Here is a 227,794-nt window from a genome sequence, read left to right as displayed (position 1 = left end):
CTCGAAGAGTGCGCTTATATGGGGCTTTTTTCCCGTCAGCTCACGCCACAGCTGGCCGATATGCAGCAAGAACTGCTCGACAAACATTATCTGCGTAAGCACGGCGCGAATGCCTATTACGGGCAAAACTAACATCACCCGGCGGCGTATCGCCGCCGGGGAGTTTTTAGGATTACATCGCGGCGCGGAAAATCGCCATGATTTCTTCGTGGGTCGCCTGAATCGGATTGGTTAAACCGCAGGCATCTTTCAGCGCGTTGCTGGCCAGTAGCGGAATATCCTCTTCTTTAACGTTCAGATCGCGCAGACCGGCCGGAATGCCGACTTTACGCGCCAGCTCGCGGATAGCCGCGATGCAGGCTTCCGCCCCCTGTTTATCGTTTAGCCCGGCAACGTTCACGCCCATCGCCTGCGCGCAGTCACGCAGACGCACGGCGGCGACGCTGCAGTTATACTCCTGCACGAATGGCAGCAGGACGGCGTTGCAGACGCCGTGCGGCAGATCGTAGAAGCCGCCCAGCTGGTGCGCCATCGCGTGGACATAGCCCAGCGACGCGTTGTTGAAGGCCATCCCGGCGAGGAACTGCGCATAGGCCATTGCTTCACGCGCCTGTTCATTACCGCCATCTTCCACTGCGTGAGTTAAATTCTGTGAAATCATGGTCATCGCTTTCAACGCGCAGGCATCGGTGATCGGCGTAGCCGCGATAGAAACATAGGCTTCGATAGCGTGAGTCAGCGCGTCCATACCGGTAGCGGCGGTCAGTGATTTCGGCATCCCCATCATCAGCGAAGAGTCGTTAACCGACAGAACCGGCGTCACGTGCTTATCGACAATCGCCATTTTGATGTGGCGATCGACATCGGTGATGATGCAGAAGCGGGTCATTTCCGAAGCCGTACCGGCGGTGGTATTGATAGCGATCATCGGCAGTTGCGGTTTTGCCGAACGGTCCACCCCTTCATAGTCACGGATGTTGCCGCCGTTTGCCGCGACCAGCGCGATCCCTTTCGCGCAATCGTGCGGCGAACCGCCGCCCAGAGAAATCACGCAGTCGCAGTTATTCTCTTTCAGCAGCGCCAGGCCGTTTTCGACGTTCAGAGTCGTCGGGTTCGGGTGCACGCCGTCATACACCACGCTGAAGATATCCCGTTCCTGTAACGCCTTTTGTACTTCACCCGCCATACCTAATTTATTCAGCATCGCGTCGGTGACGATTAATGCCCGACGATATCCGTATTGCTGGATAGTATTCATCGCTTCAGTAACAGAACCAGCGCCAATAACGTTTACTGGCGGAATATAAAAAGTCGATGCAGCCATGATGATTCCTTCATTTAGGTGAATATCATGGAAGGGTACGAGGATGTCGCAATAAAAAACATGACCTGAACGCCATTTTTGGCAAGAAATTGGATGAAAAACAGTACGTTAATATCTTTATTTTTAACGTACTGTTAAACATTACCGGCTTAATTTTTCATTTGCGTTATTATTCGCCGTTTTTATTTTCAGGGAATAACAGCGCGTCGCGGAGAAGATGATCGTTACCACGACGGCGGGTAAAGCCAATGCGGTCGAAATATTCAAGAATTTGAATCGCCAGTTTACGGCCAATATTTAACGTATCGCGAAAATCCGCTGCGCAGGTGGAACCGCGCTGCAGATCCAGTCGGCGGATCAACTGCGCAAATTCAACGATGCGATCGTTGCGATAATAACGATCTTTTACGATCGCCGTAATCATCCCCTGCTGCGCCGCCTGGCGCAGCACCGCGCGCATCAACGACTCTTCGACGTTCAGATCGCGCGCCAGGTCGCGTACCCACCATGGCTCATCGGCGAAGAGCGGTTCCACGCGCTGCCAGATGGCCTGCTGCTCATCGGTAAACCCGGCTTTATGCTCCGGCAGGTGCAGCCAGCCGTGATGGCTTTGAATGACGCCGCTGCTGCGCATCTGTTCAATCAACAGCAGCACCAGCGCTTCATCTTCCATCGGCAGCGCAATTCGCCGCAGGCGTTCACGACCGGGCCCCGGCTCATCTCGATGCTGGTCGTGATAACGGGCCAGAGCGTCGAGCAGCTTTTTCTGCCAGCGGGCGGCCAGCGGCGCGCTAAGCAGACTGTTACCGGCCTGCAGGTAATCCGGACGGTTAATTAATGCCGTCAGGCCGTCGGCGCTCAGCTGCCGCGCCCAGGCAAACTCGTCAAGACGCACCGCATCGCGCTGCAGATGAATATCCAACGCCTGCGCGTCGTCTCGCGCGGCGGCGAGCAAAGAGAGCCACTGCAAATATTCCGGTTTGCGTTTACCGCGGCGCGGCGGATTCAGCGTCACCACCCGCGCGCCAGCCAGCGTCAAACGGGCGGAGATATCGCGCAACACCAGGCGATCGTTATCCGCCAGCCACAGCGGGGTATCCAGCACCAGCTCGGCCAAATTGCCTTCCAGTAGCGAAACGCGGCCGGTGATATGGCTGGCGGCATGGTGGATGTGCAGCGACTGCCACTGGCTGAGCGGCGCGTGGCAGGTGAGCTCGACAATCGCCCGCTCGCAAGGTTCTGCAGGCTGCGCCGAGAGCAGCCAGTCGCCGCGGCTGAGATCCTCTTTTTGCGCGTCGCCGACGATGTTCAGCGCGATACGCTGCCCGGCCCGCGCCTGTTCAACCGGCTGATTCTGCGCATGCAGCCCGCGGACGCGCATGGGTTTATTGGCGCCGGTCAGCCAGAGGGTATCGCCGATTTTTACCTCGCCGGATAACGCCGTTCCGGTCACCACCAGCCCCGCGCCCTTGACGGTAAAGGCGCGATCCAGCGCCAGACGAAAACGCTGCTGTCGCGGATGCTCGCGCTCAGCCAGCTGAAGTAAATGGCTGCGCAGTTCGGCAATGCCGAGATTTTCCGTCGCCGCGGTGGCGAAGAAAGCAGCGGCGTCGAACCCCAGCTCGCTCAGCGTGGATTCTACCTGCGCCCGAACTTCGGCAACGCGCGCCGCTTCCACGCGGTCCGTTTTGGTCAACGCGACGGTTAACGTCGGTTTTCCCGTCAGCTGCAGAATCGCCAGATGCTCGCGGGTTTGCGCCATCACGCCGTCATCGCAGGCCACCACCAACAGCGCGTGATCGATCCCGCCCACGCCGGCCAGCATGTTGGACAAAAACTTTTCATGCCCCGGAACATCGATAAAACCCAACACCCGGCCATCGGGCTGCGGCCAATAGGCGTAGCCGAGATCGATAGTCATCCCGCGTGATTTCTCTTCCGGCAGGCGATCGGCGTTGACGCCGGTAATCGCCTGCAGCAGCGTGGTTTTGCCGTGGTCCACATGACCGGCGGTGGCAATAATCATCTCAATAACATCTCCATAAACCGGGGTTCATCTTCAAGACAGCGCAGATCCAGCCACAGACGGCCATCATAGATTCTGCCGATCGTCGGTATCGGTAAGGCGCGCCAGCGGGCGGCCAGCGCTTCCAGCTGGCTGCCGCGACCATCGCGCGGCGTAAAGGTTAACGCGGCGCTGGGCAGTCGGTCGACCGGCAACGACCCGCTGCCAATCTGCGATAAACACGCTTCAACGCGCACGTCAAAATCGCTATAGTGCGCCGCTAACGCAGGCTGTATGCGCTCGCCCTGCTGGCGAATATCCTCGGCGCGGCGGGTTAGCAAGCGTAGCGTCGGCAGCTCGTCGGCCAGCGCTTCCGGATGCAAATACAGGCGCAGAGTCGCCTCCAGCGCCGCCAGGGTCATTTTATCCGCCCGCAGCGCGCGCTTAAGCGGATGACTCTGTAACTTCGCGATCAGCGACCTGTCGCCGACGATAATCCCCGCCTGCGGCCCGCCGAGCAGCTTATCGCCGGAAAAGCTCACCAGGTTCACGCCCGCGGCAATCAATTCCTGCGGCATTGGTTCTTTCGGTAAACCGTACTGGCTCAAATCTACCAGCGAGCCGCTGCCGAGATCGGCCACCACCGGTACGCCATATTCGCGGCCAATTTCCGCCAGTTCCGCTTCATCAATCGCTTTGGTAAAGCCTTCAATGCTGTAGTTGCTGGTATGCACTTTCATCAGCAGGGCGGTCTGCTCATTGATAGCCTGACGATAATCTTTAGCATGGGTGCGGTTAGTGGTGCCCACTTCATGCAGCAGACAACCGGCCTGGCGCATGACGTCGGGGATGCGAAATGCGCCGCCGATCTCGACCAGTTCGCCGCGCGAGACCACCACTTCTTTCCCGCTGGCCGTCGCCGCCAGCATCAGCAGCACCGCCGCCGCGTTGTTATTGACGATACAGGCATCTTCCGCGCCGGTAATGCGGCACAGCAGATCGGCCAATGCCCGGTCGCGATGACCGCGTCCGGCATCGTCGAGATCGTATTCCAGCGTGACCGGCGCGCGCATCGCCTGCGCTACCGCCTGTACCGCGGCTTCCGCCTGGATTGCGCGCCCCAGATTGGTGTGCAGCACGGTGCCCGTGAGGTTGAATACCGGACGCAACGCGCTCTGCTGGTTAAGATTCAGCCGGCTGGCGGTCTCTTGCGGCCAGTCGTCGCACCACTCTGGCAATGCCTGCGCCTGGCTGATATGCTCCCGCGCCTCATCCAACATCTGGCGCAGCAGCGCCACGATTTGCGAATGGCCATGACGATCGAGCAGTAAAGCAAAAGCGGGATCGCGAAGTAAACGATCAATGGCCGGAAGCCGGGTATAAAGCGCGCGAGTATCGGTAGACATGAGTGAACCTGACGATAAGTTATTTTCCCCCCTCCCGACGGGAGAGGGAGTCAACAATGAGTGGCGATTGTAACGCCTGCGCGAGGAAACTGTTACCTGCCTGGGTCAACTCCCTGGCGGTTCGGTACGCGCAAAACTGGTGCGCTGAAATAAGGTCTCGACCAGTTTGACCAGTTTTGGCCGCGTCGCGCACCATCCGGGAGCCACGCGACGGAAATTCAGATAAGCAATGGCGCAGGCGGCAGTAATGGTCGCCAGATTCAGTTCACCATTACGCAAGGTACCGTCGGCGGCATACCCTTCCAACATATCAAGACCGCGGGCGATTTTTTCCCGCTGGCGGAGCAGCTCGGTTTCTGACTGCTGGGCCGCCGGACGCGCTTTTTCCCGCACCAGCGCGATCGCCGCCTCCATGATGCCGTCAGATAAGGCTTCCAGCTGGCGTATCTTCAGCGCCGCCAGAGGTTCCGCGGGCAGCATCGCCGGCGCGACGTTAAGCAGTTCCAGATATTGCGCAATAATGGGCGAATCAAACCAGCACGCGCCGTCATCGGTCAGCAGCGCCGGGACTTTACCCAGCGGGTTGTACTGCGCCACGCCGTTGACGTCGTTATAGGGGAGTTCGTTCACAAACTCGAAGGGAATCGCCTTTTCCAGCAAGATGACGGAAATTTTACGTACAAAAGGACTGGTATAGCTGCCGATAAGTTTCATTGCCTGCTCCTTTCGCCAACGAAAAGATCAGTATGGTTCAGGCGCAGGCAAATGGCAGGCGCGACGTTGTCTCAACCTGCCGCCGATCGCATTAATGATCGAGATAGAGGTAGTGCATCCAGCTGGTCATGCGCAGCAGCACTTTTCTCATCACCGACACGTGGGTGAAATGGTCGGAATAGACCGCTACCTGGGCGTAGATGCCGTCGGGCAGCGCATCGACTTGCGCATCGGGATCCAGTTCAATCGTCGCCAGCACGCCATCGGTACCCGGCGTGACGCTCAGCGACTGCAGCGATCCCTGCGCCTGATAAGTCCCCCCCGGCACCACCGGCAATACGTTTACCAGTTTACCGTGGAATACCTGCCCTGGCAGTGCGTTAAACACCGCTTCGGCATCATCGCCGGCTTCCAGCCTGAGCAACGAATTCTGGCGGAACTGGGCGACAATCAGCCGTTTTTGTTGCGGAATAAAGACCATCACCGGGCGCAGCGGCAGCGACGCGGCGTAGGTTCCCGGGCGAATCAGTACCTGGGTAATGTAGCCATCGCTCGGCGCCCGGACGGTGGTCTGATCGAGATTATATTTCGCTTCCGCCAACTGCGCGCGCAGGCTCACCACCTGCGACTGTTCGCCATTCAGCGTGCTATCCAGTTGGCTCTGAATCTGCGCCTGCTCGGCGACGGAGGCTTTCACCAATGCATCCTGGGCAAGGTAGTTTTGCCGGGCATTATCGATATCGCTTTCCGAAAACGGGTTGACCCGCGCCTGGCTGCCTTTCAAATAGCGCTGATAATCTTTATACAGCCGGTCGCGCTCGGCGGAAACGCGCACGGTGTTCGCCTGCGCTTCCTGCAGTTGGGCTTTCAGGGTGTTGATACTGTGCAATGCGGTGACCAGATCGGCCTGCAGTCGGTCGACACGCGCCTGGTAGCGCGCCGGGTCGATAGTAAATAATACCTCGCCCTTTTTCACCCGCTGGTTGGCTTTATCGGTCACGCTGCTGACAATGCCGGTAACCTGCGGCGTAATAGGAATGGAAATAACCGCTTTCTGCGCCGTAAAAGTATAAGGGTGGTTATAGTTCATCAATAAAATAAGCGCGCTAACAATAAATACGCCGCCCAGGGCCGCGGTCGGGACCGTCCATTTATTTACCGGAATACGGAATATTTTAAATACCGACCACGCAATGGCCACGTACGTCAAAATGATCAACAGGTCCATGATTATTTCTCCGTCGAGGATGGCGGCGCTGTCGGCTGCAGATGCGCGATTTTATGTTCGAGTTCAGCGATACGCTGATTGAGCTGCGCCAGCTCGCTGTCGGCATCATCAGGCCCTGCTTCATTCGGCTTATGCTGCATTCCCCAGCCGCGCTCCGGCTGATAGAGGGTGGCCCAGATCCATAAAAATGGCCATATTACGTGCAGCGTAAACAGGCTGACCCACCCCGCGACGTGAATTGCGTCAGAGTGCGGATGATTACGTTTCTTCGCAATCAGGTACGGAATATCGTGCAAAATAATAATCCCGTAAAAAATAACCAGAAAAACGAAGATCAGAACGCCCAGCGCAAAATAATTGAGAAACATAATTTCCTCGATTCACGCTAATAGATTATTGGAATTGTGAGCGACCGCGAAGCGGCGCCTGGCTGACAATTTGAGCATAATTCACCGTATTCATTTCCGCCATCAGCGGCAAAAAATGTTCTTCATGCAGGCGAGTTGCAAAGTTACATCGTTGGCCGTTGGGGAAGACAGAACCTGCCGCAGATCACACAAGACGGAATTGAGCGCAAAATATTTTGTGATTCATATCACAAACAAATAACAAAACAGCAAAGTTATAATGTGACAACCATCACATAAATATGCGATTTATGGCCTCCCATTACGTGTTGTTGTTTTTTTACACATCATTTTTGTGATTGAGATCACTACATATAAGTACCAGCCCCCTATATTTATGTGATGCACATCACATAAAAAGTCACTTGCTGGACAGCTTAACGATTCAGTGCCAGATTTCGCACTATCAATCAGGGTCCGGCTACCTCTGCCGCCACATTAACAACAAACCTCGGGCGTTCAGCCTGCGCGATAAGCAAAACAGAAGAAGGGGTGTTTTATGTCATCCGATATCAAGATCAAAGTGCAAAGCTTTGGTCGTTTCCTCAGCAATATGGTGATGCCGAATATCGGCGCGTTTATCGCGTGGGGGATTATCACCGCGTTATTTATTCCAACAGGGTGGTTGCCGAACGAGACGCTGGCGAAGCTGGTCGGCCCGATGATCACCTATCTGCTGCCGCTGCTGATCGGTTATACCGGCGGTAAGCTGGTGGGCGGCGAACGCGGCGGCGTCGTCGGCGCTATCACCACCATGGGCGTTATCGTCGGCGCGGATATGCCGATGTTCCTCGGTTCGATGATCGCCGGTCCGCTCGGCGGCTACTGCATCAAGAAATTTGACGCCTGGGTAGACGGTAAGATCAAATCCGGTTTCGAAATGCTGGTGAATAACTTCTCCGCCGGTATCATCGGGATGATCCTTGCCATTCTGGCGTTCCTCGGCATCGGCCCGGCGGTTGAAGTGCTGTCAAAACTGCTGGCGGCCGGCGTTAACTTCATGGTGGCGCACGACATGCTGCCGCTGGCGTCTATCTTTGTTGAACCGGCGAAAATCCTGTTCCTCAATAACGCGATTAACCACGGTATCTTCTCGCCGCTGGGTATTCAGCAGTCCCATGAGCTTGGCAAATCCATCTTCTTCCTGATTGAAGCTAACCCGGGTCCGGGGATGGGCGTCCTGCTGGCGTACATGTTCTTTGGCCGCGGCAGCGCGAAGCAGTCTGCGGGCGGTGCGGCAATCATTCACTTCCTGGGCGGTATTCACGAAATTTACTTCCCGTACGTGCTGATGAACCCGCGTCTGATTCTGGCCGTTATCCTCGGCGGTATGACCGGCGTCTTCACCCTGACTATCCTCAACGGCGGCCTGGTTTCTCCGGCTTCCCCAGGTTCCATTCTGGCGGTACTGGCGATGACGCCAAAAGGCGCCTACTTCGCTAACATCGCGGCCATTATTGCGGCGATGGCGGTCTCCTTTATTGTCTCTGCCATCCTGCTGAAAACCAGCAAAGTGAAGGAAGAAGACGATATCGAAGCCGCAACCCGTCGCATGCACGACATGAAAGCCGAGTCCAAAGGCGCGGCGACGCCGCTGGCCGCGGGCGACGTGGCTAACGACCTGAGCCACGTGCGTAAAATCATCGTTGCCTGCGACGCCGGTATGGGTTCCAGCGCCATGGGCGCCGGGGTACTGCGTAAGAAGGTGCAGGATGCCGGACTGAGCAACATTTCGGTCACCAACAGCGCGATTAACAATCTGCCGCCGGATGTCGACCTGGTGATCACCCACCGCGACCTGACCGAGCGCGCCATGCGCCAGGTACCGCAGGCGCAGCATATTTCGCTGACCAACTTCCTCGACAGCGGCCTGTACACCAGCCTGACCGAGCGTCTGGTTGCGGCGCAGCGCCACATCGACAACGAAGTAAAGGTCACCGATAGCCTGAAAGATAGCTTTGATAATGACGACAAAAATCTGTTCCAGCTGGGCGCGGATAACATCTTCCTGGGGCGTAAAGCGGCCACCAAAGAAGAGGCGATTCGCTTCGCCGGTGAACAACTGGTGAAAGGCGGATACGTTGAGCCGGAATACGTGCAGGCGATGCTTGACCGCGAGAAGCTGACCTCGACCTATCTTGGCGAATCCATCGCCGTACCGCACGGTACCATCGAAGCGAAAGACCGGGTGCTGAAAACCGGCGTCGTCTTCTGCCAGTATCCGGAAGGCGTGCGCTTCGGCGAAGAAGAAGATGAAGTCGCGCGTCTGGTCATCGGTATCGCCGCTCGCAACAACGAACACATTCACGTTATCACTAGCCTTACCAACGCGCTGGATGATGAAACCGTGATTGAGCGGCTGGCGAAAACCACCAGCGTCGAAGAAGTCCTGTCGTTGCTGAATAAATAACCACAACGCTCCACGCCCTCTCCCTTTGGGAGAGGGTTGGGGTGAGGGAAAAGCCTCACCCCAGCCCTCTCAGGTAAAAACATTAATTGAAGGTTAATACTATGAAAGCATTACATTTTGGCGCAGGTAATATCGGACGTGGCTTCATTGGCAAACTGCTGGCTGACGCCGGTATCACCCTCACGTTCGCCGATGTCAATCAGGTGGTCCTTGACGCCCTGAATGCCCGTCATAGCTATCAGGTTCACGTAGTGGGCGAAAACGAACAGGTTGACACCGTCTCCGGCGTGAATGCCGTCAGCAGCATTGGCGATGAAGTGGTGGATCTGATCGCCGATGTCGACCTGGTGACCACCGCCGTCGGTCCCGTCGTTCTGGAGCGTATCGCTCCGGCCATCGCCAAAGGCCTGGTGAAACGCAAAGCGCAGGGTATTGAACGCCCGCTGAATATCATCGCCTGCGAAAACATGGTGCGCGGCACCACCCAGCTGAAAGGCCATGTGTTTAACGCGCTGACGGAAGAAGATAAATCGTGGGTTGAAGCGCATATCGGCTTCGTCGATTCCGCCGTAGACCGTATCGTGCCGCCGTCGGCTTCCGCCACCAACGATCCGCTGGAAGTCACCGTTGAAACCTTCAGCGAATGGATTGTGGATAAAACCCAGTTTAAGGGCGAGCTGCCGAACATCCCAGGAATGGAATTAACCGATAACCTGATGGCATTTGTCGAACGTAAGCTATTCACCTTAAACACCGGGCATGCTATAACCGCCTACCTCGGGAAACTGGCGGGCCATCAAACGATTCGCGACGCGATTCTTGATGAGAACATTCGCGCCGTCGTAAAAGGCGCAATGGAAGAGAGCGGCGCGGTGCTGATCAAACGCTACAGCTTTGATGCGCAGAAACACGCGGCTTATATCCAGAAAATCCTTGGTCGCTTTGAGAACCCGTATCTGAAAGATGATGTGGAGCGCGTCGGCCGCCAGCCGCTGCGTAAACTGAGCGCGGGCGATCGTTTGATCAAGCCGCTGCTTGGCACGCTAGAATACGGCCTGCCGCACCGGAACCTGGTAAAAGGGATTGCCGCGGCTATGCATTTCCGCAGCGAAGACGATCCGCAGGCGCAGGAGCTGGCGGCGCTGATTAGCGAAAAAGGCCCACAGGCCGCGCTGGCGCAGATTTCCGGCCTGGATGCGGCAAGCGCGGTAGTGGCGGAAGCCGTTAACGACTACAACGCGGTAAAATGATGTACAACCTGGCGCGGCCGATGCCGCGCCCAATACCACTCCTGTCCGATATGCAGGCAATAATGGAAGAAACACAGGCATTTGAAAACCGCGTACTTGAGCGTTTAAATGCTGGTAAGACCGTAAGAAGTTTCCTGATAGCCGCCGTCGAACTCCTGACGGAGGCGGTCAATATTCTGGTACTTCAGGTATTCCGCAAAGACGATTACGCGGTGAAATACGCAGTGGAGCCATTGCTGGATGGCAGTGGGCCGCTGGGCGACCTTTCCGTACGCCTGAAGCTTATCTACGGCCTTGGGGTGATAAGCCGCGCCGAATACGAAGATGCCGAGCTATTGATGGCGCTGCGTGAAGAGCTCAATCATGACGGTAATGAGTACACTTTCACCGATGATGAAATTCTCGGGCCGTTAGGCGAACTGCACTGCGTCGCCGCGCTTCCGCCGACGCCGCTGTTTGATGAGAGCGATAGGGAACTGCTGGCAATGCAGAAACTGCGCTACCAGCAGATGGTACGTTCAACGATGGTGTTGTCTCTGACTGAGCTGATTTCTCGAATCAGCTTAAAAAAAGCCTTCCAGAAATCAACGCTCTGACTCCGTTTCTTGCTGGTCGCACGTCGGCCGGTACAGCTGCCGGTAATACTCCAGACGACTCAGGAATAGCTCCTTTTTATCCTCAGGAATATCGCGCGGTATCCGCTGTAAACGCGGGCATTTTTTCAGATATTCCATAAACGCCTGGCTCGAGGCCATGAAATCTACCGTTTTATCGATGATACGTGGTACGCCGTCGCCGATTTTCGCCATCACGCTCTCCTCTGTTCAGGGGGATCTTATTAAGGATTGGCGAAAAAAAGGGAGCAAGTTGAGGAAAACGTGCGGAATGGCCGTCAGGCCTCACAAAAATGACAAACAGCTTAATTAAAACGACAATATCATTATTTTTCAAATAATTATAATCTATCTGGTCTCATGCTTATGGCCGTATAGCCGCGAGTATTTCGATAAAAAACTATCAACAAAGGCCCGCCCGGCCCATACTATGTAACGTCGAAGCCCTTTTATTCACAGATAAAATTACCATGAAAGAAGTCGAAAAGAATGAAATCAAGCGTTTGAGCGACCGTCTCGACGCCATCCGCCACCAGCAGGCCGACCTGTCGCTGGTCGAAGCCGCCGATAAATACGCGGAGCTGGAAAAAGAAAAAGCGACCCTGGAAACGGAAATCGAACGTCTGCGTTCCGTCCAGTCGCAGAAGCTGAGCAAAGAAGCGCAGAAGCTGATGAGCATGCCGCACCGTCGCGCTATTACCAAGAAAGAGCAGGCCGATATGGGCAAGCTGAAGAAAAGCGTGCGCGGACTGGTTGTCGTCCACCCGATGACCGCGCTGGGCCGCGAAATGGGCCTCAAAGAGATGACCGGCTTCGCGAAGAGCGAGTTTTAATCTTTTGCCCGCTGTGAGTTCGTCGTCTATTACCCGGTAGCCCTACCGGGCCGTGAACTCACAGCCAATTTCTCCTTCCCCACCAAATTGGCCCAACCAATTATTTCTTAAACCGTCAATCGGTTCACATATCCATCACTTTGCATCACAAACACGTTGCCACATCATAACATTTGGTTAACCATCAATTGTCGTTAACCCTACAATCGCAATTTGGCTGGGCCAATTTTACAAACAGTGTGATCGGCAATGGGCGCAGACCCAACCTGACGCACTGGATGTGGCCCGATGGAGACCTGCATGAACCTCTGGCAACAAAATTACGATCCGGCTGGTAATATCTGGCTATCGAGCCTTATCGCCTCACTGCCGATTCTGTTTTTCTTTTTCGCCCTGATTAAGCTCAAGCTTAAAGGCTATATCGCCGCCACCTGGACCGTTGCCATCGCGCTGCTTGTCGCCCTGCTGTTCTACAAAATGCCGGTCGATCGCGCTTTATCGTCGGTGGTATACGGCTTCTTCTACGGCCTGTGGCCTATCGCGTGGATTATTATCGCCGCGGTCTTCGTCTATAAAATCTCGGTGAAGACCGGGCAGTTCGACATTATCCGCTCGTCGATTCTTTCGATTACGCCGGATCAGCGCCTGCAGATGCTGATTGTCGGCTTCTCCTTTGGCGCCTTCCTCGAAGGGGCCGCCGGTTTCGGCGCGCCGGTGGCGATTACCGCCGCGCTGCTGGTCGGGCTCGGCTTCAATCCGCTGTACGCCGCCGGGCTGTGCCTGATTGTTAACACCGCGCCGGTGGCTTTCGGCGCCATGGGGATCCCGATTCTGGTCGCCGGCCAGGTCACCGGCATCGATAGCTTCGCCATCGGTCAGATGGTTGGCCGTCAGCTGCCGTTCCTGACCATTATCGTGCTGTTCTGGATCATGGCGATTATGGACGGCTGGCGCGGGGTGAAAGAGACGTGGCCGGCGGTGATGGTCGCGGGTGGTTCGTTCGCCATCGCGCAGTACCTCAGCTCCAACTTCCTCGGCCCGGAACTGCCGGACATCATCTCTTCGTTGGTGTCGCTGGTATGCCTGACGCTGTTCCTCAAACGCTGGCAGCCGGTACGTATCTTCCGCTTTGGCGATATGGGCGCCGCGCAGGTTGATCAAACCCTGGCGCGCACGCATTACACCGTCGGTCAGGTCATTCGCGCCTGGTCGCCGTTCCTGTTCCTCACCGCTACCGTCACCCTGTGGAGCGTGCCGCCGTTTAAAGCGCTGTTTGCGCCGGGCGGGGCGATGTATGACTTCGTGGTTAATATTTCGGTACCGTTCCTCGACAAAATGGTCGCCCGTATGCCGCCGGTGGTGAGCGCCGCGACGCCATACGCCGCGGTGTATAAATTCGACTGGCTGTCGGCGACCGGCACCGCCATTCTGTTCGCCGCTATACTGTCTATCGTCTGGCTGCGTATGAAGCCGAAGGATGCGCTGACCACCTTCGCCGGGACGCTGAAAGAGCTGGCGCTGCCGATTTACTCCATCGGCATGGTGCTGGCGTTCGCCTTTATCTCGAACTACTCCGGGCTGTCATCGACGCTGGCGTTGGCGCTGGCGCATACCGGCCACGCGTTTACCTTCTTCTCGCCGTTCCTCGGCTGGCTGGGGGTTTTCCTGACCGGTTCGGATACCTCGTCTAACGCGCTATTCGCCGCGCTGCAGGCGACGGCAGCCCAGCAAATCGGCGTCTCCGATATTCTGCTGGTCGCCGCGAATACCACCGGTGGGGTGACGGGCAAGATGATTTCGCCACAGTCGATCGCCATTGCCTGCGCCGCGGTAGGCCTGGTGGGTAAAGAGTCGGACCTGTTCCGCTTTACCGTCAAGCACAGTCTGATATTCACCTGCATGGTGGGCCTGATTACCACGCTACAGGCGTATGTCTTAACCTGGATGATTCCGTGAAAGTGATGCCAAAACGCCTGGCTGACGACGTCGCAAATCGCGTCCGGGCGCTGATAGAAGAACAACAGCTGGAGGCGGGCATGCGTTTGCCCGCCGAGCGCCAGCTTGCCGTCCAGCTCGGTGTTTCACGCAATTCGCTGCGTGAAGCGCTGGCGATGCTGGTCAACGAAGGGGTGCTGCTTAGCCGTCGCGGCGGCGGCACCTTCGTGCGCTGGCAGCATGAGCCCTGGTCGGAGCAAAACATCGTCCAGCCGCTGAAAACGCTGCTCGCCGACGACCCCGACTACAGTTTTGATATTCTCGAAGCCCGCCACGCTATTGAAGCCAGCACCGCCTGGCATGCGGCGATGCGGGCCACCGACGCCGAAAAAGAAAAAATCCGCCTCTGTTTTGAAGCCACCCTCAGCGATGACCCGGATCTCGCCTCACAGGCGGATGTTCGCTTCCACCTGGCGATCGCTGAAGCCTCGCATAACGTGGTGCTGCTGCAAACCATGCGCGGTTTCTTCGAGCTTCTGCAATCCTCGGTGAAGCAGAGCCGCCAGCGCATGTATCTGGTGCCGCCGGTGTTCGCGCGTCTGACCGAACAACATCAGGCGGTGATGGAAGCGATCTTCGCCGGCGACGCGGAAGGCGCGCGCCAGGCGATGATGGCCCACCTCGGTTTTGTCCACGCCACCATTAAACGTTTTGATGAAGACCAGGCCCGCCAGGCGCGCATTACCCGCCTGCCCGGTGACCACAATGAAAATTCCAGGGAGAACTCGTGATGATTATTTCCGCCGCCAGCGACTATCGCGCCGCCGCACAGCGTATCCTGCCGCCGTTTCTGTTCCACTATATCGACGGCGGCGCCTACACCGAACACACCCTGCGCCGTAACGTTGAAGACCTCTCCGACGTGGCGCTCCGCCAGCGCATTCTGCGCAATATGTCGGATTTGAGCCTGGAAACCACGTTATTCAACGAGAAGCTGGCAATGCCGACGGCGCTGGCGCCGGTCGGGCTATGTGGCATGTACGCGCGCCGCGGCGAAGTGCAGGCGGCGGGTGCGGCAGACGACAAAGGCATCCCGTTTACCCTCTCTACCGTTTCCGTTTGCCCGATTGAAGAGGTCGCCCCGACCATCAAACGCCCGATGTGGTTCCAGCTGTACGTCCTGCGCGATCGCGGATTTATGCGTAATGCGCTGGAGCGCGCTAAAGCCGCAGGCTGCTCCACGCTGGTCTTTACCGTGGATATGCCGACCCCCGGCGCGCGCTATCGCGACGCCCATTCTGGCATGAGCGGCCCGAACGCCGCCATGCGCCGCTACTGGCAGGCCGTCACTCATCCACAGTGGGCATGGGACGTCGGCCTCAACGGACGCCCGCACGATCTGGGTAATATCTCCGCCTATCTCGGCAAACCGACCGGTCTTGAGGATTACATCGGCTGGCTGGCGAATAATTTCGATCCGTCAATTTCATGGAAAGACCTGGAGTGGATCCGCGATTTCTGGGACGGCCCGATGGTGATCAAAGGGATCCTCGACCCGGAGGACGCCCGCGATGCGGTGCGCTTCGGCGCTGACGGCATTGTCGTCTCCAACCACGGCGGCCGCCAGCTTGACGGCGTGCTCTCTTCCGCCCGCGCCCTGCCCGCCATTGCCGATGCGGTTAAAGGCGACATCACTATTCTCGCCGACAGCGGCATCCGCAACGGTCTCGACGTGGTGCGGATGATCGCCCTTGGCGCCGACAGCGTACTGCTGGGCCGCGCGTATCTGTACGCGCTGGCGACCCACGGCAAGCAGGGGGTGGCGAATCTGCTCAATCTTATCGAGAAAGAGATGAAAGTGGCGATGACGCTGACCGGGGCGAAATCCATCAGTGAAATCAGCCGCGATTCGCTGGTGCAGAATGCCGAAGCGCTGCAGACCTTTGATGCGCTCAAGCAGGGCAACGCCGCGTAATTCCCTCACTCTCCCCCTCTCCCAAAGGGAGAGTGGATCATCCGGCTGGCATCGGTTTTCTCCCTCTCCCAAAGGGAAAGAGACCGTCCGGCTGGCATCGGTTTCTCCCTCTCCCAAAGGGAGAGAGACCGTCCGGCTGGCATCGGTTTTCCCCCTCTCCCAAAGGGAGAGAGACCGTCCGGCTGGCATCGGTTTTCCCCCTCTCCCTCTGGGAGAGGGTCGGGGTGAGGGTTCGGCAAATATCTGCTATTCTGCCCCCCGCAATTAAGGGGGCAGTATGCTGAACATCGTGTTATTCGAACCAGAAATCCCGCCGAACACCGGCAATATCATCCGCCTGTGCGCCAACACCGGCTTCAATTTACATATCATTGAGCCAATGGGCTTTACCTGGGACGATAAACGCCTGAGACGCGCCGGGTTGGATTATCACGAGTTCACCGCCGTACAGCGCCACGCGGATTATGCGGCGTTTATCGCCAGCGCGAAGCCGCAGCGCCTGTTCGCCCTCACCACCAAAGGCACGCCCGCCCACAGCGCGGTAAGCTATCAGGATGGTGATTTCTTGATGTTTGGTCCGGAAACGCGCGGCCTGCCGGCCAGCATCCTCGATGCCCTACCGGCGGAGCAAAAAATCCGTATTCCGATGATGCCGGACAGCCGCAGCATGAACCTGTCAAACGCGGTGTCGGTGGTGGTGTATGAAGCCTGGCGCCAGTTGGGATACCCGGGCGCCGTGTTACGCAGCTAACCTGAGCGGTTCCCGGATTGCGGCGCGTTGCGCCTTATCCGGGCTACATCTTTATCAATGGCTGCTGAAACTGCCGGTATTGGTGGCCTCAAAATCGCTGAGACGTTCCCGGAAGGCCGGGGCAGCCCGCATGGATGCGGGCTGAGGGCCGTGTTTTGCACGGACGCTGCCTCGGCCCGACCCGAAGCCTGCCGGGATAAGTCGAAGGCACCACGAAGTGGCGATTTTGGCGGCCAGAGCCCGGGAGTACAGAGGGCGGCGGCGATTGGCCGCCCTCTGTGCGCTCCCTGCGCCATGAAAGGCATAACGCAGAAGAAATATTAGGAGCGCAATGTGCTCTAAATTAACACAAAGCACATGTTTTTTCCGGACCAGAACAGTTGCAAACTGATAACAGATATCTACATTTTTGAGCTTCGCGGCGGCAAATGGCAATAAATCAAATCCCGTCGCCGTACTCGAAGGTATGGTGGATGCCATTAAAATGCTGATCCATATCCATCGCCGGTTTGTCGCTCTCCGGCTTACCGACGATGCGCGCCGGTACGCCTGCGGCGGTGGTATGCGGCGGCACAGGTTGCAGCACCACGGAACCGGCGCCAATCTTCGCCCCGCGCCCGACTTCGATATTGCCGAGGATCTTCGCCCCGGCGCCAATCATCACGCCTTCGCGAATTTTCGGGTGACGGTCGCCGCTGGTTTTGCCGGTACCGCCGAGGGTCACGGACTGCAGAATGGATACGTCGTCTTCAATCACCGCCGTTTCACCGACCACGATACCGGTGGCGTGGTCGAGCATGATCCCACGGCCAATCTTCGCCGCCGGATGGATATCGACCTGGAACGAGACGGAGACCTGGTTCTGCAGGAAAATAGCCAGCGCGCGGCGCCCCTGATTCCACAGCCAGTGGCCGATGCGGTAGGCCTGCAGCGCATGGAAGCCTTTCAGGTACAACAGCGGCGTTGAGTATTTATCGACCGCAGGGTCGCGGGTACGTACCGCCTGGATATCACAGGCGGCGGAAGCGATCATCTCAGGGTCAGCGGCATAAGCCTCTTCCACTACTTCGCGAATGGCGATAGCGGGCATAATCGGCGAGGCCAGCTTATTCGCCAGCATATAGCTCAGGGCGCTGCCCAGATTTTCGTGCTTGAGTAGCGTTGCGTGGTAAAAACTGGCGAGCATCGGCTCACAGTCGGCCAAAGCCCGGGCTTCGGCTTTAATATTGTTCCAGACGATATCCAGTTCTTCACACGGCATTGCATACTCCAGACGGTAAGAATTATGACCGGTCAGTTCTTCGCTGACCGGGTCATACAGGTAACAGACTTTCCCTGCGGCTAGTTGGCGCTGCGTTCGTCCTTGCGTGCGCGACCCAATAAGGTCAATGCTGCCTCGCGCGCAATTTTTCCGCAATACAATACCTGATAAATTTCCTCGGTTATTGGCATTTCGACGCCTAAACGCTGCGCCAGAACGCGAACCTCTTTGGTATTGCGATAGCCTTCAACCACCTGGCCAATCTTGTCCTGCGCGCTTTGCACGTCCATGCCCTGTCCGAGCATCATGCCAAAACGGCGGTTTCGCGATTGGTTATCGGTACAAGTCAGTACCAGGTCGCCCAACCCGGCCATGCCCATGAAGGTTTCCGGATCGGCGCCCAGCGCCGCCCCGAGACGGGACATTTCCACCAGACCACGGGTGATCAACGCCGTACGGGCATTCGCGCCAAAGCCGATACCGTCAGACATCCCGGCGCCGATGGCGATAACGTTTTTCACCGCGCCGCCCAGCTGCACGCCGATAAAGTCCGGGTTGATGTAGACGCGGAAGCTTTTACCGCAGTGCAGCAGGCGCTGAAGGTCTTCCGCAAACTGCGGATCCGTCGCCGCCAGAGAAATCGCCGTCGGCAGGCCGGCGGCCAGCTCTTTGGCGAAAGTCGGACCGGAGATGACCGCTAATGGGATGTCATCGCCCAGCGCTTCACGCGCCACGTCCTGCAGCAGACGGCCGGTTTCGGCCTCCAGGCCTTTCGTCGCCCACACCAGACGCGCATCTGAACGCATCAGCGGTTTAATCTGGCGCAAAACCTGACCGAAGACGTGGCTCGGCACCACCACGAGGATATCGCGGCTGGCGGCCAGCGCCGTCGCTAAATCGCTCTCAAGGCGCAGCGTGTCCGGGAAGGGCACATCGGGAAGGAACGCGGCGTTGCAGCGATCGTGTTGCAGCGTCGCGATATGTTTCGGGTCATGGCCCCAGAGGACAACCTCGTGGCCATTTCTTGCCAGGGTGATGGCAAGAGCGGTGCCGTAAGAGCCGGCACCGATCACAGTCATTGCAGCATTAAGCGCGTTCATCAGGCATCCTGATGTTGTTCAGCACCTTCGCCAGCCTGCTGTTGCAGATAGTTCATAAACAGCGCGTCAAAGTTCACCGGCGCAAGGTTGAGTTGCGGGAAGGTGCCGCGGGAAACCAGGCTGGTAACAGTCTCGCGAGCGTACGGGAACAGAATGTTCGGGCAGTACGCGCCGAGGCAGTGCGCCATCTGGTTGCCATCGATGCCGTCGATGGAGAAGATGCCGCCCTGCTGTACTTCGCACAGGAATGCGGTTTCTTCGCCCAGCGATGCCGTTACGGTGACACGCAGCACCACTTCATAAACGCCTTCAGCCAGCTGGCTGGAAGCGGTATCCAGATCAAGTTTAACTTCCGGCTGCCAATCTTTCTGGAAAACTTGCGGCGCATTTGGCGCTTCGAAGGAAACGTCTTTGGTGTAGATGCGCTGAATCTGGAAAGTCATTTCGGTGCTGTTTTGTTCTGACATAGTAAAACCCTTTCGTGTTGTCCTTAAATACGCGGCCCCTGAATGGGGAAAACGTAAAAATTAGCGCAAGAGGGGATCAAGTCCACCACGTGAATCAAGCGCATACAAGTCGTCACAGCCGCCAATGTGCTGCGCATCAATAAAAATCTGCGGAACCGTCGTCCGGCCGCTGCGCTGGATCATCTCTTCACGCTTTGCGGCATCGCCATCGATAGGCAGTTCGTTGAACGTCACGCCCTTGCTGTTCAGCAGCGCTTTGGCGCGGATGCAGAACGGGCAGGTCGCTTTGGTATAGATCTCAATATTGGCCATGACTCACTCCTGTTTTTACCCCGAGGGATTTTACGCCGCAGAGGCTCCCCGCCGCCTGAGAGGTTATCGGGGGAACCGCTGCGCCATAACGACGCGGGGGTAAATTATTTGCCGCGTACCAGCGGAAGGTTCTCGCCGCTCCAGCCTGCGATGCCTTCTTTCAGTACAAAGACTTTTTCGAATCCGGCTTTATTCAGCAGGCTGGCAGGTTCTTGCGCCTGCATGCCGGACCCATCCACAACAATAATGGGTTGTGCTTTGTGTTTTTCCAACTCGCCGACGTTATTTGCTTTGATATCGGCAGGCAGCAGGTTGATAGCGCCGGCGATATGGCCTTTACGGAAGTCGTCACGCTGACGCAGGTCGACAACAACGGCTTCTTCTTTGTTGATAAGACGCGTCGCTTCACCACGGGTGATGACTTTAACTTTCGACATCAAGCCCTTAAAGGTGGTGAACAGTACCGCACCCAGCAGCGCGATCCACGCGATGCTCAGGACCGGGTGACGGCCGATGAATTGCATAATTTCTTGCATGGGGGGTTACAACTCCCGACTAAGTGATAAAAAAACCAAGGAAGGAGTATACCTGTGCATTGCGGCAAATACAGCCAGTGAGCGCGATGTAATGTATTTTCTGCGGCCCGTCACGAAAAAAAAGCCGACTTCGCCATCGGCTCTGGCGTCGTCCCTTCCCTTTCTTTGATCTTTTACGGTGATTTGATCGATTCAGCTGTAGTAAAATTACGCAAATTTTCTGTCTTTGAGCATGAGGTTGTCGCAATGTCGGTTACTAAAAAACCTATGGTACTGGTGATTCTGGATGGCTACGGCTACCGTGAAGACCAGCAGGATAACGCCATTTATAGCGCGAAAACGCCGGTAATGGACGCACTGTGGGCAAAACGTCCGCACACCCTGATTGACGCATCCGGTCTGGAAGTCGGGCTGCCTGACCGCCAGATGGGTAACTCCGAAGTGGGTCACGTAAACCTCGGCGCGGGTCGTATCGTGTATCAGGATCTGACCCGTCTGGACGTTGAAATCAAAGAACGCACCTTCTTCGCCAATCCGGTGCTGACCGGCGCGGTCGACAAAGCCGTCGCCGCAGGTAAAGCGGTACATATCATGGGCCTGATGTCGCCTGGCGGCGTTCACAGCCACGAAGACCATATCATGGCGATGGTAGAACTGGCCGCCGAGCGCGGCGCAGAGAAAATCTATCTGCACGCTTTCCTCGATGGCCGCGACACGCCGCCGCGCAGCGCTGAAGCGACGCTGGCTAAATTCGAAGCTAAATTCACCGCGCTGGGCAAAGGCCGTATCGCCTCTATCATTGGTCGCTACTACGCCATGGACCGCGACAACCGCTGGGATCGCGTAGAACAAGCCTATGACCTGATGACGCTGGCCAAAGGCGAATTCCAGGCCGATACCGCCGTAGCGGGCCTGCAGGCAGCCTATGCCCGTGACGAAAACGACGAGTTCGTCAAAGCGACCGTTATCCGCGCCGCCGGCCAGGCCGATGCCGCGATGGAAGACGGCGACGCGCTGATCTTCATGAACTTCCGCGCTGACCGCGCGCGCGAAATCACCCGCGCCTTCGTTAACGCCGACTTCGACGGCTTCGCGCGTAAGAAAGTCGTTAACCTCGATTTCGTGATGCTGACCGAATACGCCGCCGACATCAAAGTCGCTTGCGCCTATCCACCAGCTTCACTGGTTAACACTTTCGGCGAGTGGATGGCGAAGCACGACAAAACCCAGCTGCGCATCTCCGAAACCGAGAAATATGCGCACGTGACCTTCTTCTTTAACGGCGGCGTAGAAGAGCCGTTCAAAGGCGAAGACCGTATTCTGATTAACTCGCCGAAGGTCGCCACTTACGACCTGCAGCCGGAAATGAGCTCCGCCGAGCTGACCGAAAAACTGGTTGCTGCCATCAAAGGCGGCCAGTATGACACCATTATCTGTAACTACCCGAACGGCGATATGGTTGGCCATACCGGGGTGATGGAAGCGGCGGTGAAAGCGGTTGAAGCGCTGGATCACTGCATCGAACAAGTGGCTGCGGCCGTTGAATCCGTCGGCGGTCAGCTGCTGATCACCGCCGACCACGGCAACGCCGAGCAAATGCGCGATCCAGCGACCGGACAGGCGCACACCGCGCATACTAACCTGCCGGTTCCGCTGATCTACGTTGGCGACAAAACCGTGAAAGTGGCCGAAGGCGGCAAGCTTTCCGACATCGCGCCAACCATGCTGTCGCTAATGGGAATGGAAATCCCGCAAGAGATGACTGGCAAGCCGCTGTTCATCGTGGAATAATCCTTCCCCATGAGGGGAAAGGCGACTTATTCAAATACATGGATCGCAACGGCTGTTCGATCCGTTCTTTACGCCAGCGCGCTTAGCGCTGGCGTATTGCTGTGCGCCGCATCCGCTCACGCCGATGATCGCGACCAGCTGAAATCCATTCAGGCCGATATCGCCGCCAAACAGCGCGCGATTCAGCAACAGCAGCAGCAACGATCCTCTCTGCTGGCCCAGCTAAAAGCGCAGGAAGAAGCGATCTCCGCCGCCGCGCGTAAACTGCGTGAAACTCAGGATACCCTCAACCAGCTCAATAAGCAGATTGACGACATGAACGCGTCTATCGCTAAGCTGGAGCGCCAGCGGGCCTCCCAGGAACGTAACCTCGCCGCGCAGCTTGATGCCGCCTTCCGCCAGGGGCCGCATACCGGCATGCAGATGATCCTCAGCGGCGAAGAGGGACAGCGCAACCAGCGCCTGCAGGCCTATTTTGGTTACTTTAACCAGGCCCGTCAGGAGACTATCGCCCAGCTCAAGCAGACGCGCGAAGAAGTCGCGGTACAGAAATCGATGCTGGAAGAAAAACAAAGCCAGCAGCAAACGCTGGTTTACGAGCAAAAAGCGCAGCAGGCCAAGCTTGAGCAGGCGCGCAACGAGCGTAAAAAGACGCTCTCCAGCCTCGAATCCTCCATTCAGAAAGGCCAACAGCAGCTCAGCGAACTGCGCGCTAACGAATCGCGCCTGCGCGGTCGCATCGCCCAGGCGGAAGCGGCAGCCAAAGCCCGCGCCGACCGCGAGGCTCGCGATGCCCAGGCGGTACGCGACCGTCAGCAGGAAGCCTCGCGCAAAGGCACCACCTATAAACCAACCGAAAGCGAACGTTCGCTGATGTCGCGAACCGGCGGCCTCGGCGCGCCGCGCGGGCAGGCCTTCTGGCCGGTTCGCGGAACAATTCTTCATCGTTATGGCGAACAGCTGCAAGGTGAACTACGTTGGAAAGGGATGGTTATCGCTGCGTCTGAAGGCACCGAAGTCAAAGCTATTGCCGATGGTCGGGTGATCCTCGCCGACTGGCTGCAGGGCTACGGGCTGGTGGTCGTCGTTGAACACGGCAAAGGCGACATGAGTCTTTACGGCTATAACCAAAGCGCGCTGGTCAGCGTCGGTACCCAGGTCCGCGCGGGCCAGGCTATCGCGCTGGTAGGCAGTAGCGGCGGTCAGGGTCGTCCGTCGCTCTATTTCGAAATTCGCCGCCAGGGTCAGGCGGTCAATCCACAGCCGTGGTTGGGAAGATAAGTTTTGCTCCAATTTCGCATGATTGCACTTGCTGTAGCCGGTTCACTGACTATAGCTGCGCCGGTTTTCGCCGGTAAACTCTCTATCGTTATCGATGATTTCGGCTATCGTCCACAGACGGAAAATAAGGTGCTGGCGCTGCCGCCCACCATCTCCGTTGCCGTGCTGCCGAACGCCCCCCACGCCCGGGAAATGGCCACTAAAGCGCATAATCTGGGCCACGAAGTGCTGATCCACCTGCCGATGGCGCCGCTCAGCAAGCAACCGCTGGAAAAAGACACCCTGCGCCCGGATATGAGCAGCGATGAGATCGAACGTATTATTCGTGAGGCTTACGGGAAAGTGCCTTACGCCGTCGGGCTGAACAACCACATGGGTAGCGCCATGACCTCTAACCTGTTCGGCATGCAGAAGGTGATGCAGGCGCTGGAACGCTACAATCTCTATTTTCTCGATAGCGTGACCATCGGCAACACCCAGGCCATGCGCGCCGCCCAGGGGACCGGCGTGAAGGTGATTAAACGCAAAGTGTTTCTCGACGATACCCAGAACGAGGCGGACATCCGCACCCAGTTCAACCGCGCCATCGCGCTGGCGCGGCGTAACGGTTCGGCGATCGCCATTGGTCACCCACACCCTTCAACGGTGCGGGTACTACAGCAAATGGTTTATAACCTGCCGCCGGATATCACGCTGGTGCGCCCGAGCAGCCTGCTGAACGAACCGCAGGTCGACAACTCGACGCCGAACACGCCTGCGCAACCAAACGCGCCGCAGCAGCAGAAGCCGCGTAACCCGTTCCACGGAGTGAAGTACTGCAAACCGAAGCGTCCGCTGGAGCCGGTGAACGCCAGCCGCTTCTTTAGCATTCTCAGCGAAAGCATCAGCCAGAGCGCGCTGGTCCAGTATTACCAGCTTAAATGGCAGGGCTGGGATAGCCCCACCAACTAATCTTCATCAGGGATCCGTGCGCTTCTCCGTCACGGTTCCCTGCCGCTTCCCGTCGTGAGCATACCAGGCTTTAAAATACTTCATGAAGCTGTACAAGGTGGCATACAGTCCGGTGACAGCCCCCACCTTACCGCTACGCCACGCGCCGCTGAACAGATACCACTTAAAAAACGCGCCGATGGCGCTGATAATCCCGCGACTGAGCGACGGCCTGACCTTTTGCGCCTTCACCAGCCGGGTGGTATAGCTATTGAGCTTGTTAAACACCTCATGCAGTGAATAGAAGGTATCGTGGCGGACAAAGCCCGGCAGCCTTATCGAGGTCAGATGGCCGACCACCTGATCGTCCACCGGCCGCTGGTTAAAGCTGGCACGCTGACGGTTGAACAGGCGTACCGGGTAATCCGGCGATGAGATGGGATAAATGGTGCGCACCTGCTCGCCAAGCACGAACCAGTAGCGCGGCAGACGCCACGCGCAGCTCGGATCCGGTTCCTCTCCCGCCTTAAGCGCCAGAATCGCCGCAACCACTTCTTCATCCAGAATTTCATCGCTATCCATACATAGCACCCAGTCATGGGTCGCCAGCGAGGTTGCATAGTTCATCTGCATGCCATGGGCGGCATAGGGGTGATGGTAAACCGTTATGCCAAACTGCTGACATATCTGCAGCGTTTCATCCGTACTGCCTGAATCAACGACAATAAACTCATCCGCCACCCGCAACAGCGGCGGCAAGACTTCCCGTAATAAGCGGGCCGAATTACAGGTAAGCAAGCATACTGAGAGCTTAAACATAGGGTTTATGCGATTAAACGAAGAGTAAACCAACTGTATAAACGAATAGGCAAAAGATCGATGCGGAAATAGTGCGGTAGATGCGTATTATTTTAGAAATGTTATCCAAATCTAAATAAATCTACCTTGAGATAAATTTCATCACCTTGCCCGATACCAGCGGGTGTCAGTTATCGGGTTTGAGATGCCCTCTCCTTATGTACCCCCGTTTTTCACTCATACGGTCCGCTTTGCTGTCATCGTAAAGAGCGGCATAGATCCAGTATTTGTTAATAGTGCGTATTTTAACCACCACGTCATCAGCCATAACGGAATATGTATTATTCGCATTATCATCTGGCCATTCTTTGAATGAAAGCTGATTCCATTCACGCTGTAAATGATATGTCGTTAACCAGGGATAGCGCCCGTCGCCGCCGCAGGGGACCTGAGCATGCATATCGTCTATCCAGGATGCAGGTTTATTTCGCGCAGGAACAAAAGAAAGCAATACGGCGCTATAATTCTCACTGTTGCATTCGGTATACTGCGCGATATTATTAACCAGCAGACTGCCCTGCTGGTTAACGTACCACTCGCGAAATCTGATAAAATTTTCCGGGATATCACTAAAGTTCTGCCGAATAAACAGCAACTGTTCTTTCAGCGTTCCCTTAACATATATATTGATGACTTTTTTCAATTGCCCCTGGTCATCCAGCCAATAATAGCGAAATCCGAGGGCCGGAATATTAATGGTAGCATTATCGCTCCATTGCGCCTTCCAGTAGGCTTGCAGCACGCCATGTTCAAGCCTTTGCTCAGCAAGAATGCTAAAACTCATTAAAAGCAGCAACGCCGGTAAGATGATATTCTTCAATTGCCAAACACGATTGATGAAAATAGGGTATGCCATATATATCATCCTTGTTATATGAAGATATGGCAGAATATAAATAAAACCGGAGCCAGTTCAATAGCGATCGTAGTAATAACAAAAACTTTATTATTAATATATATGTTGGGAATATGCTGCCCATAAACCATGGGCAGCAAGAATGCTTATTATCGTCATCCTGACGATAATTCGCTTAATCCCAGCTCAGTACCACTTTACCAGACTGGCCGGAACGCATCGCGTCAAAGCCTTTCTGGAAGTCATCAATACCGAAACGGTGGGTGATAATCGGCGAAAGATCGAGACCCGACTGGATAAGCGCCGCCATCTTATACCAGGTTTCAAACATTTCGCGGCCGTAAATCCCTTTAATAAACAGCCCCTTGAAGATGACCTTGGTCCAGTCGATAGACATATCCGACGGAGGAATACCCAGCATCGCAATACGTCCGCCATGGTTCATGGTATCGAGCATGGTACGAAACGCCGGCGGCGCGCCGGACATCTCCAGGCCCACGTCGAAGCCTTCAGTCATCCCCAGCTCCGCCATCACATCGTTAAGATTCTCTTTCGCCACGTTGACCGCGCGGGTGACGCCCATTTTACGCGCCAGTTCCAGGCGATATTCGTTAACATCGGTAATCACCACGTTACGCGCGCCGACATGTTTCGCCACCGCCGCGGCCATCACCCCGATCGGACCGGCGCCGGAAACCAGAACATCTTCACCGACCAGGTCGAAGGAGAGCGCGGTATGCACCGCATTACCGAACGGGTCGAAGATTGATGCCAGGTCGTCAGAGATATTGTCCGGGATTTTGAAAGCGTTGAAGGCCGGGATCACCAGATATTCAGCGAAACAGCCCGGGCGGTTTACCCCCACGCCGATGGTATTGCGGCACAGATGCGTGCGGCCGCCGCGACAGTTACGGCAGTGTCCGCAGGTGATGTGCCCTTCGCCGGAAACGCGATCGCCGAGCTTAAAGCCGCGCACTTCCTGACCGATACCCACGACTTCACCGACATACTCGTGACCCACCACCATCGGTACCGGGATGGTTTTCTGCGACCATTCATCCCAGTTATAGATGTGCACATCGGTACCGCAAATCGCGGTCTTACGGATTTTAATCAGCAGATCGTTATGGCCGACTTCCGGTTCCGGTACGTCGGTCATCCAGATGCCTTCTTCCGCTTTCAGTTTGGATAACGCTTTCATCTCACACCCTTATTAGGCGATGACGCCCAGTTGTTTGCCGATGCGGGTAAAGGCTTCTACCGCACGTTCAATTTGTTCAGGGGTATGCGCCGCCGACATCTGGGTGCGAATACGCGCCTGGCCTTTTGGAACCACCGGATAGAAGAAACCGGTGACGTAAATACCTTCTTTTTGCAATTCGCGCGCGAACTCCTGGGCGATGGTGGCTTCACCGAGCATCACCGGGATAATCGCGTGGTCGGCGCCTGCCAGGGTAAAGCCTGCGGCGGTCATTTTTTCGCGGAACAGGCGCGCGTTAGCCCACAGGCGATCGCGCAGTTCGCTGCCCGCTTCCACCATCTCCAGCACCTTGATGGAGGCGGCGACAATGGCCGGCGCCAGGGAGTTGGAGAACAGATACGGACGAGAACGCTGGCGCAGCCACTCAACGACTTCTTTGCGTGCGGCGGTGTAACCGCCTGACGCGCCGCCCAGCGCTTTACCCAACGTGCCGGTGATGATGTCGACGCGGCCCATCACGTCGCAATATTCATGGGAACCGCGGCCGTTTTCGCCGACAAAGCCCACGGCGTGAGAATCATCGACCATCACCAGCGCATCATATTTATCCGCCAGGTCGCAGACGCCTTTCAGGTTGGCGATCACGCCGTCCATCGAGAAAACGCCATCGGTGGCGATCAGCACGTGGCGAGCGCCGGCTTCGCGCGCTTCTTTCAGACGCGCTTCCAGCTCCTGCATGTCGTTGTTGGCATAGCGGAAACGCTTAGCTTTGCACAGACGCACGCCGTCGATGATCGACGCGTGATTCAGGGCATCAGAGATAATGGCATCTTCCGGCCCCAGCAGCGTTTCAAACAGGCCGCCGTTGGCATCGAAGCAGGAGGAGTAGAGAATCGCGTCTTCCATACCGAGGAAATCCGCCAGCTTCTTCTCGAGCTGCTTATGCGTGTCCTGGGTACCGCAGATGAAGCGCACCGAGGCCATCCCGAAGCCGTGGCTGTCCATGCCGGATTTCGCCGCGGCAATCAGTTCCGGGTGGTTCGCCAGACCCAGATAGTTATTGGCGCAGAAGTTAATCACGTGGCTGTCGCCGACGGTGATGTCCGCCTGCTGAGCCGAAGTAATGATACGCTCTTCTTTAAACAACCCTTCCGCGCGCGCGGTATCCAGGTCATTGGTTAACTGTTTGTAGAAATCACCACGCATTGCAACTCTCCAGATTCGGCAAAATTTGGCACATATTACCCAAAGCTATACGTTGATACGAGATGATGCATGCCTGAATGAATAATTTGCAGCATAAATCACGCACGGCCAGCACCTTTTCGGCGAATGGCTGAAGCCTTTCGGATGTAGTGATATGATATGAGTATTCATGTCCGGATTGTTTCCGGGCTTTCTACTTCAAAGGTACAGTTATGATCATCGTAACCGGCGGCGCAGGCTTTATCGGCAGCAACATCGTTAAAGCCCTGAATGACAAAGGCATCACCGATATTCTGGTTGTAGACAATCTGAAAGACGGCACCAAATTCGTAAACCTGGTGGATCTGGACATCGCTGACTACATGGATAAAGAAGATTTTCTGATCCAGATTATGGCCGGCGAAGAGTTCGGCGAGATCGAAGCGGTATTCCATGAAGGCGCCTGCTCTTCCACGACCGAGTGGGATGGCAAGTATGTGATGGATAACAACTATCAGTACTCCAAAGAGGTGCTGCACTACTGTCTGGAGCGCGAAATCCCGTTCCTGTACGCCTCTTCCGCCGCCACCTACGGCGGGCGCACCAGCGACTTTATCGAATCACGCGAATTTGAAAAACCGCTGAACGTCTACGGCTACTCTAAATTCCTGTTCGACGAATACGTCCGTCAGATCCTGCCGGAAGCGGATTCGCAGATCGTCGGGTTCCGTTATTTCAACGTCTACGGACCGCGCGAAGGGCACAAAGGCAGCATGGCGAGCGTGGCCTTCCACCTCAATACCCAGTTGAATAATGGCGAAAGTCCGAAACTGTTCGAAGGCAGCGACGGCTTCAAACGCGACTTCGTCTATGTCGGCGACGTCGCCGCGGTGAACCTGTGGTTCTGGGAAAATGGCGTTTCCGGTATCTTCAACCTCGGTACCGGCCGCGCGGAATCTTTCCAGGCCGTCGCCGATGCGACCCTGGCGTACCATAAGAAAGGCAGCATTGAATACATCCCGTTCCCGGACAAACTGAAAGGCCGCTATCAGGCATTCACCCAGGCCGACCTGACTAACCTGCGTAAAGCGGGCTATGACAAACCGTTCAAAACCGTTGCCGAAGGCGTAACGGAATATATGGCCTGGCTAAACCGCGACGCGTAAGAAACAAGCATGAAAATATTGGTGATAGGCCCGTCTTGGGTGGGCGACATGATGATGTCGCAAAGTCTTTATCGTACGCTCAGGGCGCGCTATCCCCAGGCGATTATCGACGTGATGGCGCCGGCATGGTGCCGTCCGTTGTTATCGCGCATGCCGGAAGTCAACGAAGCGATCGCCATGCCGCTCGGCCACGGCGCGCTGGCTATCGGCGAGCGTCGTAAACTCGGCCACAGCCTGCGCGATCGTCGCTACGATCGCGCTTACGTGCTGCCGAACTCGTTTAAATCGGCATTAGTGCCTTTCTTCGCCAACATTCCGCTGCGCACCGGCTGGCGCGGCGAGATGCGCTATGGCCTGCTTAACGACGCCCGCGTGCTGGACAAAGACGCCTGGCCGCTGATGGTGGAGCGCTACGTGGCGCTGGCCTACGACAATGGCGTCATGCGCTGCGCTAAAGACCTTCCACAACCGCTGCTGTGGCCGCAGCTGCAGGTCAACGATGGCGAAAAATCACAGGCCTGCAACGCTTTTAATCTTTCGAACGATCGGCCGATTATCGGCTTCTGCCCCGGCGCGGAATTCGGCCCGGCCAAACGCTGGCCGCATTATCACTATGCCGCGCTGGCGAAAAAGCTCATTGACGATGGTTATCAGATAGCGCTCTTCGGCTCGGCGAAAGATAACGATGCCGGCAAAGAGATCATCGCCGCGCTCAGCAGCGAGCAGCAGGCCTGGTGCCGTAACCTGGCCGGCGAAACCCAGCTGGAACAGGCCGTGATTCTGATTGCCGCCTGTCAGGCTGTGGTCAGCAACGATTCGGGGCTGATGCACGTCGCCGCCGCGCTGGATCGCCCGTTGGTGGCGCTGTACGGCCCGAGCAGCCCGGACTTTACCCCGCCGCTATCGCATAAAGCGCGGGTTATTCGCCTGATTAGCGGCTACCACAAGGTGCGCAAAGGCGATGCCGCTGAGGGCTATCATCAAAGCCTGATCGACATCACTCCAGAACGCGTCCTGCAAGAGCTGAACGAACTGTTAGCGGAAAAAACCGAGCACGAGGAAGCGTAACGGATGCGGGTATTGATCGTAAAAACCTCGTCCATGGGCGACGTGCTACACACGCTGCCCGCGCTAACCGACGCCGCGCAGGCCATCCCCGGTATCCGCTTTGACTGGGTGGTTGAAGAAGGCTTCGCGCAGATCCCTTCATGGCATGCCGCCGTCGAGCGGGTGATTCCGGTGGCGATTCGCCGCTGGCGCAAAGCCTGGTTTTCCGCGCCTATCAAAGCGGAAAGAAAGGCCTTTCGCGATGCCGTAAAGGCCGTCAACTACGATGCCATTATTGATGCGCAGGGGCTGGTGAAAAGCGCCGCGCTGGTAACGCGTCTGGCGCACGGCGTCAAACATGGCATGGACTGGCAGTCCGCCCGCGAGCCGCTGGCAAGCCTGTTTTATAACCGTCGCCACCATATTGCTGTCGAGCAGCACGCAGTAGAGCGCACGCGCGAACTGTTCGCCAAAAGCCTGGGCTATGCCAGGCCGCAAACGCAGGGTAATTACGCCATCGCAAGCCACTTTATTCGCCCTGACGCACCGGCAACAGAGCCGTATCTGGTCTTCCTGCACGCCACCACCCGCGATGATAAACACTGGCCGGAAGCGCGCTGGCAAGAGCTTCTGGATCTGCTGGCGGCTAGCGCCGTGCGTATTAAGCTGCCGTGGGGCGCGCCGCACGAAGAGGCGCGGGCAAAACGGCTGGCGGAAGGGCGCGATAACGTCGATGTACTACCGCGCATGAGCCTTGAGCAGGTTGCGCAGATTCTGGCTGGCGCACGCGGCGTAGTTTCCGTCGACACCGGGCTGAGCCATCTGACCGCGGCGCTCGATAAACCCAATTTCACGCTCTACGGCCCAACCGATCCGGGACTGATTGGCGGATATGGCAAAAACCAGCATATCGTCCGCCCGCCGTACGGTAGCAGCACCGGCGATATTACCGCTGAGCATGTTCAGCAACTGTTGCAAGCACAGGGATTGGTTTAATGGGATCGCTATTCAAGCAAATTTATCGCTATACCCGCCCGCGCGCCTACCGCCACAATGAAAACCTGTGGCCGTGGGTAAAGATCCGTCGGGCGGAAAGCGGTGAAATTTGTGCCTTACAATACAAGGGCGAATCGGTACCGCTGTGTAGCCTAAGTGAATTAAAAGACGCTTTCTCCGGGCCAATGCTGCTCACCGCGACCGGTCCATCAATCAACGATGTCGATTTTTCTATTATCCCGTCATCGTTGCCGGTAATGGGCGTCAACGGCGCTTACTTTCTCGAAGGAAAGGTAGGGTTTTCTCTGTATCTGATCGTTGATATGGAGTTTTTTGACCGTAAACCCGAGGTTATCGCCGGTATTGTCAGCAATCCACGGATCCTCTTTTTTACCACTACCCACGGTATTGCCAAAATCATTGAGCGCATCGGGCTCAACAATATTCAGTGTCGACTCGCCCTGATTGAAGATGCCTGTTATAAGATTTACCAGCCAAAGATCCCCGGTAACGATATCGCGACGGTCTTTAGCCGCTCCCCAAGTGCGCTCCTGCACCAAAACTTAAGCCATATTGGTTTCTCAACCGATATTCGCAAAGGGATATTTGACGCGGGAACGGTGGCTTACTGGGCGCTGCAGATTATCGCCTGGCTGGGATTCAACAGAATTATTATTGCCGGTCTGGATATGAATAATTTTGAGCAACCGCGATTTTATGAAAACGGTGAGAATAAGCTTCCCTCATATCTCGCCGATAAAGTAGATGGTATGGTTTTCCCAGCCTTTGAACTCGCCAGCCGTCATTTACAGGCAAAGGGTATTACGGTAATTAATCTTTCCCTTAATAGCGCAATTCCTGAACAGGTATTTCCTAAAATGCCGTTATCTCAAGCGCTACATGAAGTGGCCTGAACGGCCACTTCATCACTCCATCACGATTCTTCCGCAGATTTTTCCGGCGATAACGCCGTGAAAACGGCTAACGCCACAATAAACATAATGATAAATCTGTCGTGGATAAACAGAGTATCGACGCAGCCAAAAAGAATCACCGGCGCGCCAATAAACGCCAATGCACATTTCAGCGTCGCCTTTCTGTAAACATAGAGCAGCATCGCGCCATACAATGCCAGCAGGAAGAGGCCGCCAATAACGCCCTGTAGCGACATGGTTTCGATCAAATCATTATGAAGATGATAAACAATGTTGCGCAACCCCTCTGGATTCCCCTGCTCTTTCTCATACATCAATTGCGAGAGGATCTGGAAACGCTGCTGCGAGCTTACGCCACCAGGATGAGCAATAATTTCATAGATCCCGGTATGCCACATACTGAGCCGGGAACCCATCGAGGTATTGTTATCGCTTTGATAGTCCGAGATCTCAGTGACCGCTTCACTCGCCCGATCTTTCAGCGAGGGAAACGCCAACTCAATCACTGCCAGGCCAGCAACCAACAGCATCAGGCACGCCAGCGCTGATTTTTTCTTCGACATCACGTTACCGGTCAGTAAGGCATAGAGCAGTACCGCCGGATAAATAAGCAGCGCCGAGCGAGTTTCGGTCAGAAAAATAATCCACAGCGAGAAAAATATCACACCGCTGGCAATATAGTTGCGATAGCGGATATTGACGCAAGCTAAAGCATATAGCGTCAATAACGAGTATATCGTATAAAGATAGGCGCTTAAGGTTGCGGAGTTATCGATTCTCAGGCGATCGCCGGAAACAAAAAAATGATAATGTAAAGCGTATAGCGTCAATACTGAAAAGCCCGCGACTAATGCGTAACTCAAGCTTTTGCCATATTGTATTGCTGTTGTCCTTAATACCGCAGGCAAGAGTAACATCATCACAGCGCCGATCATCAAATAAGCGCCTGAGCGAGGATAGCTAACATCAGCCATATAAATTTCAGCCGGATTACCCGGAAAGCGATATGACCAAATAAGCTGTGAGGCTCCTAACATCAATAGCGTCAGAGACAGAAACATCTCCTCTTTTTTAAAGGTAAGACGTTTTCTGTTAATTACCGCATAAATTAAGGTAATAACCGAAGACAGGTAAAAGAGATTTCTACCCATAATTTTCTCCGGCATCACAAAAACACATGACAATATTGCCAGAAGCAATATTGTCACTGGCGACATCACTTTACTCATAAATAATTAAGCTTTCTCAAATGGTGGCACCCAGGCTTCACCGCAGTCCCAAGGGCGTGGTTTTCCATGGAAACAGACAATTCGCGTCCCCGCAGGCACGGTGCCATCACCGGTGGCATGTTCATTCTTCTTCTTATGAATGACATGCTTTTTATAGCTAACGATCTGTCCGGGTAAAATGTCCTGCCAGATAGCGGCGTGTGGATAGATTTTGCTGATAAACTCCTGGTCGCCACCGCTCTGATAGCGCGTCATGAATAGTTCCGGATAGCGCTTAAAAGCTTCCCAGACCTTGTACTTTTCTTCATGCGGAACGCGCATGATAGCGGAGTTTTTGGTTTTCTGCGGAAAGAAAAAATCACTCAGCATGGTCAGCTGTTTATTTGCCAGAATATCACTAATATCACCGACAACGACGACATCTAAATCGAGATAAAAAATATCTTCGGCAACCGAATCCGGATTAAACATCTCGATTTTTGACCACCAGCCAGGCAAATCTTCAGTTAGTTTAATGGTGTTAACGCCAGGAATAGTTAAATCGGTAAAGCACACTTTCTCGATGTCTGCTGGCAATTGTTTGTATAACCACTGCACATGGCTTTGGTTATAATCACCGCCAGAGCGTAGTACGGTTGCTATCTTCATAAAACCTCAGTATATTAATAATTCAGGCGTTAATTATTCATTCGACTGATGATATTACACCAGATTAACGCCGCACCTCTATCAGTAATGATTGTTTTATGTAAGATTTCTCTTGAAATTATAATATTCTGCTAAAGACATTCCGCGGACCTGCGGCGCAAGCCAGCTAAAGAACGCTTCCAGATCGGCATATAAACGTTCAATATCTTGTTCATTCTTAAAGGTCGGACTACCGCCTGGCATATACTCCGATGAATGCAGCATATACTCAACATAATCATTACCCTGCGCCAGCGTCTGCTGAACTACTTTTTTCATGGTCTCGACGTTACCGCCCATCGGACGCAGCCAGTGTACGGACGGCGAACGGACTTTGCCGCGTAGCCTATCGTAGCCTTGCTTAACGCTATTCATCCATGCTGAGTGTTTGTATTGAATGCTCATAGGCACTTCCAGCAGCGGGGAATGACCTTCGCGACTGATATCATTTTCATCAAGAAAATAAGCATGTTGCGGGAAGCGACGATAATCCGTACCGCCATCGCCCTGCGGCGCGCCTTTAGCGGTTTTCCAGTTCACCCGCGGCGTCACCGAGCAATCCACCTGATAACCGTACTCCACCAGCAGGCGCGCGTAGCGCTCGTCAAACGCCCAGCGTCCGGCGCGATGGCTCACCATTTTGGTCTGGAAGGTATCTTCCAGTAGATGGGTCATATAGTCGACCTTCTCACGCATGGCGGCATCGCTGTACTCGATGAGATAAGGCTTATGACGCCAGTCATCCGCGGTCAGCGGCTCGGTCGGCGGGCTGTTCCAGGCGTGCAGATGCATACCGATTTCCGCCGTGCCGCGCGCGATGACATCTTTAGCAAACTCGATATAAAAAGGGTCGATGGCCATTTCATAATTGGTCAAATAGACCGGTTTGAAGCCATACTTTTCGCAAAGCTGCTGAAAACGCGGAAGATAGCGCGCATTCTCCGTGGTGATGCTGTCATGTTTTTGCCAGAGGTTGTCACCCTCTGTATCAATCGTGATGAGAAATGCAGGATTATGCACGAAAACGTCCTCAGGCCATACGTATCGGTCCATGGTAGAGCAATACAACGCTTCTCTCAATCTGCACGATCCCCTAGAATCGGAACCCTTATCCTGGATGAAGAACAGAGTATGACGCCTGAAACCCTCTCCCCCGGCCAGCAGAACCCGGCGCGGATCCTGGTCATTAAGCTGCGCCATCATGGCGACATGTTGCTGATCACCCCGCTGATAAACGCGCTCAAACAGCAATATCCCGCCGCTCGCGTCGATGTACTGCTGTATGCTGAAACCCGCGACATGTTGGCGGCGAATCCGGAGATTAACCAGATTTACGCGATCGATCGCAGCTGGAAAAAGCAGGGCAAGCGGCATCAGCTTAAGATGGAATGGCAGCTCATCCGCAATCTGCGCCAGCAGCGCTACGACATGGTGCTCAACCTTGCCGATCAATGGCCCAGCGCGATCATCAGCAAATTAACCGGCGCGCCGACGCGCATCGGTTTCGATTTCCCTAAGCGCCGTCATCCGTTCTGGCGCTACTGCCACACCGCGCTTGCTTCTACCCAGCAGCACAAGCAGCTGCATACGGTGCAGCAAAACCTCTCTATTCTGGCGCCGCTGGGGCTTGAGATAAACGATGCGCCGGCGCGGATGGGCTACAGCGAATCTGACTGGACGACCAGCCGTTCGCTGCTGCCGGACGGCTTCCAGGAGAACTACATCGTTATTCAACCGACTTCGCGCTGGTTCTTTAAATGCTGGCGCGAAGAGCGCATGAGCGCGCTGATTAATGCGCTGTCAGCAGAAGGCTACGCGGTGGTGCTTACCTCTGGCCCTGACGCCAAAGAAAAGCAGATGGTAGAGAACATCATTAGCGGCTGCCCGCAGGCGCGACTGCACTCATTAGCCGGTCAGTTGACGCTCCGCCAGCTGGCGGCGGTTATCGATCACGCCCGCCTGTTTATCGGCGTAGATTCGGTGCCGATGCATATGGCGGCAGCGCTGGGTACGCCGCTCGTCGCGCTATTTGGCCCGTCGAAACTGACCTTCTGGCGGCCGTGGCAGGCGAAAGGCGAGGTTATCTGGGCCGGCGACTTCGGCCCGCTGCCCGACCCTGACGACATCAACACCAACACCGAAGAACGCTATCTTGATTTAATCCCTACCGACGCGGTTATCGCGGCGGCGAAAAAGGTACTGGCATGAGTAAATTCCGGCTGGCTCTGGTACGGCAAAAGTATCGCCCCGACGGCGGCGCGGAGCGCTTTGTCTCCCGCGCGCTGGAAGCCCTCGACAGCAGTAATCTGGAACTGAACGTCATCACCCGCGAGTGGCAAGGGCCTGTCAAACCGGACTGGCATATTCACATCTGCAACCCGCGCAAATGGGGGCGCATCAGCCGTGAACGCGGTTTCGCCAACGCCGCGCGCGCGCTCTGGCAGAGTGAATCATTCGACCTGGTGCAAAGCCATGAGCGTATTCCGGGTTGCGATCTATACCGCGCAGGCGACGGCGTTCATCGCCGCTGGCTGCAACAGCGCTCGCGCATTTTACCGGCCTGGAAAAGCCGCCTGCTGTTCGCCGACCGCTATCACCGTTATGTGATGCAGGCGGAACGCGAGATGTATCAGGACGCGCACCTGCGTGGGGTGATTTGCAACGCGGAGATGATCAAGCAGGAAATTATCGAAGACTTCGGCCTGCCGGCGGATAAAATCCACGTCATCTACAACGCTATTGATAACCAGCGGTTTCTGCCGCCTGGCGAAGAAACCTTTGCCGGATTACGCGCCAAATGGCAGCTACCGCTGCAGGCAAGCTGCCTGATTTATGTCGGTTCCGGCTTTGAACGAAAAGGGCTGGATGCGGCAATCCGCGCCATCGCCCCCACCGACCGTTATCTGTTGGTGGTCGGCAAAGACAAAGAACAGAACCGCTATCAACAGCTGGCAAAATCGCTGAACTGCGAAGATCGCGTGCGTTTCTTCGGCATGCAGTCCGAAACGCTGCCGTTCTATCAGATGGCCGACGGACTGCTGCTGCCGACGCTGTATGATCCATTCCCGAATGTAATTCTGGAAGCGATGGCCTGCGGCCTGCCGGTTATCACCACCACCGGCTGCGGCGGCGCGGAGTTCATCGTCGAAGGCAGCAACGGCTACGTCTGCGACGCGCTGGATATCGCCGCATTACAGCAAGCGGTCATGGCGCTGCCCGCGCGCGCGCTGGGTTCGGCTGAAGGCGCCCGCGCCCGCGAACGAATTATGGACTGCACCAGCGAGCGGCTGTCGACGCAGCTGCTTTCTCTCTATCAGGATCTGGTGAAATAACGATGCGCATATTGTTTGTTATCGATGGCCTGCCGGGCGGCGGCGCGGAGAAAGTCGTGCTCACGCTGGCGGAACATTTTCTCAGCCAGGGCGAACAGGTATCGCTGTTTTCGCTGCGCGACGTCTGCGATTATCCGCTGCCGGAAGGGCTCGATTATCAGGTGATTGCCGACCGCTGCCGCAAACCGTGGCGCAAGCTAACGGAACTCTCCCGCCGCGCGCGCCAGCTTGATCGCGCGATTGAACAAGCAGAACAGCATGGTCGCTTCGATCTGGTACTGTCGAATCTGCACAAAACCGATCGCATCGTCGCCCGCAGCCGGGCATTGCAGGATCGCAACGTCTGGTTCTGTCTGCACGGCGTTTTCTCTACCTCTTATCTTGGCCATCGCAGCGGTTTTGACCGCTGGATGAAGCAGCAAAAAATCAAGCGCGTATACCAGGGGCGCAACGTGGTGACCGTTTCCGATGCGGTTGGAAAGGATTTGGTCGAGCAGTTCGCACTGCGCCCGGCACAGCTTAAAACCATCTATAACCCGTTCGATATCGCCGCCATTCGCGCGGCGGCTGAAGCGCCGGCCGATATTCCCCAAGGGGACTATATTATCCACGTCGGCCGCTTCCATCCCGGTAAGCGCCATGACCGGCTGATTGAAGCCTACGCGCAAAGCGGTATCGAGGCGCCGCTGGTGCTGCTCGGGCAGGGCAAACCGGAGCAGGAACAGCGGCTTCGTCAACTGGCGCAGCAGCTGCAGGTCGGCGATCGGGTACTGTTTAAAGGCTTTCAGCCCAACCCGCTGCCGTGGATTAAACATGCGCGAATGCTAACGCTCAGCTCCGACAGCGAAGGGTTTGGCAACGTCATTGTTGAAGCGCTACTGCTGAATACGCCGGTTGCCAGCACCCGCTGTCCTGGCGGGGTCAGCGAGATCCTCAGCGGCGAGCTGTCCCGCGGTCTGGCCGATCTCAACAGTTCTGCGCTAGCCCAGACGATGCAAAGCATTTACCATAGCCCGCCGGCCATTGATTCCGCCGCGCTGGAAAAATTCAGCGTAGAGTCGATTTGCCAACAGTACCGTCAGCTGCGCAGCGCCTGACGTCGTTTTTTAACCAGGATCGAATGAGTTATGAGTCAAACGCCTTTATTGAGCATCGTGGCCGCCGTGTATAACGGTGAAAAATTCCTTGCGCAATTCTTTGAATGCCTCGAACAACAGCAGTTGGCAAGCTATGAGCTGATCCTGGTGAACGACGGTTCTACCGACGGTAGCCTGGCGGTTATCGACCAATGGAAAGACAGGCTGCAGAACGTCACCGTGCTGGAGCAGGAGAATCAGGGCGTCTCGGTGGCGCGTAATACCGGTATGGCGGCGGCAAGCGGTAAATACCTCGCCTTCCCGGACATTGACGATAAGTTCTATCCCGGCATGTACCGCACGCTGTTGGAAATGGCCGAGAAGGGCAATCTCGATGTCGCGACCTGTAATGGCCGCTATGTGTACGAAAGCCGCGACGATATTCACCCGATTTTCCCGCCGGAGCGCCTGCAGTCTACTGGCGTCCTGCCGGGTTACGTCTGGCTAAAGCAGGCGCTCGACTCGCGTAAGTTTCTGCACGTCACCTGGCTGAACATCTATCGCCGCGATTTTATCAAGCAGCACCATTTCCACTTTGAGCCGGGCCTGCGCCATCAGGATATTCCCTGGACGACGGAAGCATTGCTGGCCGCCGAACGCGTGCAGTACACCAGCGAGCAATTTTACGACTATTACATTCACTCGGAATCGGTCTCGCATAAGCCGGACAACGACGATACGCTGATGCGCTCAGCGCGCCATTATATGAAGATCCTCGAGATGCTCAGCGCCATCAACCAGCGCTATCCGGATAAGGTACGGCACATTGCCGCCTGCCGCTGGCAGATAGCCAAAGAGGGGTTGGGGATTATTCATACCTTCGACTGCATGAAAGATGAGTCGAAAAAGCATATTATCATCAAAGAATTCTTCGAACGCGGCATCTGGCGCCTGATCTGGAGTAACGCCTGCACGTTCCGTTTACGCTGGCGTCTGGGACGCCGCTATTTGCGCATCAAGCGCTATCTCAACGCCGCATAGGTCGAAATCCCTCGGTTTCCGCCAAAGAGATAGCTTTACGCGGGTTAAATGCTTAGAATTTGCCCGCAAAAAACCTAAAACGGATAAATAGTTTGGAATTGCTTTATACCACCCTACTCTACCTCATTCAGCCGCTGGTGTGGCTGCGACTGCTGCTGCGCAGCCGTAAGGCCCCGGCATACCGTAAACGCTGGGCTGAACGTTATGGCTTCTGTCAAAACAAGGTAGTGCCGGATGGCATTCTGCTGCACTCCGTCTCCGTCGGTGAAACGCTGGCGGCGATCCCGCTGGTGCGCGCGCTACGCCATCGTTATCCATCACTGCCGATCACCGTCACGACCATGACGCCGACCGGTTCTGAACGCGCCATGTCCGCTTTCGGCAAAGATGTTCACCACGTCTATCTGCCGTATGACCTCCCCTGCGCCATGAACCGTTTCCTCAACAGCGTGCAGCCGAAACTGGTCATCGTGATGGAAACCGAGCTGTGGCCGAACATGGTCGCCGCGCTGCACAAACGTAAAATTCCGCTGGTAATTGCTAACGCACGACTGTCAGAACGTTCCGCGAAAGGCTATGCCAAACTCGGCGGTTTTATGCGCCGCCTGCTCAGCCGTATCACGCTTATCGCCGCGCAAAATGAAGAAGACGGCAACCGCTTCCTCGCGCTCGGTCTCAAACGTAACCAACTGGCGGTCACCGGCAGCCTGAAATTCGATATCTCCGTCACCCCGGAACTGGCGGCGCGCGCCGTTACCCTGCGTCGCCAGTGGGCGCCGCACCGTAAAGTGTGGATAGCCACCAGTACTCACGACGGCGAAGAACAAATCATCCTGCAGGCGCATAAAAAACTGCTGGAAACCTTCCCCGACCTGCTATTAATCCTCGTACCGCGCCATCCGGAACGCTTCGGCGATGCTCGCGATATGGTGCAAAAGGCCGGTATGAGCTTCACCATGCGCAGCACCGGTGAAATTCCGTCTAACAGCACCCAGGTGGTGATTGGCGATACCATGGGCGAACTGATGCTGCTCTACGGCATTGCCGATCTGGCGTTCGTCGGCGGCAGCCTGGTTGAACGCGGCGGACACAATCCGCTCGAACCCGCCGCCCATGCTATTCCGGTGCTGATGGGTCCGCACACCTTTAACTTTAAAGATATCTGCGCCAAGCTGCAGCAGGACGATGGTCTGATCACCGTCACGGACGCCGACTCGCTGGTCAGAGAAGTTTCTACCCTGCTGACCGACGAAGATTATCGCCTGTGGTACGGCCGCCACGCGGTGGAAGTGCTGCATCAAAACCAGGGCGCGCTGTCGCGTCTGCTACAGTTACTGCAACCCTACCTGCCGCAGCGGAGCCACTAATGTCGACCCGACTCTCCGTCGTGATGATCGCCAAAAACGCCGCCGACCTGCTCGCCGATTGCCTGGCGTCGGTAAGCTGGGCGGATGAAGTGGTGGTGCTGGACTCCGGCAGTACCGACAATACCGTCGAACTGGCCCGTAGCCTGGGCGCCCAGGTCTATAGCAACACCGACTGGCAAGGCTACGGCATTCAGCGCCAGCGCGCGCAAGATTACGCCACTCACGACTGGGTGCTGATGATTGATACCGACGAGCGCGTTACGCCTGAGTTGAAAGAGTCTATCCTCAAGGTACTGGATGCGCCGCAGCGCGGCGTTATCTACAGCATCGCCCGGCGTAACTACTTCCTCGGGCGCTTTATGCGCCACAGCGGCTGGTATCCCGATCGGGTGATGCGCCTGTACGAACGCGCGCGTTACCGCTATAACGATAATCTGGTGCATGAATCTCTGGATAGCCTTGGGGCCGAAGTGGTGCCGCTCAGCGGCGATCTGCTGCACCTGACCTGCCGCGACTTCTCCGGCTTCCAGCAGAAACAGCTGGCGTATGCCGCAGCCTGGGCGCTTGAGCGTCATCAGAAGGGCAAGAAGACCTCGATGGCGGGGATTTTCAGCCATACGCTGGGCGTCTTCGTCAAAACGCTGCTGCTGCGCGGCGGCGTACTGGATGGAAAACAGGGTTGGCTGCTGGCGGTAGTCAATGCGCAATACACGTTTAATAAATACACCGAGCTGTGGGCACTCAGCCGCGGCTACTCGGAGAAAGTGTAATTATGGGCACAAAAGCGATCTATCCGGGCACCTTTGACCCTATCACCAACGGCCATATCGATATCGTCACCCGCGCGGCGGGTATGTTTGATAAGGTTTTGCTGGCCATCGCCGCCAGCCCGAGCAAAAAACCGATGTTCAGCCTCGATGAACGAATTGCGCTGGCGGAGCAGGCAACGGCGCATCTGGTCAACGTTGAGGTGATTGGCTTTAGCGATTTGATGGCCAATTTCGCCCGCGCGCAGCAGGCCAATATTCTCATTCGCGGCCTGCGGGCAGTGGCGGATTTCGAATATGAAATGCAGCTGGCGCACATGAACCGCCATCTGATGCCCACCCTGGAAAGCGTGTTCCTGATGCCGTGCAAAGAGTGGTCGTTTATCTCTTCATCGCTGGTTAAGGAAGTGGCGCGCCACCAGGGCGATGTCTCCCACTTCCTGCCGCCTAACGTGCATCAGGCGTTGTTAAATAAGCTGAAGTAGTATGTCCTTCCCCCGCTCGCGCTACGCTTAGCGGGGCTACCAGCTTACCCGGCCTGGCATAATCCCCAACCTTCTCCACTACTTCTGACACTGGCGGCAATAAAAGGTCGCTCGCTGCGCGTGTTTGGTGGCGATAATCGGCGTACCGCAGATCCGGCACGGCTCGCCTTTGCGGCCATAAACCTGTAGCTCCTGGGCGAAATATCCCGGTTTGCCGTCGCTTTGCAGGAAATCCTTCAGCGTCGTTCCACCTTGCTCAATTGAGCGTAGCAGCACCAGCTTAATCATCTTCACTAACCACTCGCATTCTTGATGCGAGAGCGACGAGGCCAGCCGATCGGGATGGATCCCGGCGGAAAACAGCGATTCGCTGGCGTAGATATTCCCCACGCCCACCACCAGCTTGTTATCCATCAGCCAGGGTTTGATGGCGGTTTTCTTCTTCGCGCAACGCTGCTGGAGATAGTCGGCGTTGAATTCATCGCTTAGCGGCTCCGGGCCGAGATGCGCCAGCACCGGATGACCATCCAGCTCTTTAGTCCATAACCAGGCGCCGAAGCGACGAGGATCGGTATAGCGCAGCACTTTACCGTTACTCAGCACCAGGTCGACGTGGTCGTGTTTTTCAGCCGGCTGCTCTTCACTGAGGATGCGCAGGCTACCGGACATGCCAAGATGAATAATGATCCAGCCGTGGCGCAGCTCCAGCAGCAGATATTTGGCGCGTCGGCGCACGCTCAGCACCGGTTCATCGCTCAGGCGATAAATCTCTTCGGATACCGGCCAACGCAGGCGCCCGTTGCGTACTACGGCGTGCAGGATGTTAGCGCCTACCAGATGCGGCTCAATGCCGCGACGGCTGGTTTCGACTTCAGGTAATTCAGGCATTTTTTTCCTCTTAACCACACAGTTTCGGGTGACAGGGAGGCTGCGGGAAGAGAGGCCGGAAGGCTTAATAAAGCAAGCGGCCAGGCTGTACGCGTGCAGCCAACGCACCTGTGCTCGAAGGGTGAAGCATAAAACAAAAAACCCCGCCGGAGCGGGGTTTTAGTACAAGGAGACTAAAATTATTTGATTTTAGCTTCTTTGTAGATAACGTGCTGACGTACAACCGGATCGTACTTTTTCAGTTCCATTTTTTCCGGTTTGGTACGCTTGTTCTTCGTGGTGGTATAGAAGTGACCAGTACCAGCGGAAGAAACCAGCTTGATTTTCTCACGAATACCTTTAGCCATGATTTATTTCCTCTAAGTACTTAGTACTTTTCGCCACGGGCACGCAGTTCAGACAGAACTGTATCGATGCCTTTCTTATCGATTACACGCATACCTTTAGCAGATACGCGCAGGGTGACAAAACGCTTCTCGCTCTCAACCCAGAAACGGTGAGAGTGCAGGTTCGGCAGGAAACGGCGTTTAGTCGCGTTCAGTGCGTGGGAACGGTTGTTACCGGTCACCGGACGCTTGCCAGTAACTTGGCAGACTCGGGACATGTCTATTCTCCAAAAATCAAATTAGCTCGAGCTTCGTATGGGGTATTGGCGCCTCGTCAGGCTTTACAGCCCGGTCATCGCATAGTTCTATTGAACTCTCGATTGCCAGGCCCAAATGCCAAACCCGAGATTCTCAAAGGTGGCGTAGTATACGCTGACTTGGCGGTGTGCTCAAGTCCCGAACAGACAAAGATCCCGATAGATCGCATGATCGGGGCTAAATCCAGCCACGTTCGGCAAAAGAGACGTACGCGCCGCGGCCAATAATCAGATGATCAAGCACGCGTATCTCCATGAATCTACAACACTTAACCACCCTGTCGGTCATCAACTTATCCGACTTACTCGGTTCAGGACTACCGGAAGGATGATTATGGGCAAGGATCACCGCGGCGGCGTTCACTTTGATTGCTTCGCGTACAATTTCTCGCGGATGCACCTCTACGTGGCTAAGAGTACCAGAAAAAAGGCGGCTATGTTTCAATACCCGGTTCTGATTATCTAAAAAGATCGCCATAAAGATCTCCCGCTCTTCATCGGCGAGCTGGCTTTGTAAAAATTCTCGCGTCATAAGCGGCGTGACCAGCGACGGTTCCTCTCTCATCCGCAGGCTAAAATAGCGCCGCGCCAGCTCGGCAATACCTTTAAGTTGCGCATATTTCGCAATGCCGATGCCGTCGATATCGGCAAATTGTTCTATCTCAGCCGATAACAACCCGTACAGCGAACCGAAGCGCTGTAGCAAGCTGTGTGAAAAAGTCAGCACATCCTGGGTACGCGTGCCGGTACGCAAAAACAACGCCAGCAGCTCAACGTCGCTCAACGTTTCAATACCGTCGCGCAGCATTTTTTCCCGCGGCATCAATGATTCCTGTATATCCATTACCCTGTCTCCTTTCCCGTTCCTCGCCCATCCTGGCATACCCTTTTCACGCTGCCGACCGGTGATTTCAAGGCCTGCGTAGCCCCTCGCAAAGTGAGTATCCGGCATACGCACGATGCCACCGGGATTGTGATAAGATGCGCGGATTCTGGTGTATTTCAACAGGACAAAATCATGATGAGTCTGGCTGGTAAAAAGATCGTTCTCGGCGTGAGCGGCGGCATCGCCGCCTATAAAACGCCGGAACTGGTGCGCCGACTGCGAGAACGCGGCGCGGATGTACGCGTCGCCATGACCGAAGCCGCCAAGGCCTTTATTACCCCGTTGAGCCTGCAGGCGGTTTCCGGTTATCCGGTCTCCGATAGCCTGCTGGATCCGGCCGCTGAAGCGGCAATGGGCCATATTGAACTGGGCAAGTGGGCCGATCTGGTTATCCTTGCCCCGGCAACCGCCGATTTAATCGCCCGCGTCGCCGCCGGTATGGCGAACGATCTGGTCTCCACGATTTGCCTGGCTACGCCCTCGCCGGTGGTCGTCGTTCCGGCGATGAACCAACAGATGTATCGCGCCGCCGCCACCCAAGACAACCTTGCCACTATTGCCGCCCGCGGCCTGTTGATATGGGGCCCGGATAGCGGCAGCCAGGCCTGCGGCGACGTTGGGCCGGGCCGCATGCTCGATCCGCTCACTATCGTGGAGATGGCGGCGCAGCATTTCTCGCCTGTCAAAGATTTGCAACATCTCAACATCATGATTACCGCGGGCCCAACCCGCGAGCCGCTGGATCCGGTGCGCTATATCACCAACCATAGCTCCGGCAAAATGGGCTTCGCGATTGCCGCCGCCGCCGCACAACGCGGTGCGAACGTCACGCTGGTTAGCGGCCCGGTGTCGCTGCCGACGCCGCCGTTTGTGCAGCGCATCGATGTTGGCACCGCGCTGGAAATGGAAGCGGCGGTGCAGAATGGCGTGCAACAGCAGCATATTTTCATCGGCTGCGCCGCCGTTGCCGACTACCGCGCAGCGATTGTCGCCGACGAGAAAATCAAAAAACAAGGTGATGAATTAACAATAAAAATGGTCAAAAATCCGGACATCGTCGCCGGGGTGGCCGCACTAAAAAATCACCGCCCGTACGTTGTTGGATTTGCCGCCGAAACAAATAATGTGGAAGAATACGCCCGGCAAAAACGTGCCCGCAAAAATCTCGACCTGATTTGCGCCAATGATGTTTCTCAGCCAAATCAAGGTTTTAATAGCGATAACAACGCATTACACCTTTTCTGGCAGGATGGGGATAAGCGCTTACCACTTGAGCGCAAGGAATTCCTGGGCCAATTATTACTCGACGAGATCGTTACCCGTTATGATGAAAAAAATCGACGTTAAGATTCTGGACCCGCGTGTTGGCAAGCAGTTCCCATTGCCGACTTATGCCACCTCCGGCTCGGCCGGACTTGACCTGCGCGCCTGTCTTGACGACGCCGTAGAGCTGGCGCCGGGCGCAACCACCCTGTTGCCGACTGGCCTTGCGATTCATATCGCCGATCCGTCTCTGGCGGCGGTGATTCTGCCGCGTTCTGGTCTGGGCCATAAACATGGCGTCGTGCTGGGCAACCTGGTTGGCCTTATCGACTCCGACTACCAGGGGCAGCTGATGGTTTCCGTGTGGAACCGCGGCCAGCAGAGCTTTACTATCGAGCCGGGCGAGCGCATCGCGCAGATGGTCTTTGTGCCGGTGGTACAGGCGGAATTTAATCTGGTGGAAGAGTTTGACGCCACCGACCGCGGCGAAGGCGGCTTCGGCCACTCAGGGCGCAAATAAGCCCGGCTATACGGAACCCGCATCCCAAAGCGCATAATGCAATAACATCACCGCAAACTAAGGTTTGCGGTCGCTTTGTGGATGCCTGCCTGACAAGTGCTTATTTTCAGGGGTATTTTAAAACATGGCAGAAAAACAAACTGCGAAAAGGAATCGTCGCGAAGAAATACTTCAATCTCTGGCGCTGATGCTTGAATCCAGCGATGGTAGTCAACGTATTACCACGGCGAAGCTGGCGGCCTCCGTCGGTGTTTCCGAAGCGGCGTTATACCGTCATTTTCCCAGTAAAACCCGCATGTTTGACAGCCTGATCGAGTTCATTGAAGACAGTCTGATTACGCGCATCAATTTGATTTTGAAAGATGAAAAGGACACCACGGCTCGTCTGCGCCTGATTGTTCTGCTGATTCTTGGGTTTGGCGAGCGTAATCCTGGGCTGACGCGTATCCTCACCGGCCACGCCTTAATGTTCGAACAGGACCGTCTGCAGGGTCGTATCAACCAGCTATTTGAACGTATCGAAGTTCAATTGCGTCAGGTGATGCGTGAAAAGAAAATGCGTGAGGGAGAGGGCTACACCCTCGACGAGACGCTACTGGCAAGCCAGCTGCTGGCATTTTGCGAAGGCATGCTGTCGCGTTTTGTGCGTAGCGAGTTCAAGTACCGCCCAACGGATGATTTCGATGCCCGCTGGCCGCTGGTCGCGGCGCAACTGCAGTAAAGCTCTATATGCAGCCGCAAGGCTGCATGGCTCATCATTCACCTTCTCAGCGTGCTCTGGCTATACCGGCAGCCGCTGGCTGCCGGGCTCATCTTCAGACGCCGTAGGCTTCGCGGTAAGCGCGTACCGATGCCAAATGCTCAGCCATCTCAGGCTTTTCTTCCAGATAGGCGATAAGATCTTTCAGGGTGACGATAGAAATCACTTTGCAGCCATAATCACGTTCCACTTCCTGAATCGCGGAGATCTCGCCGCGACCGCGCTCCTGGCGATCAAGCGAGATGAGCACGCCAGCCAGTTCAGCGCCGTTAGCCTGAATAATTTCCATTGATTCACGAATTGCGGTACCGGCGGTAATCACGTCGTCCACCAGCATCACGCGGCCCTGGAGCGGGCTACCGACCAGGTTGCCGCCTTCACCGTGGGTCTTCGCTTCTTTACGGTTGAAGCAGTACGGCAGGTCGCGGTCATGATGCTCAGCCAGCGCGACGGCGGTGGTGGTGGCGATAGGGATACCTTTATAGGCCGGGCCGAACAGCAGGTCGAACTCGATCCCGGAATCCACCAGCGCCTCGGCGTAGAAACGGCCCAGCAGAGCCAGATCGCGCCCGGTATTAAACAGGCCGGCGTTGAAGAAATAGGGGCTTTTACGCCCGGATTTCAGCGTAAATTCGCCAAACTTAAGAACCTGCTTGCTAAGCGCAAACTCAATAAACTGGCGCTGATACGGCTTCATGGATTCGCTCCTTTTAGTACTGTCATCAATGTCGGACTACACGCTTTGTCCTTCGCAGGTGTCATGAAGGATAAAGCGCAAAAAAAAGGCGACTTCTCAGTCGCCTTAATCATTAATTTTCTAACGCCGCTTTCTGCGTCGTAATAATGGATTCGATTCCCCCTCGCGCTAACGCCAGGAGAGTGAGGAGCTCTTCATGGGTGAACGGCTCGCCTTCCGCCGTGCCCTGCACCTCAATAATGCGGCCGTCTTCGGTCATTACCACATTCATATCGGTTTCCGCGGCGGAATCTTCCACGTACTCCAGATCGCAGATGGCTTCACCATTAACGATACCAACGGAAACGGCGGCTACCATCCCCTTCATCGGGTTGGTTTTCAGTTTACCGGCAGCAACCAGCTTGTTCAGCGCATCGGCCAGCGCAACGCAGGCACCGGTAATGGACGCGGTACGGGTACCGCCATCGGCCTGCAGCACGTCGCAATCGAGCGTAATGGTGAACTCGCCCAGCGCTTTCAGATCCACCGCGGCGCGCAGCGCGCGAGCGATCAGACGCTGAATTTCCATAGTGCGGCCGCCCTGCTTGCCTTTTGCGGCTTCGCGAGCGTTACGGGTATGGGTGGAGCGCGGCAGCATGCCATATTCGGCGGTGATCCAGCCCTGGCCCTGACCTTTCAGGAAGCGCGGCACGCCTTCGTCGATGGAGGCAGTGCACAGCACTTTGGTGTCGCCAAATTCGACCAGCACGGAGCCTTCAGCGTGTTTTGTATAGTTACGGGTCAGGGTTACTGGACGCACCTGATTAGCGCTACGGCCTGCTGGACGCATGATTACTCTCCGGCTTGAAACGAATGTGGCTGCGCATTATACACAAATTCGGCCAAGTTGCATCGCGACGACGCGCGCCTGCCAATGTGGATAATGCGCGCTTATTCCTATCCTGAAAGGGCCTCGAAAGCTATAATCCTCCCCACTCTCCTTAAAAAACAGGAACGTCTATGATCCGCAGTATGACCGCCTATGCCCGGCGTGAAATCAAGGGTGACTGGGGTAGCGCCGCGTGGGAACTGCGCTCGGTAAACCAACGCTATCTGGAAACCTACTTCCGCCTGCCGGAACAGTTCCGGAGCCTGGAACCCGTGGTTCGCGAGCGCATCCGCTCTCGCCTGACTCGCGGCAAAATCGAATGTACCCTGCGTTTTGAGCAGGATCCCAGCGCCCAGGGTGAGCTGATTCTTAACGAAAACCTGGCCAAGCAGCTGGTTAACGCCGCTAACTGGGTAAAAATGCAGAGCGATGAAGGCGAAATCAACCCGGTTGATATCCTGCGCTGGCCTGGCGTTATGGCCGCTCAGGAGCAAGACCTTGATGCCATCGCCGCTGAAATCCTCAACGCCCTGAATGGCGCGCTGGACGATTTTATCGTCGCTCGCGAGACCGAAGGCCAGGCATTGAAAACGCTGATCGAACAGCGTCTGGAAGGCGTCAGCGCCGAAGTCAGCAAAGTCCGCGCCCATATGCCGGAAATCCTGCAGTGGCAGCGCGAGCGCCTGGTCGCCAAGCTTGAAGACGCCGAAGTGCAGCTGGAAAACAACCGCCTCGAGCAAGAGCTGGTGTTAATGGCGCAGCGTATCGACGTCGCCGAAGAGCTCGATCGCCTGGAAGCGCACGTTAAAGAGACCTACAACATTCTGAAGAAGAAAGAAGCCGTGGGTCGCCGCCTCGACTTCATGATGCAGGAATTCAACCGCGAGTCGAACACTCTGGCCTCCAAATCCATTAATGCCGAAGTGACCAATTCAGCGATTGAGCTGAAGGTGCTCATCGAGCAGATGCGCGAGCAGATCCAGAATATCGAGTAATCTCTTCCCCGGCTGGCCTGCCCCGCGGGCCAGCATTACTTTTTCTTATTCATTTTTGAAAAGCAAAAGCCAAATCCCCCACAGTGATTGACCATATCAATCATTCAGCATTAGCTTTTTTCATGAAAATCAGCTCACTTTAGAAAAACTCAATCGTGATCTGTCGCACAAATCGCTACCCTTTGCCCATCATTGTGGGGGATTTATGCTGCTTCATGTTCTTTATCTGATTGGTATTACGGCGGAAGCGATGACCGGCGCCTTAGCGGCCGGGCGTCGCCGGATGGACACTTTTGGGGTGATTATTATCGCTACCGCCACCGCGCTCGGCGGGGGATCCGTGCGTGATATCCTGCTCGGCCATTATCCGCTCGGTTGGGTGAAGCACCCGGAATACGTCATCATTGTGGCGGTTGCCGCCGTTCTCACCACCATCGCCGCGCCGGTAATGCCGCACCTGCGCCGCCTGTTTCTGGTGCTGGATGCCCTGGGCCTGATTGTATTCTCGATTATTGGCGCGCAAATCGCGCTGGATATGGGCGAAGGACCGATAATCGCGTCTATTGCCGCCGTGATCACCGGCGTCTTTGGCGGCGTGCTGCGCGATATGTTCTGTAAACGTATCCCGCTGGTGTTTCAGAAAGAACTGTACGCTGGCATCTCTTTTGCCGCCGCGGTGCTCTATATCGCCTTACAGCACTACGTCAGCAGCCACGACGTCGTGGTCATCGCCACGCTGCTCTTCGGCTTTACCGCGCGTATGCTCGCCCTGCGCTGGAAGCTCGGCCTGCCGGTCTTCTACTACAAGCACGACGCACATTGATTCCTCAAAAACCCGGGATATGTTGCCCGTTGAGCCACTGCGCCAGCGCGGCAATATCCGGGTTTTGCAAAAAGGCGACCAGCTGACGCGCCCTTTCCTGCCCCACCCCCGGTAATTGCCGCCACTGGGACTCATTGCGCTCCCGCAATAGTTGCCAGTTTTCTGCCGCAACGCTCGCCTGCGCGGACTGAGGTATCGGTACCCCCAGCGCCAGCACCCAACGAATAAACGGCTGCTCGCGGGTCAAATTGAACTGATGCCACAGCCGCAGGCCACGCTTGCTGGTAATGCCTGGCACGCTCTGTAGTTGTTCAGGCGTCAAAGCCAGCCATGAAAAAAGATGAGCCATGCGGCGATCGTCTATTAGCGTGCGCCATAGCGCCTCTCCTGCTCCCCCAATATCCAGAACTGGCTTAGACGATAGCCAAACAAGCCGGGAGAGAAACTGCCCAGCGCACTCGGACAACGCAAAATAACAGGTTAAGGAATGAAAACGGGGCGAAGGCGGTTGTGGCGCATCGCGGTGGCTGGCCCGCCAGACCACGCTATCCAGACGCGGGATGCCCTGTCCAGCCAGGCTTATTAGCACCTGGTCTCCGGCGACGATGTCTAACTGCCGCCAGCGGGCCACCGAGCCAATATTGACCCGACGCACCAGTTTATCGTCCAGTTTTACCGGTTCGAGATGCGCCACAACGGCTATCTTGCCGCTGCGCCCGACAGTGAACTGGATTGTGGTCACTTCCGCCACCTGCGAAAACGGCTGATATTTCCAGGCCGCCACCCAGTGCCCCTGTCCTGGAAGCCAACTGCCCCCGGCTGGTTCTTTTTCCGCGCGGATCACAATGCCATCGGTGACAAAGGGCAGCGGCGAGGCAAACCAGCGCTCGCGCCAGACGGCGGTCTCCTGCCAGTCTTTCACCGGATGGGAATAGCGCTGCGCCAGAGGAAACCCGCCGTCGGCAAGCAGCGCCAGGCGGGTGGACATCCGGGCCGGACCGTCGGGCCAGGCCCAGATAAACACCCCCAGCGTGTTCAGCGTTGCCGATGGCGCTTTGCGCATCAGTATCCCGGCGACTTTCGCCCGTGAATTCATACCGCCCGCCTGTTTTTGTATATGCCCCTCTTGCAGCTGAAAAATCTCGCCCTGTAGCACGCTATTTGCCAGCGCTCCTGCGGTAGTTTGCGGTAGGCCGGGGATCCGGCGCACTTTTACAGTCCAGTCTTCCCCCGCCAGACCGTCGCCGCGGCTAATCGCCTGTATTAACCTCCCTCCGCGATAAACCAGCGTCACTGCCACCCCGTCGACTTTCGGCTGTACCCACAGATTGGGTTTCTCGCGCATCCAGCGGCCGACGCTTGCGGCATCAGGCAGTTTACGCACGCCGGTATGCGCGATGGGATGTTTGACTTCGCCGCGCGGCGGCGGCAGCTCGTCTTCAGGCGTCTCCTGACCGAAGCAGCGCCGCCACTGCGCCAACCGGGCAGATAGCATGTCATAGACCTCGTCGCTGACCTCGCTGCGGCCCTGCTGCCAGTAGGCCGCTTTCCAGTCGGCAATCTGCTGGCTCAGGCGATCTATCTCCTGCCCGGCTTGTTGCAAAGACCACGCCGGGCAGGCCGCCGTTGCCATTGCCGCCGCCATCCATAACGCTGTCCCTATCAGCCATCTGCACATGCCTTTACCTCCTTGTTCTACCTTGCGGCATCGTGCGCTAAAGACCGAAGCCGCGGCGACAGGCAAATCATTACGTTGCGAGCGGCTTTCCAGGATTTACACCTTGTTGCTGCAACTGCTTAAGAAATCAGGAAAGCGGCAGGCAAAATGAAAGAAACAGCGGCAAAAAGTGTGACAATGACTGCGTCACGCGGCGGCGGCGTGTATAATAGGCTCGTATGTAGGATCTCTTTCGACAATCACATACAAAAGACACTCATGGCTCAAGGCACGCTTTATATTGTTTCCGCCCCTAGCGGCGCGGGTAAATCCAGCCTGATTCAGGCTTTATTGAAAACCCAACCGTTGTACGATTCCCAGGTTTCTGTTTCGCATACCACGCGCAATCCGCGCCCGGGTGAAGTTCACGGTGAACACTATTTCTTTGTCGATCACGATAAATTCAGGTCGATGATTAGCGAAGACGCTTTCCTTGAGCACGCTGAGGTTTTTGGCAATTATTACGGGACCTCTCGTGAAGCTATCGAGCAGGTTCTGGCGACCGGCGTTGATGTTTTTCTTGATATCGACTGGCAGGGCGCCCAGCAAATCCGTAATAAAATGCCCGGCGCGCGCAGTATCTTTATTCTGCCGCCGTCAAAAGACGAACTTGACCGCCGCCTGCGCGGCCGCGGCCAGGACAGCGAAGAAGTCATCGCAAAACGTATGGCGCAGGCAGTTGCAGAAATGAGCCATTACGCGGAATATGATTACCTTATTGTGAATGATGATTTTGATACCGCTTTAGGCGATCTGAAAAACATTATCCGCGCTGAACGTCTGCGCATGAGCCGCCAAAAGCAGCGACATGGCGCTTTAATCACCAAACTATTGGCAGACTGAACCCACATTCAGTATCATGCCCAGTCATTTCTTCACCTGTGGAGCATTTTAAGTATGGCACGCGTAACTGTTCAGGACGCTGTAGAGAAAATTGGTAACCGTTTTGACCTGGTACTGGTCGCCGCGCGTCGCGCTCGTCAGATGCAGGTAGGCGGAAAGGATCCGCTGGTACCGGAAGAAAACGATAAAACCACCGTTATCGCACTGCGCGAAATCGAAGAAGGTCTGATCAACAACCAGATCCTCGACGTACGTGAGCGCCAGGAACAGCAAGAGCAGGAAGCCGCTGAATTACAAGCCGTTACCGCGATTGCTGAAGGTCGTCGTTAATCACACAGCGGGTCGCCCTTGTATCTGTTTGAAAGCCTGAATCAGCTGATTCAAAACTACCTGCCGGAAGAGCAAATCAAGCGCCTTCGGCAGGCGTATCTCGTTGCACGTGACGCTCACGAGGGTCAGACACGTTCAAGCGGTGAACCCTATATCACGCACCCGGTAGCGGTGGCCTGCATTCTGGCCGAGATGAAACTCGACTACGAAACGCTGATGGCCGCGCTGCTGCATGATGTGATTGAAGATACCCCTGCCACCTACCAGGACATGGAACAGCTTTTTGGTAAAAGCGTCGCCGAACTGGTAGAGGGGGTGTCGAAACTTGATAAGCTCAAGTTCCGCGATAAGAAAGAGGCGCAAGCCGAAAACTTCCGCAAAATGATCATGGCGATGGTGCAGGATATCCGCGTCATCCTCATCAAGCTTGCCGACCGCACCCACAACATGCGCACCCTGGGCTCGCTACGCCCGGATAAACGCCGTCGCATCGCCCGCGAAACGCTGGAAATTTATAGCCCTCTGGCGCACCGTTTAGGTATCCATCACATTAAAACCGAGCTCGAAGAGCTGGGCTTTGAAGCGCTGTACCCTAACCGCTACCGCGTCATTAAAGAAGTGGTCAAAGCGGCGCGCGGCAACCGAAAAGAGATGATTCAGAAAATCCTCTCTGAGATCGAAGGGCGTTTACAGGAAGCAGGGATCCCCTGCCGCGTTAGCGGTCGCGAAAAGCATCTGTACTCTATTTACTGCAAAATGGTGCTCAAAGAGCAGCGTTTTCACTCGATTATGGACATCTACGCCTTCCGCGTTATCGTTCACGATCCCGATATCTGCTATCGCGTGCTGGGCCAAATGCACAGCCTCTACAAGCCGCGTCCAGGCCGTTTCAAAGATTACATCGCCATTCCGAAAGCGAACGGCTATCAATCTTTGCACACCTCGATGATTGGCCCCCACGGCGTCCCGGTCGAGGTACAAATCCGTACCGAAGATATGGACCAGATGGCGGAGATGGGGGTTGCGGCGCACTGGGCGTATAAAGAGCACGGGGGCGAAAGCAGCACGACCGCGCAAATCCGCGCTCAGCGCTGGATGCAAAGCCTGCTGGAACTGCAGCAGAGCGCCGGTAGCTCGTTTGAATTTATCGAGAGCGTTAAATCCGATCTGTTCCCGGATGAGATTTACGTTTTCACCCCGGAAGGGCGCATTGTCGAACTGCCTGCCGGCGCCACGCCGGTGGACTTCGCCTACGCGGTGCATACCGATATCGGCCATGCCTGCGTCGGCGCGCGCGTCGACCGTCAGCCCTATCCGCTGTCGCAGCCGCTCTCCAGCGGCCAGACTGTCGAAATCATTACCGCGCCGGGCGCGCGTCCGAATGCCGCATGGCTGAACTTTGTCGTCAGCTCGAAAGCGCGCGCCAAGATCCGCCAACTGCTGAAAAACCTTAAGCGCGACGATTCCGTCAGCCTTGGCCGCCGATTGCTCAACCACGCGTTAGGCGGCAGCCGCAAGCTGGCAGAAATCCCGCCGGAGAACATCCAGCGCGAACTTGACCGCATGAAGCTTGCCACGCTTGACGATCTGCTGGCGGAAATCGGTCTCGGTAACGCAATGAGCGTGGTGGTAGCGAAAAATCTGCAGCAGGGTGAAGCCTCTGCCGCACCGGTGCCGGCCAACGCGTCGAATCACGGCCATCTGCCGATCAAGGGCGCCGATGGCGTGCTGATTACTTTCGCCAAGTGCTGTCGTCCGATTCCGGGGGACCCGATCATCGCCCACGTCAGCCCAGGCAAAGGGTTGGTTATCCACCATGAATCCTGTCGTAACATCCGCGGCTACCAGAAAGAGCCTGAGAAGTTTATGGCGGTCGAATGGGATAAAGAAACTGCGCAGGAATTTATCGCCGAAATTAAGGTGGATATGTTCAACCACCAGGGCGCGCTGGCTAACCTGACGGCCGCAATCAACACCGCGTCTTCCAATATTCAGAGCCTGAATACGGAAGAAAAAGATGGCCGCGTTTACAGCGCCTTTATCCGCCTGACCGCGCGCGACCGCGTGCATCTGGCGAATATCATGCGCAAAATTCGCGTCATGCCGGACGTGATTAAAGTCACTCGTAACCGAAATTAGCTTTTACAAAAATCGAATCCCCAGGAAGGTACTGAAGTACGTGACTGGGGTGAGTGAGTGCAGCTAACGCCGAGGCAGTTCGAAGGATTAAGTAGAATGAATTCACAGCGTTATGCGCGTATCTGCGAGATGCTCGCCAGGCGTCAGCCTGATCTGACGGTCTGCATGGAGCAGGTCCATAAACCCCATAACGTCTCTGCGGTCATCCGCACCGCAGACGCCATCGGCGTACATGAAGTACACGCCATCTGGCCTGGCAGTCGTATGCGCACCATGGCCTCTGCCGCCGCCGGCAGCAATAGTTGGGTGCAGGTGAAAACACACCGCACGATCGGCGATGCCGTCAGCCACTTAAAAGGCCGGGGCATGCAAATCCTCGCGACACACCTTTCCGACAAAGCCATCGATTTTCGCGAAATCGACTATACGCGCCCGACCTGCATCCTGATGGGCCAGGAGAAAACCGGCATCACCCAGGAAGCGCTGGCGCTGGCAGACCAGGACATCATTATTCCAATGGTCGGTATGGTGCAGTCGCTGAACGTCTCCGTCGCCTCCGCGCTGATCCTTTACGAAGCGCAGCGTCAGCGGCAGAACGCCGGAATGTACCAACGCGCCAATAGCATGCTGCCGCCTGAAGAGCAGCAGCGGCTGCTATTTGAAGGCGGGTACCCGGTGCTGGCACGCGTCGCCAGGCAAAAAGGTCTGCCTTATCCCCACGTCAACGAGCAGGGCGAAGTCGAAGCCGATGCCGAGTGGTGGGCAACGATGCAGGCGGCGAGGTAAATCCGATGTCAGGCCGCCTGTTAGATGCCGTACCGCTCAACTCGCTGACCGGCGTTGGCGCCGCACAGAGCAACAAACTGGCGAAAATCGGTCTGCATACGGTTCAGGACCTGCTACTACACCTGCCGCTACGCTATGAAGACCGGACTCACCTGTACCAAATCGGCGAACTGCTGCCGGGCGTCTACGCAACCGTAGAGGGTGAAGTGCTCAACAGCAATATCACCTTCGGCGGCCGCCGGATGATGACCTGTCAGATCAGCGACGGCTCCGGCATCCTGACCATGCGTTTTTTTAACTTCAATGCGGCGATGAAAAACAGCCTGGCGACCGGTCGTCGTGTGCTGGCCTACGGCGAAGCTAAACGCGGCAAGTTCGGCGCCGAGATGATCCACCCGGAATATCGCGTGCAGGGCGATATGAGCACCCCGGAGCTGCAGGAAACCCTGACTCCGGTCTACCCGACCACTGAAGGCATTAAGCAGGCGACGCTGCGCAAACTCACCGATCAGGCGCTTGAGCTGCTGGAAACCTGCGCGATTAGCGAACTGCTGCCGCCGGAGCTGGCGCAGGGGATGATGAGTCTGCCGGAGGCGCTGCGTACGCTGCACCGCCCGCCGCCGTCGCTACAGCTCAGCGAGCTGGAGAGCGGTAAACATCCGGCACAGCAGCGTCTTATCCTGGAAGAGTTGCTAGCGCATAATCTCAGCATGCTGGCGCTCCGCGCCGGTGCCCAGCGCTACCATGCGCTGCCGCTCAGCGCCAACGACACGCTGAAAACCCAGCTTCTGGCTTCTCTACCCTTTAAACCAACGGGCGCGCAGGCGCGCGTCACCGCGGAGATCGAGCGCGATATGGCGCTGGACGTGCCGATGATGCGCCTGGTGCAGGGCGACGTCGGATCCGGTAAAACGCTGGTCGCCGCGCTGGCCGCCCTGCGCGCTATCGCCCATGGCAAACAGGTGGCGCTGATGGCGCCTACCGAACTGCTGGCCGAGCAGCATGCCAATAATTTCCGCAGCTGGTTCGCGCCGCTGGGCATTGAAGTCGGCTGGCTGGCTGGCAAACAGAAAGGCAAAGCGCGCCAGGCGCAGCAGGAAGCCATTGCCAACGGCGAAGTGCAGATGATTGTCGGCACCCACGCCATTTTCCAGGAGCAGGTGCAGTTTAACGGCCTGGCGCTGGTGATTATCGACGAACAGCATCGCTTTGGCGTTCATCAACGCCTGGCGCTGTGGGAAAAGGGCCAGCAGCAGGGCTTCCACCCGCATCAGTTGATCATGACCGCTACACCGATTCCGCGCACCCTGGCGATGACCGCCTATGCCGATCTCGATACCTCGGTTATCGACGAGCTGCCGCCGGGCCGTACCCCGGTCACTACCGTCGCTATCCCGGACACCCGCCGCAGCGACATTATCGACCGCGTGCGCAACGCCTGCACCCAGGAAGGTCGCCAGGCCTATTGGGTCTGTACACTGATTGAAGAGTCCGATCTGCTGGAAGCCCAGGCGGCGGAAGCCACCTGGGAAGAGCTCAAGCTGGCGCTACCGGAACTTAACATCGGTCTCGTTCACGGGCGAATGAAACCAGCGGAGAAACAGGCCGTGATGCAGGCCTTCAAGCAGGGCGAGATGCACCTGCTGGTCGCCACCACGGTGATTGAAGTCGGCGTTGACGTCCCTAACTCAAGCCTGATGATTATCGAAAACCCGGAGCGTCTGGGTCTGGCGCAGCTGCACCAGCTACGCGGGCGCGTCGGGCGCGGCGCCGTCGCCTCCCACTGCGTGCTACTCTATAAATCGCCGCTCTCCAAAACGGCGCAGAAGCGCCTGCAGGTGCTGCGCGACAGCAACGACGGTTTCGTCATCGCCCAGAAAGACCTTGAAATCCGCGGCCCCGGCGAGCTTCTCGGCACCCGCCAGACCGGCAACGCCGAATTTAAAGTAGCGGACTTGCTGCGCGATCAGGCCATGATCCCCGAGGTTCAGCGCATTGCTCGCCATATTCACGAACGCTATCCGCTGCAGGCGCAGGCGCTGATTGAGCGCTGGATGCCGGAAACCGAACGCTATTCCAACGCGTAGCGCGTCCTTTTTGCCGCGCTACGGGCAACTTTTCTACACAATGAGTGGATTATGAAACGAGAACTGGCCATCGAATTTTCGCGTGTCACCGAAGCCGCCGCGCTGGCGGGCTATAAATGGCTGGGCCGCGGCGATAAAAATACCGCCGACGGCGCAGCGGTTAACGCCATGCGCATTATGCTTAACCTCGTCAATATCGACGGCACCATCGTCATCGGCGAGGGCGAAATCGATGAAGCGCCGATGCTCTATATCGGCGAAAAAGTGGGTACCGGCAAAGGCGACGCGGTAGATATCGCCGTCGACCCAATTGAAGGCACCCGCATGACGGCCATGGGCCAGGCCAACGCGCTGGCAGTGATGGCGGTCGGCGATAAAGGCTGCTTCCTCAACGCGCCGGATATGTATATGGAAAAGCTGATTGTCGGCCCCGGCGCTAAAGGCGCTATCGATCTCAATCTGCCGCTGGAAGATAATTTGCGCAACATCGCCCGCGCGTTGAATAAACCGCTCGCTGAACTGACCGTCACCGTGCTGGCGAAACCCCGCCACGACGCGGTCATTGCGCAACTGCAGCAGTTGGGCGTGCGCGTGTTCGCGATCCCCGATGGCGACGTGGCGGCCTCTATCCTTACCTGCATGCCGGATAGCGAAGTCGACGTGCTGTACGGCATCGGCGGCGCGCCGGAAGGCGTGGTTTCGGCGGCGGTGATCCGCGCGCTGGACGGCGATATGCAGGGCCGCCTGCTGGCTCGTCACCACGTGAAGGGCGACAGCGAAGAGAACCGCCGTATCGGTGAAAACGAACTGGCGCGCTGCAAAACCATGGGCATCGAAGCGGGCAAAGTGCTGCGTCTTGATGAAATGGCGCGCAGCGATAACGTCATCTTCTCCGCCACCGGGATTACCAAAGGCGATCTACTGGACGGCATTACCCGCAAGGGCAATATGGCGACCACTGAAACGCTGCTGATCCGCGGTAAATCGCGGACTATCCGCCGTATTCAGTCGATTCATTACCTCGACCGAAAAGACCCGGACGTCCAGCAACACATCCTGTAAAACATTTGATCAATCGAGCTTTCCAGCCTTTTCGGGCTGGAAATCTTCTCCCGTCGCGGTGAAGATAGACTGACGAGATTGAAAGGAGAGACGCAATGGCAAACTGGGTTACAGGTAAAGTTGTAAAAGTGCAAAACTGGACCGATGCACTGTTTAGCCTCACCATTCACGCGCCCGTTGAGCCGTTCACCGCAGGGCAGTTTGCTAAACTGGGCCTGGATGTTGACGGCGAGCGCGTGCAGCGCGCCTACTCCTACGTCAACGCCCCCAGCAATCCCGATCTTGAGTTCTACCTGGTCACCGTTCCGGAGGGTAAACTCAGCCCGCGACTGGCCGCGCTGAAACCCGGCGACGACGTGCAGATTGTCAGCGAAGCCGCCGGTTTCTTCGTGCTGGAAGAGGTGCCGGACTGCGACACGCTGTGGATGCTCGCCACCGGTACGGCGATCGGCCCCTATCTGTCGATTCTGGAAGAAGGGAAAGACCTGGATCGCTTCAAGAACCTGGTGCTGGTGCATGCGGCGCGCTATGCCGCCGACCTCAGCTATTTACCGCAAATGCGCGAGCTGGAGCAGCGCTATGCCGGCAAATTACGTATCCAGACCGTGGTCAGCCGCGAGACAGCGGAAGGTTCGCTGACGGGCCGGGTGCCGTTCCTGATTGAAACCGGCGCGCTGGAAGAGGCGGTCGGCCTGCCGATGACCGCCGATACCAGCCACGTGATGCTGTGCGGCAACCCGCAGATGGTGCGTGATACCCAGCAGTTGCTGAAAGAGACCCGGCAGATGACCAAACATCTGCGTCGCCGACCGGGCCATATGACGGCAGAGCACTACTGGTAATCAGACGTCCGCTTTCCAGCGGACATCCTGCGTCTCTTTGCCAAACTTATTTTCGCCCTGGGTGCCGACGAACGCGCCCAGGTCGATCAACATCATGACGATAATCAGCGTCGGTACAAAGCGCCCGACGCCCCACTGCCAAACCTGCGGCAACATCGCCCAGTTGCCCGCCAGCAGCATCCACGCCAGAATCATCAGCAGCGCCCAGAGGCCGGATCTCCCGCGATCGTGCAGACGCTTCACCACTACCGCCGCCGTCGGCCAGAGCAGGCAGACGAGAATAAACGCCGCGGTCTGCAAACTCAGCAAATTGCTGCCCGCGAGAGTAAACAGCGCGCTCATGGTCAACACCCAGATAACGATCCAAATCCAGAAATCCCGGCGGCCAATACGGCCTTTAATTGAGAATAACCACTGCTGTAGGGTCATGTTTTATTCCTTATCATCATCATTCGCGTAGTTTACCCTGAAGGCGTCACTTTTTGACAAGCGTGACGGTTCCCGTTTTAATCGTCGGCAGGCAAAAAAAGGAAAGATGGGCATGAAGAAGTGGGCAATCTTAAGTTTGATTGGGCTGACAGCGTTATCTGTCGGCCCGATGGCGTTGTCCGCAGAAACGGAATCCGCCGCCACCGCCCCCTATCTTTTACCCAGCGCGCCGATTTTTGATGTCAGCATCAGCGAGTTCCGCGAGAAATTTAATGCCGATAATCCGAAACTGCCGCTTAACGAGTTTCGTTCTATCGCCTCCAGCCGCGATAAAGCCAACCTGACCCGCGCCGCCACCAAGATTAACGAGAATCTCTATGCCTCTACCGCGCTGGAGCGCGGCACGCTGAAGATTAAATCAATGCAGATAACCTGGCTGCCGATTCAGGGGCCGGAGCAAAAAGCGGCGAAAGCGAAAGCGCAGGAATATATGAGCGCCATTCTTCGCGCCTTTGTGCCGACCCTAAGCCCACTGCAGAGCCAGCAAAAGCTGCAAAAACTGCTGACCGCCGGCAAAGGCAAACGCTACTACACCGAAACCGAAGGCGCGGTGCGCTATGTAGTGGCAGATCACGGGGAAAAAGGGCTAACTTTCGCCATTGAACCGATTAAGCTGGCGCTATCTGAAACGCTGGAAGACAACAATAAATGACAAAAAGCAAAGCCTTTCCAGTGACGAGTCTCTATACTGTTTCACAGACCATGCTGCCCTCTGGGGCGGCTATATTCCTTAATTCGCTTAGTAGCGTGGAGAATTAAAATGCGACATCCTTTAGTGATGGGTAACTGGAAACTGAACGGCAGCCGCCACATGGTAAACGAACTGGTTGCTAACCTGCGTACTGAACTGGCCGGCGTAAGCGGCTGTGCAGTGGCAATCGCGCCGCCGGAAATGTATCTCGACCTGGCTAAGCGTGCGGCAGAAGGCAGCCACATTCACCTGGGCGCGCAGAACGTTGACGTGAACCTGTCCGGCGCATTCACCGGTGAAACCTCCGCCGAAATGCTGAAAGATATCGGCGCGCAGTACATCATCATCGGCCACTCCGAACGCCGTACCTACCACAAAGAATCTGACGAACTGATCGCGAAGAAATTCGCTGTACTGAAAGAGCAGGGTCTGACGCCGGTTCTGTGCATCGGTGAAACCGAAGCGGAAAACGAAGCGGGCAAAACTGAAGAAGTTTGCGCGCGTCAGATCGACGCGGTTCTGAAAACTCAGGGCGCAGCCGCTTTTGAAGGCGTGGTTATCGCGTACGAACCAGTATGGGCTATCGGTACCGGTAAATCCGCTACCCCAGCGCAGGCTCAGGCGGTACACAAATTCATCCGTGACCACATTGCTAAAGCTGACGCTAAAATCGCTGAGCAGGTCATCATCCAGTACGGCGGTTCCGTTAACGCCGGCAACGCCGCAGAGCTGTTCACCCAGCCGGACATCGACGGCGCGCTGGTTGGCGGCGCATCCCTGAAAGCAGACGCTTTCGCGGTGATCGTTAAAGCTGCAGAAGCGGCGAAAAAAGCGTAATTCGCTTTCCCGGTGGTGAAACGCCGCCGGGGTTGCTGAAAAATTCGCACGAGTCATAACCCGGCTTAGCGCAGCGCGAGCCGGGTTTTATATTATCGCTACAATTTCCCCAATAGCTGATACCACGCGTAATCCAGCGGCAGCAAAATCACATAGCTCACAGCCGCCAGCGCCAGACATAGCAACATCCCCGCTCTCGCCGGGACTTTACCTAATCCCATCGCCACCACGATCGGCGACGCCTGGTACGGCAGCAGCGGCGTGGAATAACCTAGCACCTGAATCATAATCACGCTCAGCAGCGGAAAGCCGGTCGCGTCGGCAAAGCTCTGCGCAAAAGTCGTATACAGCGCCGGGACGCCGTTGGCGGTCATAATAAAATTCAGCGCGCTGGTAATTCCGGTCAGCGCCAGGAAGCTGGTGAACGGATTATCTTTATCCAGCGGCATCACCTGCAGCAGCGCGTTACCCACCGCGCCGCCAATCCCGGTTTGGGTCACGGTAATCGCCAGTCCCAAAATGCCTGCAACATAAATGCAGGTGCGCATATTCACCCCGCTGGCGAACTCCTCACCGCTGATAAATCCCACTCGCGGCAGCAGCGTGACCACTGCCGCCGCCAGGCCGGTCCACGCCGGGCCGACGCCGTGCCAGCTCTCTGTCACCCATAACGTCAACACCACCGCCAGCAGCCACGCCAGACGCTTTTCGTCGCGGCTCATAGGCGCCAGCGGCGCCAGCTCGCGCGGCGAATGCGGCTTGCCGGGAAACAGCCAGCAGATCAGCGCCACCAGCACCGCCCCTTTCAGCCAGCCAAGTACCGGCGTATGCAGCAGTAAATAGGGAACGTAATTCAGATGGATCCCGTAAGAACCTTCCGCCGCCCCGCTCATCACCAGATTCGGCACGTTAGCGGGCAAAATGGTCGCAGATAGCTGGAAGGTGCCAAAGCCCACCGCCAGCGCCAGGCCGTACCAGCCGCGCGTGCCGTCGGCTATCCCCGCGCGCCGGGCCATCGCCGCCACGATCGGCATCAACAACGCGATGCGCCCCATATTTGATGGCATCACGAACGCCAACGCATAACTCAGTAATACCACGCTGCCGACCATCCGCGGCCAGGAGTCGGTGAGCCGCGCCGATAGCGCCTGCGCCGCTCTATCCGCCAGTCCGGTTTTTCGAATGGCGATCCCCAACACAAAGCCGCTGAACACCAGCCAGAACGCCGAGGAAGCAAAACCGCCGAAGATCACCTCCGGCGGAGCGATTTTGGTCATCATCGCCGCCGCGAAGAACAGCAGCGCGGTGATAAATTCCGGTAACAGCGAAGTCGCCCAGAGCACAATGGTGATGCCGACGATCAGCGAAGGGAGGAACAGCGGGTGGGTTAGCCAGAGCGACATGCCTGTCTCCTGTCGTTTTTTTCAGCAAGAATACGACGACAGGAAAGACAGGTAAACGCCAGAACTAGTGGTTTGCGTTAAGAATTGCGCAGCTATGATCCTGAATTTCTTCCGCCGAAGCACGGTTGAGAGTCAGCAGGTTACGCTCTGTCGCCAACAGCACCAGCGAGCCATCGCTTTGACGCGCCATCGCTAACGCATAACGCCCCATATGTTCGCGCGCTTCCGGTACCTCTTCCGCCAGCATCAGGAACGGGCTGCGCTGAGCCAGCTCGGTTTCCGTTACCCGACGCGCCAGATATTCATGGCCCTGCAGACCGCCCGGCAAGGGTAGCCAGCGGCTGCTAATCGTCGCCGCATCATTATCTAACTGCGCGCGGACATCGGGACGCAGGCAGGAGATATGAATATGGAAGTGGTTTTGCGTGCGCCCGCTGCGCGAGTTAATCGCCAGCGATACCGCGTTATCATCAATTGGCGCGCCGCGGCGCTGGCTCATAATTTCGCGCCCCTGCCAGGCCTGCCAGAAGAAATTCGGCGTTAGCGGATCCAACAACAGCGGACTTTCGGTACCGTTAATACGGTAGGTCGGCATTAGCAGATATTGCAGCGGGCCGTTGCGATCTTTAAACAACACGTAGCCGCCTTTCAGATTCACTTCCGCGCACGGCGACGGGTTCTGATGTTGCTGCTGATTGGGTACGCACTGCTGCAGGACAATATGACGTAACGCGTTCGGGTTGCCGGAATGCAGCCAATAGTAGCCGCCGGCCAAAGCCGCCAGAATAACCACCAGCAGCGCCCACAAAAGGTATCTTACTCTTCTCATTATCGTTCCCTGTTAAGCCTGAACCGGAAGAGTAACGTAATTTGATGACTAAATGAAAACAGATGGTGGTCGAGGAGTTATCCCGGGTAGCGGCTGGCGCCTTACCCGGGCTACCGGACGGCGCAGAACTGTAGCCCTGCTAAGCGTAGCGCAAGCAGGGACTCCCGGGTAGCGGCTGGCGCCTTATCCGGGCTACCGGACGGCGCAGAACTGTAGCCCTGCTAAGCGTAGCGCCAGCAGGGACAAGAGGATTAACGCTGGCTAATCTGGTCGAAGGTACCGCCGTTGGAGAAGTGCTCCTTCTGCGCTTTCGTCCAGCCGCCGAACTCCTGATCGATGGTAAACAGCTTCAGTTTCGGGAACTCGTTGGCATATTTCTTCGCCACATCAGGATCGCGCGGACGATAGAAATTCTTCGCCGCAATCTCCTGGCCTTCCGGCGAGTAGAGATACTTCAGGTACGCTTCCGCCACCTGACGAGTGCCTTTCTTATCCACCACTTTATCGACGACGGAAACCGTCGGCTCTGCCAGAATGGACTCGCTCGGCGTCACGATTTCAAACTTGTCCTTGCCCAGCTCTTTCGTCGCCAGCAGCGCTTCGTTCTCCCAGGCAATCAGCACGTCGCCGATCCCGCGTTCCACGAAGGTGTTGGTAGAACCGCGCGCGCCGGAATCCAGCACTTCCACGTTTTTATACAGCGCCTTCACGAACTCCTGCGCTTTAGCCTGATCGCCGTGATTCTGATGCAGGGCATAGCCCCAGGCCGCCAGATAGTTCCAGCGGGCGCCGCCGGAGCTTTTCGGGTTCGGGGTGATGACCGATACGCCTGGTTTAATCAGGTCGTTCCAGTCATGGATCTGTTTTGGGTTGCCCTTACGGACGAGGAACACGATGGTTGAGGTATATGGCGCGGAGTTATCCGGCAGGCGTTTCAGCCAGTTTTTATCGATACGACCGCGTTCGGCAATGGCGTCTACGTCGTAGGCCAGCGCCAGGGTAACGACATCCGCTTCAATCCCGTTGATAACCGACGTCGCCTGTTTGCCGGAGCCGCCGTGCGACTGACGGATCACCACGTTATCGCCGGTTTCCTGCTTCCAGTGCGCGCTAAACGCTTTATTGTACTGTTCGTACAGCTCGCGCGTCGGATCGTACGAGACGTTCAACAGCTGATAATCTTTTGCCAGCACGCTGGCGGATGCCAGCAACAGAGTTAACCCTACGCCCCACTTATTCATCGCACCGCTCTCTTTATGTGTGTTGTGATGAACTTAGCCTGCCAGAAAGCGAATCAATGATTAAAGAATAAAAAAAGATTGGCTATAACCTGGAGATATAAAGCGGGGGATAGAGAAAACCCCCTCCCGGGCGGGAAGGGGCGGGAAGCGATTAGACTTCTTCCATGCGACCCAGCAGCGCCTGCAGACGATCCTGCCAGCCCTGCTGTTGTTCTCTCAGCTGGCTATTTTCACGCTCCAGCTCTTCACGGCCGTGCTGCGCGCTCTGCACTTCCTGCGCCAGCGTGGTGTTCTTTTCTTTCAGCTCTTCGATTTCCATCTGCAACAGAGTGATGGTATCAATCGCCTGCTGAACTTTTGATTCTAATTTCTCAAACACTTCTAATGACATCGTCATACCTCTCCTGATCTTGCAAGGCGTTGATAGAAACTCGTGTTTCGTATACGCGGTCCCGCCTTAACGAATTAGCGCACAATAGCGGTGTTGTCGTCGATTGTATGAATCCCCGCCTCACCTGTCCAGCGACAACCCGCGCAGATTGCGGTTTGCAACACTTTTCAGTCTTTACCTGGTGCGTTCGCGGCAATTGCCCCGAACTTCTCTGGCGATTGTTAATCAATGAGATAACAAAATACGCAGAAAAAGGTGGGTAAATGTGCCGCAACACGCGTTTATGGCGCGAAAACGCTCATTTTCTTGACGAGGGACACAAATTTAAATTTCGATATTTCTCGTTTATGCTCGTTAACGATAAATTAACACTATGCCTACAAGGCACCGTGGTCGTCCGCGACCAACATACTTACAATAATCACTTCGCTTCAGGATCCGATTATGAGCCAGACATCAACATTAAAAGGCCAGTGCATCGCAGAGTTTCTCGGTACCGGGTTGTTGATCTTTTTCGGCGTTGGGTGCGTAGCTGCGCTCAAAGTCGCAGGAGCCAGCTTCGGTCAGTGGGAAATCAGCATCATCTGGGGTCTGGGGGTGGCTATGGCTATCTACCTGACCGCGGGCGTATCCGGTGCACACCTTAATCCGGCAGTCACCATCGCCTTATGGTTATTCGCCTGCTTTGATGGGCGCAAAGTTGTTCCTTTTATTATTTCGCAATTCGCCGGCGCCTTTTGCGCTGCGGCATTAGTTTACGGGCTTTATTACAATCTTTTCTTCGATTTCGAACACACCCACAACATGGTACGCGGCAGCGTGGAAAGCCTTGAGCTCGCCGGTATCTTCTCGACCTACCCTAACCCGCATATCAATTTTGTGCAGGCCTTCGCGGTAGAAATGGTGATTACCGCTATTCTGATGGGCGTGATTTTAGCACTGACCGACGACGGCAACGGCGTGCCGCGCGGCCCGCTGGCGCCGCTGCTGATTGGCCTGCTGATTGCTGTTATCGGCGCCTCCATGGGCCCGCTGACCGGCTTCGCGATGAACCCGGCGCGTGATATCGGACCGAAAGCCTTCGCCTGGCTGGCAGGCTGGGGCAACGTCGCCTTCACCGGCGGCAAAGATATTCCTTATTTCCTGGTGCCGCTGTGCGCACCGGTGGTCGGCGCGGCGCTGGGCGCATTCAGCTACCGCAAATTTATCGGCCGCCATCTGCCTTGCGACACCTGCGTCGAGGAAGAAAAAGAATCCGCTTCTTCCGCGTCGCAACAAAAAGCTTCGCTGTAATCTGACTACGGGACACCAATTATGACCGAGAAAAAATATATCGTTGCGCTCGACCAGGGCACTACCAGCTCCCGCGCCGTCGTGATGGATCACGACGCCAATATCGTCAGCGTATCACAGCGTGAATTCGAACAAATTTATCCGAAGCCAGGCTGGGTTGAGCACGACCCGATGGAGATTTGGGCCTCGCAGAGCTCTACGCTGGTCGAAGTGTTGGCGAAAGCCGACATCAACTCCGACGAAATTGCCGCCATCGGCATCACCAACCAGCGTGAAACCGCCATCGTATGGGAGCGTGAGACCGGCAAGCCTATTTACAACGCTATCGTCTGGCAGTGTCGCCGTACCGCGGATATCTGCGAGCAGCTCAAGCGCGACGGCATGGAAGAGTACATCCGTAAAGCCACCGGCCTGGTGGTGGATCCGTACTTCTCCGGCACCAAAGTGAAGTGGATCCTTGACCACGTCGAAGGCGCCCGCGAGCGCGCCAAGCGCGGCGAGCTGCTGTTCGGTACCGTTGATACCTGGCTTATCTGGAAAATGACCCAGGGGCGCGTGCACGTCACCGACTACACCAACGCCTCGCGTACCATGTTGTTCAACATCCATGAACTGGACTGGGACGACAAAATGCTCGACGCGCTGGATATCCCGCGCGCCATGCTGCCGGAAGTACGTAAGTCTTCTGAAGTGTACGGCCAGACCAACATCGGCGGCAAAGGCGGCACCCGTATTCCTATCTCCGGCATCGCCGGCGACCAGCAGGCGGCGCTGTTTGGCCAGCTGTGCGTGAAAGAAGGGATGGCGAAAAATACCTACGGTACCGGCTGCTTCATGTTGATGAACACCGGTGAAAAGGCGGTGACCTCAACCCACGGCCTGCTGACCACCATCGCCTGCGGCCCGACCGGCGAAGTGAACTACGCGCTGGAAGGCGCGGTGTTTATGGCCGGGGCGTCGATTCAGTGGCTGCGTGATGAAATGAAACTCATCAACGATGCTTTCGATTCTGAATACTTCGCCACTAAGGTGAAGGACACCAACGGCGTGTATGTGGTGCCGGCCTTTACCGGTCTTGGCGCGCCGTACTGGGATCCGTATGCCCGCGGCGCGATTTTCGGCCTGACCCGCGGGGTGAACGCCAACCATATTATCCGCGCCACGCTGGAATCTATCGCCTATCAGACGCGTGACGTTCTGGAAGCGATGCAGGCCGACTCCGGTATTCGTCTGCACGCCCTGCGCGTGGACGGCGGCGCGGTCGCCAACAACTTCCTGATGCAGTTCCAGTCCGATATTCTCGGCACCCGCGTGGAACGCCCGGAAGTGCGTGAAGTCACGGCGCTGGGCGCCGCCTATCTGGCAGGTCTGGCGGTCGGCTTCTGGCAAAACCTCGACGAGCTGCAGGAGAAAGCGGTGATTGAACGTGAATTCCGCCCGGGTATTGAAACCACCGAGCGCAACTATCGTTACAGCGGCTGGAAGAAAGCGGTGAAACGCGCGTTAGCGTGGGAAGAGCACGACGAAGCGTAAGATTGTGGAGGTATTCCCGGCTTGCGGCGTAAACGCCTTAGCCGGGCTACAAAATCCCAAACAGCACGATCTTGTAGCCCGGACAGGTGCGCAGCACCGCCTCCGGGTTTTTTATCAGCCAAATATCGGCAGCAACAGGTACAGCTTAATCACCAGCGCGTTGACGATGTCGATAAAGAACGCCCCCACCATCGGCACCACCAGGAAAGCCATATGCGACGGGCCAAAACGGTCGGTAATCGCCTGCATATTGGCAATCGCCGTCGGCGTCGCGCCAAGCCCGAACCCGCAATGACCGGCTGCCAGCACGGCGGCATCATAGTTCTTGCCCATCATCCGGTAAGTCACAAACACCGCATACAGCGCCATCGCCACCGCCTGCACCGCCAGAATAATAATCATCGGCAGCGCCAGCGACGCCAGTTCCCACAGCTTGAGGCTCATCAGCGCCATCGCGAGGAACAGCGACAGGCTGACGTTGCCCAGTACCGATACCGCGCGGTCAAACACGCGATACAGCCCAGCCAGCGCCAGGCCGTTGCTGAGGATCACGCCGATAAACAGCACGCAGACGAAGGTCGGCAATTCAAACACGGTGCCTGCCAGCAGTTGCGCAACCACCTTCCCTACCGTCAGGCAGATAGCGATTAACGCAATACTTTCAATCAGCACCAGCGAGGTGATCATGCGGCCCATATCCGGCTTCTCAAACGCCGTCGGCGCCAGCTGGTCGTCCGGCGTACCGTCCGGCGAGGAAGAGTGCTTCACCAGATAACGCGCCACCGGCCCGCCGATCAGGCCGCCGAGCACCAGGCCGAAGGTTGCGCAAGCCATGGCGACCTCGGTGGCGTTGGCAAATCCGTAACGCTCAACGAACAATTTACTCCACGCCGCCCCGGTGCCGTGACCGCCGGAAAGCGTAATAGAACCGGCCAGCAGGCCCATCAGCGGATCCAGCCCCAGCAGCTTCGCCATGCCGATACCGAGCGCGTTCTGCAGCAGCAGCAGGCCTACCACCACAATCAGGAAAGTGCCAAGCACTTTGCCGCCCGCCCGTAGGCTGGCAAGGTTAGCGTTAAGGCCGATAGTGGCGAAGAATGCCAGCATCAGCGGGTCCTTCAGGCTCATATCGAAATCAATTTCGATATTCATGCTTTTTTTCAAAACCAGCAGCGCCAGCGCCACCAGCAGGCCGCCGGCGACGGGTTCAGGAATGGTATATTTTTTGAGGAATGGGACGTTCTGAACGAGCTTTCGCCCTAAAAGCAACACCATGGTTGCGGCAACGAGCGTCGATAAGGTATCGAGATGCAACATAAAAAAGAGCTCCTTATGGGCGCATGATTCATTCACACGCGACGGTATTCCTGGTGTCGATTACTTCTCATCTTGAGGAGTCGGAGAGCGATTTTAAGCAGAAGTGCGCAAAAAATGACAGAAAAAGATATTTTGTATTAGCGTTGATGCGATCAAGCATACAAAATGTTAATTAATTTGTTACATCTATTCAGTGAGGATATTTTTCGCGCCAAATCGTGGCAAACGTTTGCTTTTGGTCTACAGTCCGATAAAATTCCCGCTTTGCCACCTTGGGATTGTTTGTGATGTCCGTTACGACCGCAGAGTCAGAAAATGCGCAACCGGTTGCGCATAAACCAGCCAGCGAATTAATCTATCGCCTCGAAGACCGTCCGCCGCTTCCGCAAACGCTGTTTGCCGCATTCCAGCACCTGCTGGCGATGTTTGTCGCGGTCATCACCCCGGCGCTGCTTATCTGTCAGGCGCTCGGCCTTCCGGCCGAAGATACGCAACACATCATCAGCATGTCGCTGTTCGCCTCCGGCGTGGCATCCATTATCCAGATTAAAGCCTGGGGACCAGTAGGCTCCGGCCTGCTCTCCATCCAGGGCACCAGCTTCAACTTCGTCGCCCCGCTGATTATGGGCGGCACCGCGCTGAAAACCGGCGGCGCCGACGTGCCGACGATGATGGCCGCGCTGTTCGGCACCCTGATGCTGGCGAGCTGCACCGAAATGGTCCTCTCGCGGGTTCTGCATCTGGCGCGCCGCATTATTACGCCGCTGGTCTCCGGCGTGGTGGTGATGATTATCGGCCTGTCGCTGATTCAGGTTGGCCTGACTTCTATCGGCGGCGGCTATGCGGCGATGGCCGACCACACCTTCGGCGCGCCGAAAAACCTGCTGCTGGCGGGCATCGTGCTGGCGCTGATCATTATCCTCAACCGCCAGCGCAACCCGTACCTGCGCATCGCCTCGCTGGTCATCGCGATGGCTGCCGGTTATCTGGCGGCGTGGTTCCTCGATATGCTGCCGGCTAACACCGCGCCTACCAACAGCAGCCTGATCACTATCCCTACGCCGCTCTATTACGGCCTGGGCATCGACTGGAGCCTGCTGCTGCCGCTGATGCTGGTCTTTATGATCACCTCGCTGGAAACGATCGGCGATATCACCGCCACCTCCGACGTCTCTGAACAACCGGTCTCCGGCCCGCTGTATATGAAACGCCTGAAAGGCGGCGTACTGGCGAACGGCCTGAACTCATTTGTTTCCGCCGTTTTCAATACCTTCCCGAACTCCTGCTTCGGCCAGAACAACGGCGTGATCCAGCTGACCGGCGTCGCCAGCCGCTATGTGGGCTTTGTGGTGGCGCTGATGCTGATTGTGCTCGGCCTGTTCCCGGCGGTAAGCGGCTTTGTACAGCATATTCCTGAGCCGGTACTTGGCGGCGCGACGCTGGTGATGTTCGGTACCATTGCCGCATCCGGCGTGCGCATCGTCTCCCGCGAGCCGCTGAATCGCCGCGCCATTCTGATTATCGCCCTCTCTCTGGCGGTGGGTCTCGGCGTATCGCAGCAGCCGCTGATCCTGCAGTTCGCGCCGGACTGGCTGAAAAACCTGCTCTCCTCCGGTATTGCCGCTGGCGGTATCACGGCGATTGTTCTGAATTTAATCTTCCCACCTGAGAAGAACTAACGCATTGAAGTTGCGCTCCCCGGTATCGCCACGGCGACCAGGGAGCGCGGCGGCTGTAACATCTCTTCACCTCACTTCATCTCATTTCACTATTCCTGCCTTGAGGATTGCGCATAAATCGTGCATAACACGGTGATGTGTACTTATCAGGATGGAAGATCATGAAATTTCTTGGAAAGCTGATTCTCTGGCTGCTGATCGCCCTGCTGGTCGTTATCGTCGCCGCTTACTTTGCGCTGCAAACCCGCTGGGGGGCGCGCCAGGCGAGCAGTTGGTTAAGCGAAAGCACCGGCTGGAAAATCGCCTTCGATAAGATGGCGCATGACTTCTCTTCCCCACTGCATCTGCAGTTGCAAAATGTCACCTTTGGCCGCGACGGCAAGCCGCCGACGCTGGTCGCCAGAACGGTGGATATCGGTTTTAGCACCCGCCAGTTCAGCGACCCGCTGCACGCCGATGAAATCGTCCTCAGCGACGGCACGCTGAATCTCTCTCCGGCTTCCGCCTCGATGCCGTTTGCCGCCGACCGCCTGCAGCTACGCGATATGGCCTTTAACAGCCCGGACAGCGAGTGGAACCTGAGCGCGCAGCGGGTGACCGGCGGCGTGATGCCGTGGCAGCCGGAAGCGGGCGACGTGCTGGGCAGAAAAGCGCAAATTCAGATGAGCGCGGGCTCGATGAATATTAACGGCGTCGAAGCCAGCAACGTCCTGATCCAGGGGGCAATTGATAACGGCGAGGTGACTCTGAACACCCTTGGCGCCGATATCGCGCACGGCACGCTGACCGGCAACGCCAAACGCCGCGCTGACGGTAGCTGGCTGGTTGATAACCTGCGCCTGAATGAAATTCGTCTGCAGAGCACCAAACCGCTGAATGAGTTCCTTGCGCCGCTCACCTCGGTGCCGTCGCTGCAGATTGGCCGGCTGGATGTGACCGATGCTCGTTTGCAGGGGCCAGGCTGGGCGGTGACCGACCTCGACCTCAACTTGCGCAATCTGACCTTGAGCCATAACGGCTGGCAGAGCGACGACGGGACGCTATCGATGAACGCCAGCGAGTTTATCTACGGTTCGCTGAACTTCCTCGATCCCATCGTTAATGCCGAATTCTCGCCGCAGGGCATTGCGCTACGCCAGTTCAGCTCCCGCTGGGAGGGAGGCATGGTGCGTACCTCCGGAAACTGGCTGCGTGCCGGTAATGCGCTGCTGCTCGACGATGCCGTCTTCGCCGGGCTGGAATACACGCTGCCGTCCAACTGGAAACAGCTGTGGATGGAGCCAATGCCGGGCTGGCTGCAAAGCCTGACGCTGAAGAAGTTCAGCGCCAGCCGAAATCTGATTATCGATATCGACCCGGCCTTCCCGTGGCAGATCACCGCGCTGGACGGTTACGGCGGCGAATTACAGCTGGTGAAAGATGGCCAGTGGGGCGTGTGGAACGGCAGCGCCACCCTCAATGCCGCCGCCGCGACCTTCAACCGCATCGACGTGCGCCGCCCGTCGCTGAAGCTGAGTGCGAACGCTTCTACGGTCAACATCAGCGAGCTGAGCGCCTTTACCGAGCGCGGTATTCTGCAGGCGACCGCCGCGGTGTCACAATTGCCGCAGCGCCAGGTTAATCTGAGCTTGAACGGCCGCGGCGTGCCGCTGAATATTCTGCAGGCCTGGGGCTGGCCTGCGCTGCCGATTAGCGGCGACGGCAACTTCCAGCTAACCGCGAACGGTAGCGTGCAGGCCAATGCGCCGCTGAAACCGAGCGTCAACGGCCAGCTCAGCGCCGCCAATATGGATAAGCAGCAGGCGGCGCAGGTGATGCGCAACGGCGAGGTTAGCAACGCGCCCGCCGCGCCGCAGTAAAGTCATCCTCACCCTGCCCTCTCCCCGCAAAACTCAGCTCTGACAGCTCCCTCTCCCTTTCAGGGAGAGGGTTCTGAAACCTGTGCGCAATGAGCGGCTATTTGTACCTATTTCCCGCAACAGGTTCCTTTCAAATATCAGAATTGCTATAACCAAAATACTGGAAGTTGATAAAAATAATGATCCCCTGTACCTACAAAAATAAAAGGAACAACCATGTCTGTAATACGTCAACGTATTCTGGAGAATATGCAAAAATTCTCCAGGGCCCTGATCGGCGCAGTATTGTTCTTGCCGGTCATTGGATTAATTCTGGCTCTCAGTTCCGTCTTAACTAACCCAACTCTTATTGCTGAAACCAGTTTCCTTCATCAATTAGGGCAACTGCTTGGCGATACCTTCTGGCCATTATTCGGTAACCTCGGATTATTGTTTTGCGTGGGAATAAGTTACGGCCTGGCAAAAGATAAAAAAACGGAAGTCGCGCTTGTCTCGGTGATGTGTTTTATCATGTTTCTCGGCGCCAACCATTCATGGCTGGAACATACGCATGCGGTGGCGGAAAAAATTAACGGCGAATATTACGGCACCGGGCAAACGCAGCTATTAGGCTTTGTGGTCGTCGATATGGGGGTATTCCTCGGAATCATCCTTGGCTGCACCATTGCCTGGGTACATAATAAAGTCTCCAATATTGAGCTGCCCGGCGCGCTATCGATGTATGGCGGGGCGAAGCTGACGCTGGTCGCGATGACGCCGGTCATTATCTGCTACGCCATTGCTTTTACCTGGATTTGGCCGTTTATGACCCACGGTATTAGCGCGCTGACCGGGTTTATGAAGAACGCCGGCGTCGCGGGAGTGTTTGTCTACGGCTTCTTTGAAAAATTCCTTATTCCCACCGGCTTGCACCATTTCGTGTGGTCGCCTTTCCAGCTCACGCAAATCGGCGGCACGCTGAATGTCGATGGCCAGGTGGTCTCCGGCACCCAGGCGATTTTCCTCGCCTATATGCGCCATCCAGACCTGACCCCGGTGATGAACGACGCGTTGCGTTTCTCGCAACAGGGGATGACCACCATCTTTGGCCTGGCGGGCGCATCGCTGGCGTTTTATCACACCGCGAAGCCGGAGAAGAAAGCGATGGCGAAGGCGATTCTGCTGCCGGCGATTATCACCTCGATGCTAACCGGCATCACCGAACCCATTGAGTTCACCTTCTTATTTGTCTCGCCGCTGCTGTGGGTGATCCATGCGACCTTAACCGCCGCTTCACAGGCAATTTGCGACATCTTCACCGTGCGACCGTGGGGCGCCTCCGGCCTGATTGAATTTCTGATCTACAACCTGCCGCTGCCGGTGTCGTTAACCCGCTGGCCTGGGTACGTGCTGATCGGTATTGGTCAATTTATCGTTTATTACGCGATATTCCGCACGCTGGTCATGAAGTTAAATCTGAAAACGCCGGGCCGCGAGGATGACGATAACGTCAAGTTATACAGTAAGGCGGACTACCGTAAAAAAGTCAGCGGCCCGCAGTCGATGACAGATGAAATTATTAATGGTTTAGGCGGTAAAGCCAATATTATCTCCGTTGATAACTGTTTCACGCGCCTGCGGGTGGCCGTCCATAATATGGCATTAGTTGATGATGAAATATTAAAAAGCACCGGCGCAAATGGCGTAGTACGCAATCGTAATGAAGTTCAGGTTATTTATGGCGTCAAAGTCGGGCAAGTCCGTTCCCGGGTTGATAGCTGGCTAGCAGAAAATTAATTGGGAGTAATATATGAAATTAACCGTATTAGGCGGGGGCGGCGTACGCTCTGCATTTCTGGCGAAGTCGCTGGCTTATAACGCGCACCGCATTGGTTTAACGGAAGTGGTATTTCAGGATAGCTCAGCGGAGAATTTATCGCTATTTGGTGAAATCGCCCGCTATGTATTTAATACCATTCGCCCGGATATTCATTTTACTACCACCAGCGATCCGATTGCCGCGCTGCAGGGTACCCATTACGTGATTACCACGCTGCGCGTCGGCGGCGATGAGAGCCGCATCCGCGACGAGCGGATTGCGCTGGAGCATAACACGCTGGGCCAGGAGACCACCGGCGCGGGCGGTTTTGCCATGGCGATGCGCTCGATCCCGGCGATCCTGCGCTACTGTCAGTTGATCGAGGAACACGCCGACAAAGACGCGATCCTGTTTAACTTTACCAATCCGTCCGGGCTGGTTACCGAGGCGATTATCAAATCCGGTTTCAAACGCCGGGTGTACGGGATTTGCGATGCGCCGTCGGAGCTCATCCGCGAGCTGCCGGAGATCCTCAGCTGCGACCCGCACGACCTGAGCGTGGAATGCTACGGCTTAAACCACTTTTCCTGGTTTACGCATTTCACCGTGCGCGGGGAAGATGTTACCGCCCAGTTGGTCGCCAACCCGGATTTGTATCGCAAAACGGCGATGCAGTACTTCTCGCCGGAGCTGGTCAAACTGTGCGATAACCAGTTGCTCAACGAGTATCTCTATTACTACTACTATCGCGAAGTGGCGCTACGAGCGATTCAACAGGCGCCGGAGACCCGCGGCGAGCAGATTGCCCGTATCAACCACGATATGCGTCAGGAGCTAAGCGGCGTGGATGTTAAAGCGGATCCGCAGGCGGCCTTTACCATCTGGATGAAGCACTACCTGCGCCGCGAAAACAGCTATATGCAGAACGAGTCGCAGCAGGAAAAATTCCATACCCGCGAGCCGTTAACGTTGCGGCAGTTTATCGAAGAGCCGGATACCGGCGGCTACGCCGGGGTGGCGCTGGATATTCTGGAGGCGGTCAACAGCACCACCACCAAACGCATTGTGGTGTCGATACAGAATAACGACACGCTCGATTTTTTACGCCCCGACGATGTAATTGAAATCAGCTGCGATCTGAGCAAAGAGGGTCTTAAGCCAGTGACGCCGATTAAGGTACCGACGGCGCAGAAAAATATGATTGCCAGCGTGAAGGAGTATGAACGGCTGGCGGTGGCGGCAATTCTGCAGCAGGACAAATCGCTGGCGGTAAGGGCGTTAATGGCTCATCCGCTGGTCGGTTCATATTCGCTGGCGAAGAGGCTGGTTGCGGCCTATCTCGACGATGAACAGTTCGCCGGGTGGCGGTAACGAGTTCACGCTCGATTGAGTAGATACTGTTATCGATTTGCAACTTTTTCGCTTGAGAAAACGTTTATCGCATGTCGCTTCAGAGGACATTGCGCTCCCGGTTGATTTTTATGCAATATGTTTTCCGTGGCGCAGTGAGCGCACAGGGGGCGGCCAGTCGCCGCCGCCCCCTGTACCCCCGGGCTTTGGCCGCCAAAATCGCCGCTACGCGGTCCCCTCGACTTATCCCTGCAGGCTTCGGGTCGGGCCGAGGCTGCGTCCCTGCAAATCACGGCCCTCAGCCCGCATCCATGCGGGCTGCCCCGGCCTTCCGGGAACGTCTCAGCGATTTTGAGGCCATCAGCACTGGCAGTTTCAGCCAGCGTGGTGAAGACATTAAAGGCAGGTCGCACGGACTGTAGGCCGGGTAAGGCGTAGCCGCCACCCGGCGCAAAAGCGGCTCCTTATCCGCGGATATTGCCCGGCGGCGCTACGCTTAGCGGGGCTACCTATTGCTACGTACGCTGGTAAACCACATTTTTAACAACCGCTCAAAGCCCAATATGCAGTAGCCAAAAAACGGGTTGCTCCAGTAAATATCATCGTCGAACTTCTGCGGGTCGTGAATAATAAACGCCGTATTCGCGGCCTGCGCCAGCGGGCTTTGATAATCGCCGGTAAAGCAAACCAGGTTTATCTCCTTACCTTCCAGCGCCTTAACCCAATTTAACGCCGAACTGCTGCGTCCGGATTTCGAAATGATCCAGATAGAATCAAAACGGGCAGCGTTTTTTTGCTCAAGGATTTCGTAATCGGGCCACAGCGCCAGGCTGGCGTTCACGCCGGTAACGAGAAACTTATTATAAATATACTGGGCAATCAGCTGCGAAAAGCCGCTGCCGTGGATCAAAATACGCTGCTGCTCAAGGCCTGCCACCGCTGAAGCCACGACGCAGGATCCCACCACCCGCAGCAGATCGCGGGCCGCGATAGGGATCACCCCTTCGGTGATCATGCAAATACCCATCGGGAAGGCGGCCTTTAACGCTTCACTTTCGGCACGGGTATATTTATGGCGGGTCAGAAGGAAGGACAACGTAATACCGAACGGCGGGATCATGGAGCCGACAAACTTGACCGCCTCCGGCCCATAGACCCCGCTCACCAGCAAGCCATCGGCGAATAACGACATGGTTTTATTCACCGGCCCGCCAAAATCAAAGGTGGCCATCGCGCCAAGAATGGCCCCCAACAGGAATCGTGAACCGCCCTGCATCGACTCCAACAGATGAATCAAGGCCTCCTGCAGCCAGGCAATCGGCTTGCCTATCAGGGTCATCATCAACAGACCGCTGATAATGGTGCTTAATACCGGCAACACCATAATGGGCATCAGCCCTTGCATCGATTTTGGCAATCGAACGTAATGCTTTAACAGCAGCACCGTATAACCTACCAGGAAACCGCCCAGCATCCCGCCGATGAAACCGGTGTGGATTTGCCCGCAGACAAACCCAACTATCAGACCTGGGGCAAAACCGGGTCTGTCGGCGATTGAATATGCAATCGCCGCGCAGATGAGCGGGACGATGAGCCCCATCCCCCAACCGCCGATTTGATTCAACATCCACGGAATGGTGCCGACTTTCTCGGCGACATTGGTACCGCCCAGGACCTGACCGAGGGCAATGCAGATCCCGGCGGCAACAATCAGCGGTATCATCCATGAAATACCCGTTAATAAATGCTTTTTAATTTCCTGCGAAACAGGTGGTTTATTCTCACTCATGGTAGATCCCTCCAGAATAAGGATCAGGCATTAGCTAAGGATTTCTCGACCTTTTCGATAAACTGAATCGGTGATTTAATAACGACCTCCGTTTTCACGCGGACAATTCGTTTGTTTTTAAAACGCTCTTCGCCTTTAATTTTCACATCAACGGCAAGAATAACGACATCGGCGGCAGCGATATCTTCAGTTGTCAGTTCATTCTCAGTACCTATTGTTCCCTGAGTTTCAACTTTGACATTGTGGCCCAGCGCTTTCGCGCCTTTCATTAACTTCTCACGTGCGATATAAGTATGAGCAATACCCGCCGTACAGGCGGCAACACAGACAATATTCATCTCAGACTCCAATAGTTATTGTTAGTAAACATCCGATTCAGCATATTGACTAAAGAGATCAATAATCTTCTGCGGACTGGTTTCTTCGAGCAATTGCGCAATAATGTCATCATCGGCCAACGCTCCAGCGACCTGGGAGAGTAAGCGGATATGGGTGGTATTTTGGTCTTCCAGACGGACGGCAAATAAAATAATGCAACGAACCTGGCTTCCATCGAGCGTTTCCCAGGCAATATCCTGGCGAGTACGACCAATGGCGAGCGTAGTATTCAGCACCGCGGATGATTTCCCATGAGGAATAGCGATGTGATTTTCAAATCCGGTCGAACCTTCCGATTCACGCTGCCAAACGTCGTTAATAAACGTTTCGCGACAGCTTATGGCCCCATCTTTCTGCAGCAGATCGGTTAATTCTTCAATAACTTCACTTTTAGTCGTGGCCTTCATATCCAGCAATACACGCTTAGTATTTAAAATCCGGCTGATGTCCATATTATTTACCTCATGGATATAAAATTTCATTGCTGGCAGTTGATGTTGCAGCATGGTGTAATTTCTCGGTGATAACTTTTTCTGTCACCCGCTTAATATCGGCATCGTTAAAAAAAGCCGTGACATAGACTACCGGTAACGCAATCTCCGGCAGATGAATGGTTGAAATGACCAGTTCAATATCATCCTGTCGCTGTAGCGTATGTAGACTACCCGCAGGCAGTACGCCGACGATGGTCCAGTCAGGAAAGGCCCTGAGGACCCGGCTTTTCAACAGATGCGAAGTACCAATCCCGGTCGAACACACCAACAGAACTCGCTTTCTGGCCACCTGCCTCTCCATCGCGGCCTGGAAATGCACGGTTAAATAACCCACTTCATCTTCCGAAACCGCGTTCTCGCCCCAGGCGGCAAATACCTGATTCACCACCCGCAGAGTTAATGGCCACACCTCTGTTAATTCACCCTTGATATCTTCCAGCAGCGGATTACGGATATAGATACGATAATTCAGCCGGTTAAGCAGCGGCTTAATATGAATGAGCAGCCCTTCATATAACGCGGTGTCATGCGTAAGATCGATATCAACCACCGAGGAAAACAGGGCGATCAGCCGGGAGGTGATTTGCCGGGCCTCATCGCTGGAATGTATATTGCGCAGCATGCTGACATCATCACGTTCTTCCACCAGCATGCCGGACGAAATAATGTATTGATAAATAAACCAGCTTTCGTCCTCTGGTAAAGGATGGGCAATGCGGGCCTCAATTTTTTGCAGCATATTCTGCGCGATACGAAAGATGGACTCATCAAATAACGGATGTCCCTGTTCCCGGCGCGGTAAGGCATTGCCGCGGGTTATGCGATACATCATAATCAGGATATGGGTGAAGATATTGACGTAATATGGCTCGCCTAGCGACCAACTTAATTTTCGTTCCATATCCTGAAGAAGCGACTGCACAAAGATGACATCTTCTTCACCAAAATAATGCACCAGGGCCTTATAGCTACCACTATCCAGACGGGAGTGAATAATATTTCCTGGTTCATTATGGTTAATAACACCATTAATTAATAAGGCCATAGCCTGGCGAACATGTGATTCACTCCCCTCAATATGAGTGCCGCTCTGGCTACGAATAAGCATCAGACCCAGTGGCCTAATCCATGATTCGATCACTTTTAAATCATTTACAATCGAGGCGCTGCTAATAAAATAACGTTCAGACAATTTACTGATCGATGTTTCGCGCGGCGTTTCACTTAATAACTGAGAAGCAATTTTCACACGCCGGGAATTATTCATCATGGCATCTGTATCATCACTTTCGCTACTGAGTAACTGGTCTAATTGCAACAGATCGGCGACGTTATCAGCCAATAGCATGACGCCCGCGCCGGCACGTTTATCAATACTGATTTTCCAGTCAGAGAGCCATTGTTCAAGAAAACGTAAGTCACGCTGAACTGTTTTTTCTGAAACATTTAAGTATTCAGCCATTTTTAATAACGTAACGTATTCTCGTTTAGGCAGGAGAAATTTTAATAATCTGTTCTGTCGCGAGGTAACCATTTGCATTATTTACCCTTATTGCATAGCAGATTAATGCCAATAAGATATCGCTATACGACGCGATCTCTATGAAAATCATTGAGGATAAATATAGGGAGACGGGGGGTAAACAACAATACTAAATCGTGTCCGGATATCCGGACAGAAATAAGACAAGACAGAGAAATGACCGATATTTATAAGTCAGATCACATTTCAGTCATTAATATACGTGATAACGATCTCAAATTCGCAGAAAGAATAACTCCCGCGATATGCTGCGGGAGTTGTTATTTATAGCGTAATCGTCAGCGCATTGCCCTGGGCGCTCACCACCACGCCCAGTTCGCTGCCCGCCTGCGTCCCACCCTGCACGCCCGCTATCTGCGGGATATTGCGCAGACACAGCGTCCAGCCGCGGGCTTCGCCTTCGCCGCTCACGGTAATGGTGTTGCCCTGGCGCTTCGCCTTCAGAGTGAAGATCGCGGAACCGTCGGCCGCCGGAACCTGACAGACCGTTTCATTGCCATCGCCAAGCTGGAACAGCTGGAAGGCGGTGCCTTCATGCCAGGCATAATCGGGTTTCTGGTCGTTGTTGCCCAGCGCCAGCAGGGTGTTGTCACGAACGTAGACCGGCAGGCTCAGCACATCGTGACGCTGCTTATGCCAGCGGCTACCCTGCGCTTCATCGTTATGCCACAGATGCGTCCAGCGCCCTTCCGGCAGATAAAATTGCACCTCGCCCGCTTCGGAGAACACCGGCGCCACCAGGACCGAATCGCCGAGCATGTACTGGCGGTCGAGATAGTCGCAGGCGGGATCGTCGGGGAACTCGAGCATCATCGAGCGCAACATCGGAGTGCCGAACTCGTTGGCCAGCGCCGCCTGGCGATAGAGATACGGCATCATGCGGCATTTCAACTGCGTGAAGTGGCGCACCACGTCACAGGACTCTTCGTCGTAGGCCCACGGCACACGATAGGATTTGCTGCCGTGCAGGCGGCTGTGGCTGGAGAGCAGGCCAAAGGCGCACCAGCGCTTATAAACGTGGGCTGGCGCGGTGTTTTCGAAACCGCCGATATCGTGACTCCAGAAGCCGAAGCCGGACATGCCGATCGACAGCCCGCCGCGCAGGCTTTCCGCCATTGATTCGTAGTTGGCGTAGCAGTCGCCGCCCCAGTGCACCGGGAACTGCTGTGCCCCCACCGAGGCGGAGCGGGCGAACAGCACCGCCTCCTGCTCGCCGACGGTCTCTTTCAGCACCTTCCACACCAGCTCGTTATAGATGAATGCGTAGTGGTTGTGCATTTTCTGTGGGTCGGAACCGTCAAACCACTGCACGTCGGTCGGGATACGCTCGCCGAAGTCGGTCTTAAAGCAGTCGACCCCCATCGCCACCAGGCCTTTTAACTTGTCGGCGTACCACTGGCAGGCTTCCGGGTTGGTGAAGTCATAAATCGCCAGCCCCGGCTGCCACTTATCCCACTGCCACAGCGAACCGTCCGGGCGCTTCAGCAGGTAGCCTTTCTCTTTGAGCTCCTTGAACACCGGCGAGCGCTGGCCGATGTAAGGGTTGATCCACACGCAGACCTTCAGCCCTTTCGCCTTCAGACGCTTGATCATCCCCTCCGGGTCCGGGAAAGTTAGCGGATCCCATTCAAAATCGCACCACTGGAAGGCCTTCATCCAGAAGCAGTCGAAGTGGAAGACGTGCAGCGGCAGATGGCGCTCGGCCATACCGTCGATAAAGCTATTTACAGTCGCTTCGTCATAGTTGGTGGTGAACGAGGTCGTCAGCCACAGACCGAACGACCATGCCGGCGGCAGCGCCGGGCGGCCGGTGAACTGGGTATAGCGGTTAAGCACCGCTTTCGGCGTCGGGCCGTCGATCACGAAGTACTCGAGGTGTTCGCCTTCAACGCTGAACTGGACTTTAGAGACTTTCTCCGAGCCCACCTCGAAAGAGACGCGCTGCGGGTGATTCACCAGCACGCCATAGCCACGGTTGGTCAGGTAGAACGGGATGTTCTTGTAGGATTGCTCGGTGCTGGTGCCGCCGTCTTCGTTCCAGGTTTCTACCGTCTGGCCGTTGCGCACCAGCGCGGTAAAGCGCTCGCCGAGGCCGTAGACGGTTTCGCCGACGCCGAGGTCGAGGCGCTCAAACATGTAGTTGCGCTGGGTCTTACTATCCTGCACGTAGCCATTGTTTTTCAGTTGGCTACCGGTGATACGCACGCCGTCGCGCAGAAAATCCAGCGCCCAGAATTCACCTTTAGTCACCCGCACGCTGAGGCTGCCGCTTTTCAGCTCGGCGAAGTCGGCCGTATTTTCTATTTCGACATGGACGTCTTTCTGCACGTTCAGCGGATAGTGCGGACCGTTATCCAGCGCGCCCTGGAAGTGCTCCATGCGCACGCCGATTATCCCTTCCTGAGGCGAGAAAAAGCGCAGGGTGAACAATGGCGTATCCAGCTGCCAGGCGCGTTCGCGGACATCGCGCGGCGCGGCATAAACCACCATTTCATTCCCCTGCTGCTCCACCTCGTAAACCTGTACGGGTTGGATCAGGTTGAGCCCTGGTTGAATGAGCCAGTTTCCATCACTGATTTTCATTAAAACGTCCTCTTAGTTTTGCCATTCTTTGTCGATCGGGGCTGCCGTGAATTCTTGTTCGTTGCGACGCGCGCCCTGGGCCAGCTCGGCCATCATTTTTTTCAGGAACGGCGTTTTTAGCGTGTAGTAGCGTTTGGCGATTACCGCGCTCAGCAGGTAGCACACCGCCGGAACGAGGGTGAACAAGGCGATAATGATGGTGAGGGTGGCGCTGTTCTGGGTTTTAGCGGCGGCGTCATAGCCGCCGCCGGCCAGCATCCAGCCGATTAGCGCGCCGCCCAGCGCCAGCCCCAACTTGAGCACAAACAGGGTGCCGGCGAAGCTGATGCCGGTCAGGCGTTTGCCGTTGCACCATTCGCCGTAGTCGACGGTGTCGGACATCATCACCCACTGGATTGGCGTCACCAGCTGGTGCAGTACGCCAATGATGAAGATAAAGACGAACATGGTGATTTCGGCGTCCATCGGTACGAAGAACATCGCCACGCTCAGCACCGCCAGGAGGGCGTTGGTCCACCAGAAGACGCTGACTTTGCATTTCCAGTCGGTCAGCGGCTTCGCCAGCGCCGAGCCAATCAGGTTGCCGACGCAGTAGGTGGTGAGGAAGACGGTGAACAGCGCCGCCGAGCCCATGATCCAGGTGGTGTAGTACATCATCGCGCCGCCGCGAACGCAGACCGCGAGGATATTGAGGATGGTGAGTACGCCGACCACCCGCCACTGGTCATTGCGCCAGATATCGCGCAGGTCTTCACGCATCGAGGTACTGCTCGGCGGCGCTTCGACACGCTCTTTGGTGGTGAAAAAACAGAAGGCCAGCATCAGGAAGGCGACCACCGAGAGCACCGCAATGCCGCCCTGGAATCCCAGAGCTTTATTTTCGCCGCCGATAAAGTTGACCAGCGGCATCATCAGCACGGTGGAGAGCATGCCCCCCGCCGTCGCCAGCACGAAGCGCCAGGACTGCAGCGAGATGCGCTGCGTCGGGTTATCGGTGATCACGCCGCCGAGCGCGCAGTAGGGGATATTCACCACGGTGTAGAGCAGGGTCAGCAGCGTGTAGGTCACGGCGGCGTAGATCAGCTTGCCGTTGTGGCTTAAATCCGGCGAACTGTAGGCCAGCACGCAGACGAGACCGAACGGGATAGCGCCGAAGAGGATCCACGGGCGGAACTTACCCCAACGGCTGCGGGTACGGTCGGCAAGCAGGCCCATGCACGGGTCGGAAATCGCATCCAGCGCCCGCGCCAGCAGGAACATGGTACCGACAAATCCGGCGGGGATACCGAAAATATCGGTGTAGAAAAACATCATGTATAACATGACGTTATCAAAAATGATGTGGCTGGCGGCGTCACCCATACCGTAGCCGATTTTCTCTTTGACGGACAGAATATGATCTTTCATTTGCGCACTATTCCCTTAGCGGCACCGCGGATTGGTACCGGTTACGGTTTTTTTAAACCTTTGGCGCAGTAAGATGAATTGCGATATCTCGTTATCAAATTACGTTTCTTGTTTTCTGTGATCGCGGTAGCCCGAAAGAGTGTGAAAAAGTGTAACCCATGGATTTTGAACGGATTTGTCTCAGACTGTTCTGCAAAGTCCAGTTTTAACAGTAAAAAAGTGCGTTTAGGTATGTGGTAAATGCCTGAAAGTAGCTATAATGCGCCCCGCCTCCATGTAGCAATCGAGGCGCGGAAGATCGTCATCTCCGGTGAGGTGGCTGGACTTCAAATCCAGTTGGGGCCGCCAGCGGTCCCGGGCAGGTTCAACTCCTGTGATCTTCCGCCAAAATTCCTCATCCTCTATCGGCCATTCGACATATATTAAATATTCTGCTGTTAGCCTACCCTATTGAATCCTTCGTTAATCTAACTTTATATCTTATAAAAATATGGATTCTAAAATGAGTTTAGTGCTATCGATCACAACGGTGATAGTGACTTTAATCAGCCCAGTAATTGCCGTTCAAGTCCAGAAATTTATTGAAAGATACACTGATAAAAAGACACTTAAAATAGATATTTTTAAACAATTGATGGCCACCAGATCGCAGAACGCTAGGTTATCAAATGAACATGTCAGAGCGCTCAATATGATCGACATTGCTTTTTATGGTCGGGTGAGAAAAGGACAAGCTAAAAGAAGTAAAACTGAAAATCAGGTCATATCTTCCTGGAAGTTGTATTTCTCACATCTAAATACAACATATCCAAACAACGATAACGCCAGCGGCATTATCTGGAATCAAAACAGCAATAATTTATTTGTAGATCTTCTTTCAGCCATTGCCAAAGATATTGGTTATGATTTTGAGCGCGTTCAGTTGCAAACCGCTATCTACTCACCGATTGCACACGGTGAAATTGAAAACGATCAATTAAAAATAAGAAAGGGCCTGGCATCAATATTCTCTGATGATGGCGCTATAAAAATGGAGATCGTTGGTATTCCTAGTCGAACAGAAAGCTAAATCGATCGTTAAAGCTTACTTATCAGCAGTCTCAATGCTTAGCCTCTCCAGCTCCTTTCTTCCCAGGGTCTTGAGCCAGTTTCCCAAACTCATCCCTGCGTCTGCTGCAGCGGCCTCAAACTGCGCTTTCAGCTCCGGCGTTATCCGCATCTGAAAAGTGGGAGCTTTGCCGCATTTTGACTGATTGGTATCACGTTTGGCTGTTGACATGTACGTACCTAAAAGAGCAATGTATAACCATCCAGGTACGTACCTAACCAGATTCCGTCCTGATCTTTAATCGTCCTCATCAGGTACTCGCAATACCTGATGAGGGCTAACCTCACCAACTATCAAGGAGTTGATTATGGCTGATTTGCATTCTACCCCAGATATCACCGTTAGCGGAACCGAGCGTCAGCTGTTGGTTGGCTATCGGCCCAATGGCCGGGATACCAGTACACCAAGTCTTACCCTTTCCGGCAAGTGGCTGCTTGAAGCGGGATTCGATACCGGGAAGGCGGTCACGGTTAAGGTGATGGATGGCTGCATTGTGTTGCTGCCGCTCAGCGATAAAGAAGAGAAATTAACAGCCGAATTACGGCATATTCAACAATCGCTGAAAAGCGTCAACGGCACGCTGCAACATACCTGATAGCGCGAGCAAGAAAAATCCCCGGGTGGCGGCTAGCGCCTTACCCGGGCTACCAGACGGCGCAGAACCGTAGCCCTGCTGAGCGCAGCGCGAGCAGGGAAAATTCCCGCGTCTTAATACCTTCACTTTCCGGATAACCGCTCGCAAATGCGCCAGATTAATCGTTCGTCTAATGAAATTTATGCCCCGCTTCTGACATACTCTACCGTTGTGAACAGGTTGACCCGGAGACCATATGGCAAAGGAAAATATAACGTCGTCCCCAGCAGGTGAGTTCATTATGTTTGCCAGCGGTGATGGGAAAGTGCGCGTTGAATGCCGTTTTGAGCAAGAAACACTATGGCTCCCTCAGGCAACAATCGCCAGCCTTTATCAAGTCACCCCACAAGCCGTTACACAGCATATTAAAGCGATCTATGAGGAAGGTGAGCTTGAGCAAAACGCAACCTGTAAGTCTTACTTACAAGTTCAACAGGAAGGTAGCCGTCAGGTAAGCCGAAACCGGCTTCACTACAGCCTGCCTGTCATACTCGCTGTTGGCTATCGCGTTCGCTCCTCTCGCGGCACGCAGTTCCGCCAGTGGGCGACCCAGACGCTCCAGGAATACCTGATCAAAGGTTTTGTGATGGACGATGAGCGGCTGAAGAATCCGCCTGTGGGTCCATCGGCTGTACCCGACTATTTCGATGAGATGCTGGAGCGTATCCGCGATATTCGCGCCAGCGAACGCCGCGTTTATTTGCGGGTGCGAGAAATTTTTGCCTTAGCGGCTGACTATCAACCGTCGTTAAAAGAAACCACGCAGTTTTTTCAAACTATCCAGAACAAGTTACATTTTGCCTGTACCGGACATACCGCCGCTGAGCTCATTCATCAACGTGCTGACGCCAGTCTGCCGCATATGGGGCTGACCAGCTATAGAGGCGAAGAGGTGCATAAGGGCGACGTGACGGTAGCAAAAAATTATCTCACTCAGGATGAAGTCAATGAGCTTAACCGCGTAGTTAACATGTGGCTGGATTTTGCCGAGGATCAGGCCCGTCGTCGTCAGCAGGTCTTTTTACGCGACTGGCAGGATAAGCTGGATCAGTTCCTGCAATTTAACGACCGCGAGGTTTTGCAAGGCGCAGGTAAAGTCAGTAAGAAAATGGCCGATGAAAAAGCGCAGGCGGAATATAGTCAGTTTGCTGAACAACAGCGGCGCTTAAAGGAAGCCGAAGGTGAAAAGGATATCGCCGGTTTGCTACAGTGGGAAACAGGGCCTAAAAAGTAGCTCAGGATGCCTGATAGCGCGAGCAAGCCTCTCGGATGGCGGCTGACGCCTTACCCGTCTACACCGGCATATGATCTGTAGGCCCGCGCAAGCGTAGCGCCGCCGGGCAATAACCGCGGGTAAAGAGCCGCTTTTGCGCCGGATGGCGGCTGCGCCTTATCCGGCCTACGGTCTGATAGCGCGAGCAAGAAAAATCCCCGGGTGGCGGCTAGCGCCTTACCCGGGCTACCAGACGGCGCAGAACCGTAGCCCTGCTGAGCGCAGCGCGAGCAGGGAAAATTCCCGCCTCAGAAGTAATAGCCAATATTGACGTTAGTGCGAAAGTACCATTTGCCGCTGCCCTCGGACTGGGTGCTGGTCCAGCCGGTGGCGTTCAGCGCGCCGCCCCACGGATTAACGTTCTTCGCCCAGCTGAGATCGACCCAGAACATCACCGGCAGCGCAAAGACCTGTACGCCAAGGGTGTTCATCTGCGAATCGCTCCAGCCGCTTTTATCTTTCCACAGCACGCTGTAGTCGTTGTAAAAACGCAGCTTCGACACGCCGCCCCACTTCACGTCGACATCGCGGGCGACGTTCAGCGACGCGGTCGTCGCTTTCGCCGGGATCAGGTAGGCCGGCGTCAGGCCGTTGCCGCCCATCAGAATCGTATCGTCGCTGACGCCCGCTGGGTTCTTCGGATCGTATTGGTAGCGAATCAGCTGCGAGGTCAGCTGCCACGGCCCGTTATGCAACATGCCGTGCACGCCTGCCGCCCAGAAGGTGCCGTCGTCGTCGGTCTCGCGGTTGTGCAACCGCGCCAGCGCCAGTGAGCCGCCCAGCTCGTTATTCCAGCCGCCGCCGTGAAAATCACGCGCAATTCGCACGTTCACCTGGTCCCGCTTTTCATTATGCTGCTGATGCTGAGTCGGATAGATAGTGTTTTTCAGCCGATCGTAATCGCCAACGTCCGGCGCATAGCGCAAATTCTCCGGTTCCATCCACGGGAAATAGGCCACATCCAGCGACCAGTTATTATCGTGATATTGATAGTTCACGCCGCTACCGGCGCTCACGCCAAAGCCTAAATAAAACGGAATACCGTAGGACCAGCCAAATTGCGGATAAGGTTCAAGGCCAAATGGTTTGCCGGGGATCCCCAGCTGGATATTATTATTGTTGTCGAAGCGATACCCTACGTAAGCGCGGTCGATGGCGTATTTACGGTGATCCTGAAACCAGAACCCGGCATCAAAGAAATAATTATCATAGAAGCCGCTGCTGTCGATACGGAAGGTATCAAAACGCAGATGCGGCGGGTTGCGGTAATTACTGCCTTTCCAGTCCTCGTAGCGATAGTTCGCCCGCAGCGCGCCGCCGAAATCCAGCCCGGCGAGATTATCCGCGCTGCGCCAGCCGATATGCGGGAACGGCTTGCCGTCGTCCGCCAGCGCCAGCCCGCTGGTCGCGGCTGCCAGCAGCAGAGAAAGGAGTATTTTACGCATAGCACATCCCTCACTTTATTTTTATAAGCGATAAAAAACCGTCGATTAATATCGACTTATTATTTTGTCTCAGCGGTGAAACTCTTAATTAAATAGCATGATGATTTTATTTTTGTTCCAAATATGAAACTCTGTTTATTATTTGATAGCAGAAAAATCGCACGCAGGATGTCGGACGTCAAGGTATAAACCTTGAGCCATAACGCAATATTATTATTCTTCCGGAGTGATATTAATATTTGCGACATGGAGGAGGTAACTTTCTCAAATATGAAACACTATGTTTATGGTAATTTATATTGTTGAACCATCATGGTCCTGGTACCTGACCATCGTACTGTTTATCTGTAGTGGCAGGCGGGCGCAGGATGGGTGGTGTCGCCGATTTTCACTTTTTTTATATAACTGTTATCGCCGCCGGGCCGTTTTTCCCGACGCTAGACCGGTCTATCCTCGACGTATTCACACCATGAATCCTCTTTGTAGATCGGAGAACCTATGAAAGCCATTGCCATTACCCAGGCCGCCGCCGACGGCAACAACATCCCCTTTTTACGCGATATCGATCTGCCGGATCCGCAGGCGCAGGGGCACGATCTGCTGGTCGAGGTCAAAGCCATTTCGGTGAACCCGGTCGACACCAAAGTGCGCGCCGGATTTAATGCCGATACCCCGCGGGTGCTGGGCTGGGATGCGGTTGGCGTGGTGAAAGCCGTTGGCGATGCGGTGACGCTGTTCACGCCGGGCGATGAAGTGTGGTACGCCGGCGCGCTGGGCCGCCCCGGCAGCAACAGCGAACTGCAGCTGGTTGATGAACGTATCGTGGCGCTGAAGCCGCGCTCGCTGGAGAATGCCGCCGCCGCCGCGCTGCCTCTGACCGCTATCACCGCCTGGGAATTGCTGTTCCACCGCCTTGGCGTGCAGGAAGGCGGTAACGCCGGCGATACGCTGCTGATTGTCGGCGCGGCGGGCGGCGTTGGCTCTATCCTTACCCAGTTGGCCAGCAAACTCACCAACATGACGGTAATTGGCACCGCATCGCGCCCGGAAAGCCAGAAGTGGGTACGCGAGGCCGGGGCGCATCACGTCATCGACCACAGCAAACCGCTCGCTGAAGAACTGGCGAAAATCGGCATTCATGCCGTGACCCACGTCGCCAGCCTGACCAATACCGATCAGCACTTTAACGAACTGATCGCCGCGCTCGCCCCGCAGGGTAAGCTGGCGCTGATTGATGACCCGGAGAGCCTGGACGTGGTGCCGCTGAAAGCGAAAAGCATTTCGCTGCACTGGGAATTTATGTTCACCCGCTCAATGTTTGAGACGCATGACATGATCGCCCAACATCAGCTACTGACCCGCGTCGCCGCGTTGATTGACGATAACACGCTGCGCACTACCCTTGGCGAACACTACGGCACTATCAACGCCGCCAATCTGCAAAAAGCCCACGCTAAGCTGGAAACCGGGCGCTCGGTCGGCAAAATCGTGCTGGAGGGTTTCTAAATGCGCGACGACACCATTGCGCTTATCGCGGTTCTGAAGGCGAAAGCCGGCCAAACCGAGGCCCTGCGCGACGCGCTGCAGGCGCTGCTGCTGCCAACCCGCGAGGAGCCGGGCAATCTCGACTACGCGCTGTTTCAGCTGCGCGACGCGCCGGATACCTTCTACATGCGTGAGTCCTGGCGCGACCAACAGGCGCTGGATGAGCATATCGTTCAGCCCCACTTCCAGGCCTTTATCGGCCAGATGGAGAGCCTGCTCGCCGAGCCGCTGCGGCTGGATTATCTGACACCCATCGCGCCTTGATATCACGAGCGCCTCACCTCAGTGAGGCGCCTTTTTTTAACCCTTCGAGCTGCGCTTTTCTCATCCTGCCTTAGCCAGGCTACGCTTACCCTTGCCGCGCAAAAAACGCTCACCCCTTCCGCTTGATTTATCACGCTATTGCACAAGAGGTAATGCTATGCAGATCAACGCTATAGGTACGTACTCCGCCAGCCAGCCGCTCGAATCGATGTCTATCACCCGCCGCGAACCCGGCCCACAGGATGTGCAGATCGCCATTGCATACTGCGGCGTCTGCCATTCCGATCTCCATCAGGCGCGAGCGGAATGGGCCGGGACGTTGTATCCCTGCGTGCCGGGCCATGAAATCGTTGGCCGGGTGACGGCGGTCGGCGATGCCGTCTCAGGTTACGCCGTTGGCGATCTGGTGGGCGTCGGTTGTATGGTGGATAGCTGTAAGCAGTGCGAGGAGTGCGCTGAAGGGTTAGAGAACTACTGCGACCATATGGTGCTGACCTATAACGGGCCGACCCAGGACGCGCCAGGGCACACGCTTGGCGGTTATTCACAGCAGATCGTGGTCAATGAACGCTACGTATTGCGGATAAATCATCCCGAAGCGCAGCTCGCCGCCGTCGCGCCGCTGTTGTGCGCCGGGATCACTACCTATTCGCCGCTGCGCCACTGGCACGCCGGGCCGGGCAAAAAAGTCGGCGTCGTCGGCATCGGCGGGTTGGGGCATATGGGGATCAAGTTGGCCCACGCCATGGGGGCCCACGTGGTGGCCTTTACCACCTCCGAATCCAAGCGCGACGCGGCCAGAGCGTTGGGCGCGGATGAGGTCGTAGTGTCGCGTAACGAAGACGAAATGGCGGCCCACGCCAAAAGCTTCGATTTCATCCTCAACACCGTGGCGGCGCCGCACAATCTCGATGCCTTCACCACGCTGCTAAAACGCGATGGCACCATGACGCTGGTTGGCGCCCCGGCCACGCCGCATCCGTCGCCTGAAGTGTTCAATTTGATCTTCCGCCGCCGCTCGATTGCCGGCTCGATGATCGGCGGTATCCCGGAAACCCAGGAGATGCTCGACTTCTGCGCCGAACACGGCATCGTCGCCGATATCGAGCTGATTCGCGGCGATCAGATCAACGAAGCCTGGGAAAGAATGGTCAAGGGCGACGTGAAATATCGCTTCGTGATCGACAGTTCGACCCTCGCCGGCTAAACGCCGCGGCGGAAAGTCCGCCGCCACTCCGTCGGGCTGACGCCAAAACGCGCTTTAAACTGCTGGCGCCAGGTGACGGCGGAAAGATAGCCCACCGCTTCCGCCACCTGCTCGACCGGTAAATCCCCCGCTTCGAGCAGGCTCTGGCTACGGCGCAGGCGCTCGGCGGTCAACCAGTCGGCGATGCTCATCCCGGTCGCCCGGGCGAAGTGGCGGGTCAGCGTACGGCGGCTCATCGCCACCACCTCGGCCAGCGAATCAAGATTATGCGGTTCGGCAATGTGCTGCTGCAGATAATCCAGCAGACAGTTCATCCGCGCATCGCGGGTGTTGCGCGGCACTGGCTGGGCGATAAACTGCGCCTGGCCGCCCTCGCGGTGCGGCGGCACGATCATCCGCCGGGCGATCTGGTTGGCGGCGAGGCTGCCAAAACGCTGGCGAATGATATACAGGCAGCAATCGAGCGCCGCAGCGGTCCCCGCCGAGGTAATCACCTTCTGGTCATCGACGTACAGGGCGTTGATATCGAGCCGCACCTGCGGAAACAGGCGCTGGAAATCCTGCTCGAACTCCCAGTGGGTCGCCGCCCGCTTACCGTCGAGTAGCCCGGCGTAGCCAAGGACAAACGCGCCGAGGCACAGGCCGACGATTTCCGCGCCGTTATCGCGCGCCCGAACCAGACTAGCGATCAGCGCCTGCGGCGGGCGCTGGTTGACCTCGCCCCAGTAGGGCACCACCACGATATCGGCCTGTTCCATCGCGGTAAAATCGCCGCTGGCGTACAGCGCAAAGCCGTCGCGGGCGCTGAGTAATCCCGGCTGTTCGGCGCAAATCTGCAGATTAAAACGTTTGGTTTCCGAGACCGTATCGCCAAACAGCATACAGGGGACGGCATAATGAAACGGGCTAAAGCCCTCTACGGCGACAATCGCCACGTCGGTTAATGTCATCATCCCTTCCCCTTGAGCAGATTAATAAACAACGGTTTCCCCATCCTGCGGAATACTCACTACCCCGGCAATCTGATTATCCGCGACGTACTGGCGCATCTCTTCGCGGCTCACCAGACAATGGTTAACCGCCTCCAGGTGGATGGCCATGATTTTCGCTTCCGGCAGGGCGAAATGCGCCTTCAGCAGATCCTCTTTACCCATGATGATCGGGCCAAAGCCGATAACGTGAGCGTAACCGGCGTTAAGCACCACCACATCCGGGCGCAGCTTCAGCATGTCGGCTTCGATCTCATCACGCCAGATGGTATCGCCGACCAGCCACAGCGTCTTCTCCTGCGGATGACGGAACACCACGCCGCAGGCCTCGCCCAGACGTTCAGCCATCGCCGGTACCGCGTAGGTACGGTCGCTGCCATGTTGCCCGGAAGTGGTTTTCTGCAGACTAACGCCGGCAAATTCACTGTCTACCGACAGCAGGCGGATATCCTGAAATCCCTGGCTGCGCAGCAGCGCGGCGTCGGCCTCATGCTGGACGAAAACCGGCAGGGCTTTCGGGATCGCCGCGATCGCCGCCTCGTCCCAATGATCGTCATGGGTATGGGTGACGATAACCGCGTCAACGTCGATAATCTTTTCGCGGGAAAACGGCAGCGCCACCAGCGGATTACGTAGCTCGCTGCGCGCGGTTCCGGGAAAGCCCGGCCAGGCGCCTTTGTCAGCCAGCATAGGGTCGATCAGGAACTTTTTACCAGCGTATTCAATAATCTGTGTAGCATTGCGGATATGGGTGATGTTCATGTTAGCGTTCCTCTGTGGGGTAATCTGACGAACATCGTACTGAGTACCAGCCTGGCGCAATATGGGCGTTTGGGCAATGATCGATGGAATCGGGCCAACCTGCGACGGTTGCCAATCACAGCCGGCTATGTTGTTCTGAAGGTTAAACTTTCTACAGGAATGGCAGGATGAAGAAGAAACTAACCGCCGCCGATATGCACAACCCGCAGGTCATCGCCGAGACGCCGTGGTTCAGCATGCGCAAGGTAGGTATTGATGTCGCCCCCGGCGAGCGGCGCGACTTTTATTCCATTCACTACCCGCGCCCGGCGGTCGGAATTGTGGCGCTCCAGGATGACAAAGTGCTGCTGATTCGTCATTACCGCTATCTGATCGATAAGGTGGTGTGGGCCATTCCCTCTGGCGGTGTCGATGAAGGCGAAGAGCCCGCCGTCGCCGCGCAGCGCGAACTGCGCGAAGAGACCGGCTGGCAGGCGCAACGCGCCGAGGAAATCATCCGCTACAACCCGTCATACGGCAGCAGCGACCAGCTGTTTATCACCTGGCTCGCCACCGATTTAAGCTGGGTTGGCATGGACGCAGATCAGGATGAAGTGATGGAAACCGGCTGGTTTACCTTCGAGGAGATAAACCAGCTGATCGCCCGCGGCGAAATGCCGGACGGGCTGTCTCTGGTGCCGCTACTGCACCTGATGGCGCAGCGTAGATGATTACCAGCCCGGTACCGCGCCGCCGTTGAAGATGGTTTCTGCCGCCTTCGCCACTTCCGGCGACTGGTACGACTGCATAAACTCTTTCACGTTTTCGGCGTCTTTATTGTCTTCACGCGCCACAATGATGTTCACGTATGGCGAGTTTTTGTCTTCAATAAAGATGCCATCGCGCACCGGCGATAACCCGGTTTGCTGCAGGTAGGTGGTGCTGATAATGGCGACATCGACCTTCGGATCGTCCAGCACCCGCGGCAGCTGCGCGCCCTCCAGCTCCATAATTTTCAGGTTGCGCGGGTTGCTGGTGATATCCACCGCCGTCGGCAGCAGGCCGGTGCCCGCTTTGAGGGTAATCAGTTGCTCTTTTTGCAATAACAATAGCGCGCGGCCGAGGTTGGTCGGGTCGTTGGGAATGGCGATGGTCGCGCCATCTTTAATATCGGCAACGGATTTAATCTTGCGCGAATAGCCGGCCATGGGAAAGACGAAAGTATTGCCGATGGCCACCAGGTGGTAGCCGTGCGCTTTGTTGTCTTGTTCCAGATAGGGACGATGCTGGAAGACGTTGGCATCCAGCTCCCCGGCGTTGGTGGCATCGTTCGGCAGCAGCGAGCCGCTAAAGCCCACCAGCTCGACGTCGAGGCCATATTTTTCTTTCGCCACCTTCTTCGCCACTTCCGCCACATCCTGTTCCGCGCCGTTAATCACGCCGACTTTTATGTATTTGGCATTGTCATTCTTCTGGTCACAGCCCGCTAACAGCAGGCCAGCCAGCATCACTGCCGCCGCCGTGCGTAAACGCCATTTCATCGTTAGTACCCCGTCAGTCCATGGAAAATCATTATTATTTTTCGAGCAAAACTATAACGATTTTGTGCTCGATTTTTAAATACGAAAAGGTATCAATAAGATGAAAATCGTCTAAGCGCGGGATGAAGCGATGGCCAGCAGCTCCCCGGTAGCGCTTGCGCTTACCGGGGCTACCGGCCGAATGCCCAACCGTAGCCCGGATGAGGCGTTAGCCGACATCCGGGACTCTTCCCCGGTAGCGCTTACGCTTACCGGGGCTACCGGCCGAATGCCCAACCGTGGCCCGGATGAGGCGTTAGCCGACGTCCGGGACTCTTCCCCGGTAGCGCTTACGCTTACCGGGGCAACCGTAGCCGGGGAAATACGCTTAACTCAGGTCGACGTTTTTGCTGGCGAACAGCCAGGTGAGCACAAAACCGCATAGATACGAAACCGCCAGACCGCCGGCGTACACCGCCATCCCGGCATAAATTCCGCTTCCGGAGGTCATCAGCGGCAGCGCCACCAGCCCCGAGGGGCCGAACACTGTGTTCAGGCCGACCGGCAACCCCAGCCAGGCAATCAGGCCCACGAAGAAACCGCCGCAGGCGCCGCCGATACAGGCGGTAATAAACGGTTTCATACGCGGCAGGGTTACGCCGTAAATCAGCGGTTCGCCAATACCGAGGAAGCCCGGAATAATCGCCCCTTTGATTTGGGTTCGCAGCAGCGAATCGCGCTTCGCGCGCCAGAACAGCGCCAGCGCCGCACCCACCTGCCCGGCCCCGGCCATCGCCAGGATCGGGAACAGCGAGTTAAAGCCCTGCGCATCCACCAGCGCAAAATAGACCGGCACAAACCCCTGATGCACGCCGAACATCACCGCCAGCAGGAACAGCCCGGCCAGCACCGCCGAGCCAAACGGATTGCCGTTAAGATGCAGGAACAGCCACGACATACCGGTAAACAGCCAGCCGCCAATCGGCATAATCACCGTAAAGGTCACCGCGCCCATAATCAGCAGCGTCACCGCCGAGGTGAGGATCATATCGAGGTTAGCGGGCATTATCCGCCGCACCTGACGCTCCACCCACGCGCCAAGAATCGAGGCGATTAGCACGCCGATAATATTGCCGCGCGGGTCGATACCATGGCCGAAGAAGGTCGAAATTCCGGCGTAGAATCCGCTGGTCGCTTCCGGGTTGTAGCCCAGCACGAACAGCGAGGCGATAATCGCGCCGTTCACGCCCGAACCGCCGAAGGCTTTCTGAGCGTTATAGCCAATCAGGATACTCAGGAAGGTAAACATCCCTTTGCTGAATACCTTCATGTAGCCAATCAGCGCCACCAGGCTGGCGTTAGGGTGCGCGTTCTCCAGCACGAAGATTTGTTCCGCCAGCGTGGCAAAGCCCAGCAGCAGACCGACGGCGATGAATCCGGGGATCAACGGCGTAAAAATAGTGGCGAACTTCGCGAGAAACTTCTGTACCCCGCTGGTCTGCTTACTCTTCAGCGCCTGCTTTTTTTCCGCCGCCACATCCGCCAGCGAGGCGGCCGCCTGCGGCGCCGCATCCATCAGGCCGTTCATCATTTCCGCGGCGGTCTGCGCCTTGCCGGGGCCTAATACCACCTGGAACTGTTCATCGCTGACGATAACCCCCATCACGCCGTCAATCTGGCGAATGGCGGCGCTATCGGCCAGGCTTTCATCGCGCAGGGTCAAGCGCAGGCGCGTCATGCAGTTACCCGCCTGCGCCACGTTTGCGGCCCCGCCGACGTGGGCCAGGATCCGCGCTATCATCTCTTTCGTTATTTTTGCCATTGCCTGTTACCTGTCTGTCGGCGCTCAGGTGTTGCCTAGCGCCTTGCGGATATAACCGTTGTTTTTCGCCAGCAGCGACTGCGCTTCTGCGGCGCTTAAGTCAGCCAACACCATCACAATCGCCGTCTTACAGTGGCGGCCACAGGCATCCAGCGCATTCTGCGCGGTGGCGCGATCGCAGTCGGTCGCTTCCATCACGATAGACACCTGGCGCTCAATCAGCTTGGCGTTGGTCGCTTCCACATCAACCATCAGGTTGCTGTAGACCTTGCCGATGCGGATCATCGCCCCGGTGGAGATCATGTTCAGCACCAGTTTCTGTGCGGTGCCGGCTTTCAGGCGGGTCGATCCGGTAACCACTTCCGGGCCGACCACCGGGGTAATTGCGACATCCGCCAGCTGCGCCATTTCACCGTGTGGGTTACAGCTGACGATAGCGACAAACGCATTTTGGCTATGGGCGTATTCCATCGCGCCAATGACGTACGGCGTACGCCCGCTGGCCGCCAGCCCCACCAGCACATCACGGTTGCTGAAGTTTAGGTTTTGCAGATCCATCGCCCCTTGCGCTTTATTGTCTTCTACGTTTTCCACGGCGCTCAGAATCGCTTTATGTCCGCCGGCGATAATCCCCACCACCTGCTCCGGACGGGTGCCAAAGGTCGGCGGGCATTCGCTGGCGTCCAGGATACCCAAACGCCCCGACGTGCCGGCGCCGATGTAAATCAGCCTCCCGCCGGCCCGCAGCGCCGCCGCCACTTTATCCACGACTTCCGCTATCTGCGGCAAGTAAGGCGTTATCGCCTGCGCCACTTGCTGATCTTCCTGGTTTATCACCGTCAGCATGTCGACGGTGGAGAGGGTGTCAATGTTGGCGCTGTTGGCGTTGCGTCGCTCGGTCAGCAGTTTGCTCAGGTCGATACTCATAAAAACCTCGTTATTCTCAGTTGCGCGCAGTATAAGGAATTTTTTATTCCATTCATGTGAAGAGTATCACGATTAATACGCTTGGGATAATAGGAGAATTGTAGGTATAGCCAGAGATGTTGCGGTAATAAAGGTGGAATATTTTATTACCGCAACCTGGAGTTAACGCATGTACCAGCAGTGATTAAGGTGCTATAACGCGTCCGAAGAGGAACATTAACTGGCGCCGCCGCCCAGCGATTGCCAGAGCGTAATGCGGTTATTGAGGTCGGTCTGCTGCAGCGACAGCAGCGTCGCCTTCGCCGACCACAGCGTCCGCTGGGCGGTCAGCACCGACAGATAATCGCCGACCCCGGCCTGGTAACTCTTCATCGCGATATCCAGCGACTTCTGCTCGGCGGCAACATACTGCTGCTGGGCATCGAGCTGTTCACTCAGCGTTTCCCGGCGCGCCAGCGCATCGGCAACGTCCTTGAAGGCGCTCTGAATGGATTTCTCGTAGGTGGCAATCAGCCCCTTTTTCTCAGCCTGCGCATAGCGTAGCTGCGCCAGATTACTGCCGCCGGTGAACAGCGGCAGGCTGATGGACGGGGCGAACGACCACACCTGCATGCCATGGCTAAACAGCGACGATAGCGAATCGCTGCCGATCCCGGCGCTGGCGGTCAGCGAAATGGAGGGGAAAAAGTTCGCTCGCGCCGCGCCGATATCGGCATTAGCGCTCTTGAGATTATGTTCCGCCTCCTGAATATCCGGCCGGCGCAACAGTACCGATGATGATACCCCCGCCGGCACCAGCGCGATGCTGTTATCCCCCAGGCTCTCCAGCGTACCGGGCAGCAGGCTCTCCGGCACGGTTTCCCCCGCCAGCAGGTTAATGGCGTTTTTATCCTGCGCCACCAGCGTACGGTAGCTGGCGACGCTGGCTCGCGCCTGCTGATAGACGCTTTCCGCCGAACTTAAATCACCGGCGGAGGCGGTGCCCACCGCCATCTGGCGAGCGACGATTTTGCGCGAGTTCTCCGCGCTATCCATCGTCTGCTGCGCCAGCGCCAGATTGCTATTATCCGTCGCCAGCGTCACCCAGGCGGTGGTCAAATCGGCAATCATCGTCAGTCGGGTATTTTGCGCGGTGAATTCGCTGGCAAGCCAGCTTTCTCGCGCCGCACGAGACAGGCTCTGGTTCTTGCCGAACAAGTCCAGTTCGAAGCTCGAGACCGCGCCGTCAGCCTGCGAGGTAGAACTTAAGCCGCTGGCGATCGTTTTGCTGCGGGTATGGCTCAGCTCGGCATCGACGGTGGGAAACAACGATGCGCGCGTTTCGCCATACTGGGCGCGAGCGGCTTCAATATCGGCCAATGCTTTTTGCACATCGCGGTTGCTATTAAGCGCGATGCTGACCACTTTTTTTAACCGCACATCATTGACCACTTTTTGCCAGTCGCCGACCACCGCCGTTGATTCGCCGTGTGCGCCGGGAAGGGTCGCCGGCACCGGCGCGGCCGGGCGCTCGTAGTGCGGGTCAAGAGAGACACAGCCCGCGGTCAGGAGCGCGATAAACATTAAACTCAAACGAAACATAACTTACTCCTGAGAAGGACGTGGGCGGGTAAAGAGACGCTTCACCAACACAAAGAACAGCGGGACGAAGAACACCGCTAGCAGCGTCGCCGTCAGGGTGCCGCCGATAATCCCGGTACCAATCGCCACGCGGCTGTTGGCCCCGGCGCCGGTAGCAATGGCCAGCGGCAGTACCCCGGCGATAAATGCCAGCGAGGTCATGACAATCGGGCGCAGACGGGTCTGCGCGGCGCGGATCGCCGCCCGCGAGAGCGAATAGCCCTCATCCACCGCGGATTCAGCGAACTCAACGATAAGAATGGCGTTCTTCGACGACAGGCCAATGGTCGTCAACAGCGCCACCTGGAAATAGACGTCATTACTTAAGCCGCGCAGCGTGGCCGCCAGCGCCGCGCCAAGCAGGCCTAACGGGATGACCATGATCACCGAGAACGGCACTGACCAGCTTTCATACAGCGCCGCCAGGCACAGGAACACCACCAGAATCGAAATGGCGTACAGGCTCATCGCCTGGCCGCTGGCCAGTTTTTCCTGCAGCGAAATACCGCTCCATGCCCAGGTGGAGCCCGCCGGCAGGCTATCGGCCAGTTTTTCCATTTTGTCCATTGCCGCCCCTGAGCTGAAGCCCGCGGCGTTTTCCCCCTGGATCTCAAAGGCGGCCGAGCCGTTGTAGCGTACCAGGCTTTCCGGGCCGTATTCCCAATGGGTGGTGGCGAACGCGGTGAACGGCGTCATGCTGTTATCGCTGCCGCGGACAAACCATTTACCAAGATCGGACGGCACGGCGCGCGCGTCGCTCTCGCCCTGGATATAGACCTTTTTCACCCGGCCGCGATCGATAAAGTCGTTGACGTACGTGCCGCCCCAGGCGCTGGAGAGCGTATCGGTCACGTCACTGAGCGACAGCCCCAGCGAGACGGCTTTGTTGTTATCGATATCCACCTGCAGCTGTGGCATTTGTGGCAGATCGTTGGCGCGAACCGACTGCAGTTCGCCGCTCTGATTGGCTGCGGCCAGCAGTTGGCTGCGCAGCTTCATCAGGCTATCGCGATCGGTACCCCCGCTGGCCATCAGCTCGAAAGTGAAGCCATTACTTTGCCCAAGGCCGTCCACCGATGGCGGCGTCATAGCGAACAGGGTGGCGTCGCGGATCGCGCCCAGCTCTTTGTTGGCGCGCAGCGCAATGGCCTGCGCGGTATTTTCGTCGCCTTTGCGCTGCGACCAGTTTTTCAATGAGACGAAGGCCATACCGGCATTCTGACCGCTGCCGCTGAAACTGAAGCCGTCGACGGTGAAGATAACCTCGGTATTGGCTTTCTCTTTGGTGAGGAACCAGTTGGTCACCTGACGGCGCACCTCGACGGTACGCACCGCGGTCGCCCCGGCAGGCAAGGTGTACTGGACCATGATTTCGCCCTGATCCTCCACCGGCAGGAAGCTGCCCGGCAGTTTCCACATCGCCAACGCCATCGCCCCGCAAATCAAGGCGTAAGCGCCCATCATCACCGCGCCGCGGCGTAGGCCGCCGAGTACGCGACGCTGGTAGCCCTCTTCCGTACGCCCCCACAGGCGATTAAAGGCGCCGAAGAATCCTTTGTCATGAGGTTTGGAGTGGCTTAGCAGCGCGCCGCACAGCGCCGGAGTGAGGGTTAGCGCTACCACCACCGACAGCATCATCGCCGAGATAATCGTCACCGAGAACTGGCGATAGATTACCCCGGTCGAACCGCCGAAAAAGGCCATTGGCAGGAATACCGCCGACAGCACCAGGGCGATCGCCACCAGCGCGCCGGAGATTTCGCCCATCGATTTTTCGGTGGCTTCGCGAGCGGGCAGCCCTTCGTCGCGCATAATACGTTCGACGTTTTCCACCACCACAATGGCATCATCCACCAGCAGGCCGATCGCCAGCACCATGGCGAACAGCGTCAGGGTATTAATGGAGTAGCCGAACAGCGCCAGCACCCCAAAGGTGCCAAGTAACACGACCGGTACCGCTACCGCCGGAATGAGCGTCGCGCGGAAATTCTGCAGGAACAGATACATTACGCAGACCACGAGAATAATCGCTTCAAACAGGGTCTGAATGACGTCCTCGACCGAGATTTTGATGAACTCGGTGCTGTCTTTCGGGTAGGCGATATCGTAGCCCTGCGGCATTTGACGCTGGAATTCAGCGATTTTGCTTTTCACCAGCGTTGCGGTATCCAGCGCGTTGGCGCCGGGTGCCATCATCACCGCAATCCCGGCTGCGGGATGGCCGTTCAGATTAGCGGTAGCGGTGTAATCCTCGCTGCCCATCTCCACCCGCGCGACATCGCTCAGGCGCACCACCGAACCGTCGGATTGGCTCTTTACAATGATCGCTTTGAACTGGTCAGGAGTTTGCAGCCGCGACTGCGCGCGCACGGTGGCGGTCAATTGCTGGGCATTGGACGACGGTAGCGCGCCGATTTTACCCGCGGAAACCTGCACGTTCTGCGCCTCAATAGCCGACTGTACGTCGGAAGGCATCAACGAGTAAGAGGCGAGTTTGGTCGGGTCCATCCAGACGCGCATCGCGTATTCGGCGCCGAATACCTGCAGGCTGCCGACGCCCTCCACGCGCGCCAGCGGGTCCTGCATATTGCTGACCAGCCAATCGGAGATATCAGAACTGGTGGCGCGGTTGGTTTTGTCATACACCGCGAGGATTAACAGGAAACTGCTTTGTGATTTTTCTACCGTTACGCCAGATTGCTGTACTTCACTCGGCAGACGCGATTCCGCCTGCTGCACTTTATTTTGTACCTGTACCTGAGCAGTGTCCGGATCGGTTCCCTGCTCAAAGGTGACGGTAATACTCACCGTACCATCCGAACTGCTGGTGGAGGTGAAATAAAGTAAGTTATCCAGTCCGGTGAGCTGCTGCTCGATAACCTGGGTGACGCTGTTTTCCAGGGTTTCTGCGGAAGCTCCGGTATAGGTAGCGGATATTTTGACCGCCGGTGGGGCGACGTCCGGATATTGTCCCACCGGCAGCGTGCGGATCGCCAGCGCCCCGGCAAGCATGATAAGGATAGCGATCACCCAGGCAAAGACCGGGCGACGCACGAAGAAACGGGAGAACATCAGGCATTGCCTCCGTTATTTTTGACGGCAACGGCCTTCACCGCTTGTCCGGGGGACACTTTACCGGTGCCTTCGACAATCAGCTTGTCGCCCGCTTTCAGACCGCTCAGCACCAGCCATTTATCGCCGTAGGTATCGCCGGTTTGCACGGTACGCTGTTCAACGTTGTTGTCGGCATCGACAACCAGCGCCGTGGCGTCGCCTTTGGCATCGCGGGTGATACCCTGCTGCGGCGCGAGGATCGCGTCGTTCATGATGCCTTCATCGATACGCGCGCGGACAAACATTCCCGGCAGCAGGACATGCTGCGGGTTGGGGAAGATGGCGCGCAGGGTCACCGAGCCAGTGGATTCATCGACGGCGACTTCGGTGAGCGCCAAACGCCCTTTTTCGGGATAAGTACTGCCATCCTCAAGGGTTAACGTCACGCTGAGGGTATCGCTGTTGCTGGCCAGGCTCTGCCTGCGTAAACGCAGGAGATCGACACTGGATCGCGTCAGATCGACATACATGGTGTCGAGGCCGCGGATCGTCGCCAGCGCGGTATCCTGGTCGGCAGAGACCAGCGCTCCCGGCGTGACCGAGGAGATGCCGATGCGCCCGGCAATCGGCGCGGTGACGGTGGTCCAGTTCAAGTTGATGCGCGCGCTCTCGAGCGCCGCTTTTTTCGACTCCACGCTGGCCTTGTCCTGGGCGCAGGCGGAGGCAGCGTCGTCGGCATCCTGGCGAGAGACGCCGTTATCTCTGACCAACGACGCGTAGCGCTGGGCTTTCTGGCAATCAGAGACCACCAGCGCCTGCGCCTGCTTCAACGCGGCCGCCGCTTCGTTCCAGGTGGCGCGATAACTGGAGGGATCGATCTGGTAAAGGGCCTGCCCGGCCTTCACCATATCGCCTTCGGTAAACAGGCGCTTCTGAATGATGCCACCGACCTGCGGGCGCACTTCGGCGCTGAGCGAGGCGGTAGTGCGGCCAGTCAGTTGGCTGACCACCGGCACCGGATGGGCTTGCAGCGTAACAATTCCCACCTCCGGCGTGGGTTGTTGCGGCGCAGTTGTCTGCGCATTATCGCATCCGCTCAGGAGAAATAATGCTGTCGCGATGGGGGCTATGATGTGTTTCATTTTATTTTCTCAAGATGTAAGACGTCCCCCCGTGAATTAAATCGCGAGGAAAAGAGGGGCGCTGCGGCATTTTCGTCTTAATGGAAATATCGCAATGAAGCTTAGATGTTCCTTAACACTATTATTATTGTGGGGATTCTCAGCCCGCCCTTTCGAAAGTCATAGAAAGGTTATTTCGCTTACTTTGAAGGACAAAATTAAGACAAAAAATAATGGAGAAAATAAGAATATTTTGTGAAAGTCAGTAGAGGAAAATATAACGATAGCCTGTGCAACTGGAGAAACTTAATGGCTCTAATAATTACAAAAAGCATTAATCCCGACGATCAACAAGAATTGTTTGCCGGCCTCCGGCAGTATAATCAGCAGTATCTCGACGCAGCTCAGTTTGGCGATCTGGGCATTTACTCCCGCGATGAGCAAGCGGTGATGCGCGGCGGGCTTATCGCCAAACGCAAAGGCAACTGGCTGTGTATCGAATACTTATGGGTGAGCGAAGCGACGCGCGGCAACGGTCTGGGCCGCGAGCTTATGCAGGAAGCGGAACAGCAGGCGCAGGCGTTGGGCTGCAGTCATTTGCTGGTCGATACCTTTAGCTTCCAGGCGCTGCCGTTTTATCAGAAATTAGGCTATCAGTTGCAGATGTCGCTGCCCGATTTCCCGCACGCGGGTATGCAACGCCATTATTTATCGAAGACACTGTAACGATAACCCCGGATTGCGCTGCGCTTATCCGGGCTACCCGACTGTGCGATTTGGTAGCCCGGACAAGGCGCAACGCGCCGCCTCCGGGAAAATCCCTGCGCCAGGAGAGTCATAACGCAGAAGCAGTGTCGGCATCTGAATTAACAACTTAACCGCCGACCCCGTGGCCCATTAACGCCAGCGCGTGGCTCACAATGGTCTGCCGGGTTACCGCCTGTAAACGCGGATCGCTATGGATGCGCGAGAACGGCACCAGCACCAGGCTAATCACCGTGGTAAACAGCAGCTCCGGCGCCAGCGCCGGGTTAATTTTCCCCTCCTGCTGCCAGCGACGAACCGTCTCCAGCATCACCTGAAAACGCTCCTCGCCGAAGCGCGCATCCATGTGCTGGCGCAGCATCGGCATCTCGCCGATGATCTCCTGCATCCACAGCGGCGCAAACCAGGCATTTTGCTCCGCCATGTCCGCCAGCGTCTCAACCATCATCGTCAACGCCGTCACCGGATCCTGCGGATGGTCGACAAATATGCGGCTGATATCGTTGCGCAGCGGCATAAAGCGCTCTTCCAGCAAATTCTCAATCAGCGCTTCCCGCGACGTAAAATAGTAATTCAGCATCGCCGGCGTCACCCCGGCCTCTTTGGCAATGGCATTTAACGACACGCGGGCCGCGCCGTGACGAGCAAACAGCGCCAGGGCGATATCGATCAACTGCTCGCGGTTAGCGGTTCCCGGCTTTTTACCACGTGGCCGACCAGGGCGGCGCGGCGCTTCATTAGCTTTTTGTGCTGGCATATGTTGGCGATCTCTTGACCCGATTCATCATTTCCCTAAATATTAATTATGCATTTAATTAATTTCAAGCGAGTGATGCAATGACATCTGAAGTCGCAAGCCAACCGGCGCCGTCAATCCGCCTGCTGTTCAGCGCCCTGTTGCTGGTGATGCTGCTGTCGGCGCTGGACCAGACCATCGTCTCCACCGCCTTGCCTACTATCGTTGGCGAGCTCGGCGGGCTGGATAAACTCTCGTGGGTGGTCACCGCCTATATCCTCAGCTCGACCATCGTAGTGCCGCTGTACGGTAAATTCGGCGATCTGTTCGGGCGTAAAATCGTGCTGCAGGTGGCGATCGTGTTGTTTCTTGCCGGTTCCGCGCTCTGCGGGCTGGCGCAGAACATGACGCAATTGGTACTGATGCGCGCGCTACAGGGGCTCGGCGGCGGCGGCCTGATGGTGATCAGCATGGCGGCGGTCGCCGACGTTATCCCACCTGCCAACCGCGGACGCTATCAGGGGCTGTTCGGCGGCGTCTTCGGCCTGGCGACGGTTATCGGCCCGCTGATCGGCGGTTTCCTGGTACAGCACGCCTCGTGGCGCTGGATTTTCTATATCAACCTGCCGCTGGGTCTGTTCGCGTTGCTGGTTATCGGCGCGGTATTCCACAGCAGCAACAAACGTAGCCAGCATCAGATTGACTGGCTGGGGGCGATTTACCTCAGCATGGCGCTGTTGTGCATCATCCTGTTTACCTCGGAAGGCGGCAGCGTCCATGCGTGGAATGATCCGCAGCTGTGGTGCATTCTGGCCTTCGGCATCGTGGGGATCATCGGCTTTATCTATGAAGAACGGATCGCCGTCGAGCCGATTATTCCGCTGTCGCTATTCCGCAACCGCAGCTTCCTGCTGTGCAGCCTGATTGGCTTTGTTATCGGCATGTCGCTGTTCGGTTCGGTCACTTTCCTGCCGCTCTATCTGCAGGTGGTGAAAGAGGCGACGCCAACCGAGGCCGGGTTACAGTTAATCCCGCTGATGGGCGGCCTGCTGCTGACCTCGATCATCAGCGGCCGGGTGATTAGCCACACCGGGAAATACCGGATTTTCCCGATTATCGGTACCCTGCTCGGCGTGACCGGCATGGTGCTGCTGACCCGTATCACCATTCATTCGCCAATGTGGCAGTTATACCTGTTTACCGGCGTGCTCGGCGCGGGCCTGGGGGTGGTGATGCAGGTACTGGTGCTGGCGGTACAGAATGCGATGCCGGCGCAGATGTACGGCGTCGCCACCTCCGGTGTGATCCTGTTCCGCTCAATTGGCGGCTCCATCGGCGTGGCATTGTTCGGCGCGGTCTTTACCCATGTGCTGCAAAATAACCTGCAGAAACTGCTGCCGGAGGGCGCGGTGATGCCGCCAGCCATGAATCCGGTGGCGGTACAGCATCTGCCAGCAGCGATCCGTCTCGATTATCTCGACGCCTTCGGCGCGGCGATCCATGCGGCGTTCCTGATGGCGGCCTGCATTATGGCCGTCGCGTTTGTCCTTTCCTGGCTATTGAAGGAGGCGCCGCTGAAAAGCGCGGCGCATTAAGCGGCCCCGGCAATACGCAGCAAGGACTGGCGCAGCGCCGGCGCGGCAAAGTCGATAAATTTCCGCAGCTTAAGCGGCGCCAGCTCCCGCGCGGTATATAACAAATGAACCGGCGCGGGCTCCGGCTCGACGCTTTCCAGCAGCAGACGCAGTTCCCCGCAGCGCAGGCCATCCAGCGCCTGATAGTGCAGCAAGCGGGCCACCCCAACGCCCAGCCGGGCGGCATCGGCGGCGCTCTCCGGCGTGGTGACGGCCAACACCGGCGGCAGATTAATCAGCTGATCTTCCCGTTCAACGGCGCGAAAGCGCCAGCCGCGATAGGGCATCGGCGATTCAATACGGATGATCGGCAGCGCCGCCAGATCGCGCGGACGCTGCGGTTCGCCGTATTTCGCCAACAGCGCGGGATGGGCGCAGGCTACAATGCGCATCGCGCCCAGCCGGGTGGCCACCATGCTGCTATCAGCCAATTCACCAATCCGTACCGCCAGATCGATATGGTCGCCGACCAGATCGGCATTACTGTCGCTGAGTAACAAACGTACGCGAATTTGCGGATAACGGGCGATAAATTCACTAATGACTGGCAGAACGTGCTGGCGACCAAACATGGTCGGCGCGGAGATCACTAGCTCGCCCTTCGGCTCCTGGTATTCACCCGTTGCCCGGCGTTCGGCGTTTTCCACCTCTTCGAGGATCCGCCGCGCGGCGGCGACATAATCGACGCCGGCATCGGTGAGGGTGAGTTTACGGGTAGTGCGCGTCAATAAACGGACTCCCAGCGCGCTCTCCAGCTCGCCGATATTACGGCTCACGGTCGTCAACGGCGTATTCAGCGCCCGCGCCGCCGCCGACATACTGCCCAGTTCAGTGACTTTCACCAGCAGCGCCATAGCGCTTAATCGGTCCATTATTCTCCCGTTATCCGGAAAGATGATTACCAGATAAGCAGTATTATCATTTTTCACAGCACAGTCCATGATAGCCCCCTACCTTCAGGAGGCGTTATGGCAGCAACCTTTCTCGATATCGCGATCACCCCGGATGTCATGGATGTGCAACATGAAATGGGCAGCGACCAGCTGTGGCAAACGCCACACAGCCGCCGTCAGGCGGATCGCTTCGGCGCCAGCGAAGAGGGGATGATCGCCACCCGCGACAGTTTTTATCTGGCGACGGTGTCGCAAAGCGGCTGGCCCTACATTCAGCATCGCGGCGGCCCGCCGGGTTTTCTGCGCCTGCTGGATGACACCACGCTGGCCATGGCCGATTTCGGCGGTAATCGCCAGTACATCACCACCGGCAACCTGCGCGGCAGCGACCGGGCCTGCCTCTTTTTGATGGATTACCCGCGCCGTGCCAGGCTGAAAATCTACGCCACCGTCGAGGTGCTGGCGGCGGAAGAGCAGCCTGAGCTGCTGGCGTTAGTGACGCCGGCAAACTATCGCGCCCGCATCGAACGCCTGTTTCGTTTTCATCTGCAGGCTTTTGACTGGAACTGTCCGCAGCACATTACGCCGCGCTACAGCGCACAGCAGGTCGCGGAATACAACCAGAGCCTGCAAGAGCGTATTCATGAACTGGAGCAGGAGAATCAGCGCCTGCAGCAACAATTATCCCCAAAAGGAGAGTCCTGATGAGCGAACAACGTCCCCCGTTACCGCCGTTTACCCGCGACAGCGCCGCGCAGAAGGTGCGCGCCGCCGAAGATGGCTGGAACAGCCGCGATGCGCAAAAAGTCGCGCTGGCATACACCGTGGATAGCGAATGGCGCAACCGCAGCGAATTTGTCCACGGACGGGGGCAAATCGTGGAGTTTCTGCAGCGAAAATGGCGTAAAGAGCTGCAATACCGGCTGATTAAGGAGCTATGGGCATGGCAGGATAATCGCATCGCCGTACGCTTCGCCTATGAGTGGTGCGACGACAGCGGCAACTGGTTTCGTTCGTACGGCAATGAAAACTGGCAGTTTGATGAGCACGGGCTAATGTCCACGCGCTACGCCTGCATCAACGATTTGCCGATCGCGGCAAGCGAGCGCCTGTTCCACTGGCCTCAGGGTCGCCGCCCTGACGATCATCCGGGGCTAAGCGAACTGGGACTGTAAACAGGCGCGCGACGACGGGTTAATCGGCTTTCGGGAAGTCCACTACCGTGTCGTTAACCCGGTTCACCATGTTGGTGAACAGGATGGCGCTGACGGCGCTGACGATCTCAATCACCTGCTGGTCGCTAAAACCGGCGTGACGCAGCGCGGTGACGTCCGCTTCCGGCAGCGTACCGGTGGTGGTCACCAGGGTTTGGGCGAATTTCACCAGCGCGTCCAGGCGCGCATCTTCCGTATACTCGCCGCGGCGCAGGGCGTGGATTTGCTCGCCGCTGAAGCCCGCTTTTTTGGCCATCAGGGTATGGGCGGCCAGGCAGTAATCACAGCCGGTCGCTTCGCTGACCGATAAATTAATCGCTTCCAGCTCCTGCGCGGTGAGGCTGCTTTTATGCAGCATCGCGTTGTGCGCCAGCGCCTGTTGCAGCGCCGCCGGCGAGTGGCCGCCGATGGTCAGATAGGCATTCGGCACTTTACCCATCGCTTTTTTAATTCCGGCGAAAATATCGGCGGCTTTCCCGGTGGCATCTTGTTCACGGATATCGGCTAAACGGCTCATGGTGTTCTCCTGTTATTGGCGGGTAGTTGTGGCAATGGAGACATCTTAGTGGTCGGCGACGTGCTAGACTGGCGCTCTTCGTCTCATTTTTTTGTCTTATCGTCTCAGGAGTCGCATGGATAGTTTGAGCCATCTGTTGACGCTGCTGGCCCCGCGTTGCGAAGTGAATCTGCATTGCCGTTTCGGCGGCCGCTGGCAGGCCGGACACGATCAAATGCGAGCGGGCGTGGTGCCGTGGCACTTTGTGTTGCGCGGCGAAGGGCGGTTAACCGTCGGTCATCAAACCCGCCACATGCGCGCCGGCGACGTGATCCTGCTGCCGCACGGTTCGCCGCATCTGATGGAGAGCCTGGTGGAGTGGGGCCAGGTACTGCCCGTCGCCCATCGCTTTAACGGCACGCTAACGGAAGTGCGTACCGCCGTGGAAAGCGACGCGCTGGAGATGCTGTGCGGCGAGTTTTACTTCGGCCCGCACGTCGACTGGCTGTTCGCCGAAGAGTCGGAGCTTATCCATTTACACACCGACGAGCGCGAAGATTGCCCGGAGCTGGATATATTGCTTAACGTGCTGGTACGCGAAAGCCTGGCGGAACATCCCGGCGGTAGCGCTATCGTGCGCAGCCTTGGCGATACGCTGCTGGTACTGCTGTTACGTACCCTGCTCGGCGCGCAGGAGCCGCCGGGCGGCCTGCTGCGCCTGATGAGCGATGCGCGGCTGATGCCGGCCGTTCTCGCGGTGCTGGCCGCGCCGGAACAGCCGTGGACTATCGAGAGCATGGCGGCGCGGGCGTTTTTATCGCGCGCCACCTTCGCCCGTCATTTTGCCCGCGTCTATCATCTGACGCCGCAGGCGTGGCTGTCGCAACTGCGGATGGCGATGGCCGCTCGCCTGCTGCATCTCGATCGCCAGGCGCGGCTGGAAGTGATTGCCGAACGCTGCGGTTTTCAATCACAGGCTTCATTTGCGAAAACCTTTAAAAAACACTACGGCATGACGCCGGGCGAGTGGCGTCGGCATTGACATCCTCCCCGTCCTAAAGGACGGGGATTCCTACAGCTAGACGGCAATGTCCTGCCGCGAGAATGTTCTTTGCGGCGTTAACGTCGCGATCATGAGCGGTTCCGCACTCACAACAAGTCCATTCTCTTATTCGCAAACCTGCTCTACCTTTCGGACTGTTGTTGGAGATAGCCCCGCAACACGAACAAGCCTGGGTGGAATACCTTTCGTTGACCACTTCGAACACCACTGAGCGCGCAATCGCTTTATATTCCAGTTGTGTTTTGAGCATCGCCCAGCCAGCGTCCAGGACGCTTTTAGCCATTTTGGTTTTGGCTAACTTGCTGCTGCTCACATCGCCTACGAATATCGCCGCATGGCTGTTTACCAGCGCCGTGCTGAACTTGTGCAGGGCATCTTTGCGGCGATTCTTAATTTTGGCGTGGATGGCGCGTACACGGGCTTTTTTGCCTGCCTGTTGCGCCTTGCCTAATGCTGGTTGCAGGTCGCGATAAAAACGACCGGCGATCAGTTTGCTGCCATCGGATACCGTGGCGGTATCCTTTAACCCGAGGTCTATGCCGACAGCGGTCGCGCCCGTGGTATGGACGGTCGCAACCTCTACGCAGATATTGAAGTACCATCGCCCTCGGCTATCTTCGGAAAAACTGCCTGCGCGGAATTTGTAGCCCGCAAGACCGTAGCTATCCCAAACTTTAAAGTAGTGCCCGGCGAACTTAACGCAGCCGTTTTGCCACTTCGCCTGCTTTGATTTGAACGGCACCCAGCCCAGCGAACGGCGAGCGCCGCCACTGACGCGCCAGCGCAGGCGGGAACGCTTGAACTGTTTCCGCGCCTTGCCGTGGTGAGCGATCACTTCCTGCACTGTAGCGCTGCCGATGGAATAGCCGCGCTCACGCTGTATGCCGGTTGTCATCTTCTGAACATCAAACGCGGTTAACCACTTTGGAACCTGCGCACCAAAAACGCCAGCGTTGCTGTATGCCTCGCTGGTTATCTCGTTTGCCAGATTAAAGACCTGATTGACCTCAAAGGCCATCTGCCGCAAAACGGCGGCGTGGCGGTCTTTAACTCTGACTGATAAAGTTTTGGTCTGAATGCTCATAACGAGCTACGCTACTCGCATAAAATCACTTTTGCAAGGTTGGTCTATGGACTTAATATATCGAACGGGGCGACATTGCGTTTTCATGCTGCACTGTCATTTAATCTTCATAACGAAGTATCGCGGGCGTGTCTTTAATGAAGCGCACCTGGAAACGCTTGAGGGGATTTGTCGCAACGTTTGCGAGCTGTTTGAATGCGAACTGGTGGAGTTTAACGGTGAGTCGGATCACGTTCACATGCTGCTTAACTTCCCGCCGAAGGTATCAATCAGCAAGCTAGTTAACAGCCTAAAAGGGGTTAGCAGCCGCAAGATGAAATTGCATCATCCAGACCTGCATAAACCCGCCTGGAAGTCAGACGCTCTATGGTCGCCGTCTTATTTCGCTGGCAGCGTGGGCGGTGCGCCCCTTGAAGTGATTAAGAAATACATTGAGGATCAGAACCGGCCTCATTAGCGCCCTGGCGGGCGCTTCGCTCTACATCCCCGACCTCAAAGGAAGGGGCTTTCCGCGAAACCCCTGGTAAAACACGCGCCGCGTCGCCGCCGTGCTATGATTCCTGCTTTGCGCTATTTCACGCGAGGGAAAAATGGGTTCCAGCAAAAGAGGGATGTTGAACGTATTGATCGCCGCCGTCCTGTGGGGCAGTTCCGGGGTCTGCGCGCAGTACATTATGCAGCAAAGTCAGATGTCATCGCCCTATCTGACCATGATCCGCCTGCTGTTCGCCGGGCTGATTTTGCTGATGCTCGCTTTCGTTCACGGCGACAAAATTTTCCGCGTCATGCAAAACCGCAAAGATGCCCTTAGCCTGCTGTTTTTCTCGCTGGTCGGCGCGTTAACCGTGCAGTACACCTTCCTGATGACTATCGAGAAGTCGAACGCCGCCACCGCCACGGTGCTACAGTTTTTGTCGCCGACGATTATCGTCGCCTGGTTCGCGCTGGCGCGTAAGGCGCGGCCTAGTCCCTTTGTGCTGCTGGCGATTGGCACCTCGCTTGCCGGCACCTTCCTGCTGGTCACCCACGGCAACCCGACCTCGCTCTCCATCTCGCCGGCGGCGCTGTTCTGGGGGATCGCTTCTGCCTTCGCGGCGGCGTTTTATACCACCTATCCCTCAACGCTTATCGCCCGCTACGGCACACTGCCGATCGTCGGCTGGAGCATGCTGATTGGCGGGGCGATGCTGTTGCCGTTTTATGGCAGCCAGAGCGCGAACTTTGTGGTGAACGGCCGTCTGCTGCTGGCGTTTTTCTATCTCGTGGTGATCGGCACCTCGCTGACTTTCAGCCTGTATCTCAACGGCGCTCAGAAAATTGGCGGCGCAAAAGCCGGGATCCTCAGCTGCGCCGAGCCGCTGAGCAGCGCCCTGCTCTCTCTCTTGCTGTTGGGCATTACCTTTACTCTGCCGGACTGGCTGGGGACGCTGTTGATTCTCTCTTCGGTCATTCTTATCGCGGTGGATTCCCGGCGGCGGGTACGCGCGGCGTAATAGCAATCGTCTGATTTTAAACAACAAAAAATGTCTAACATTTGCGCAATTCACCTGCTGCGCATATAGTTGACTGAAGCGAAAAGTGAAGGAGAAGCGCCATGAAAGCGTGTTGGATGTTGTGTCTGGTTACTGCCCTTAGCGCCAGCGCGGCGTGGGCCGAATCGCCGCTGCAAAGCCTGCAGTTTGAGCAGCAAAAACAGCAGGTGTTGAAAGCGGTGAAGGAAAAATGCGCCCCGGCGAGCACCCTCAGCGATAACGATTTCGCCAATAAAATCCTCGCCTCGAAAGACAACCAGAGTTACGTTCGCGAAGCGACGCTGGCGAAAGAGCGCAATAATCAAAAAGGCTATCTGGCCGCCATTGATAAAATTCGCTGCCCGGGTAAATAACGGGCTGAATTATCAGGAAAACCGTTGCCACTCCAAATTATCCTCACCTGAGTTCGGTACTTCGCCGGACTCAGGCTTTACGTCCCATGAGGGCGTTACCCTCACCGTATCTCCTAAATAATATGTTTTATCGCGATGAGCTATCAGAGGCCGCCAGGTAGCGATCGTGTCAGTATAAGTGTAAGCTCCACATATCTGCTCACTGGAGATCTCATCATGACTGTAAAACGTAAAACGCAAAACGTGACCGTCACTCTCGAACGGGATTTACTCAATCGTGCGCGCGAAGCCGGTGTAAATATGAGCGCTACATTAGCCGCAGCGCTTGATGCTGAGCTGAAAAAACATGCTGCCCTGCGTTGGCGCGAAGCTAATGCTGAAGCAATAGCTGCAATGAATGCTTTAGGGGAAGAGACCGGATGCTTTTCTGATGAATATCGGAGTTTTTGACAGTGCAATATTATGTCTACAGAAGTACCAGTAAAAACCCGGCCTTCCCACTTTTAATTGATGTTACCAGTGACATTATTGGCGACATTAATCGCCGCTTAGCGATCCCGTTAATGCCCGTTGAGCGACTCGGTGTTAATCCCGCGCCGGAGCGTTTAAACCCGATACTGGCTTTGGTTGACGGGAAAAAATACGTTTTGATGACACACGAAGCGGCAACCATTCCTGTTAAAGCCTTAGGGGTCGAGTTTTGCGATGCGAGCGGATACCGCAACGCTATTAAAGGAGCGCTCGATTTCATGCTTGATGGCATTTAGATACGCATGTTTAGAATATCTCCGCACCTCTAGGGAATAATTAAGTCGCCGCGCAGCAGGCTGCCGCCGGGCTGCGGGCTTTTGCCGATCAGCCAGTTGACGATCCGCGAAGCCATCGCATCCATCGAATACTCAATCGCCGGGATGGTTGGAATACCCGGCATCTGCAGCGAACCCGCGAGACTGAAGACCATTACTTTTTCCGGCACCGCGCGGTTAAACGCCTGCAGCTGCGGCACTACCCGCTGCGCCTGCAGTTCATCGCTCACCAACAGCGCATTAAAGTTCAGGGTAGTGGCGTTATTCATCAGCTCCTGCACCGCCACCGACGACGAGGGGCAGTCCAGGAAGACCAGGTTGCGATTAAACGGCAGGAAGTTCTTCTCCAGCGCATGCTTATAGCCCAGCAGCACCTGGTCGGCAAAGCCGCTCCCCTGCGGATGGATCAGCGCAATCTGCCGCCGCCCCTGATTAATCAGATAATGACAGGCGGTTTCCGCGGCGAAGGCGTGATCAAACTGAATACTGTTCTCGCCATCGCTTTCCAGACAATCAATCAGCACCACATCGGGGCGCTCGATCTGCAGCGGAAAGCGCGCGCCGATGATCAGCACGTCATCACACAGGCCACAGGTGAGTTCATCCAGCGCGCTTAATACGTCGCCGCGGTTATTGGCGAAGCGCAGCAGTAGATGTTTCTGATGCTGGCTGAGCTGTTTTTCCAGGGCGTAGAGATAGCTGGTGGTCTGATTGATGTTGTCCTGCGCGCAAATCACGCCGATACAGCCCGTCGACTGGCTCAGTAAGGATTGGGCAATCATATTGGGCCGGTAGTTAAGCGTTTCCGCCGCCTGCAGCACCGCCTGGCGGCTGGCCTCTTTTACCCCGCGCGAACCGCTGAGCACGCGCGAAACCGTGGCTTTCGATACCCCGGCTAACCGTGATACATCATTGATTGTCGACATCTTTTTTCCCCTGGCAGGCGCGGTTAGGCCCCTGTAACGCTGTGTCCTGAATCGCTTCAATTATAACCAGCGGCAGTATAGCCGTTTCCTTTTTTATTTGGAAACCGATTTTCCATTTCGGCAAAAAACCACGCCAAATCGACATTATTTTGTGAGCAAAATCTAATTAGTAAGGCCGCTAACGGTGAGTTATTGACCGCGCTCACAGTTCTGTTTTTTATAAATGGAAACCGGTTTCCGTCTGATATCAAATCATCCTCGCAATAACTTTTTACATATGAGGAAAGCCGTCGATGTACAAGATTATGCTGTGCTGCTCCGCCGGAATGTCCACCAGCCTGCTGGTGAGGAAAATGGTGGATGCCGCAAAGGAACGCGACCTGCCGGTGCAGATTGACGCCTATGGCGTTGCCGAATTTGATATGCAGTTTCCGCAATACCAGGTGGTGCTGCTTGGCCCGCAGGTCAAATACATGCTGAAAATGCTTAGCGAGAAAGCCGCTCCCCTGAATATTCCCGTCCAGCCTATCGATACGATGGATTACGGAATGCAGCGGGGAGATAACGTTCTGAATTATGCCCTGTCGCTGATCGCCGCGGCGCACTAAGAGGTGTTCAAATGAGTTCTCTGTATCAGTCGATGATTGCCGTGATCGAGCAGTCTATTACTCCGCTGGCAGGACGCCTTGGGCAACAGAAATATGTTATCGCCATCCGCGATGGCTTTACCGCCGCATTGCCGTTCATGATCATCGGCTCTTTCATGCTGGTATTTATCTTTCCGCCTTTCTCGCCGGAGACCACTAACGGCTTTGCCCGCGGCTGGCTGGATTTTTCCCAGCAGTACCGTGAACAGCTGATGTTGCCGTTTAATCTCAGCATGGGCGTCATGACCTTCTTTATCTCGGTCGGCATCGGCGCCAGCCTCGGACGCCAGTTCCAGCTCGATCCGGTCATGTCAGGCCTGCTGGCGTTTATGGCCTTCCTGCTGGTCGCTGCGCCCTATGCCGATGGCAAAATTTCTACTCAGTATTTATCCGGCCAGGGCATTTTCACCGCGCTGATCACCGCCATCTACTCCACCCGCGTTTACGCTTGGCTTAAGCAAAACAACGTGACCATTCGCCTGCCGAAAGAGGTGCCGACCGGCGTCGCCCGTTCATTTGAGATCCTCATTCCGGTACTGGTGGTCATCGGTACTCTGCATCCGCTCAACCTGTTCATTGAAGCGCAAACCGGCATGATCCTGCCGCAGGCGATTATGCATCTGCTGGAACCGCTGGTCTCCGCCTCCGATTCGCTGCCGGCGATTCTGCTGTCGGTGCTGATGTGCCAGATTTTCTGGTTCGCCGGTATTCACGGCTCGCTTATTGTTACCGGCATTATGAACCCGTTCTGGATGGCCAATCTGTCGGCAAACCAGGCGGCGCTGGCGGCCGGCGCGGCGCTGCCGCACGTTTACCTGCAGGGCTTCTGGGATCACTATTTGCTGATTGGCGGCGTCGGTTCGACCCTGCCGCTGGCCTTCCTGCTGCTGCGTAGCCGGGTCACGCATCTGCGGACTATCGGCAAAATGGGCATCGTGCCGAGCTTCTTTAATATCAACGAACCGATTCTGTTCGGCGCGCCGATCATCATGAACCCAATGATGTTTATCCCCTTCGTCTGCGTGCCGATGGTTAACGCGGTGCTGGCTTACGGCGCAACCCGTCTTGGCTGGCTGAGCCAGGTGGTGTCGCTGACGCCGTGGACGACGCCCGCGCCGATTGGCGCCTCGTGGGCGGCTAACTGGACCTTAAGCCCGGTGGTGATGTGCGTTATCTGCATGGTGATGTCGGCGGTGATTTATCTGCCATTCCTGCGTGCCTATGAGCGTTCATTAATAAAGAATGAAGTGGAAAAGGCGAAAAGCGTTGCAGCTGTCGCCGGAGCCGTTAGCCAGTAATTATTGTCTTACCTGAAAATATGAATTTATGCGGAAAAGGGATTTTCGCCAAATGACCTGATTATAAACTCAATAACCTCAGGAAATATTATGATCTATTTTCTAATAAATTAATCCATCTGTATTAGTCGTTAAATTTCGCCACTGAGAATAAGATATTTATTCTCCGGCGTAGCTGTACCCTGAAAAAAACAAATCAGCTTATTTTGGTTATTTTTATTTTAACCAGAATGGGGCGGTTATTGTCTGCATATATTAATTATTAAAGTGAGATAACCATGAATACAGTTAAAAAGCTGCCATTGGCCATGGCGGTTATCGCCGCGCTGTGCCCAATTTCCGTACTGGCGCAGGAGTTTACCCAGGAGCAGATCGACGCCATCGTCGCGAAAGCCGTCGATAAAGCGCTGGCCGACCGCCAGGCCAAAATTGACGCGGCGGCCAATAAAAAAGTCGACGTGATGACCAACCCGCAAACCACCGCGGCTTCGCCGGATCTGGCGATCCCTTTCGGCCTGAAATTTAGCGGTTACGCCCGCTATGGCGCCCACTTCCAGACCGGCGACCAGAAATATGTCGGCGTCGACGGCTCCTATAACGGCGCCTCGGCGATCGGCCGTCTCGGTAATGAAAGCAACGGCGGCGAATTCCAGATCAGCAAAGCGTTCAAAAGCGCGCAGGGGGCCATCTGGGATCTCAACGTCATGTTTGACCACTGGAGCGACGAGGTTAACCTGAAAAAAGCCTACGTCGGCGTCACCAACGTCCTCGAATCTAACCCCAACGCCTATATCTGGGCCGGCCGCGACTTCCACCAGCGCCCGCAACAGGGGATCAACGACTACTTCTGGATGAACCACGACGGCCAGGGCGCCGGGGTGAAGAACTTCGATATCGGCGGCGTGCAGTTCGACGTGGCGACGGTGTCGCAGGTGAAATCCTGTAGCCCGGAAGTGATGGCCGACGAGACCAACCCGTCGCGCATCACCTGTACCGGCAGCTCCGATACCGGCGACAACGGCCACTACGCGTTGACCACCAAAACCCACAACATCAAGGCCGGGCCGATCGACGTCGAGGTATATGCCAACTACGGCTTTGACTCAAAAGCGGTGGACAGCGACGCGCGCCTCGATGCCTGGCAGGGCGGGCTGGTACTGAGCCATAGCAACGACAGCGGGGTGAACAAAGTTATTCTGCGCTACTCCGACAACTCGGATAACAGCGTCTACAACAAGACCGATGACCTGACCACGGTCTACGCCAGCTTCGAGGGCAGCCATAAGTTCACCCAGCAGGCGCAGATCGAGTATCTGCTGGCCTTCCACGATTACGACAACGGCAAGGACAATACCGATAACCGTAAAAACTACGGCGCGATCGTCCGGCCAATGTACTTCTGGAACGACGTGCACTCGACGTGGCTGGAAGCGGGCTACCAGCGCGTTGACTACGACCAGGGCGGGGATAACCACGGCTGGAAGCTGACGCTGTCGCAGAACATCGCCATCGGCATGGGGCCCGAGTTCCGCCCGATGCTGCGCTTCTATGTTACCGGCGGCCAGGTGGATAACGAGCACACCGCGAAGGTCAACGACACCAGCGACGAGCGGCTGGATTCGTTAAACATCGGCGGCATGTTTGAGGCATGGTTCTGAGGCAATAACCTGTGTCCGCATTTATGCCGGATGGCGGCATAAATGCCTTATCCGGCCTACGGTCCGTGCGGCCTGCCTTTAATTTATTCACCATGCTGGCTGAAACTGCCGCTGTTGGCGGCCTCAAAATCCCCGGTGGCGCTGCCGCTTACCGGGGCTACAGCGCTGAGGCAATCCGATTCCCGGCTGGCGCTACGCTGAGCCGGGCTACAGCTCCGGGTACAAATTATCTCTGGCTTAATCGGCGGGCGATGCGCTCAAGCTTCATCATCAACAGCAGCGTGACGCCCACCAGCACAATGGTCAGCGCCGAGCCATCGGCGATATTACCGCGATCGGTGAGGCTGAAAATGGCCACCGGCAGCGTCGTCCAGCCCGGCGGATAGATCATCACCGTTGCCCCTAGCTCTCCCATCGACAGCGATAGGCTCAGCGCCAGCGCTGAAATCATCCACGGCGTCATCAGCGGCAGCGTCACATGGCGCAGGCGATACCACGGCGAAGCGCCCAGGCTTGAGGCGACGTTTTCAATATCGGCGGAAATCCGCGCCAGCCCGGTCGTTACGTTGCTGAAGGTAAAGGCGGAAATCAGTACAAAGTGCGCCGCCAGGACGATCCAAAAAGTACCGTTCATCTGCAGCGGTCCCTGACTAAATGCCACCAGAATGCCCAGCCCGACGGAAACCGAGGGGATAGCGCTGGGCAGATAAAACGCCAGGCCAAGATATTTCTGTAGCGTCGCGCCATACTGGCGCAGCGCCAGCGCCGCCCACATCCCACACAGCAGCGCCAACAGGCTGGCGCAGAAGCCCACCATCAGGCTCGAAAACAGCGAATCCCACGCCGCGCCGCGAAAGGCGTTAACAAAGTGGGCAAAGGTAAAGCCGGTGGGCAGCAGGCCGTTCCATTGTTTACTCAGGCTGGAGAGTAAAATCACCGCCAGCGGCAGCAGGAAAACGCCGGCAAATAGCGTCACCGCCAGCGCGCCCGCCGTCGCGCGGCCTTTACGCGACCAAATCAACATCGTTAACTCCTTACGCCAGTGCGCGCCGCCGCCAGCCGATAGAGCATAAACAGCCCCAGCGACAGCAGAATATTAATCAGCGCAATCATGCAAGCCACGCTGTAATCCGACTCCAGAATCGCCTTGCTGTAGACCATCATCGGCAGGGTATTAACTCCTTTGGCACCAATAAACAGCACGATGCCAAACTCGTTGGTCGTCAACAGCAGGCACAGGCTGCCGCCCGCCATCAGCGCCGGTAGCGCCGCCGGGAAGATAACCTGGGTAATCACCCGTAGCGGATGGGCGCCGAGAATACTCGCCGCTTCCAGCTGGCTCTTATCTATTTGCCGCAGTCCCGCCATCAGCGGGCGCATCACCAGCGGCGTAAAGACGGTGATCTCCGCCAGAATCACGCCGTTGATCGAATAGAGAAAGTCCACCGGCGGCAGCTCAAAAGCAAACAACGACATCAGGGTGCCGTTGAGCAGCCCCGCCGAGCCGTAAATAAAGGTGAATGCGAGGGTAATCAGGAAGGTCGGCAGCGCGATAAACGTATCAATGACCCGGCTCACCAGTTGGCTACCGGGGAACGGAATAAACACCAGAATCAGCGCCAGCACGCTGCCGAGTACCAGGCAGCCAAGGGTAGCGAACACCGCAATCTGTAAGGTATTGAGCAGCGCGCCAATAAAGCGTTTTGAGTCAATCACCTGCCAGAAAGTTTCGAGGCTTAGATTGCCGCTGGCGTCACGTAATGCCTGTTCGGCGATCAGCAGTAGCGGATAGAAAAATAGCGTCGCCAGCACCAGCAGCGGCAACGCCAGCCACAGGTAAGGGCGTAAGTTTCGCGCCGGACGCGCGAGCGTTAGGGTTTGCGCCATTATTGCACCTCGATCAGAACCGCATCGCCAGGTTCGAAGTAGAGCGCCAGCTTGTCCCCCGCGCGCGGCAGTGGGTTCACGTGGGTCATGACGATCCGCACCGCTTCGCCGGCGACGTCGCACAGCAGATGCGTCAGATCGCCCTGCCAGTGTATCGAGGTCAGGGTGGCGTTGAGACGATTACTCATCGCTGAACGCGGCGTCAGGCTCATGTGCTGCGGGCGAATGCATAACAGCTTGTTGTTGCCATGCAGGCCGCCCCGGCTGAAGGCGTTAATCAGGCCGCTGCCGCAGCTCACGCTAACCAGCCCCGGCTCGGTGCTGTCCTTCAGCGCCGTCGCCTGCAGAATATTGGCGCGGCCGAGGAATTCGGCGCTAAAGCGGTTCGGCGGATAGTGGTACAGCTCGTGCGTTTCACCGTGGGCAATCAGCGAACCGTCTTTCATGATGCCGATTTTATCCGCCAGAGTCAGCGCTTCGGTCTGATCGTGGGTGACGTAGAGAATGGTCAGTTCCGGCAGTTCGCGATGCAGACGGGCAATCTCTTCCACCATGTTATGACGAATTTGCGCATCCAGCGCCGACAGCGGTTCATCAAGCAACAGTACCCGAGGACGCACGGCAATCGCGCGGGCTATCGCGACGCGCTGCTGCTGGCCGCCGGAAAGCTGATGCGGGTAGCGGGTGGCGTAATCCGCCATACCGACGATTTTTAAGGCTTCAGCCACCCGCTCGGCGATAAGCGCCCTGGGCTGCTTTTGCGCCCGCAGGCCGAAGGCGACGTTATCTTCTACCTTCATATGCGGAAACAGCGCGTAGTTCTGCACCACCATCGCCAGCCCGCGTTGATACGGCGGCAGCTGGGTGACGTCAGTATCGCCGATCACAATCCGACCGCCAGCCGGTTGCACAAAACCGGCGATCGCCCGCAGCACCGTGGTTTTCCCGGAACCGGAAGGGCCTATCAGCGCCAGTACCTCACCGGGTTCAATGGTCAATGACAGCGGTTTTAAGACCACGTTGCCGTGGTATGAAACGCGCAGCGAGTCCAGGGTGATCCCGGAAGTCCCCGCCAGCGACGGGGAAGGAGTGACGGTGGTTTTCATCAACATCAGGCTTACTCGCTATCAGTCACTTTATGCCAGCGGGCAATGTCAGCCGACAGCGATACCGCGACATCATCCCAGTTCGGCTCCCAGCTCTTCACGCCGTCGAGCGCCGCTTTCGCCGCCTTAAAGTTAGCGTCATCCGGCGCCACATCGCTGCGTACCGGCAGGCCCCAGGAGAGCGCGCTGACGCTGGATTGCGCCGGTTTATCCAGCAGGAAATTGATCAGCTTCTTGCCGTTTTCGCTGTTCGGTCCGTTCTGTACCAACCCGATGGTGTAGGGCAGCGCCAGCGCGCTGCGCTCGCCTTTATCATCCGCCGGCCAGAAAATTTTAACGTTCGGGTTACGCGCCATCTGCGACAGGTTCATCTGCAAATCGCCGTTGGCGACGTACAGCTCGCCTTTGTTGACCAGCGCCGTCAGCTTGCCGGTCGAGGCCGACGGGCCGACATTATTGGCCTGTAGCTTACCCAGATACGCAAAACCGGCGTCTTTATCGCCGAGGCTGTGGAACGCCTGCAGCATCACCGCGGTACCGTCGCCCGCCTGCCCCGGCGTGGAGTACTGCAACTTGTTCTTGTAGCGGCTATCCAGCAGATCCTGCCAGCTGGCCGGCGCGCTTTTCAGCAACTGGCCGTTATAGATAAAGGTCAGATAGTTGTTCACCAGCGGCGCGTAGCGGTCGTTAGCGCCGGGGATCTGCGCGCTACCTTGCGGGGTAAAGGTTGCCAGCAATTGCTCTTTCGCGGCGCGCTGGATAAACGGCGGCACCGTGACCAGCACATCAGCCTGTGGATTGGTACGCTCCTTCGCCAGACGTTCAACGATCGCGCCGGAGCCGCCTTCCACATACTGCACTTTGATGCCCGTCGCTTTGGTGAAGGCGGCGAACTGGCTCTGATACCAGCTGTTATCGCCGTCATGCAGGCCGTCGGCGGAGTAAACCGTGACGACGCCGTCTGCCCAAACCGGAGAGCTGGTCAGCGCGAACAGGGACAGCAGAGCAAGTCGGGAGAGTTTCATCGTATAAGCCTCATCGGATAGTCAGTTATTCTGGTGTAGACCAGATTTGCCTTCACGCTACCGGGGGTTTATGACAAAACGATGAAAGAAGTGTGTCGAAAGAGTTAAAACGAGGGGAAGTGCATAGCCCCGGCACGCGCTAGCGCCCCGGGGAGATCAAAAAATTTAACCAATAAAATCAATGGGTATCGACTTCGATCCGCAGGCTGTCATGCCGCCAGTATTCAATATCGTAATCGAGAATACGCCCGTGTTGATCGTAATTCAGCCGGCGCAACAGCAGCGCCGGGCGCCCTTCCATCACCCCCAACGCCTCTGCGGCCTGCGGCGGCATTGAGGTGGGATAAAACGACAAATGCATACTGGTATAGATCAGGTCGTACTGAGTTTGATAAATCTCGGTCAGACTGCCGTTGAGATCGTGGCGCAGCAGCTCAGGCACCCGCGCGGGCAGGCAGTGGTTTTCGCAGTAGCACACCGGCCGGCCGTCGGCATAGCGCAGACGCGTCAGCAGGTAAACCTGATCGAAGGGCTGCAGCGCCAGCGGGGCCATCACGTCCAACGGCACGGCGGTTAAGCGTCCTTCAAGCAGCACCGTTTTCGGTTCGCGCCCCTGCTCGAGACACAGCTTGTGGAAGTTGGTATTTTGCGTCGGATCCAACCACAGACGCTCCGGCGTCACAAACCAGCCGCGGCGGTCGGCGCGGTAAATCACGCCGCTGGCCTCCAGCTGCGCCAGGCTCTCACGCACCGTAATCCGGGTCGTGTTGAACAGCGCGCACAGCTCGCGCTCGGAAGGCAGCTTGTCGCCGCTTTTGAGGGCGCCGTTTTGAATACGCGCCTGCAGCTGCGCCTTAATCATCAGGTATTGCGGCATCTCGCCAGAGGGTGATTTCATGTTTACTCACTGCCACTTTTCGTGCGCTCATTATACATAGCCAGATGAATTTTTTGTTGCAGCGCCACATTTCCTTTGACCCTGCCCCGGCTTTGTCTCCATGATAAATATAAATCTGGTATAGACCAAATGGTGAGATAAATGACTTCACGGAACTACCTGCTGCTGACCCCCGGCCCGTTAACCACCTCCCGTACGGTGAAAGAGGCGATGTTGTTCGATAGCTGCACCTGGGATGATGATTACAATCTCGGCGTGGTACAGACCATTCGCCAGCAGCTGGTGCAGTTGGCTACCCCGGCCGACGGTTACACGGCGGTTCTGCTGCAGGGCAGCGGCAGCTACGCGGTCGAAGCGGTACTCGGCAGCGTCATCGGCGAACAGGGCAAAGTGCTGATCGTCAGCAATGGCGCCTATGGCGCGCGTATGATTGAGATGGCACAACTGATGGGTATCGCCTGCCACCCTTACGACTGCGGCGAAGTCGCACGCCCTGATACGGCGGCGATCGAACAGATCCTGCAGAACGACCCGGCGATCACCCATATCGCGATGGTACATAGCGAAACCACCACCGGCATGCTGAATCCGATCGACGAGGTGGCCGAACTGGCGAAACGGTACGATAAACGCTATATCGTCGATGCGATGAGCAGCTTTGGCGGCATTCCGTTGGATATCGCCGCGCTGAATATTGATTACCTGATAAGCTCCGCCAACAAATGTATTCAGGGCGTGCCGGGCTTTGCCTTCGTGATTGCCCGCGAAGCAGAGCTTGCCGCCTGCAAAGGCCGTTCGCGCTCGCTGTCTCTGGATCTGTACGCCCAGTGGCGCTGCATGGAAGATAACCACGGTAAGTGGCGCTTCACCTCGCCGACCCATACCGTGCTGGCCTTCGCCCAGGCGCTGAAAGAGCTGGCCCAGGAAGGCGGCGTCAGCGCTCGCCATCGGCGCTACCGCAACAACCAGCGCCGGCTGGTCGCCGGAATGCGCGCGCTCGGCTTCCGGCCGCTGCTCGACGATAGCCTGCACTCGCCGATTATTACCGCCTTTTATTCACCGGATGCGCCGCAGTACCGCTTTCACACCTTCTACCAGAAGCTGAAAGATCAGGGCTTCGTTATCTATCCGGGCAAAGTATCGCAAAGCGACTGCTTCCGCATCGGCAACATTGGCGAAGTCTACGACGCCGATATCACCGCCCTGCTGGCGGCTATCGACAACGCCATGTACTGGAAACAATAAGGAACCGCCATGAACCGTATTAGCGCACTGATCCTTGACTGGGCAGGCACCACCGTAGACTTCGGCTCTTTCGCCCCGACGCAAATTTTCGTCGAGGCCTTCCGCCAGGCCTTCGATATTGAGATCACCCTTGAAGAGGCCCGCGTGCCAATGGGGCTTGGCAAGTGGCAGCACATTGAGGCGCTGGGCAAACTCCCTGCTGTCGATAGCCGCTGGCAGGCCAAATTTGGCCGCGCGATGACTGCCGCCGATATCGATGCGATCTATGCCGCGTTTATGCCGCTACAAATCGCTAAGGTTGTCGATTTTTCCGCACCGATTGCCGGCGTTGTCGACACCCTCGCCGCGCTGCGCGCCGAGGGTCTGAAGATTGGCTCCTGCTCGGGTTATCCGCGCCCGGTGATGGAAAAGCTGGTACCGGCCGCCGCCGCCCAGGGCTACGCCCCGGACCACTGGGTCGCCACCGATGATCTTGCCGTCGGCGGTCGTCCTGGCCCGTGGATGGCGCTGCAGAACGTGATTACCCTGGGCATAGACGATGTGGCCCACTGCGTGAAGGTCGACGACGCCGCACCGGGCATCAGCGAAGGGTTACATGCCGGGATGTGGAGCGTCGGCCTGGCGGTGTCCGGTAACGAATTCGGCGCTACCTGGGAGGAGTACCAGGCGATGTCGAAAGAGGAAATCGCCACCCGTCGCGAGCGGGCGGCAGGCAAACTGTATGCCGCCGGGGCTCACTATGTGGTTGATACCCTGGCGGATCTGCCGGAAGTGATTGCCGACATCAACGCCCGGCTGGCAAAAGGCGAACGGCCGTAAGCGGGTTAATTCACCTTCACTTTGGTCGTCACCAGCAGTCCGGTAAACAGCATTAATATTCCTGACAACACCAACGGCGACAGCAGCCCTAAGTGGTCGAGCGCAACACCGCCGACCGCGGCGCCGCAGGTGTTGGCAAGCTGGATCACCGCCACCTGAATCGACCCGGCTTTTTCCGCCTGATCGGAGAGCGAACGGGTGATCCACGTTGACCACCCCACCGGGATCAGCGCAAACGCGAAGCCCCAGATAATCGCCACCGTCGAGGCGACGATTTTGCTTTCTCCCCACAGTACCAGCGCCGCCGCGCAGGCGGTCAGCACCAGCGGCGAAATCGCCAGCGCCGCTTTGACCGAGCGCTTCAGCACCACCGAGGAGAGCGAGGTGCCGATAAAGCTGGCGATACCAAAGCTCAGCAGCACCAGCGTCAGACCGTCGACGTCAAAACCGGCGAGGGTCATGTAAACCGGGCGAATATAGGTAAAGAAGGCGAACTGTCCGGCAAAGGCCATGAAAATGGCGCACATCCCGGCCATCACCCCCGGACGCTTCAGCAGACCAAACATATTTTGCTGCTGAGCCGCCGATTCACCCGGCAGCGACGGCAGCGCTTTCAGCACCCAGAGCGTACACAGCACGCCCATCACCGCCGCGCCGTTAAAGACGTTGCGCCAGCCGATAAGCCCGCCAAGGAAACTGCCCAACGGGGCGGCGATCACCAGCGCGATTGATACCGCGCCGAAGATAATCGATAGCGCTTTCGGCACCACGCGCATCGGCACCAGACGCATGGTCAGCGATGCCGACATCGCCCAGAAACCGCCGAGCGCCAGGCCCAGACAGGCGCGTCCCAGCAGCAGCAGGGTGAAGCTATCGGCAAACGATACCAGCAGGCAGGATAGCGTCAGCAGCAGCGAAAACAGGATAACCACGTAGCGGCGATCGGTTTTGCCGATAACCGTGGTGATAAACAGACTGGAAAACATCGCGACGAATGCCGTCGTCGTCACCGACTGCCCGGCCATCCCTTCGGAGATGCCTAAATCCAGCGCCATCGGCGTTAACAGGCTGACCGGCAAAAACTCGACGGTAATCAGGCAGGCGACGCAGAAAGCAACCGCGAAGACCGCCGACCAGTTTGGCCGCGCGAGATCGCGTGCATGGGGTTTGGTTTCATTTGAATGACTCATGAGTGACCTGCGAAGAAAGTGGCGGAAAGCTGCGCAGTGTAACATTTTGTATGTGACGTACTTAACGTTTTCGCAACTCTTCTCGCTTTTCATAACGTAATACAAAAGCGTAGCCTGAGAATACAGGCCTCGTCATTCTGCCGGATGGCGCTTACGCTTATCCGGCCTACAAGTGACGAGTGCGTAAACCGTAGGCCGGATAAGGCGCAGCCGCCATCCGGCACACAAAAGCGATGAACCACAGGCCGGATAACAATGAGATCAGTGCAGCCAGTGCACGCCGTCTTCCGGGAGAAACAGGTCGTTATAGCGCTGCTGTAGGTTATGTAAATCGCTCACATCCGGGTCCAGCTCGCGCAGAAAACCTTGCGCCAGGCGGATCTGCGCGTCGGTAATCGGCGCCGCTAATCGCGCTTTTTGCATCAGGCGATACCAGTAATGCAGGTTTTTTTCGCTGGCGTCGACAATCGCCACCTGCCAGATGAGCAGCACCTGCGCGGCATTCTGCAGATGTGCTTCATTCGGCCGCTCCAGGTAACGCAAATACTCATTACCGGCGGTTTTTCCCAGCTGATCGATCATCGATTCCAACGGAACAGGCGTAATGCCAAGGCGTTCGCTCAGGCGACGAATCGCGCGGCGTGAATCAGAGGTAAGCACCCGAAATCCCACAACAAATACCACTATCAGGGTGGCCAGTCCTATCCAGATCATGCATCCTCTCATCCAATCGCAGCCTCACTATCATAATGGGAATTTGCCTGCTGTCGACTGCCGGACGAACCATAATGTGACTTATCGCGTTACTTTATAGTTTTAACAAATTAATCAATCATACTGACATAAAGAAACAATATATTAAAAACAAATATTCGCATTAATGTAATTAGCTTAATCTATGAATTGCTATTTTTGCACTGTAATAATTAAGCATGTTATCCTTTTATGGATTCACTACCCTTATCAAGCAACGGAATGCATATTATGCAACACACCTATTTAGCAAAACATATAGATGACGATGGCCTTGCCAGACTCAATGCCGAGACGAGAAGTAATACAGATAAACTCACGCACGCGGGTAAACTCTCCTGTGTAAATGATGATTATTGCGAAATAACTCGTAACTACACATCATTTTATGGCATGAATATTCTGTGCATTGCATTGTTCTTACCAATGGTTATATTGATATTTCTTGGGGTCATTGCGTTTTTATATGAAGCAGCTTTTGATTTTGAATGGTATATTGACTCATTCTGGGCCGACCCAAACAAACAACAAGTGACACTGATTTTACATTTTACAATATTAGTATTATTCGCACTGGCCTTTCCTTTAGCAGCACTGATAAATTACTCAGTTTTCGCCCCCAGGCATTATCCAATCCGTTTTAATCGCAAAACTGGGAAAGTTTATGTTTATGAGTATATTCTCCATGATTTATTTCATACTCAGCCCTATACATTTTTCTTCCACCATCCTTTCTATAAAAAGACAAAACCTGAATACAAAGAATTTGCCTGGAGCGATATTAAAGGAATTTGTCAGTTTTCGAATAATAACGCGCGACTTAACTGTCATGTATATGAAAACAACAGCATCGTTGACTCCTTTACACTCACTACGGGTGATATGGGAACAGAAACAATGCTGTTGAATAACTATAAACTATGGCTGTGGATCAGTAGCTATATGGATTTCAAAGACGAGATATTAGATATGACCGTCAATCCTAACGTGGGTATTTACGGGCGCAAAGTCGAATGGCCTGAGGTGATGCTTAAGAAATCTACGGCGTCATCATTAGATGAATATGAAAAAATCACCGAAACGGTATCATAGTCAATAGGCAAAGGAATGCATATGCTCCCGATCCAGAACCATTATTTAGCAAAGCAAATTACCGATACGGAACTTAAAAACCTTATCGCAGAGACTCCAGGTGATACAAATAAGTTAACGCATGCGGGGAAATTATCCTATGTTAATGATGACTATTGTGAAATCACTCGCAATCACTCTTCATTTTATGGGATGAACATTCTCTATATCATTATGCTATTACCTTTGGTTATTTTATCATGTTTGGGAATCATTATGTTTTTATACTATATGATTTTCGATTTCAAAAGTTACGCGGCTTTTTTTTGGCAAGAGAAAAGTGAACTCCTGCTAACACTCACTATCCACTTTGGCGTCATTATTATATTGACCATAGCTTATTTCTCCTCATTTGCAGTAAATTACTGCTTCTTTTCGCCACGACATTACCCAATTCGTTTTAATCGAAAAACAGGAAAAGTTTATATTTGCGAATACGTTTTTTTTGTACTGCTCCAAAGACCGAACCGCAACTATAAAGCCAGAACCCGCTTTCCATTCTATAAACGGACCCGGCCAGAATACAAAGAATTCTCCTGGGATTCTATAAAAGGCTATTATGATTTTTATCAGCAAAGGTCGTGTATTTGCTGCCATGTTTATCAAAATGAAAACATTGCCGACACATTTACGCTTATTTCAGAAAAAACTATTATTGAGTCTGAATATTTTAATAACTATAAACTCTGGGCTTGGGTTAACCACTATATGGATTTCAAAGACGAGATGTTAGATATGACCGTCAATCCTAACGTGGGTATTTACGGGCGCAAAGTCGAATGGCCGGAGGCGATGCTTAAAAAATCTACCGCGTCATCGTTAGAAGAATATGAAAAAATCGCCGACTAATTTAATGCGTTTGCCGCCCAGAAAACCCTATAAAAAAGCCCGGCGCAATGGCCGGGCAAGGTTACCAAATACCTGGTGAATCAGGCAGTCTGCAAAACTCGATTCTTTTTCTCGCGGCGAATTTTACGCTCTTCGAAGATAGCCACGATGGCCATCAGGCAGATACAGCCGATGGCGGCGGCGTCCAGCGCCGCAAAGGTGCCGGCCCAGCCGGTCAGGCCGAAGACCGGCGTGCCGTCGGCGATCATCCCGAGCCCCAGTTTGGCGAAGCTATCGCCGATCAGATAGGCGAAGGTGCCCTTGATTCCATCGGCGGCGCCGATCGCTTTTTTCGGCACAAAGCCGACGGCGGCGACGCCAATTAACAGCTGCGGACCAAACACCAGGAAGCCCAGCGCAAACAACGAGGCCAGATAGACGTACTGGTTGCTGGCATGTTGGTAAACCCCGAGAGTGGCGATAATCAACGCCAGCGCGACGCAGGCTACCAGCGCGCGGCGGCCGTTGGCCAAGTCCGACAACCAGCCCCACAGTAGCGTGCCAACCAGCGCGCCGACTTCAAATAGGGTAAAGCCCTGAATCGCCACCTCTTTAGACAGCTTCAGCTCCTGGAAGGCATACACGGTGGACCACTGATCGATACCGATACGCACCACGTAGAGGAAGATGTTGGAGAAACACAGCAGCCAGATCACTTTGTTTTTCAGCACGTACTCAACAAAGATCTGCCACTTGGTCATCGCATTTTCTTCAGTCTCTTTGTCCTCTTCGCTGATCGCTTCGCCAAACAGCTCTTCCGCCGTGCCGAGGCCGTAGGATTCCGGAGAGTCGCTACCGTAGCGCAGGCCAATAAAGCCAACGATCAGCGCAATAATCGACGGGAAGATAAACATGCCTATCACATGGCCGTCGAACAGATAGTTGGCGCCAAACAGCGCCACGCCCGCCGCGCCCGCGCCGCCGAGGTTGTGGGAGATATTCCAGAAGCCGAGGAAGGTGCCGCGTTTGCGTCTGGGCGTCCACTTGGTGATGGTGGAATAGCTGCACGAGCCGCCGGTGCTCTGGAAGAAACCGCTCAGCGCATAGAAGGCGATCATCAGGAACAGGCTGGTTGAACCCGCCCCCATGCTGGCGCTAAAGCCCAGCATACAGATAGCGGAGAGGATCAGCATAAACGGCAGGAACTGCTTGGTGTTTTTACCGTCGGCATAATAAGAGACCAGCGTCTTGCCCACGCCGTAGGTAATGGAAAAGCCCAGGCCAATCATCCCCAGTTGCGTCATGCTCAACCCGTAGGTGGAGATCATGTCGTTCTGCGCGATGTTAAAGTTCTTGCGGATCAGATACATGGTCAGGTAGCCGATGAAGACCACCAGATAGGACTGCATGAAAGGTTTGAACCACATTTTGCGCCGCACGTCGAGCGGCAGATCCAGGGTCGGCTTGCGCACCTGATTCAGAAAGGCCAGCATGGGTATCTCCTGAGCTGATTTTTTATGCCTGCGTAATAACCAGGCATTGTAAAAACCAGCGCGCCGTCTGGCCTGAGACGGCGTCCAGGTGAAACCGGGAAAATTTCTTAGTTTTGCCCCGTTCGCGGCGAAAGGGTGAGCTACATCACGCTTCGCTGGCGGTACGCGGCGCCTGCGCGTTTAAAAACGGCAGCAGCAGCAGCGCGGAAATGCCGGCGGCAATCGCAATCACCACGAAGAATCCGGTCCAGTGCCAGATATCCATCACCTGCGCCAGCGGCCAGCCGGAAAGCGAGGCGCCAAGATAAGCGAACAGGCCGACAAACCCGGTCGCCGCCCCGGCGGCTTCTTTATGCGAACATTCCGCCGCCGCCATGCCGATCAGCATCTGCGGGCCGAAAACGAAGAACCCGGTGGTGAAGAAGCAGGCCGCCTGCATGACATAGCTGGCGAACGGCATCAGCCACAACCCGCCAACCGACAGCAAAATTCCGGCGGCGAAAATCAGGTTCATCGGCCCGCGATTGCCGTTAAACAGCTTATCCGAGCCCCACCCCGCCACCAGCGCGCCGATAAAACCGCCCAGCTCAAACATGGTGACCGCCGAGTTAGCGGTCACCAGATCGACGCCGAGCGTCTCCGACATATACAGATTGCCCCAGTCGTTAATCGCCGCCCGCACCACGTACACCAGCACATAGCACAGCGACAGCAGCCAGATATAGGGATTGGCCAATACGTAGCGGGTCAGGATCTCTTTGCGCGTCAGCCCAGCGCCTTCCTGCTGCTGGGCGATTTCCAGCGCATCGTGACGCCAGTCGCCTACGGCGGGTAACCCCACCGCCTGCGGGCGATCGCGCAGCCGCCAGCACAGATACAGTCCGGCGAGGATCGCCAGACAGCCGGCAATCGTCATCCCCGCACGCCAGCCGTAATGCAGCGCCGCCGCCCCCACCACCATCGGGATCAGCGCGCCGCCGACGTTATGCGCGGTATTCCACAGCGCCCACCAGCCGCCGCGTTCGGTCCGCGAATACCAGGCCGTCAGCAGCCGGGCGCACACCGGCGATCCCCAGCCCTGGAAGAAGGCATTCAGCGCCCACAGCAGCGCGAAAGCCCACAGCGAGGTGGAAAAACCGAACAGAATATTCACCACCCCGGTGGCAATGAGTCCCAGCCCCATAAAATAGCGGGCGTCGGAGCGGTCGCTGACGATACCGGAGAAAAATTTCGACAGTCCGTAAGTGATGTAAAACAGCGTGGCCAGCAGGCCGATATCGCTGCGGGTCAGCACATTGCTGGCAAGAATTTCAGGTACTGCGGCATTAAAGCTTTTGCGGGTGAAATAAAATAGCGCGTAACCAAGCCAGATAGTGAGCAGAATATGTCGACGCCAGTAACGATAACGCTCGTCCAGCTCGCGTTTATCGCTAATTGGCGCGGCGTCCGGCGGCGCTTTTAAAAAGGCAAACATCGGCGCTCCTTTCAGACGTAACGCAGCGGTAAATTGACGCACACGCGGGTACCGTGTGTACAGGAGATAGTTAACGTACCGCCCAGCGCGGTCACGCGCTCACGCATGCCGGTCAGGCCGAACCCCTGCAGATTCGACCCCGGCGGCAGGCCGCAGCCGTCATCCTCCAGCACCAACATCAATCGCCCATCCTGCTGCCAGCCCTGGAGGGTGACGGCGCTGGCGCTGGCGTGCTTGACGATATTATTCAGTCCCTCCTGGCAAACGCGAAACAGCGTCACGCGCTGGTTTTCGCTAAGCCCCGGCTCGTTAATCCGCCATTCGAGATGGCTGACGATGCCGCGGTCTTCCAGTTCCATTTCGCGCATCAACGAACGTATCGCCTGTTCAAGCGGCAGATCGTCAAGCTGGCGCGGACGCAGACGACCAAGCAGTCTTCGCACAGAGTCGTAAACCCCCAGCGACAGCTGTTCTATCAACTGACCGCTCTGCCGTACGCTACCGTTGTGTGGCGCCAGACGCTGCACGATCCCCGCCTGGGTGCGAATTGCCGTGATAGTCTGGCCAATATCATCGTGGAGCTCGCGCGCCACGTCGCGCCGCACGCTCTCTTCCGTTTCCAGCAGGCGTTCCGCCAGCCGCCGATTACGCGCCAGCTCGTTCTGTAGCGACAGGTTAAGCTCGCGCAATCGCTGGATCCCTGCTCCCAGCAGCAGTCCGGTCAGGCTCTGGGCTAGCAGTGAAAGCAATAAATCAACCGGGTGATCGTGCCAGGTTTGGCTGGCAATCAGCGCAATGGCGTTCATCAGGGTGGCGATCAGCGCCCCTTGCCAGCCGTAGTGCCAGGCGAGAGCGATAATCGGCAGCGCCAGACAAAAAGGGGTAAAGCGGGAGAGTTCGGCGGGCAATCCGAGCTGTAGCCACAGGCTGACGGTAAAGAGCAGCAGGTACCAGATCAGATGTCGGCCACGCCAGTTAACCGGCTGCGACACCAGCGACGGTCCCAGCGGCCGCCAGACGGTGCTGGTAAGATAGTGCCAGATAACCAGGCAGGTCGGCGCCAGCGTCAGGCCGCCGGTCAACGTCAACAACAGCGCGGTCAATCCTTCGCTCCCTTGCGCCAACCACGGCAGCGATTGCAGCAGCGAGGCGGCGATCAGCGCCCCGCCCTGTCGCAACAATGTCAGCCAGTCGCGCTGATGGCGATAGCGTGAAATCAACGCTACCGGCAGCAGGGTCAGCAGACTTCCGGTCATCAATATTATCGGGTGCGCCAGCGCCACTTCCTGCGCCAGCCAGAAGATAAGCAGCCACTCGGCTCCCAGCAGCACCGGCCAGTAGCCACGCGGGCACTGCAGCATCAGCCCTAAACGCAGGCCAAAGGGAAACAGCAGCACCGCCAGGTCCGCGCGTTCCACCAGATGCAGACTGATGCTCCACAGGCAGAACCAGGCGGCTGAGAAGATAAAGGCGCAGCCGATCACCGACAGCAATCGTGAGACGACGGCCTTCATTGCCAGCTATCGAACATGCGGCGCGCCAGCTCAACGTCGTTACTGACGCCCAGTTTTTCCAGCAGGTTGGCGCGGTGAACGTGAACGGTTTTCGGCGATAGGCCAAGCTCGGCGGCGATCTCTTTCACCGCCATGCCCTGCGCCAGCTTTTCCGCCACCTGGCGTTCACGTTTGGTGAGCGGATCCTGGCGCCCTGCAGCCAGCTTCATGGCGATATCCGGCGTGAGATAGCAACCGCCCGCCGCCACCGTGCGGACCGCGGCGATAAGTTCATCCGGACTGCAGCGTTTCGACAGGAAGCCGCGCGCGCCGGCGTTCAGCGCCTGCTCGATCAGCGCTGGGCTATCGTGCACCGACAGCATGATGGTCGCCATCCCCTTAGGCAATTGGCTTAGCAGCTCCAGCCCGGAAATATCCGGCATTGAGATATCGCAGATACAGACCTGTATACCGCGCCCCGGTAGCCCCGCCAGCGCCTCCCGTCCACAGCCGAATTCAGCGACAACCTGAAAATCAGCTTCCAGCCCCAGCAGCTGAGCAAAACCGGAGCGGACAATCAAATGATCGTCAATAAGGGCGATGGTAGTCATGGTGTTTCCTGGTGCCTGAAAGCGCCGGATGGCGGCGTAAACGCCTTATCCGGCCTACGGATTCACTCCCTGTAGGCCGGATAAGCGCAGCGCTATCCGGCAAAGGCGCTTACCTTAGCGGTAAGCGCGTAGCTGTTCAAGCCTTGAGCGTTATTCGAAGAACACCGCAATTTTGTTAAACATGGTGGGATCGGACTGGTTACGCGCCACGTTGGTGACATCTTCCAGCTTTTCAATCTGGCTAATCATCTGCCCCAGCCGCTGGTCATCATTTACCAGCAGCCAGATGCGGCTGTGCTCGCTGCCCTGGATCGGCAAGCAGAGAATGCCTTCAACGTTAAACGCGCGGCGGGCAAATAGCCCGCAGACGTGGGTCATGACGCCAGGGTGGTTGCGGACGGTGAGTTCCAGAATGACGTTATCGTGTTGCTTTTGCATGGCTTATTCCCCCACCATCTCAGTATTGGCCGCACCCGGCGGTACCATCGGATACACTTTCTGCTGCGCGTCGATACGCACGTGGATCAGCGCCGGACCTGGGCGGTCGATAATCGCCTGCAGCGCCGCCTGCGGATCTGCTTCGTTATTTAAATCACAGGTTTGCAGACCAAAACCGGCAGCGATCTGCATAAAGTTAATCATCCCCGGATAGGTCGCGGCGAAGACGCCCTGTTGATAGAACAGGCTCTGCTGCTGATGCACCAGCCCCAGCGCTTCGTTGTTCATCAGGATGATTTTTACATCCAGCTGATTTTCGGCAGCGGTGGCCATCTCCTGAATATTCATCATCAGGCTGCCGTCGCCAGAAAAGCAAATAACCTTACGCTGTGGATTGGCCAGCGCCGCGCCGATGGCCGCCGGCAGGCCGAAGCCCATGGTACCGAGACCGCCGGAAGTCAGCCACTGGCGCGGACGGTTGAGCGGATAGGCCTGCGCCGTCCACATCTGATGCTGGCCAACGTCGGTGGTGATGATCGCCTCATCATCAACGCAGGCGGCCACGGCGTTAATCAGGCCGTAATGGGAGAGCGGATCGCTTTCCTGCGGGATGGCGCAGGGGAATTCTCTTTGTAAATCAGCCACCAGCTGGCGCCACTCATCACGCGGCTGCGCTTCAATCTGCGGAATAAGCTGGGCTAAGACCTCCGCCACATCGCCCTGAATCGCTACGTGCGGTTGCTTAATTTTGCCCAGCTCCGAGCGGTCGATATCGACGTGAATAATCTTCGCGTTCGGGCAGAACTGCTCGGTCTTGCCAATCGCCCGGTCATCAAAACGTGCACCTAAAACAATCAGTAAATCAGCCTCTTGCAGAATAAAGTTAGTGCTGCGCGCGCCGTGCATCCCCAGCATGCCCAGCGACAACGGATGTGCCTTCGGCAGCATACCCAGCGCCATTAAGGTCATGGTGGTCGGCAGGTTGGCTTTTTCCGCCAGTTCCCGAATCGGCTGCGGCGCGTTAATCACGCCGCCGCCCAGATACAGTACCGGGCGTTTCGCCGCGTTGATCATTGCCGCCGCTTCACGCACGCTTTCAGGCGCGAATGCCGGGGCCGGGGCGCGCTCGCCTGGCTCAGGCAGCGTTTCCAGTTCAATCGTCGCCGACTGTACGTCCTTAGGAATATCTATCCACACCGGCCCGGGGCGCCCGGACTGGGCAATACGGAAGGCGTCGCTCATCACCTGCGGCAGCTCGGCGATGTCGCGCACCAGGTAGTTATGCTTGGTGATGGGGATAGAAATGCCGTAGGTATCGACTTCCTGGAAGGCATCGGTGCCAATCATTGAGGCCGGAACCTGGCCGGTGATGCAGACCAGCGGAATAGAATCGAGGCGGGCATCGGCGATGGCGGTAATCAGGTTGGTGGCGCCCGGGCCGCTACAGGCCATGCAGACCGCGGGTTTACCTTCGGTACGCGCCATCCCCTGAGCGATAAAACCCGCCCCCTGCTCGTGGCGCGCCAGAATGTGGCGGATCTGCGTGCTTTGGCTCAAGGCATCGTAGATGGGCAGGATGGAGCCGCCCGGAATGCCGCTGACCATAGTGATACCCTGGCGTTCCAGTAAATGAACAACCAGCTGCGCGCCGGTAAAGCGCATTGTGTTTGATGTGGTGCCCGAACTTGCCATGCTCCAGTCCTTTTATTCTGGGCCGACTTTACCGGGGGGCTCGCCAACAAAAAACCCCGCTCGGTTTGCGCCGGCGGGGTTTGGAATTCGTGTTGTTCCGGACCCTACGGCGCATTGCCGACGACGACCACCACAGACACGACGACCACCGCGGCAGGCGCGGTTTTTAGTAGGGTCGAAATCATCATGGCAGCGTTCATTAGGGACCTGTTGTGTCAAAAAATAAGCTGAATTTATACAAACACAGGTTTTGCGTTTTCACAATGGATTTATTTTCATCCACGAGAATTTGCGCGAAAGATCACAATTCGCGACATCAGCGGCAGAAAACAAAAAACCCCGCCGGAGCGAGGTTTTTATCAGCATTTTTACGGGTGGTAGCCGCAAGCACACTGTATTACGTCAACGACAAAAGTATACGCGATCGCTGCAATTCGCGCAATTTAAGGTCGAAATTTCTCTGTCATAGAGTATGGATGGCGGATGCGAATTTGTCCAAAAAATACTGTTCATACATACAGTATTTATCTATACTGGATGTGTTCACTTTGTGCCATTCGGGGGCCGCAAGTTTGACCGGCGCAACGAAGTCCTGGCTGAAACGGGTGGTGCCGTCAGTGCCTTAACCCCGAGAGAGCACACTGTGTTACGTCAACAATGCGTCGTGTCCGGCCCGTGCGGCCATCACTGCGCAACCCCTGTGAGAACAGGGATAAGCTGGCAACAGGCAGCGGAAAGGTACGTCAGCTTATTGTGCTCCTTAACCACAGGAGACGCGCGTATGGGCGGAATGGATATTATTATTTTAATCCTGAAACTCATGGTTGCTGTGTTGCAACTACTTGATGCAGTCCTGAAACAGTTCCGCTGATTCAGGTTCAAGTCGCACCTGAGGGGGGTGGGCAACCGCCCCCCTGCAGGCGCCCTGCGGGCGTTCCGGGATGACTTGATGGAGGAACCATGCCACCGCTATTAATTGCCGCAACGACGCCGGATGATCCGGGGTTCGTCGCGCTACGCGCCGAAAGCCTTGAACAGCACTTCAATATGCTGCGTCGGCTGGCGGAAAACTGGCAAAGCGGCAAAAACCGCTTTAACGCCCCTGGTGAAAAGCTGCTGGGCGCGTTCGTCCGTGGCCAGTTAGTTGGGGTCTGCGGTCTGAACGTCGACCCCTTCAGCCAGCAGCCGCGGGCCGGGCGCATTCGCCATCTCTATATTCGCGATAGCCATCGCCGCCAGGGAATTGGCCAGCAGCTGCTGGTCTCGGTCATCACGCATTCCGGCGCCTGGTTCGATTTCCTTAATACCCATGCCCCGGCGCAGGCCTGGCCCTTTTATGAACGCTTTGGTTTCCGCCCGGTATACGATGAGCCTCGGGTTACGCATCGCCTGTTCTGCTCGCTGTAAGCGCGGCTGGTTGGCGCAGCGGGCGCGTGTTACAGTCCGCTGACCTTAACTGCTGAATTTGCCTGCGATGACCATCACCGTATTCTGCATTTTGCTGTTCGCCGCACTGCTGCACGCCAGCTGGAACGCTATCGTCAAAGCCAGCGGCGATAAAATGTACGCTGCGATAAGCGTCAGCGGGTCGGCCTCGCTGATCGCCCTGGTGATGCTCCCCTTCGCGCCACAGCCGACGCTGGCCAGCGCCCCCTATCTGGTGGCGTCATGTGTATTACAGGTGGTGTATACGGTACTGGTGGCGAAGACCTATCAGGTGTCGGATATGAGCCAGACCTATCCGCTAATGCGCGGCACCGCGCCGCTGCTGGTCGCGGCTATCAGCGTGATATTTCTCGGCGATCGCTTATCGCCGCTGGCCTGGTTGGGTATTGGCGTCATCTGTCTGGCGATTCTGGCAATGGCCTTCAACGGCCGCGTCAGTTCCCGCAAAGGCATCATGCTGGCGCTGATCAACGCCTGTTTTATCGCGGGCTATACGCTGGTGGATGGCACCGGGGTTCGGCTGGCGGGTTCGGCGCTCGGCTATACCCTGTGGACCTTTTTTATGAACGGTTGCTGCCTGCTGTGCTGGGCGATGGCGGCACGGCGGCGCGAAGCCAGCCGTTATTTACGCCAGCACTGGAAAAAGGGCATCCTCGGCGGCGTCGGCACCATGGGATCCTACGGCCTGGCGCTATGGGCGATGACTCAGGCGCCGCTGGCGGTGGTCGCCGCGCTGCGTGAAACCTCCATTCTGTTCGGCGCGCTGATCGCATTTATCGTCCTGAAGGAACAAGTGGTAGCGCTGCGCATCGTTGCCGCCTGTGGTATTGCCGCTGGAGCAATCCTGCTGCGTCTCTCATAGATTAAAATGGCAACATTAGTTGCCGATCCTGTTTACAAAACCTGCCTGAATTTTCCCCAACAATCGGTGCTATGTAGTTGTTCTGTCATTTTATTGTGGTAGATTCCTCCATCGTTTAAGGGGTGTGCCAGTCACATATTCTTCATTTCTCATTGCTCACGAAGTATTCATCGACATGAAACGGCATAAGAACTTCAATTTGTTGTTGATGCTGGTACTGCTGGTGGCCGTTGGCCAGATGGCGCAGACCATTTATATTCCGGCTATCGCCGACATGGCGGTATCGCTTAACGTCCGTGAAGGGGCGGTACAAAGCGTAATGGCGGCCTACCTCCTGACGTACGGCATTTCGCAGCTGTTCTACGGCCCGCTCTCTGACCGCGTAGGCCGCCGCCCGGTGATCCTCGTCGGGATGTCTATTTTTATGCTGGCGACGCTGGTTGCCATCACCACCCATAGCCTGCCGGTGTTGATCGCCGCCAGCGCCATGCAGGGGATGGGCACCGGCGTCGGCGGCGTCATGGCGCGCACCCTGCCGCGAGACCTGTATGAAGGCGCGCAGCTACGTCACGCCAACAGTTTGTTAAATATGGGGATACTGGTCAGCCCGCTGATTGCGCCGCTGCTCGGCGGCATCCTCGATACCCTGTGGAACTGGCGCGCCTGCTACGCCTTCTTACTGGTGCTGTGCGCGGGCGTGACCTTCAGCATGGCGAAATGGATGCCGGAAACGCGGCCACAAGGCGCGCCGCGGACGAAACTACTGGCCAGTTACAAAACGCTGTTCGGTACCGGCGCCTTTAACTGTTACCTGTTGATGCTGGTGGGCGGGCTGGCCGGGATTGCGGTGTTCGAAGCCTGTTCCGGCGTGCTGATGGGCGCGGTGCTCGGCCTGAGCAGTATGGCGGTCAGTATTCTGTTTATTCTGCCGATCCCGGCGGCGTTCTTCGGCGCGTGGTTCGCTGGCCGTCCGAATAAACGCTTCTCAACGTTGATGTGGCAGTCGGTTATCTGCTGCCTGCTGGCGGGAGTTATGATGTGGTTGCCGGGGCTGTTCGGCGTTATGACCGTCTGGACATTATTGGTGCCTGCGGCGCTGTTCTTCTTCGGCGCGGGTATGTTGTTCCCGCTGGCTACCAGCGGCGCGATGGAGCCATTTCCGTTCCTCGCCGGTACCGCTGGCGCGCTGGTTGGCGGCTTGCAGAATATCGGCTCCGGCGTGCTGGCCTGGCTGTCGGCGATGATGCCGCAAACGGGGCAAAGCAGCCTCGGCCTGCTAATGATGTTAATGGGGCTGTTGATTCTGCTGTGCTGGCTGCCGCTGGCCTCGCGCTTTACCAGCCACCAGCAGCCGGTATAAGCGCCGCTGGCGCTCCCCGGATAGCGGCTTACGCCTTATCCGGGCTACCGTTCTGATGAAGGCCCCCGGCGGTGGGTTCCGTAGAACCGTAGCCCTGCTAAGCGTAGCGCAAGCAGGGAAATCCCCCGGATAGCGGCTTACGCCTTATCCGGGCTACCGTTCTGATGAAGGCCCCCGGCAGTGGGTTGCGCAGAACCGTAGCCCTGCTAAGCGTAGCGCAAGCAGGGAAATCCCCCGGATAGCGGCTTTTACCCTATGTCAGGCTGTGCAGCCATTCGATAAAGGCGTCGATTTTCGGCCACTGACGGCCCGGCAGGGTCGTCACATAGTAGTGCTGGTGACACTTCAGCGTCATGTCGCCGAACGGCGCGATAAGCTCCCCGCTCTCTAACCGCTTCTGCACCAACCGCTTACGCCCCATCGCTACCCCGACGTCATTCATCGCCGCAATCACCGCTAAATCAGAACGATCGAAGCCGATACCCGACGATTGCGGCAATTCAATTGCAAATTGCTGCGCCCAGCTGAACCACTCATCGGTGCCGGAATCATTGCTCCATGCCTGGCGGTCATGGAGTAACGTGCAGTAGCGCAGATTGCCTGGATTGTGGATTAACTGCTGCTGTTGCGCGTATTTCGGCGTACATACCGGCACGATCGCTTCATCCATCAGAAAATGATGGCTGAGCTGTGTTGACGGCGCGTCATCAAAATAGATTGCCAGATCGATACCCGCGCGCTGTAGATTGACGTTATCGTTGCCGGTGAGCACAGTCAGCGAGATGGACGGATAGCGGCGAGTGAAATCGCCCAGCGCCGGTACCAGCCAGCACTGCGCGATCGACGGGCGCGAGTACACCGTCAGCGTGCCGGAGAGCTCCTGATTTTTAATATCCAGAATCTCCTGGTTAAGGCTATCCAGCGAGGATTTCAACGCCCAGAATACCCGCCGCCCCTCGCGGGTCAGCTCCACCTTGCGGTGAGAACGTATAAATAGCTGAATACCCAGTTCTTCTTCCAGCTGGTTGATGCGATGGCTAACTGCGCTCGGCGTCAGCGACAGCTCTTCCGCCGCCAGTGCAAAGGACTCATGGCGAGCCGCGACTTCAAAGGTGTACAGCTTTGACAACTGCCAGCCGTTCAGCAGCCGATTGCCTATCTCTTTCATCACATCCATCACAATTCCTCGCCTTTTCTTTGCCGGTAAGTGTAAAAAAAACGCAGCCGGAGCGCGCCTGAAAGATGAATAAAAGTGACCCAATACACATTTAACGGGCTATTTAAGAACCAAATCACGCTTTTGCATCAATTTGGATCACCTGAAAGGCGATTTTTATCGTTTGTCAGCCTATGTCGCTTTTCTGTTCAATAACCACACGTTATTTACGGCGAGGTGGGGTATGGAATCTCAAATCTGGGTGGTAGGCACGCTATTTATCAGTATCGTGTTAATCGTTTTAACGATCGTCAAACTGAAGTTTCATCCGTTTCTGGCGCTCCTGCTGGCGAGCTTTTTCGTCGGCGCGATGATGGGCATGGGGCCGCTGGATATGGTCAACGCCATTGAGAGCGGTATTGGCGGTACGCTTGGCTTCCTGGCGGCGGTGATCGGTCTCGGTACCATCCTCGGGAAGATGATGGAAGTCTCCGGCGCGGCGGAACGCATCGGCCTGGCGCTACAGCGCTGTCGCTGGTTGTCGGCGGACGTAATTATGGTGCTGGTTGGCCTGATCTGCGGTATTACGCTGTTTGTTGAAGTCGGCGTGGTGCTGCTAATCCCGCTGGCGTTCTCCATTGCCAAAAAAACCAATACCTCGCTGCTGAAGCTGGCCATCCCCCTGTGTACCGCGCTGATGGCGGTGCATTGCGTGGTGCCGCCGCATCCGGCCGCGCTGTTCGTGGCGAATAAACTCGGCGCAGATATCGGTACGGTCATCGTCTATGGCCTGCTGGTGGGCCTGATTGCCTCGCTGGTTGGCGGCCCATTGTTCCTCAAGCTGCTCGGCAACCGCCTGCCGTTTAAACCGGTGCCGACCGAGTTTTCTAACCTTGAAGTACGCGAAGAATCGACGCTGCCCTCGCTCGGCGCTACGCTATTTACCGTGCTGCTACCGATTGGGCTGATGCTGGTGAAAACCGTCGCTGAATTGAACATGGCTAAAGGCGGCACGCTGTATATGTTGCTGGAATTTATCGGCAACCCGATCACCGCGATGTTTATTGCCGTTTTTGTCGCTTATTACATTCTCGGTATTCGTCGCCAGATGGGGATGGGCATCCTGCTAACTCATACTGAAAACGGCTTCGGATCGATTGCTAATATTCTGCTGATTATTGGCGCGGGCGGCGCGTTCAACGCGATTTTGAAATCCAGCGGCCTGGCCGATAGCCTGGCGGTGATCCTCTCGAATCTGCATATGCATCCGATTCTGCTGGCCTGGCTGGTGGCGCTGATCCTTCACGCCGCCGTCGGTTCCGCTACCGTGGCCATGATGGGCGCCACCGCTATCGTCGCCCCGATGCTGCCGCTGTATCCCGGCGTAAGTCCGGAGATCATCGCTATTGCCATCGGTTCCGGCGCCATTGGCTGCACGATCGTAACGGATTCCCTGTTCTGGCTGGTGAAACAATACTGTGGCGCAAGCCTCAGCGAAACGTTCAAGTATTATACGACGGCGACATTTATCGCTTCTTTACTTGCACTCGCCGCCACCTTCCTGCTTTCTTTCATCATCTAAGCGAACGAGACGTAATATGAAAAACGCTGACCTGACCCAATTAACCGCGACCTTCCCGCTTGTGCAGGAGCTGATCGCGCTGAAAGAAACCACCTGGTTTAACCCGGCGACGACGACGCTGGCGCAAGGTTTGCCCTATGTCGGCCTGACCGCCGCAGATGTAAAAGACGCTCACGAACGCCTGCAGCGCTTCGCGCCGTATCTGGCGGAAGCCTTTCCGGAAACGGCCGCCACCGGCGGGATTATCGAATCAGAAGTGGTTGCCATTCCGGCAATGAAACGCCGCCTCGAGCAACAATTCAATCAGCCGATTAATGGCGATCTGTTACTGAAAAAAGATAGCCACCTGCCGATTTCGGGTTCCATTAAGGCGCGCGGCGGCATTTATGAAGTGCTGACCCATGCGGAAAAGCTGGCGCTGGAAGCCGGGCTGCTCACCATCGCAGATGATTATCGCAAATTGCTGACGCCGGAATTCAAACAGTTCTTCAGCCAGTACAGCATCGCCGTCGGTTCTACCGGCAACCTCGGTATGTCGATCGGCATCATGAGCGCGCGCATCGGTTTTAAGGTCACGGTGCATATGTCGGCGGATGCCCGCGCATGGAAAAAGGCCAAACTGCGCAGCCACGGCGTAACGGTCGTTGAGTATGAAGAAGATTACGGCGTGGCGGTCGAACAGGGGCGCAAGGCGGCGGAATCCGACCCGAACTGTTTCTTCATCGACGATGAAAACTCGCGCACGCTGTTCCTCGGCTATGCCGTGGCCGGCGAACGCCTGAAAGCGCAGTTTGCCCAAGCAGGACGCGTGGTCGATGCCGATCACCCGCTGTTCGTCTATCTGCCATGCGGCGTTGGCGGCGGCCCCGGGGGCGTCGCATTCGGCATGAAACTGGCGTTTGGCGACCACGTTCACTGTCTGTTCGCCGAACCGACCCATTCGCCCTGTATGCTGCTCGGCATTTACACCGGGCTCCATGACCAGATTGCGGTGCAGGATTTAGGGATTGATAACCTGACCGCCGCCGATGGTCTGGCGGTCGGCCGCGCTTCCGGCTTCGTTGGCCGGGCGATGGAGCGCCTGCTCGACGGCCTGTATACCCTTGACGATCAAACGATGTACGACATGCTGGGCTGGCTGGCAACGGCGGAAAACATTCGCCTTGAGCCGTCCGCGCTGGCCGGGATGGCAGGGCCGCAGCGCGTCTGCGCCAGTAAAGCGTACCATCAGCTACAAGGACTGAGCGACGAACAGCTACGTCAGGCCACCCACCTGGTATGGGCGACCGGCGGCGGTATGGTGCCGGAAGAAGAGATGGCGCAGTATCTGGCGAAGGGACGTTAAATCGCTCGCAGCAGCGGCATCAGTTCGCCCGGTGACCGCTGCTGTTTACGCAGATCGCGCATAACCCGCATACAGGGGGCGCTGGCGACATAGAACTGGCGGTAGCCTTCACAGAGCGGGTCGTCGTCGCCCGCGCACAGCCTCCGCCATGCACAGACAAAACAGGCGCTATTGGCGGCCACCTGCCGCTGTTCGCGCAGCGGTTCGCCGCACCAGATACGCAGGGTTTCCTCAAACAACGTAATCGTTATGCGGCCAATATCTTCCCGCGCCCAGATATGGAAAATGGCGCAAAGGAAGTTTCCCCATGCATTGGCATCTTCCGCTCTGAGCTGCGGAATAAAACGAACGGCGCGCACGCCCTGCGCGCGTAGCTCCCGATATAGCTGCTGCGGTTGCTGGCAATGGTGGCGATAAACTTTCACCTCCTGTACTGCCGGTTCGTTGTGAGCGAGGGAGTGGCATTCTGTCCGACATCCTGTCATGTCACATCCTTAAGAAATAAAATGATCTGCCGTAGATGCGTTACAGCAAACAATAATGACAGCGAAAGCACTGCGAGGGAGATCAAAAATTTGTCACGAACTGCTCCCGGCTGCAAAAAATCGCTCTCGGCAACATCCATTAAATGGCGGCTGCGGGTGTAGCGCCAGAGAACGATCGCCACCACAGCCAGTACGCCAATCGATATCCAGAACGCCAGCCCGGCGCTATGCCAGTTGTGCTTAATCGCCAGCGCCATCAGCGCCCCGTAGCCAAGCAGAGTACGGAACCACGCCAGCGAGGTGCGCTCCGGCTGTAAACCGGGATCGTTCTCCCGCCGCGCCCGGCGTTTATCCGCCATACAGCACCAGCAGCATCACCGCCGCCACGACCGCCAGCAGCAGGACGCTAATAACCAGCAGCGTACGGGTATAGGGGAGATCCTGCTTCAGGCGCATCGCCTTTTCGTTACTCAACCAGCGCAGATAGCCATACACCGCCAGCCCGCCGGCAAACAGGCACAGCAGCAGCGCCAGCACTTCGCGAATAAGCGGAGTGGCAAAATCCGGCGCCAGCTGATCGAGCCCGACGCCCGCGGCGAGAAAGCCGAGCGCCGTACGGATCCACGCCAGAAAGGTGCGTTCATTGGCCAGCGAAAAGCGGTAATCCGGCGCTTCGCCAATGCGGGAAATTTTCATCAGCAGTCCTTGTTCGTCACGCAAGCAGGCCACAGCATAGCCTAAATCACGAACAGGAGAGAAGAACCGGCACCCGATGAATGCCGGTAAAGCGAGGGTTAATGCAGCTCAGGCCAGTACGCTTTATTGGCGGCAATCAGGTCATCGAGGATCGCTTTCGCCACCGAGGCGCTCGGTACGGTTTTCGATAGCGTAATCGCCTGCCACAGCTTGTGATATGAACGCTGCTCCCACGCATCCACCACCAGTTTTTCCACCGCCACCTGCTGGCTCATCATCCCTTTCTGGAAATGCGGAATATCGCCCACCGTCAACGGCTCCGGTCCGTTATGACCGACCAGACAAGGGATCTCTACCATCGCGTCGGCATCAAAGTTATGGATTGCGCCATTGTTCGGCACAATCAACAACATTCTTTCCTGAGTGTTAAAGGCGATAGCCGTCGCTAAATCGACGATATACGACGCGTGTTCGTCGATCTCCAGATCGCCCGCGGAAGATTTACCGGCGGCAATAATCGCCCGGCAGGCGCTAAAGACGTTTTTCTCCCGATGATCCATTACCTCATTCGCGCGGGTACGTTCCGGGTTGGAGTGCGCGACCACGTAATCCGGGAACAGATAATATTTCAGGTAAGTGTTTGGCATCGTTTGCGGATCCAGCGCCTGTACATCTTTCGCTTTGGCAAACGTATCGTTCCAGCTGGCTTCGGTGTGCGGGTCATTTGATGGCGGTACATAGCCGTATTTCGCCACATACTCGCGCAGTTTCGGCATCAAATCGTTGCCGTCGAGATCTTCAATCGAGGTCCACCAGCCGAAGTGATTAAGGCCGTAGTAACGCACGCGCATCTGTTTGCGGTCTTTCAGCCCGACGATTTGCGCCATCCGCCCTTCAATGCCGATCGGCATATCGCAAATATTGAGAATTTTAGCATTAGGCCGCAGGCGACGGGTGGCTTCAGCCACTATCGCCGCCGGGTTGGAGTAGTTGAGCATCCAGGCGTTTGGCGAATATTTCTCCATATAATCCACCAACTCCAGCACGCCGCCGATAGAGCGCATACCATAGGCAATCCCGCCCGGTCCGCAGGTTTCCTGACCCAACACGCCGTGGCGCAGCGGTATTTTTTCATCTTGCTCGCGCATCGGGTATTTGCCGACGCGGATGTGCGCCATCACGAAGTCGACATCGCTAAAGGCGGCCTGCGGGTCGGTGGTGTAGCTGAACTCAATCTCTGGCGCCTGTTCTTTGAGGATAATTTTACAGGCTTCGGCGATAGTCTCCTGACGCGCGCCGTCGTTGTCATAAAATTTTAGCGCCCGCAGCGGGAAACGATCGCGGTTTGCCAACAGCATTAAAACGATGCCAGGGGTAAAGGTGCTGCCGCCGCCTGCGATAACAACTGAGAATTTTTTCATGATACTGCCTCCGTCATGGTGGTGTGTTCGGTCGATAAAGAATCTTTCATTAAGGTTTCCAGCTGGTCGCGAACCTGCGGGACATGCAGACCAACAATGACCTGAATGCCGTTGCCGCGGCGGACCACGCCGTGAGCGCCGAGCGCTTTAAACACCTCGTCGCTTTGCGTTTTCGCCATATCCACCAGCGCGATACGCAGTCGGGTGGCGCAGTTATTGATGCTTTCAATATTGCCGGCCCCGCCCAGCGCCTGCAGGAAGCCGGCGGCCTGGCCCAGCTTGTTTTCCGCAGCTGCCGCCACGCTGGTTTTACCGCGCGCCTCCTGATAATCCGCTTTGCTGTAAAGCTTGATTTCACTGTCTTCGCGACCCGGCGTTTTCAGGTTCAGGCGTAGGATCAGGGTGCGGAAGATGACGAAGTAGATGCCGGTAAAGCAGAGGCCGATGCCTATCTGGATAAACATCATCGACGCGTGGTGATGGAACATCGGGATCCAGTTTTGCGGCAGGAACTGATCGAGCAGGCCGCCGCCGAAGTTCCCCACGACGCCGCAGATATACATCACCGTCGCCATGGTGGCCGCCAGCAGCGCATGCACGGCAAATAGCAGCGGCGAGATAAACAAGAAGGTAAACTCGAGTGGCTCGGTAATGCCCACCAGCACCGCGGTCAGGGTGGCGGGGATCAGCAAACCGGCGACCTTCACCCGGTTTTGCGGCGCGGCGGTGAAGTAAAGCGCCAGCGCAATACCCACCGAACCAAAGACTTTCGAATTGCCATGCAGCGCAAAACCGCCCTCAGGGAACAGCGCTTTCAACGGTTCAACGCTCTGGCTAAATTCCTGCAGATGCTGCGCCCAGTAGACCTGGATGCCGCCTTCCACTACCGCCGGACCAAAGATAAATGGCCCATAGACAAAGTGATGAAGGCCGGTCGGGATCAAAATGCGCTCAAGAAAGATGTAAACCCACACCCCGAGCGCGCCGGCTGAGCGCAGGAAAGCCTGTAGCGACTCAATCCCCATCTGTACCTTCGGCCAGCCGAGCAGCGTAAGCCAGGCACAAGGGATCATCGCGAGAAAAGCAATTATCACCACGAACGACGATCCCTGAAAAATACCGAGGAACACCGGCAGCGGTTTATCGAAGTAACGATTGTGCAGCGCGGTGACGATGCCGGAGATCACAATGGCCCCGATAATGCTGGTATCCAGGGTTTTAATCCCGGCAATCATCGTCAGGCCGCTTCCCGCCGTGGGATCCAGGGTGAAATCAACGCCGAAGAAGTGGCCCCAGGTCATCCCCATGGCGTTGATGAAGTAGTTCCAGGTAAGAAAACTGACCAGTACCGCCAGGCAGGCCCGGCCCTGGGCCTGCTTCGCCAGGCCAATCGGCAGGCCGACGGCGAAAATCAGCGGCATATTACGAAAGACGGTCCAGCCGCCCTCTTCAATGATGTGAACAATTTGCGCGAACAGGCTATCGGGTGCGGTGAGCGCTTCGCCGACAAACATCGGATTACGCAGCATAATGGCGATACCCACCACAATCCCGGCGAATGGGAACAGCAAAACCGGGGTAAACATGGCGCCGCCAAAGCGTTGTATTTGACTGAGCATTTGAAAATCCTCATGTAACAACTCGTAGGGTAAGTGGCCTTTTTTTGTTCTTTACCGGCCTGCTTCGAGCATAGGAATTCGCCCCGTCGGCAACATGCTGCGCCGCTGCGATTCGTGATCGCATTCATGGTTTTAATTCGGTCAATGTTGTCTACTTTTTGCGTAAAACATAGACACGATGAATTGAGGTGACGAAATCAATGTCACTTATAGTTATTAATTTATTGTTTTTTATAATTTTATAATTCACGTCAGCTGGCTATCGCTGATTCATCAATGACGAATAGAGGTCTACTGGTGATCTACAAATCTATTGCTGACAAACTGCGTTTACGGCTCAACTCTTCCGATTTCAACATTGGCAGCCCGTTACCGGGCGAGAAAAAACTGGCGCAGGAGTTCGGCGTGGCGCGCATGACGATTCGCAAAGCCATTGATCTGCTGGTGGAAAGTGGATTAGTGGTGCGCCGCCACGGCTCCGGCACCTATGTCGCGCGCAAAGATGTACACCATGAGACCAGCAACCTGACCGGGCTGGCGGAAGTTCTGCGCCAGCAGGGTAAAGAAGTGGTGAGTCAGGTGTTGATATTCGAAGTGATGCCCGCGCCGCCGGCTATCGCCAGTCAGCTGCGAATTAAAATTGATGAACGGATCTATTTCTCACGCCGGGTGCGCTACGTCGATGGTAAACCGCTAATGCTGGAGGACAGTTATATGCCGGTTAAACTGTTCCGCCATCTGTCGTTGGGTCATCTGGAGGGGTCGAAGTTCGACTATATCGAGAAAGAGTGCGGTATCACCATCAGCGGCAACTATGAAACCCTCACCCCGGTACTGGCGGATAAACAGCTGGCACGCTCAATGAACGTGCCGGAGCAGACGCCGCTGCTGCGCATTACCTCGCTTTCCTACAGCGATAGCGGCGAGTTTCTTAACTATTCCGTGATGTTCCGCAACGCCAGCGAGTATCAGGTGGATTACCACCTGCGCCGGGTCCAGGCACAGAGCCCGCTAACTCAGCCCCCAGAACAGCACGGCCAGTAGTTGAGGGGTGATTATCCGCAGGAACATCACCAGCGGATAAACCGTGGCGTAGGAGAGCGCCGCCGCGCCGCTGGTGGCGTGCAGGTTGTTGGCGAAGGCCAGCGCCGGCGGGTCGGTCATTGAGCCAGCCAGCATGCCGCAGAGGGTCAGATAGTTCATCTTCGCCAGCATCCGCGCCAGTATGCCCACCGTCAGCAGCGGGATAGCGGTGATGAAAATACCGTAGGCTATCCAGCTGAGCCCCTCGCCGTGGAGCAGGGTATCGACAAAATCGCCGCCGGATTTCAGCCCCACCACCGCCAGAAACAGCACGATACCGAGTTCGCGCAGCGCCAGGTTGGCGCTCGGCGGCATAAACCAGTACAGCTTACCGATGCTGCCGATACGCCCGAGGATGAGCGCCATAATCAGCGGCCCGCCGGCTAGCCCCAGTTTCAACGCCGCCGGGAAACCGGGAATAAACAGCGGAATAGACCCCAGCAGCACCCCGAGACCAATGCCGATAAACACCGGTAGCATCTGCACCTGCTGCAGCTTTTGCTGCGCGTTGCCGAGTTCATTGGCCACCGCGTCAATGGCCTGAGGCCGCCCAACCAGGTTAAGAATGTCGCCAAACTGCAGGCTGGCATGGCTGCTGGCCACCAGCTCCACCCCGGCGCGATTAAGCCGCGAGATCACGACGTCATAGCGTTGTTTAAAGTGCAGATCGCGGATTTTCCTCCCTAATACCTTCTCGTTAGTGACCACCACGCGTTCCACTTTGAGATCGGTACCGCGCGTTGAGAGCGAAGTCGCCACTTCTTTACCAATCACCAACTGCGCGTTATGTAAATCTTCCGGCCGCCCGACCAGGTGCAGCAGGTCGCCATGCTGGATAAGCGTAGCCGGCGCCGGCACCATCAATAGCTCATCGCGCTTCAACCGCGAGCAGATTATTTTGTCGCTGTTGAGCATTGGCACGTCCTGAATCGCCATATTATTCAGGTTCGGGTTCTCCACCCGCACGTTAATGGTATGCAGATGAGCATGGCCGTTACCGCTGCTCTCATCAAACTGCTGCGCCTCTTTTTCCACATTGATGCGAAAGAACAGCCGCACCAGCCACATGGTCAGCAAAATGCCGCAGATACCAAACGGGTAGGCCATCGCGTAACTCATCCCCATCTGATCGACGACATCAAACGGCAGGCCAAGATCGCGCAGGATTTGCTGCCCGGCGCCAAGCGCGGGGGTGTTAGTGACCGCCCCAGAGAAGATGCCGAGAACGACCGGAAGCGGAATATTGAACAGTTTATGCAGGATCGCAGTCACCAGTCCGCCAAGTACGACGATAAGGATCGCGAACAGATTGAGCTTAAGGCCGGAGACGCGTAACGAGGCAAAAAAGCCCGGACCGACCTGAATACCGATGGTATAAACGAAGAGAATAAGGCCAAATTCCTGGATAAAATGCAGCATCGGGCTGCTCAGCGTAATCCCTGCCTGATCCACGAAATGACCCACGATAATGCCGCCAAACAGCACGCCGCCGATACCAAAGCCAACGCCGCGGATTTTGACATTGCCGATCCACAATCCCACCACCGCAACCAGCGCCAACACGCTGACGGTCAATGCTATATCACTCATACTATTTTCCCTGTGAATAACATTATCATTAACAGGGATTATGACTGCTGCCAGGTGGGTTGTATGCCGCATGGCGCACAATAATTGCGGAGTAGCTCCGCTACTCGGGAGCATTTTTCTTTTTTGCAGCACTTTTTACTCGACAGGCGCAGTAGGGACGCCGCTGCAAGGTGCGCTTTGCGTAGAAGACTCGAGGGGCCTGCGGATTTTGAATCGATCGTTATTGAAGCTCCTCATCATTAAAATACATCCTACTTAACATAGCGGGCAAAGACATAAATAATAAAAATAACAAATACCCCCACAGGCCAAACAGGACCTTCAGGGAAAAATCTGAAAAACACAACGGCGAATATAACAACCAACAAAGCTGGAACATAAGCTGATATTAACGTTTTAAAAAACCGTTTCAAAAGTGACTTCACAAACCCCATATCATCTACCTAATCATTCGTTTAATAATATCAGCAATATCATCATCAGAGATTTGATGCACTCTAAATGCACCGGCCTTTTCAAATATAGATGAGACAAGGAAATACATCATTTCCAGCCCCTTTGAATATAATGCAAAATAATACCATGGATGAAGCGAGCGCAGTTGATTAGCACTCTCAGCAGCTTTTTGTACAATGCCATATACTCCAGCAATCCCAACAGCTATACCAGCAGCCCGACCGGTTAATGCACTCATGCTAAAGCTTACATTTGTACTTACTGCGACAGCCGATGCCACCCCCAGAGAAAAGCCCTGTTGTGTCAAGGTGCTTGCTGCTATGTGAATATTTACAGTCATGAGGATTTTTTTTATTTTTTCTAATTGCTGTGTCGTTTTGGACTTAAAAATCTCATCAAAATAAACCTTAACCATTTCAAAAACCACACTATCCCCTTCAATAACACGACCAAGACCTATTGTAAATCTTATATCCTCTTGCTTTTGTTGCTTGCAGACATCCTGATATTCACTGGTAAAGCATGAGGAATAATACAACGCTCTTTTAGCTCCTGAACCTATCATTTCAATCTGATTTGACACCCCCACTCTGACACTGGACAGAGCCCTATCAAATTTCAAAGCTAAGATTCTATTATTTTTAAAATATCCCTGAACTTCATTCCGGTAGTACATATCGCTCCTTGCTTCATTTATCATAATAGCTGTTAACAGCATCACTGGAACGGGTGGCCGCTCCCCTCACTTCAAGTGACTGCCGTTCATTCATAACATATCCCTTGTTTTAGTAAGCTTATATGGCAAGCATTCGTTTTTAAACTGAAACATCTGTTGCAGCAAGGTGATTTAATGCGCTTTCACGCACAAAAAAGCCCCGAGTTATCGGGGCTTGAAAGCGATGTTGCTTAATTAACTATTCAGCGCCGGGCGCTCGCTAATGGCGATACGCTGCGGGGCGGCGACTTCCGGCTCGTGGCGGGTTAAGTCGATATGTAACAAGCCGTTGGTGAAGGTGGCGCCAGAGACTTCCATATTATCCGCGAGGGTGAAACTCAGGCTAAAGGCCTGATTCACCAGCCCCTGATGCAGCCATTTGGTCTCTTTTTCAGCCGCCTGCGGCGTGCCTTTAACGGTCAGACGCGTACCTTCCAGCTGAATATCCAAATCTTCCTGACGGAACCCGGCTACCGCGAGGGTAATGCGGTAATGGTTATCGTCGCTTTTTTCGATGTTATAGGGCGGGAAGGTTTGGCTTTCACCGGCGGTTTGCAGGGCGTTAGCCAGTTTGTCAAAACCGATCCATTGACGCAGCAGTGGGGATAAATCGTAGTTACGCATAGTGTTTTCTCCTTCTGAGAAGCGAGTTGGTACCTGCGAATTAAGCGAATTCGCATCTGCTCCCTGACGGCGAGCAAGTTGTTTATTCAGGCCGCCGCGCGGCTTGAAGCGGGCAATTAGTTAATTTCGATACGGCGCGGTTTGTTCGCTTCCGGAATCACGCGTTCCAGATCGATATACAACAGGCCGTTGACCAGGTTAGCGCCGCGAATATGAATGTTATCGGCGAGCTGGAATTTACGCTCGAAGTTGCGCTCCGCGATCCCCTGGTACAGGTAGGTGCGCTCTTTCTGCTCGGCGGCATGGGAGCCTTTCACCACCAGAAGATTGTCTTGCGCGGTTATCTCTAATTCGCTTTCCGCAAAACCGGCGACGGCAATCGCGATGCGGTAATTGTTTTCATCTACTAATTCAACGTTATACGGAGGGTAGCCGCCGTTGCCCTGGCTTTGATTATTTTCTAACAGGTTGAACAGACGGTCGAAACCAATAGCAGAACGATAAAGCGGGGAGAGATCGAAATTACGCATAGTAAATAGCTCCTGAAATCAGCGAGAATTCAATGGCTTTCCATCATGGACAAGCCGTTATGACCCGGAATACCCCTCAGGCGTATCCTCATTGGGCGACACTACTAAAATGGGTGTGCCCCGACGCTTTTCAAGGCCTTTTCGGCCAAATTTTTTTGCAGTTTGCTGGCGAATGCTTAGACTGGTTGCAAAGCACAAAAGGCAAAGTGCGATACTCGCCACAGTGCAGTGCAATAACGCTAGGCATTCACGGGACGGCTCGTTATAACCGAAGTAACCCCGATAAAATGACGGAAGAGTGATGAAAAGCGGATTGTTAAAGCTGGTCCTGTTCAGCGGGATGATTAGTGTGGGCGGTTGCTCCAGCGTAATGTCGCATACCGGCGGCAAGGAAGGAACCTACCCAGGCACGCGCTCCAGCGCCCATACGCTGGGCGACGACGACACCAACTGGGGCGTGAAATCGCTGGTGGCCCTCGATATGCCGTTCACCGCGGTCATGGACACGCTACTGCTGCCGTGGGATATGTTCCGCACCGACAGCTCGGTAAAATCGCGCGTCGAGAAAAGCGAGCAGGAGACGCTGGCGACCAACTCCGTTATCCCGCCAGCGCCAATGCCTTCGCGCTAAGCTAGCGCTGCGTTTCGGTTATCCACAACTGGCGATAACCGTCGACGTCTTCCATCCACGCCAGGTATTTGCCATCCGGCGAAAATACGACGGCATCCGCGGACGGCGGATTTTCGCGATCGGTCGTCAAATAACTTACCGCGCCGCTGCGGGCATCGCAGAGCGCGATTTTGTTTTCCACCACGCATCCCAGCCACGCGCCCGATGGATGCCAGTTAAACGCCGACTGAATCCCCGTAGCAGTATGTGTCAGCTGGCGCGGCTCGCCGCCCGCAGGCGGGATAAGCCACAGCTGTACAATGCCTGCATCATCACGCATCAGAAAGGCAATCTCGGTGGCCTGCGGATTGGCGCGTACCCAATGGCGCGGCACATTCACCAGCCCCGGATAGCGGCGCTGGTGGGTAAAGGTCAAACGACGCTGGCTGACGCCTGCCGGCGGCGCGGGCATCGTCGTTGCACTTCCGGCCAGCGGCGCATCGCCCTGCCGCTTCCACCCTGCCTCATCCCGGGGCAGCGTCACAATAAACAGTTCAGGCACTTTGTCGCCGTTTTCCGCCAGCGTATCGCCGATAAAGGCTAGTGCATGATTGCCGACCCACCCCTCTTCATAAGCGCGATTGATCTCATCGCTGCCGGGTCCTGGGTTCGCCGTGGTACGGCTTACCAGCACGCACCAGTGGCTGCCGGCATATTCGCGGGGATGGGCGCCCTGCGGGCTCACCGGGCCATAGGGCGCGGCTACGCCAACGTTGCGCAGATCCAGCGCCGGATCGTATTCGTGAAGTACGTGGTCGTTATAGGTGAAGCTAACGAACTGGCCGTCAGGGCTGAAGACATGAACATGGCTGCCGCCGCGCAGCGCGCCGGGAGTATAAGGCGCGGTAATATCCAGCGCATCCAGATTGCGGGTTTCGCCCTGCCAGTTAACCACCCCGCGACGGTGATGAAAATCGTAATGCCAGTTGGCGTCCGGGTGTTCCGGACCGTGAATAAAAACGTATTTATCTTGCGTCGGGTGCACGGTGACCACGCCAACGCAGGCGCCGTCAGCGGCGCGATACAGCGTTTCAACGGCGCCGCTATGGATATTCACCCGTTCAATGGTCTCGCCGGTGAAAGAGGCCCCCGACGGGCGCACGTCGAAAACCAGCCACTGGCTGTCCGGGGTCCAGGTATTGATATTGGTAAGCTGATGGTGACGGGGAGCAAAAGTGACTTGTTTCATGACGATACCCTGATGCGAGACTTACGCATCAGGGTAGCGTATCGCCAAAATTTAGCCTACACGTTTCACATCGCCGACCAGCAGGATATAAGACAGCGCGCCTATCAGCGCCACCACGGAGATATAAACCAGCGCCGGGCCAAAGCCGTAATCCTGCGCCAGATAGCCAATCACCAGCGGGACGGTGATGCCGCCCAGCCCGCCAACAAAGTTAAAGACCCCACCAGTCAGGCCGATCAGGCGCATCGGCGCCAGGGAGGAGACCAGCGACCAGGTGATAGATGCAAAACCGTTGCCGAAGAATGCCAGCGCCATCAACGCCATGATCCAAACGGGGTCGTTGGTATAGTTCGCCCCCATGATGCAGGTGGAGATCAGCAGCCCGCAGATAATCGGCGTTTTGCGCGCCACGCCCAGCGAGTAGCCTTTTTTCACCAGCTTATCCGCCAGCCAGCCGGAGAGCAGGACGCCAAAAAACGCGGCGAGGAAGGGCACCGTGGTCATAAAGCCGGCCTTCAGCGCGGTAATGCCTTTTTCCTGGGTTAAGTAGTTCGGGAACCAGGTCAGGAAGAACCACAGCGTCGAGGTAACCGCGAACTGCCCAAGGTAAACGCCAACCAGCTTACGGTGAAAGACCAGCTTCCAGTCCGCTTTCGATAACGGTTGCCGCGCCTCTTTCTTCAGCGGCGCATCGCCATCCACCAGGCCGCCGCCGTCGCGGATATAGTCGAGTTCGGCTTTGCTGATGCTTTTAGTCAGGCGCGGTGGTTGATAAACCTTAAACCAGATTAACGACCAGATAATGCCGATACCGCCGGTAACGATAAATACCCAATGCCAGCTTAATAGCTCCTGGATCCAGATCAGTAGCGGCGTGAGGAAGGCCAGGCCCACAAATTGCCCCGAGGTATAAAACCCGACGGCGGAGGCGCGTTCGTGCTCCGGGAACCAACTGGTCACCATGCGGTTATTGGTCGGGAAGGCTGGCGCTTCGAAGATGCCGGTAATGGCGCGTAAACCAATCAGCGACATTAAGCCGGTGGCGAAACCTTGTAGCAACGTCGCCACCGACCAGCCAAATATAGCGATAAAGTAGGTGAGTCTGGATCCCACGCGGTCAAGGAACCAACCGCCAGGGATCTGACAGAGGGTATACAGCCAGGCAAAGGCGGAAAATACGTAGCCCATTTCCGCTTTGCTAATACCAAACTCCTCCTGAATATGCGCCGAGGCGACGGCGAGGTTGGCGCGGTCAACATAACAAATAACCACGGTAATAAAGATCATGATGAGCGTCAGATAACGGCGACGCCCGGTTTTTACAGCGGTAACTGAAATATCCATCGCAATCTGTCTCCAGATTTTGGGCATAGCGAAGCCGCTCACCATGCCCGGTAATTTACAGAGGGTGTTTTTGTTTTTTATTTTTTACTTACGAATGCTCTAAATAGTTCACGTCGCAGGAAGGCGGCAAGATTGCAAATCCCCAGGAGCTTACATTAGTAAGTGACTGGGGTGCGCAATCGCAGCCAACGCACCTGTGGCGTGAAATATGAAGAGCATTTACCATTCGGCGACAGAGCCATCCTCATACCGCCACAACGGATTTCGCCAGTCCGGCGCATTTTTACTCAACTCAATCACGCGGGCCTCATCAATTTCTACGCCCAGCCCCGGCTTCATCAGAGGTTTAAAGAAGCCGCCTTCCATATTGAAATCTTCTTTATTTTTCACAAAATCAAGCAGTTCTGCACCTTTGTTGTAGTGGATCCCCATACTCTGCTCCTGGAAGACCGCGTTATGTGAAACGAAATCGACGTGCAGACAAGCGGCCAGCGCGATCGGCCCCAGCGGGCAGTGCGGCGCCAGCCCAACGTCATAGGCTTCCGCCATTCCGGCAATTTTATAGCATTCGGTAATACCGCCTGCGTGCGACAAATCGGGCTGTAAAATAGCCACCCCGCCCGCTTCCAGTACCCGTTTAAATTCAAAGCGCGAGAACATACGTTCGCCGGCGGCAATTGGAATATGCGTTTGCGCCGCCAGCCGTGGATAATATTCCGCCTGCTCGGCTAATACCGGTTCTTCAATAAATAATGGGCGATATGGCTCCAGCTCTTTAATTAATACCTTAGCCATCGGCGCGCTAACGCGGCCATGAAAATCGAGACCAAACTCAATTTCATTGCCAAACGCTTCGCGGATTTGCGCCACGGTATTCACCGCCGCATCAACCGCGCGGGAATTATCGATGAGCCCCATCTCTTCGCAGCCGTTTAATTTAAAGGTGTCGAAACCAATGCCGCGCAGTTTCTTAATCCCGTCAATCACTTCGGCGGGGCGGTCGCCGCCCACCCAGCTGTAGGCTTTAATTTTGTCGCGCACCAGCCCGCCCATCAGTTGCCAGACCGGGGCATTCAGGACCTTACCTTTAATATCCCATAATGCCTGGTCAATACCGGCGATGGCGCTCATCATAATCGGGCCGCCGCGGTAAAAGCCGCCGCGGTACATCACCTGCCACAGGTCATTAATCCGCGCCGGATCCTGGCCAATCAGATAGTCGCCAAATTCATGAACGGCCGCCTCTACCGTGCGGGCGCGCCCTTCAATCACCGGTTCGCCCCAGCCGACAATGCCTTCATCGGTTTCAATTTTCAGGAACATCCAGCGTGGGGGTAAACGGTACGTGGTGATGTTGGTTATTTTCATTTCACTGCCTCTCGATACGCTTTTACGAATGCGGCTGCCTGCTGCGCGGTACGTTCAACCGGCTGGCCGGCGCGATAGAGATCGCTACCCAGCCCTGCCCCCACACAGCCGGCATTAATCCACTGCGCCAGGTTTTCCGGCGTCACGCCGCCGACGGCAAAGACCGGAACCTCCGGCGGTAGCACGGCTTTCAACGCTTTGATGTAATCCGGGCCAAAAGCCGATGACGGGAAAATTTTCAGCGCCTGCGCGCCGGCATCCAAGGCGCTGAAGGCTTCGCTGGCGGTGGCGCAGCCTGGGCACACGGCCATGCCGTAACCCACCGCACGCCGGATCACTTCCGGTTGAATGTTTGGCGTCACAATCAGCCGACAGCCCATGGCCGCCAGCCTGTCGACCTGCTCCGGTTGCAGCACGGTGCCCGCACCGATAAGCGCCTGCTCGCCGTAAGCGTCGACGACCTGCGGAATACTCTTCTCCCACTGCGGCGAGTTCAACGGGATTTCGACCGCGTCGAAACCGGCGTCAATAACGGCGCCAACGTGAGCCAGCGCCTCGTCTGGCGTAATACCGCGCAGGATAGCGATAAGCGGAAGGTTAGTTTGCCACTGCATAAGCGATGCTCCTTATTCCTGTCTGAAATGCCGTATCGCCCGCAACCGCGGTGACTTCGCGGCCAATGGCGGCAAATGCCTGCTGATAGCGGGACGTTAACGATGACCCGGCGACAAGGCTAATAGCCTGCTGCCCGGCGAACGTGTCGCTGAGGGTGGCAACTTCAGCGCCAATCAGCAGGCCGGAAAGAAATTCGCTAACCTGCTCGCGAGGCAGCACGCCCAGCACGTGCGAAGCGCGAACTTCAAACAGCTGCGGCAGGACGGCGGGGTTGTTGATACCGCGCTGCAGACCGGCCGCGAATGCGTCGGTGGACGTCTCCTGCGGCGGTAAGCCGGCGCCCACCAGCGAGTGCTGAAGCAACAGATGATGCAACTCACCGGTCAAAACGGTACGAAAATCGTGAATTTGCAGGCGATCGGCCAGTACCCACTTGCAGTGGGTTCCCGGCATCACGTAGACAGATGAAGGCGCTAAGACGCGTGCGCCCAGCAGTTGCGTTTCTTCTCCACGCATGACGTTATGGTTATCGTCACGGGAAACGCAAAGACCGGGAATTATCCAGATATTGTCGCCAACGGCAGTTAACTGCTGGCCAATGTCCGAGAAAGCGGCAGGAAGCGGCAAATAAGGGGCGATTTTCCAGCCCACGTTGCTGCCAACCATACCTGCCATCACCACCGGTGTGGCGCCATCGCGCCAGTGTTGGGTAATTTCCGCTAACACCGCAGCGGGAGAGCGACCGTTCAGGCGCGTTATGCCTGCTTCAGATTGCCTGCTTTCCAGGCATTCTTCGCCCTGATAAAGCCAGGCGCGTAAATTCGTCGATCCCCAATCTATTGCGATGTAGCGAGCCGTCATGTGATTTCCTTGAGCCTTCGTGTCGAGCTGGCGATCATCGTCAACGCCGCCTGCTCCGCCGCGTCGCTATCCTGATGCCGAATGGCGTCAAATAGCGCTTTATGTTCCTGGAGGGTTTTCGGCATGTTGCCTTCATCGCCCATCCAGGTCCGTTCAAATACCGCCCGCTGCAGCGAACTGATCGCCACGCTAAGCTGCTGCAAAACCGGGTTATGTACTGACTGCAGCACCGCTTCGTGGTAACGAATATCGGCCTCGTTAAAGGCATCCCGGTTTTGGTTGTTGGCGATCATGTCATTGAGCGCCGACTCGATTTCCGCTAGATCGCTTGAGGTGGCGCGTTCCGCCGCCCAGCGTGCAATGGCGGGCTCTACCAGATTACGCACTTCACTCATCGCGCTGATAAGACGCGGGTCATAATCATTTTCCAGTACCCACTGCAGAACCTCAGTATCGAGGTAGTTCCACTGGTTTCTGGGAGCGACAAACGCGCCGCGATAACGCTTCATTTCGATCAGCCGCTTCGCCATTAGCGAGCGAAACACTTCGCGGATGATGTTGCGCGAAGTTTCAAACTCTTCACACAGTTCCGCTTCGGCCGGTAGCGCCGAACCCGGTACGTACTTACCGCTGACAATCTGTTTGCCCAGCGTGATCACGATGCGATCGGTTTTATTGAGAGTCATGGAGAGTCCTTATGCTCTATGTGTACTGCTCTACTTTACCGTCGCTGTCGAATTTCGCCTCACTTTTGTACTACTAGCGTGATGTCAGGCGTCGTCGTCATGAGCTCAATGTAGTACAACATGATTGTGTTGTACTACAATTTAGATCACAAAAAGAACAAACCATAAAAATAAAAATGCCTGTGACCACGACAGATGGCGCCGTCAAAGCAGGAAAGGAGGGTAAATAAGAGTTAGAACGCTTCGCCGACCTGGAAGTAAAAGCCGCTGCTGCCCTTACCGATACCGTAGTCGAGGCGAATATTAACGCGAGGTTTGAATTCAAAGCGGTAGCCGACGCCCGCCGAAGGTAGCCAGCGTCCATCATTCAGTGAATCAATGGATGGCCCCATGGTGCCCGCGCCGACCCAGGCAACAACGCCGTGTCGCCACGTCAACTGACGACGGTATTCAAGCTGAGAGCTGACCACGTTTTTATCGCGGTAGCGCCCCTGGTAATAGCCGCGCATACGTTCATCGCTGCCGAGTAGCGGCATCATGCTCCACGGCACATCGCCCTGGGTGAAGGTGCCATCCGCTTCCCAGGCCAGCACGCTTTTATCGCTCAGGGCCTGATAGCGGCTGTAGTGCAGGCGAAACTCATCAAATCGCGTGTCGCTGCCGAGTCCCGGCGCATAGTGGGTATAGCGAAAATCGGCATACTGGCCCTTGCGTGGGTTGGGGACAAAATCGCGATCGTCCCAGTTGATATCAATACTGGCGCCGGAGCTGAATACCGACGGCCCCTGTGGGGTGTTTTCTATTTTCGGCAGATCGTCATGGTCCATCTCATCGGCATTTTGCGCCGCCAGCGACCACCCCGCTCCCAGATAAACATTATCGATGAGCTGCCGGTAGACCATCGGGCGCAGGGTCAGCACCTGGGCGGTATATTTTTCTTTCTCATTGTCTTTGTCGCCGGCGTGAAAACCTTGTCCCCAGTAGTATGTCGGCGTGTTGGCCATCGAGCCTTCAACAAATACCCGCCACAAATCGTTGTCGAAAAAAGCATAGTTTTTAACGCTGAGGCCAAATGCGCCGGTGGAGCTAACGTAGCCGCTAAGCGTCAGCGTGGAGTTCTGGCTGATGGTGTCACTTGGGTCCGGGCGATACATGCCAACGACCGCCGTACCCAGCCCAAGCCCCAGCTCCGGCGTATAAAATGGCCCCGGCATGACGCCCCAGTCGATGCCTTTGCTGGCGTCAAACTTGTCGCTGGCGCCAAGGCTCTGCAACCAGCCGTCGATTTTTTCGCGGCTGAGCGCCTGCGCCTGCGCCTGCGCCTGCCCAATAACAAGGCATGTTAGCAACAGCAGGATAGGGTTAAACGGTCGGCTCAAAAGCGATACTCGCCGGCGATAAAGAAGCTGTTACGTTCGGCAAAACCAAACTCCGTAGTGATATTAAAGTTCCGGGTCATCTCATACTGCGCGCCCACCAGCACGTTCCACGGCGACTGCAGATGCTGTTTCACATCAAAGCGACCGTTGCCGTTCTTGTTGGCAAGATTGACCATGTTTTGCAGCATCGTCGACGGCATCGACAGATCGTTCAGGCTGCCCTTAAATTCCTGCTGCACATCCTGATACATACTGCCTACCCAGACATTCAGCTTCCCGTTCGGCAGATGCAGCGCATCTACCGACGGCGTATTGAAACGATAGCCCAAACGCGGCGAAAAGGTAAAAGCATCAATGCTGCCGTCGAGAATATCAAAACGCGTCTGCGTATAGTTGGCATCTAATACCGTGAACCAGTTGCCGACGCCGCCCACCAGCGTGGTACCGACGCCGTAGGTAGTGCCTTTAAAATCAAGACGAAAATCAAGATCCTGCATACCTGGCATAGGTACTACTTTACCATTCGGCCCTTTCAGACCGACGGCGATTTGCGAGATAGAATGGCCTTTAGTATGTCCAACCAGGCCATAGACGTTCATAAACGGCAGCAGCCAGGCATCCAGCTTAAGGGTCTCGGTTTTACTGCTTTCCCGCGTATTACCGACGCCAATCTGGAAGGCGTTATCCAGTGAAAAATTACCTAACGATAAGCCGGTAAAATTAATGCTATCGACATTAATATTTTGCCGCATATCCATATAGTTAACGCCGACGCCAAACGGCAGCGGCAGGACGTAGCCGTGTTTTCTGGCTTCATCACCTAAAAAGGGCAATACCGATGTCGATTCCGGCGCCGCGGCCTGACTATTGTCAGGCGCGGGCAGATCCGCCGGTTCGCTATCGTGCCAGGCGTATACGGGTTCAAGTTGGGTTGTTGGTTCTGCGGCCGCGCAGACCTGAAGAGAGGAGAAAGGCAGCGCAACCAACATCAAAAAGTGATTTTTATTCATAGGAAATATGATGTTAGTTATTAACGTATTGTTAAAAGGGGGCGGGTAGCTTATAGAATCCCGGATACTGATTAAGGGATTTAAATGCGGATTAACATCTATTCATGAAAAAAGAGAAGACAGGCCCGGAGAATTCCGGGCCTGAGATTGATGACAAACCTCATGCAACCGTTGCACTTACAGATTGCACCAGACAAAAAACATGGAAAATCAATTTATTGATTTTCGGCTGATAACCACAAAGAAGGAAAAACCACGCTTTTTCCTTCTTTGTCAGCAGTCTGAGGCCCGGAGATTTCCGGGCCCGAAATGCGCTTAGGCTAAAACGTATTTTTCAATGGCGAAGGCAACGCCATCTTCAAGGTTCGATTTGGTGACGAAATTCGCCGCTTCTTTAACGGTCGGGATAGCGTTATCCATCGCCACGCCGACGCCGGCGAATTCAATCATCGCGATATCATTTTCCTGATCGCCAATCGCCATAATTTCTTCCGGCTTGATGCCCAGCGTATCGGCCAGCGACTTCACGCCGGTGCCTTTATTGACGCGTTTATCGAGGATTTCGAGGAAGTACGGCGCACTTTTCAGCACGGTATACTTCTCTTTCACTTCCGCCGGAATACGGGCGATAGCCCGATCGAGAACGGCAGGCTCATCGATCATCATCACTTTCAGCAGCTGAATATTACGGTCCATCTTTTCTGCTTCGCAGAATACCAGCGGAATGGTCGCCACGTAGGATTCATGCACCGTGTAGTAGCTGATATCGCGGTTCGCGGTATAGAGCGTATTACGATCGAGCGCGTGGAAGTGCGAGCCAACTTCGCGAGAGAGTTGCTCAAGGAAGCGATAATCATCGTAGCTTAACGCCGTTTGCGCCACGGTGCTGCCGTCGCTGGCTTTCTGAACCAGCGCGCCGTTATAGGTGATGCAGTAGTCGCCCGGCTGTTCCATGTGCAGCTCTTTCAGGTAGCTATGGACACCAGCGTACGGGCGGCCGGTCGTCAGCACCACGTTAACGCCGCGGGCGCGTGCTGCCGCGATGGCGGTTTTCACCGCCGGAGAAATGGTATGGTCCGGCAGCAACAGCGTGCCGTCCATATCAATTGCAATCAGTTTAATAGCCATGGGATCCCCGGGTAAGATGAGTCTTCACTCATGCTAACGCGATTCCGCTCAAAAAACAGCTCTCGCAGCGGGAGAAAACGAGGATGGATTGCGCAGGCGGATTCCCCTTTTGCCGCAAAAGAAAAACCCGGCAGCGCAACGCGTACCGGGTTTAGCAAAACCGTAGTCCCGGTAGACATCATGTCACCGGGGAAATACAGGCTTAGATATCGATGTTCGCCGCTTTCAGGGCGTTCTCTTCGATAAAGGCGCGACGCGGTTCAACGGCATCGCCCATCAGGGTGGTGAACAGCTGGTCGGCGGCAATCGCATCCTTCACGGTGACGCGAAGCATGCGGCGGCTGTCTGGATCCATGGTGGTTTCCCACAGCTGATCCGGGTTCATCTCGCCCAGACCTTTATAACGCTGGATAGAGAGGCCGCGACGCGACTCTTTCACCAGCCAGTCGAGCGCCTGTTCGAAGCTGGCTACCGGCTGGCGGCGCTCGCCGCGTTCGATAAACGCGTCGTCTTCGATAAGCCCGCGCAGCTTCTCGCCGAGGGTGCAGATGCGGCGGTATTCCGCGCCGGTGATGAACTCGTTATCCAACGGGTAGTCGGTATCGACGCCGTGGGTACGCACGCGCACGATCGGCTCGAACTGCTGCAGTTCGCTGTTTTCACGAATATCAAACTTCCACTGGCTGCCGTGCTGCTCTTTTTCGTTCAGCTCGCTAATCAGCTGGTTAATCCAGCGGGTGACGGTCTGCTCGTTGCTCAGATCGGCTTCGGCCAGCGTCGGCTGATAGATAAGCTCTTTGAGCATCGCTTTCGGGAAACGGCGCTCCATGCGGCCAATCATTTTCTGCGTCGCGTTGTACTCGGCCACCAGTTTTTCCAGCGACTCGCCGGCTAAGGCCGGTGCGCTGGCGTTGGTGTGCAGGGTCGCGCCGTCGAGCGCGATGGAGATCTGGTACTGATCCATCGCTTCGTCGTCTTTAATGTACTGTTCCTGCTTGCCTTTCTTCACTTTGTACAGCGGCGGCTGAGCAATGTAAACGTGACCGCGCTCCACGATTTCCGGCATCTGACGATAGAAGAAGGTCAACAGCAGGGTACGAATGTGCGAGCCGTCGACGTCCGCATCGGTCATGATGATGATGCTGTGATAACGCAGTTTATCCGGGTTGTACTCATCGCGGCCGATACCGCAGCCCAGCGCGGTAATCAGCGTCGCCACTTCCTGAGAAGAGAGCATTTTATCGAAGCGGGCTTTCTCGACGTTAAGGATTTTACCCTTCAGCGGCAGGATAGCCTGGTTCTTACGGTTACGGCCCTGTTTCGCAGAGCCGCCCGCGGAGTCCCCTTCCACGAGGTACAGTTCAGACAGCGCCGGGTCGCGTTCCTGACAATCCGCCAGTTTGCCCGGCAGGCCTGCCAGGTCAAGCGCGCCTTTACGACGGGTCATTTCACGGGCGCGACGCGCGGCTTCACGCGCACGCGCGGCGTCGATAATTTTGCCGACCACGATTTTCGCATCGGACGGGTTTTCCAGCAGGTATTCGCTCAGCAGTTCGTTCATCTGCTGTTCAACTGCCGATTTCACCTCGGAGGAGACCAGCTTGTCTTTGGTCTGTGAGGAGAACTTCGGATCCGGCACCTTCACGGAAACCACGGCAATCAGGCCTTCACGCGCATCGTCGCCGGTGGCGCTGACTTTCGCTTTTTTGCTGTAGCCTTCTTTATCCATGTAGGCGTTCAGGGTACGGGTCATCGCCGCGCGGAAGCCCGCCAGGTGAGTACCGCCGTCGCGCTGCGGAATGTTGTTGGTAAAGCAGTAGATATTTTCCTGGAAACCGTCGTTCCACTGCAGCGCCACTTCAACGCCGATACCGTCTTTTTCGGTGGAGAAATAGAAGATATTCGGGTGGATCGGCGTTTTGTTCTTGTTGAGATACTCAACAAACGCCTTGATGCCGCCTTCGTAGTGGAAATGGTCTTCTTTACCGTCGCGCTTATCACGCAGGCGGATAGAGACCCCGGAGTTCAGGAACGACAGCTCGCGCAGACGTTTCGCCAGGATTTCGTATTCGAATTCAGTGACGTTGGTGAAGGTTTCCAGGCTTGGCCAGAAACGCACCATGGTACCGGTGCTTTCGGTTTCGCCGGTTACCGCCAGCGGCGCCTGCGGCACGCCGTGCTCATAAATTTGTTTGTGGACTTTGTTATCGCGTTGGATAACCAGCTCCAGCTTCTGCGACAGGGCGTTAACCACCGAGACGCCTACGCCGTGCAGACCGCCGGACACTTTATAGGAGTTATCATCGAATTTACCGCCGGCGTGCAGGACGGTCATGATAACTTCCGCCGCGGAGACGCCCTCTTCCGGGTGAATGCCGGTTGGGATGCCGCGACCGTCATCCTGTACGGAGACGGAGTTATCGCTGTGGATAGTAACAACGATGTCTTTACAGTAACCTGCGAGCGCTTCGTCGATAGCGTTATCCACAACCTCGAATACCATGTGGTGCAGACCGGTGCCGTCATCCGTGTCGCCGATATACATACCCGGGCGCTTACGCACCGCATCCAGCCCTTTCAGGACTTTGATACTGGAGGAGTCATAAGAATTCGACATCAACGTTTCTCGCTCATTTAATCTTGGGTTAATCCGTTATTTTACCCTTTTCCACGGTGAACATCTTCGAATTTTTGTCCGACATGTCCATTACGTGTTCAGCGCTGATTGCGCTGACGAAAACCTGCGATTGCGTGGCTTTTAAGCGGCTGGCAAGCAGCCCGCGCCGGGCATCGTCAAGCTCCGAGGCAAAATCATCTATCAGGTACAGGCAGCGCCGCCCGCTTTCGCGGGTCAGGAACTCGCCCTGCGCCAGTCGTAGGGCGCACATCAGCAGCTTAAGCTGCCCGCGCGACAAGGTATCTTCCACCGGCGCCCCATCGGCGCGAATGCGAAAATCCGCTTTATGCGGACCGTGGGCGGTGTAGGTTAACATTCTGTCGCGTTCGAAATTCCGCTCCAGCACCTCGGCGTAGTCCGTTTCTTTTTCCCAGCCGCGCTGGAAAGAGAAGGTGAGGGTGAATTCCGGTAAAAATTGCTGACAGGTATCCGCCATGTCTTCGACAATAGCGGCGCTGTATTCGGCACGCCAGCGGCTGATTTGTTCCGCCAACGGGATTAATTCCAGGTCCCACGGCCGCAGTTGCGCATATCGGCTCACCTGGCGCAGCGCGGCGTTGCGCTGTTTCAGCAGGCGCTTCAGGTTGCTCCAGGCGGTGAAGAATCCGGCTTCGTTATGAAAGCATCCCCAATCAATGAACGCTCTTCTGTATTTGGGGCCGCCGTTGAGTAAAGTAAACCCCTCCGGCGTGATCAGCTGCATCGGCATCAGGTGCGCCAGTTCCGCCACCTTGTGGCCATCGGTGCCGTCGATACGCACCTTGCTGTCGCCCTGCTTGTCTTTGGTCAGGCCAATGGCGGTTTCCCGCTCTTCGCCCTGTAAACGCCCGTGCAGGACAAACGAATCCTGCTCGTGGCGAATCACCCGGCCAATTTGCAAACTACGAAACGCCCGACCGTGGCCGAGCGTATAGATAGCTTCCAGTACGCTGGTTTTGCCGCTGCCGTTTGCGCCAACCAGGAAGTTAAAGCTGGGGGATAAAGCGAGATCCGCATTTTCAATATTGCGGAAATCTTTGATCAGGAGTCGGGATAGCGACATATCAACTCGTCATCATTCAAGGGGCGTGGGTGTCGCAGCCAGTTCGTCTACCGCCAGCGCGCAGAAAGCGGAGCGTACACGAAGTACGCGAGCATTTGCTCGCTCCGCTCGTCCTTCGGACCGTCTTACAGACGTCCAAAACGCATAGCGTTTTGTCGAGCACTGCCGGAAGGCGAAATGGCAAGTAAACCAGCCCCTTTGCAGATTCTACAATCTCATAGGCATAACAACATAGGCGGCGGATTGTGAAGCCGCATCCTCAATCTGCACGCTCGATACGGAATCCGTCAGCAGAATGCGCACATTCTCGCATTTCAGCGCATTGAGCACATCCAGCACATAGCTAACGTTGAAGCCAATCTCCATCTCCGTTCCGGCGTAGGTCACGTCAAGGATCTCTTCCGCCTCTTCCTGTTCCGGGTTGTTAGCGGTGATTTTCAGCTGGTTCTCGCTGACGTACAGCCGCACGCCGCGGAATTTCTCGTTCGAGAGGATTGCCGCGCGGGCGAAAGCCTGCTTGAGAATGTCGCAGCCGGCATCAAGGTGTTTATCCGGGTTTTTCGGCAATACGCGGCGATAGTCCGGGAAACGGCCATCAACCAGCTTCGAGGTGAAGATAAAATCGCCGACGTGAGCGCGGATATTGTTGCTGCCGATCTGCACGCGCAGCGGCGTATCGCCGCCGTCAAGCATACGCATCAGCTCAATCACCCCTTTACGCGGGACGATCACCGAATGGTTCGGCAGCGACTCTTCCAGCGGCATTGAACAAACCGCCAGACGGTGGCCGTCGGTGGCGACGGTGCGCAGTTCGCTACCTTCGGTTTCAAACAGCATGCCGTTTAAGTAGTAACGAACGTCCTGGTGCGCCATCGAAAACTGGGTGGCTTCAATCAGGCGCTTCATCGTCGCCTGCGGCAGGGTAAATTCCACTTCGCTCTGCCAGTCGTCGAGATTCGGGAAATCGGCGGCAGGCAGGGTCGACAGCGAGAAGCGGCTGCGGCCTGAGCGCACCAGCATACGGTCGCCCTCAAGCTGCACGGCGATCTCCGCGCCTTCTGGCAGGCCGCGGCAGATATCAAAGAATTTACGCGCCGGAACGGTGGTGGCGCCCGCTTCGTGCGGCTGAATCAGCGACACGCGCGCGACCATTTCCATTTCCAGATCGGTACCGGTTAGCGACAGCGTGCCGTCCGCGACCTGAAGCAGCAGGTTACCGAGAATCGGCAGCGTCGGACGACCACCTAACGGACCGCTCACCTGTTGCAGCGGTTTTAATAAATGTTCACGTTCTACGGTAAATTTCATAGCGTCACGAGGATAATGTTCTGATTAAATTGGAAAAATCTTCTTTAATGTCGTGGCTTTCTTCACGCAACTGCTCAATCTTACGGCAGGCGTGCAGCACGGTGGTATGGTCGCGGCCGCCAAACGCATCGCCGATTTCCGGCAGGCTGTGGTTGGTCAGCTCTTTGGCCAGCGCCATCGCCATCTGGCGTGGGCGCGCCACCGAACGGGAGCGGCGTTTGGACAGCAGGTCCGCTACCTTAATCTTGTAATACTCCGCCACCGTCTTTTGAATATTGTCGATGGTGACTAATTTTTCCTGCAGCGCCAGTAAATCGCGCAGCGCTTCGCGCACGAAATCAATGGTGATAGCCCGGCCGGTAAAGTTGGCGTTAGCAATGACGCGGTTCAGCGCCCCTTCCAGCTCACGCACATTCGAACGCAGACGCTTGGCGATAAAGAATGCGACTTCGCCCGGCAGGCGGATGTCGTTCTCATCGGCTTTTTTCATCAGGATCGCAACGCGGGTTTCCAGCTCAGGCGGCTCGATCGCCACCGTCAGGCCCCAGCCAAAGCGCGATTTCAGACGATCCTCAACGCCGTTGATCTCTTTTGGATAACGATCCGAAGTGAGGATGATCTGCTGATTACCTTCCAGCAGGGCATTAAAGGTGTGGAAGAACTCTTCCTGCGAACGCTCTTTATTGGCGAAGAACTGAATATCATCGATCAGCAGGGCGTCAACGGAGCGGTAATAGCGTTTAAATTCTTCGATGGCGTTGTTCTGCAGGGCTTTTACCATGTCCTGCACGAAACGCTCGGAGTGCATATAGACCACTTTAGCATTTGGCTTACGCGCCACAATGCCGTTGCCGACGGCGTGCAACAGGTGGGTTTTACCCAGACCGGTGCCGCCATACAGGAACAGCGGGTTATACGCGCCGCCAGGGTTATCGGCCACCTGACGCGCCGCCGCGCGTGCCAGCTGGTTAGATTTACCTTCGACGAAGTTATCAAACGTATGCTTGACGTTGACGTTGGAACGGTAGGTGGGCTCTGCCGGCGCCGGAACGTTATCCCAGCCCTGACGGGCGACAGCCGGCGCGACGCGCGCGGTTTGCACCTGAGCGGCCGGGATCGCCGTGGCGACGTTGGCCGTACCCTGGTGGGACGGCGCCGCAGGCTTCGCGCCCACTTCAAAGCGCAGCTGTGGGGCGTCCGCACCACAAAAGTCATTGAGGAGCCCATTGATATTATTAAGGTATTTGTCCCTTACCCAATCGAGCACAAAACGGTTTGGCGCATACAGTGCCAGCGTGTTATCGCTCAGTTCCGCCTGCAATGGGCGGATCCACATGCTGAATTCTGTGGCTGGTAACTCATCCTGCAATCGGGCAAGACACTGCTGCCAAAGCGAAAGTGACACGGCGGACTCCACTCGAACATAAAATCGATATAAAAGAAAAACTGAAACAATCGTGATTGTTGGCACACGTCGCAAGACCCTGCATAAGCCGAAAAAGCCCCTGCGCAAAAGGGGTGACGTGCGAACCGCTATTTGCGGTTTTACCCGGGACGGATCCGTGGATCGCGATCGGGACCGGGGATCATAGCCTAAACTGAGAAAGAGATCTTGTGTTTCTCAACAGATTCTTCCCGATTTATCCACAGGAGGATCGAAACCGGGTAAGTGTAATCGATCCTGGCGAGAGTGCGGCACGATTTCGCCCGCATATTGGAAAAATTAATGAGCTATGCCGGTTTTGAACAGAATCGATCTAACAAAGATCCTTTACGATCCTTGCGCTTTACCCGCCAGGCCGTATAATCCCCCACCCGGCGCGTAACGCCCGTTTTCGCAACTCGTCTCAGCTTATTTTTTGTGCGGCAAGGTGCGAGAAATAAGGAAAGAGAATTGACTCCGGAGTGTACAATTATTACAATCCGGCCTCTTTAATCACCCACGCTGAGGCGTAAGTCGTTCGAAGTTCGTTCGGGTCTACGCAAAAGTCAGTGAATTTATTCAAGTTTAGGTAGAAATCGCCATGAAACGCACTTTTCAACCGTCTGTACTGAAGCGCAACCGTTCTCACGGCTTCCGTGCTCGTATGGCTAATAAAAATGGTCGTCAGGTTCTGGCACGTCGTCGTGCTAAAGGCCGCGCTCGTCTGACCGTTTCCAAGTAATAAAGCTAACCCTGCGTGGTTAAGCTAGCATTTCCCAGGGAGTTACGTTTGTTAACTCCCAGTCATTTCACTTTCGTCTTCCAGCAGCCACAACGGGCTGGCACGCCGCAAATCACCATCCTCGGCCGCCTGAATTCGCTGGGGCATCCCCGCATCGGTCTTACCGTCGCCAAGAAAAACGTTAAGCGCGCGCATGAACGCAATCGGATTAAACGTCTGACGCGTGAAAGCTTCCGTTTACGTCAACATGAACTCCCGCCAATGGATTTCGTGGTGGTGGCAAAGAAAGGGGTTGCCGACCTCGATAACCGTGCTCTCTCGGAAGCGTTGGAAAAATTATGGCGCCGCCATTGTCGCCTGGCTCGCGGGTCCTGATAGGCCTTATCAGGGTCTATCAGCGCCTGATTAGTCCGCTACTCGGGCCGCACTGTCGTTTCACGCCAACCTGTTCTCAATACGGAATTGAGGCATTGCGCAGGTTTGGAGTGATAAAAGGCAGTTGGTTGACGGTGAAACGCGTATTAAAATGCCACCCTTTACACCCTGGTGGTGACGACCCCGTCCCGCCTGGACCATTTGATACCAGAGAACACTAACGATGGATTCGCAACGCAATCTTCTTATCATCGCTTTGTTGTTCGTGTCTTTCATGATCTGGCAAGCCTGGGAGCAGGACAAAAATCCGCAAACCCAGCAGCAGACCACGCAGACTACGACCACAGCAGCGGGTAGCGCCGCAGACCAGGGCGTACCGGCCAGTGGCCAGGGGAAACTGATTACGGTTAAAACTGATGTGCTTGATCTGACCATCAACACCAGCGGTGGTGATGTTGAGCAAGCGCTGCTTCCGGCTTACCCGAAAGCGCTGAAATCTACTGAACCGTTCCAGTTACTGGAAACCACGCCACAGTTTATCTATCAGGCACAGAGCGGCTTAACCGGTCGTGACGGCCCGGATAACCCGGCTAACGGCCCGCGTCCGCTGTATAACGCTGATAAAGATGCGTATGTACTGGCTGACGGCCAGAACGAAATCGTTATTCCGCTGACTTACACCGACAAAGCGGGCAACGTCTTCACCAAAACTTTCACCCTGAAACGCGGTGATTATGCGGTGAACGTTGGCTACAACGTGAAAAACGTCGGCGAAAAACCGCTGGAGATCTCCTCCTTCGGTCAGCTGAAGCAAACGGCAGCGCTGCCATCAAGCCGCGATACGCAAACCGGCGGTCTGTCTACCATGCACACCTTCCGTGGCGCGGCGTACTCCACTGCTGATTCGAAATACGAAAAATATAAATTCGATACTATCGTCGACAACGAAAACCTGAACGTCAGCACCAAAGACGGTTGGGTGGCGATGTTGCAGCAGTACTTCACCACCGCGTGGGTTCCGCATAACAGCGGCACCAACAACTTCTATACCGCTAACCTCGGTAATGGCGTTGTCGCTATCGGCTATAAATCACAGCCGGTACTGGTGCAGCCTGGTCAAACCGACAAGCTGGAAAGCGTGCTGTGGGTCGGCCCGGCTCTGCAGGATAAAATGGCTGCCGTCGCGCCGCACCTGGATCTGACCGTCGACTACGGCTGGCTGTGGTTCATCTCCCAACCGCTGTTTAAGCTGCTGAAATTCATCCACGGCTTCCTCGGCAACTGGGGCTTCTCGATTATCGTCATCACCTTTATCGTTCGTGGCATCATGTACCCGCTGACTAAAGCGCAGTACACCTCCATGGCGAAGATGCGTATGCTGCAGCCGAAGATTCAGGCAATGCGCGAGCGTCTGGGCGACGATAAACAACGTCAAAGCCAGGAAATGATGGCGCTGTATAAAGCAGAAAAAGTTAACCCGCTGGGTGGCTGCTTCCCGCTGATTATTCAGATGCCTATCTTCCTTGCGCTGTACTACATGCTGAGCGCCTCGGTTGAACTGCGTCATGCGCCGTTTATCCTGTGGATCCACGACCTGTCCGCGCAAGACCCGTACTACATCCTGCCGATCATCATGGGCGCGACCATGTTCTTCATCCAGAAGATGTCGCCGACCACCGTGACCGACCCGATGCAGCAGAAGATCATGACCTTTATGCCGGTCATCTTCACGGTGTTCTTCCTGTGGTTCCCGTCTGGTCTGGTGGTGTACTACATCGTCAGCAACCTGGTAACCATTATTCAGCAGCAGCTGATTTACCGTGGTCTGGAGAAGCGTGGCCTACATAGCCGCGAGAAGAAAAAATCCTGATTCGGTGTAGGCCGGATAAGGCGAAGCCGCCATCCGGCAATGCGCGCCGGGTTGCCTGATGGCGCTAACGCTTATCAGGCCTACAATCAAAAGGCGGTCGAATGACCGCCTTTTTTTATTGCGATTTGAAGAGACATATCATGAGCCATAACGACACTATCGTCGCCCAGGCAACCCCACCGGGACGCGGGGGTGTGGGCATCCTGCGTATCTCCGGCCTTAAGGCGCGCGACGTCGCGCAGGCGGTACTCGGCAAGCTGCCGAAGCCGCGCTATGCCGACTATCTGCCGTTCAAAGACGCCGACGGTACGCCGCTGGATCAGGGGATTGCGCTGTGGTTCCCGGGACCCAATTCCTTTACCGGCGAAGATGTCCTAGAACTGCAGGGCCACGGCGGCCCGGTCATTCTGGATCTGCTGCTCAAACGTATTCTGACGTTGCCCGGCGTTCGCATCGCCAATCCGGGCGAGTTTTCCGAGCGCGCGTTCCTCAACGACAAGCTCGACCTGGCGCAGGCAGAGGCCATCGCCGACCTTATCGACGCCAGCTCAGAGCAGGCGGCCCGTTCGGCGTTGAACTCCTTGCAAGGGGCCTTCTCCGCGCGTGTGAACCATCTTGTGGAAGCGCTCACTCACCTGCGCATCTACGTGGAAGCGGCGATTGATTTCCCGGATGAAGAAATTGATTTCCTCTCCGACGGTAAAATTGAAGCCCAACTGAACGACGTGATCGCCGATCTCGATGCCGTACGCGCCGAAGCCCGTCAGGGCAGCCTGTTGCGCGAAGGGATGAAAGTGGTGATCGCTGGACGGCCTAACGCCGGTAAATCCAGCCTGCTAAACGCCCTGGCCGGCCGTGAAGCGGCGATCGTCACCGATATCGCCGGCACCACCCGCGACGTGCTGCGCGAGCATATTCATATCGACGGTATGCCGCTGCATATCATCGATACCGCAGGCCTGCGTGACGCCAGCGATGAAGTGGAGCGCATCGGTATTGAACGCGCCTGGCAGGAAATTGAACAGGCGGATCGGGTGCTGTTTATGGTCGACGGCACCACCACCAGCGCCGTTGACCCGGCGGAGATCTGGCCGGACTTTATCGAGCGCCTGCCCGCTAAACTGCCGATTACCGTGGTGCGTAATAAAGCCGACGTCACCGGCGAAGCGCTGGGGCTCAGCGAAGTAAATGGCCACTCACTAATCCGCCTGTCGGCGCGTACCGGTGAAGGGGTCGAGGTGCTGCGCAACCACCTTAAGCAGAGCATGGGCTTCGATACCAACATGGAAGGCGGCTTCCTCGCCCGTCGTCGCCACCTGCAGGCGCTGGAAACGGCAGCGAACCATCTGCAGCAGGGCAAAGCCCAACTGCTGGGCGCCTGGGCCGGGGAACTGCTGGCGGAAGAGCTGCGTCTGTCGCAACAGGCATTAAGCGAAATCACAGGCGAATTTACCTCTGACGACCTGCTGGGCCGCATCTTCTCCAGTTTCTGCATCGGTAAGTAAGCGTTACTGGTAAGCATCTACTAACCCGCCATAACATTCTGTTATGGCGGGTTTTTTATTTAATGTCCCTAATCACATCAACTCTGTGAAGCAATCACCTGTTTTTCCTTTCAGGAAAAGAGTGTTGTCCAAATGGCAACTCGTACTCCCTGGCCCTAGCCACTATGCTGTACGCCATTCTTATTGCGAGGGTCCTATGGCACGCTTTCTTATCTGCAGTTTCGCTTTGGTACTGCTCTATCCATCCGGCATTGATATGTATCTGGTCGGCCTACCGCGCATCGCTCAGGATCTTGGCGCCAGCGAGGCGCAGCTGCATATCGCCTTCTCGGTCTATTTAGCCGGTATGGCTACCGCGATGCTTTTTGCCGGGCGCGCGGCGGATAAATCCGGGCGTAAACCGGTCGCGATTTTTGGCGCCATCACCTTCATACTGGCCTCGCTACTGTGCTCGCAGGCGCATAACAGCACGCATTTCCTGATCGGCCGCTTTATCCAGGGGATCGGCGCGGGAAGCTGCTACGTCGTCGCTTTTGCCGTTCTGCGCGATACGCTGGACGAGCGCCGCCGCGCCAAGGTACTGTCGCTGCTTAATGGCATTACCTGCATCATTCCCGTTCTCGCGCCGGTACTTGGCCATCTGATCATGTTGAAATATCCGTGGCAGAGCCTGTTCTACACCATGACAGGCATGGGGGTGATGGTAGGGTTATTGTCGGTGGTTATGCTGCGCGAGACGCGCCCGACAACGCATCCGCAGGCAGGCGCACAGCATAATGCCACTGCTGAATCGCTGCTAAACCGGTTTTTCCTCAGCCGCATAGTCATTACGACTCTTAGCGTCACCGCAATTCTGACCTACGTGAACGTCTCTCCGGTGCTGATGATGGAAGAGATGGGTTTCGACCGCGGAACTTATTCAATAGCGATGGCGATGATGGCGATGGTCAGCATGGCCGTGTCGTTCTCCACGCCGTTCGCCCTGACGCTGTTTAAACCACGCACCCTGATGCTGACCTCGCAGACGTTGTTCCTTGTCGCTGGCGTGGTATTGAGCCTCGCCGTCAGCCAGCCCCTCACCATGCTGGGATTAGGCATGATCTGCGCGGGTTTCTCGGTCGGCTTTGGCGTCGCGATGAGCCAGGCGCTAGGGCCTTTCACGCTGCGCGCGGGCGTCGCCAGTTCCGCTCTCGGTATCGCTCAGGTCTGTGGTTCTTCGCTGTGGATTTGGCTGGCGGCTATCATCGGGCTGAGCGCCATGAATATGCTGATCGGGATACTCATTGCCTGTAGCATAGTCAGTATTGTTCTGATACTGGTCGTCTCGCCGGCGCGCGCGACGCAAGATAATGAAGAAATCCCTGTCGAGTCTCGATCTTAATCTCCTGCTGTGCCTGCAGCTTCTGACCCAGGAGCGCAGCGTCACCCGCACGGCGAAACGGATGAACGTTTCGCCGTCGGCGGTGAGTAAATCATTGGCCAAGCTACGCGCCTGGTTTGACGATCCGCTATTTGTTAAAACCCCACTAGGGCTGGCGCCAACGCCGTTAATGAGCAGCATGGAGCAGGATCTCGCCGACTGGATGCAGATGGGCAATCAGATCCTCGATAAACCGCATCACACCATGCCAAGCGGCCTGAAGTTTGAGCTAGCGGCAGAATCGCCGCTGCTGATGATCCTGTTCAACACCCTCTCCCAGCAAATTTATCAACGTTATCCACAGGCGCTGATCCGCTTACGCAACTGGGATTACGACTCGCTGGATGCGATCATTCGCGGCGAGGTCGATATCGGTTTTTGCGGCCGGGAAACCCATCCCCGTTCGCGCGAACAGCTGAGCCTGCTGCCGTGGTATATCGATTTTGATATCCTGTTTAGCGACCTGCCGCAGGTGTGGCTGCGCGCCGATCATCCGGCGCTTAATGAAGAGTGGAATCTGGAAACATTCCTGCGCTATCCGCACATCAACATCTGCTGGGAACAGAGCGATACCTGGGCGCTGGATGATGTGTTACATGATCTGGGCTACAAGCGCACCGTCGCGCTAACCTTACCCGGCTTTGAACAGTCATTGTTTATGGCGGCGCAGCCGAATCACACCATGATAGCCACCGCGCCGCGCTATTGTCAGCACTATAATCAGCAACACCATCTGCCGCTGGTATCGCGCCCGCTGCCGCTGGAGCCGCAGCTACTGGAAAAAATGCGCGTGCCGTTCACCCTGCTGTGGCATAAGCGTAATAGCTATAATCCAAAGATCGTATGGCTCAGAGAGACCCTTAAACAGCTCTATTCCAATACGCTGTAGGGAATTTGCCCATCATCCTCACGTTGTTGCGCAAGAAATTGTAAAAGTCAGACATTATCCCTTCTCAAGGAAGAATTTCCGCATTAAAACCTGCTCATTGTGAGCGATAATATCATTCACAATTTTTATCTCTGACCATTAATCACGGAGCGACGAATGGCAACGCATTTTGCAAGAGGGATACTCAACACCAGGGAGCCGCTATCGACGCGTTTGTCGGCGGCATGTCATCAATCCGCACGTAACCTACCCGAATACCGACAGAGCCGCTATCGCGCCTCGCGTTCGCTGCTCGCTGAACTGCTTTTCATGCTTTATGGTATCGGCGAGCTGCCGGAAATCATCAGCGAACCCAATGGACGGCCCGTATTTCGCGATCCCCACCTTCCCCGCTTTTCCATCTCTTATGCCGGGAATATCGTCGGCGTAGCGCTAACGACCGAAGGTGACTGCGGTCTCGATATGGAACTGCAGCACGCCTCGCGTGGCGTCCATCCGCTACATGCCGCCGATCGCTATGTCTTCAATAGCAATGAGAATTTATGGATTAACATCCAGCACGATCCGGATGAAGCCCGCGCCCAACTGGTCGCGCTGCGCCGCAGCGTGCTGAAGCTCACCGGTGAAGCCCCGGTACGAGTACAACTGCTGCCGGGGTCTGGTCGCCTGCGTACCGCTGGCACCCAATCGATTGAAGCCATCTGTGATGCCGAAACGCTGCTGGTGTGGTCAATTGCCGTCACCCCGAATATCGGGCCGCTGAAGGTCTGGGAATTCGATAGTAAAGAGGGCTGGCGCTGCCTGCCTGATGCGCAAACGCGCGCCAAAGAGACTGACGCGCGCCTGATGCGCTTTACCAGCTTACCGGTAGAAAAAGTATTCTCCCTCAACTGACCGGTTTAGCCGGCCATCATGATGCAAAGGAGCACTCATGTCTGATACGTTGAAAGTTGTTACGTTACTCGGAAGTCTGCGCAAAGGTTCTTTTAATGCCATGGTTGCGCGTACGCTGCCAGGCATTGCGCCTGCGGGCATGGAAATCTCCGCGCTGCCGTCGATCGGCGATATCCCGCTGTACGATGCCGATATCCAACAGGAAGAGGGGTTCCCGCAGAGCGTGCAGGAGATCGCGAAACAAATCCGCGAAGCGGACGGCGTGGTGATCGTTACCCCGGAATATAACTACTCGGTACCCGGCGGCCTGAAGAACGCCATCGACTGGCTCTCACGTCTACCGGAGCAGCCGCTGGCCGGTAAGCCGGTGCTGATCCAGACCAGCTCAATGGGCGCTATCGGCGGGGCTCGCTGCCAGTATCATCTGCGCCAGATTCTGGTCTTCCTCGATACGATGGTTATGAACAAGCCGGAATTTATGGGCGGCGTGATTCAGAACAAAGTCGATCCGCAGGCGGGTGAAGTGGTCGATCAGAGCACGCTGGACCATCTGCGCGGCCAGCTGACCGCCTTTGGCGATTATATTCAGCGGGTAAAAGCATAAAAAAAGCCCGGCAGCGATGCCGGGCCATTTCATCATGCGTGCGGATCAATGCGCATCGATAAAGACAATTTTCAGCACGAACAGCAGCGAAACGATAATCACGCACGGGCTGAGTTCACGCAGACGGCCAGTGCCAATCTTCATCACGCAGTAGGAAATAAAGCCCAGGGCGATACCTTCGGTGATCGAGAAGCTGAACGGCATCATCACCGCGGTGATAAACGCCGGTACCGCTTCCGTCAGGTCATCCCACTTCACGCGCGCCAGGCTTGAGGTCATCAGCACGCCAACGTAAATCAGCGCCCCGGCGGCGGCATAGGCCGGAACCATCCCCGCCAGCGGCGACAGGAAGATGACCAGCAGGAACAGAATACCCACGACAACGGCGGTCAGGCCGGTACGCCCGCCAACGGAAACGCCGGAGGAGGATTCGATATAGGCCGTAACCGAAGAGGTGCCAATAAAGGAGCCGGCGACGGACGACACGCTATCGACGAACAGCGCCTGCTTCATGCGCGGGAATTTACCCTGCGCATCCGCCAGCCCGGCTTTATCGGTAACGCCAATCAGGGTGCCGGAGGAGTCGAACAGGTTAACCAGCATGAACGAGAAGATCACGCCCGCCAGGCCAAGGTTCAACGAACCGGCCAGATCGACCTGCCCCACAACCGAGGTTACGCTCGGCGGCGCGGAGACGATGCCGGTATAGTGCACATCGCCGAGCATCCAGCCCAACAGGGTGGTGACCACGATGGAGACCAGCACGGCAGCATGAATATTACGCGACGCCAGGATAGCGATAATAAAGAATCCGAGCACGCCCAGCAGCACGCTGTGGGAGGTCAGGTTACCGATGCTGACCAGCGTGTCCTGGTTCGCCACGATAACGCCAGCGTTCTTCAGGCCCATCATGCCGATAAACAACCCGATACCGCTGGTAATGCCCACGCGCAGGCTCACCGGGATATTGGCAATCATCCAGTAGCGTACGCGGAAGAGGGTCAGCAGCAGCAGGCCAACGGCGCCCCAGAAAATCGCGCCCATCCCCACCTGCCACGGCAGGCCCATCGCCTGAACCACCACGAAGGCAAAGAAGGCATTCAGACCCATCGCTGGCGCCAGCGCCACCGGCAGATTCGCGAACAGACCCATCAGGATGCTGCCGAAGGCCGCGATCAGACAGGTGGTCACAAAGACAGCGCTGGTATCCATACCCGCCACGCCAAGAATTTGTGGGTTCACGAAGACGATGTAGACCATCGTCAGGAACGTGGTGAAACCGGCGATCGCTTCAGTGCGCACCGTGGTGCCGTGCTCGCGCAGTTTAAATACGCGCTCCAGCAGACCCTGGCCAGAAGACTGGCTGGTTTGTTGTTGACTCATTATCGGTTTCCGAACGTAAAAGGAGGGAAAATTCGAGGCTATCCTATACCAAATTACGGCACCAGGCGCGGTTGTATGGTAATTTTTTTCATTTATTTTGCTTATACGGCAACGATTGCGTCGCGGCATTGAGCATTACGAAAACGTTAAACTTGTTAAACTGGAAAGAGTATGACCCAACCACAAGCAGTATTTTTCGATTGTGACGGCACGCTGGTCGACAGCGAGGTGATTTGCTCACGCGCCTATGTTCACATGTTTCAGGAATTCGGTATTACGCTGGATTTAGCCGAAATTTTTAAGCGCTTCAAGGGCGTTAAGCTGTACGAGATTATCGACACCATCAACGCTGAATATGGCGTTAACCTGCAGAAAGAGACCCTGGAGCCGGTGTATCGCGCCGAAGTCGCCCGTCTGTTCGATAGCGAGCTGGAGGTCATCCCCGGCGCCGCTGCGCTGCTGGACGCGGTAAAGATCCCGATGTGCGTGGTGTCGAATGGCCCGGTCAGTAAAATGCAGCATTCGCTCGGTAGAACGCAGATGCTGCACCACTTCCCCGACCGGCTGTACAGCGGTTACGACATTCAGCGCTGGAAACCCGACCCGGCGCTGATGTTCCATGCGGCAGAGGCCATGCAGGTACAAGTCAAAAACTGTATTCTGGTTGATGATTCCAGCGCAGGAGCCCAATCGGGGATCGCCGCAGGTATGGAAGTCTTTTACTTCTGCGCCGACCCGCACAACCAACCGATCGATCATCCAAAGGTAACGACCTTCACCGATTTAGCTGAGCTGCCGGCATTGTGGAGAGCGCGTGGCTGGGATATTACTCGTTAAGACCCGGCGTCGCTACGCTCGGCCGGGCTACGGTTGATCACAACGGTAGCCCCGCTGGCCAGCGGCTTTTTAGTGCTGCAATTCCGCCGCTGCCGCTTTATCCGCAATAATCACCAACGAAGGGTGCAATTTGAGCACCGATGCCGGCACCTGTTCGCTGACCGGGCCTTCCACCACCTGCTTTAGCGCTTGCGCTTTCGCCGCGCCGCTGACAATCAACAGCAGGTTTTTTGCCGCCATCACGCTTTTCGGCCCCATGGTGACATAGCTATCCGGCACCACGTTGAAATCGCCCCCCATTTCACCGTTCGCAACAATGCCAACCAGATCCCCATGAATCGGTACTTCAACCGTCTCATCATGAAAGCGCGTGGTGTTCGGCAGGTTGCCGCAAAAATGGCCGTCGGCGCCCAGCCCCAGCACAATCAGGTCAAGACCGCCGACCTCTTCCAGGCGGCGATCGTGTTGAGCCGCATTCTCCAGCGTCAATTTGTGAATGTTCTCTTCTTTGATTTGCGCTGGGGTAAAAAACAGCTGGCGCAGGTTGGAAATCGTCACCCCTTCACGCTGCTGGCCGCGAAAAGGAATCTCATCAAAGTTGTAATAGTGAACCCGATCATAGAATGATTTCCCTTTGATGGCTGCCACCAAATGCTCATACATACGCTTCGGCGTACTCCCCGCCGTCACCGCCAGATTCATTCGTCGCGGCATCGTGATATAGCCTAAAAGATGATGGCAGGCGACCAGGCTCATCTCTTCATAATCTTCCGTCACAATCAATTTCATCTCATCTTCCTTTACTGGTTGAGACAGGGGGCGCCATGCCCCCTGACGGTTATTTAAAGAGCTTTTGCACAAACTCGGCATAGGCCGGACGCCAGACGTCCATTTCATGATTCAGGCCGGGATAAGAGTGGTAATCAAATTTGATCTTCTGCTTTTCCAGTTCGCTTTTCAGGCCTGCAATATCTTTGCCAGTGACGGAGTCTTTTTCGCCAACCACCAGCGTAAAGTTACGCAGTTGCTTATTGATGGCGTCAGGGTTATTCAACTGCGCCTCCACGCCAGCGTCGGGAACCGTAGTTGTCGTAACCCCGCTTAAGGTGGCAAGCCACCCGAAGCTCTCAAGATGGTTCATCCCGGACACCAGCGCCTGGTAACCGCCCTGCGACAGCCCCGCCAGCGCCCGGCCGTCGGCATCTTTACGCACGTTAAATCGGGAATCGATCAGCGGAATGATGTCGTGCATCAGTTCGTTGTCTGCGGCTTTCGCATTGAGTGGATAGAAGTTTTTACGCCGCTCCTGCGGCGGGAAGTTTTCCGCGATCGCTTGAGGAATATCGGTTTCGGTATCCGGCACCACCACCAGCATCGGCTTGATTTTGCCCTCCGCCAGCAGATTATCCATCATTTGCGGGATGCGTCCCTGGTCGATGGCCGACAGACCGCTATCGCCAAAACCGTGGTAGAAATAGAGCACCGGCAAAGGCTCGCCGCTGCCGTTATAGCCCGGTGGCGTCCAGACGTAGACGCGACGCTCTGACTTAAGCGCCGTCGAATGGTAGGTGACGGTACGCAGATCGCCGTGCGGGACCGCCCGATCGTCAAGAATGCTGCCGGGCACCAGGATCAGGCTGGTATTCACCTGGCGTTGCGGTTTCTGGTAGCGGCTGCCGGTATCGACGGAACGAAAACCATCCACATCGAAATAGTACTCATAAAGATTGGCGGCCAGGCGATCGCTTTTCCACGTCCATACGCCCTGGGTGTCTTTGGTCATGTCATGAGAGACAAAGGTATCCGGCGTCGACCCCGTGACGACGGAAACGCGCCTGGCATCGGGGGCAAATAACCGGAAAGTCACGCTGTTATCCGTATTCACCTGAGTAATATATTGGCTGACAGGAATAGCGGCATCAGGCATCGTCGGCAGCGGTGCGGCGTGCGCCGTAAATAATGTGGCGCCAGCCAGCGCCAGGGCGAAGTAAATTGCATGTCGTTTCATTTTGATTCCTTTTTACGTTTTTATTAGCAGGCGCTTGCGGCCTTACCACCAAATTTCGGCCTGCGCGCCGAGTGCGAACTGGTCGTTCTTGCCATCTTCAAAAACCGCGGTGGTATTGTTAGCAGCCTTATCCAGATCGATATCTTCAGCTTTAATATAAGTCGCATAAAAACGGATTTCCGGGCGCGAGGTCAGCATACTGGTATTAACTTTGAAGGTATGGAATAAGGTGGTCTTATAACCGGATTCGTTATATTTCTTCCCCGTCACATCTTTGTTCTGCTGTTTGAAGTAACCCAATTCAACGCCGGTCTGATTATATTTATTCCAGATATATGCCGGACGGACCACGGCGCGAATAGATTCAAAGTCTGAATGGGCGCCGGTTTCATAGCTATAGATGTCATTACCAAATGAGTAGACGATTGCATTCGCCATAATGACATCATCGCGCAGATAGGTTTCCCCCTGCGAGGTTAAGCGCACGGCGGTGCCGTTGGTATGATCGCCATAATAACGCCCATTATTGGTGGTATATGGGCTCGAACCGGCATAGCGCGAGAAGCTGCTGGCGATGGAGTTGTTCGCCAGTAATAATGAGAACTCGTTAAAGCCGCCGTTATCAAATTTCTGCGTTAATGAGGTGCCCACCATCCAGGTATCTTTCCATTGGTAGTAACCTTCATTCCCCTCTTTATATTTCTCTGATGAGCTTTGATTGGCGGCGACATAGCGCCCGCTCACCATCAGCGAGGCTTTATCCCACAGCGGAATATCTTTGTAACGCACATCCAGGGTATTGGTATTAATTTGCTGCTTATTAGTCAAAGAGCGGTCATAGTCATCGATGTCTTCGCGCACCAGCGCGATATCAAATTTACCGGCGCCCACCTTCCAGTTTTCAAGCCCCACGCCAGCCGCCGCATCGGTTCTTTGCGTTTTCCAGTCCAGCATCTGGATCTCGATTTTCGGCGCGCCGTGCTTACCGACCCAGAAATCCGCTTCCGGGGCAAACGGCAGAAAGCCTTTGGTGTTGACGTACATATCCGAGAACTGAAGGTAGTTTTCGCCGCCGGCATTGTCGCCAAACCAGCCGGTAGAATACTGCTGACCCACATTGCCATCGAGCATCACGATGGCATCCACACGTTTGTCGTCCTCCTGAAAAACGCGCTGTTTAAGCTGTAAATCAAACCAGCCGGAATACTCGTTACCCAAACGGCCAAGCGAGCCGATGGCCCACGATTTTGGCGAACCGTGCGAGGCGGTCCCCCAGCCAGAACGGTAATAGCCGTTATAGCTAAAGCCGATTTCATCTTTTACAAACTTGCTAAAATCTTTCAGCGTCATGGCGCTATAGGTTGGCTCACCGCCCTGTGCCGGCTGTTCATTTTTGACCAGTACCGCATCCGGCTTAGCGGCCGCTTGGGTCGCCGTGGGCGCTTTCGCACTCTGGCTCTTCTGGCTATTTACCGGTTGCGACCAGGCGGCCCAGACCTGGTTCCTTTTTTTCTCCTGATCCTGATATTTCTTGAGTTCTTTTTGCGTGTCCTGAAGCGCTTTTTCCAGAAGCTCCAGCCGTTGTTCAACCGTAAGTTGCCCGGCAATAAGATTTGTTGAATAAGAAAGCGGCGCCAGCAAAACCATCGCCGAAGCGATCATATTTCTTCTAATCATAATAATCCCTTATATAAGCATTGGCGTAAATGAAACACGTAACAAATAAATAGCGTTATGTTTTTAATAAACTGCATTAATACCATTCCACGTAACTGCAGCTTTTATTTTCCTGCCGAATAAGTGGCAAAAAAAAACCTGAAGGAGACCATCTGCATTAACAGATAATCCTCTTCAGGTTTTGCCCGCTCATTGCGGTAACAACCCTTATCACCAAACCATTCAGCGTCTAAAACAAAAAAACCTGACATCGCCGCCTGGGGCAATATCAGGTTTTGCCTGCTGTCGCAGTAACAATCCATTTGACCTTCTGAGCAGCAACGCCCGGTCAGTGGGAAAGATTGTTACGCGATAAAATTTAAAACTCAAATAGCCAGAGTATTAATTGTGACGATAATCGCAGCAATATGTCAGCGATGCAGACAATCATTGTTGATTCTGATTATTCCCTTTACCAGAATCAACCATCATGATCTTTACTCTTTCGGATCTTTACCCGCGAGCAGTTTATCCAGTTCGTCGCCGCCTACGTGACGGAAATCCTGGCCTTTGACGAAGTAGAAAATATATTCGCAAATATTCTGACAGCGATCGCCGATACGCTCGATGGAACGCGCGCAGAACAGCGCGGTCAGGACGCTCGGAATGGTGCGTGAGTCTTCCATCATGTAGGTCATCAGCTGACGCACGATGCCTTCATATTCCTGGTCAACTTTCTTATCTTCACGATAGATGCGTACCGCCTCATCAAGATCCATACGCGCAAAGGCATCCAGCACGTCATGCAGCATCTGCACGGTATGGCGGCCCAGCGACTCCAGGCTCACCAGCAGCGGCTGGTGCTGCTGGGAAAACTTCTCCAGCGCGGTGCGGCAGATTTTATCCGCCACGTCGCCAATACGTTCCAGCTCGGCGATAGTCTTGATGATCGCCATCACCAGGCGCAGGTCGCTGGCGGTCGGCTGACGTTTAGCGATGATGCGCACGCAGGCCTCGTCGATCGCCACTTCCATCATATTGACCTGCTTGTCGCCGTCGATTACGCGCTTCGCCAGATCGCTGTCCTGATTGTGCATCGCGGTGATCGCATCAGAAAGCTGCTGCTCCACCAGCCCACCCATGGTCATCACCTGGGTGCGAATGTACTCCAGTTCGGCGTTGAACTGGCCGGAAATATGTTTATTAAGATTTAAGTTATCCATGATGTCTCCTGATTGCCCATCGGGTTAGCACCTGAAAGCAGAAGGGCAATCAACCGTAGCGGCCAGTAATATAATCTTCAGTTTGCTTCTTAGCGGGCTTGGTAAACAGATCGTCCGTGTTGCTGAATTCAATCAGCTCGCCAAGATACATAAATGCCGTATGGTCGGAACAACGCGCAGCCTGCTGCATGTTGTGGGTAACGATAACGACGGTGTAATCCTGCTTCAGCTCGGTGATAAGTTCCTCGATGCGCCCGGTGGAGATCGGGTCCAGCGCTGAGCAAGGTTCATCGAGCAACAGCACTTCCGGGCGAATCGCGATACCGCGGGCGATACACAGACGCTGCTGCTGACCACCGGAGAGAGAATACCCGCTCTGGTGCAGTTTATCTTTGGTTTCATTCCATAATGCGGCTTTGGTCAACGCCCACTGCACGCGCTCGTCCATATCGGCTCGCGACAGCTTCTCAAACAGGCGCACGCCGAAGGCGATGTTGTCGTAGATGGACATCGGAAACGGCGTCGGCTTCTGGAATACCATCCCCACTTTCGCGCGCAGCAGCGCGATATCCTGGGTATTGGTGAGAATATTGTCGCCATCCAGCAGAATTTCGCCTTCCGCACGCTGCTCCGGGTACAGCTCAAACATCTTGTTGAACGTACGCAGCAGAGTGGATTTACCGCATCCTGACGGGCCGATAAACGCCGTCACCTGGTTCTTAGCGATATCCAGGTTGATGTTCTTCAGGGCATGGAATTTGCCGTAGTAGAAGTTCAGGTCACGAACTGAAATTTTACCCGGATTCGCGTTCACCATACTCATCTCAATCTCTTCCTCATTCGGCGCCGCTTAGGCCGCGCCGCAAAAATTAACCGTGTTTCTTCTTCGCGAAGACAACGCGCGCCAGAATATTCAGCAGCAAGACGCACAGGGTGATAATCAATACCCCGGCCCATGCCAGTTGCTGCCATTCCGCGAACGGACTCATGGCAAATTTAAAAATGGTCACCGGCAGGTTGGCGATCGGCTGCATCATATCGGTGCTCCAGAACTGGTTGGAGAGCGCGGTGAACAGCAGCGGCGCCGTCTCCCCGGCGATACGGGCAATGGCCAGCAGGATACCGGTCATAATGCCGGATACCGACGCCTTAAGGGTGATCGCGGAAATCATCTTCCATTTCGGCGTCCCCAGCGCATAGGCTGCTTCACGCAGGCTATCCGGCACCAGCTTTAGCATGTTTTCAGTGGTACGAATCACGATGGGCACCTGCAGCAGCGCCAGCGCGATAACGCCCGCCCAGCCGGAGAAATGCTGCATCTGCGCCACCACGATGGTGTAGACAAACAGACCCACGACGATAGACGGCGCGGAAAGCAGAATATCGTTGATAAAGCGGATGATTTCCGCCAGTACCGACTTACGGCCATATTCCGCCAGATAGATACCGGCCATGATACCCAGCGGCGTACCAAAGACGGTCGCCCACAGGATCAGCAGGCCGCTGCCCGCCAGGGCGTTCGCCAGACCGCCGCCCGCGGTATTCGGCGGCGGCGTCATTTCGGTGAACAGCGCCAGGCTCATGCCGTCGATGCCACGCGTGATGGTCGACATCAGGATCCAGATAAGCCAGAAGAGGCCGAATGCCATGGTCGCCATCGACAGGGTCAGGGCGATGCGGTTCTTCAGGCGGCGCTTAGCCTGCATCTTGCGACGGGATTCCGCCAGTTCGGCGGTGGTTTGCAATTCGATCGTTGCCATTAGCGTGCCCCCTCGTTCTTAGCGAGACGCATAATCATGAACTTCGACGCGGCCAGAACGATAAAGGTGATAACGAACAGGATCAGGCCCAGTTCCATCAGCGCCGCTACGTGCAGGCCGCTTTCCGCTTCCGCGAATTCATTGGCCAGCGCCGAGGTAATACTGTTGCCCGGCATATACAGCGAAGCGCTGTCGAGCTGATAGGTGTTGCCGATGATAAAGGTGACGGCCATGGTTTCGCCCAGCGCGCGGCCCAGGCCGAGCATGACGCCGCCAATCACCCCGTTTTTGGTGAACGGCAGCACAATGCGCCAAATCACCTCCCACGTGGTGCAGCCGATCCCATATGCGGACTCTTTCATCATCACCGGCGTCTGCTCGAAGACATCACGCATTACGGCGGCGATATAAGGAATGATCATGATGGCCAGAATGACGCCGGCCGCCAGGATGCCGATACCGAACGCCGGGCCGGCAAACAGCGCGCCGACAAAGGGGATCGTCGAAAGGACGTTGCCGACTGGTTCCTGGAAGTAAGTCGCAAACAGCGGGGCAAAAATAAACAGGCCCCACATGCCGTATACGATACTCGGGATCGCCGCCAGCAGCTCAATAGCGATACCCAGCGGGCGTTTTAGCCAGGCCGGGGAGAGTTCAGTCAGGAACAGCGCGATGCCGAAGCTCACCGGAACGGCGATCAACAACGCGATAATTGAGGTAACCAGAGTCCCGTAAATCGGTACCAGCGCACCGAAGATTTCATTCGGCGCATCCCACTCTTTGGTCCACAAAAAGGAAAAGCCAAATTTCTGAATACTTGGCCATGAAGAGATGATGAGGGAAACGATGATGCCACCCAGCATCAATAGCACAATCAGCGCAGCCAGTTTTACCAGCGCGCTGAAGATCATGTCACCCTTTTTCCCCGGAGGGTTGAATGCCGGCTTGCTTGCAGCCATAGGTTACTCTTTAAGTTCGGGCCCAAAAAGCCAGCATTTTACTGAGCTTACGGGCAAAGGTAATGCTATACCCGAAATAATTCGAGCTGCAGGAAGCTAGCCGGCAGCTCGACATTCCGCGGGTATTAGTACAGCGCTTTACCGCTGCTGTCTTTCACGTTGGTTTTCCATGCGGCGCGAACCTGCTCAACCACGCTGTCCGGCAGGCTGGCGTAATCCAGCGCATTCGCTTCTTTGCCGCCGTTTTTATATGCCCAGTCGAAGAACTTCAGCACTTCCGCGGTATTCTCCGGCTTATTGGAGGCCTTGTGGACGAGGATGAAAGTGGTTGAGGTGATCGGCCATGCATTTTCACCTTTCTGGTTAGTCAGGTCCTGAGCGAAGGACTTGCTCCAGTCGATACCTTTCGCCGCATTAGCGAAGTTATCTTCCGTCGGGCTGACCGGCTTGCCGTCAGCGGACAGCAGTTTGGTGTAAGCCAGGTTATTCTGCTTAGCGTAAGCATACTCGACGTAGCCGATCGCGCCCGGCAGACGCTGAACGAAGGCCGCGATACCGTCGTTGCCTTTACCGCCCAGACCGGTCGGCCAGTTTACGGTAGAGCCTGCGCCAATTTTAGATTTCCACTCTTCGTTCACTTTCGCCAGATAGCTGGTGAAGACGAAGGAAGTACCGGAACCATCCGCGCGGCGAACCACAGCGATGTTCTGAGCCGGTAGCTTCAGGCCAGGGTTGAGTTTAGCGATCGCTTCGTCATCCCATTTTTTGATTTTGCCCAGGTAGATGTCGCCGAGGGTTTTACCATCCAGCACCAGCTCGCCGGATTTAACGCCCGGCAGGTTAACCGCCAGCACCACGCCGCCGATCACGGTCGGGAACTGGAACAGGCCTTCCTGCGCCAGTTTGTCATCAGCCAGAGGAGCATCAGAAGCACCGAAATCCACGGTGTTGGCAATAATCTGTTTAACGCCGCCAGAGGAACCAATACCCTGGTAGTTAACTTTATTGCCCGTTTCTTTCTGATAGGTATCAGCCCATTTGGCATACACCGGAGCAGGGAAAGTTGCACCTGCGCCAGTCAGGCTTGCTGCTGCGAAAGCAGAGAAAGCGCTCATCGATAAGGTCGCGGCGACAACTGTTGCGACGGTGGTACGCATAACGTTCATAATGTCTCCTGCTGGGATTCGTAAACCGTTGTTTCGAAGCTATGGTGAGCAAAATAGGACAAACAGGTGACAGTAAAATGTACGAATTATGACAGTTTTATGACACGCAGAAATACGTTCGACGAAAGGAAATTAAAATCAATATTTTCAATGAATTGGATTTAATTGTGACATCAGGTTTACGGCAAGATTTTACCTGTATGACAGTGAAAATAAGGTTCGAAAATGACAGTCTGTCATAAAGCAGGGAAGCGGATTTTACTTCATCTCTTAAAAGGCTGCCGGGAGGCAGCCCTGAAATGACGTCACTCCGCTTGATAAACCTGACGGCCCTCAAACATCGTCCAGACGACCTTCGCGTCACGCATCTCCTCAATACTCACTTTTTCAAGATTGCGATCGAAAAGTGCAAAATCGGCGCTTTTGCCTACGGCCAGCGAACCTATTTCATCTCCCCGGCCAATCACCTTCGCCGCATTCAAAGTATAGGCCTGAAGCATCGCCTCCCGACTAATTTTCTCACTATCCGGCGGTAGCTCGCCCAACTCCCCCCTGCGCGTGACGGCCGTGTAAATAGCCAATAGCGGGTTCGCGCTGGACACCGGTAAATCACTGGCGCCGGCAATCAATGCATGGTGACGGTACAGATCGCCTGCCGGATAAAGATGAGTTAACAGAGGTGCAGGTACCTTGCCCTCCAGTAAGGTTGTCGTGGCGCCATCACCATCCTTACCGGCCCATAATAGCTGCATCGAGGCCGCAACATTAAGCTGCTGAAAACGAGGGTAGCTCTGCGGGCTGACCACTTCCAGATGGGTGATGCTATGTAGCGTCTCGCTATTACCGTTGGCTTTTCGGGCACAAGCTACGGCATCCAGCGATTCTTCAACAGCGCGATCGCCGATCGCATGAAAATGCGCGATCAGATGCTCGGCATCCGTACGGGTAATCAGCTGACAGAACCTGGTTTTATTTAACGATTCGCTGCCGCGATAGCCTGGACGATTCAAATAAGGCAGGCTCAGTTTCGCCGTTTGTGAAGGGTATTCAATGACACCGTCCTGAAAGATCTTAATCCCCGCCAGCCTGAAATCAGGGCTTTGAGAGAATTTATCGCGCAGCGCTAACACATCGTCAATAATTGAAGGCCCGGCATTAATATTCACCAACGCCAGGCCGCTAACATGGGCGGTTAGCTTATTGGCCTTAGCTAACGCCGAGTATGCAGGAAGCAAGCCTACATCGTTGCGATTAGGGCTGGCGTCAAACATCGGTGACAATGGGCGAATATTGCTGAGCGGATCCATCCAGGCAGTAATGCCGAACTGGTTCATGGCATCCGCTCCCGCAATAATGGCGCGGGATAATGTCTCGTCATCAACGGCAGGGATGGCATTCATCACGAAATCCCACGCGCCTTCAGTGACAAAACCGCTGATTTTACCGTCAGCTGTCAATCCCGTTCCCGCTTTAAAAGCGCTATCCGCATGTCGGAGTTTTTCCGTTGTTAAACCCGCTTTACGTAGCATTGCCTGATTAGCCCAGCCGGTATGGGCGTCAGCGCCACCCAACACCACCGGCGTATTTTTATATTCCGGCGCATTGAATACGCTATCCAGCAGACTAATTCGATCCCAGTAATCCAACGGCACATTACTGTAATACTGCACACCATGCAGATCGCGCTGCGGATTATCTTTATTTTTAGCGACGAAAGCACGCACTGCTGCGGCATCCTGCAAGCCGCCGGGGAATTCCAGCGTTAGCGTCTGAAAACCGGCATTAGCGACGTGGGCATGGGTATCAATCAATCCGGGCATCAGATACCGACCTTTTAGATCGATTTGCCGGGCATGTTCGCCAACTAGTTTAAGGACGTCCTGGTATTTACCAACGGCAACGATTTTTTCCCCTTCAATACCAATAGCTTCAGGATGCGGATTTGACGCATCAGCGCTATAAATGTCCCCACCATATATAATTGTTTTATTATCTTGCTGGGAATAAACTGAAAAAGGAGACATCGCCAGTGCACACACCAGATAAAGCATTGAGCGTTTCATTAATAACTCCGTTGCGTTTGCCAATAAAGACCAAATCAATAGTTATAAAATGTTATTCAGCTGGTGTGTTTTTCAAAGGAATACCAATATCGAAAACATAATAATCGCGAGAGACATCCGTTTCTGGATAATATTTTTCATAGCACGGGCTATCGCCTTTTAAATAACCCTGAGCATTAACCCAAGCAAATGCGATATCCCAGGCGGTATCCAAATTTTCCCCATAAACAGCAAACTTACAAATGGCATACCGCCCACTCGCTCGCGTCTGTACGGCAATTTCTCGCCCGGTTTTTACACTGCCAGCGAGTTCTACGCACACATCGGTGCGGCAGCGTAACTCCGGTGTAACTTCTGGCGAATCCCAATAGAGGCAAATCATTCCTCCGGGCTGCAATGGCGTATCAGGAAACAGGGCTAACAGGTCTGCGTGCGTTTGTTGGCACGTCTCTTTCCCATACAGGCCGAATCGCCGCATATATGCCAGACGCACTGCCGGTAAATATTCCACGCCAGCCGCGATAAAACCAGCATCATCCCATGTGCTCAACATCGCGTCGGATTGAGAATAGTCGCTTTCTACAATACTGACGTTTCCAGGTTTGCTTTTCTCTTGTCTCGCAAAACGACGACGAAACTCACCGGGGGTGAGTGAAAAATGCTGACGAAAAGCTTTAGCAAAATTTTGCGAACTGGAAAATCCGATCTGCAAAGCAAGACCGGTGATATCGCCATATGGAGATTCAATCAAATGCATGGCCGCCTTTTCCATTCGCAGACGGCGAGTAAAAGCAGCCACCGTTTCCCCAACCTGAGCTTTAAAGATTCGGTGAAAATGAAAACTTGATACCGCTACTTCACTCGCAATTTCATCCAGCGTTGGATTAACACAAAGATGATCATTGATATAGTCTATTGCTTTAAAAACTTTCTTTCTGTAATCCTGCGGCATCGCTAATTATCTTTACATATGAACCATCTTTATAATTTACGAAGAGAAATTCAATTCTGGAAAAAATAAATAAACATAGTGTGAGCTGGATATAAAAAATCCGATAGTGTTTCATTAACACTACCGGATTTACAGATTTCACTGCCTGATTCAGTCGTATCGACCGTTACTCTACGGTCACCGATTTCGCCAGGTTACGCGGCTGGTCAACGTCGGTGCCTTTGATCAGCGCAACGTGATAAGCCAGCAGCTGCAGCGGCACGGTGTAGAAGATCGGCGCAATCACCTCTTCGACATGCGGCATCTCGATGATGTGCATGTTGTCGCTGCCGCTGAAACCGGCGTCTCCATCGGCGAAGACGTACAGTTCACCGCCGCGGGCGCGAACTTCTTCAATATTGGATTTCAGTTTTTCCAACAGTTCGTTGTTCGGCGCCACCACGATAACCGGCATTTCGGCATCAATCAGCGCCAGCGGGCCGTGTTTCAGCTCGCCCGCCGCATAGGCTTCAGCATGAATGTAGGAGATCTCTTTCAGCTTCAGCGCCCCTTCCAGCGCGATCGGGTACTGATCGCCGCGGCCAAGGAACAGCGCGTGATGCTTATCGGAGAAACGTTCCGCCAGCTGTTCGATGCGCTTATCCTGCGATAGCATCTGCTCGATACGGTTCGGCAGCGCCTGCAGGCCATGCACGATATCCTGCTCGATAGCCGCATCCTGGCCCTTGAGACGCGCCAGTTTCGCCACCAGCATCAACAGCACGGTCAGCTGAGTGGTAAAGGCTTTGGTCGATGCCACGCCGATTTCGGTACCGGCTTTGGTCATCAACGCCAGGTCAGACTCGCGCACCAGCGAGGAGCCCGGAACGTTGCAGATAGCCAACGACCCCAGATAGCCAAGCTCTTTAGAGAGACGCAGCGCCGCCAGGGTATCCGCCGTCTCACCGGACTGGGAGAGGGTGATCATCAGGCTGTTGCGACGCACCGCGGATTTGCGGTAGCGGAATTCGGAAGCAATTTCGACATCGCACGGCACACCAGCTAACGCTTCGAACCAGTAACGGGAGACCATCCCGGAGTTATACGAGGTTCCGCAGGCAACAATCTGGATATGCTCAACCTGCGACAGCAGCGCGTTGGCATTCGGCCCCAGTTCGCTGAGATCGACCTCGCCATGGCTGATACGCCCGGTCAGGGTGTTCTTAATCGCGTTCGGCTGTTCGTAAATCTCTTTCTGCATATAGTGGCGATAAATCCCCTTATCACCGGCGTCATACTGCAGATTAGATTCGATCTCCTGGCGATTCACTTCCGCGCCGGATTTATCGAAAATAACCACCGTACGACGGGTAACTTCGGCAATATCGCCCTCTTCGAGGAAGATAAAGCGGCGGGTCACCGGCAGCAGCGCCAGCTGGTCAGAAGCGATAAAGTTTTCGCCCATGCCCAGGCCAATGACCAGCGGGCTACCGGAGCGTGCCGCCAGCAGCGTCCCCGGATCGCGGGTATCCATGATCACCGTACCATAGGCGCCGCGCAGCTGCGGAATTGCGCGCAGTACGGCTTCACGCAAGGTGCCGCCCTGTTCCAGCTCCCAGTGCACCAGATGCGCGATAACTTCGGTATCGGTTTCGGAGACGAAGACATAGCCACGAGACTGCAGCAGGGCGCGCAGCGGCTCATGGTTCTCGATGATCCCGTTATGGACCACCGCAATATGTTCAGAAACATGCGGATGCGCATTGCTCTCAGACGGCTCGCCGTGCGTCGCCCAGCGGGTATGGGCAATCCCGGTACCGCCATGTAACGGTTGCTCTTCTACCGCCTGAGCCAGCATCTGAACTTTACCAAGACGACGAACGCGGGTCATATGACCTTCGTTATCGACCACTGCCAGACCGGCAGAGTCATAGCCCCGGTATTCCAGACGACGTAAACCTTCGAGAAGGATTTCAGCAATATCACGCTGCGCGACTGCGCCAACAATTCCACACATAGTTAAATTTCCTGATAATGGCGATATGCCATGCGTTGTCGCTGACCTGTATTTGCCCTTTACGGGCGCCCCGAGCCTTGTAGAGAGTGGGGTTATTTTTATGGTACTGCCTGCGGACGGGGACCTATATTGATCCTCTCATCCTGGTTCGCCGGGCGAACTCTCACCCGGCGACAATCTAAAAACTACTTTTTCTTTACCGGACGCTGCCAGCCCTGTTTGTGGACCTGCGGCACGCGACTTAACACTAGTTCGTTGTCAGCAATATTACGCGTGACGGTGGTGCCCGCGGCAATCGTCACGCCGTTACCGACGCTGACCGGCGCGACCAGTTGCGTATCAGAACCGACAAACACGTCATCGCCGATGATCGTTTTATGCTTATTTGCGCCATCATAGTTACAGGTGATGGTACCTGCGCCGATATTAACGTTGTCGCCAATTTCAGCGTCGCCGAGGTAGGAGAGGTGTCCTGCCTTCGAACCTTTGCCCAGACGGGCTTTCTTCATTTCGACAAAGTTGCCAACGTGAGCGCCTTCCAGCAGTTCAGCCCCCGGACGCAGACGCGCAAACGGGCCGATGGTGCAGGCAGCCTGCAGTTGCGCATCTTCAACCACGCTATACGGGCTGATTTCGCAGTCATCGCCGATGACGCTGTCTTTGATGACGCAGCCGGCGCCGATCTTCACGCGATCGCCCAGCACAACATGACCTTGCAGAATAACGTTAGTATCAATTTCGACATCGCGCCCGTGTTTCAGCACGCCGCGCAGATCGAAACGCGCCGGATCGCGCAGCATCACACCCGCCAGCAGCAGTTTTTCTGCCTGCTCTGACTGATATACTCGTTCCAGACGCGAAAGTTGCAGACGGTTGTTCACCCCTTCAACTTCGCTCAGACGCTGTGGATGCACCGCAACGATCTCATGACCTTCCTGATGAGCCATCGCGATAATATCAGTGATGTAGTATTCGCCCTGGGCGTTATTGTTAGTGATCTTCGCCAACCAGCGTTTCAGGTCCGCGCCGTTAGCAACCAGAATCCCGGTATTGATCTCCTGAATCTGGCGCTGTGCTTCGCTGGCGTCTTTATGCTCAACGATGCCTGTTACCTGGCCATTTTCACGCGTGATGCGCCCATAACCGGTTGGATCATCCAGCTTCACCGTCAAGAGGCCGATACCGCCCTGCGGTTTTGCGGCGCGCAGGCGCTGTAGCGTTTCAACCGAAATCAACGGCACATCGCCATAGAGCATCAAGATATCTTCATCATCATTGAAGAACGGCGCCGCCTGCTGCATCGCATGGCCGGTACCGAGCTGCTCTGCTTGCAGCACCCAGTTGAGGTTATCTTCATGCAGCGTTTGACGCAGCAGATCGCCGCCGTGGCCGTACACCAGGTGTACCGCGGCAGCGCCTAAATCTTTAGCCGCATCAATGACGTGCTGAACCATTGGCTTCCCGGCCAGAGTATGCAGCACCTTAGGAAGATCGGAATACATGCGGGTCCCTTTGCCTGCGGCAAGGATAACCACGCTCATCGCACTGTTTGACATACGCATCCTGACAGCTGTTAGAACGAAAAGTAAAAGCCTTTCACGTTGAAATTGCTACATATTTTTCATCATGAAACGAGACGCGGAGAAAACGTCCAGGCTCAATGCTATACACCATTTTAGGGCGCTATTTTTCACCATCGCAAATCAGTTTAACGCTGAAAAACGATGATAGGGAGAGAAATAGTCGCCTATCTCACTGCTTTTGCTGTTTTTTTTATACATAAATAAAGCATGAGTAAATGGATACCATCTTATGATTAATATGCATTTTATCATTTATGTAAATGGATGGGCGAGTCTGTTTAGCCAGTGAAGCAGTGATGGTTTCATTTCAATAGTCTCTATGGGCATTTTGGTTTACGCTGAGCTAGCTCATTTTTATTTCACTATGCCGTTAGCCAGGAACAGGCTGCTCGTTAATCCGCACAGGAAGCGTAATACAATGCATAAATTAAAATTCGGAATTATCCTTACTTTATTGTTATTTATTAATACTTCAGCATGCTATGCGAAATTTCATTCATGCACGGAATATTGGCACGACGATGGCAAAGTTGAAAAAATGTCATGCGGCAGCAATTACAAACCAATACCAGATAGCCCTTATGTATTAAAAAACAACAAAGCCTGGTATACTAATTACAATAGCAGGACATATAATCGGCACTCTGGTTGTGCTGGTGTCACCTGCATGGCACCTGACTTAAATATCCTTCCAGAAATTGAACGTGAAAAAAAACACTATTATTCACTCAATATTAATGCCAATCGTATAAATGTAATAAAAGAACCAAATCACAACTGTGGGTATAGTAGGATAAATTACATCGCAGATGACAAGAACGTTTATTATAAAGGAACAAAAATAAAAAACGCCGACCCTCAATCATTCAAAGCATACGAAATGAAAGAGCATGACATATACTCTCTCGGATGTAATCTGGCATGGGATAAGAACAATATTTATTACTTAGAAAAACCTCTGGATGTGCCAGTTACCGGTGAAGTCAATCTGATCAATGAATCATTAATTAGCACCGGAAAGCAAATTTATAAAATAGAAAATCAACAAGGTAATTTAATTTTAACGCCTCGTAACAACATCTCTGCCAATCTCTATGCGCTGCCAAGTGGTCGGGGTTTATCCACAGATAACCAGCACCTTTTTTACTATGGAAAGGCTATTGAAACGCTAGCAGGTATCCCACCGACGCTCGTAACACCTGTGTGCCCGGTTCCTGGCTTTCCCCATCTGGAATGCTACCTTCCTGATAATAGTATTTATAATACGATGAAGAATGATGGTTACACTGTTATTCGTACAAAAAATAATATATGGGTGCAAATAAACAAACACTATCATAAAGACATATATAAAATAGGCATCACTCCACAGGACAAGATTTACTTTCTTGTTAAAGCAAAATATAGCGGAAGCGCGTACCTCATTATCAACAACACTTTATATAATCTTGAAAATCATAATAGAAGAGATAAATATGATAGACGTGGCCCCGTCGTTTTTTCGGATTTTCTGATGAGTTATGGTTATTCAAAATTTATTGATAGCCATGGGGTGATTTATGATGAAGCGAATCAAAGCATCGATAATCGTAAGACATTGTTTAAATGTGGTGAAAAAAACAAGAAAAGATTACATTGGGATAAAGATAAAAACACAACCCCAGGAACATTCGTTCTAAGCGATAAGGAATACCGTTACTTTATAGTTAAGGGTGAATTAGCCAAAGTTCAGGATAAAAAAACAAAGCAGTTCATCGACGATAACAAAGGTGATTGTTCAAAATGACCAGGCCTTTGTTCTACTGAAATGAAGAAGGGAATTGAGGGGACAAATTCTCCCAGGGCACTCACCGCAGTGACGAACCATACCCTGACAAAAATGCCGATCGCCTTAAGTGACCAGCATCCCCCCTCATGCGACCTCTTGTCCGCGGATTCACATCACATATGTTGGCGTTTGAATGAGCGATAGTGTGTGTAACAGGGTGGTAGCGCAGCGATTAGAAGCTCAGGGCGCTAAATTTGGCGATGATTTTGTGGAACAGTTTCATGATGATTTCCAGATTGCAGGTGCGGGTTATGTTTTTTTTGTGATACACATCACAAAACAGAGTCTACGCCTCATCATTTAACTAATCAATAACAAAGAAGGAGGGCCTCGCACTTTTTATGCTACGAACAGGAACCTGAAGGTCTCTCTATATTTAATTCTGATATTTAATTAGCCGAACCCACTTATTAAAAATAATAGCTAATTAAATAAATCCAGAAAATATATAACCTAGCTCAATAATAAAATCAAAAGCCAAGAGAAAATAAAAAGTGTAGACTCAAAAAATCATGCCACAATAATTAAGGACAATTAACCATGCATAAATACCTCACACCTGGCGAAAATTCGTCTTTAAACGCGCCAACTGGATTGGTCACCGTTTCCCATCGGACTGGCAATGGGCTGGATATCAACCTTACCTCTTTTCTACTGACTGCATCAGGAAAGACGGAAGATGATACCGGCATGGTGTTTTTTAACGCTCAAAAGCATAGCTCTGGTTGTGCTATGTTTATACAACCTGAACTACAAAATAATGTGATGTCCCATAGCATTCATTTTGATTTATCAAAGCTACCAGCTGGCATCACGAAAATAGCCATCACATTGACTCAAGACGGAAGCGCTGGGGGGTTTTCTACTGTTAACGATCTGCAGGCACAAATAAAAGCGGGCGAACAAATACTGGAACTAGCTCCCGGTTCATTTAATCAGGAGACTGGGATTATCGTGCTGGAATTATATGTGCATAACGGTCAATTTAAAGCCCGATCCATATGGCAGGGATTTTCCTCAGGCCTGGTCGGGCTTTGTAATATGTATGGTGTCGAGGTAGAAAGTGAACCGGCGCCTGCAACTGCTGGCTTACAAAAACCTAATATAAACAATGCGGTAGTTTCGCTCAAAAAACCAGAAGATAAACACCGCGTTTCGCTTATAAAGGGAAGCGATGCGCCCCCAAAAATTACGATTAGCGCCACATGGGTAGATAACGGCGATGGTCGCGATAATGATGACCTGGATTTACGAGTAGGAATTCTGTGGCCTGACGGTAATATGTCCCTCATTCAGGCGCCGGATAAATCAGGTGCGTTTAATAAAAAACCCTGGGTTTACCATACGGGCGACGTCGTTAGCGCAAGTCTTTCTGCGCCTGGCGTTGAAAAGGTAGAAATTAACCCTGAAATATCCCGACTGGCGGGTGGGAAAATTGCGCTGGTATGTAGTGTCTATTCCGCCGTCAGTAACGGTGTGGTAGCCGTAGCGTCATTAAAACCGAAAATGCGCATGGAGTATGGTGACAAGATTGTAGAATGCTCTTTTGATTTCACGAAAAAGAAAGGTTTCTTCAGTAGCTGTATTTATACCTACGTTATTGGCCTGATTGAAATAGATCAGGATACTATCGAATTATATCCATCAGGTGTGACATCTAAACCGATGAGTGAATCCACTCCTTGGTTAACCCGCCGACAAGACAACAGCCTGGAACTCACGATGAATGGCCCTGCCGTCTTTAAAGGCAGACCTAACAACCGTAGCGGAAGTAAACAATACATCTGATTCTAAACTCAGGGTGGGTCATTAAGCATAAAAAAAGCCAGTCTGTTGCCAGACTGGCTTTTATCTTTCAAGCCGGTGTTACATCGCTTTTTTGGTCAATTCGATAACGCGCAGTTTAGCGATCGCTTTGGCCAGTTCCGCGGACGCCTGAGCGTAATCCACGTCGCCGTGAGAGCTCTTGATGTGCTCTTCCGCTTTACGTTTCGCTTCCAGGGCTCGTGCTTCGTCGAGGTCCTGACCGCGAATTGCCGTATCGGCCAGAACGATCACGTTGCCCGGTTGCACTTCAAGAATGCCGCCGGACAGATAGATAAACTCTTCGTGACCGAACTGTTTAACGATGCGAATCATACCAGGCTTAATGGCGGTGAGCAGCGGCGCATGACCCGGGAAAATACCCAGTTCACCTTCGCTACCCGTTACCTGGATTTTCTCGACCAGGCCAGAGAACATTTGTTTCTCTGCGCTGACGACATCCAGGTGGTAAGTCATTGCCATATCACCCTCCGATTAAGGCGTTAAAGTTTTTTGGCTTTTTCCACGGCTTCTTCGATGGAACCGACCATGTAGAACGCCTGCTCCGGCAGGTGATCGTATTCGCCTTCCATGATGCCTTTAAAGCCACGGATGGTGTCTTTCAGCGAAACGTATTTACCCGGAGAACCGGTAAATACTTCTGCTACGAAGAACGGCTGGGACAGGAAGCGCTGGATCTTACGAGCGCGAGCTACCACCAGTTTATCTTCTTCAGACAGTTCATCCATACCCAGGATGGCGATGATGTCTTTCAGTTCCTGATAACGCTGCAGCAGGGACTGTACGCCACGCGCGGTGTCGTAGTGTTCCTGACCAACAACCAGCGGATCCAGCTGACGGCTGGTGGAATCCAGCGGGTCAACGGCCGGGTAGATACCCAGAGACGCGATCTGACGGCTCAGTACCACGGTTGCGTCAAGGTGCGCAAAGGTGGTTGCTGGGGACGGGTCAGTCAAGTCATCCGCAGGTACGTATACCGCCTGAACGGAGGTGATAGAACCGGTTTTGGTGGAGGTGATACGTTCCTGCAGAACGCCCATCTCTTCCGCCAGAGTCGGCTGATAACCTACCGCTGAAGGCATACGACCTAGCAGTGCAGATACTTCAGTACCGGCCAGGGTGTAACGATAGATGTTATCGACGAACAGCAGAACGTCACGACCTTCGTCACGGAATTTCTCAGCCATGGTCAGGCCGGTCAGCGCAACGCGCAGACGGTTTCCCGGCGGCTCGTTCATCTGACCGTAAACCAGGGATACTTTATCCAGAACGTTAGAGTCGGTCATTTCGTGGTAGAAGTCGTTACCCTCACGAGTACGCTCACCGACGCCCGCAAACACGGAGTAACCGGAGTGCTCGATCGCGATGTTACGGATCAGCTCCATCATGTTTACGGTTTTACCTACACCCGCACCACCGAACAGACCAACTTTACCGCCCTTAGCGAACGGACACATCAGGTCGATAACTTTGATGCCGGTTTCCAGCAGTTCCTGAGAGCTGGACAGCTCTTCATAGGAAGGCGCCGCGCGGTGGATAGCCCAACGCTCTTCTTCGCCGATGTCGCCTTTCATGTCGATCGGCTGACCCAGGACGTTCATGATACGGCCCAGAGTCGCTTTACCTACCGGGACTTCGATCGGATGCTCGAGGTCTTTAACTTCCAGACCACGACGCAGACCGTCGGAAGAACCCATGGCGATAGCACGAACTACGCCACCGCCGAGCTGCTGCTGAACTTCCAGCACCAGGCTCTCATTACCATTCTGTACCTCAAGGGCATCGTACACGCGTGGTACGGCATCCTGAGGGAACTCGACGTCGACCACGGCGCCGATTACCTGGACAATCTTTCCAGTAGCCATCTTAAATCCTCTACGAAATAACCTGGTTAAACCGCGGCGGCCCCCGAGACGATCTCGGTGAGTTCCTGAGTAATGCTGGCCTGACGAGCTTTGTTGTATACCAACTGCAGCTCTTTAATCAGGCTGCCGCCATTATCGGTCGCGGCTTTCATCGCCACCATACGGGCGGCCTGCTCGCTGGCCAGGTTTTCTACCACGCCCTGATAAACCTGAGATTCCACATAACGACGCAGGAGGGTATCCAGCAGCGCTTTCGGATCGGGCTCATACAGGTAATCCCAGGACTTACGTTTCAGATCATCATCTTCTGAAGCCGGTAATGGCAGCAGCTGAGTGATGGTCGGAGCCTGAGACATGGTGTTAATAAATTTGTTGCTGACAACGTAAAGCTTGTCCAGACGGCCTTCATCGTAGGCCTGCAACATCACTTTTACCGGGCCGATCAGTTCGGACAGGGACGGGTTATCACCCATACCGGTCACCTGGGCCACAATATTGCCGCCCACGGAGTTAAAGAAAGACACGCCTTTAGAGCCGATCATTGCGAGGTCGCACTGAACGCCTTTATCGGACCATGCTTTCATATCCGCCAGCAGTTTTTTGAACAGGTTAATGTTCAAGCCACCGCACAGACCACGGTCGGTCGACACCACCAGGTAGCCCACGCGTTTAACGTCGCGTTCTTCCAGGTACGGGTGCTTATATTCCAGATTACCGTTCGCAAGGTGACCAATCACTTTGCGCATAGTATCTGCATATGGACGGCTGGCCGCCATGCGATCCTGCGTTTTACGCATTTTGGAGGCGGCGACCATCTCCATCGCTTTGGTGATCTTTTGCGTGTTCTGGACGCTTGCGATCTTACTACGTATCTCTTTTGCGCCGGCCATGAGCTTCTCCTCAATGCCTTGCGGCCTGCCCTAAGGCAAGCCGCCAGACTTTACCAGGACTGGGTTGCTTTGAAGGAGTCGAGGATGCCTTTCAGCTTGCCTTCGATCTCGTCGTTATAGCCACCGGTCTGGTTAATCTCTTGCATCAGCGGAGCGTGGTCACGGTCAACGTAAGCCAGCAGAGCGGCTTCGAAGCTACCGATTTTCGCCAGTTCCACATCTTCGAGGTAACCGCGTTCAGCAGCGAACAGTACCAGGCCCTGCTGTGCTACAGACATAGGTGCATACTGTTTCTGTTTCAGCAGTTCGGTCACTTTCTGACCGTGGCTCAGCTGCTTACGAGTCGCTTCGTCCAGATCGGATGCGAACTGAGAGAACGCAGCCAGTTCACGATACTGCGCCAGCGCGGTACGGATACCACCGGACAGTTTCTTGATGATCTTGGTCTGAGCAGCACCACCAACACGGGATACGGAGATACCCGGGTTAACCGCCGGACGAATACCGGAGTTGAACAGGTTGGTTTCCAGGAAGATCTGACCATCGGTAATGGAAATTACGTTGGTCGGAACGAATGCGGAAACGTCACCCGCTTGCGTCTCGATAATCGGCAGCGCAGTCAGGGAGCCGGTTTTACCTTTAACTTCACCATTGGTGAATTTCTCAACGTATTCCGCGTTAACGCGGGATGCGCGCTCCAGCAGACGGGAGTGGAGGTAGAACACGTCGCCCGGGAATGCTTCACGTCCTGGCGGACGACGGAGCAGCAGGGAAACCTGACGGTAAGCAACAGCCTGTTTAGACAGGTCATCGTAAACGATCAGCGCATCTTCACCGCGGTCGCGGAAGTATTCGCCCATTGCGCAACCGGCATACGGCGCCAGGTATTGCAGCGCAGCAGATTCAGAAGCGGTCGCCACAACAACGATAGTGTTGGACAGCGCGCCGTGCTCTTCCAGTTTACGCACCACGTTAGAGATGGTGGACGCTTTCTGGCCGATAGCTACGTATACGCATTTGATGCCGGAATCACGCTGGTTGATGATCGCATCGATTGCCATCGCGGTTTTACCGGTCTGACGGTCACCGATGATCAGCTCACGCTGGCCACGGCCGATTGGAATCATGGCATCAACAGATTTGTAACCGGTCTGCACCGGCTGGTCTACGGATTGACGATCGATAACGCCCGGAGCGATAACTTCGATTGGCGAGAAGCCATCGTGCTCAACAGGACCTTTACCGTCAATCGGCGCACCCAGGGTGTTCACCACGCGGCCTAACAGACCACGACCGACCGGAACTTCCAGAATACGGCCTGTACACTTAACCTTCATGCCTTCGGCGAGGTCAGCATACGGACCCATCACAACCGCACCAACGGAGTCGCGCTCCAGGTTCAGTGCGATAGCGTAACGGTTACCCGGCAGGGAAATCATTTCACCCTGCATACAATCGGCCAGGCCGTGGATGCGGATAACACCGTCACTTACAGAAACAATAGTACCTTCGTTGTGAGCTTCACTCACAACATTGAACTGAGCAATGCGCTGCTTGATCAGTTCGCTGATTTCGGTGGAATTCAGTTGCATGCTCCAGTCCCCTTAAGACTGCAAGACGTCTGCCAGGCGATCAAGACGGCCGCGTACGCTACCATCAATGACCATATCACCCGAGCGGATGATAACTCCTGCCATAACAGACTTATCGATTTTGCAATTCAGCTTAACTTTGCGTGACAGACGCTTTTCCATCGCGCCGGAGATCTTCGCAAGCTGTTCTTCACTCAGTTGGTTGGCAGAAATAACATCTACCTCTGCGATGGCCTCGCTGGCCGCACGCAGGTGAATGAACTGCTCAAGAACATCCGGGAGCACCTTCAGACGACCATTTTCAGCCATCACCCGAATCAGGTTCTGACCATTTTCGTCGAGTTGCTCGCCGCAGATAGCGATAAACGCATCTGAGAGCGTTTCCGGCGCCAGGGCACCGGAGAGAAGCTCTGCCATTTGTTCGTTTTTAGTCACTTCAGCGGCAAACGCCAGCATATCCTGCCAGCGCTCAACACTTTTGTGTTCGACGGCAAAGTCAAAAGCTGCTTTGGCGTAGGGGCGAGCTACCGTTACAAATTCAGACATCAGCCCCTCCCTCCTTACAGTTCAGCGACAAGTTTATCCACGATGTCGCTGTTAGCAGCTTCATCCACGGAACGTTCGATGATCTTCTCGGCGCCAGCAACAGCCAGGATAGCAACCTGCTTACGCAGTTCTTCGCGAGCACGTTTACGTTCGGCATCGATTTCAGCCTGCGCCTGTGCGACGATTTTAGTGCGTTCCTGTTCTGCTTCAGCTTTAGCTTCGTCCAGAATCTGAGAGCGACGCTTGTTCGCTTGCTCGATGATTACCTGGGCTTCCGCTTTCGCTTTTTTCAGCTGGTCGGTCGCGTTGGCCTGTGCAAGGTCCAAATCTTTCTTAGCGCGTTCTGCAGAAGCTAAACCGTCAGAAATTTCTTTCTGGCGCTTTTCGATGGCAGCCATTAACGGCGGCCATACGTACTTCATGCAGAACCATACGAAGATAACAAACGCGATGGCCTGGCCGAGGATTGTTGCGTTCATGTTCACAGCACAATACCTCTTAAATTAACTCTGTGGCTTAGGTTTCTTTCGAACAACTTACTACGCGACAGCAAACATCACGTACAGACCCAGACCTACAGCGATCATCGGGATAGCATCCACCAGACCCATAACGATAAAGAACTGAGTACGCAGCAGAGGAATCAGATCCGGTTGACGCGCTGCGCCTTCCAGGAATTTACCCCCGAGGATGCCGATACCGATCGCAGCACCGATTGCCGCCAGACCCATCATCACAGCGGCAGCCATGTACAGCAGATCCATATTCAGGTTTTCCATGACAGTCTCCAGTTTGTTTCAGTTAAAACGTAGTAGTGTTGGTAAAAATCAATGCTCTTCGGATGCCATCGACAGATAGACAATCGTCAGAACCATGAAGATGAAGGCTTGCAGCGTAATAATCAGGATGTGGAAAATGGCCCAAGGCACATTCAGAATCCACTGTGACCACCACGGCAACAGACCAGCAATCAGAATGAAAATCAGCTCACCGGCATACATGTTGCCGAACAGTCGCAGACCGAGAGAAACCGGTTTGGACAGCAGGCTTACCCCTTCAAGGATTAAGTTGACAGGAATGAACGCCCAGTGATTGAACGGCTGCATGGTCAGTTCTTTAACGAACCCACCAACGCCTTTCATTTTGATGCTGTAGAAAATAATCAGGATGAACACGCCAAGCGCCATCGACAGGGTGATGTTCACGTCCGCAGACGGAACCACGCGCAGTGCAGGCAGGCCGAAAATGTGTTCGCCGATATAAGGAATCAGGTCGATTGGCAGCAGGTCCATCAGGTTCATCAGGAATACCCAGACGAACACGGTAAGCGCCAGCGGCGCGATGACCTTGCTCTTGCCATGGTACATGTCTTTGACGCTGCCATGGACGAAGCCGATGATCATTTCGATGAAGGTTTGGAATTTCCCTGGTACGCCGCTGGTCGCTCTCTTAGCAACGCTACGGAACATGGCAAGGAACAGCAGACCGAGAACCACCGAGAAAAACATGGAGTCAATATTGAGCGTCCAGAAGGTGGCTGGGGGGTTGTGCGGATCCACCAGCGAGAATGTACGTAGGTCCAACTGAAGGTTGTTCAGATGGTGTCCTATGTAATCCTGCGGCGTCATATTTTCTGAAGCCATGATGCCTTTTACCCTTTGTTGTTAATTACAGCTGGAGCCAGAATTTGTACCACCAGCACCAAAACCCACGTCACTATCAGCGGCAAAAATACCACTTCAAAAACCGCCAGCGCCATCGCCAGTAGGGCGAAGGTCAGCAACACCTTGAATGCTTCACCGAAAGCGAAGGTCCAGGCCACTCGGCCTTGTGCTGGTGTATGCGCCTGATGGCGCCAGGCAAAAATCATAAACAACGCGTTTGGCAAAACGACCGCCAAACCTCCGCATATGGCGGAGATGCCCCAGAAGGGGTCTTTGAGGCTGAACAGCAGTCCGCTTGCTATTACTGCCAGTAACTGAATAAACAGAAGCTTTCGAGCAACGTTTCGACTCACGAGCGACATAGACATCACGTTTTTACTCCTGCTCCCTTCGAGGTATGCCGCGTGTCGTATAAAACGTTCTTTAAGACCAAGAGTCAAGCGTCAAAAAGCGGACAAATTATACGGTGACAACACGTGATTTCAAACATTAAGTAGCAAAATAGTGAATAAATGTTTAATTATTTTCTGAGCGGCAATTTTTCATGCATTTCGTCAATCAGTGAGGGATCAACCAGAAGTGCAAATAATGAGAAAACGCGGCCATTAAAGCGTGCATTAGATCACATAATAAACATTTTCGGTGCAATCGAATTAAATCTGTACAGAATCAGTAAGTTTTCATCTTTTTGATATTCAAGATAAAAAGTGAGGTCTTTTTGCAAAACAACCCCACATACAATAAAAACCTTTTATTGACATTTATAATAAAAATTTAACATCAATATGAACTGACAGTTCATCGATTTTTAGCACCCTGATATTTTCAAAGTTGACTATTCTGCCAGTAAACCACCACGCTAAAGTTAAACGCTAGAAAAGCCATAGTAAAAACAAGGTTAAAAGTGGCCAGATAATACCCGCAGGTAACTTTGATTTTTGTAACATGCGCAGGCCACATTTTTTCCACATTTTTTGATAAAAATTATAAGGTGTTTGGCTTAATGACCACCAAATGTCTCTCCCCTTCCAGCTGGGGGACATGCAGTTCAATCACGTCACAAACCTGGTAACCTTCTGGCAGGTTTGCCATTTCACTTTCCTGCGCCTGTCCTTTCAACGCGTAGAAATGTCCGTGTGGCGCCGGCAGGTGGTGGCACCAGCTCACCATATCGTTCAGCGAGGCAAAAGCACGGCTAATGACGCCATCAAACGGCGGCTCTGCAGGAAACTCTTCCACACGGCTCTGCACAGGGGTGATGTTATCCAGTTTTAGCTCATGCTGGACCTGGCGCAGGAAGCGTACACGCTTGCCAAGGCTATCCAGTAATGTGAAATGAGATTCCGGGCGCACGATAGCCAGCGGAATCCCCGGCAGGCCAGGGCCGGTTCCCACATCGATAAAGCGGGAGCCCTGTAGATACGGCGCAACGATAATGCTATCGAGGATATGGCGAACCAGCATCTCGTTAGGATCGCGAACAGAGGTCAGGTTATAGGCTTTGTTCCACTTATCCAGCATCCCGACATACGCCACCAGCTGATTTTTCTGGTGATCGGTGAGCGAAATACCCGCTTCGTCCAGCAGACGAGAAAGTTTGTTGAGCACGGTGAGTACCTTCTAAAAATAATGAGCCCGGAGGCGCTAACGCTTACCGGGCTGTGAATTATAAAGGCGATCGCTGATTTTGCATCCGCCAAATTAACGCGCTCTGACGGCTATCAGGCGCTGCGGCGCAGCATCCCCTGCTTTTTCAGCCACACCAGCAAAATAGAAATTGCCGCCGGAGTAATCCCGGAAATACGCGATGCCTGACCGATAGATGATGGTTTATGGTCGTTTAGCTTGGCAATAACCTCGTTGGACAAGCCGGATACCTGACGGTAATCGAGCGTTGCCGGCAGCAAAGTATTCTCGTTGCGCTGCTGTTTTTCGATCTCGTCCTGCTGACGAGCGATATAGCCTTCGTACTTAACCTGAATCTCAACCTGCTCGGCCGCCTGTTGATCCTGCAGGCCCGGCGCGAACGGAGAAAGCTGAACCAGCTGTTCGTAGGTCATTTCCGGGCGACGCAGCAGATCTTCGCCGCTGGCTTCACGCGATAACGGCGCGGTCAGATGAGCGTTCACTTCGGCTGCGCTTTCCGCCAGCGGGTTAACCCAGCTGGTTTTCAGGCGTTGGCGTTCACGCTCAATGCTTTCCAGTTTCTCGTTGAAACGCGCCCAGCGCTCATCGTCCACCAGCCCCAGCTCTCGTCCCTGTTCGGTCAGGCGCAAATCGGCGTTGTCTTCACGCAGCATCAGGCGATATTCAGCACGGGAGGTAAACATACGGTACGGTTCTTTGGTGCCGAGGGTGCACAGATCGTCCACCAGCACGCCAAGATAGGCCTGATCGCGACGCGGCGCCCACCCCTCTTTTTCCGCTGAGAAGCGGGCGGCATTAAGACCGGCAAGCAGACCCTGCGCGGCGGCTTCTTCATAGCCGGTAGTGCCGTTGATCTGGCCGGCGAAGAACAGACCCTGAATGTATTTGCTTTCCAGCGTCGGCTTCAGGTCACGCGGGTCAAAGAAATCGTACTCAATGGCGTAGCCAGGGCGAACGATCTTCGCGTTTTCCATCCCCTGCATTGAGCGGACGATTTGCATTTGCACATCAAACGGCAGGCTGGTGGAGATACCGTTTGGATAAATTTCGTTTGAAGTCAGCCCTTCCGGTTCAAGGAAGATCTGATGCTGGTTGCGATCGGCAAAGCGCATGACCTTGTCTTCGATCGACGGGCAGTAACGTGGGCCGATACCTTCAATCACCCCGGCGTACATTGGGCTGCGATCGAGGTTGCTGCGGATCACATCATGGGTTTTCTCGTTGGTGTGAGTGATATAGCACGGTACCTGGCGCGGGTGTTGATCCGCGGATCCCATAAACGAGAAGACCGGCATCGGGTTATCGCCGTGCTGTTGCGCCAGCACGCTAAAATCGATGGTGCGCGCGTCAATTCGCGGCGGAGTACCGGTTTTCAGGCGGCTTACGCGCAGCGGCAGTTCACGCAGACGGCGAGACAGCGGGATCGACGGCGGATCGCCGGCACGGCCGCCGCTGTAGTTGTCCAGACCGATGTGGATTTTGCCATCCAGGAAGGTGCCGACGGTCAGCACCACCGACTTAGCCCGGAACTTGAGGCCCATTTGGGTCACGGCGCCGACGACGCGATCGTTTTCGACAATCAGATCTTCTACTGCCTGCTGGAAGATCATCAGGTTTGGCTGGTTCTCCAGCGCGGTGCGTACCGCCTGACGATACAACACCCGGTCGGCCTGGGCGCGAGTCGCACGGACAGCCGGGCCTTTGCTACCGTTTAGTATCCTAAACTGAATACCTGCCTGATCGATCGCCTTCGCCATCAGACCACCGAGCGCATCCACTTCTTTTACCAGGTGTCCCTTCCCAATACCGCCAATCGCCGGGTTGCAGCTCATCTGCCCCAGCGTATCGATATTGTGTGTCAAAAGCAGGGTTTGTTGGCCCATTCGCGCTGCTGCCATCGCGGCCTCAGTGCCTGCATGACCCCCGCCAATGATAATGACGTCAAAAGGATCCTGATAAAACATGGTGATCTGCCTCGCATAACGCGGTTTGAAAATGGATTGAAGCCCGGGCCGTGGATTCTACTCAACTTTGCTCTTTCGAGAAAGGGGCCGGGATCCTGAGTATTAAAAAGAAGATCTTTTATTTAGAGATCTGTTCTATTGTGATCTCTTATTAGGATCGACTCTCTTTGTGGATAAGTCGGATCCACGATTTAAGATCAAACGCTTAAGAAGGATCACAATCTGTGAATGATCGGTGATCCTGTTCCGTATAAGCTGGGATCAGAATGAAGGGTTATGCACAGCTCAAAAAGCATACTCCGGTTATTCTTTGGATAACTACCGGTTGATCCAAGCTTTTGAGCAGGGTTATCCACAGAAGAAGCTGCGGATCTTTACAAAACTCAGAGTAAATTTTTCCAGGATCCCACCCAAACCTCGGCTGGATCTTCAGGAATCTCGTGTTCGAGGACATTAATTTTCAGCGTTTCGCCGATCTGTTTTGCCCCGTTGGCCTTTAATGCCGCTTCCAGTTTGTCGATTGCGCCGCAAAAAGTGTCATATTCGCGGCTACCGATACCCACCGCGCCAAAGCGAACGGCAGAAAGATCGGCCTGCTTCTCCAGCAACGCTTCATAGAAAGGGACCAGGTTGTCCGGAATATCGCCGGCGCCATGGGTAGAAGAGATAACTAACCAGATCCCTTCAGCCTGCAGATCGTCAACCAGCGGACCGTGCTGGATATCAGTGCTGTAGCCCGCTTCTTCCAGCTTTTCCGCCAGATGTTCTGCTACATATTCCGCACTGCCCAGGGTGCTGCCGCTGATAAGTGTAATGTCTGCCATGATCGCCGATCGCTCGCTCAACTATTCTGAGTGGCGTATTGTACGCTGTGAGCGAGCTGGGATCTACCTGTGGAAAAATGTGGGATTAAAAAAAACGATCAGGGCTTGATGGTGCGCATGATCGGGTTCTGCAGCACGATCAGGGTTTCAGTGGACTGAATTTCATCGATTGTTTGGATCTTGTTGATAAGTACCTGCTGCAGGGCATCGATAGATTTACACATTACCTTAATAAAGATGCTGTAGTGGCCGGTGGTGTAGTAAGCCTCGGTCACCTCTTCCAGGCTCTCCAGCCGGGCGAGAGCGGAAGGATAGTCTTTGGCGCTCTTAAGAATAATGCCGATGAAACAGCCGACGTCATAACCGAGCTGTTTCGGGCTGACGTCGATTCTTGCCCCCGTAATAATGCCCGCCTGTTTCATTTTCTCTACGCGTACGTGAATCGTACCTGGGCTAACGCCGAACTGTTTGGCCAGTTCGGCGTAGGCGGTGCGCGCATTCGCCATTAAGGCATCAAGAATGCCGCGGTCCAGATTGTCGATCTGATAATTTTCCATTGTTTTTTCTTATGATGTTTGATGATTCTTACTATTTTAGCTTGTTAATTTAATGAATCAAAACTCAAGACGTCTTTTTATTGATTGATTGTTGAATTCAGTGCCATTTCTGTTGCTTAATCAATATCAACAGGACGCAGGAGTGATAAAAAATGAAAACCGCATACATCGCAAAACAACGCCAGATTAGTTTCGTTAAATCCCATTTTTCCCGTCAGCTGGAAGAGAAGCTTGGCCTGATTGAAGTGCAGGCGCCGATCTTAAGCCGCGTCGGTGATGGGACGCAGGACAACTTGTCCGGCTGCGAGAAAGCGGTTCAGGTAAAAGTGAAAACACTGCCAGACGCCCAATTCGAAGTGGTTCATTCACTGGCGAAGTGGAAGCGTCAAACCCTGGGACAACACGACTTCAGCGCGGGCGAAGGGCTATACACGCACATGAAGGCCCTTCGCCCCGATGAAGACCGCCTCACCCCAATTCATTCCGTTTATGTTGACCAGTGGGACTGGGAACGCGTCATGGGCGACGGCGAACGCCATACCGGCACGCTGAAAGCGACGGTTGAGGCGATTTACGCTGGGATCAAAGCCACCGAGCTGGCGGTAAGTCAGGAATTTGGTCTGACGCCATTCCTGCCGGAACAGATCCACTTTATTCACAGTCAGGAACTGTTGAGCCGTTATCCGGATCTGGATGCTAAAGGCCGCGAGCGGGCGATCGCTAAAGAGCTTGGCGCCGTCTTCTTAATCGGTATCGGCGGTAAACTGTCTGACGGTAAGCGCCACGATGTTCGCGCGCCGGATTATGATGACTGGAGCTCGCCATCGGCGGAAGGTTTTGCCGGTCTGAACGGCGATATCCTGGTGTGGAACCCGGTGTTGGAAGACGCTTTTGAGCTTTCCTCTATGGGGATCCGAGTTGACGCCGAGGCGCTGAAGCGCCAGTTGGCGGTGACCGGCGATGAAGACCGTCTGCAGCTTGAATGGCACCAGGCACTGCTGCGCGGCGAGATGCCGCAGACCATTGGCGGCGGTATTGGCCAGTCGCGTTTAACCATGCTGTTGCTGCAGCTTGACCATATCGGCCAGGTACAGTGCGGCGTATGGCCCGCGCAGGTGCGGGAAAGCGTCGCCGCTCTGCTGTAAAGATTAACGCCGCCAGCGACGCAGCAGGCGGCTACGCAATCCGGTATCAAAGCGCCAGATATGATCGAAGATGCGCATGATGCCGGGTTTGCCGTGTACCGACATCGCCACCGCGTGAAAACGATGCTGATGTTTGTGCTGCAGCTCCCCCACCTTGTTGACCACCTCATCCGGCAACCGCTGGGCGATAAAATCGGAAATCACCACCGCATCGGCATCGACCCACTGCGGGCTTTGCAAACGTTCAACGATCGCGCGAAAACAGCTGGCCAGATCGGTGCCGCCGCGAAAGCGCTGGCTTAAAAAACGGATCGCCTGCTCCAGCCCCTGCGGGCCGGTTAGCTCGTAGTGCACCACTTCGCTGGAGAACAGCATGATGTAGCAGCGGCGGTTATCCGCCAGCGCGACGCGCATCAGCGCCAGACAAAAGGCTTTGGCGCATTGTTCGTTAAAACCGCCCATCGAACCTGAGGTATCTACGCAGACAATAAATGGCCCGCGCGGCTGCTCATCAAAATCCTGCCGGGTTACCGGGCGTTCGGTGATTTTCTCCCGCCAGGCGTCGCCGTGCAGGCGATAAGTTAATAGCTGTTTTTCCACCAGCTTACGGTAGAACTCGAACTCCAGTTCGGTGATGCCGAGCGTTGCCAGCTCTGGCGGCAACAGACGTAGAATATCGTCGCTTTGCTGCAGGCCATCGACCTGCTCTGGTACCGTTGCCGGTTCACGAACCATCGCGCGGAAGGCCTCCATCGGCGCATCCTTCTTCGGCACCAGTTTGGCTTCCCGCGATCTGCCCAACTGCTCAGCCAGCTGCATCAGTTCCGGCTGTTGGCTGAGAAAATCGCCATAGCGCACGATCAGCTGGTAATCGCCGCGTTTAAGCTCGCCGGCGCTCATATCCCACAGGCGGCCGGCGGCGTTGTCGTTTTCCACCAGCACCGGCTCTAGCTGCCCGCTGAGCGTCATTCGTTCCTGCACCTCGCTGAGCAGTTGATCGCGCTCATCGTCTAATAAGTGCTGGTTGAGGGTGGTGGTCTGTACCACCAGACTTAAGCGCCAGCGTTGTAAGAACAGAGTATGTAGCGCTGGGGTGAAGGTTGCGTTATCGTCCACCAGCTGCTGCGCCTGGGCGGCAAAGGGCGACTGGAGCTTATGCAGCTTGCCGAGGATCTGCGGCAGCTGCACGATAAATTGCGAAGTTGAAAGCAGCTGGGCCTGCTGATAGATCTGCACTTCGGCGTCCAGCTCGGGAGGGATCTGCGTCTCTTTGAGCCGGGCGCGAACCGCTTCTCGCCAGCGCGGAATATCGGCGGCGATGATATTTTTCAGCCGCGGAAATTTTTCAAAGAACACCGCCAGTTGAGGCGAGGCCAGCAGCGCCAGCAGCATCTCCTCGATCATCCCTTCTTCGCTGACCGCCAGCATGACATTCAGCATGTCGAGCGTCATGGCTGGCGCGCCTGTTTAATTTGCGCGCCGACGTCCTGCAGGCTGGCTTCGATACGCCCCAGCCAGTCGCCGGGAATAAACAGGCATTTTTGCTGTTCGCTAAAGCGGTTATGTTGCTGGTGCCACTCGTCATCCAGCGCTTCCAGCTGCTGGCGGATCTCGGCAGGCATATTTTCCTGAGATTCGCTGCCGGGCAGCGACAGGCGCGAGCCTTGCAGGCTGACGTCGCGCACCACCAGGTGTTGGCTGGCATCGACATCCATCGTTAATGGCTGGGCAAAACCGATACCGTTGAGCTTGCCGCGGATCTCGCCGCCTTTCTCCAGCCAGTTGATCAGCGCCTGGCGTTCAAAGGCGATATGGATAACTTCGAGATCGTGCAGTTTCAGCGGTTGCTGGAGAAGCAGCGTCAACGTCTCACCCTCAACACCGTCTGGCAGTTCGTAATGCGGCTTACGGCTGAACATACCGCCAACGCGCGTGACTTTAAGCGCGGTTTTATCGCTGTGCTGCTGCTGGATTTGAATACGGCGTTGGATGATGGCGCCTAGTTTAGTCAGCATCGCCTGCTGACCCCAGGCATGGCTGGTCATCAGTGACTCCAGCTGCTGCGACATCAGATTCATGCTTTCGATGTTATGCCACAGGCAATCTTTCAGCAGGATCAGGTCGATAGGCGCGATGGCGTCGCGGCCGCTAAAGAAGGCGCTGGCCTGCAGCAGACGGATGGCTTTTTTCCAGCGGCGATCGGAAACGTAAGGCGCATTAGGCAAGGCATCTAATTGTTGGCGCAGCTGGAAAACCAGCTCGAAGACGTTGTCCGGCAACTTCACGGTACCAATGTCATGCTGCCACTGGGTAAATTCATCGTTGCTGATTTGCAGGTTTTCAGGAACCGGATTGCTGTTTTCATCCTGCTGGCTGACCAGCATCGAGCGGAAGTTAGTTTTATCCTGTACTTTATCCAGCCACAGGCGGATCAGCATGCGGTCATATAAGGCTTCGAGGCTGTTGTCCGCTTCGGGCAGTTCGTTCGACGCCGCGACCAGCAGGCGCATTGGGATTTTCTCTTCATGGGCGCCGTTGCGGAAGTGGCGTTCGTTGATGGCCGTCAGCAGGGTATTAAGGATAGCCGGGCCGGCTTTCCAGATTTCATCCAGGAAGACGATTTCCGCCTCTGGCAGATAGCCTGCCGTTAAACGCTCATAGCGCCCTTCATCTTTGAGCGCCTGAATCGACAGCGGGCCGAAAACTTCTTCCGGCGTGGAGAAGCGGGTCATCAGATATTCAAAAGCGCGCGCCTGCCTGAAAGCGAACTTAAGGCGGCGGGCGATCAGGCTTTTCGCGATGCCGGGCGGCCCCAGCAGGAACACGCTCTCGCCGCTAAGCGCGGCCAACAGGCACAGGCGTATTGCGTGGCTGCGTTCAAAGAGTCCTTTTTCCAGGGCGGCGCTAAGTCGGGAAATTCTTTCTGCCAGTAAATGTGATTGAGCCATAATAGAGTTGCGTGCTTTGTCGTGTGTCGTTATTGCGTCGAGTATAGATGTTTGATTAGGGGTGGTAATAGCCTGAAGAATCGATTTATTTTCTTTGAGCTAAGTTAATATGGTGTCAGTTAGGGGTACGATTCAGCAAATAATCGTGCATACTGTGCGCTTTTTGTGGGCCAAGGGACTAGGCACACATTTGTTTTATAAACGAAAAGACTAGTCTATGAGCACTGATAATAAACAATCGCTGCCGGCAATAACGCTGGCGGCAATCGGCGTGGTTTACGGCGATATCGGTACCAGTCCACTGTATACTCTTCGCGAATGTCTGTCAGGCCAGTTTGGCTTTGGCGTTGAACGCGATGCAGTTTTTGGCTTTCTGTCGCTGATTTTCTGGCTGTTGATCTTCACCGTATCAATAAAATACATCACCTTCGTGATGCGGGCGGATAACGCCGGCGAGGGCGGGATCTTGACGCTGATGTCGCTGGCGGGGCGCAACACCTCGGCAAAGATGACCTCCGTATTGGTGATCCTCGGCCTGATTGGCGGTAGCTTCTTCTATGGTGAAGTGGTGATAACCCCGGCAATATCGGTGATGTCGGCGATAGAGGGGTTGGAAATTATCGCCCCACAGCTGGATACCTGGATTGTCCCCATCTCCATTATTGTGCTGACCCTGCTTTTTGCTATTCAAAAACACGGAACCGGGATGGTCGGCAAGCTGTTCGCGCCAATTATGCTGATCTGGTTCCTGTTGCTGGCGGTGCTTGGCGCGCGCAGTATCCTCGATAACCCGGAAGTTCTGCAGGCGCTGAACCCTTACTGGGCAGTGAACTTCTTCCTGCAGTACAAAACGGTATCCTTTATTGCGCTCGGCGCGGTGGTGCTGTCGATTACCGGTGTGGAAGCGCTGTATGCCGATATGGGTCACTTCGGCAAACTACCGATTCGCGTAGCGTGGTTCTCGGTAGTACTGCCATCACTGGTGCTTAACTATTTTGGCCAGGGCGCGCTGCTGTTGAAGCACCCGGAAGCCATTAAAAACCCGTTCTTCCTGTTGGCGCCGGAATGGGCGCTGATCCCGATGCTGATTATCGCGACCCTGGCGACGGTTATCGCCTCGCAGGCGGTGATTTCCGGGGTCTTCTCGCTGACTCGTCAGGCCGTGCGTCTGGGCTATCTGTCGCCAATGCGCATTATCCATACTTCGGAAATGGAGTCCGGGCAGATTTACATCCCGTTCATTAACTGGCTGCTGTACGTTTCTGTGGTCATCGTCATTGTCAGCTTCGAGCACTCTTCTAATCTGGCGGCGGCGTACGGTATTGCGGTAACGGGCACCATGGTGTTGACCTCCATTCTGTCGGCGACCGTGGCGCGCAAAAACTGGCACTGGAATAAGCTGTTTGTCGGCCTGATGCTGGTGGCCTTCCTGTGTATCGATATTCCGCTGTTCTCGGCGAACCTCGATAAAATCGTCTCCGGCGGTTGGTTGCCGTTATCACTGGGCCTGGTGATGTTTACGGTGATGACCACCTGGAAGAGCGAGCGTTTCCGCCTGCTGCGCCGGATGCATGAACATGGCAACTCGCTGGAAGCGATGATCTCCTCGCTGGAGAAATCACCGCCGGTGCGCGTGCCGGGTACCGCGGTCTATATGTCTCGCGCCCTGAACGTGATCCCTTTTGCGCTGCTGCATAACCTGAAACACAACAAGGTGCTGCATGAACGCGTGATCCTGCTGACCCTGCGCACCGAAGATGCCCCGTATGTGCATAACGTGCGCCGCGTGCAGATTGAGCAACTGTCGCCGTCGTTCTGGCGCGTTGTAGCAAGCTATGGCTGGCGTGAAACGCCGAACGTCGAAGAGGTGTTCCATCGCTGCGGCCTGGAAGGGCTGAGCTGCCGAATGATGGAAACGTCGTTCTTTATGTCCCACGAGTCGCTGATTATCGGCAAACGGCCATGGTATCTGCGCCTGCGCGGCAAACTATATCTGCTGTTGCAGCGTAACGCTCTGCGCGCGCCGGATCAGTTTGAAATCCCGCCGAACCGGGTTATCGAACTCGGTACTCAGGTAGAAATCTGATGTCAAAAAGCCCTTCAATAATGAAGGGCTTTTTTGTCTCTCACATCTCAATGCAATTTCCTGCCCACGCCTTGCGAAACGTTTCGATGGCGATCACATTTATCTCTTTTGATGATGGTTTTTTGCTCCTGCATTTACAATACTAATGTTAGCGAAACGTTTCGCTAGTGGAGCAAAAGAGAAAAAATGAAAAAAGGCACCGTACTTAACGCTGATATTTCTTCCGTTATCTCCCGCCTCGGTCATACCGATATGCTGGTTGTTTGCGACGCCGGATTGCCGGTTCCCCGCAGCAGCGCGCGAATCGATATGGCGCTTACTCAGGGCGTACCTTCATTTATGCAGGTTCTGGAGGTCGTAACGACGGAAATGCAGGTTGAGGCGGCGGTCATCGCAGAAGAGATTAAAACCCATAATCCGCAACTCCACGCGACGTTGCTCAATCATCTTGAGCAGCTGCAGCAGCACCAGGGAAATACGATTGAAATTCGTTACACCAGTCATGAGCAGTTCAAAAAACAAACCGCAGATAGTCAGGCGGTAATTCGCAGCGGGGAGTGTTCCCCGTATGCGAATATTATTCTCTGTGCCGGCGTCACTTTCTGAGGTCGCCGCCATGGAAGCTTTATTACAGCTGAAAGGGATCGATAAAGCGTTCCCTGGCGTCAAAGCGCTCTCCGGCGCGGCGCTGAATGTCTATGCTGGCCGGGTAATGGCGCTGGTAGGGGAAAATGGCGCCGGTAAATCGACAATGATGAAGGTACTCACCGGTATCTATACCCGTGATGCCGGTTCTTTGCTGTGGTTAGGTAAAGAAACGACCTTTAACGGCCCAAAATCCTCACAGGAAGCCGGTATCGGCATCATTCACCAGGAACTCAACCTGATCCCGCAATTAACGATTGCCGAGAACATCTTCCTTGGCCGCGAGTTCGTTAACCGCTTTGGCAAAATCGACTGGAAAAAGATGTATGCCGAAGCGGACAAGCTGCTGGCGAAGCTGAATTTACGTTTTAACAGCCAGAAGCTGGTGGGCGATCTGTCGATTGGCGATCAGCAAATGGTGGAAATCGCCAAAGTGCTGAGCTTCGAATCGAAGGTCATCATTATGGATGAGCCCACCGATGCCCTGACCGACACCGAGACCGAATCGCTGTTCCGCGTCATCCGCGAATTGAAATCGCAGGGGCGCGGCATTGTCTATATTTCCCACCGCATGAAAGAGATCTTCGAAATCTGCGATGACGTCACCGTATTTCGCGACGGGCAATTTATTGCCGAGCGTGAAGTGGCTTCGCTGGATGAAGACCGACTGATCGAGATGATGGTTGGCCGTAAGCTGGAAGATCAATATCCGCATCTCGATAAGGCACCCGGCGCGGTACGTCTGAAGGTCGATAATCTCTGCGGATCCGGGGTGGAAAACGTGACGTTTACCCTGCGTCAGGGCGAAATCCTCGGCGTTGCCGGGCTGATGGGCGCCGGGCGCACTGAACTGATGAAGGTGCTGTACGGCGCGCTGCCGCGCAGCAGCGGTTCCGTGACGCTGGACGGCCATGAAGTCGTCACCCGTTCGCCGCAGGATGGCCTGGCGAACGGCATTGTCTATATCTCCGAAGACCGTAAGCGTGATGGCCTGGTGCTCGGGATGTCGGTCAAAGAAAACATGTCATTAACCGCGCTGCGCTACTTCAGCAGGGCGGGCGGTAGCCTTAAGCATAAAGATGAACAGCAGGCGGTCAGCGATTTCATTCGGCTTTTTAATGTGAAGACGCCTTCAATGGAGCAGGCAATTGGCCTGCTTTCTGGGGGGAACCAGCAAAAAGTCGCTATCGCTCGCGGGCTGATGACCCGGCCGAAAGTGCTGATCCTCGACGAACCAACCCGTGGCGTCGACGTCGGGGCGAAGAAAGAGATCTACCAGCTGATTAACCAGTTTAAAGCCGATGGCCTGAGCATCATCCTTGTCTCTTCTGAGATGCCGGAAGTGCTGGGCATGAGCGATCGCATCATTGTGATGCATGAAGGGCATCTCGGCGGTGAATTCACACGCGAGCAGGCCACCCAGGAAGTATTGATGGCTGCCGCTGTGGGCAAGCTTAACCGTGTGAATCAGGAGTAAAAAAGATGACTACCCAGGCTGTTACTGGTCGCCGCTATTTCACTAAAGCGTGGCTGATGGAGCAAAAATCGCTGATCGCCCTGCTGGTGCTGATCGCGATCGTTTCGACCATGAGCCCTAACTTTTTTACCGTTAATAACCTGTTCAACATTCTGCAGCAGACTTCCGTTAACGCCATCATGGCGGTCGGGATGACGCTGGTCATTCTGACATCGGGGATCGACCTGTCCGTCGGTTCTCTGCTGGCATTGACCGGCGCCGTCGCGGCGTCTATCGTCGGTATCGAAGTGAATGCGCTGGTGGCCGTTGCCGCCGCGCTGGCGCTCGGTGCGGCTATTGGCGCGGTGACCGGGGTAATTGTCGCGAAAGGTCGCGTGCAGGCGTTTATCGCCACCCTGGTGATGATGCTGCTGCTGCGCGGCGTGACGATGGTTTATACCAACGGTAGCCCGATCAACACCGGCTTTAGCGATAACGCCGATCTGTTTGGCTGGTTCGGTATCGGACGCCCGCTTGGGATCCCGACGCCGGTATGGATTATGGCGATTGTCTTCCTGGCGGCCTGGTACATGCTGCACCATACTCGCCTGGGCCGTTATATTTATGCCCTGGGCGGTAACGAAGCGGCGACGCGGCTTTCCGGCATCAGCGTGAATAGAGTGAAAATCATCGTCTATGCGCTGTGCGGGATGTTGGCTTCACTGGCCGGCATCATCGAAGTGGCGCGTCTTTCCTCTGCGCAGCCGACGGCGGGGACGGGCTATGAATTAGACGCGATTGCTGCGGTCGTACTTGGCGGCACTAGCCTGGCCGGTGGTAAAGGTCGTATCGTCGGCACGCTGATTGGCGCGTTGATCCTGGGCTTCCTGAACAATGGTCTGAACCTTTTAGGCGTTTCTTCCTATTACCAGATGATCGTCAAAGCGGTGGTGATTTTGCTGGCGGTACTGGTAGATAACAAAAAGCAGTAACTGAGAACTCTACAGGACATCTTAACTATGAATATGAAAAAACTGGCGACCCTGGTCTCTGCTGTTGCTCTAAGCGCGACCGTTAGCGCAAACGCGATGGCGAAAGATACCATCGCACTGGTTATCTCTACCCTGAATAACCCCTTCTTCGTTTCTCTGAAAGACGGCGCGCAGAAAGAAGCCGATAAGCTGGGCTACAACCTGGTGGTGCTGGATTCCCAGAATAACCCGGCGAAAGAGCTGGCGAACGTACAGGACTTAACGGTTCGCGGCGCCAAACTGCTGCTGATTAACCCAACCGACTCCGATGCTGTCGGCAATGCGGTGAAGATGGCGAACCAGGCTAAAATCCCGGTTATTACCCTGGACCGCCAGGCTTCAAAAGGCGATGTGGTGAGTCATATTGCTTCCGATAACGTGCTGGGCGGTAAAATGGCCGGCGACTATATCGCGAAGAAAGTCGGGGAAAATGCGAAAGTCATTGAGCTGCAAGGCATTGCCGGTACCTCTGCGGCGCGCGAGCGCGGCGAAGGTTTCAAACAGGCCGTGGCGGCGCATAAGTTCAACGTACTGGCCAGCCAACCCGCTGACTTCGACCGTACCAAAGGTCTGAACGTGATGCAGAACCTGCTGACGGCGCATCCGGACGTGCAGGCGGTGTTTGCGCAGAACGACGAAATGGCGCTGGGCGCGCTGCGTGCGCTGCAGACTGCTGGAAAATCTGATGTGATGGTGGTTGGATTTGACGGCACTCCGGATGGCGAAAAAGCAGTAAATAGTGGCAAACTGGCAGCGACCATCGCCCAGTTGCCGGAGCAGATCGGCGTTAAAGGCGTCGAAACCGCTGATAAAGTGCTGAAGGGTGAAAAAGTGGATGCCAGCTATCCGGTTGAGCTGAAACTGGTCATTAAGCAGTAAAATGCGATTCGGGCCGGCAATGGTCCGAGGGACAACATAAAAAAGAAAAGCAGGGCATGCGCCACCGGAGTCCGGTGGCGCGCTTTCCCGGGAACAAAGATGATGAAAACCGCAGGCAAACTTGTCGTCCTTGGCAGCATCAATGCCGATCACATTCTTAACCTTGAATCCTTCCCTACTCCAGGTGAAACCGTTACCGGAAACCACTATCAAGTGGCTTTCGGCGGTAAAGGCGCCAATCAGGCTGTCGCTGCCGGGCGTAGCGGCGCGGATATTGCCTTCATTGCTTGTACTGGCGATGACGATATCGGCGAACGCGTTCGCCGCCAGCTGGCGAGCGATAACATCGACGTGGCGCCGGTGCGTGCCGTTGCTGGCGAATCAACCGGCGTGGCGTTGATCTTCGTTAACGCGGAAGGCGAGAATGTCATCGGTATTCATGCCGGCGCAAATGCTGCGCTTTCTGTTTCTCAGGTTGAGGCGGAAAAAGAACGAATTGCCAGCGCGCAGGCATTGTTAATGCAGCTGGAGTCGCCGCTGGAGAGCGTGATGGCCGCTGCGAAAATCGCTCATCAGCATCAGACTACCGTGGTGCTTAACCCTGCCCCGGCGCGCGAACTTTCAGATGAACTATTGGCGCTGGTGGATGTCATTACGCCGAATGAAACCGAAGCGGAAAAGCTGACCGGTATTCGCGTTGAAAGCGACGACGATGCCGCGAAAGCCGCCAGTGCGCTTCATGCGAAAGGGATTGGTACGGTGATGATTACTCTCGGCAGCCGCGGCGTGTGGTTAAGCTGCGAGGGCGAAAGCCGCCGGGTCCCCGGATTTAAAGTTCAGGCCATCGATACGATCGCCGCTGGCGACACTTTTAATGGCGCATTTGTCACCGCGCTGCTGGAAGGCCGTGAAGTGGCAGACGCCATCCGTTTTGCCCATGCCGCCGCCGCGATTGCCGTCACCCGTAAGGGAGCGCAACCGTCTGTGCCGTGGCGCAAAGAGATCGACGAATTCTTGCGTCAACAGGGGTAATGCTTGGCTACCATGAAGGATGTGGCCCGCGTCGCGGGCGTTTCCACCTCGACCGTTTCTCACGTCATTAATAAAGACCGCTTTGTCAGCGAGGCGATTACCGCCAAAGTTGATGCGGCGATCAAAAGTCTTAACTACGCACCTTCGGCGCTGGCGCGTAGCCTCAAGTTAAATCAGACGCGAACCATCGGCATGTTGATCACCGCCAGTACTAACCCGTTTTATTCGGAGCTGGTGCGCGGCGTGGAACGCAGCTGTTTCGAGCGCGGCTACAGCCTGGTTTTATGTAATACCGAAGGCGATGAGCAGCGGATGAATCGCAATCTGGAAACGCTGATGCAAAAACGCGTCGATGGTCTGCTGCTGCTGTGCACCGAAACGCATCAACCTTCCCAGGAGATCATGCAGCGTTATCCGTCGGTGCCGACGGTGATGATGGACTGGGCGCCGTTCGACGGCGACAGCGATCTCATTCAGGATAATTCGTTGCTCGGTGGCGATATGGCGACCCAGTATCTGATCGATCGCGGTCATACCCGTATTGCCTGCATTGCCGGGCCGCTGGATAAGACGCCGTCGCGACTGCGCCTGGAAGGCTACCATGCGGCGATGGCGCGCGCCGGGCTGGATGTCGCCGAAGGTTATGTCATTACCAGCGATTTTGAATTTGGCGGCGGTTTTACCGCGATGCAGCAACTGCTGGCGTTAACGCCACGGCCGCAGGCGGTATTTGTCGGTAATGATGCGATGGCGGTCGGCGCGTATCAGGCGCTGTATCAGGCCGGGTTGCGTATTCCGCAGGATATGGCGCTGGTGGGGTATGACGATATTGAACTGGCGCGCTATATGACCCCGCCGCTCACCACTATTCATCAACCCAAAGATGAACTGGGAGAGCTGGCTATCGATGTGCTGATTCACCGCATGGCGGATCCCGGGCAAAAACAGCAGCGCGTGCAGCTTACCCCCGAACTGGTGGTTCGCGGTTCAGCTTAGTGCTTGTGCCGCTCCGTTATCAGGTTGCGGCCATCTTTAGCTCTGAGCAGCATAAACATCAGCGCTGATACCACGGTGATCGCACCCATCGTGATAAAGGTATAGTGGAATTGTTCGATGGTGCTGGCGTTATCAAATCCTTCATAAAAACGCAGGACTGCCGCGCTGATGGCCACGCCAAGGCTAATGGACAGCTGCTGGGTTACCGCGAGTAGGCTGTTGCCGCTACTGGCATTGTCATCGGTTAAATCAGCAAGCGTAATGGTGTTCATCGAGGTGAACTGCGTGGACATCGCCATCCCCAGCACAAATAGCGGCAGTAGTAGCAGCCACAGCGGCATTCCTGGCGACTGCAACGCAAACTGCGCGATCATCAAACCAATAAAGATAGTGACCCCCACCAACGTTTTGCGATAACCAAACCAGCGTAGTATCTGTGTGACGGTCGACTTGGCGATAATCGAGCCAATGGCCGTCGGCGCAATCATGCAGCCGGCGATAATGGCCGGGTAGCCGAAACCGACCTGTAGCATCAGAGGCATCAGGAACGGTACGCAGCCGGTTCCTAACCGTGTGGCCAGGTTGCCGGCGATCCCGACAGAGAAGGTATGGGTCTTAAATAAGGAGAGTGAAATCAGCGGCGTGGGATGGCGACGAGCATGGCGAATATAGGCCAGCATGAGCACGACGCTCAGGGCGATGACGGACAGCGCCATCCAGCTGGCAACGATTTTCTCGCCAAAGAGTTCAATACCGCTGGAGAACAGCACCAGACTTAACCCAAAAAGAACAAAGCCGCTGGTATCGAAACGACGGCGGGGCGTGGTGAAGTCCGGCATATATTTGCGGGCGTAGAGAATGCCGATGATACCAATCGGGATGTTAATCAAGAAAATCCAGTGCCAGCTGGCCCAGGTGACTAACACGCCGCCGAGTACAGGACCGAGAATGGGGCCGACCAGGCCAGGCATGGTAACGAAGTTGAGTACCGGCAGCAGTTCGCTACGCGGATAGGCGCGTAACAGCGCCAGACGCGCAACCGGCATCATCATTGCGCCGCCGATCCCCTGGATGACGCGGAAGACAACCAGTTCGGGTAGCGAAGTGGAAAGCGCGCAGGCAAGGGAACCTAAGGTAAACAGGCTGACGGCAATGATAAAGACTTTGCGGGTGCCGAAGCGGTCGGCCAACCAACCGCTCACCGGGATCAGCATCGCTACCGTCAGGGTGTAGCTGATAATGGCGGATTGCATCGCCAGCGGGGAGTGACCAAGGCTATGCGCAATAGCGGGAAGCGCGGTATTAAGAATAGTGGCGTCCAGCGCCTGCATAAAGAAAGCCATGGCCGCAATCCACGGCAGTCCGGCCATACTCCGCCCTTTCTTCCCGGTCATGCCTTTTCCTTCTTTATTTACCTGTGTGGTTTGGGGTATTCAACAATGTCTGGCAGGCAAGCTGCGCGCGCGGACCATCGCTTTCCTGAATGGCGTCAACAATAGCCTGGTGCAGATCCAGTTTAACGACTTCATTTTGCGTAATCGAGGTGAAATAGGTCTGATAGACCGAATGGAATAACGACGCGAAAGAGGTGAGAAACGGGTTGCCGCTCATCGCATAAATATGTTCATGCCAGGCCATATCGACTTCAATCCAGCGTTCGCGGATAAAATGTCTTTTCAGCTCGATCATTTCTTCCATTAACGTATTGAGCTGCGCTTTCTGCTCGGAGGTACCGGCAATCGCCGCCAGAAAACAGGCCTGCGGCTCCAGGCTGCTACGCATCACCAGGAAATGGCTAACCACTTCTTCGAAATTATCTTCCGTCAGCCACCAGGCGAGTAGTTCTTTATCCAGAAAGTTCCAGCTGCTGCGCGCCAGAACGCGAGTACCGATACGCGGACGCGGAAGCAGCATGCCTTTAGCCGCCAGCGTTTTTACCGCTTCTCGTACTGCCGTCCGGCTGACGCCAAACTGTTCGCCCAGCTCCATTTCACCGGGAAGGATGCTCTCTGGCGGATATTCGCCAGTGAGGATTTTTTGGGCGATCTTCTCCGCGATGACCCAGGAGATGTTTTTTTGTGCCGCCAGCTGCTGTGCGCTTATAGACATGAATGCCGTTCCTTTCTCTTTTCTACTTCATCAGTATGCCACCTGACGGCTTATTTCGGTGGTTAAAACAGCAAAAGGGCCATTTTTTACGATTTCAACATCCGCTTTGGCGAAAAAAGAGACGGTTGAAAAGTTTTTTGAAAACAGGGCTTGTCAACGTCTCAGAACTCCCTATAATGCGCCTCCACTGACACGGAACAACGGCAAGCAAGCCGCCGGGTCAGCAGGGTTTCAGCAGTAAAATACGACGCTGAAAACCGACAGAGAAAAGTGAAAATAAACGCTTGACTCTGAATGAGGAAAACGTAATATACGGGACCTCGCAACGGTGAGCTGAAAGCCGCGTTGCAACTGCTCTTTAACAATTTATCAGACAATCTGTGTGGGCACTCAAAGTGACATGGATTCTTAACGTCCTCGGACGAAAAATGAATACCAAGTC

Annotated in this window: 217 protein-coding genes, 1 tRNA gene, 3 pseudogenes and 1 other annotated feature (1 of these 222 cut by a window edge); of the genes and pseudogenes, 99 read left to right on the top strand and 122 right to left on the bottom strand. The window is 55.5% G+C overall.

All coding sequences use genetic code 11. From position 1 onward, the window contains the following. Positions 1 to 132, top strand: partial view of an L-ribulose-5-phosphate 4-epimerase gene (gene araD / locus PGS10_RS09640; RefSeq protein WP_049060720.1) — the final stretch only. The gene continues 567 nt to the left of window position 1, outside the view; 132 of the gene's 699 nt are visible here — the last part of the coding sequence; its start codon lies beyond the left edge, outside the window; the stop codon is at positions 130 to 132. A 40-nt stretch (positions 133 to 172) separates the two neighbouring features. Here araD and yiaY read toward each other — a convergent pair whose 3' ends face one another. From yiaY to PGS10_RS09610, 6 genes are all read right to left on the bottom strand, one after another. Continuing rightward, positions 173 to 1,324, bottom strand: a complete 1,152-nt coding sequence (gene yiaY, locus PGS10_RS09635; protein ID WP_316422792.1) for an L-threonine dehydrogenase — start codon at positions 1,322 to 1,324, stop codon at positions 173 to 175. Between the two features lie 169 nt (positions 1,325 to 1,493). Next, a complete protein-coding gene (selB, locus tag PGS10_RS09630; protein WP_045390675.1) occupies positions 1,494 to 3,350 on the bottom strand; it encodes a selenocysteine-specific translation elongation factor in 1,857 nt (618 codons plus the stop codon). Beyond that, on the bottom strand, positions 3,347 to 4,735 hold the full coding sequence (selA, locus tag PGS10_RS09625; protein ID WP_316422790.1) for an L-seryl-tRNA(Sec) selenium transferase: 1,389 nt from the start codon (positions 4,733 to 4,735) through the stop codon (positions 3,347 to 3,349). The genes selB and selA overlap by 4 nt, the downstream gene beginning before the upstream one ends. 105 nt (positions 4,736 to 4,840) lie before the next feature. Beyond that, positions 4,841 to 5,449, bottom strand: coding sequence for a glutathione S-transferase (locus PGS10_RS09620; RefSeq protein ID WP_047078823.1), 609 nt, complete (start codon positions 5,447 to 5,449; stop codon positions 4,841 to 4,843). Positions 5,450 to 5,540: 91 nt separating this feature from the next. Beyond that, a complete protein-coding gene (locus tag PGS10_RS09615; RefSeq protein WP_042893612.1) occupies positions 5,541 to 6,677 on the bottom strand; it encodes an HlyD family secretion protein in 1,137 nt (378 codons plus the stop codon). A 2-nt stretch (positions 6,678 to 6,679) separates the two neighbouring features. Beyond that, positions 6,680 to 7,045 carry a DUF3302 domain-containing protein gene (locus PGS10_RS09610; protein ID WP_315711859.1) on the bottom strand — a complete coding sequence of 122 codons (366 nt, stop codon included), beginning with the start codon at positions 7,043 to 7,045 and terminating at the stop codon, positions 6,680 to 6,682. Between the two features lie 538 nt (positions 7,046 to 7,583). On the opposite strand from PGS10_RS09610, the gene mtlA reads away from it, so the two are divergent. From mtlA to mtlR, 3 genes are all read left to right on the top strand, one after another. Next, positions 7,584 to 9,494 carry a PTS mannitol transporter subunit IICBA gene (gene mtlA / locus PGS10_RS09605; RefSeq protein WP_047047680.1) on the top strand — a complete coding sequence of 637 codons (1,911 nt, stop codon included), beginning with the start codon at positions 7,584 to 7,586 and terminating at the stop codon, positions 9,492 to 9,494. 101 nt (positions 9,495 to 9,595) lie between these two features. Continuing rightward, entirely contained in the window at positions 9,596 to 10,744 is a 1,149-nt protein-coding gene (mtlD, locus tag PGS10_RS09600; protein ID WP_316422788.1) for a mannitol-1-phosphate 5-dehydrogenase, read from the top strand. Continuing rightward, a complete protein-coding gene (gene mtlR, locus PGS10_RS09595; RefSeq protein WP_045390658.1) occupies positions 10,744 to 11,340 on the top strand; it encodes a mannitol operon repressor MtlR in 597 nt (198 codons plus the stop codon). The genes mtlD and mtlR overlap by 1 nt, the downstream gene beginning before the upstream one ends. On the opposite strand, the gene PGS10_RS09590 is transcribed toward mtlR, so the two are convergent. Continuing rightward, positions 11,329 to 11,553: a hypothetical protein gene (locus PGS10_RS09590; protein WP_045390655.1), complete on the bottom strand. Its 225-nt coding sequence runs from the start codon at positions 11,551 to 11,553 to the stop codon at positions 11,329 to 11,331. The two genes, mtlR and PGS10_RS09590, sit on opposite strands and share 12 nt — an antisense overlap. Positions 11,554 to 11,828: 275 nt before the next feature. Here PGS10_RS09590 and PGS10_RS09585 point away from each other — a divergent pair, with 275 nt between their 5' ends. The 5 genes from PGS10_RS09585 to trmL all read left to right on the top strand — a co-directional run bounded on the left by PGS10_RS09585 (position 11,829) and on the right by trmL (position 16,852). Beyond that, the gene (locus PGS10_RS09585; RefSeq protein WP_015369186.1) at positions 11,829 to 12,191 is read left to right on the top strand and encodes a YibL family ribosome-associated protein; all 363 of its coding nucleotides are present in this window, start codon (positions 11,829 to 11,831) and stop codon (positions 12,189 to 12,191) included. A gap of 300 nt (positions 12,192 to 12,491) precedes the next feature. Beyond that, entirely contained in the window at positions 12,492 to 14,147 is a 1,656-nt protein-coding gene (gene lldP / locus PGS10_RS09580) for an L-lactate permease (protein WP_047047673.1), read from the top strand. After that, positions 14,144 to 14,917 carry a transcriptional regulator LldR gene (lldR, locus tag PGS10_RS09575; RefSeq protein WP_015369184.1) on the top strand — a complete coding sequence of 258 codons (774 nt, stop codon included), beginning with the start codon at positions 14,144 to 14,146 and terminating at the stop codon, positions 14,915 to 14,917. Before lldP ends, lldR begins: the two co-directional genes overlap by 4 nt. Next, complete coding sequence (lldD, locus tag PGS10_RS09570; protein ID WP_316422867.1) at positions 14,917 to 16,101, top strand: FMN-dependent L-lactate dehydrogenase LldD; 1,185 nt, start codon at positions 14,917 to 14,919, stop codon at positions 16,099 to 16,101. The genes lldR and lldD overlap by 1 nt, the downstream gene beginning before the upstream one ends. Before the next feature lie 277 nt (positions 16,102 to 16,378). Then, positions 16,379 to 16,852 (top strand): tRNA (uridine(34)/cytosine(34)/5-carboxymethylaminomethyluridine(34)-2'-O)-methyltransferase TrmL, encoded by a 474-nt coding sequence (gene trmL / locus PGS10_RS09565; RefSeq protein ID WP_045359275.1) that lies wholly within the window; start codon positions 16,379 to 16,381, stop codon positions 16,850 to 16,852. Positions 16,853 to 17,291: 439 nt separating this feature from the next. On the opposite strand, the gene cysE is transcribed toward trmL, so the two are convergent. The 5 genes from cysE to PGS10_RS09540 form a co-directional block, all read right to left on the bottom strand. Beyond that, positions 17,292 to 18,113: a serine O-acetyltransferase gene (cysE, locus tag PGS10_RS09560; protein ID WP_004106845.1), complete on the bottom strand. Its 822-nt coding sequence runs from the start codon at positions 18,111 to 18,113 to the stop codon at positions 17,292 to 17,294. An 80-nt stretch (positions 18,114 to 18,193) separates the two neighbouring features. Beyond that, a complete protein-coding gene (gene gpsA, locus PGS10_RS09555; RefSeq protein ID WP_015369181.1) occupies positions 18,194 to 19,213 on the bottom strand; it encodes an NAD(P)H-dependent glycerol-3-phosphate dehydrogenase in 1,020 nt (339 codons plus the stop codon). Further along, positions 19,213 to 19,680, bottom strand: coding sequence for a protein-export chaperone SecB (gene secB, locus PGS10_RS09550; protein ID WP_015369180.1), 468 nt, complete (start codon positions 19,678 to 19,680; stop codon positions 19,213 to 19,215). Before secB ends, gpsA begins: the two co-directional genes overlap by 1 nt. Before the next feature lie 60 nt (positions 19,681 to 19,740). Next, a complete protein-coding gene (grxC, locus tag PGS10_RS09545) occupies positions 19,741 to 19,992 on the bottom strand; it encodes a glutaredoxin 3 (protein ID WP_015369179.1) in 252 nt (83 codons plus the stop codon). Between the two features lie 104 nt (positions 19,993 to 20,096). After that, positions 20,097 to 20,528 carry a rhodanese-like domain-containing protein gene (locus PGS10_RS09540; RefSeq protein ID WP_015369178.1) on the bottom strand — a complete coding sequence of 144 codons (432 nt, stop codon included), beginning with the start codon at positions 20,526 to 20,528 and terminating at the stop codon, positions 20,097 to 20,099. A 246-nt stretch (positions 20,529 to 20,774) separates the two neighbouring features. Here PGS10_RS09540 and gpmM point away from each other — a divergent pair, with 246 nt between their 5' ends. Genes gpmM through PGS10_RS09525 form a run of 3 tightly spaced genes read left to right on the top strand, consistent with a single transcriptional unit; the run spans position 20,775 to position 24,551 of the window. Then, the gene (gene gpmM / locus PGS10_RS09535; protein ID WP_045390640.1) at positions 20,775 to 22,319 is read left to right on the top strand and encodes a 2,3-bisphosphoglycerate-independent phosphoglycerate mutase; all 1,545 of its coding nucleotides are present in this window, start codon (positions 20,775 to 20,777) and stop codon (positions 22,317 to 22,319) included. A 9-nt stretch (positions 22,320 to 22,328) separates the two neighbouring features. Beyond that, positions 22,329 to 23,600: a murein hydrolase activator EnvC gene (envC, locus tag PGS10_RS09530; RefSeq protein ID WP_020077691.1), complete on the top strand. Its 1,272-nt coding sequence runs from the start codon at positions 22,329 to 22,331 to the stop codon at positions 23,598 to 23,600. A 3-nt stretch (positions 23,601 to 23,603) separates the two neighbouring features. Then, a complete protein-coding gene (locus PGS10_RS09525; RefSeq protein WP_047047671.1) occupies positions 23,604 to 24,551 on the top strand; it encodes a divergent polysaccharide deacetylase family protein in 948 nt (315 codons plus the stop codon). A gap of 6 nt (positions 24,552 to 24,557) precedes the next feature. Here the strand turns inward: PGS10_RS09525 and PGS10_RS09520 are convergent, their stop codons facing one another. The 4 genes from PGS10_RS09520 to kbl all read right to left on the bottom strand — a co-directional run bounded on the left by PGS10_RS09520 (position 24,558) and on the right by kbl (position 28,651). Continuing rightward, on the bottom strand, positions 24,558 to 25,349 hold the full coding sequence (locus PGS10_RS09520) for a glycosyltransferase family 2 protein (protein ID WP_316422784.1): 792 nt from the start codon (positions 25,347 to 25,349) through the stop codon (positions 24,558 to 24,560). A 166-nt stretch (positions 25,350 to 25,515) separates the two neighbouring features. Beyond that, on the bottom strand, positions 25,516 to 26,244 hold the full coding sequence (locus tag PGS10_RS09515; RefSeq protein WP_316422783.1) for a hypothetical protein: 729 nt from the start codon (positions 26,242 to 26,244) through the stop codon (positions 25,516 to 25,518). Positions 26,245 to 26,419: 175 nt separating this feature from the next. Continuing rightward, positions 26,420 to 27,445, bottom strand: a complete 1,026-nt coding sequence (gene tdh, locus PGS10_RS09510) for an L-threonine 3-dehydrogenase (protein WP_015369171.1) — start codon at positions 27,443 to 27,445, stop codon at positions 26,420 to 26,422. Positions 27,446 to 27,457: 12 nt separating this feature from the next. Then, positions 27,458 to 28,651: a glycine C-acetyltransferase gene (gene kbl, locus PGS10_RS09505; protein ID WP_015703795.1), complete on the bottom strand. Its 1,194-nt coding sequence runs from the start codon at positions 28,649 to 28,651 to the stop codon at positions 27,458 to 27,460. Between the two features lie 212 nt (positions 28,652 to 28,863). On the opposite strand from kbl, the gene rfaD reads away from it, so the two are divergent. From rfaD to PGS10_RS09485, 4 genes are read left to right on the top strand one after another with little or no spacing between them, the layout of a single operon-like run. After that, complete coding sequence (gene rfaD / locus PGS10_RS09500; protein ID WP_045390625.1) at positions 28,864 to 29,796, top strand: ADP-glyceromanno-heptose 6-epimerase; 933 nt, start codon at positions 28,864 to 28,866, stop codon at positions 29,794 to 29,796. Between the two features lie 9 nt (positions 29,797 to 29,805). Beyond that, the gene (gene rfaF / locus PGS10_RS09495) at positions 29,806 to 30,864 is read left to right on the top strand and encodes an ADP-heptose--LPS heptosyltransferase RfaF (RefSeq protein ID WP_015703797.1); all 1,059 of its coding nucleotides are present in this window, start codon (positions 29,806 to 29,808) and stop codon (positions 30,862 to 30,864) included. 3 nt (positions 30,865 to 30,867) lie between these two features. Then, positions 30,868 to 31,839 carry a lipopolysaccharide heptosyltransferase RfaC gene (rfaC, locus tag PGS10_RS09490; protein WP_316422781.1) on the top strand — a complete coding sequence of 324 codons (972 nt, stop codon included), beginning with the start codon at positions 30,868 to 30,870 and terminating at the stop codon, positions 31,837 to 31,839. Then, positions 31,839 to 32,753, top strand: a complete 915-nt coding sequence (locus PGS10_RS09485) for a sugar glycosyltransferase (RefSeq protein WP_047047664.1) — start codon at positions 31,839 to 31,841, stop codon at positions 32,751 to 32,753. Before rfaC ends, PGS10_RS09485 begins: the two co-directional genes overlap by 1 nt. A 20-nt stretch (positions 32,754 to 32,773) precedes the next feature. On the opposite strand, the gene PGS10_RS09480 is transcribed toward PGS10_RS09485, so the two are convergent. The 3 genes from PGS10_RS09480 to PGS10_RS09470 all read right to left on the bottom strand — a co-directional run bounded on the left by PGS10_RS09480 (position 32,774) and on the right by PGS10_RS09470 (position 35,710). Continuing rightward, the gene (locus PGS10_RS09480) at positions 32,774 to 34,003 is read right to left on the bottom strand and encodes an O-antigen ligase family protein (RefSeq protein ID WP_080961799.1); all 1,230 of its coding nucleotides are present in this window, start codon (positions 34,001 to 34,003) and stop codon (positions 32,774 to 32,776) included. 6 nt (positions 34,004 to 34,009) lie between these two features. Then, positions 34,010 to 34,651: a hypothetical protein gene (locus PGS10_RS09475; protein WP_045386549.1), complete on the bottom strand. Its 642-nt coding sequence runs from the start codon at positions 34,649 to 34,651 to the stop codon at positions 34,010 to 34,012. 96 nt (positions 34,652 to 34,747) lie between these two features. Further along, positions 34,748 to 35,710, bottom strand: a complete 963-nt coding sequence (locus PGS10_RS09470; RefSeq protein WP_045390617.1) for a polysaccharide deacetylase family protein — start codon at positions 35,708 to 35,710, stop codon at positions 34,748 to 34,750. A gap of 111 nt (positions 35,711 to 35,821) precedes the next feature. Here PGS10_RS09470 and rfaQ point away from each other — a divergent pair, with 111 nt between their 5' ends. The 7 genes from rfaQ (at position 35,822) to coaD (ending at position 42,758) form a co-directional block, all read left to right on the top strand. After that, complete coding sequence (gene rfaQ, locus PGS10_RS09465) at positions 35,822 to 36,898, top strand: putative lipopolysaccharide heptosyltransferase III (RefSeq protein ID WP_316422778.1); 1,077 nt, start codon at positions 35,822 to 35,824, stop codon at positions 36,896 to 36,898. Next, positions 36,895 to 38,022, top strand: a complete 1,128-nt coding sequence (locus PGS10_RS09460; protein ID WP_316422776.1) for a glycosyltransferase family 4 protein — start codon at positions 36,895 to 36,897, stop codon at positions 38,020 to 38,022. Before rfaQ ends, PGS10_RS09460 begins: the two co-directional genes overlap by 4 nt. Before the next feature lie 2 nt (positions 38,023 to 38,024). After that, a complete protein-coding gene (locus tag PGS10_RS09455) occupies positions 38,025 to 39,119 on the top strand; it encodes a glycosyltransferase (RefSeq protein WP_047078191.1) in 1,095 nt (364 codons plus the stop codon). A 30-nt stretch (positions 39,120 to 39,149) separates the two neighbouring features. Further along, positions 39,150 to 40,139: a glycosyltransferase gene (locus PGS10_RS09450; protein ID WP_316422775.1), complete on the top strand. Its 990-nt coding sequence runs from the start codon at positions 39,150 to 39,152 to the stop codon at positions 40,137 to 40,139. A 92-nt stretch (positions 40,140 to 40,231) separates the two neighbouring features. Then, a complete protein-coding gene (waaA, locus tag PGS10_RS09445) occupies positions 40,232 to 41,506 on the top strand; it encodes a lipid IV(A) 3-deoxy-D-manno-octulosonic acid transferase (protein WP_015369159.1) in 1,275 nt (424 codons plus the stop codon). Continuing rightward, on the top strand, positions 41,506 to 42,276 hold the full coding sequence (locus PGS10_RS09440; protein ID WP_316422774.1) for a glycosyltransferase family 2 protein: 771 nt from the start codon (positions 41,506 to 41,508) through the stop codon (positions 42,274 to 42,276). Before waaA ends, PGS10_RS09440 begins: the two co-directional genes overlap by 1 nt. Positions 42,277 to 42,278: 2 nt before the next feature. Further along, positions 42,279 to 42,758, top strand: a complete 480-nt coding sequence (gene coaD / locus PGS10_RS09435; protein ID WP_015703808.1) for a pantetheine-phosphate adenylyltransferase — start codon at positions 42,279 to 42,281, stop codon at positions 42,756 to 42,758. 78 nt (positions 42,759 to 42,836) lie between these two features. On the opposite strand, the gene mutM is transcribed toward coaD, so the two are convergent. From mutM to radC, 4 genes are all read right to left on the bottom strand, one after another. Then, complete coding sequence (gene mutM, locus PGS10_RS09430; protein WP_316422773.1) at positions 42,837 to 43,646, bottom strand: bifunctional DNA-formamidopyrimidine glycosylase/DNA-(apurinic or apyrimidinic site) lyase; 810 nt, start codon at positions 43,644 to 43,646, stop codon at positions 42,837 to 42,839. A 179-nt stretch (positions 43,647 to 43,825) separates the two neighbouring features. Continuing rightward, complete coding sequence (gene rpmG / locus PGS10_RS09425) at positions 43,826 to 43,993, bottom strand: 50S ribosomal protein L33 (RefSeq protein WP_002922510.1); 168 nt, start codon at positions 43,991 to 43,993, stop codon at positions 43,826 to 43,828. 20 nt (positions 43,994 to 44,013) lie between these two features. Then, complete coding sequence (rpmB, locus tag PGS10_RS09420) at positions 44,014 to 44,250, bottom strand: 50S ribosomal protein L28 (RefSeq protein ID WP_002436699.1); 237 nt, start codon at positions 44,248 to 44,250, stop codon at positions 44,014 to 44,016. A 217-nt stretch (positions 44,251 to 44,467) separates the two neighbouring features. After that, complete coding sequence (radC, locus tag PGS10_RS09415) at positions 44,468 to 45,133, bottom strand: RadC family protein (protein ID WP_015369154.1); 666 nt, start codon at positions 45,131 to 45,133, stop codon at positions 44,468 to 44,470. A 177-nt stretch (positions 45,134 to 45,310) separates the two neighbouring features. On the opposite strand from radC, the gene coaBC reads away from it, so the two are divergent. The 3 genes from coaBC to slmA all read left to right on the top strand — a co-directional run bounded on the left by coaBC (position 45,311) and on the right by slmA (position 47,679). Further along, positions 45,311 to 46,522: a bifunctional phosphopantothenoylcysteine decarboxylase/phosphopantothenate--cysteine ligase CoaBC gene (gene coaBC / locus PGS10_RS09410; RefSeq protein WP_047078234.1), complete on the top strand. Its 1,212-nt coding sequence runs from the start codon at positions 45,311 to 45,313 to the stop codon at positions 46,520 to 46,522. Continuing rightward, positions 46,500 to 46,958 carry a dUTP diphosphatase gene (gene dut / locus PGS10_RS09405; RefSeq protein ID WP_020077682.1) on the top strand — a complete coding sequence of 153 codons (459 nt, stop codon included), beginning with the start codon at positions 46,500 to 46,502 and terminating at the stop codon, positions 46,956 to 46,958. Before coaBC ends, dut begins: the two co-directional genes overlap by 23 nt. Positions 46,959 to 47,082: 124 nt before the next feature. Further along, on the top strand, positions 47,083 to 47,679 hold the full coding sequence (gene slmA, locus PGS10_RS09400) for a nucleoid occlusion factor SlmA (RefSeq protein ID WP_015369151.1): 597 nt from the start codon (positions 47,083 to 47,085) through the stop codon (positions 47,677 to 47,679). Between the two features lie 94 nt (positions 47,680 to 47,773). On the opposite strand, the gene pyrE is transcribed toward slmA, so the two are convergent. Together pyrE and rph are read right to left on the bottom strand one after the other, a co-directional pair. After that, the gene (gene pyrE / locus PGS10_RS09395) at positions 47,774 to 48,415 is read right to left on the bottom strand and encodes an orotate phosphoribosyltransferase (protein WP_015703811.1); all 642 of its coding nucleotides are present in this window, start codon (positions 48,413 to 48,415) and stop codon (positions 47,774 to 47,776) included. A 112-nt stretch (positions 48,416 to 48,527) separates the two neighbouring features. Then, positions 48,528 to 49,244, bottom strand: a complete 717-nt coding sequence (gene rph, locus PGS10_RS09390; RefSeq protein ID WP_045390593.1) for a ribonuclease PH — start codon at positions 49,242 to 49,244, stop codon at positions 48,528 to 48,530. Between the two features lie 170 nt (positions 49,245 to 49,414). Here rph and PGS10_RS09385 point away from each other — a divergent pair, with 170 nt between their 5' ends. Next, on the top strand, positions 49,415 to 50,278 hold the full coding sequence (locus tag PGS10_RS09385; protein ID WP_045390591.1) for a YicC/YloC family endoribonuclease: 864 nt from the start codon (positions 49,415 to 49,417) through the stop codon (positions 50,276 to 50,278). Between the two features lie 205 nt (positions 50,279 to 50,483). Then, positions 50,484 to 51,101, top strand: a complete 618-nt coding sequence (locus PGS10_RS09380; protein WP_015703812.1) for a trimeric intracellular cation channel family protein — start codon at positions 50,484 to 50,486, stop codon at positions 51,099 to 51,101. 4 nt (positions 51,102 to 51,105) lie between these two features. On the opposite strand, the gene ligB is transcribed toward PGS10_RS09380, so the two are convergent. Continuing rightward, complete coding sequence (gene ligB / locus PGS10_RS09375; protein ID WP_315711892.1) at positions 51,106 to 52,779, bottom strand: NAD-dependent DNA ligase LigB; 1,674 nt, start codon at positions 52,777 to 52,779, stop codon at positions 51,106 to 51,108. A gap of 258 nt (positions 52,780 to 53,037) precedes the next feature. Between ligB and gmk the strand changes: the two genes are divergently transcribed. The 7 genes from gmk (at position 53,038) to fpr (ending at position 60,907) form a co-directional block, all read left to right on the top strand. Beyond that, a complete protein-coding gene (gene gmk, locus PGS10_RS09370; RefSeq protein ID WP_015369144.1) occupies positions 53,038 to 53,661 on the top strand; it encodes a guanylate kinase in 624 nt (207 codons plus the stop codon). Positions 53,662 to 53,715: 54 nt separating this feature from the next. Beyond that, positions 53,716 to 53,991: a DNA-directed RNA polymerase subunit omega gene (gene rpoZ, locus PGS10_RS09365; RefSeq protein WP_000135058.1), complete on the top strand. Its 276-nt coding sequence runs from the start codon at positions 53,716 to 53,718 to the stop codon at positions 53,989 to 53,991. A gap of 18 nt (positions 53,992 to 54,009) precedes the next feature. Beyond that, positions 54,010 to 56,130: a bifunctional GTP diphosphokinase/guanosine-3',5'-bis pyrophosphate 3'-pyrophosphohydrolase gene (spoT, locus tag PGS10_RS09360; protein ID WP_015369143.1), complete on the top strand. Its 2,121-nt coding sequence runs from the start codon at positions 54,010 to 54,012 to the stop codon at positions 56,128 to 56,130. Positions 56,131 to 56,226: 96 nt separating this feature from the next. Then, positions 56,227 to 56,916, top strand: coding sequence for a tRNA (guanosine(18)-2'-O)-methyltransferase TrmH (trmH, locus tag PGS10_RS09355; RefSeq protein ID WP_047047644.1), 690 nt, complete (start codon positions 56,227 to 56,229; stop codon positions 56,914 to 56,916). Between the two features lie 5 nt (positions 56,917 to 56,921). After that, positions 56,922 to 59,003 (top strand): ATP-dependent DNA helicase RecG, encoded by a 2,082-nt coding sequence (recG, locus tag PGS10_RS09350; protein WP_047078196.1) that lies wholly within the window; start codon positions 56,922 to 56,924, stop codon positions 59,001 to 59,003. Between the two features lie 51 nt (positions 59,004 to 59,054). Further along, positions 59,055 to 60,065: a class II fructose-bisphosphatase gene (gene glpX / locus PGS10_RS09345; RefSeq protein ID WP_045390580.1), complete on the top strand. Its 1,011-nt coding sequence runs from the start codon at positions 59,055 to 59,057 to the stop codon at positions 60,063 to 60,065. 95 nt (positions 60,066 to 60,160) lie between these two features. Continuing rightward, positions 60,161 to 60,907: a ferredoxin--NADP(+) reductase gene (fpr, locus tag PGS10_RS09340; protein WP_032709404.1), complete on the top strand. Its 747-nt coding sequence runs from the start codon at positions 60,161 to 60,163 to the stop codon at positions 60,905 to 60,907. Here fpr and PGS10_RS09335 read toward each other — a convergent pair whose 3' ends face one another. Continuing rightward, complete coding sequence (locus tag PGS10_RS09335) at positions 60,908 to 61,336, bottom strand: DUF805 domain-containing protein (protein WP_045390577.1); 429 nt, start codon at positions 61,334 to 61,336, stop codon at positions 60,908 to 60,910. It lies immediately after the preceding gene. 112 nt (positions 61,337 to 61,448) lie between these two features. Between PGS10_RS09335 and PGS10_RS09330 the strand changes: the two genes are divergently transcribed. Further along, positions 61,449 to 62,048 (top strand): DUF1454 family protein, encoded by a 600-nt coding sequence (locus PGS10_RS09330; RefSeq protein WP_015369137.1) that lies wholly within the window; start codon positions 61,449 to 61,451, stop codon positions 62,046 to 62,048. Positions 62,049 to 62,156: 108 nt separating this feature from the next. After that, positions 62,157 to 62,924: a triose-phosphate isomerase gene (gene tpiA, locus PGS10_RS09325; protein WP_002922909.1), complete on the top strand. Its 768-nt coding sequence runs from the start codon at positions 62,157 to 62,159 to the stop codon at positions 62,922 to 62,924. Positions 62,925 to 63,022: 98 nt separating this feature from the next. On the opposite strand, the gene PGS10_RS09320 is transcribed toward tpiA, so the two are convergent. The 4 genes from PGS10_RS09320 to zapB form a co-directional block, all read right to left on the bottom strand. Next, positions 63,023 to 64,327, bottom strand: a complete 1,305-nt coding sequence (locus PGS10_RS09320; RefSeq protein ID WP_047078197.1) for an SLC13 family permease — start codon at positions 64,325 to 64,327, stop codon at positions 63,023 to 63,025. Between the two features lie 64 nt (positions 64,328 to 64,391). Beyond that, the gene (locus tag PGS10_RS09315) at positions 64,392 to 65,156 is read right to left on the bottom strand and encodes a CDP-diacylglycerol diphosphatase (protein WP_047078198.1); all 765 of its coding nucleotides are present in this window, start codon (positions 65,154 to 65,156) and stop codon (positions 64,392 to 64,394) included. 251 nt (positions 65,157 to 65,407) lie between these two features. Then, entirely contained in the window at positions 65,408 to 66,397 is a 990-nt protein-coding gene (locus tag PGS10_RS09310; RefSeq protein WP_015369134.1) for a sulfate ABC transporter substrate-binding protein, read from the bottom strand. Positions 66,398 to 66,548: 151 nt separating this feature from the next. Beyond that, positions 66,549 to 66,794, bottom strand: a complete 246-nt coding sequence (gene zapB / locus PGS10_RS09305) for a septal ring assembly protein ZapB (RefSeq protein WP_020077673.1) — start codon at positions 66,792 to 66,794, stop codon at positions 66,549 to 66,551. 438 nt (positions 66,795 to 67,232) lie between these two features. On the opposite strand from zapB, the gene PGS10_RS09300 reads away from it, so the two are divergent. Together PGS10_RS09300 and glpK are read left to right on the top strand one after the other, a co-directional pair. Beyond that, a complete protein-coding gene (locus PGS10_RS09300; protein WP_015369132.1) occupies positions 67,233 to 68,081 on the top strand; it encodes an MIP/aquaporin family protein in 849 nt (282 codons plus the stop codon). Positions 68,082 to 68,102: 21 nt separating this feature from the next. Further along, on the top strand, positions 68,103 to 69,614 hold the full coding sequence (gene glpK, locus PGS10_RS09295; protein ID WP_045411423.1) for a glycerol kinase GlpK: 1,512 nt from the start codon (positions 68,103 to 68,105) through the stop codon (positions 69,612 to 69,614). Positions 69,615 to 69,728: 114 nt separating this feature from the next. Here the strand turns inward: glpK and gltS are convergent, their stop codons facing one another. Then, the gene (gene gltS / locus PGS10_RS09290) at positions 69,729 to 70,931 is read right to left on the bottom strand and encodes a sodium/glutamate symporter (RefSeq protein ID WP_316422771.1); all 1,203 of its coding nucleotides are present in this window, start codon (positions 70,929 to 70,931) and stop codon (positions 69,729 to 69,731) included. Positions 70,932 to 71,218: 287 nt separating this feature from the next. Here gltS and PGS10_RS09285 point away from each other — a divergent pair, with 287 nt between their 5' ends. The 4 genes from PGS10_RS09285 to PGS10_RS09270 all read left to right on the top strand — a co-directional run bounded on the left by PGS10_RS09285 (position 71,219) and on the right by PGS10_RS09270 (position 77,638). Beyond that, a complete protein-coding gene (locus tag PGS10_RS09285; RefSeq protein ID WP_015369129.1) occupies positions 71,219 to 72,610 on the top strand; it encodes a nucleobase:cation symporter-2 family protein in 1,392 nt (463 codons plus the stop codon). 161 nt (positions 72,611 to 72,771) lie between these two features. Continuing rightward, on the top strand, positions 72,772 to 74,469 hold the full coding sequence (locus PGS10_RS09280) for an AsmA family protein (protein ID WP_316422769.1): 1,698 nt from the start codon (positions 72,772 to 72,774) through the stop codon (positions 74,467 to 74,469). 216 nt (positions 74,470 to 74,685) lie between these two features. Next, a complete protein-coding gene (locus tag PGS10_RS09275; protein ID WP_316422768.1) occupies positions 74,686 to 76,245 on the top strand; it encodes a PTS transporter subunit EIIC in 1,560 nt (519 codons plus the stop codon). Positions 76,246 to 76,258: 13 nt separating this feature from the next. After that, on the top strand, positions 76,259 to 77,638 hold the full coding sequence (locus PGS10_RS09270; protein ID WP_316422767.1) for a glycoside hydrolase: 1,380 nt from the start codon (positions 76,259 to 76,261) through the stop codon (positions 77,636 to 77,638). 484 nt (positions 77,639 to 78,122) lie between these two features. On the opposite strand, the pseudogene PGS10_RS09265 reads toward PGS10_RS09270, so the two are convergent. The 7 genes and pseudogenes from PGS10_RS09265 to PGS10_RS09235 form a co-directional block, all read right to left on the bottom strand. After that, positions 78,123 to 78,551 (bottom strand): annotated as a pseudogene (locus tag PGS10_RS09265) (SIS domain-containing protein); the annotation flags it as partial. Then, positions 78,546 to 79,406 (bottom strand): annotated as a pseudogene (locus tag PGS10_RS09260) (PTS fructose transporter subunit IIC); the annotation flags it as partial. The pseudogenes PGS10_RS09265 and PGS10_RS09260, both read right to left, overlap by 6 nt. A gap of 23 nt (positions 79,407 to 79,429) precedes the next feature. After that, on the bottom strand, positions 79,430 to 79,744 hold the full coding sequence (locus tag PGS10_RS09255) for a PTS fructose transporter subunit IIB (RefSeq protein WP_015369119.1): 315 nt from the start codon (positions 79,742 to 79,744) through the stop codon (positions 79,430 to 79,432). A gap of 21 nt (positions 79,745 to 79,765) precedes the next feature. After that, positions 79,766 to 80,236, bottom strand: coding sequence for a PTS sugar transporter subunit IIA (locus PGS10_RS09250; RefSeq protein WP_047078206.1), 471 nt, complete (start codon positions 80,234 to 80,236; stop codon positions 79,766 to 79,768). A gap of 10 nt (positions 80,237 to 80,246) precedes the next feature. Next, on the bottom strand, positions 80,247 to 81,818 hold the full coding sequence (locus tag PGS10_RS09245) for a BglG family transcription antiterminator (RefSeq protein ID WP_047078207.1): 1,572 nt from the start codon (positions 81,816 to 81,818) through the stop codon (positions 80,247 to 80,249). Between the two features lie 267 nt (positions 81,819 to 82,085). Then, positions 82,086 to 84,404, bottom strand: coding sequence for an alpha-xylosidase (yicI, locus tag PGS10_RS09240; RefSeq protein WP_047078208.1), 2,319 nt, complete (start codon positions 84,402 to 84,404; stop codon positions 82,086 to 82,088). A gap of 12 nt (positions 84,405 to 84,416) precedes the next feature. Then, a complete protein-coding gene (locus PGS10_RS09235) occupies positions 84,417 to 85,811 on the bottom strand; it encodes a glycoside-pentoside-hexuronide family transporter (RefSeq protein WP_047078209.1) in 1,395 nt (464 codons plus the stop codon). Between the two features lie 292 nt (positions 85,812 to 86,103). Between PGS10_RS09235 and PGS10_RS09230 the strand changes: the two genes are divergently transcribed. Together PGS10_RS09230 and PGS10_RS09225 are read left to right on the top strand one after the other, a co-directional pair. Beyond that, positions 86,104 to 86,198: transfer RNA gene (locus tag PGS10_RS09230), tRNA-Sec, on the top strand. Between the two features lie 115 nt (positions 86,199 to 86,313). Then, positions 86,314 to 86,880 carry a DUF6680 family protein gene (locus PGS10_RS09225; protein WP_047066666.1) on the top strand — a complete coding sequence of 189 codons (567 nt, stop codon included), beginning with the start codon at positions 86,314 to 86,316 and terminating at the stop codon, positions 86,878 to 86,880. Between the two features lie 15 nt (positions 86,881 to 86,895). On the opposite strand, the gene PGS10_RS09220 is transcribed toward PGS10_RS09225, so the two are convergent. Then, entirely contained in the window at positions 86,896 to 87,090 is a 195-nt protein-coding gene (locus PGS10_RS09220) for a hypothetical protein (protein WP_032709432.1), read from the bottom strand. 136 nt (positions 87,091 to 87,226) lie between these two features. Between PGS10_RS09220 and PGS10_RS09215 the strand changes: the two genes are divergently transcribed. After that, positions 87,227 to 87,514, top strand: coding sequence for a SymE family type I addiction module toxin (locus PGS10_RS09215; RefSeq protein WP_047066667.1), 288 nt, complete (start codon positions 87,227 to 87,229; stop codon positions 87,512 to 87,514). Between the two features lie 235 nt (positions 87,515 to 87,749). After that, positions 87,750 to 88,787, top strand: a complete 1,038-nt coding sequence (locus tag PGS10_RS09210) for a virulence RhuM family protein (protein WP_047078220.1) — start codon at positions 87,750 to 87,752, stop codon at positions 88,785 to 88,787. A gap of 287 nt (positions 88,788 to 89,074) precedes the next feature. Here the strand turns inward: PGS10_RS09210 and PGS10_RS09205 are convergent, their stop codons facing one another. Next, positions 89,075 to 90,271, bottom strand: coding sequence for a hypothetical protein (locus PGS10_RS09205; RefSeq protein WP_015703847.1), 1,197 nt, complete (start codon positions 90,269 to 90,271; stop codon positions 89,075 to 89,077). Between the two features lie 498 nt (positions 90,272 to 90,769). On the opposite strand from PGS10_RS09205, the gene PGS10_RS09200 reads away from it, so the two are divergent. The 3 genes from PGS10_RS09200 (at position 90,770) to PGS10_RS09190 (ending at position 93,287) form a co-directional block, all read left to right on the top strand. Further along, a complete protein-coding gene (locus tag PGS10_RS09200; protein WP_213797554.1) occupies positions 90,770 to 91,777 on the top strand; it encodes a zinc-binding alcohol dehydrogenase family protein in 1,008 nt (335 codons plus the stop codon). Continuing rightward, the gene (locus PGS10_RS09195) at positions 91,778 to 92,080 is read left to right on the top strand and encodes a putative quinol monooxygenase (RefSeq protein WP_213797553.1); all 303 of its coding nucleotides are present in this window, start codon (positions 91,778 to 91,780) and stop codon (positions 92,078 to 92,080) included. Positions 92,081 to 92,237: 157 nt separating this feature from the next. Further along, complete coding sequence (locus PGS10_RS09190; RefSeq protein WP_047047612.1) at positions 92,238 to 93,287, top strand: NAD(P)-dependent alcohol dehydrogenase; 1,050 nt, start codon at positions 92,238 to 92,240, stop codon at positions 93,285 to 93,287. Here PGS10_RS09190 and PGS10_RS09185 read toward each other — a convergent pair. Together PGS10_RS09185 and PGS10_RS09180 are read right to left on the bottom strand one after the other, a co-directional pair. Continuing rightward, positions 93,284 to 94,237, bottom strand: coding sequence for a GlxA family transcriptional regulator (locus tag PGS10_RS09185; RefSeq protein WP_316422866.1), 954 nt, complete (start codon positions 94,235 to 94,237; stop codon positions 93,284 to 93,286). The two genes, PGS10_RS09190 and PGS10_RS09185, sit on opposite strands and share 4 nt — an antisense overlap. Positions 94,238 to 94,258: 21 nt before the next feature. After that, on the bottom strand, positions 94,259 to 95,038 hold the full coding sequence (locus PGS10_RS09180; protein WP_316422763.1) for an MBL fold metallo-hydrolase: 780 nt from the start codon (positions 95,036 to 95,038) through the stop codon (positions 94,259 to 94,261). A 167-nt stretch (positions 95,039 to 95,205) separates the two neighbouring features. Here PGS10_RS09180 and PGS10_RS09175 point away from each other — a divergent pair, with 167 nt between their 5' ends. Continuing rightward, a complete protein-coding gene (locus PGS10_RS09175; protein ID WP_316422762.1) occupies positions 95,206 to 95,748 on the top strand; it encodes an NUDIX hydrolase in 543 nt (180 codons plus the stop codon). On the opposite strand, the gene nlpA is transcribed toward PGS10_RS09175, so the two are convergent. The 6 genes from nlpA to eefA form a co-directional block, all read right to left on the bottom strand. Then, complete coding sequence (gene nlpA / locus PGS10_RS09170; RefSeq protein ID WP_316422760.1) at positions 95,749 to 96,558, bottom strand: lipoprotein NlpA; 810 nt, start codon at positions 96,556 to 96,558, stop codon at positions 95,749 to 95,751. A 367-nt stretch (positions 96,559 to 96,925) separates the two neighbouring features. Then, a complete protein-coding gene (gene murP / locus PGS10_RS09165; RefSeq protein ID WP_042893667.1) occupies positions 96,926 to 98,359 on the bottom strand; it encodes a PTS N-acetylmuramic acid transporter subunit IIBC in 1,434 nt (477 codons plus the stop codon). Between the two features lie 24 nt (positions 98,360 to 98,383). Continuing rightward, positions 98,384 to 99,286 carry an N-acetylmuramic acid 6-phosphate etherase gene (gene murQ / locus PGS10_RS09160; protein WP_047047600.1) on the bottom strand — a complete coding sequence of 301 codons (903 nt, stop codon included), beginning with the start codon at positions 99,284 to 99,286 and terminating at the stop codon, positions 98,384 to 98,386. A gap of 216 nt (positions 99,287 to 99,502) precedes the next feature. Then, positions 99,503 to 100,867, bottom strand: coding sequence for a multidrug efflux RND transporter outer membrane subunit EefC (eefC, locus tag PGS10_RS09155; protein WP_316422758.1), 1,365 nt, complete (start codon positions 100,865 to 100,867; stop codon positions 99,503 to 99,505). A 3-nt stretch (positions 100,868 to 100,870) separates the two neighbouring features. Continuing rightward, positions 100,871 to 103,978 carry a multidrug efflux RND transporter permease subunit EefB gene (gene eefB, locus PGS10_RS09150; RefSeq protein WP_316422757.1) on the bottom strand — a complete coding sequence of 1,036 codons (3,108 nt, stop codon included), beginning with the start codon at positions 103,976 to 103,978 and terminating at the stop codon, positions 100,871 to 100,873. Next, complete coding sequence (eefA, locus tag PGS10_RS09145) at positions 103,978 to 105,102, bottom strand: multidrug efflux RND transporter periplasmic adaptor subunit EefA (protein WP_047047594.1); 1,125 nt, start codon at positions 105,100 to 105,102, stop codon at positions 103,978 to 103,980. The genes eefB and eefA overlap by 1 nt, the downstream gene beginning before the upstream one ends. A gap of 288 nt (positions 105,103 to 105,390) precedes the next feature. On the opposite strand from eefA, the gene PGS10_RS09140 reads away from it, so the two are divergent. After that, the gene (locus PGS10_RS09140; RefSeq protein WP_063416186.1) at positions 105,391 to 105,807 is read left to right on the top strand and encodes a GNAT family N-acetyltransferase; all 417 of its coding nucleotides are present in this window, start codon (positions 105,391 to 105,393) and stop codon (positions 105,805 to 105,807) included. Positions 105,808 to 105,955: 148 nt separating this feature from the next. On the opposite strand, the gene PGS10_RS09135 is transcribed toward PGS10_RS09140, so the two are convergent. Continuing rightward, positions 105,956 to 106,603, bottom strand: a complete 648-nt coding sequence (locus tag PGS10_RS09135) for a TetR/AcrR family transcriptional regulator (RefSeq protein WP_032709455.1) — start codon at positions 106,601 to 106,603, stop codon at positions 105,956 to 105,958. 80 nt (positions 106,604 to 106,683) lie between these two features. Here PGS10_RS09135 and PGS10_RS09130 point away from each other — a divergent pair, with 80 nt between their 5' ends. Next, on the top strand, positions 106,684 to 108,177 hold the full coding sequence (locus PGS10_RS09130; protein WP_316422755.1) for an MDR family MFS transporter: 1,494 nt from the start codon (positions 106,684 to 106,686) through the stop codon (positions 108,175 to 108,177). Here PGS10_RS09130 and PGS10_RS09125 read toward each other — a convergent pair. Further along, the gene (locus tag PGS10_RS09125) at positions 108,174 to 109,145 is read right to left on the bottom strand and encodes a LysR substrate-binding domain-containing protein (protein ID WP_162183996.1); all 972 of its coding nucleotides are present in this window, start codon (positions 109,143 to 109,145) and stop codon (positions 108,174 to 108,176) included. The two genes, PGS10_RS09130 and PGS10_RS09125, sit on opposite strands and share 4 nt — an antisense overlap. Positions 109,146 to 109,184: 39 nt before the next feature. On the opposite strand from PGS10_RS09125, the gene PGS10_RS09120 reads away from it, so the two are divergent. Then, on the top strand, positions 109,185 to 109,814 hold the full coding sequence (locus PGS10_RS09120) for a pyridoxamine 5'-phosphate oxidase family protein (RefSeq protein WP_316422753.1): 630 nt from the start codon (positions 109,185 to 109,187) through the stop codon (positions 109,812 to 109,814). Beyond that, positions 109,814 to 110,284 carry a nuclear transport factor 2 family protein gene (locus tag PGS10_RS09115; RefSeq protein WP_316422752.1) on the top strand — a complete coding sequence of 157 codons (471 nt, stop codon included), beginning with the start codon at positions 109,814 to 109,816 and terminating at the stop codon, positions 110,282 to 110,284. Before PGS10_RS09120 ends, PGS10_RS09115 begins: the two co-directional genes overlap by 1 nt. 19 nt (positions 110,285 to 110,303) lie before the next feature. Here the strand turns inward: PGS10_RS09115 and PGS10_RS09110 are convergent, their stop codons facing one another. Further along, the gene (locus PGS10_RS09110) at positions 110,304 to 110,840 is read right to left on the bottom strand and encodes a carboxymuconolactone decarboxylase family protein (RefSeq protein WP_316422751.1); all 537 of its coding nucleotides are present in this window, start codon (positions 110,838 to 110,840) and stop codon (positions 110,304 to 110,306) included. A gap of 115 nt (positions 110,841 to 110,955) precedes the next feature. On the opposite strand from PGS10_RS09110, the gene PGS10_RS09105 reads away from it, so the two are divergent. Then, positions 110,956 to 111,861: an AraC family transcriptional regulator gene (locus PGS10_RS09105; protein ID WP_316422750.1), complete on the top strand. Its 906-nt coding sequence runs from the start codon at positions 110,956 to 110,958 to the stop codon at positions 111,859 to 111,861. 13 nt (positions 111,862 to 111,874) lie between these two features. On the opposite strand, the gene PGS10_RS09100 is transcribed toward PGS10_RS09105, so the two are convergent. Further along, a complete protein-coding gene (locus PGS10_RS09100; RefSeq protein ID WP_063416196.1) occupies positions 111,875 to 112,966 on the bottom strand; it encodes an RNA-guided endonuclease InsQ/TnpB family protein in 1,092 nt (363 codons plus the stop codon). 46 nt (positions 112,967 to 113,012) lie between these two features. Here PGS10_RS09100 and tnpA point away from each other — a divergent pair, with 46 nt between their 5' ends. From tnpA to PGS10_RS09075, 5 genes are all read left to right on the top strand, one after another. Beyond that, positions 113,013 to 113,423, top strand: a complete 411-nt coding sequence (gene tnpA, locus PGS10_RS09095; protein ID WP_063416198.1) for an IS200/IS605 family transposase — start codon at positions 113,013 to 113,015, stop codon at positions 113,421 to 113,423. 133 nt (positions 113,424 to 113,556) lie between these two features. Beyond that, positions 113,557 to 114,459: an EamA family transporter gene (locus tag PGS10_RS09090; protein ID WP_015369087.1), complete on the top strand. Its 903-nt coding sequence runs from the start codon at positions 113,557 to 113,559 to the stop codon at positions 114,457 to 114,459. A 101-nt stretch (positions 114,460 to 114,560) separates the two neighbouring features. Continuing rightward, complete coding sequence (locus tag PGS10_RS09085; protein ID WP_045390509.1) at positions 114,561 to 114,851, top strand: YicS family protein; 291 nt, start codon at positions 114,561 to 114,563, stop codon at positions 114,849 to 114,851. Between the two features lie 216 nt (positions 114,852 to 115,067). Continuing rightward, positions 115,068 to 115,301, top strand: a complete 234-nt coding sequence (locus PGS10_RS09080) for a type II toxin-antitoxin system CcdA family antitoxin (RefSeq protein WP_045390507.1) — start codon at positions 115,068 to 115,070, stop codon at positions 115,299 to 115,301. 2 nt (positions 115,302 to 115,303) lie between these two features. Then, positions 115,304 to 115,618, top strand: coding sequence for a CcdB family protein (locus PGS10_RS09075; RefSeq protein ID WP_047078232.1), 315 nt, complete (start codon positions 115,304 to 115,306; stop codon positions 115,616 to 115,618). 29 nt (positions 115,619 to 115,647) lie between these two features. Here the strand turns inward: PGS10_RS09075 and PGS10_RS09070 are convergent, their stop codons facing one another. After that, positions 115,648 to 116,583, bottom strand: a complete 936-nt coding sequence (locus PGS10_RS09070) for a LacI family DNA-binding transcriptional regulator (RefSeq protein ID WP_047047582.1) — start codon at positions 116,581 to 116,583, stop codon at positions 115,648 to 115,650. A 293-nt stretch (positions 116,584 to 116,876) separates the two neighbouring features. On the opposite strand from PGS10_RS09070, the gene PGS10_RS09065 reads away from it, so the two are divergent. The 3 genes from PGS10_RS09065 (at position 116,877) to PGS10_RS09055 (ending at position 120,186) form a co-directional block, all read left to right on the top strand. After that, complete coding sequence (locus PGS10_RS09065; protein WP_015369080.1) at positions 116,877 to 117,191, top strand: PTS sugar transporter subunit IIB; 315 nt, start codon at positions 116,877 to 116,879, stop codon at positions 117,189 to 117,191. Positions 117,192 to 117,202: 11 nt separating this feature from the next. Continuing rightward, on the top strand, positions 117,203 to 118,528 hold the full coding sequence (locus tag PGS10_RS09060) for a PTS sugar transporter subunit IIC (protein ID WP_045390501.1): 1,326 nt from the start codon (positions 117,203 to 117,205) through the stop codon (positions 118,526 to 118,528). A gap of 278 nt (positions 118,529 to 118,806) precedes the next feature. Continuing rightward, positions 118,807 to 120,186 (top strand): carbohydrate porin, encoded by a 1,380-nt coding sequence (locus PGS10_RS09055; protein WP_165430615.1) that lies wholly within the window; start codon positions 118,807 to 118,809, stop codon positions 120,184 to 120,186. Positions 120,187 to 120,412: 226 nt separating this feature from the next. On the opposite strand, the gene phnV is transcribed toward PGS10_RS09055, so the two are convergent. From phnV to phnR, 5 genes are all read right to left on the bottom strand, one after another. Next, the gene (gene phnV, locus PGS10_RS09050) at positions 120,413 to 121,210 is read right to left on the bottom strand and encodes a 2-aminoethylphosphonate ABC transport system, membrane component PhnV (RefSeq protein WP_316422747.1); all 798 of its coding nucleotides are present in this window, start codon (positions 121,208 to 121,210) and stop codon (positions 120,413 to 120,415) included. A 2-nt stretch (positions 121,211 to 121,212) separates the two neighbouring features. Further along, entirely contained in the window at positions 121,213 to 122,073 is an 861-nt protein-coding gene (gene phnU / locus PGS10_RS09045; protein WP_047044680.1) for a 2-aminoethylphosphonate ABC transporter permease subunit, read from the bottom strand. Beyond that, complete coding sequence (phnT, locus tag PGS10_RS09040) at positions 122,073 to 123,185, bottom strand: 2-aminoethylphosphonate ABC transport system ATP-binding subunit PhnT (protein ID WP_047078179.1); 1,113 nt, start codon at positions 123,183 to 123,185, stop codon at positions 122,073 to 122,075. Before phnT ends, phnU begins: the two co-directional genes overlap by 1 nt. Before the next feature lie 5 nt (positions 123,186 to 123,190). Continuing rightward, positions 123,191 to 124,204, bottom strand: coding sequence for a 2-aminoethylphosphonate ABC transporter substrate-binding protein (phnS, locus tag PGS10_RS09035; protein WP_047078178.1), 1,014 nt, complete (start codon positions 124,202 to 124,204; stop codon positions 123,191 to 123,193). A gap of 178 nt (positions 124,205 to 124,382) precedes the next feature. Beyond that, positions 124,383 to 125,102, bottom strand: a complete 720-nt coding sequence (gene phnR, locus PGS10_RS09030; protein ID WP_015369072.1) for a phosphonate utilization transcriptional regulator PhnR — start codon at positions 125,100 to 125,102, stop codon at positions 124,383 to 124,385. A 141-nt stretch (positions 125,103 to 125,243) separates the two neighbouring features. Between phnR and phnW the strand changes: the two genes are divergently transcribed. Beyond that, the gene (gene phnW / locus PGS10_RS09025; RefSeq protein WP_047078177.1) at positions 125,244 to 126,347 is read left to right on the top strand and encodes a 2-aminoethylphosphonate--pyruvate transaminase; all 1,104 of its coding nucleotides are present in this window, start codon (positions 125,244 to 125,246) and stop codon (positions 126,345 to 126,347) included. Positions 126,348 to 126,356: 9 nt separating this feature from the next. Further along, entirely contained in the window at positions 126,357 to 127,166 is an 810-nt protein-coding gene (gene phnX / locus PGS10_RS09020; protein WP_025713848.1) for a phosphonoacetaldehyde hydrolase, read from the top strand. 5 nt (positions 127,167 to 127,171) lie between these two features. On the opposite strand, the gene nepI is transcribed toward phnX, so the two are convergent. Further along, a complete protein-coding gene (gene nepI, locus PGS10_RS09015; RefSeq protein ID WP_015369069.1) occupies positions 127,172 to 128,356 on the bottom strand; it encodes a purine ribonucleoside efflux pump NepI in 1,185 nt (394 codons plus the stop codon). Between the two features lie 261 nt (positions 128,357 to 128,617). Continuing rightward, positions 128,618 to 129,070 (bottom strand): DUF1198 domain-containing protein, encoded by a 453-nt coding sequence (locus PGS10_RS09010; protein ID WP_047078176.1) that lies wholly within the window; start codon positions 129,068 to 129,070, stop codon positions 128,618 to 128,620. A 270-nt stretch (positions 129,071 to 129,340) separates the two neighbouring features. Between PGS10_RS09010 and PGS10_RS09005 the strand changes: the two genes are divergently transcribed. Both PGS10_RS09005 and PGS10_RS09000 read left to right on the top strand, forming a co-directional pair. Further along, the gene (locus tag PGS10_RS09005) at positions 129,341 to 130,201 is read left to right on the top strand and encodes a DUF6708 domain-containing protein (protein WP_052766193.1); all 861 of its coding nucleotides are present in this window, start codon (positions 129,341 to 129,343) and stop codon (positions 130,199 to 130,201) included. A 21-nt stretch (positions 130,202 to 130,222) separates the two neighbouring features. Continuing rightward, a complete protein-coding gene (locus PGS10_RS09000) occupies positions 130,223 to 131,089 on the top strand; it encodes a DUF6708 domain-containing protein (protein WP_052766192.1) in 867 nt (288 codons plus the stop codon). Positions 131,090 to 131,169: 80 nt separating this feature from the next. Here the strand turns inward: PGS10_RS09000 and uhpT are convergent, their stop codons facing one another. The 7 genes from uhpT to ivbL form a co-directional block, all read right to left on the bottom strand. After that, the gene (gene uhpT, locus PGS10_RS08995; RefSeq protein WP_015369067.1) at positions 131,170 to 132,561 is read right to left on the bottom strand and encodes a hexose-6-phosphate:phosphate antiporter; all 1,392 of its coding nucleotides are present in this window, start codon (positions 132,559 to 132,561) and stop codon (positions 131,170 to 131,172) included. Positions 132,562 to 132,706: 145 nt separating this feature from the next. Continuing rightward, positions 132,707 to 134,035: an MFS transporter gene (locus PGS10_RS08990; RefSeq protein ID WP_045397811.1), complete on the bottom strand. Its 1,329-nt coding sequence runs from the start codon at positions 134,033 to 134,035 to the stop codon at positions 132,707 to 132,709. An 11-nt stretch (positions 134,036 to 134,046) separates the two neighbouring features. Then, the gene (gene uhpB, locus PGS10_RS08985) at positions 134,047 to 135,528 is read right to left on the bottom strand and encodes a signal transduction histidine-protein kinase/phosphatase UhpB (RefSeq protein WP_316422865.1); all 1,482 of its coding nucleotides are present in this window, start codon (positions 135,526 to 135,528) and stop codon (positions 134,047 to 134,049) included. Positions 135,529 to 135,545: 17 nt separating this feature from the next. Next, the gene (gene uhpA / locus PGS10_RS08980) at positions 135,546 to 136,139 is read right to left on the bottom strand and encodes a transcriptional regulator UhpA (RefSeq protein WP_047078173.1); all 594 of its coding nucleotides are present in this window, start codon (positions 136,137 to 136,139) and stop codon (positions 135,546 to 135,548) included. A gap of 150 nt (positions 136,140 to 136,289) precedes the next feature. After that, entirely contained in the window at positions 136,290 to 136,577 is a 288-nt protein-coding gene (gene ilvN, locus PGS10_RS08975) for an acetolactate synthase small subunit (protein WP_016162014.1), read from the bottom strand. A 3-nt stretch (positions 136,578 to 136,580) separates the two neighbouring features. Further along, positions 136,581 to 138,269, bottom strand: coding sequence for an acetolactate synthase large subunit (gene ilvB / locus PGS10_RS08970; RefSeq protein WP_047044651.1), 1,689 nt, complete (start codon positions 138,267 to 138,269; stop codon positions 136,581 to 136,583). 104 nt (positions 138,270 to 138,373) lie between these two features. After that, positions 138,374 to 138,469 (bottom strand): ilvB operon leader peptide IvbL, encoded by a 96-nt coding sequence (gene ivbL / locus PGS10_RS08965; RefSeq protein ID WP_316422746.1) that lies wholly within the window; start codon positions 138,467 to 138,469, stop codon positions 138,374 to 138,376. Between the two features lie 12 nt (positions 138,470 to 138,481). Here ivbL and PGS10_RS08960 point away from each other — a divergent pair. The 5 genes and pseudogenes from PGS10_RS08960 to emrD all read left to right on the top strand — a co-directional run bounded on the left by PGS10_RS08960 (position 138,482) and on the right by emrD (position 141,937). Next, positions 138,482 to 138,650 (top strand): annotated as a pseudogene (locus tag PGS10_RS08960) (hypothetical protein). Positions 138,651 to 139,020: 370 nt separating this feature from the next. Next, positions 139,021 to 139,140 carry a type I toxin-antitoxin system toxin TisB gene (gene tisB / locus PGS10_RS08955; protein WP_004145059.1) on the top strand — a complete coding sequence of 40 codons (120 nt, stop codon included), beginning with the start codon at positions 139,021 to 139,023 and terminating at the stop codon, positions 139,138 to 139,140. 89 nt (positions 139,141 to 139,229) lie between these two features. After that, positions 139,230 to 139,676, top strand: coding sequence for a GNAT family N-acetyltransferase (locus PGS10_RS08950; protein WP_045397801.1), 447 nt, complete (start codon positions 139,230 to 139,232; stop codon positions 139,674 to 139,676). Positions 139,677 to 139,743: 67 nt separating this feature from the next. After that, complete coding sequence (locus PGS10_RS08945; protein ID WP_063416238.1) at positions 139,744 to 140,577, top strand: DMT family transporter; 834 nt, start codon at positions 139,744 to 139,746, stop codon at positions 140,575 to 140,577. Positions 140,578 to 140,752: 175 nt separating this feature from the next. Then, on the top strand, positions 140,753 to 141,937 hold the full coding sequence (gene emrD, locus PGS10_RS08940; RefSeq protein WP_047044642.1) for a multidrug efflux MFS transporter EmrD: 1,185 nt from the start codon (positions 140,753 to 140,755) through the stop codon (positions 141,935 to 141,937). 253 nt (positions 141,938 to 142,190) lie between these two features. Here emrD and dsdC read toward each other — a convergent pair whose 3' ends face one another. Next, complete coding sequence (gene dsdC, locus PGS10_RS08935; protein ID WP_047065749.1) at positions 142,191 to 143,114, bottom strand: DNA-binding transcriptional regulator DsdC; 924 nt, start codon at positions 143,112 to 143,114, stop codon at positions 142,191 to 142,193. Between the two features lie 223 nt (positions 143,115 to 143,337). Here dsdC and dsdX point away from each other — a divergent pair, with 223 nt between their 5' ends. Further along, positions 143,338 to 144,675, top strand: a complete 1,338-nt coding sequence (gene dsdX, locus PGS10_RS08930) for a D-serine transporter DsdX (protein WP_316422744.1) — start codon at positions 143,338 to 143,340, stop codon at positions 144,673 to 144,675. Positions 144,676 to 144,691: 16 nt separating this feature from the next. After that, entirely contained in the window at positions 144,692 to 146,020 is a 1,329-nt protein-coding gene (dsdA, locus tag PGS10_RS08925; protein ID WP_316422743.1) for a D-serine ammonia-lyase, read from the top strand. On the opposite strand, the gene PGS10_RS08920 is transcribed toward dsdA, so the two are convergent. The 5 genes from PGS10_RS08920 to PGS10_RS08900 form a co-directional block, all read right to left on the bottom strand. Next, complete coding sequence (locus PGS10_RS08920; protein WP_047044633.1) at positions 146,017 to 146,505, bottom strand: hypothetical protein; 489 nt, start codon at positions 146,503 to 146,505, stop codon at positions 146,017 to 146,019. The two genes, dsdA and PGS10_RS08920, sit on opposite strands and share 4 nt — an antisense overlap. Continuing rightward, positions 146,502 to 146,864, bottom strand: a complete 363-nt coding sequence (locus tag PGS10_RS08915; protein ID WP_015369054.1) for a DUF202 domain-containing protein — start codon at positions 146,862 to 146,864, stop codon at positions 146,502 to 146,504. Before PGS10_RS08915 ends, PGS10_RS08920 begins: the two co-directional genes overlap by 4 nt. Further along, a complete protein-coding gene (locus tag PGS10_RS08910) occupies positions 146,854 to 147,201 on the bottom strand; it encodes a YidH family protein (protein ID WP_015369053.1) in 348 nt (115 codons plus the stop codon). The genes PGS10_RS08915 and PGS10_RS08910 overlap by 11 nt, the downstream gene beginning before the upstream one ends. Before the next feature lie 98 nt (positions 147,202 to 147,299). Further along, positions 147,300 to 148,622: a 6-phospho-alpha-glucosidase gene (locus tag PGS10_RS08905; protein WP_020077628.1), complete on the bottom strand. Its 1,323-nt coding sequence runs from the start codon at positions 148,620 to 148,622 to the stop codon at positions 147,300 to 147,302. Then, on the bottom strand, positions 148,619 to 150,241 hold the full coding sequence (locus tag PGS10_RS08900; protein WP_316422742.1) for an alpha-glucoside-specific PTS transporter subunit IIBC: 1,623 nt from the start codon (positions 150,239 to 150,241) through the stop codon (positions 148,619 to 148,621). The genes PGS10_RS08905 and PGS10_RS08900 overlap by 4 nt, the downstream gene beginning before the upstream one ends. 297 nt (positions 150,242 to 150,538) lie before the next feature. On the opposite strand from PGS10_RS08900, the gene PGS10_RS08895 reads away from it, so the two are divergent. After that, positions 150,539 to 151,285 carry a GntR family transcriptional regulator gene (locus PGS10_RS08895; RefSeq protein WP_015369049.1) on the top strand — a complete coding sequence of 249 codons (747 nt, stop codon included), beginning with the start codon at positions 150,539 to 150,541 and terminating at the stop codon, positions 151,283 to 151,285. On the opposite strand, the gene PGS10_RS08890 is transcribed toward PGS10_RS08895, so the two are convergent. The 4 genes from PGS10_RS08890 to ibpA all read right to left on the bottom strand — a co-directional run bounded on the left by PGS10_RS08890 (position 151,253) and on the right by ibpA (position 155,239). Beyond that, positions 151,253 to 152,914 carry a putative transporter gene (locus tag PGS10_RS08890; RefSeq protein ID WP_047078169.1) on the bottom strand — a complete coding sequence of 554 codons (1,662 nt, stop codon included), beginning with the start codon at positions 152,912 to 152,914 and terminating at the stop codon, positions 151,253 to 151,255. The genes PGS10_RS08895 and PGS10_RS08890 overlap by 33 nt on opposite strands. Before the next feature lie 439 nt (positions 152,915 to 153,353). Then, the gene (locus PGS10_RS08885; protein ID WP_047044619.1) at positions 153,354 to 154,046 is read right to left on the bottom strand and encodes a hypothetical protein; all 693 of its coding nucleotides are present in this window, start codon (positions 154,044 to 154,046) and stop codon (positions 153,354 to 153,356) included. A 234-nt stretch (positions 154,047 to 154,280) separates the two neighbouring features. Next, positions 154,281 to 154,709 (bottom strand): small heat shock chaperone IbpB, encoded by a 429-nt coding sequence (gene ibpB / locus PGS10_RS08880; protein ID WP_015369047.1) that lies wholly within the window; start codon positions 154,707 to 154,709, stop codon positions 154,281 to 154,283. 116 nt (positions 154,710 to 154,825) lie between these two features. Further along, a complete protein-coding gene (ibpA, locus tag PGS10_RS08875; protein WP_015703892.1) occupies positions 154,826 to 155,239 on the bottom strand; it encodes a small heat shock chaperone IbpA in 414 nt (137 codons plus the stop codon). Continuing rightward, positions 155,233 to 155,307: a sequence feature (ROSE (Repression Of Heat Shock gene Expression) occurs in the 5'-region of heat shock genes and acts as an RNA thermometer to modulate expression.), on the bottom strand. Its footprint overlaps the gene before it by 7 nt. 233 nt (positions 155,308 to 155,540) lie before the next feature. Between ibpA and PGS10_RS08870 the strand changes: the two genes are divergently transcribed. Beyond that, positions 155,541 to 155,870: a YceK/YidQ family lipoprotein gene (locus tag PGS10_RS08870; RefSeq protein ID WP_020077625.1), complete on the top strand. Its 330-nt coding sequence runs from the start codon at positions 155,541 to 155,543 to the stop codon at positions 155,868 to 155,870. Between the two features lies 1 nt (position 155,871). Here PGS10_RS08870 and PGS10_RS08865 read toward each other — a convergent pair whose 3' ends face one another. The 13 genes from PGS10_RS08865 to dnaA form a co-directional block, all read right to left on the bottom strand. Beyond that, positions 155,872 to 157,098 carry a DUF3748 domain-containing protein gene (locus tag PGS10_RS08865; RefSeq protein ID WP_047078167.1) on the bottom strand — a complete coding sequence of 409 codons (1,227 nt, stop codon included), beginning with the start codon at positions 157,096 to 157,098 and terminating at the stop codon, positions 155,872 to 155,874. A gap of 51 nt (positions 157,099 to 157,149) precedes the next feature. Further along, on the bottom strand, positions 157,150 to 158,487 hold the full coding sequence (locus tag PGS10_RS08860) for an MFS transporter (RefSeq protein WP_032706561.1): 1,338 nt from the start codon (positions 158,485 to 158,487) through the stop codon (positions 157,150 to 157,152). A gap of 174 nt (positions 158,488 to 158,661) precedes the next feature. Beyond that, positions 158,662 to 159,810 (bottom strand): galactonate dehydratase, encoded by a 1,149-nt coding sequence (gene dgoD, locus PGS10_RS08855; RefSeq protein ID WP_016946147.1) that lies wholly within the window; start codon positions 159,808 to 159,810, stop codon positions 158,662 to 158,664. After that, positions 159,807 to 160,424, bottom strand: coding sequence for a 2-dehydro-3-deoxy-6-phosphogalactonate aldolase (locus PGS10_RS08850; RefSeq protein WP_047078166.1), 618 nt, complete (start codon positions 160,422 to 160,424; stop codon positions 159,807 to 159,809). The genes dgoD and PGS10_RS08850 overlap by 4 nt, the downstream gene beginning before the upstream one ends. After that, positions 160,408 to 161,286, bottom strand: coding sequence for a 2-dehydro-3-deoxygalactonokinase (locus PGS10_RS08845; protein WP_316422737.1), 879 nt, complete (start codon positions 161,284 to 161,286; stop codon positions 160,408 to 160,410). The genes PGS10_RS08850 and PGS10_RS08845 overlap by 17 nt, the downstream gene beginning before the upstream one ends. Continuing rightward, positions 161,283 to 161,972, bottom strand: coding sequence for a D-galactonate utilization transcriptional regulator DgoR (gene dgoR / locus PGS10_RS08840; RefSeq protein WP_015369039.1), 690 nt, complete (start codon positions 161,970 to 161,972; stop codon positions 161,283 to 161,285). The genes PGS10_RS08845 and dgoR overlap by 4 nt, the downstream gene beginning before the upstream one ends. A gap of 233 nt (positions 161,973 to 162,205) precedes the next feature. Continuing rightward, complete coding sequence (locus PGS10_RS08835) at positions 162,206 to 163,351, bottom strand: BamA/TamA family outer membrane protein (protein ID WP_316422736.1); 1,146 nt, start codon at positions 163,349 to 163,351, stop codon at positions 162,206 to 162,208. Next, entirely contained in the window at positions 163,348 to 164,361 is a 1,014-nt protein-coding gene (locus tag PGS10_RS08830; protein WP_072251479.1) for a hypothetical protein, read from the bottom strand. Before PGS10_RS08830 ends, PGS10_RS08835 begins: the two co-directional genes overlap by 4 nt. A 315-nt stretch (positions 164,362 to 164,676) precedes the next feature. Beyond that, a complete protein-coding gene (yidA, locus tag PGS10_RS08825) occupies positions 164,677 to 165,489 on the bottom strand; it encodes a sugar-phosphatase (RefSeq protein WP_032715358.1) in 813 nt (270 codons plus the stop codon). A gap of 202 nt (positions 165,490 to 165,691) precedes the next feature. Beyond that, entirely contained in the window at positions 165,692 to 168,106 is a 2,415-nt protein-coding gene (gene gyrB / locus PGS10_RS08820; protein WP_032706564.1) for a DNA topoisomerase (ATP-hydrolyzing) subunit B, read from the bottom strand. Positions 168,107 to 168,134: 28 nt separating this feature from the next. Continuing rightward, positions 168,135 to 169,208: a DNA replication/repair protein RecF gene (recF, locus tag PGS10_RS08815; protein WP_045378107.1), complete on the bottom strand. Its 1,074-nt coding sequence runs from the start codon at positions 169,206 to 169,208 to the stop codon at positions 168,135 to 168,137. Between the two features lie 207 nt (positions 169,209 to 169,415). Then, positions 169,416 to 170,516 carry a DNA polymerase III subunit beta gene (gene dnaN, locus PGS10_RS08810; protein WP_045378110.1) on the bottom strand — a complete coding sequence of 367 codons (1,101 nt, stop codon included), beginning with the start codon at positions 170,514 to 170,516 and terminating at the stop codon, positions 169,416 to 169,418. Between the two features lie 4 nt (positions 170,517 to 170,520). Then, complete coding sequence (gene dnaA / locus PGS10_RS08805; protein WP_015703901.1) at positions 170,521 to 171,921, bottom strand: chromosomal replication initiator protein DnaA; 1,401 nt, start codon at positions 171,919 to 171,921, stop codon at positions 170,521 to 170,523. 321 nt (positions 171,922 to 172,242) lie between these two features. Here dnaA and PGS10_RS25190 point away from each other — a divergent pair, with 321 nt between their 5' ends. From PGS10_RS25190 to PGS10_RS08760, 10 genes are all read left to right on the top strand, one after another. Further along, positions 172,243 to 172,323 carry a hypothetical protein gene (locus PGS10_RS25190; RefSeq protein WP_419773121.1) on the top strand — a complete coding sequence of 27 codons (81 nt, stop codon included), beginning with the start codon at positions 172,243 to 172,245 and terminating at the stop codon, positions 172,321 to 172,323. 217 nt (positions 172,324 to 172,540) lie between these two features. Next, the gene (rpmH, locus tag PGS10_RS08800) at positions 172,541 to 172,681 is read left to right on the top strand and encodes a 50S ribosomal protein L34 (protein WP_015369029.1); all 141 of its coding nucleotides are present in this window, start codon (positions 172,541 to 172,543) and stop codon (positions 172,679 to 172,681) included. 15 nt (positions 172,682 to 172,696) lie between these two features. Further along, entirely contained in the window at positions 172,697 to 173,056 is a 360-nt protein-coding gene (gene rnpA / locus PGS10_RS08795) for a ribonuclease P protein component (RefSeq protein ID WP_015703902.1), read from the top strand. Beyond that, positions 173,020 to 173,277 (top strand): membrane protein insertion efficiency factor YidD, encoded by a 258-nt coding sequence (gene yidD / locus PGS10_RS08790; protein ID WP_015703903.1) that lies wholly within the window; start codon positions 173,020 to 173,022, stop codon positions 173,275 to 173,277. Before rnpA ends, yidD begins: the two co-directional genes overlap by 37 nt. A 2-nt stretch (positions 173,278 to 173,279) precedes the next feature. Next, positions 173,280 to 174,926: a membrane protein insertase YidC gene (gene yidC, locus PGS10_RS08785; RefSeq protein WP_047064050.1), complete on the top strand. Its 1,647-nt coding sequence runs from the start codon at positions 173,280 to 173,282 to the stop codon at positions 174,924 to 174,926. Between the two features lie 140 nt (positions 174,927 to 175,066). Continuing rightward, positions 175,067 to 176,431 (top strand): tRNA uridine-5-carboxymethylaminomethyl(34) synthesis GTPase MnmE, encoded by a 1,365-nt coding sequence (gene mnmE, locus PGS10_RS08780; protein ID WP_042894095.1) that lies wholly within the window; start codon positions 175,067 to 175,069, stop codon positions 176,429 to 176,431. A 196-nt stretch (positions 176,432 to 176,627) separates the two neighbouring features. Further along, a complete protein-coding gene (locus PGS10_RS08775) occupies positions 176,628 to 177,812 on the top strand; it encodes an MFS transporter (RefSeq protein ID WP_315711975.1) in 1,185 nt (394 codons plus the stop codon). Continuing rightward, complete coding sequence (gene yidZ / locus PGS10_RS08770; protein ID WP_271032425.1) at positions 177,781 to 178,740, top strand: HTH-type transcriptional regulator YidZ; 960 nt, start codon at positions 177,781 to 177,783, stop codon at positions 178,738 to 178,740. The genes PGS10_RS08775 and yidZ overlap by 32 nt, the downstream gene beginning before the upstream one ends. Before the next feature lie 309 nt (positions 178,741 to 179,049). Next, positions 179,050 to 179,634, top strand: coding sequence for a 4'-phosphopantetheinyl transferase family protein (locus PGS10_RS08765; protein WP_161798780.1), 585 nt, complete (start codon positions 179,050 to 179,052; stop codon positions 179,632 to 179,634). 37 nt (positions 179,635 to 179,671) lie between these two features. Then, positions 179,672 to 180,238 (top strand): NADPH-dependent FMN reductase, encoded by a 567-nt coding sequence (locus PGS10_RS08760; protein ID WP_316422734.1) that lies wholly within the window; start codon positions 179,672 to 179,674, stop codon positions 180,236 to 180,238. A 45-nt stretch (positions 180,239 to 180,283) separates the two neighbouring features. Here the strand turns inward: PGS10_RS08760 and PGS10_RS08755 are convergent, their stop codons facing one another. Then, positions 180,284 to 181,621 carry an NCS2 family permease gene (locus PGS10_RS08755; protein WP_072206473.1) on the bottom strand — a complete coding sequence of 446 codons (1,338 nt, stop codon included), beginning with the start codon at positions 181,619 to 181,621 and terminating at the stop codon, positions 180,284 to 180,286. A gap of 171 nt (positions 181,622 to 181,792) precedes the next feature. Here PGS10_RS08755 and yieH point away from each other — a divergent pair, with 171 nt between their 5' ends. Next, on the top strand, positions 181,793 to 182,458 hold the full coding sequence (yieH, locus tag PGS10_RS08750; protein WP_063402503.1) for a 6-phosphogluconate phosphatase: 666 nt from the start codon (positions 181,793 to 181,795) through the stop codon (positions 182,456 to 182,458). A 69-nt stretch (positions 182,459 to 182,527) separates the two neighbouring features. On the opposite strand, the gene PGS10_RS08745 is transcribed toward yieH, so the two are convergent. From PGS10_RS08745 to glmU, 13 genes are all read right to left on the bottom strand, one after another. Next, a complete protein-coding gene (locus PGS10_RS08745; RefSeq protein WP_315711979.1) occupies positions 182,528 to 183,247 on the bottom strand; it encodes a glucosamine-6-phosphate deaminase in 720 nt (239 codons plus the stop codon). 49 nt (positions 183,248 to 183,296) lie between these two features. Continuing rightward, entirely contained in the window at positions 183,297 to 184,466 is a 1,170-nt protein-coding gene (locus PGS10_RS08740; protein ID WP_316422732.1) for an alpha/beta hydrolase-fold protein, read from the bottom strand. Between the two features lie 42 nt (positions 184,467 to 184,508). Then, positions 184,509 to 186,143, bottom strand: coding sequence for a carbohydrate porin (locus PGS10_RS08735; RefSeq protein ID WP_316422731.1), 1,635 nt, complete (start codon positions 186,141 to 186,143; stop codon positions 184,509 to 184,511). A gap of 104 nt (positions 186,144 to 186,247) precedes the next feature. After that, entirely contained in the window at positions 186,248 to 186,445 is a 198-nt protein-coding gene (locus PGS10_RS08730; RefSeq protein ID WP_047044587.1) for a hypothetical protein, read from the bottom strand. Positions 186,446 to 186,619: 174 nt separating this feature from the next. Beyond that, positions 186,620 to 187,345: a phosphate signaling complex protein PhoU gene (gene phoU, locus PGS10_RS08725; RefSeq protein ID WP_004145007.1), complete on the bottom strand. Its 726-nt coding sequence runs from the start codon at positions 187,343 to 187,345 to the stop codon at positions 186,620 to 186,622. A 49-nt stretch (positions 187,346 to 187,394) separates the two neighbouring features. Then, positions 187,395 to 188,168, bottom strand: coding sequence for a phosphate ABC transporter ATP-binding protein PstB (pstB, locus tag PGS10_RS08720; protein ID WP_015369015.1), 774 nt, complete (start codon positions 188,166 to 188,168; stop codon positions 187,395 to 187,397). Positions 188,169 to 188,214: 46 nt separating this feature from the next. Continuing rightward, the gene (pstA, locus tag PGS10_RS08715; protein ID WP_045395998.1) at positions 188,215 to 189,105 is read right to left on the bottom strand and encodes a phosphate ABC transporter permease PstA; all 891 of its coding nucleotides are present in this window, start codon (positions 189,103 to 189,105) and stop codon (positions 188,215 to 188,217) included. Further along, positions 189,105 to 190,064 (bottom strand): phosphate ABC transporter permease PstC, encoded by a 960-nt coding sequence (gene pstC, locus PGS10_RS08710; RefSeq protein WP_045396000.1) that lies wholly within the window; start codon positions 190,062 to 190,064, stop codon positions 189,105 to 189,107. Before pstC ends, pstA begins: the two co-directional genes overlap by 1 nt. A 125-nt stretch (positions 190,065 to 190,189) precedes the next feature. Beyond that, positions 190,190 to 191,230: a phosphate ABC transporter substrate-binding protein PstS gene (gene pstS, locus PGS10_RS08705; protein ID WP_015369012.1), complete on the bottom strand. Its 1,041-nt coding sequence runs from the start codon at positions 191,228 to 191,230 to the stop codon at positions 190,190 to 190,192. A 305-nt stretch (positions 191,231 to 191,535) separates the two neighbouring features. Then, the gene (locus tag PGS10_RS08700) at positions 191,536 to 193,281 is read right to left on the bottom strand and encodes an amidohydrolase (RefSeq protein ID WP_227505030.1); all 1,746 of its coding nucleotides are present in this window, start codon (positions 193,279 to 193,281) and stop codon (positions 191,536 to 191,538) included. Between the two features lie 64 nt (positions 193,282 to 193,345). Beyond that, entirely contained in the window at positions 193,346 to 194,245 is a 900-nt protein-coding gene (locus tag PGS10_RS08695) for an AraC family transcriptional regulator (protein ID WP_047078158.1), read from the bottom strand. Positions 194,246 to 194,411: 166 nt separating this feature from the next. After that, positions 194,412 to 196,241 (bottom strand): glutamine--fructose-6-phosphate transaminase (isomerizing), encoded by a 1,830-nt coding sequence (gene glmS, locus PGS10_RS08690; protein WP_015703916.1) that lies wholly within the window; start codon positions 196,239 to 196,241, stop codon positions 194,412 to 194,414. Between the two features lie 185 nt (positions 196,242 to 196,426). Continuing rightward, positions 196,427 to 197,797, bottom strand: a complete 1,371-nt coding sequence (gene glmU / locus PGS10_RS08685) for a bifunctional UDP-N-acetylglucosamine diphosphorylase/glucosamine-1-phosphate N-acetyltransferase GlmU (RefSeq protein ID WP_047078157.1) — start codon at positions 197,795 to 197,797, stop codon at positions 196,427 to 196,429. Positions 197,798 to 198,242: 445 nt separating this feature from the next. Between glmU and PGS10_RS08680 the strand changes: the two genes are divergently transcribed. From PGS10_RS08680 to PGS10_RS08670, 3 genes are all read left to right on the top strand, one after another. Then, a complete protein-coding gene (locus PGS10_RS08680) occupies positions 198,243 to 199,610 on the top strand; it encodes a DKNYY domain-containing protein (protein WP_315711987.1) in 1,368 nt (455 codons plus the stop codon). Positions 199,611 to 199,785: 175 nt separating this feature from the next. After that, positions 199,786 to 199,956: a hypothetical protein gene (locus PGS10_RS08675; RefSeq protein WP_316422729.1), complete on the top strand. Its 171-nt coding sequence runs from the start codon at positions 199,786 to 199,788 to the stop codon at positions 199,954 to 199,956. Positions 199,957 to 200,192: 236 nt separating this feature from the next. Next, on the top strand, positions 200,193 to 201,440 hold the full coding sequence (locus PGS10_RS08670) for a TerD family protein (RefSeq protein WP_316422728.1): 1,248 nt from the start codon (positions 200,193 to 200,195) through the stop codon (positions 201,438 to 201,440). A gap of 78 nt (positions 201,441 to 201,518) precedes the next feature. Here the strand turns inward: PGS10_RS08670 and PGS10_RS08665 are convergent, their stop codons facing one another. The 13 genes from PGS10_RS08665 to asnC all read right to left on the bottom strand — a co-directional run bounded on the left by PGS10_RS08665 (position 201,519) and on the right by asnC (position 213,025). Further along, entirely contained in the window at positions 201,519 to 201,938 is a 420-nt protein-coding gene (locus PGS10_RS08665) for a F0F1 ATP synthase subunit epsilon (protein WP_015703917.1), read from the bottom strand. Positions 201,939 to 201,958: 20 nt separating this feature from the next. Further along, positions 201,959 to 203,341 carry a F0F1 ATP synthase subunit beta gene (gene atpD, locus PGS10_RS08660; protein WP_015369008.1) on the bottom strand — a complete coding sequence of 461 codons (1,383 nt, stop codon included), beginning with the start codon at positions 203,339 to 203,341 and terminating at the stop codon, positions 201,959 to 201,961. A 26-nt stretch (positions 203,342 to 203,367) separates the two neighbouring features. Further along, the gene (atpG, locus tag PGS10_RS08655; RefSeq protein WP_015369007.1) at positions 203,368 to 204,231 is read right to left on the bottom strand and encodes a F0F1 ATP synthase subunit gamma; all 864 of its coding nucleotides are present in this window, start codon (positions 204,229 to 204,231) and stop codon (positions 203,368 to 203,370) included. Between the two features lie 50 nt (positions 204,232 to 204,281). Then, positions 204,282 to 205,823 (bottom strand): F0F1 ATP synthase subunit alpha, encoded by a 1,542-nt coding sequence (gene atpA, locus PGS10_RS08650; protein WP_015369006.1) that lies wholly within the window; start codon positions 205,821 to 205,823, stop codon positions 204,282 to 204,284. Between the two features lie 12 nt (positions 205,824 to 205,835). Continuing rightward, the gene (gene atpH / locus PGS10_RS08645; RefSeq protein ID WP_015369005.1) at positions 205,836 to 206,369 is read right to left on the bottom strand and encodes a F0F1 ATP synthase subunit delta; all 534 of its coding nucleotides are present in this window, start codon (positions 206,367 to 206,369) and stop codon (positions 205,836 to 205,838) included. A 14-nt stretch (positions 206,370 to 206,383) separates the two neighbouring features. Then, positions 206,384 to 206,854, bottom strand: a complete 471-nt coding sequence (gene atpF / locus PGS10_RS08640) for a F0F1 ATP synthase subunit B (protein WP_004107293.1) — start codon at positions 206,852 to 206,854, stop codon at positions 206,384 to 206,386. Positions 206,855 to 206,908: 54 nt separating this feature from the next. After that, a complete protein-coding gene (gene atpE / locus PGS10_RS08635; protein WP_000429386.1) occupies positions 206,909 to 207,148 on the bottom strand; it encodes a F0F1 ATP synthase subunit C in 240 nt (79 codons plus the stop codon). A gap of 48 nt (positions 207,149 to 207,196) precedes the next feature. Continuing rightward, on the bottom strand, positions 207,197 to 208,012 hold the full coding sequence (gene atpB / locus PGS10_RS08630) for a F0F1 ATP synthase subunit A (protein ID WP_015369004.1): 816 nt from the start codon (positions 208,010 to 208,012) through the stop codon (positions 207,197 to 207,199). A gap of 8 nt (positions 208,013 to 208,020) precedes the next feature. Beyond that, positions 208,021 to 208,401 (bottom strand): F0F1 ATP synthase subunit I, encoded by a 381-nt coding sequence (gene atpI / locus PGS10_RS08625; protein WP_015703918.1) that lies wholly within the window; start codon positions 208,399 to 208,401, stop codon positions 208,021 to 208,023. Positions 208,402 to 209,017: 616 nt separating this feature from the next. After that, on the bottom strand, positions 209,018 to 209,641 hold the full coding sequence (gene rsmG / locus PGS10_RS08620; RefSeq protein ID WP_047044571.1) for a 16S rRNA (guanine(527)-N(7))-methyltransferase RsmG: 624 nt from the start codon (positions 209,639 to 209,641) through the stop codon (positions 209,018 to 209,020). Positions 209,642 to 209,754: 113 nt separating this feature from the next. Then, positions 209,755 to 211,644: a tRNA uridine-5-carboxymethylaminomethyl(34) synthesis enzyme MnmG gene (mnmG, locus tag PGS10_RS08615; protein WP_015369000.1), complete on the bottom strand. Its 1,890-nt coding sequence runs from the start codon at positions 211,642 to 211,644 to the stop codon at positions 209,755 to 209,757. A gap of 383 nt (positions 211,645 to 212,027) precedes the next feature. Beyond that, positions 212,028 to 212,468 carry an FMN-binding protein MioC gene (gene mioC, locus PGS10_RS08610; RefSeq protein ID WP_047044568.1) on the bottom strand — a complete coding sequence of 147 codons (441 nt, stop codon included), beginning with the start codon at positions 212,466 to 212,468 and terminating at the stop codon, positions 212,028 to 212,030. Positions 212,469 to 212,566: 98 nt separating this feature from the next. Further along, complete coding sequence (gene asnC / locus PGS10_RS08605; protein WP_015368998.1) at positions 212,567 to 213,025, bottom strand: transcriptional regulator AsnC; 459 nt, start codon at positions 213,023 to 213,025, stop codon at positions 212,567 to 212,569. Between the two features lie 152 nt (positions 213,026 to 213,177). On the opposite strand from asnC, the gene asnA reads away from it, so the two are divergent. Further along, positions 213,178 to 214,170 carry an aspartate--ammonia ligase gene (gene asnA / locus PGS10_RS08600; protein WP_047044566.1) on the top strand — a complete coding sequence of 331 codons (993 nt, stop codon included), beginning with the start codon at positions 213,178 to 213,180 and terminating at the stop codon, positions 214,168 to 214,170. Positions 214,171 to 214,173: 3 nt separating this feature from the next. Here the strand turns inward: asnA and viaA are convergent, their stop codons facing one another. Beyond that, on the bottom strand, positions 214,174 to 215,622 hold the full coding sequence (gene viaA, locus PGS10_RS08595; protein ID WP_015368996.1) for an ATPase RavA stimulator ViaA: 1,449 nt from the start codon (positions 215,620 to 215,622) through the stop codon (positions 214,174 to 214,176). Beyond that, entirely contained in the window at positions 215,619 to 217,118 is a 1,500-nt protein-coding gene (ravA, locus tag PGS10_RS08590) for an ATPase RavA (protein WP_047044564.1), read from the bottom strand. Before ravA ends, viaA begins: the two co-directional genes overlap by 4 nt. Positions 217,119 to 217,335: 217 nt before the next feature. Between ravA and kup the strand changes: the two genes are divergently transcribed. The 7 genes from kup (at position 217,336) to rbsR (ending at position 225,243) form a co-directional block, all read left to right on the top strand. Continuing rightward, the gene (kup, locus tag PGS10_RS08585) at positions 217,336 to 219,204 is read left to right on the top strand and encodes a low affinity potassium transporter Kup (protein ID WP_045396012.1); all 1,869 of its coding nucleotides are present in this window, start codon (positions 217,336 to 217,338) and stop codon (positions 219,202 to 219,204) included. Between the two features lie 186 nt (positions 219,205 to 219,390). Beyond that, positions 219,391 to 219,810 (top strand): D-ribose pyranase, encoded by a 420-nt coding sequence (gene rbsD, locus PGS10_RS08580; RefSeq protein WP_045396015.1) that lies wholly within the window; start codon positions 219,391 to 219,393, stop codon positions 219,808 to 219,810. Between the two features lie 10 nt (positions 219,811 to 219,820). Further along, on the top strand, positions 219,821 to 221,326 hold the full coding sequence (gene rbsA, locus PGS10_RS08575) for a ribose ABC transporter ATP-binding protein RbsA (RefSeq protein ID WP_015368992.1): 1,506 nt from the start codon (positions 219,821 to 219,823) through the stop codon (positions 221,324 to 221,326). A 5-nt stretch (positions 221,327 to 221,331) separates the two neighbouring features. Beyond that, a complete protein-coding gene (rbsC, locus tag PGS10_RS08570; RefSeq protein WP_015368991.1) occupies positions 221,332 to 222,297 on the top strand; it encodes a ribose ABC transporter permease in 966 nt (321 codons plus the stop codon). Positions 222,298 to 222,324: 27 nt separating this feature from the next. Then, the gene (rbsB, locus tag PGS10_RS08565; RefSeq protein ID WP_045396020.1) at positions 222,325 to 223,215 is read left to right on the top strand and encodes a ribose ABC transporter substrate-binding protein RbsB; all 891 of its coding nucleotides are present in this window, start codon (positions 222,325 to 222,327) and stop codon (positions 223,213 to 223,215) included. A 99-nt stretch (positions 223,216 to 223,314) separates the two neighbouring features. Then, positions 223,315 to 224,247, top strand: a complete 933-nt coding sequence (rbsK, locus tag PGS10_RS08560; RefSeq protein WP_161801952.1) for a ribokinase — start codon at positions 223,315 to 223,317, stop codon at positions 224,245 to 224,247. 3 nt (positions 224,248 to 224,250) lie between these two features. Further along, positions 224,251 to 225,243: a ribose operon transcriptional repressor RbsR gene (rbsR, locus tag PGS10_RS08555; protein WP_072251486.1), complete on the top strand. Its 993-nt coding sequence runs from the start codon at positions 224,251 to 224,253 to the stop codon at positions 225,241 to 225,243. On the opposite strand, the gene mdtD is transcribed toward rbsR, so the two are convergent. Further along, the gene (gene mdtD / locus PGS10_RS08550) at positions 225,240 to 226,637 is read right to left on the bottom strand and encodes a multidrug transporter subunit MdtD (RefSeq protein WP_045396023.1); all 1,398 of its coding nucleotides are present in this window, start codon (positions 226,635 to 226,637) and stop codon (positions 225,240 to 225,242) included. The genes rbsR and mdtD overlap by 4 nt on opposite strands. Before the next feature lie 13 nt (positions 226,638 to 226,650). Next, complete coding sequence (locus tag PGS10_RS08545) at positions 226,651 to 227,352, bottom strand: FadR/GntR family transcriptional regulator (protein WP_045396024.1); 702 nt, start codon at positions 227,350 to 227,352, stop codon at positions 226,651 to 226,653. Positions 227,353 to 227,794 lie beyond the last annotated feature (442 nt).

The sequence above is a fragment of the Klebsiella sp. 141153 genome, assembly GCF_032601995.1.
Classification (GTDB): Bacteria; Pseudomonadota; Gammaproteobacteria; order Enterobacterales; family Enterobacteriaceae; genus Klebsiella; species Klebsiella aerogenes.
The sequence above is the reverse complement of the archived record's forward strand: the minus strand, read 5'-3'. Positions and strand labels throughout refer to the sequence as shown.

Excerpts from the sequence above, each read along its gene's own strand:
- PGS10_RS08760 (WP_316422734.1), top strand. The coding sequence starts at position 179,672 with ATGTCTGATACGTTGAAAGTTGTTACGTTACTCGGAAGTCTGCGCAAA.
- PGS10_RS09000 (WP_052766192.1), top strand. The coding sequence starts at position 130,223 with ATGCTCCCGATCCAGAACCATTATTTAGCAAAGCAAATTACCGATACG.
- PGS10_RS09485 (WP_047047664.1), top strand. The coding sequence starts at position 31,839 with ATGGGATCGCTATTCAAGCAAATTTATCGCTATACCCGCCCGCGCGCC.
- lldP (WP_047047673.1), top strand. The coding sequence starts at position 12,492 with ATGAACCTCTGGCAACAAAATTACGATCCGGCTGGTAATATCTGGCTA.
- mnmE (WP_042894095.1), top strand. The coding sequence starts at position 175,067 with ATGAGCCATAACGACACTATCGTCGCCCAGGCAACCCCACCGGGACGC.
- PGS10_RS08845 (WP_316422737.1), bottom strand. The coding sequence starts at position 161,286 with ATGACGGCTCGCTACATCGCAATAGATTGGGGATCGACGAATTTACGC.
- rfaC (WP_316422781.1), top strand. The coding sequence starts at position 30,868 with ATGCGGGTATTGATCGTAAAAACCTCGTCCATGGGCGACGTGCTACAC.
- ibpA (WP_015703892.1), bottom strand. The coding sequence starts at position 155,239 with ATGCGTAATTTCGATCTCTCCCCGCTTTATCGTTCTGCTATTGGTTTC.
- PGS10_RS09185 (WP_316422866.1), bottom strand. The coding sequence starts at position 94,237 with ATGACATTAACCGACGTGGCGATTGTCGCCGTAGAGGGCTTTAGCCCG.
- yieH (WP_063402503.1), top strand. The coding sequence starts at position 181,793 with ATGACCCAACCACAAGCAGTATTTTTCGATTGTGACGGCACGCTGGTC.
- gpsA (WP_015369181.1), bottom strand. The coding sequence starts at position 19,213 with ATGAACGCGCTTAATGCTGCAATGACTGTGATCGGTGCCGGCTCTTAC.
- rfaD (WP_045390625.1), top strand. The coding sequence starts at position 28,864 with ATGATCATCGTAACCGGCGGCGCAGGCTTTATCGGCAGCAACATCGTT.
- PGS10_RS09235 (WP_047078209.1), bottom strand. The coding sequence starts at position 85,811 with ATGAAAGATCATATTCTGTCCGTCAAAGAGAAAATCGGCTACGGTATG.
- recG (WP_047078196.1), top strand. The coding sequence starts at position 56,922 with ATGTCAGGCCGCCTGTTAGATGCCGTACCGCTCAACTCGCTGACCGGC.
- radC (WP_015369154.1), bottom strand. The coding sequence starts at position 45,133 with ATGGATATACAGGAATCATTGATGCCGCGGGAAAAAATGCTGCGCGAC.
- PGS10_RS09205 (WP_015703847.1), bottom strand. The coding sequence starts at position 90,271 with ATGCGTAAAATACTCCTTTCTCTGCTGCTGGCAGCCGCGACCAGCGGG.
- tnpA (WP_063416198.1), top strand. The coding sequence starts at position 113,013 with ATGGACTTAATATATCGAACGGGGCGACATTGCGTTTTCATGCTGCAC.
- PGS10_RS09275 (WP_316422768.1), top strand. The coding sequence starts at position 74,686 with ATGTCTGTAATACGTCAACGTATTCTGGAGAATATGCAAAAATTCTCC.
- PGS10_RS08695 (WP_047078158.1), bottom strand. The coding sequence starts at position 194,245 with ATGCCGCAGGATTACAGAAAGAAAGTTTTTAAAGCAATAGACTATATC.
- PGS10_RS09105 (WP_316422750.1), top strand. The coding sequence starts at position 110,956 with ATGGATAGTTTGAGCCATCTGTTGACGCTGCTGGCCCCGCGTTGCGAA.
- PGS10_RS08905 (WP_020077628.1), bottom strand. The coding sequence starts at position 148,622 with ATGAAAAAATTCTCAGTTGTTATCGCAGGCGGCGGCAGCACCTTTACC.
- mtlA (WP_047047680.1), top strand. The coding sequence starts at position 7,584 with ATGTCATCCGATATCAAGATCAAAGTGCAAAGCTTTGGTCGTTTCCTC.
- atpD (WP_015369008.1), bottom strand. The coding sequence starts at position 203,341 with ATGGCTACTGGAAAGATTGTCCAGGTAATCGGCGCCGTGGTCGACGTC.
- PGS10_RS08675 (WP_316422729.1), top strand. The coding sequence starts at position 199,786 with ATGAGCGATAGTGTGTGTAACAGGGTGGTAGCGCAGCGATTAGAAGCT.
- PGS10_RS08860 (WP_032706561.1), bottom strand. The coding sequence starts at position 158,487 with ATGGTGAGCGGCTTCGCTATGCCCAAAATCTGGAGACAGATTGCGATG.
- gpmM (WP_045390640.1), top strand. The coding sequence starts at position 20,775 with ATGTCGGTTACTAAAAAACCTATGGTACTGGTGATTCTGGATGGCTAC.
- PGS10_RS09515 (WP_316422783.1), bottom strand. The coding sequence starts at position 26,244 with ATGGCATACCCTATTTTCATCAATCGTGTTTGGCAATTGAAGAATATC.
- murQ (WP_047047600.1), bottom strand. The coding sequence starts at position 99,286 with ATGAGTATCGACCTGAGCAAACTGCTGACCGAGCGACGCAACGCCAAC.
- dut (WP_020077682.1), top strand. The coding sequence starts at position 46,500 with ATGATGAAAAAAATCGACGTTAAGATTCTGGACCCGCGTGTTGGCAAG.
- rpmB (WP_002436699.1), bottom strand. The coding sequence starts at position 44,250 with ATGTCCCGAGTCTGCCAAGTTACTGGCAAGCGTCCGGTGACCGGTAAC.
- dsdC (WP_047065749.1), bottom strand. The coding sequence starts at position 143,114 with ATGGATGTGATGAAAGAGATAGGCAATCGGCTGCTGAACGGCTGGCAG.
- PGS10_RS09335 (WP_045390577.1), bottom strand. The coding sequence starts at position 61,336 with ATGACCCTACAGCAGTGGTTATTCTCAATTAAAGGCCGTATTGGCCGC.
- ibpB (WP_015369047.1), bottom strand. The coding sequence starts at position 154,709 with ATGCGTAACTACGATTTATCCCCACTGCTGCGTCAATGGATCGGTTTT.
- PGS10_RS08885 (WP_047044619.1), bottom strand. The coding sequence starts at position 154,046 with ATGTACTACCGGAATGAAGTTCAGGGATATTTTAAAAATAATAGAATC.
- PGS10_RS09175 (WP_316422762.1), top strand. The coding sequence starts at position 95,206 with ATGAAGAAGAAACTAACCGCCGCCGATATGCACAACCCGCAGGTCATC.
- PGS10_RS08735 (WP_316422731.1), bottom strand. The coding sequence starts at position 186,143 with ATGATTAGAAGAAATATGATCGCTTCGGCGATGGTTTTGCTGGCGCCG.
- eefB (WP_316422757.1), bottom strand. The coding sequence starts at position 103,978 with ATGTTCTCCCGTTTCTTCGTGCGTCGCCCGGTCTTTGCCTGGGTGATC.
- PGS10_RS09120 (WP_316422753.1), top strand. The coding sequence starts at position 109,185 with ATGGCAGCAACCTTTCTCGATATCGCGATCACCCCGGATGTCATGGAT.
- uhpA (WP_047078173.1), bottom strand. The coding sequence starts at position 136,139 with ATGACTACCATCGCCCTTATTGACGATCATTTGATTGTCCGCTCCGGT.
- uhpT (WP_015369067.1), bottom strand. The coding sequence starts at position 132,561 with ATGCTGGCCTTTCTGAATCAGGTGCGCAAGCCGACCCTGGATCTGCCG.
- PGS10_RS09310 (WP_015369134.1), bottom strand. The coding sequence starts at position 66,397 with ATGAATAAGTGGGGCGTAGGGTTAACTCTGTTGCTGGCATCCGCCAGC.
- PGS10_RS08865 (WP_047078167.1), bottom strand. The coding sequence starts at position 157,098 with ATGAAACAAGTCACTTTTGCTCCCCGTCACCATCAGCTTACCAATATC.
- yidC (WP_047064050.1), top strand. The coding sequence starts at position 173,280 with ATGGATTCGCAACGCAATCTTCTTATCATCGCTTTGTTGTTCGTGTCT.
- atpH (WP_015369005.1), bottom strand. The coding sequence starts at position 206,369 with ATGTCTGAATTTGTAACGGTAGCTCGCCCCTACGCCAAAGCAGCTTTT.
- dnaN (WP_045378110.1), bottom strand. The coding sequence starts at position 170,516 with ATGAAATTTACCGTAGAACGTGAACATTTATTAAAACCGCTGCAACAG.
- PGS10_RS09055 (WP_165430615.1), top strand. The coding sequence starts at position 118,807 with ATGAATACAGTTAAAAAGCTGCCATTGGCCATGGCGGTTATCGCCGCG.
- yidZ (WP_271032425.1), top strand. The coding sequence starts at position 177,781 with ATGAAGAAATCCCTGTCGAGTCTCGATCTTAATCTCCTGCTGTGCCTG.
- PGS10_RS09280 (WP_316422769.1), top strand. The coding sequence starts at position 72,772 with ATGAAATTTCTTGGAAAGCTGATTCTCTGGCTGCTGATCGCCCTGCTG.
- PGS10_RS09455 (WP_047078191.1), top strand. The coding sequence starts at position 38,025 with ATGCGCATATTGTTTGTTATCGATGGCCTGCCGGGCGGCGGCGCGGAG.
- PGS10_RS08700 (WP_227505030.1), bottom strand. The coding sequence starts at position 193,281 with ATGCTTTATCTGGTGTGTGCACTGGCGATGTCTCCTTTTTCAGTTTAT.
- PGS10_RS09300 (WP_015369132.1), top strand. The coding sequence starts at position 67,233 with ATGAGCCAGACATCAACATTAAAAGGCCAGTGCATCGCAGAGTTTCTC.
- PGS10_RS09385 (WP_045390591.1), top strand. The coding sequence starts at position 49,415 with ATGATCCGCAGTATGACCGCCTATGCCCGGCGTGAAATCAAGGGTGAC.
- zapB (WP_020077673.1), bottom strand. The coding sequence starts at position 66,794 with ATGACGATGTCATTAGAAGTGTTTGAGAAATTAGAATCAAAAGTTCAG.
- PGS10_RS25190 (WP_419773121.1), top strand. The coding sequence starts at position 172,243 with ATGAGCTATGCCGGTTTTGAACAGAATCGATCTAACAAAGATCCTTTA.
- mtlD (WP_316422788.1), top strand. The coding sequence starts at position 9,596 with ATGAAAGCATTACATTTTGGCGCAGGTAATATCGGACGTGGCTTCATT.
- ligB (WP_315711892.1), bottom strand. The coding sequence starts at position 52,779 with ATGTGCAGATGGCTGATAGGGACAGCGTTATGGATGGCGGCGGCAATG.
- PGS10_RS08680 (WP_315711987.1), top strand. The coding sequence starts at position 198,243 with ATGCATAAATTAAAATTCGGAATTATCCTTACTTTATTGTTATTTATT.
- pstB (WP_015369015.1), bottom strand. The coding sequence starts at position 188,168 with ATGAGTATGGTGAACGCGAATCCGGGTAAAATTTCAGTTCGTGACCTG.
- PGS10_RS09210 (WP_047078220.1), top strand. The coding sequence starts at position 87,750 with ATGGCAAAGGAAAATATAACGTCGTCCCCAGCAGGTGAGTTCATTATG.
- kup (WP_045396012.1), top strand. The coding sequence starts at position 217,336 with ATGAGCACTGATAATAAACAATCGCTGCCGGCAATAACGCTGGCGGCA.
- dsdX (WP_316422744.1), top strand. The coding sequence starts at position 143,338 with ATGGAATCTCAAATCTGGGTGGTAGGCACGCTATTTATCAGTATCGTG.
- atpA (WP_015369006.1), bottom strand. The coding sequence starts at position 205,823 with ATGCAACTGAATTCCACCGAAATCAGCGAACTGATCAAGCAGCGCATT.
- PGS10_RS09065 (WP_015369080.1), top strand. The coding sequence starts at position 116,877 with ATGTACAAGATTATGCTGTGCTGCTCCGCCGGAATGTCCACCAGCCTG.
- atpI (WP_015703918.1), bottom strand. The coding sequence starts at position 208,401 with ATGTCTATGTCGCTCGTGAGTCGAAACGTTGCTCGAAAGCTTCTGTTT.
- PGS10_RS09440 (WP_316422774.1), top strand. The coding sequence starts at position 41,506 with ATGTCGACCCGACTCTCCGTCGTGATGATCGCCAAAAACGCCGCCGAC.
- phnR (WP_015369072.1), bottom strand. The coding sequence starts at position 125,102 with ATGAAATCACCCTCTGGCGAGATGCCGCAATACCTGATGATTAAGGCG.
- pstC (WP_045396000.1), bottom strand. The coding sequence starts at position 190,064 with ATGGCTGCAAGCAAGCCGGCATTCAACCCTCCGGGGAAAAAGGGTGAC.
- PGS10_RS09080 (WP_045390507.1), top strand. The coding sequence starts at position 115,068 with ATGACTGTAAAACGTAAAACGCAAAACGTGACCGTCACTCTCGAACGG.
- rfaQ (WP_316422778.1), top strand. The coding sequence starts at position 35,822 with ATGACGCCTGAAACCCTCTCCCCCGGCCAGCAGAACCCGGCGCGGATC.
- phnX (WP_025713848.1), top strand. The coding sequence starts at position 126,357 with ATGAACCGTATTAGCGCACTGATCCTTGACTGGGCAGGCACCACCGTA.
- PGS10_RS08915 (WP_015369054.1), bottom strand. The coding sequence starts at position 146,864 with ATGGCGGATAAACGCCGGGCGCGGCGGGAGAACGATCCCGGTTTACAG.
- rbsD (WP_045396015.1), top strand. The coding sequence starts at position 219,391 with ATGAAAAAAGGCACCGTACTTAACGCTGATATTTCTTCCGTTATCTCC.
- PGS10_RS09090 (WP_015369087.1), top strand. The coding sequence starts at position 113,557 with ATGGGTTCCAGCAAAAGAGGGATGTTGAACGTATTGATCGCCGCCGTC.
- PGS10_RS08830 (WP_072251479.1), bottom strand. The coding sequence starts at position 164,361 with ATGAATAAAAATCACTTTTTGATGTTGGTTGCGCTGCCTTTCTCCTCT.
- atpG (WP_015369007.1), bottom strand. The coding sequence starts at position 204,231 with ATGGCCGGCGCAAAAGAGATACGTAGTAAGATCGCAAGCGTCCAGAAC.
- yidA (WP_032715358.1), bottom strand. The coding sequence starts at position 165,489 with ATGGCTATTAAACTGATTGCAATTGATATGGACGGCACGCTGTTGCTG.
- recF (WP_045378107.1), bottom strand. The coding sequence starts at position 169,208 with ATGTCGCTATCCCGACTCCTGATCAAAGATTTCCGCAATATTGAAAAT.
- PGS10_RS08670 (WP_316422728.1), top strand. The coding sequence starts at position 200,193 with ATGCATAAATACCTCACACCTGGCGAAAATTCGTCTTTAAACGCGCCA.
- PGS10_RS09330 (WP_015369137.1), top strand. The coding sequence starts at position 61,449 with ATGAAGAAGTGGGCAATCTTAAGTTTGATTGGGCTGACAGCGTTATCT.
- asnA (WP_047044566.1), top strand. The coding sequence starts at position 213,178 with ATGAAAACCGCATACATCGCAAAACAACGCCAGATTAGTTTCGTTAAA.
- PGS10_RS09320 (WP_047078197.1), bottom strand. The coding sequence starts at position 64,327 with ATGTCGCTCTGGCTAACCCACCCGCTGTTCCTCCCTTCGCTGATCGTC.
- rpoZ (WP_000135058.1), top strand. The coding sequence starts at position 53,716 with ATGGCACGCGTAACTGTTCAGGACGCTGTAGAGAAAATTGGTAACCGT.
- PGS10_RS09610 (WP_315711859.1), bottom strand. The coding sequence starts at position 7,045 with ATGTTTCTCAATTATTTTGCGCTGGGCGTTCTGATCTTCGTTTTTCTG.
- rpmH (WP_015369029.1), top strand. The coding sequence starts at position 172,541 with ATGAAACGCACTTTTCAACCGTCTGTACTGAAGCGCAACCGTTCTCAC.
- trmH (WP_047047644.1), top strand. The coding sequence starts at position 56,227 with ATGAATTCACAGCGTTATGCGCGTATCTGCGAGATGCTCGCCAGGCGT.
- viaA (WP_015368996.1), bottom strand. The coding sequence starts at position 215,622 with ATGACGCTCGACATGCTGAATGTCATGCTGGCGGTCAGCGAAGAAGGG.
- PGS10_RS09140 (WP_063416186.1), top strand. The coding sequence starts at position 105,391 with ATGGCTCTAATAATTACAAAAAGCATTAATCCCGACGATCAACAAGAA.
- yiaY (WP_316422792.1), bottom strand. The coding sequence starts at position 1,324 with ATGGCTGCATCGACTTTTTATATTCCGCCAGTAAACGTTATTGGCGCT.
- rph (WP_045390593.1), bottom strand. The coding sequence starts at position 49,244 with ATGCGTCCAGCAGGCCGTAGCGCTAATCAGGTGCGTCCAGTAACCCTG.
- PGS10_RS09620 (WP_047078823.1), bottom strand. The coding sequence starts at position 5,449 with ATGAAACTTATCGGCAGCTATACCAGTCCTTTTGTACGTAAAATTTCC.
- rpmG (WP_002922510.1), bottom strand. The coding sequence starts at position 43,993 with ATGGCTAAAGGTATTCGTGAGAAAATCAAGCTGGTTTCTTCCGCTGGT.
- PGS10_RS09225 (WP_047066666.1), top strand. The coding sequence starts at position 86,314 with ATGAGTTTAGTGCTATCGATCACAACGGTGATAGTGACTTTAATCAGC.
- ravA (WP_047044564.1), bottom strand. The coding sequence starts at position 217,118 with ATGGCTCAATCACATTTACTGGCAGAAAGAATTTCCCGACTTAGCGCC.
- PGS10_RS08950 (WP_045397801.1), top strand. The coding sequence starts at position 139,230 with ATGCCACCGCTATTAATTGCCGCAACGACGCCGGATGATCCGGGGTTC.
- PGS10_RS08740 (WP_316422732.1), bottom strand. The coding sequence starts at position 184,466 with ATGAAACGACATGCAATTTACTTCGCCCTGGCGCTGGCTGGCGCCACA.
- dgoR (WP_015369039.1), bottom strand. The coding sequence starts at position 161,972 with ATGACTCTCAATAAAACCGATCGCATCGTGATCACGCTGGGCAAACAG.
- PGS10_RS08730 (WP_047044587.1), bottom strand. The coding sequence starts at position 186,445 with ATGGATTGTTACTGCGACAGCAGGCAAAACCTGATATTGCCCCAGGCG.
- rbsC (WP_015368991.1), top strand. The coding sequence starts at position 221,332 with ATGACTACCCAGGCTGTTACTGGTCGCCGCTATTTCACTAAAGCGTGG.
- mnmG (WP_015369000.1), bottom strand. The coding sequence starts at position 211,644 with ATGTTTTATCAGGATCCTTTTGACGTCATTATCATTGGCGGGGGTCAT.
- trmL (WP_045359275.1), top strand. The coding sequence starts at position 16,379 with ATGCTGAACATCGTGTTATTCGAACCAGAAATCCCGCCGAACACCGGC.
- asnC (WP_015368998.1), bottom strand. The coding sequence starts at position 213,025 with ATGGAAAATTATCAGATCGACAATCTGGACCGCGGCATTCTTGATGCC.
- phnW (WP_047078177.1), top strand. The coding sequence starts at position 125,244 with ATGACTTCACGGAACTACCTGCTGCTGACCCCCGGCCCGTTAACCACC.
- gltS (WP_316422771.1), bottom strand. The coding sequence starts at position 70,931 with ATGTTGCATCTCGATACCTTATCGACGCTCGTTGCCGCAACCATGGTG.
- PGS10_RS08900 (WP_316422742.1), bottom strand. The coding sequence starts at position 150,241 with ATGCTCAGTCAAATACAACGCTTTGGCGGCGCCATGTTTACCCCGGTT.
- dsdA (WP_316422743.1), top strand. The coding sequence starts at position 144,692 with ATGAAAAACGCTGACCTGACCCAATTAACCGCGACCTTCCCGCTTGTG.
- coaBC (WP_047078234.1), top strand. The coding sequence starts at position 45,311 with ATGAGTCTGGCTGGTAAAAAGATCGTTCTCGGCGTGAGCGGCGGCATC.
- PGS10_RS08775 (WP_315711975.1), top strand. The coding sequence starts at position 176,628 with ATGGCACGCTTTCTTATCTGCAGTTTCGCTTTGGTACTGCTCTATCCA.
- PGS10_RS09130 (WP_316422755.1), top strand. The coding sequence starts at position 106,684 with ATGACATCTGAAGTCGCAAGCCAACCGGCGCCGTCAATCCGCCTGCTG.
- murP (WP_042893667.1), bottom strand. The coding sequence starts at position 98,359 with ATGGCAAAAATAACGAAAGAGATGATAGCGCGGATCCTGGCCCACGTC.
- kbl (WP_015703795.1), bottom strand. The coding sequence starts at position 28,651 with ATGCGTGGTGATTTCTACAAACAGTTAACCAATGACCTGGATACCGCG.
- PGS10_RS08890 (WP_047078169.1), bottom strand. The coding sequence starts at position 152,914 with ATGAGTGATATAGCATTGACCGTCAGCGTGTTGGCGCTGGTTGCGGTG.
- glpK (WP_045411423.1), top strand. The coding sequence starts at position 68,103 with ATGACCGAGAAAAAATATATCGTTGCGCTCGACCAGGGCACTACCAGC.
- lldD (WP_316422867.1), top strand. The coding sequence starts at position 14,917 with ATGATTATTTCCGCCGCCAGCGACTATCGCGCCGCCGCACAGCGTATC.
- PGS10_RS09540 (WP_015369178.1), bottom strand. The coding sequence starts at position 20,528 with ATGCAAGAAATTATGCAATTCATCGGCCGTCACCCGGTCCTGAGCATC.
- mdtD (WP_045396023.1), bottom strand. The coding sequence starts at position 226,637 with ATGACCGGGAAGAAAGGGCGGAGTATGGCCGGACTGCCGTGGATTGCG.
- dgoD (WP_016946147.1), bottom strand. The coding sequence starts at position 159,810 with ATGAAAATAACCAACATCACCACGTACCGTTTACCCCCACGCTGGATG.
- PGS10_RS09585 (WP_015369186.1), top strand. The coding sequence starts at position 11,829 with ATGAAAGAAGTCGAAAAGAATGAAATCAAGCGTTTGAGCGACCGTCTC.
- PGS10_RS08665 (WP_015703917.1), bottom strand. The coding sequence starts at position 201,938 with ATGGCAATGACTTACCACCTGGATGTCGTCAGCGCAGAGAAACAAATG.
- selA (WP_316422790.1), bottom strand. The coding sequence starts at position 4,735 with ATGTCTACCGATACTCGCGCGCTTTATACCCGGCTTCCGGCCATTGAT.
- PGS10_RS09255 (WP_015369119.1), bottom strand. The coding sequence starts at position 79,744 with ATGAATATTGTCTGTGTTGCCGCCTGTACGGCGGGTATTGCTCATACT.
- PGS10_RS09450 (WP_316422775.1), top strand. The coding sequence starts at position 39,150 with ATGAGTCAAACGCCTTTATTGAGCATCGTGGCCGCCGTGTATAACGGT.
- phoU (WP_004145007.1), bottom strand. The coding sequence starts at position 187,345 with ATGGATAACTTAAATCTTAATAAACATATTTCCGGCCAGTTCAACGCC.
- PGS10_RS09195 (WP_213797553.1), top strand. The coding sequence starts at position 91,778 with ATGCGCGACGACACCATTGCGCTTATCGCGGTTCTGAAGGCGAAAGCC.
- ilvB (WP_047044651.1), bottom strand. The coding sequence starts at position 138,269 with ATGGCAAGTTCGGGCACCACATCAAACACAATGCGCTTTACCGGCGCG.
- phnS (WP_047078178.1), bottom strand. The coding sequence starts at position 124,204 with ATGAAACTCTCCCGACTTGCTCTGCTGTCCCTGTTCGCGCTGACCAGC.
- PGS10_RS09085 (WP_045390509.1), top strand. The coding sequence starts at position 114,561 with ATGAAAGCGTGTTGGATGTTGTGTCTGGTTACTGCCCTTAGCGCCAGC.
- PGS10_RS09250 (WP_047078206.1), bottom strand. The coding sequence starts at position 80,236 with ATGGACATCAGCCGGATTTTAAATACTAAGCGTGTATTGCTGGATATG.
- rfaF (WP_015703797.1), top strand. The coding sequence starts at position 29,806 with ATGAAAATATTGGTGATAGGCCCGTCTTGGGTGGGCGACATGATGATG.
- rbsK (WP_161801952.1), top strand. The coding sequence starts at position 223,315 with ATGATGAAAACCGCAGGCAAACTTGTCGTCCTTGGCAGCATCAATGCC.
- PGS10_RS09615 (WP_042893612.1), bottom strand. The coding sequence starts at position 6,677 with ATGGACCTGTTGATCATTTTGACGTACGTGGCCATTGCGTGGTCGGTA.
- mutM (WP_316422773.1), bottom strand. The coding sequence starts at position 43,646 with ATGCCTGAATTACCTGAAGTCGAAACCAGCCGTCGCGGCATTGAGCCG.
- atpE (WP_000429386.1), bottom strand. The coding sequence starts at position 207,148 with ATGGAAAACCTGAATATGGATCTGCTGTACATGGCTGCCGCTGTGATG.
- PGS10_RS09010 (WP_047078176.1), bottom strand. The coding sequence starts at position 129,070 with ATGATCTGGATAGGACTGGCCACCCTGATAGTGGTATTTGTTGTGGGA.
- PGS10_RS09480 (WP_080961799.1), bottom strand. The coding sequence starts at position 34,003 with ATGAGTAAAGTGATGTCGCCAGTGACAATATTGCTTCTGGCAATATTG.
- PGS10_RS09520 (WP_316422784.1), bottom strand. The coding sequence starts at position 25,349 with ATGTTTAAGCTCTCAGTATGCTTGCTTACCTGTAATTCGGCCCGCTTA.
- PGS10_RS08745 (WP_315711979.1), bottom strand. The coding sequence starts at position 183,247 with ATGAAATTGATTGTGACGGAAGATTATGAAGAGATGAGCCTGGTCGCC.
- ivbL (WP_316422746.1), bottom strand. The coding sequence starts at position 138,469 with ATGAACGCTGCCATGATGATTTCGACCCTACTAAAAACCGCGCCTGCC.
- PGS10_RS09200 (WP_213797554.1), top strand. The coding sequence starts at position 90,770 with ATGAAAGCCATTGCCATTACCCAGGCCGCCGCCGACGGCAACAACATC.
- envC (WP_020077691.1), top strand. The coding sequence starts at position 22,329 with ATGAGGGGAAAGGCGACTTATTCAAATACATGGATCGCAACGGCTGTT.
- PGS10_RS09070 (WP_047047582.1), bottom strand. The coding sequence starts at position 116,583 with ATGTCGACAATCAATGATGTATCACGGTTAGCCGGGGTATCGAAAGCC.
- pyrE (WP_015703811.1), bottom strand. The coding sequence starts at position 48,415 with ATGAAGCCGTATCAGCGCCAGTTTATTGAGTTTGCGCTTAGCAAGCAG.
- PGS10_RS08850 (WP_047078166.1), bottom strand. The coding sequence starts at position 160,424 with ATGCAGTGGCAAACTAACCTTCCGCTTATCGCTATCCTGCGCGGTATT.
- rbsB (WP_045396020.1), top strand. The coding sequence starts at position 222,325 with ATGAATATGAAAAAACTGGCGACCCTGGTCTCTGCTGTTGCTCTAAGC.
- eefC (WP_316422758.1), bottom strand. The coding sequence starts at position 100,867 with ATGTTTCGTTTGAGTTTAATGTTTATCGCGCTCCTGACCGCGGGCTGT.
- nepI (WP_015369069.1), bottom strand. The coding sequence starts at position 128,356 with ATGAGTCATTCAAATGAAACCAAACCCCATGCACGCGATCTCGCGCGG.
- PGS10_RS08755 (WP_072206473.1), bottom strand. The coding sequence starts at position 181,621 with ATGAGTCAACAACAAACCAGCCAGTCTTCTGGCCAGGGTCTGCTGGAG.
- PGS10_RS09285 (WP_015369129.1), top strand. The coding sequence starts at position 71,219 with ATGTCCGTTACGACCGCAGAGTCAGAAAATGCGCAACCGGTTGCGCAT.
- grxC (WP_015369179.1), bottom strand. The coding sequence starts at position 19,992 with ATGGCCAATATTGAGATCTATACCAAAGCGACCTGCCCGTTCTGCATC.
- pstA (WP_045395998.1), bottom strand. The coding sequence starts at position 189,105 with ATGGCAACGATCGAATTGCAAACCACCGCCGAACTGGCGGAATCCCGT.
- PGS10_RS09270 (WP_316422767.1), top strand. The coding sequence starts at position 76,259 with ATGAAATTAACCGTATTAGGCGGGGGCGGCGTACGCTCTGCATTTCTG.
- yicI (WP_047078208.1), bottom strand. The coding sequence starts at position 84,404 with ATGAAAATCAGTGATGGAAACTGGCTCATTCAACCAGGGCTCAACCTG.
- cysE (WP_004106845.1), bottom strand. The coding sequence starts at position 18,113 with ATGCCGTGTGAAGAACTGGATATCGTCTGGAACAATATTAAAGCCGAA.
- PGS10_RS09245 (WP_047078207.1), bottom strand. The coding sequence starts at position 81,818 with ATGCAAATGGTTACCTCGCGACAGAACAGATTATTAAAATTTCTCCTG.
- gmk (WP_015369144.1), top strand. The coding sequence starts at position 53,038 with ATGGCTCAAGGCACGCTTTATATTGTTTCCGCCCCTAGCGGCGCGGGT.
- phnV (WP_316422747.1), bottom strand. The coding sequence starts at position 121,210 with ATGTTGATTTGGTCGCGTAAAGGCCGCGCGACGGCGGGCGCGCTGGCG.
- coaD (WP_015703808.1), top strand. The coding sequence starts at position 42,279 with ATGGGCACAAAAGCGATCTATCCGGGCACCTTTGACCCTATCACCAAC.
- fpr (WP_032709404.1), top strand. The coding sequence starts at position 60,161 with ATGGCAAACTGGGTTACAGGTAAAGTTGTAAAAGTGCAAAACTGGACC.
- mtlR (WP_045390658.1), top strand. The coding sequence starts at position 10,744 with ATGTACAACCTGGCGCGGCCGATGCCGCGCCCAATACCACTCCTGTCC.
- glmU (WP_047078157.1), bottom strand. The coding sequence starts at position 197,797 with ATGTCAAACAGTGCGATGAGCGTGGTTATCCTTGCCGCAGGCAAAGGG.
- glmS (WP_015703916.1), bottom strand. The coding sequence starts at position 196,241 with ATGTGTGGAATTGTTGGCGCAGTCGCGCAGCGTGATATTGCTGAAATC.
- PGS10_RS09315 (WP_047078198.1), bottom strand. The coding sequence starts at position 65,156 with ATGAGAAGAGTAAGATACCTTTTGTGGGCGCTGCTGGTGGTTATTCTG.
- tdh (WP_015369171.1), bottom strand. The coding sequence starts at position 27,445 with ATGAAAGCGTTATCCAAACTGAAAGCGGAAGAAGGCATCTGGATGACC.
- PGS10_RS08945 (WP_063416238.1), top strand. The coding sequence starts at position 139,744 with ATGACCATCACCGTATTCTGCATTTTGCTGTTCGCCGCACTGCTGCAC.
- gyrB (WP_032706564.1), bottom strand. The coding sequence starts at position 168,106 with ATGTCGAATTCTTATGACTCCTCCAGTATCAAAGTCCTGAAAGGGCTG.
- PGS10_RS09220 (WP_032709432.1), bottom strand. The coding sequence starts at position 87,090 with ATGTCAACAGCCAAACGTGATACCAATCAGTCAAAATGCGGCAAAGCT.
- PGS10_RS08990 (WP_045397811.1), bottom strand. The coding sequence starts at position 134,035 with ATGTTTGCCTTTTTAAAAGCGCCGCCGGACGCCGCGCCAATTAGCGAT.
- PGS10_RS09380 (WP_015703812.1), top strand. The coding sequence starts at position 50,484 with ATGCTGCTTCATGTTCTTTATCTGATTGGTATTACGGCGGAAGCGATG.
- PGS10_RS08765 (WP_161798780.1), top strand. The coding sequence starts at position 179,050 with ATGCTTTATGGTATCGGCGAGCTGCCGGAAATCATCAGCGAACCCAAT.
- PGS10_RS09190 (WP_047047612.1), top strand. The coding sequence starts at position 92,238 with ATGCAGATCAACGCTATAGGTACGTACTCCGCCAGCCAGCCGCTCGAA.
- PGS10_RS09060 (WP_045390501.1), top strand. The coding sequence starts at position 117,203 with ATGAGTTCTCTGTATCAGTCGATGATTGCCGTGATCGAGCAGTCTATT.
- PGS10_RS09135 (WP_032709455.1), bottom strand. The coding sequence starts at position 106,603 with ATGCCAGCACAAAAAGCTAATGAAGCGCCGCGCCGCCCTGGTCGGCCA.
- phnT (WP_047078179.1), bottom strand. The coding sequence starts at position 123,185 with ATGTTGATGAAAACCACCGTCACTCCTTCCCCGTCGCTGGCGGGGACT.
- pstS (WP_015369012.1), bottom strand. The coding sequence starts at position 191,230 with ATGAACGTTATGCGTACCACCGTCGCAACAGTTGTCGCCGCGACCTTA.
- rbsA (WP_015368992.1), top strand. The coding sequence starts at position 219,821 with ATGGAAGCTTTATTACAGCTGAAAGGGATCGATAAAGCGTTCCCTGGC.
- selB (WP_045390675.1), bottom strand. The coding sequence starts at position 3,350 with ATGATTATTGCCACCGCCGGTCATGTGGACCACGGCAAAACCACGCTG.
- PGS10_RS08545 (WP_045396024.1), bottom strand. The coding sequence starts at position 227,352 with ATGTCTATAAGCGCACAGCAGCTGGCGGCACAAAAAAACATCTCCTGG.
- mioC (WP_047044568.1), bottom strand. The coding sequence starts at position 212,468 with ATGGCAGACATTACACTTATCAGCGGCAGCACCCTGGGCAGTGCGGAA.
- PGS10_RS08910 (WP_015369053.1), bottom strand. The coding sequence starts at position 147,201 with ATGAAAATTTCCCGCATTGGCGAAGCGCCGGATTACCGCTTTTCGCTG.
- PGS10_RS09460 (WP_316422776.1), top strand. The coding sequence starts at position 36,895 with ATGAGTAAATTCCGGCTGGCTCTGGTACGGCAAAAGTATCGCCCCGAC.
- PGS10_RS09115 (WP_316422752.1), top strand. The coding sequence starts at position 109,814 with ATGAGCGAACAACGTCCCCCGTTACCGCCGTTTACCCGCGACAGCGCC.
- secB (WP_015369180.1), bottom strand. The coding sequence starts at position 19,680 with ATGTCAGAACAAAACAGCACCGAAATGACTTTCCAGATTCAGCGCATC.
- glpX (WP_045390580.1), top strand. The coding sequence starts at position 59,055 with ATGAAACGAGAACTGGCCATCGAATTTTCGCGTGTCACCGAAGCCGCC.
- PGS10_RS08920 (WP_047044633.1), bottom strand. The coding sequence starts at position 146,505 with ATGACAGGATGTCGGACAGAATGCCACTCCCTCGCTCACAACGAACCG.
- tpiA (WP_002922909.1), top strand. The coding sequence starts at position 62,157 with ATGCGACATCCTTTAGTGATGGGTAACTGGAAACTGAACGGCAGCCGC.
- ilvN (WP_016162014.1), bottom strand. The coding sequence starts at position 136,577 with ATGCAAAAGCAACACGATAACGTCATTCTGGAACTCACCGTCCGCAAC.
- phnU (WP_047044680.1), bottom strand. The coding sequence starts at position 122,073 with ATGGCGCAAACCCTAACGCTCGCGCGTCCGGCGCGAAACTTACGCCCT.
- PGS10_RS09475 (WP_045386549.1), bottom strand. The coding sequence starts at position 34,651 with ATGAAGATAGCAACCGTACTACGCTCTGGCGGTGATTATAACCAAAGC.
- yidD (WP_015703903.1), top strand. The coding sequence starts at position 173,020 with ATGGCGCCGCCATTGTCGCCTGGCTCGCGGGTCCTGATAGGCCTTATC.
- slmA (WP_015369151.1), top strand. The coding sequence starts at position 47,083 with ATGGCAGAAAAACAAACTGCGAAAAGGAATCGTCGCGAAGAAATACTT.
- PGS10_RS09100 (WP_063416196.1), bottom strand. The coding sequence starts at position 112,966 with ATGAGCATTCAGACCAAAACTTTATCAGTCAGAGTTAAAGACCGCCAC.
- PGS10_RS09590 (WP_045390655.1), bottom strand. The coding sequence starts at position 11,553 with ATGGCGAAAATCGGCGACGGCGTACCACGTATCATCGATAAAACGGTA.
- emrD (WP_047044642.1), top strand. The coding sequence starts at position 140,753 with ATGAAACGGCATAAGAACTTCAATTTGTTGTTGATGCTGGTACTGCTG.
- PGS10_RS09180 (WP_316422763.1), bottom strand. The coding sequence starts at position 95,038 with ATGAACATCACCCATATCCGCAATGCTACACAGATTATTGAATACGCT.
- nlpA (WP_316422760.1), bottom strand. The coding sequence starts at position 96,558 with ATGAAATGGCGTTTACGCACGGCGGCGGCAGTGATGCTGGCTGGCCTG.
- atpB (WP_015369004.1), bottom strand. The coding sequence starts at position 208,012 with ATGGCTTCAGAAAATATGACGCCGCAGGATTACATAGGACACCATCTG.
- PGS10_RS08870 (WP_020077625.1), top strand. The coding sequence starts at position 155,541 with ATGAAAAGCGGATTGTTAAAGCTGGTCCTGTTCAGCGGGATGATTAGT.
- PGS10_RS09215 (WP_047066667.1), top strand. The coding sequence starts at position 87,227 with ATGGCTGATTTGCATTCTACCCCAGATATCACCGTTAGCGGAACCGAG.
- eefA (WP_047047594.1), bottom strand. The coding sequence starts at position 105,102 with ATGAAACACATCATAGCCCCCATCGCGACAGCATTATTTCTCCTGAGC.
- PGS10_RS09005 (WP_052766193.1), top strand. The coding sequence starts at position 129,341 with ATGCAACACACCTATTTAGCAAAACATATAGATGACGATGGCCTTGCC.
- PGS10_RS09110 (WP_316422751.1), bottom strand. The coding sequence starts at position 110,840 with ATGAGCCGTTTAGCCGATATCCGTGAACAAGATGCCACCGGGAAAGCC.